Annotated in this window: 227 protein-coding genes, 4 tRNA genes and 8 pseudogenes (1 of these 239 running past the window's edge); 93 read left to right on the top strand and 146 right to left on the bottom strand. The window is 70.1% G+C overall.

The window, feature by feature from the left end; all coding sequences use genetic code 11:
- Positions 1-38 precede the first annotated feature (38 nt).
- The 5 genes from EDD93_RS17800 (at position 39) to era (ending at position 4987) form a co-directional block, all read left to right on the top strand.
- Entirely contained in the window at positions 39-917 is an 879-nt protein-coding gene (locus EDD93_RS17800) for a helix-turn-helix transcriptional regulator (protein WP_123527840.1), read from the top strand.
- Positions 918-973: 56 nt separating this feature from the next.
- Complete coding sequence (locus EDD93_RS17805; protein WP_123526070.1) at positions 974-1327, top strand: cytidine deaminase; 354 nt, start codon at positions 974-976, stop codon at positions 1325-1327.
- Between the two features lie 217 nt (positions 1328-1544).
- Positions 1545-2906 carry a beta-xylosidase gene (locus EDD93_RS17810; protein WP_185092357.1) on the top strand — a complete coding sequence of 454 codons (1362 nt, stop codon included), beginning with the start codon at positions 1545-1547 and terminating at the stop codon, positions 2904-2906.
- 89 nt (positions 2907-2995) lie between these two features.
- Positions 2996-3949, top strand: a complete 954-nt coding sequence (locus tag EDD93_RS17815; RefSeq protein ID WP_123527841.1) for a WxL protein peptidoglycan domain-containing protein — start codon at positions 2996-2998, stop codon at positions 3947-3949.
- A 63-nt stretch (positions 3950-4012) separates the two neighbouring features.
- The gene (gene era, locus EDD93_RS17820; RefSeq protein ID WP_185092358.1) at positions 4013-4987 is read left to right on the top strand and encodes a GTPase Era; all 975 of its coding nucleotides are present in this window, start codon (positions 4013-4015) and stop codon (positions 4985-4987) included.
- Positions 4988-5143: 156 nt separating this feature from the next.
- Here the strand turns inward: era and EDD93_RS17825 are convergent, their stop codons facing one another.
- The gene (locus EDD93_RS17825; protein ID WP_123526072.1) at positions 5144-5410 is read right to left on the bottom strand and encodes a protealysin inhibitor emfourin; all 267 of its coding nucleotides are present in this window, start codon (positions 5408-5410) and stop codon (positions 5144-5146) included.
- A gap of 39 nt (positions 5411-5449) precedes the next feature.
- Positions 5450-6526: a M4 family metallopeptidase gene (locus EDD93_RS17830; protein ID WP_123526073.1), complete on the bottom strand. Its 1077-nt coding sequence runs from the start codon at positions 6524-6526 to the stop codon at positions 5450-5452.
- 293 nt (positions 6527-6819) lie between these two features.
- On the opposite strand from EDD93_RS17830, the gene leuA reads away from it, so the two are divergent.
- The 7 genes and pseudogenes from leuA (at position 6820) to EDD93_RS17865 (ending at position 15392) form a co-directional block, all read left to right on the top strand.
- Positions 6820-8616, top strand: a complete 1797-nt coding sequence (gene leuA, locus EDD93_RS17835) for a 2-isopropylmalate synthase (protein ID WP_123526074.1) — start codon at positions 6820-6822, stop codon at positions 8614-8616.
- A 217-nt stretch (positions 8617-8833) separates the two neighbouring features.
- Positions 8834-9538 carry a TerB family tellurite resistance protein gene (locus EDD93_RS17840; protein ID WP_123526075.1) on the top strand — a complete coding sequence of 235 codons (705 nt, stop codon included), beginning with the start codon at positions 8834-8836 and terminating at the stop codon, positions 9536-9538.
- Positions 9539-9699: 161 nt separating this feature from the next.
- The gene (locus EDD93_RS17845; RefSeq protein WP_123526076.1) at positions 9700-11805 is read left to right on the top strand and encodes an MMPL family transporter; all 2106 of its coding nucleotides are present in this window, start codon (positions 9700-9702) and stop codon (positions 11803-11805) included.
- A gap of 89 nt (positions 11806-11894) precedes the next feature.
- Positions 11895-13066 (top strand): annotated as a pseudogene (locus EDD93_RS17850) (sensor histidine kinase).
- Positions 13063-13746 (top strand): response regulator transcription factor, encoded by a 684-nt coding sequence (locus tag EDD93_RS17855; protein ID WP_123526077.1) that lies wholly within the window; start codon positions 13063-13065, stop codon positions 13744-13746. Before EDD93_RS17850 ends, EDD93_RS17855 begins: the two are co-directional and overlap by 4 nt.
- 58 nt (positions 13747-13804) lie before the next feature.
- Complete coding sequence (recO, locus tag EDD93_RS17860) at positions 13805-14551, top strand: DNA repair protein RecO (RefSeq protein ID WP_123526078.1); 747 nt, start codon at positions 13805-13807, stop codon at positions 14549-14551.
- Between the two features lie 22 nt (positions 14552-14573).
- Positions 14574-15392, top strand: a complete 819-nt coding sequence (locus EDD93_RS17865; protein ID WP_123526079.1) for an isoprenyl transferase — start codon at positions 14574-14576, stop codon at positions 15390-15392.
- Positions 15393-15436: 44 nt separating this feature from the next.
- Here the strand turns inward: EDD93_RS17865 and EDD93_RS17870 are convergent, their stop codons facing one another.
- From EDD93_RS17870 to EDD93_RS17885, 4 genes are all read right to left on the bottom strand, one after another.
- Positions 15437-15871 carry a Fur family transcriptional regulator gene (locus tag EDD93_RS17870; RefSeq protein ID WP_123526080.1) on the bottom strand — a complete coding sequence of 145 codons (435 nt, stop codon included), beginning with the start codon at positions 15869-15871 and terminating at the stop codon, positions 15437-15439.
- A 65-nt stretch (positions 15872-15936) separates the two neighbouring features.
- Positions 15937-16830 (bottom strand): metal ABC transporter permease, encoded by an 894-nt coding sequence (locus EDD93_RS17875; protein WP_123526081.1) that lies wholly within the window; start codon positions 16828-16830, stop codon positions 15937-15939.
- Positions 16831-16832: 2 nt separating this feature from the next.
- Entirely contained in the window at positions 16833-17615 is a 783-nt protein-coding gene (locus EDD93_RS17880) for a metal ABC transporter ATP-binding protein (RefSeq protein WP_123527843.1), read from the bottom strand.
- 59 nt (positions 17616-17674) lie between these two features.
- Positions 17675-18646 carry a metal ABC transporter substrate-binding protein gene (locus tag EDD93_RS17885; protein ID WP_398904016.1) on the bottom strand — a complete coding sequence of 324 codons (972 nt, stop codon included), beginning with the start codon at positions 18644-18646 and terminating at the stop codon, positions 17675-17677.
- Positions 18647-18803: 157 nt separating this feature from the next.
- On the opposite strand from EDD93_RS17885, the gene EDD93_RS17890 reads away from it, so the two are divergent.
- Entirely contained in the window at positions 18804-20186 is a 1383-nt protein-coding gene (locus EDD93_RS17890) for a glycine--tRNA ligase (RefSeq protein WP_024491652.1), read from the top strand.
- A 91-nt stretch (positions 20187-20277) separates the two neighbouring features.
- Positions 20278-20484 (top strand): hypothetical protein, encoded by a 207-nt coding sequence (locus EDD93_RS17895; RefSeq protein ID WP_123526083.1) that lies wholly within the window; start codon positions 20278-20280, stop codon positions 20482-20484.
- Positions 20485-20579: 95 nt separating this feature from the next.
- Here the strand turns inward: EDD93_RS17895 and EDD93_RS17900 are convergent, their stop codons facing one another.
- Positions 20580-21167 carry a TetR family transcriptional regulator gene (locus tag EDD93_RS17900; protein WP_123526084.1) on the bottom strand — a complete coding sequence of 196 codons (588 nt, stop codon included), beginning with the start codon at positions 21165-21167 and terminating at the stop codon, positions 20580-20582.
- A 77-nt stretch (positions 21168-21244) separates the two neighbouring features.
- Entirely contained in the window at positions 21245-22270 is a 1026-nt protein-coding gene (locus tag EDD93_RS17905; RefSeq protein ID WP_123526085.1) for an aldo/keto reductase, read from the bottom strand.
- A gap of 283 nt (positions 22271-22553) precedes the next feature.
- On the opposite strand from EDD93_RS17905, the gene EDD93_RS17910 reads away from it, so the two are divergent.
- Positions 22554-22808, top strand: coding sequence for a DUF6243 family protein (locus EDD93_RS17910; RefSeq protein WP_123526086.1), 255 nt, complete (start codon positions 22554-22556; stop codon positions 22806-22808).
- A 147-nt stretch (positions 22809-22955) separates the two neighbouring features.
- On the opposite strand, the gene EDD93_RS17915 is transcribed toward EDD93_RS17910, so the two are convergent.
- Positions 22956-24428, bottom strand: a complete 1473-nt coding sequence (locus tag EDD93_RS17915; RefSeq protein ID WP_398904020.1) for an MFS transporter — start codon at positions 24426-24428, stop codon at positions 22956-22958.
- 101 nt (positions 24429-24529) lie between these two features.
- Here EDD93_RS17915 and EDD93_RS17920 point away from each other — a divergent pair, with 101 nt between their 5' ends.
- Positions 24530-25483: a helix-turn-helix domain-containing protein gene (locus EDD93_RS17920; RefSeq protein WP_185092359.1), complete on the top strand. Its 954-nt coding sequence runs from the start codon at positions 24530-24532 to the stop codon at positions 25481-25483.
- On the opposite strand, the gene EDD93_RS17925 is transcribed toward EDD93_RS17920, so the two are convergent.
- Positions 25453-27021, bottom strand: a complete 1569-nt coding sequence (locus tag EDD93_RS17925) for an MFS transporter (RefSeq protein ID WP_185092360.1) — start codon at positions 27019-27021, stop codon at positions 25453-25455. The two genes, EDD93_RS17920 and EDD93_RS17925, sit on opposite strands and share 31 nt — an antisense overlap.
- A 154-nt stretch (positions 27022-27175) precedes the next feature.
- Between EDD93_RS17925 and dusB the strand changes: the two genes are divergently transcribed.
- The 4 genes from dusB (at position 27176) to EDD93_RS17950 (ending at position 33980) form a co-directional block, all read left to right on the top strand.
- Positions 27176-28324, top strand: coding sequence for a tRNA dihydrouridine synthase DusB (gene dusB / locus EDD93_RS17930; protein WP_123526090.1), 1149 nt, complete (start codon positions 27176-27178; stop codon positions 28322-28324).
- Between the two features lie 687 nt (positions 28325-29011).
- Positions 29012-31723, top strand: a complete 2712-nt coding sequence (ppdK, locus tag EDD93_RS17940; RefSeq protein ID WP_123526091.1) for a pyruvate, phosphate dikinase — start codon at positions 29012-29014, stop codon at positions 31721-31723.
- A 621-nt stretch (positions 31724-32344) separates the two neighbouring features.
- The gene (locus EDD93_RS17945; protein WP_123526092.1) at positions 32345-33361 is read left to right on the top strand and encodes a helix-turn-helix transcriptional regulator; all 1017 of its coding nucleotides are present in this window, start codon (positions 32345-32347) and stop codon (positions 33359-33361) included.
- A 208-nt stretch (positions 33362-33569) separates the two neighbouring features.
- Positions 33570-33980 carry a VOC family protein gene (locus tag EDD93_RS17950; RefSeq protein ID WP_123526093.1) on the top strand — a complete coding sequence of 137 codons (411 nt, stop codon included), beginning with the start codon at positions 33570-33572 and terminating at the stop codon, positions 33978-33980.
- Positions 33981-34029: 49 nt separating this feature from the next.
- Here EDD93_RS17950 and EDD93_RS17955 read toward each other — a convergent pair whose 3' ends face one another.
- From EDD93_RS17955 to nirB, 3 genes are all read right to left on the bottom strand, one after another.
- Positions 34030-34959 (bottom strand): oxidoreductase, encoded by a 930-nt coding sequence (locus tag EDD93_RS17955; protein WP_123526094.1) that lies wholly within the window; start codon positions 34957-34959, stop codon positions 34030-34032.
- A 78-nt stretch (positions 34960-35037) separates the two neighbouring features.
- Entirely contained in the window at positions 35038-35409 is a 372-nt protein-coding gene (gene nirD, locus EDD93_RS17960; RefSeq protein WP_123526095.1) for a nitrite reductase small subunit NirD, read from the bottom strand.
- Positions 35409-38006, bottom strand: coding sequence for a nitrite reductase large subunit NirB (gene nirB / locus EDD93_RS17965; RefSeq protein WP_123526096.1), 2598 nt, complete (start codon positions 38004-38006; stop codon positions 35409-35411). Before nirB ends, nirD begins: the two co-directional genes overlap by 1 nt.
- Positions 38007-38292: 286 nt before the next feature.
- On the opposite strand from nirB, the gene EDD93_RS17970 reads away from it, so the two are divergent.
- The gene (locus EDD93_RS17970; protein WP_123526097.1) at positions 38293-39081 is read left to right on the top strand and encodes a TSUP family transporter; all 789 of its coding nucleotides are present in this window, start codon (positions 38293-38295) and stop codon (positions 39079-39081) included.
- A 33-nt stretch (positions 39082-39114) separates the two neighbouring features.
- Here the strand turns inward: EDD93_RS17970 and EDD93_RS17975 are convergent, their stop codons facing one another.
- The 4 genes from EDD93_RS17975 to EDD93_RS17990 all read right to left on the bottom strand — a co-directional run bounded on the left by EDD93_RS17975 (position 39115) and on the right by EDD93_RS17990 (position 42512).
- A complete protein-coding gene (locus EDD93_RS17975) occupies positions 39115-39738 on the bottom strand; it encodes a class F sortase (protein WP_123526098.1) in 624 nt (207 codons plus the stop codon).
- Positions 39739-39837: 99 nt separating this feature from the next.
- The gene (locus tag EDD93_RS17980) at positions 39838-40707 is read right to left on the bottom strand and encodes a hypothetical protein (protein ID WP_260255957.1); all 870 of its coding nucleotides are present in this window, start codon (positions 40705-40707) and stop codon (positions 39838-39840) included.
- Positions 40708-41100: 393 nt separating this feature from the next.
- Positions 41101-41619: a DUF5990 family protein gene (locus tag EDD93_RS17985; RefSeq protein ID WP_123527844.1), complete on the bottom strand. Its 519-nt coding sequence runs from the start codon at positions 41617-41619 to the stop codon at positions 41101-41103.
- A 92-nt stretch (positions 41620-41711) separates the two neighbouring features.
- Positions 41712-42512 carry an aminotransferase class IV family protein gene (locus EDD93_RS17990; RefSeq protein WP_123526100.1) on the bottom strand — a complete coding sequence of 267 codons (801 nt, stop codon included), beginning with the start codon at positions 42510-42512 and terminating at the stop codon, positions 41712-41714.
- A gap of 88 nt (positions 42513-42600) precedes the next feature.
- Here EDD93_RS17990 and EDD93_RS17995 point away from each other — a divergent pair, with 88 nt between their 5' ends.
- On the top strand, positions 42601-43227 hold the full coding sequence (locus tag EDD93_RS17995) for an NADPH-dependent FMN reductase (RefSeq protein WP_123526101.1): 627 nt from the start codon (positions 42601-42603) through the stop codon (positions 43225-43227).
- A gap of 69 nt (positions 43228-43296) precedes the next feature.
- Entirely contained in the window at positions 43297-43641 is a 345-nt protein-coding gene (cutA, locus tag EDD93_RS18000) for a divalent-cation tolerance protein CutA (RefSeq protein WP_123526102.1), read from the top strand.
- A gap of 21 nt (positions 43642-43662) precedes the next feature.
- Here cutA and EDD93_RS18005 read toward each other — a convergent pair whose 3' ends face one another.
- Complete coding sequence (locus EDD93_RS18005) at positions 43663-44409, bottom strand: vancomycin high temperature exclusion protein (protein WP_123526103.1); 747 nt, start codon at positions 44407-44409, stop codon at positions 43663-43665.
- 125 nt (positions 44410-44534) lie between these two features.
- Between EDD93_RS18005 and EDD93_RS18010 the strand changes: the two are divergent.
- The 6 genes and pseudogenes from EDD93_RS18010 to EDD93_RS18035 form a co-directional block, all read left to right on the top strand.
- Positions 44535-45311: pseudogene (locus EDD93_RS18010) on the top strand (Cof-type HAD-IIB family hydrolase); the annotation flags it as partial.
- A gap of 191 nt (positions 45312-45502) precedes the next feature.
- On the top strand, positions 45503-46459 hold the full coding sequence (locus EDD93_RS18015) for a sirohydrochlorin chelatase (protein ID WP_123526105.1): 957 nt from the start codon (positions 45503-45505) through the stop codon (positions 46457-46459).
- A 36-nt stretch (positions 46460-46495) separates the two neighbouring features.
- The gene (locus EDD93_RS18020) at positions 46496-47848 is read left to right on the top strand and encodes a deoxyguanosinetriphosphate triphosphohydrolase (RefSeq protein ID WP_123526106.1); all 1353 of its coding nucleotides are present in this window, start codon (positions 46496-46498) and stop codon (positions 47846-47848) included.
- Between the two features lie 244 nt (positions 47849-48092).
- Positions 48093-49352 carry an NAD(P)/FAD-dependent oxidoreductase gene (locus EDD93_RS18025; RefSeq protein ID WP_123526107.1) on the top strand — a complete coding sequence of 420 codons (1260 nt, stop codon included), beginning with the start codon at positions 48093-48095 and terminating at the stop codon, positions 49350-49352.
- A gap of 104 nt (positions 49353-49456) precedes the next feature.
- Positions 49457-51373: a DNA primase gene (gene dnaG, locus EDD93_RS18030; RefSeq protein WP_123526108.1), complete on the top strand. Its 1917-nt coding sequence runs from the start codon at positions 49457-49459 to the stop codon at positions 51371-51373.
- A gap of 204 nt (positions 51374-51577) precedes the next feature.
- Positions 51578-52702 carry an RNA polymerase sigma factor gene (locus EDD93_RS18035; protein ID WP_123526109.1) on the top strand — a complete coding sequence of 375 codons (1125 nt, stop codon included), beginning with the start codon at positions 51578-51580 and terminating at the stop codon, positions 52700-52702.
- A gap of 80 nt (positions 52703-52782) precedes the next feature.
- Here EDD93_RS18035 and EDD93_RS18040 read toward each other — a convergent pair whose 3' ends face one another.
- From EDD93_RS18040 to EDD93_RS18055, 4 genes are all read right to left on the bottom strand, one after another.
- Positions 52783-54714 (bottom strand): ABC transporter ATP-binding protein, encoded by a 1932-nt coding sequence (locus tag EDD93_RS18040; protein WP_123526110.1) that lies wholly within the window; start codon positions 54712-54714, stop codon positions 52783-52785.
- Positions 54714-56447 carry an ABC transporter ATP-binding protein gene (locus EDD93_RS18045; protein WP_123526111.1) on the bottom strand — a complete coding sequence of 578 codons (1734 nt, stop codon included), beginning with the start codon at positions 56445-56447 and terminating at the stop codon, positions 54714-54716. The genes EDD93_RS18040 and EDD93_RS18045 overlap by 1 nt, the downstream gene beginning before the upstream one ends.
- A gap of 168 nt (positions 56448-56615) precedes the next feature.
- Positions 56616-58061, bottom strand: a complete 1446-nt coding sequence (locus EDD93_RS18050; protein WP_123526112.1) for an FGGY family carbohydrate kinase — start codon at positions 58059-58061, stop codon at positions 56616-56618.
- A 69-nt stretch (positions 58062-58130) separates the two neighbouring features.
- Complete coding sequence (locus tag EDD93_RS18055; RefSeq protein WP_123526113.1) at positions 58131-58430, bottom strand: YtxH domain-containing protein; 300 nt, start codon at positions 58428-58430, stop codon at positions 58131-58133.
- Positions 58431-58611: 181 nt separating this feature from the next.
- Here EDD93_RS18055 and EDD93_RS18060 point away from each other — a divergent pair.
- The 3 genes from EDD93_RS18060 to EDD93_RS18070 all read left to right on the top strand — a co-directional run bounded on the left by EDD93_RS18060 (position 58612) and on the right by EDD93_RS18070 (position 59059).
- Positions 58612-58684: transfer RNA gene (locus tag EDD93_RS18060), tRNA-Asn, on the top strand.
- Positions 58685-58689: 5 nt separating this feature from the next.
- Positions 58690-58762 (top strand) — tRNA-Asn (locus EDD93_RS18065).
- Between the two features lie 223 nt (positions 58763-58985).
- A tRNA-Ile gene (locus EDD93_RS18070) sits at positions 58986-59059 on the top strand.
- Positions 59060-59496: 437 nt separating this feature from the next.
- Here the strand turns inward: EDD93_RS18070 and EDD93_RS18075 are convergent.
- A pseudogene (locus EDD93_RS18075) lies at positions 59497-59936 on the bottom strand (peroxiredoxin-like family protein); the annotation flags it as partial.
- Between the two features lie 131 nt (positions 59937-60067).
- Here EDD93_RS18075 and EDD93_RS18080 point away from each other — a divergent pair.
- Positions 60068-61081, top strand: coding sequence for a YdcF family protein (locus EDD93_RS18080; RefSeq protein WP_123526114.1), 1014 nt, complete (start codon positions 60068-60070; stop codon positions 61079-61081).
- Positions 61082-61539: 458 nt separating this feature from the next.
- Here the strand turns inward: EDD93_RS18080 and EDD93_RS40695 are convergent, their stop codons facing one another.
- The gene (locus EDD93_RS40695) at positions 61540-61671 is read right to left on the bottom strand and encodes a hypothetical protein (RefSeq protein ID WP_311318338.1); all 132 of its coding nucleotides are present in this window, start codon (positions 61669-61671) and stop codon (positions 61540-61542) included.
- Between the two features lie 190 nt (positions 61672-61861).
- Between EDD93_RS40695 and EDD93_RS18090 the strand changes: the two are divergent.
- Positions 61862-63070: pseudogene (locus EDD93_RS18090) on the top strand (PHP domain-containing protein); the annotation flags it as partial.
- Positions 63071-63141: 71 nt separating this feature from the next.
- Here EDD93_RS18090 and EDD93_RS18095 read toward each other — a convergent pair.
- Positions 63142-63624, bottom strand: coding sequence for a MarR family winged helix-turn-helix transcriptional regulator (locus tag EDD93_RS18095; RefSeq protein WP_123526115.1), 483 nt, complete (start codon positions 63622-63624; stop codon positions 63142-63144).
- 109 nt (positions 63625-63733) lie between these two features.
- On the opposite strand from EDD93_RS18095, the gene EDD93_RS18100 reads away from it, so the two are divergent.
- The 3 genes and pseudogenes from EDD93_RS18100 to EDD93_RS39415 all read left to right on the top strand — a co-directional run.
- Positions 63734-64663 carry an NADP-dependent oxidoreductase gene (locus EDD93_RS18100; protein WP_123526116.1) on the top strand — a complete coding sequence of 310 codons (930 nt, stop codon included), beginning with the start codon at positions 63734-63736 and terminating at the stop codon, positions 64661-64663.
- Between the two features lie 26 nt (positions 64664-64689).
- Positions 64690-65070 (top strand): nitroreductase family deazaflavin-dependent oxidoreductase, encoded by a 381-nt coding sequence (locus tag EDD93_RS18105; protein WP_123526117.1) that lies wholly within the window; start codon positions 64690-64692, stop codon positions 65068-65070.
- 45 nt (positions 65071-65115) lie between these two features.
- Positions 65116-65298, top strand: a pseudogene (locus EDD93_RS39415) (hypothetical protein); the annotation flags it as partial.
- Between the two features lie 519 nt (positions 65299-65817).
- Here EDD93_RS39415 and EDD93_RS18115 read toward each other — a convergent pair.
- On the bottom strand, positions 65818-66468 hold the full coding sequence (locus tag EDD93_RS18115) for a TetR/AcrR family transcriptional regulator (protein WP_260255767.1): 651 nt from the start codon (positions 66466-66468) through the stop codon (positions 65818-65820).
- 116 nt (positions 66469-66584) lie between these two features.
- Here EDD93_RS18115 and EDD93_RS18120 point away from each other — a divergent pair, with 116 nt between their 5' ends.
- The 3 genes from EDD93_RS18120 (at position 66585) to EDD93_RS18130 (ending at position 69726) form a co-directional block, all read left to right on the top strand.
- Entirely contained in the window at positions 66585-67283 is a 699-nt protein-coding gene (locus EDD93_RS18120; RefSeq protein WP_123526120.1) for a hypothetical protein, read from the top strand.
- A 1104-nt stretch (positions 67284-68387) separates the two neighbouring features.
- Positions 68388-69056, top strand: a complete 669-nt coding sequence (locus tag EDD93_RS18125; protein WP_123526121.1) for a hypothetical protein — start codon at positions 68388-68390, stop codon at positions 69054-69056.
- Between the two features lie 55 nt (positions 69057-69111).
- Entirely contained in the window at positions 69112-69726 is a 615-nt protein-coding gene (locus EDD93_RS18130; RefSeq protein WP_123526122.1) for a class F sortase, read from the top strand.
- Positions 69727-69822: 96 nt separating this feature from the next.
- Here EDD93_RS18130 and EDD93_RS18135 read toward each other — a convergent pair whose 3' ends face one another.
- Positions 69823-70698: a LysR family transcriptional regulator gene (locus EDD93_RS18135; protein WP_123526123.1), complete on the bottom strand. Its 876-nt coding sequence runs from the start codon at positions 70696-70698 to the stop codon at positions 69823-69825.
- A gap of 75 nt (positions 70699-70773) precedes the next feature.
- Between EDD93_RS18135 and EDD93_RS18140 the strand changes: the two genes are divergently transcribed.
- Together EDD93_RS18140 and EDD93_RS18145 are read left to right on the top strand one after the other, a co-directional pair.
- Positions 70774-71706, top strand: coding sequence for an EamA family transporter (locus EDD93_RS18140; RefSeq protein WP_221217348.1), 933 nt, complete (start codon positions 70774-70776; stop codon positions 71704-71706).
- On the top strand, positions 71703-72359 hold the full coding sequence (locus EDD93_RS18145) for an NAD(P)-dependent oxidoreductase (protein WP_123526125.1): 657 nt from the start codon (positions 71703-71705) through the stop codon (positions 72357-72359). Before EDD93_RS18140 ends, EDD93_RS18145 begins: the two co-directional genes overlap by 4 nt.
- A 10-nt stretch (positions 72360-72369) precedes the next feature.
- On the opposite strand, the gene EDD93_RS18150 is transcribed toward EDD93_RS18145, so the two are convergent.
- Positions 72370-73380, bottom strand: a complete 1011-nt coding sequence (locus EDD93_RS18150) for a glycoside hydrolase family 16 protein (RefSeq protein ID WP_123526126.1) — start codon at positions 73378-73380, stop codon at positions 72370-72372.
- A gap of 339 nt (positions 73381-73719) precedes the next feature.
- Between EDD93_RS18150 and EDD93_RS18155 the strand changes: the two genes are divergently transcribed.
- Entirely contained in the window at positions 73720-75012 is a 1293-nt protein-coding gene (locus EDD93_RS18155) for an MFS transporter (protein ID WP_123526127.1), read from the top strand.
- A 43-nt stretch (positions 75013-75055) separates the two neighbouring features.
- On the opposite strand, the gene EDD93_RS18160 is transcribed toward EDD93_RS18155, so the two are convergent.
- The 3 genes from EDD93_RS18160 to EDD93_RS18170 all read right to left on the bottom strand — a co-directional run bounded on the left by EDD93_RS18160 (position 75056) and on the right by EDD93_RS18170 (position 78811).
- Positions 75056-75853: a VOC family protein gene (locus tag EDD93_RS18160; RefSeq protein WP_123526128.1), complete on the bottom strand. Its 798-nt coding sequence runs from the start codon at positions 75851-75853 to the stop codon at positions 75056-75058.
- A 71-nt stretch (positions 75854-75924) separates the two neighbouring features.
- Complete coding sequence (locus EDD93_RS18165) at positions 75925-77358, bottom strand: carboxyl transferase domain-containing protein (RefSeq protein WP_123526129.1); 1434 nt, start codon at positions 77356-77358, stop codon at positions 75925-75927.
- The gene (locus EDD93_RS18170; protein WP_123526130.1) at positions 77351-78811 is read right to left on the bottom strand and encodes an acyl-CoA synthetase; all 1461 of its coding nucleotides are present in this window, start codon (positions 78809-78811) and stop codon (positions 77351-77353) included. Before EDD93_RS18170 ends, EDD93_RS18165 begins: the two co-directional genes overlap by 8 nt.
- Positions 78812-79093: 282 nt before the next feature.
- Between EDD93_RS18170 and EDD93_RS18175 the strand changes: the two genes are divergently transcribed.
- Together EDD93_RS18175 and EDD93_RS18180 are read left to right on the top strand one after the other, a co-directional pair.
- Positions 79094-81556, top strand: a complete 2463-nt coding sequence (locus EDD93_RS18175) for a PQQ-dependent sugar dehydrogenase (protein ID WP_123526131.1) — start codon at positions 79094-79096, stop codon at positions 81554-81556.
- Between the two features lie 6 nt (positions 81557-81562).
- On the top strand, positions 81563-83746 hold the full coding sequence (locus EDD93_RS18180) for a ThuA domain-containing protein (protein ID WP_123526132.1): 2184 nt from the start codon (positions 81563-81565) through the stop codon (positions 83744-83746).
- 64 nt (positions 83747-83810) lie between these two features.
- On the opposite strand, the gene EDD93_RS18185 is transcribed toward EDD93_RS18180, so the two are convergent.
- Complete coding sequence (locus EDD93_RS18185; RefSeq protein ID WP_185092362.1) at positions 83811-85025, bottom strand: MFS transporter; 1215 nt, start codon at positions 85023-85025, stop codon at positions 83811-83813.
- 111 nt (positions 85026-85136) lie between these two features.
- Here EDD93_RS18185 and EDD93_RS18190 point away from each other — a divergent pair, with 111 nt between their 5' ends.
- Positions 85137-85568, top strand: coding sequence for an Lrp/AsnC family transcriptional regulator (locus EDD93_RS18190; RefSeq protein ID WP_123526134.1), 432 nt, complete (start codon positions 85137-85139; stop codon positions 85566-85568).
- Here the strand turns inward: EDD93_RS18190 and EDD93_RS18195 are convergent.
- From EDD93_RS18195 to EDD93_RS18210, 4 genes are all read right to left on the bottom strand, one after another.
- Positions 85546-87129: a GAF domain-containing protein gene (locus tag EDD93_RS18195; RefSeq protein WP_123526135.1), complete on the bottom strand. Its 1584-nt coding sequence runs from the start codon at positions 87127-87129 to the stop codon at positions 85546-85548. The two genes, EDD93_RS18190 and EDD93_RS18195, sit on opposite strands and share 23 nt — an antisense overlap.
- A gap of 20 nt (positions 87130-87149) precedes the next feature.
- Entirely contained in the window at positions 87150-88187 is a 1038-nt protein-coding gene (locus EDD93_RS18200) for a rod shape-determining protein (RefSeq protein ID WP_123526136.1), read from the bottom strand.
- Between the two features lie 149 nt (positions 88188-88336).
- A complete protein-coding gene (locus EDD93_RS18205) occupies positions 88337-88939 on the bottom strand; it encodes a hypothetical protein (RefSeq protein ID WP_123526137.1) in 603 nt (200 codons plus the stop codon).
- Positions 88940-88977: 38 nt separating this feature from the next.
- Positions 88978-89412, bottom strand: coding sequence for a MarR family winged helix-turn-helix transcriptional regulator (locus EDD93_RS18210; RefSeq protein WP_123526138.1), 435 nt, complete (start codon positions 89410-89412; stop codon positions 88978-88980).
- Between the two features lie 145 nt (positions 89413-89557).
- On the opposite strand from EDD93_RS18210, the gene EDD93_RS18215 reads away from it, so the two are divergent.
- The 3 genes from EDD93_RS18215 (at position 89558) to EDD93_RS18225 (ending at position 92061) form a co-directional block, all read left to right on the top strand.
- A complete protein-coding gene (locus EDD93_RS18215; protein ID WP_123526139.1) occupies positions 89558-90577 on the top strand; it encodes an NADP-dependent oxidoreductase in 1020 nt (339 codons plus the stop codon).
- A gap of 89 nt (positions 90578-90666) precedes the next feature.
- Positions 90667-91095: an organic hydroperoxide resistance protein gene (locus EDD93_RS18220; RefSeq protein ID WP_123526140.1), complete on the top strand. Its 429-nt coding sequence runs from the start codon at positions 90667-90669 to the stop codon at positions 91093-91095.
- Between the two features lie 96 nt (positions 91096-91191).
- Positions 91192-92061, top strand: a complete 870-nt coding sequence (locus EDD93_RS18225; RefSeq protein WP_123526141.1) for an EI24 domain-containing protein — start codon at positions 91192-91194, stop codon at positions 92059-92061.
- An 8-nt stretch (positions 92062-92069) separates the two neighbouring features.
- Here the strand turns inward: EDD93_RS18225 and EDD93_RS18230 are convergent, their stop codons facing one another.
- Positions 92070-93068, bottom strand: a complete 999-nt coding sequence (locus EDD93_RS18230; protein WP_123526142.1) for an aldose epimerase family protein — start codon at positions 93066-93068, stop codon at positions 92070-92072.
- Between the two features lie 28 nt (positions 93069-93096).
- Positions 93097-94008, bottom strand: coding sequence for an SGNH/GDSL hydrolase family protein (locus EDD93_RS18235; protein WP_123526143.1), 912 nt, complete (start codon positions 94006-94008; stop codon positions 93097-93099).
- Positions 94009-94360: 352 nt separating this feature from the next.
- Here EDD93_RS18235 and EDD93_RS18240 point away from each other — a divergent pair, with 352 nt between their 5' ends.
- Positions 94361-94855 carry a DUF3145 domain-containing protein gene (locus EDD93_RS18240; protein ID WP_123526144.1) on the top strand — a complete coding sequence of 165 codons (495 nt, stop codon included), beginning with the start codon at positions 94361-94363 and terminating at the stop codon, positions 94853-94855.
- Positions 94856-95056: 201 nt separating this feature from the next.
- On the opposite strand, the gene fabF is transcribed toward EDD93_RS18240, so the two are convergent.
- The 5 genes from fabF to EDD93_RS18265 form a co-directional block, all read right to left on the bottom strand.
- Positions 95057-96319, bottom strand: a complete 1263-nt coding sequence (gene fabF / locus EDD93_RS18245) for a beta-ketoacyl-ACP synthase II (RefSeq protein WP_123526145.1) — start codon at positions 96317-96319, stop codon at positions 95057-95059.
- Positions 96320-96396: 77 nt separating this feature from the next.
- A complete protein-coding gene (locus EDD93_RS18250) occupies positions 96397-96645 on the bottom strand; it encodes an acyl carrier protein (RefSeq protein ID WP_024490626.1) in 249 nt (82 codons plus the stop codon).
- A gap of 64 nt (positions 96646-96709) precedes the next feature.
- Positions 96710-97711: a ketoacyl-ACP synthase III gene (locus EDD93_RS18255; RefSeq protein ID WP_123526146.1), complete on the bottom strand. Its 1002-nt coding sequence runs from the start codon at positions 97709-97711 to the stop codon at positions 96710-96712.
- A 13-nt stretch (positions 97712-97724) separates the two neighbouring features.
- On the bottom strand, positions 97725-98639 hold the full coding sequence (locus tag EDD93_RS18260; RefSeq protein ID WP_123526147.1) for an ACP S-malonyltransferase: 915 nt from the start codon (positions 98637-98639) through the stop codon (positions 97725-97727).
- Between the two features lie 89 nt (positions 98640-98728).
- Positions 98729-99928: a CdaR family transcriptional regulator gene (locus EDD93_RS18265; protein ID WP_185092363.1), complete on the bottom strand. Its 1200-nt coding sequence runs from the start codon at positions 99926-99928 to the stop codon at positions 98729-98731.
- A gap of 134 nt (positions 99929-100062) precedes the next feature.
- On the opposite strand from EDD93_RS18265, the gene EDD93_RS18270 reads away from it, so the two are divergent.
- Complete coding sequence (locus EDD93_RS18270) at positions 100063-100719, top strand: pirin family protein (protein WP_123527845.1); 657 nt, start codon at positions 100063-100065, stop codon at positions 100717-100719.
- 211 nt (positions 100720-100930) lie between these two features.
- On the opposite strand, the gene EDD93_RS18275 is transcribed toward EDD93_RS18270, so the two are convergent.
- Positions 100931-101245, bottom strand: coding sequence for a hypothetical protein (locus tag EDD93_RS18275; protein WP_123526148.1), 315 nt, complete (start codon positions 101243-101245; stop codon positions 100931-100933).
- Between the two features lie 81 nt (positions 101246-101326).
- Positions 101327-103513: a tetratricopeptide repeat protein gene (locus tag EDD93_RS18280; protein ID WP_148083875.1), complete on the bottom strand. Its 2187-nt coding sequence runs from the start codon at positions 103511-103513 to the stop codon at positions 101327-101329.
- A 527-nt stretch (positions 103514-104040) separates the two neighbouring features.
- Here EDD93_RS18280 and EDD93_RS18285 point away from each other — a divergent pair.
- Positions 104041-106158 carry an alkaline phosphatase family protein gene (locus tag EDD93_RS18285; RefSeq protein ID WP_123526150.1) on the top strand — a complete coding sequence of 706 codons (2118 nt, stop codon included), beginning with the start codon at positions 104041-104043 and terminating at the stop codon, positions 106156-106158.
- 44 nt (positions 106159-106202) lie between these two features.
- On the opposite strand, the gene EDD93_RS18290 is transcribed toward EDD93_RS18285, so the two are convergent.
- The 3 genes from EDD93_RS18290 to EDD93_RS18300 form a co-directional block, all read right to left on the bottom strand.
- Positions 106203-106703, bottom strand: coding sequence for a hypothetical protein (locus EDD93_RS18290; protein WP_260255933.1), 501 nt, complete (start codon positions 106701-106703; stop codon positions 106203-106205).
- A gap of 87 nt (positions 106704-106790) precedes the next feature.
- A complete protein-coding gene (locus tag EDD93_RS18295) occupies positions 106791-107063 on the bottom strand; it encodes a DUF397 domain-containing protein (protein ID WP_123526152.1) in 273 nt (90 codons plus the stop codon).
- On the bottom strand, positions 107023-107871 hold the full coding sequence (locus tag EDD93_RS18300; RefSeq protein WP_123526153.1) for a helix-turn-helix transcriptional regulator: 849 nt from the start codon (positions 107869-107871) through the stop codon (positions 107023-107025). The genes EDD93_RS18295 and EDD93_RS18300 overlap by 41 nt, the downstream gene beginning before the upstream one ends.
- 97 nt (positions 107872-107968) lie before the next feature.
- Between EDD93_RS18300 and EDD93_RS18305 the strand changes: the two genes are divergently transcribed.
- A complete protein-coding gene (locus tag EDD93_RS18305) occupies positions 107969-108484 on the top strand; it encodes an ATP-binding protein (protein ID WP_311318315.1) in 516 nt (171 codons plus the stop codon).
- Here EDD93_RS18305 and EDD93_RS18310 read toward each other — a convergent pair.
- Positions 108450-109265 (bottom strand): serine hydrolase, encoded by an 816-nt coding sequence (locus EDD93_RS18310; protein WP_123526154.1) that lies wholly within the window; start codon positions 109263-109265, stop codon positions 108450-108452. The two genes, EDD93_RS18305 and EDD93_RS18310, sit on opposite strands and share 35 nt — an antisense overlap.
- Positions 109266-109419: 154 nt before the next feature.
- Between EDD93_RS18310 and EDD93_RS18315 the strand changes: the two genes are divergently transcribed.
- Entirely contained in the window at positions 109420-109887 is a 468-nt protein-coding gene (locus tag EDD93_RS18315; protein WP_123526155.1) for a MerR family transcriptional regulator, read from the top strand.
- Positions 109887-110903, top strand: a complete 1017-nt coding sequence (locus EDD93_RS18320) for an aldo/keto reductase (RefSeq protein ID WP_123526156.1) — start codon at positions 109887-109889, stop codon at positions 110901-110903. The genes EDD93_RS18315 and EDD93_RS18320 overlap by 1 nt, the downstream gene beginning before the upstream one ends.
- A gap of 37 nt (positions 110904-110940) precedes the next feature.
- Here the strand turns inward: EDD93_RS18320 and EDD93_RS18325 are convergent, their stop codons facing one another.
- The 6 genes and pseudogenes from EDD93_RS18325 to EDD93_RS18350 form a co-directional block, all read right to left on the bottom strand.
- Complete coding sequence (locus EDD93_RS18325; RefSeq protein ID WP_123526157.1) at positions 110941-112011, bottom strand: alpha/beta hydrolase; 1071 nt, start codon at positions 112009-112011, stop codon at positions 110941-110943.
- A 155-nt stretch (positions 112012-112166) separates the two neighbouring features.
- On the bottom strand, positions 112167-112850 hold the full coding sequence (locus EDD93_RS18330) for a response regulator transcription factor (protein WP_123526158.1): 684 nt from the start codon (positions 112848-112850) through the stop codon (positions 112167-112169).
- Positions 112847-114217, bottom strand: coding sequence for a sensor histidine kinase (locus EDD93_RS18335; RefSeq protein ID WP_123527847.1), 1371 nt, complete (start codon positions 114215-114217; stop codon positions 112847-112849). The genes EDD93_RS18330 and EDD93_RS18335 overlap by 4 nt, the downstream gene beginning before the upstream one ends.
- Positions 114218-114325: 108 nt before the next feature.
- Positions 114326-115276: a DUF4429 domain-containing protein gene (locus tag EDD93_RS18340; protein ID WP_123526159.1), complete on the bottom strand. Its 951-nt coding sequence runs from the start codon at positions 115274-115276 to the stop codon at positions 114326-114328.
- An 85-nt stretch (positions 115277-115361) separates the two neighbouring features.
- The gene (locus EDD93_RS18345; protein ID WP_123527848.1) at positions 115362-116573 is read right to left on the bottom strand and encodes an alpha/beta hydrolase; all 1212 of its coding nucleotides are present in this window, start codon (positions 116571-116573) and stop codon (positions 115362-115364) included.
- A 222-nt stretch (positions 116574-116795) separates the two neighbouring features.
- Positions 116796-117449, bottom strand: a pseudogene (locus EDD93_RS18350) (TetR family transcriptional regulator); the annotation flags it as partial.
- 115 nt (positions 117450-117564) lie between these two features.
- Here EDD93_RS18350 and EDD93_RS18355 point away from each other — a divergent pair.
- Together EDD93_RS18355 and EDD93_RS18360 are read left to right on the top strand one after the other, a co-directional pair.
- The gene (locus tag EDD93_RS18355) at positions 117565-119175 is read left to right on the top strand and encodes an MFS transporter (RefSeq protein WP_123526161.1); all 1611 of its coding nucleotides are present in this window, start codon (positions 117565-117567) and stop codon (positions 119173-119175) included.
- 232 nt (positions 119176-119407) lie between these two features.
- The gene (locus EDD93_RS18360; RefSeq protein ID WP_123526162.1) at positions 119408-119797 is read left to right on the top strand and encodes a peptidase inhibitor family I36 protein; all 390 of its coding nucleotides are present in this window, start codon (positions 119408-119410) and stop codon (positions 119795-119797) included.
- Between the two features lie 88 nt (positions 119798-119885).
- On the opposite strand, the gene aceE is transcribed toward EDD93_RS18360, so the two are convergent.
- Positions 119886-122627 (bottom strand): pyruvate dehydrogenase (acetyl-transferring), homodimeric type, encoded by a 2742-nt coding sequence (gene aceE / locus EDD93_RS18365; RefSeq protein ID WP_123526163.1) that lies wholly within the window; start codon positions 122625-122627, stop codon positions 119886-119888.
- A gap of 539 nt (positions 122628-123166) precedes the next feature.
- On the opposite strand from aceE, the gene EDD93_RS18370 reads away from it, so the two are divergent.
- The 6 genes from EDD93_RS18370 to EDD93_RS18400 all read left to right on the top strand — a co-directional run bounded on the left by EDD93_RS18370 (position 123167) and on the right by EDD93_RS18400 (position 127800).
- Entirely contained in the window at positions 123167-123604 is a 438-nt protein-coding gene (locus tag EDD93_RS18370; protein WP_123526164.1) for a DUF3052 domain-containing protein, read from the top strand.
- 189 nt (positions 123605-123793) lie between these two features.
- On the top strand, positions 123794-124252 hold the full coding sequence (locus tag EDD93_RS18375) for a peroxiredoxin (RefSeq protein WP_073735864.1): 459 nt from the start codon (positions 123794-123796) through the stop codon (positions 124250-124252).
- Between the two features lie 150 nt (positions 124253-124402).
- Complete coding sequence (locus EDD93_RS18385; protein WP_123527849.1) at positions 124403-124978, top strand: TerD family protein; 576 nt, start codon at positions 124403-124405, stop codon at positions 124976-124978.
- 113 nt (positions 124979-125091) lie between these two features.
- On the top strand, positions 125092-125667 hold the full coding sequence (locus EDD93_RS18390) for a TerD family protein (RefSeq protein WP_073735863.1): 576 nt from the start codon (positions 125092-125094) through the stop codon (positions 125665-125667).
- 70 nt (positions 125668-125737) lie between these two features.
- Positions 125738-126892, top strand: coding sequence for a DUF475 domain-containing protein (locus EDD93_RS18395; protein WP_123526165.1), 1155 nt, complete (start codon positions 125738-125740; stop codon positions 126890-126892).
- Positions 126893-127065: 173 nt separating this feature from the next.
- Complete coding sequence (locus EDD93_RS18400) at positions 127066-127800, top strand: Tellurium resistance (RefSeq protein WP_123526166.1); 735 nt, start codon at positions 127066-127068, stop codon at positions 127798-127800.
- A gap of 25 nt (positions 127801-127825) precedes the next feature.
- Here EDD93_RS18400 and EDD93_RS18405 read toward each other — a convergent pair whose 3' ends face one another.
- Positions 127826-128665, bottom strand: coding sequence for a TerD family protein (locus EDD93_RS18405; protein WP_123526167.1), 840 nt, complete (start codon positions 128663-128665; stop codon positions 127826-127828).
- A 221-nt stretch (positions 128666-128886) separates the two neighbouring features.
- Here EDD93_RS18405 and EDD93_RS18410 point away from each other — a divergent pair, with 221 nt between their 5' ends.
- The 4 genes from EDD93_RS18410 (at position 128887) to EDD93_RS18425 (ending at position 134590) form a co-directional block, all read left to right on the top strand.
- Positions 128887-130050 (top strand): HpcH/HpaI aldolase/citrate lyase family protein, encoded by a 1164-nt coding sequence (locus EDD93_RS18410; RefSeq protein ID WP_123526168.1) that lies wholly within the window; start codon positions 128887-128889, stop codon positions 130048-130050.
- Between the two features lie 192 nt (positions 130051-130242).
- The gene (locus tag EDD93_RS18415; RefSeq protein ID WP_260255768.1) at positions 130243-132969 is read left to right on the top strand and encodes a phosphoribosyltransferase; all 2727 of its coding nucleotides are present in this window, start codon (positions 130243-130245) and stop codon (positions 132967-132969) included.
- On the top strand, positions 132966-133808 hold the full coding sequence (locus EDD93_RS18420) for an HAD family hydrolase (RefSeq protein WP_123526170.1): 843 nt from the start codon (positions 132966-132968) through the stop codon (positions 133806-133808). Before EDD93_RS18415 ends, EDD93_RS18420 begins: the two co-directional genes overlap by 4 nt.
- A 122-nt stretch (positions 133809-133930) precedes the next feature.
- Positions 133931-134590, top strand: a complete 660-nt coding sequence (locus EDD93_RS18425) for an O-methyltransferase (protein ID WP_123526171.1) — start codon at positions 133931-133933, stop codon at positions 134588-134590.
- A 57-nt stretch (positions 134591-134647) separates the two neighbouring features.
- Here EDD93_RS18425 and EDD93_RS18430 read toward each other — a convergent pair whose 3' ends face one another.
- The 4 genes from EDD93_RS18430 to EDD93_RS18445 form a co-directional block, all read right to left on the bottom strand.
- Positions 134648-134869: a zinc ribbon domain-containing protein gene (locus EDD93_RS18430; protein WP_123526172.1), complete on the bottom strand. Its 222-nt coding sequence runs from the start codon at positions 134867-134869 to the stop codon at positions 134648-134650.
- Positions 134870-134954: 85 nt separating this feature from the next.
- Positions 134955-135581: a DUF4383 domain-containing protein gene (locus EDD93_RS18435; protein ID WP_123526173.1), complete on the bottom strand. Its 627-nt coding sequence runs from the start codon at positions 135579-135581 to the stop codon at positions 134955-134957.
- 158 nt (positions 135582-135739) lie between these two features.
- Entirely contained in the window at positions 135740-137134 is a 1395-nt protein-coding gene (locus EDD93_RS18440) for a hypothetical protein (RefSeq protein ID WP_123526174.1), read from the bottom strand.
- 71 nt (positions 137135-137205) lie between these two features.
- Complete coding sequence (locus EDD93_RS18445) at positions 137206-137976, bottom strand: DUF4097 family beta strand repeat-containing protein (protein WP_123526175.1); 771 nt, start codon at positions 137974-137976, stop codon at positions 137206-137208.
- Between the two features lie 264 nt (positions 137977-138240).
- On the opposite strand from EDD93_RS18445, the gene EDD93_RS18450 reads away from it, so the two are divergent.
- Both EDD93_RS18450 and EDD93_RS18455 read left to right on the top strand, forming a co-directional pair.
- Positions 138241-138312, top strand: a tRNA-Val gene (locus EDD93_RS18450).
- A gap of 500 nt (positions 138313-138812) precedes the next feature.
- Positions 138813-139049 carry a helix-turn-helix domain-containing protein gene (locus EDD93_RS18455; RefSeq protein WP_123526176.1) on the top strand — a complete coding sequence of 79 codons (237 nt, stop codon included), beginning with the start codon at positions 138813-138815 and terminating at the stop codon, positions 139047-139049.
- Positions 139050-139155: 106 nt separating this feature from the next.
- Here EDD93_RS18455 and EDD93_RS39615 read toward each other — a convergent pair whose 3' ends face one another.
- From EDD93_RS39615 to EDD93_RS18470, 3 genes are all read right to left on the bottom strand, one after another.
- Positions 139156-139314 carry a hypothetical protein gene (locus tag EDD93_RS39615; RefSeq protein WP_185092364.1) on the bottom strand — a complete coding sequence of 53 codons (159 nt, stop codon included), beginning with the start codon at positions 139312-139314 and terminating at the stop codon, positions 139156-139158.
- The gene (locus EDD93_RS18460) at positions 139311-139553 is read right to left on the bottom strand and encodes a hypothetical protein (RefSeq protein WP_123526177.1); all 243 of its coding nucleotides are present in this window, start codon (positions 139551-139553) and stop codon (positions 139311-139313) included. Before EDD93_RS18460 ends, EDD93_RS39615 begins: the two co-directional genes overlap by 4 nt.
- A 376-nt stretch (positions 139554-139929) precedes the next feature.
- Entirely contained in the window at positions 139930-141114 is a 1185-nt protein-coding gene (locus EDD93_RS18470; RefSeq protein ID WP_123526179.1) for a helix-turn-helix domain-containing protein, read from the bottom strand.
- Positions 141115-141246: 132 nt separating this feature from the next.
- Here EDD93_RS18470 and EDD93_RS18475 point away from each other — a divergent pair, with 132 nt between their 5' ends.
- The 4 genes from EDD93_RS18475 to EDD93_RS18490 all read left to right on the top strand — a co-directional run bounded on the left by EDD93_RS18475 (position 141247) and on the right by EDD93_RS18490 (position 142642).
- Positions 141247-141450: a hypothetical protein gene (locus tag EDD93_RS18475; RefSeq protein ID WP_123526180.1), complete on the top strand. Its 204-nt coding sequence runs from the start codon at positions 141247-141249 to the stop codon at positions 141448-141450.
- A 282-nt stretch (positions 141451-141732) separates the two neighbouring features.
- Entirely contained in the window at positions 141733-142032 is a 300-nt protein-coding gene (locus EDD93_RS18480; RefSeq protein WP_123526181.1) for a hypothetical protein, read from the top strand.
- Positions 142033-142069: 37 nt separating this feature from the next.
- Positions 142070-142342 carry a hypothetical protein gene (locus EDD93_RS18485; RefSeq protein ID WP_148083877.1) on the top strand — a complete coding sequence of 91 codons (273 nt, stop codon included), beginning with the start codon at positions 142070-142072 and terminating at the stop codon, positions 142340-142342.
- A 75-nt stretch (positions 142343-142417) separates the two neighbouring features.
- Entirely contained in the window at positions 142418-142642 is a 225-nt protein-coding gene (locus EDD93_RS18490; RefSeq protein WP_123526183.1) for a hypothetical protein, read from the top strand.
- Between the two features lie 51 nt (positions 142643-142693).
- Here the strand turns inward: EDD93_RS18490 and EDD93_RS18495 are convergent, their stop codons facing one another.
- The 33 genes from EDD93_RS18495 to EDD93_RS40245 all read right to left on the bottom strand — a co-directional run bounded on the left by EDD93_RS18495 (position 142694) and on the right by EDD93_RS40245 (position 168303).
- The gene (locus EDD93_RS18495) at positions 142694-143389 is read right to left on the bottom strand and encodes a collagen-like protein (RefSeq protein ID WP_123526184.1); all 696 of its coding nucleotides are present in this window, start codon (positions 143387-143389) and stop codon (positions 142694-142696) included.
- A complete protein-coding gene (locus EDD93_RS18500) occupies positions 143386-143652 on the bottom strand; it encodes a hypothetical protein (RefSeq protein ID WP_123526185.1) in 267 nt (88 codons plus the stop codon). The genes EDD93_RS18495 and EDD93_RS18500 overlap by 4 nt, the downstream gene beginning before the upstream one ends.
- A 29-nt stretch (positions 143653-143681) precedes the next feature.
- Complete coding sequence (locus EDD93_RS18505) at positions 143682-143918, bottom strand: holin (protein WP_123526186.1); 237 nt, start codon at positions 143916-143918, stop codon at positions 143682-143684.
- A 3-nt stretch (positions 143919-143921) separates the two neighbouring features.
- The gene (locus EDD93_RS40240; RefSeq protein ID WP_260255769.1) at positions 143922-144746 is read right to left on the bottom strand and encodes a CHAP domain-containing protein; all 825 of its coding nucleotides are present in this window, start codon (positions 144744-144746) and stop codon (positions 143922-143924) included.
- A 65-nt stretch (positions 144747-144811) separates the two neighbouring features.
- Positions 144812-145327 (bottom strand): hypothetical protein, encoded by a 516-nt coding sequence (locus EDD93_RS18515; RefSeq protein WP_123526187.1) that lies wholly within the window; start codon positions 145325-145327, stop codon positions 144812-144814.
- Positions 145324-145794 carry a hypothetical protein gene (locus tag EDD93_RS18520; RefSeq protein ID WP_123526188.1) on the bottom strand — a complete coding sequence of 157 codons (471 nt, stop codon included), beginning with the start codon at positions 145792-145794 and terminating at the stop codon, positions 145324-145326. Before EDD93_RS18520 ends, EDD93_RS18515 begins: the two co-directional genes overlap by 4 nt.
- An 11-nt stretch (positions 145795-145805) precedes the next feature.
- A complete protein-coding gene (locus EDD93_RS18525) occupies positions 145806-148256 on the bottom strand; it encodes a LamG-like jellyroll fold domain-containing protein (protein WP_123526189.1) in 2451 nt (816 codons plus the stop codon).
- Positions 148256-151858: a hypothetical protein gene (locus tag EDD93_RS18530; protein WP_260255770.1), complete on the bottom strand. Its 3603-nt coding sequence runs from the start codon at positions 151856-151858 to the stop codon at positions 148256-148258. Before EDD93_RS18530 ends, EDD93_RS18525 begins: the two co-directional genes overlap by 1 nt.
- Before the next feature lie 106 nt (positions 151859-151964).
- The gene (locus EDD93_RS18535; protein WP_148083878.1) at positions 151965-152489 is read right to left on the bottom strand and encodes a hypothetical protein; all 525 of its coding nucleotides are present in this window, start codon (positions 152487-152489) and stop codon (positions 151965-151967) included.
- A gap of 16 nt (positions 152490-152505) precedes the next feature.
- Positions 152506-153024 (bottom strand): hypothetical protein, encoded by a 519-nt coding sequence (locus tag EDD93_RS18540; protein ID WP_123526191.1) that lies wholly within the window; start codon positions 153022-153024, stop codon positions 152506-152508.
- A gap of 2 nt (positions 153025-153026) precedes the next feature.
- Positions 153027-154013 carry a phage tail tube protein gene (locus EDD93_RS18545; RefSeq protein ID WP_123526192.1) on the bottom strand — a complete coding sequence of 329 codons (987 nt, stop codon included), beginning with the start codon at positions 154011-154013 and terminating at the stop codon, positions 153027-153029.
- Between the two features lie 3 nt (positions 154014-154016).
- A complete protein-coding gene (locus EDD93_RS18550) occupies positions 154017-154241 on the bottom strand; it encodes a hypothetical protein (protein ID WP_123526193.1) in 225 nt (74 codons plus the stop codon).
- Positions 154242-154272: 31 nt separating this feature from the next.
- Positions 154273-154743, bottom strand: coding sequence for a hypothetical protein (locus EDD93_RS18555; RefSeq protein WP_123526194.1), 471 nt, complete (start codon positions 154741-154743; stop codon positions 154273-154275).
- Positions 154743-155567 carry a hypothetical protein gene (locus EDD93_RS18560; protein WP_123526195.1) on the bottom strand — a complete coding sequence of 275 codons (825 nt, stop codon included), beginning with the start codon at positions 155565-155567 and terminating at the stop codon, positions 154743-154745. Before EDD93_RS18560 ends, EDD93_RS18555 begins: the two co-directional genes overlap by 1 nt.
- Positions 155568-155575: 8 nt before the next feature.
- Positions 155576-155992 (bottom strand): hypothetical protein, encoded by a 417-nt coding sequence (locus EDD93_RS18565; protein ID WP_123526196.1) that lies wholly within the window; start codon positions 155990-155992, stop codon positions 155576-155578.
- 8 nt (positions 155993-156000) lie between these two features.
- Complete coding sequence (locus EDD93_RS18570) at positions 156001-156411, bottom strand: hypothetical protein (RefSeq protein WP_123526197.1); 411 nt, start codon at positions 156409-156411, stop codon at positions 156001-156003.
- 72 nt (positions 156412-156483) lie between these two features.
- Positions 156484-157965 carry a phage major capsid protein gene (locus tag EDD93_RS18575; RefSeq protein WP_123526198.1) on the bottom strand — a complete coding sequence of 494 codons (1482 nt, stop codon included), beginning with the start codon at positions 157963-157965 and terminating at the stop codon, positions 156484-156486.
- The gene (locus EDD93_RS18580) at positions 157965-159029 is read right to left on the bottom strand and encodes an HK97 family phage prohead protease (RefSeq protein WP_260255771.1); all 1065 of its coding nucleotides are present in this window, start codon (positions 159027-159029) and stop codon (positions 157965-157967) included. The genes EDD93_RS18575 and EDD93_RS18580 overlap by 1 nt, the downstream gene beginning before the upstream one ends.
- Positions 159029-160390, bottom strand: coding sequence for a phage portal protein (locus tag EDD93_RS18585; protein ID WP_123526199.1), 1362 nt, complete (start codon positions 160388-160390; stop codon positions 159029-159031). The genes EDD93_RS18580 and EDD93_RS18585 overlap by 1 nt, the downstream gene beginning before the upstream one ends.
- Before the next feature lie 157 nt (positions 160391-160547).
- Positions 160548-162065: a terminase gene (locus EDD93_RS18590; protein ID WP_123526200.1), complete on the bottom strand. Its 1518-nt coding sequence runs from the start codon at positions 162063-162065 to the stop codon at positions 160548-160550.
- Positions 162058-162342, bottom strand: coding sequence for a hypothetical protein (locus EDD93_RS18595; RefSeq protein WP_123526201.1), 285 nt, complete (start codon positions 162340-162342; stop codon positions 162058-162060). The genes EDD93_RS18590 and EDD93_RS18595 overlap by 8 nt, the downstream gene beginning before the upstream one ends.
- 236 nt (positions 162343-162578) lie before the next feature.
- Positions 162579-163022 carry an AAA family ATPase gene (locus EDD93_RS18600; RefSeq protein WP_123526202.1) on the bottom strand — a complete coding sequence of 148 codons (444 nt, stop codon included), beginning with the start codon at positions 163020-163022 and terminating at the stop codon, positions 162579-162581.
- 4 nt (positions 163023-163026) lie between these two features.
- Complete coding sequence (locus tag EDD93_RS18605; protein ID WP_123526203.1) at positions 163027-163236, bottom strand: hypothetical protein; 210 nt, start codon at positions 163234-163236, stop codon at positions 163027-163029.
- Positions 163237-163238: 2 nt separating this feature from the next.
- On the bottom strand, positions 163239-163523 hold the full coding sequence (locus EDD93_RS18610; protein WP_123526204.1) for an HNH endonuclease: 285 nt from the start codon (positions 163521-163523) through the stop codon (positions 163239-163241).
- A gap of 135 nt (positions 163524-163658) precedes the next feature.
- Positions 163659-164147: a hypothetical protein gene (locus EDD93_RS18615; RefSeq protein ID WP_123526205.1), complete on the bottom strand. Its 489-nt coding sequence runs from the start codon at positions 164145-164147 to the stop codon at positions 163659-163661.
- Positions 164148-164377: 230 nt separating this feature from the next.
- Positions 164378-164815: a DUF6221 family protein gene (locus EDD93_RS18620; RefSeq protein ID WP_123526206.1), complete on the bottom strand. Its 438-nt coding sequence runs from the start codon at positions 164813-164815 to the stop codon at positions 164378-164380.
- Positions 164816-164819: 4 nt separating this feature from the next.
- Entirely contained in the window at positions 164820-165050 is a 231-nt protein-coding gene (locus tag EDD93_RS18625) for a hypothetical protein (protein WP_123526207.1), read from the bottom strand.
- Positions 165051-165150: 100 nt separating this feature from the next.
- Positions 165151-165759: a hypothetical protein gene (locus EDD93_RS18630; protein WP_123526208.1), complete on the bottom strand. Its 609-nt coding sequence runs from the start codon at positions 165757-165759 to the stop codon at positions 165151-165153.
- Positions 165759-166268: a hypothetical protein gene (locus tag EDD93_RS18635; protein WP_123526209.1), complete on the bottom strand. Its 510-nt coding sequence runs from the start codon at positions 166266-166268 to the stop codon at positions 165759-165761. Before EDD93_RS18635 ends, EDD93_RS18630 begins: the two co-directional genes overlap by 1 nt.
- The gene (locus EDD93_RS18640; protein ID WP_123526210.1) at positions 166265-166828 is read right to left on the bottom strand and encodes a hypothetical protein; all 564 of its coding nucleotides are present in this window, start codon (positions 166826-166828) and stop codon (positions 166265-166267) included. The genes EDD93_RS18635 and EDD93_RS18640 overlap by 4 nt, the downstream gene beginning before the upstream one ends.
- Entirely contained in the window at positions 166825-167838 is a 1014-nt protein-coding gene (locus EDD93_RS18645) for a hypothetical protein (protein ID WP_123526211.1), read from the bottom strand. Before EDD93_RS18645 ends, EDD93_RS18640 begins: the two co-directional genes overlap by 4 nt.
- A gap of 70 nt (positions 167839-167908) precedes the next feature.
- Positions 167909-168181: a hypothetical protein gene (locus tag EDD93_RS18650; protein ID WP_123526212.1), complete on the bottom strand. Its 273-nt coding sequence runs from the start codon at positions 168179-168181 to the stop codon at positions 167909-167911.
- Positions 168181-168303, bottom strand: a complete 123-nt coding sequence (locus EDD93_RS40245) for a hypothetical protein (protein ID WP_260255772.1) — start codon at positions 168301-168303, stop codon at positions 168181-168183. The genes EDD93_RS18650 and EDD93_RS40245 overlap by 1 nt, the downstream gene beginning before the upstream one ends.
- A gap of 167 nt (positions 168304-168470) precedes the next feature.
- Between EDD93_RS40245 and EDD93_RS18655 the strand changes: the two genes are divergently transcribed.
- On the top strand, positions 168471-168698 hold the full coding sequence (locus EDD93_RS18655; RefSeq protein ID WP_123526213.1) for a hypothetical protein: 228 nt from the start codon (positions 168471-168473) through the stop codon (positions 168696-168698).
- Between the two features lie 55 nt (positions 168699-168753).
- Here the strand turns inward: EDD93_RS18655 and EDD93_RS18660 are convergent, their stop codons facing one another.
- The 22 genes and pseudogenes from EDD93_RS18660 to EDD93_RS18745 form a co-directional block, all read right to left on the bottom strand.
- The gene (locus tag EDD93_RS18660) at positions 168754-169479 is read right to left on the bottom strand and encodes a hypothetical protein (protein WP_123526214.1); all 726 of its coding nucleotides are present in this window, start codon (positions 169477-169479) and stop codon (positions 168754-168756) included.
- Positions 169480-169550: 71 nt separating this feature from the next.
- Positions 169551-169727, bottom strand: a complete 177-nt coding sequence (locus tag EDD93_RS39620) for a hypothetical protein (RefSeq protein WP_185092365.1) — start codon at positions 169725-169727, stop codon at positions 169551-169553.
- 266 nt (positions 169728-169993) lie between these two features.
- Positions 169994-170287 (bottom strand): hypothetical protein, encoded by a 294-nt coding sequence (locus tag EDD93_RS18665; RefSeq protein ID WP_185092366.1) that lies wholly within the window; start codon positions 170285-170287, stop codon positions 169994-169996.
- Complete coding sequence (locus EDD93_RS18670; RefSeq protein ID WP_123526215.1) at positions 170284-171636, bottom strand: hypothetical protein; 1353 nt, start codon at positions 171634-171636, stop codon at positions 170284-170286. Before EDD93_RS18670 ends, EDD93_RS18665 begins: the two co-directional genes overlap by 4 nt.
- An 80-nt stretch (positions 171637-171716) precedes the next feature.
- Positions 171717-171977, bottom strand: coding sequence for a hypothetical protein (locus tag EDD93_RS18675; RefSeq protein WP_260255773.1), 261 nt, complete (start codon positions 171975-171977; stop codon positions 171717-171719).
- Positions 171977-172153, bottom strand: coding sequence for a hypothetical protein (locus EDD93_RS39625; protein ID WP_185092367.1), 177 nt, complete (start codon positions 172151-172153; stop codon positions 171977-171979). The genes EDD93_RS18675 and EDD93_RS39625 overlap by 1 nt, the downstream gene beginning before the upstream one ends.
- Entirely contained in the window at positions 172153-172458 is a 306-nt protein-coding gene (locus tag EDD93_RS40815; protein ID WP_398904093.1) for a DUF6011 domain-containing protein, read from the bottom strand. Before EDD93_RS40815 ends, EDD93_RS39625 begins: the two co-directional genes overlap by 1 nt.
- Positions 172347-173009 (bottom strand): hypothetical protein, encoded by a 663-nt coding sequence (locus EDD93_RS18680; protein WP_123526216.1) that lies wholly within the window; start codon positions 173007-173009, stop codon positions 172347-172349. The genes EDD93_RS40815 and EDD93_RS18680 overlap by 112 nt, the downstream gene beginning before the upstream one ends.
- Positions 173006-173956, bottom strand: a complete 951-nt coding sequence (locus tag EDD93_RS39420) for a hypothetical protein (protein ID WP_148083880.1) — start codon at positions 173954-173956, stop codon at positions 173006-173008. Before EDD93_RS39420 ends, EDD93_RS18680 begins: the two co-directional genes overlap by 4 nt.
- Before the next feature lie 467 nt (positions 173957-174423).
- Positions 174424-174657 (bottom strand): annotated as a pseudogene (locus tag EDD93_RS39630) (WhiB family transcriptional regulator); the annotation flags it as partial.
- Complete coding sequence (locus EDD93_RS18695; protein ID WP_123526219.1) at positions 174654-174848, bottom strand: hypothetical protein; 195 nt, start codon at positions 174846-174848, stop codon at positions 174654-174656. The pseudogene EDD93_RS39630 and the gene EDD93_RS18695, both read right to left, overlap by 4 nt.
- On the bottom strand, positions 174845-175246 hold the full coding sequence (locus EDD93_RS18700; protein WP_123526220.1) for a hypothetical protein: 402 nt from the start codon (positions 175244-175246) through the stop codon (positions 174845-174847). Before EDD93_RS18700 ends, EDD93_RS18695 begins: the two co-directional genes overlap by 4 nt.
- Positions 175246-175896: a hypothetical protein gene (locus EDD93_RS18705; protein WP_123526221.1), complete on the bottom strand. Its 651-nt coding sequence runs from the start codon at positions 175894-175896 to the stop codon at positions 175246-175248. Before EDD93_RS18705 ends, EDD93_RS18700 begins: the two co-directional genes overlap by 1 nt.
- A gap of 58 nt (positions 175897-175954) precedes the next feature.
- Positions 175955-177055, bottom strand: coding sequence for a phage recombination protein Bet (gene bet, locus EDD93_RS18710; protein ID WP_123526222.1), 1101 nt, complete (start codon positions 177053-177055; stop codon positions 175955-175957).
- A complete protein-coding gene (locus EDD93_RS18715; RefSeq protein WP_123526223.1) occupies positions 177052-177273 on the bottom strand; it encodes a hypothetical protein in 222 nt (73 codons plus the stop codon). The genes bet and EDD93_RS18715 overlap by 4 nt, the downstream gene beginning before the upstream one ends.
- Positions 177266-177499, bottom strand: a complete 234-nt coding sequence (locus EDD93_RS39425; protein WP_148083881.1) for a hypothetical protein — start codon at positions 177497-177499, stop codon at positions 177266-177268. Before EDD93_RS39425 ends, EDD93_RS18715 begins: the two co-directional genes overlap by 8 nt.
- Positions 177496-178251: a hypothetical protein gene (locus tag EDD93_RS18720; RefSeq protein ID WP_123526224.1), complete on the bottom strand. Its 756-nt coding sequence runs from the start codon at positions 178249-178251 to the stop codon at positions 177496-177498. Before EDD93_RS18720 ends, EDD93_RS39425 begins: the two co-directional genes overlap by 4 nt.
- Complete coding sequence (locus tag EDD93_RS18725; RefSeq protein ID WP_123526225.1) at positions 178241-178420, bottom strand: hypothetical protein; 180 nt, start codon at positions 178418-178420, stop codon at positions 178241-178243. Before EDD93_RS18725 ends, EDD93_RS18720 begins: the two co-directional genes overlap by 11 nt.
- On the bottom strand, positions 178417-178938 hold the full coding sequence (locus tag EDD93_RS18730; RefSeq protein ID WP_148083882.1) for a hypothetical protein: 522 nt from the start codon (positions 178936-178938) through the stop codon (positions 178417-178419). Before EDD93_RS18730 ends, EDD93_RS18725 begins: the two co-directional genes overlap by 4 nt.
- A gap of 44 nt (positions 178939-178982) precedes the next feature.
- The gene (locus EDD93_RS18735) at positions 178983-179372 is read right to left on the bottom strand and encodes a hypothetical protein (protein ID WP_260255774.1); all 390 of its coding nucleotides are present in this window, start codon (positions 179370-179372) and stop codon (positions 178983-178985) included.
- Between the two features lie 143 nt (positions 179373-179515).
- A complete protein-coding gene (locus tag EDD93_RS18740; RefSeq protein WP_123526227.1) occupies positions 179516-179752 on the bottom strand; it encodes an AlpA family transcriptional regulator in 237 nt (78 codons plus the stop codon).
- Positions 179736-180038, bottom strand: a complete 303-nt coding sequence (locus tag EDD93_RS18745) for an XRE family transcriptional regulator (protein WP_123526228.1) — start codon at positions 180036-180038, stop codon at positions 179736-179738. The genes EDD93_RS18740 and EDD93_RS18745 overlap by 17 nt, the downstream gene beginning before the upstream one ends.
- Positions 180039-180293: 255 nt before the next feature.
- Between EDD93_RS18745 and EDD93_RS18750 the strand changes: the two genes are divergently transcribed.
- From EDD93_RS18750 to EDD93_RS18760, 3 genes are all read left to right on the top strand, one after another.
- Positions 180294-180662 (top strand): helix-turn-helix domain-containing protein, encoded by a 369-nt coding sequence (locus EDD93_RS18750; protein ID WP_123526229.1) that lies wholly within the window; start codon positions 180294-180296, stop codon positions 180660-180662.
- Between the two features lie 164 nt (positions 180663-180826).
- Entirely contained in the window at positions 180827-181075 is a 249-nt protein-coding gene (locus EDD93_RS18755; protein ID WP_123526230.1) for a hypothetical protein, read from the top strand.
- Positions 181076-181097: 22 nt separating this feature from the next.
- Positions 181098-182345: a tyrosine-type recombinase/integrase gene (locus tag EDD93_RS18760; RefSeq protein WP_185092368.1), complete on the top strand. Its 1248-nt coding sequence runs from the start codon at positions 181098-181100 to the stop codon at positions 182343-182345.
- Between the two features lie 282 nt (positions 182346-182627).
- Here the strand turns inward: EDD93_RS18760 and EDD93_RS18765 are convergent, their stop codons facing one another.
- From EDD93_RS18765 to EDD93_RS18820, 12 genes are all read right to left on the bottom strand, one after another.
- Entirely contained in the window at positions 182628-183764 is a 1137-nt protein-coding gene (locus EDD93_RS18765) for a site-specific integrase (protein ID WP_123526232.1), read from the bottom strand.
- A complete protein-coding gene (locus EDD93_RS18770) occupies positions 183764-183976 on the bottom strand; it encodes an excisionase family DNA-binding protein (protein ID WP_123526233.1) in 213 nt (70 codons plus the stop codon). Before EDD93_RS18770 ends, EDD93_RS18765 begins: the two co-directional genes overlap by 1 nt.
- Positions 183973-185355 (bottom strand): replication initiator protein RepSA, encoded by a 1383-nt coding sequence (gene repSA / locus EDD93_RS18775; RefSeq protein ID WP_123526234.1) that lies wholly within the window; start codon positions 185353-185355, stop codon positions 183973-183975. Before repSA ends, EDD93_RS18770 begins: the two co-directional genes overlap by 4 nt.
- Positions 185352-185546, bottom strand: coding sequence for a hypothetical protein (locus EDD93_RS18780; protein ID WP_123526235.1), 195 nt, complete (start codon positions 185544-185546; stop codon positions 185352-185354). Before EDD93_RS18780 ends, repSA begins: the two co-directional genes overlap by 4 nt.
- A gap of 89 nt (positions 185547-185635) precedes the next feature.
- The gene (locus EDD93_RS18785) at positions 185636-185956 is read right to left on the bottom strand and encodes a SpdD-like protein (protein ID WP_123526236.1); all 321 of its coding nucleotides are present in this window, start codon (positions 185954-185956) and stop codon (positions 185636-185638) included.
- A 26-nt stretch (positions 185957-185982) separates the two neighbouring features.
- Positions 185983-186138, bottom strand: a complete 156-nt coding sequence (locus EDD93_RS18790; protein ID WP_123526237.1) for a hypothetical protein — start codon at positions 186136-186138, stop codon at positions 185983-185985.
- 12 nt (positions 186139-186150) lie between these two features.
- Positions 186151-186342 (bottom strand): mobile element transfer protein, encoded by a 192-nt coding sequence (locus EDD93_RS18795; RefSeq protein ID WP_123526238.1) that lies wholly within the window; start codon positions 186340-186342, stop codon positions 186151-186153.
- A gap of 21 nt (positions 186343-186363) precedes the next feature.
- Complete coding sequence (locus tag EDD93_RS18800; RefSeq protein WP_123526239.1) at positions 186364-187026, bottom strand: DUF2637 domain-containing protein; 663 nt, start codon at positions 187024-187026, stop codon at positions 186364-186366.
- A complete protein-coding gene (locus EDD93_RS18805) occupies positions 187026-187229 on the bottom strand; it encodes a hypothetical protein (protein ID WP_123526240.1) in 204 nt (67 codons plus the stop codon). Before EDD93_RS18805 ends, EDD93_RS18800 begins: the two co-directional genes overlap by 1 nt.
- Positions 187230-187313: 84 nt before the next feature.
- Positions 187314-188669 (bottom strand): FtsK/SpoIIIE domain-containing protein, encoded by a 1356-nt coding sequence (locus tag EDD93_RS18810; protein WP_123526241.1) that lies wholly within the window; start codon positions 188667-188669, stop codon positions 187314-187316.
- Between the two features lie 2 nt (positions 188670-188671).
- Positions 188672-189025, bottom strand: a complete 354-nt coding sequence (locus tag EDD93_RS18815) for a hypothetical protein (protein ID WP_123526242.1) — start codon at positions 189023-189025, stop codon at positions 188672-188674.
- 139 nt (positions 189026-189164) lie between these two features.
- On the bottom strand, positions 189165-189944 hold the full coding sequence (locus tag EDD93_RS18820; protein ID WP_123526243.1) for a GntR family transcriptional regulator: 780 nt from the start codon (positions 189942-189944) through the stop codon (positions 189165-189167).
- A gap of 18 nt (positions 189945-189962) precedes the next feature.
- On the opposite strand from EDD93_RS18820, the gene EDD93_RS18825 reads away from it, so the two are divergent.
- The 3 genes from EDD93_RS18825 to EDD93_RS18840 all read left to right on the top strand — a co-directional run bounded on the left by EDD93_RS18825 (position 189963) and on the right by EDD93_RS18840 (position 195148).
- Entirely contained in the window at positions 189963-190430 is a 468-nt protein-coding gene (locus tag EDD93_RS18825; RefSeq protein WP_123526244.1) for an NUDIX hydrolase, read from the top strand.
- A 783-nt stretch (positions 190431-191213) separates the two neighbouring features.
- Positions 191214-193334 (top strand): ATP-dependent endonuclease, encoded by a 2121-nt coding sequence (locus EDD93_RS18835; protein WP_185092369.1) that lies wholly within the window; start codon positions 191214-191216, stop codon positions 193332-193334.
- A complete protein-coding gene (locus EDD93_RS18840) occupies positions 193331-195148 on the top strand; it encodes a UvrD-helicase domain-containing protein (RefSeq protein ID WP_123526247.1) in 1818 nt (605 codons plus the stop codon). The genes EDD93_RS18835 and EDD93_RS18840 overlap by 4 nt, the downstream gene beginning before the upstream one ends.
- Before the next feature lie 437 nt (positions 195149-195585).
- Here EDD93_RS18840 and EDD93_RS18845 read toward each other — a convergent pair whose 3' ends face one another.
- Positions 195586-198201, bottom strand: a complete 2616-nt coding sequence (locus tag EDD93_RS18845; RefSeq protein WP_123526248.1) for an NB-ARC domain-containing protein — start codon at positions 198199-198201, stop codon at positions 195586-195588.
- A 330-nt stretch (positions 198202-198531) separates the two neighbouring features.
- Between EDD93_RS18845 and EDD93_RS18850 the strand changes: the two are divergent.
- Positions 198532-198803, top strand: a pseudogene (locus EDD93_RS18850) (transposase family protein); the annotation flags it as partial.
- Positions 198804-198903: 100 nt separating this feature from the next.
- Here EDD93_RS18850 and EDD93_RS18855 read toward each other — a convergent pair.
- The 3 genes from EDD93_RS18855 to EDD93_RS18865 are packed head-to-tail and all read right to left on the bottom strand — an operon-like array spanning position 198904 to position 200146.
- Positions 198904-199245: a hypothetical protein gene (locus EDD93_RS18855; protein ID WP_123526249.1), complete on the bottom strand. Its 342-nt coding sequence runs from the start codon at positions 199243-199245 to the stop codon at positions 198904-198906.
- On the bottom strand, positions 199242-199922 hold the full coding sequence (locus EDD93_RS18860; protein WP_123526250.1) for a GntR family transcriptional regulator: 681 nt from the start codon (positions 199920-199922) through the stop codon (positions 199242-199244). The genes EDD93_RS18855 and EDD93_RS18860 overlap by 4 nt, the downstream gene beginning before the upstream one ends.
- Positions 199922-200146 carry a hypothetical protein gene (locus EDD93_RS18865; RefSeq protein WP_123526251.1) on the bottom strand — a complete coding sequence of 75 codons (225 nt, stop codon included), beginning with the start codon at positions 200144-200146 and terminating at the stop codon, positions 199922-199924. The genes EDD93_RS18860 and EDD93_RS18865 overlap by 1 nt, the downstream gene beginning before the upstream one ends.
- An 840-nt stretch (positions 200147-200986) precedes the next feature.
- On the opposite strand from EDD93_RS18865, the gene EDD93_RS18885 reads away from it, so the two are divergent.
- Positions 200987-201745 (top strand): GntR family transcriptional regulator, encoded by a 759-nt coding sequence (locus tag EDD93_RS18885; protein WP_123526255.1) that lies wholly within the window; start codon positions 200987-200989, stop codon positions 201743-201745.
- 117 nt (positions 201746-201862) lie between these two features.
- Positions 201863-202381 carry a hypothetical protein gene (locus EDD93_RS18890; RefSeq protein WP_260255775.1) on the top strand — a complete coding sequence of 173 codons (519 nt, stop codon included), beginning with the start codon at positions 201863-201865 and terminating at the stop codon, positions 202379-202381.
- Between the two features lie 207 nt (positions 202382-202588).
- Here the strand turns inward: EDD93_RS18890 and EDD93_RS18895 are convergent, their stop codons facing one another.
- On the bottom strand, positions 202589-203179 hold the full coding sequence (locus EDD93_RS18895; protein ID WP_123526256.1) for a hypothetical protein: 591 nt from the start codon (positions 203177-203179) through the stop codon (positions 202589-202591).
- A gap of 195 nt (positions 203180-203374) precedes the next feature.
- On the opposite strand from EDD93_RS18895, the gene EDD93_RS40255 reads away from it, so the two are divergent.
- The 4 genes from EDD93_RS40255 to EDD93_RS39430 all read left to right on the top strand — a co-directional run bounded on the left by EDD93_RS40255 (position 203375) and on the right by EDD93_RS39430 (position 206745).
- The gene (locus EDD93_RS40255) at positions 203375-203575 is read left to right on the top strand and encodes a hypothetical protein (RefSeq protein ID WP_260255776.1); all 201 of its coding nucleotides are present in this window, start codon (positions 203375-203377) and stop codon (positions 203573-203575) included.
- A gap of 525 nt (positions 203576-204100) precedes the next feature.
- On the top strand, positions 204101-204286 hold the full coding sequence (locus EDD93_RS40820; protein ID WP_398905091.1) for a GNAT family N-acetyltransferase: 186 nt from the start codon (positions 204101-204103) through the stop codon (positions 204284-204286).
- Between the two features lie 702 nt (positions 204287-204988).
- On the top strand, positions 204989-206092 hold the full coding sequence (locus EDD93_RS18915; RefSeq protein ID WP_123526257.1) for a DUF262 domain-containing protein: 1104 nt from the start codon (positions 204989-204991) through the stop codon (positions 206090-206092).
- A 14-nt stretch (positions 206093-206106) separates the two neighbouring features.
- Positions 206107-206745 carry an MAE_28990/MAE_18760 family HEPN-like nuclease gene (locus EDD93_RS39430; protein ID WP_148083883.1) on the top strand — a complete coding sequence of 213 codons (639 nt, stop codon included), beginning with the start codon at positions 206107-206109 and terminating at the stop codon, positions 206743-206745.
- 806 nt (positions 206746-207551) lie between these two features.
- On the opposite strand, the gene EDD93_RS18925 is transcribed toward EDD93_RS39430, so the two are convergent.
- A complete protein-coding gene (locus tag EDD93_RS18925; RefSeq protein ID WP_123526259.1) occupies positions 207552-208730 on the bottom strand; it encodes a helix-turn-helix domain-containing protein in 1179 nt (392 codons plus the stop codon).
- Between the two features lie 131 nt (positions 208731-208861).
- On the opposite strand from EDD93_RS18925, the gene EDD93_RS18930 reads away from it, so the two are divergent.
- Positions 208862-209413: a flavoprotein gene (locus tag EDD93_RS18930; protein ID WP_123526260.1), complete on the top strand. Its 552-nt coding sequence runs from the start codon at positions 208862-208864 to the stop codon at positions 209411-209413.
- A gap of 195 nt (positions 209414-209608) precedes the next feature.
- Here EDD93_RS18930 and EDD93_RS18935 read toward each other — a convergent pair whose 3' ends face one another.
- The 5 genes from EDD93_RS18935 to wecB all read right to left on the bottom strand — a co-directional run bounded on the left by EDD93_RS18935 (position 209609) and on the right by wecB (position 216090).
- Positions 209609-210616, bottom strand: a complete 1008-nt coding sequence (locus EDD93_RS18935; RefSeq protein ID WP_123526261.1) for a JmjC domain-containing protein — start codon at positions 210614-210616, stop codon at positions 209609-209611.
- A 47-nt stretch (positions 210617-210663) separates the two neighbouring features.
- Positions 210664-211674: a cytochrome P450 gene (locus EDD93_RS18940; protein WP_148083884.1), complete on the bottom strand. Its 1011-nt coding sequence runs from the start codon at positions 211672-211674 to the stop codon at positions 210664-210666.
- Between the two features lie 410 nt (positions 211675-212084).
- Complete coding sequence (locus tag EDD93_RS18945; RefSeq protein WP_123526263.1) at positions 212085-213410, bottom strand: PP2C family protein-serine/threonine phosphatase; 1326 nt, start codon at positions 213408-213410, stop codon at positions 212085-212087.
- A 40-nt stretch (positions 213411-213450) separates the two neighbouring features.
- Complete coding sequence (locus EDD93_RS18950; protein WP_123526264.1) at positions 213451-214788, bottom strand: glycosyltransferase family 2 protein; 1338 nt, start codon at positions 214786-214788, stop codon at positions 213451-213453.
- 42 nt (positions 214789-214830) lie between these two features.
- Positions 214831-216090: a non-hydrolyzing UDP-N-acetylglucosamine 2-epimerase gene (gene wecB / locus EDD93_RS18955; protein WP_123527856.1), complete on the bottom strand. Its 1260-nt coding sequence runs from the start codon at positions 216088-216090 to the stop codon at positions 214831-214833.
- Positions 216091-216310: 220 nt separating this feature from the next.
- Between wecB and EDD93_RS18960 the strand changes: the two genes are divergently transcribed.
- From EDD93_RS18960 to EDD93_RS18980, 4 genes are all read left to right on the top strand, one after another.
- Complete coding sequence (locus tag EDD93_RS18960; RefSeq protein ID WP_123527857.1) at positions 216311-216679, top strand: signal peptidase I; 369 nt, start codon at positions 216311-216313, stop codon at positions 216677-216679.
- 66 nt (positions 216680-216745) lie between these two features.
- Positions 216746-217168 (top strand): hypothetical protein, encoded by a 423-nt coding sequence (locus tag EDD93_RS18965; protein WP_185092370.1) that lies wholly within the window; start codon positions 216746-216748, stop codon positions 217166-217168.
- Between the two features lie 17 nt (positions 217169-217185).
- Positions 217186-218517, top strand: coding sequence for an MFS transporter (locus EDD93_RS18975; protein WP_311318318.1), 1332 nt, complete (start codon positions 217186-217188; stop codon positions 218515-218517).
- Between the two features lie 155 nt (positions 218518-218672).
- The gene (locus tag EDD93_RS18980; protein WP_123526265.1) at positions 218673-219449 is read left to right on the top strand and encodes a class I SAM-dependent methyltransferase; all 777 of its coding nucleotides are present in this window, start codon (positions 218673-218675) and stop codon (positions 219447-219449) included.
- Between the two features lie 34 nt (positions 219450-219483).
- On the opposite strand, the gene EDD93_RS18985 is transcribed toward EDD93_RS18980, so the two are convergent.
- Positions 219484-220383 carry a hypothetical protein gene (locus tag EDD93_RS18985; RefSeq protein WP_185092372.1) on the bottom strand — a complete coding sequence of 300 codons (900 nt, stop codon included), beginning with the start codon at positions 220381-220383 and terminating at the stop codon, positions 219484-219486.
- Positions 220380-220718 (bottom strand): PadR family transcriptional regulator, encoded by a 339-nt coding sequence (locus EDD93_RS18995; RefSeq protein WP_123526267.1) that lies wholly within the window; start codon positions 220716-220718, stop codon positions 220380-220382. Before EDD93_RS18995 ends, EDD93_RS18985 begins: the two co-directional genes overlap by 4 nt.
- Before the next feature lie 144 nt (positions 220719-220862).
- Between EDD93_RS18995 and EDD93_RS19000 the strand changes: the two genes are divergently transcribed.
- A complete protein-coding gene (locus EDD93_RS19000) occupies positions 220863-221345 on the top strand; it encodes a helix-turn-helix domain-containing protein (RefSeq protein ID WP_260255934.1) in 483 nt (160 codons plus the stop codon).
- A 1-nt stretch (position 221346) separates the two neighbouring features.
- Here EDD93_RS19000 and EDD93_RS19005 read toward each other — a convergent pair whose 3' ends face one another.
- On the bottom strand, positions 221347-221847 hold the full coding sequence (locus EDD93_RS19005) for a GNAT family N-acetyltransferase (protein WP_123526269.1): 501 nt from the start codon (positions 221845-221847) through the stop codon (positions 221347-221349).
- Positions 221844-222278: the 3' portion of an N-acetyltransferase gene (locus EDD93_RS19010; RefSeq protein ID WP_260255778.1), read on the bottom strand. It continues 63 nt past the right edge of the window; only the last 435 of its 498 coding nucleotides appear in the window; its start codon lies beyond the right edge, outside the window — the gene reads right to left on this strand; it ends in the stop codon at positions 221844-221846. The genes EDD93_RS19005 and EDD93_RS19010 overlap by 4 nt, the downstream gene beginning before the upstream one ends.

Raw genomic sequence — 222278 nt, forward strand, 5'->3', positions numbered from 1 at the left:
GACACCAGGGGGAGCACGTGGGCACACCGGCCCGGACCATGGCCGACAGGGGCAAGGCGCACCGTCTCGGCGAGCTGCGGGAGTTCCTGATGAGCCGGCGGGCGCGGGTCAGCCCGTCCGACGCGGGCCTCCCGGACGGCGGTGCCAGGCGCCGCACCCCGGGGCTGCGCCGCGAGGAGGTCGCCGTCCTCGCCGGAGTGGGCGTCTCCTGGTACCAGTGGCTGGAGCAGGGCCGGGACATCACCGTGTCGCCGCAGGTGCTGGACTCGGTGGCGCGGGTGCTGCGGCTCAGCAGCGCCGAACGCCGTCACCTCTACGTGCTCGCCGGACTCAACCCGCCCGCCGCGCAGGTCGACCCGGCCCATGCGGACATGTGCGACGGGCTGCAGCGGCTGCTGGACCGCTGGATGCCCTTCCCGGCCCACATCATGGACGCGTACTGGAACGTCATCCTGTACAACGACGCGGCCGCGACGGTGATGGGGATGGGACCGGGCCGGACGCAGAACTGCGTGATCGACTTCTTCACCGACCCGGTCCACCGCGCCCGGCGCAAGGACTGGGAGGAGATCGCGGCGCAGGTCGTCGCCCAGTTCCGGGCCGCCTGTTCCGAATGCCCGGACGACGAGGGGTTCCGGGAGATCGTGGCCGAGGCGCGTGAGCGCAGCCCCGAGTTCGCCGAGCTCTGGGAGCGGCGGGACATCGCGCCCGGCGGTCAGATGCGCAAGGAGCTGCAGCATCCGGTGGTGGGCTCGCTGGTCGTGGAGGCCACCCAGCTGCGCATCCCGGCCCGCCCGGACCTGGTGATCGTGCTGCACAACCCGTGGCCGGGCACCGGCACCGAGGAGAAGTTCCGCCTGCTGGCCTCCCCGGAGGGCCGCCGGGGCATGATGCACCAGGTCCAGGCCCAGGGCTGAGCGGGCCGGGCGCCCCGGTGCCGCGCACCCGGCCCCCGGCTTCGTATGCTCGGCACATGAGCGATAGCACCGAACTCGGCGCCGAGGACCGCAAGATCGTCACGCTGGCGCGCAGCGCCCGCGCCCGCAACGGAGTGCCGGAGGGCGCGGCCGTACGGGACGAGACCGGACGCACGTACGTGGCGGGCACGGTGGAGCTGGAGTCGCTGCGCCTCAGCGCGCTGCGGACGGCCGTCGCCATGGCCGTGGCGAGCGGCGCCACCTCGCTGGAGGCGGCCGCGGTCGTCTCCGAGGCCGAGGAGCCCTCGCCGGAGGACCGGGCCGCGGTACGGGACCTGGGAGGGGCCGGAACGCCGGTGCTGCTCGCCGGTCCGGACGGGGTGCTGCGGCTCACCGTGACGGCGGGCTGACCTTCGCAGGACCGGCACTTCGTGTGCGAACGCCCGGCGTCCCATCGGCGCCGGGCGTTCGCACACGAAGTGCGGGAAACATGGATCTTGACACCATCTGATGGTCCATCAGTCAGCGCATTTCGATCCCATTGACTTCTTTTCGGCCCCAGTCATCAATGGCCCCCTGCCGGCGCGGAAGAGCCGCCGCGCCGCACATTTCGCAGGAGGGGGCTCCATGAGTCCAGCCGTTCGAAGATCCGACAGCCCGGGAACGCGGCGCCGAAGCCGCTGGGCCGCCGCGCTGGGGGTGGGCGCGCTCGTCGTCACCGGGGGAGGGCTGCTCGCAGGCCCCGCCCAGGCCATGGCGACGGCCTCCGTCGCGGTGGACTTCCCGACCCACTGCATCCCGCCCGCCATCGCCGGGATCCCGCCGATCGACGGGACGACGTCCGCGCAGATCAGCGTCGACAACGCGGCCCCGAAGGTCGGCGAGACGGTCACGGTGACGTACAAGGTCGTCAAACCGGCCGCGAGCAATCCGGTCGATCTGGCGCTGCCCGCCGACATCATGACGCCGACCGGCAAGGTCACCGTCGCCGGAGCGCAGTCCGCCGACATCACGGTGGCCGGCCCGAAGAAGAACGACCCGGTGCCCGGCAAGGGCGAATTCCCGTCGTTCTCCATGACCGGCACCTTCACGGTCACCGCGCCCGGCCAGATCACGCTGTCGCCCGGCAACTACAACATCCACACCAGCTACATCATGGAGCTGGACACGCCCTGCACGGTCACCGATCCGCCCGCGCCCGTCTCCCAGACGATCATCGCGACGGACGGCGGCGGCCAGGTCAACGAACGCGCCATCCAGCTCGCCGCGGCCTCCGGCGCTGCCGGTGACCAGGTCGGCGTGACCGGGTCGAAGTTCACCCCGGGCGCCTCCGTCACCCTCGCGGGCCGGGCCGGGGACGCCCCGACCGGCGACACGGCGACGGCCACCGCCGACGGCTCGGGCGCCTTCACCGGACAGCTCACCGTCAACGACCCGGCGACCACCGGGATCGTCGCCTACGAGGGCGCGGCCTGGGACGCCGCCAAGGGCGCGGGCCCCCAGGCCTACACCGTCACCGGCGGCGGGGAGACACCGGACGGCAGCCAGCGGCTGACCTCGACCGTCAAGGCGGGCACGCTCTCCATGACGCAGGCCGGGGACTCCGTCGAACTCTCGGCGGTCGACTTCGGCAAGGGCGGCGCATCCACCGGCGCCCTGCGGACGGTGACGGTCAAGGACTTCCGAGGCGGCCCCGCAGGCTGGTCGCTGACCGGCAAGGTCACCGACTTCAAGGGCCCGGCCGGTGCCACCATCGGCGCCTCCGCGCTCGGCTGGAGCCCGGCCTGCGCGGCGAAGGCCGGCAGCCCGAGCACCTGCGCGGCGGGTTCCGAGGGTCCGGTCGGCAGCGCGGGAGCCACCCTGGCCTCCACGCCGAACGGCGCCTTCACCGGCGGCGAGTTCACCGTCGACGCCGGGCTGTCGCTGGACGTGCCGGCGTACTCCGCGACCGGCGCCTACTCCGGAGTGCTCACACTCACCCTGACGTGAGCCCGTGAGCAGTGATCCACCGGTGGGCCGGGCGCGCACCCGGCCGGTCCACCCACCCCGCCAACGCGTGCACCCTGGGGGCCCGCACCGTGCGCAAGCTGTCCGTTCTCCTGTCGTCCCTGCTGTCCACCGCCCTGCTCCTGCTGGGCGCCCCCGCGGCCGGTGCCGCCGACAACGGCAGCTGGTCGGTCTTCCCGGCCACCACCGCCACCGGCACCCGGCCGTACTTCTACCTCTCGGCCGACCCCGGAGCCACCCTCACCGACAAGGTCACCGTCAAGAACAAGACCGCCGACCCGCTGACCTTCCGGCTGTACGCGGCCGACGCGTACAACACCGAACGCGACGGCGGGTTCGCGGTCCGCGCGCAGAACGAGAAACAGCGCTCCGTCGGCGCCTGGGCCACCACCGACCGCGACCGGGTCACGGTCAAACCGCACGGCTCGGTCACCGTACCCGTCACGATCAAGGTCCCCGAGGACGCCGAACCGGGCGACCACCCCGGCGCCCTCGTCGCCCTGGACGAGCGCATCGACCCCGCGGACGCGGGCGCGGTGGCCGTCGGCATCCAGAAGGCCGTCGGCGCCCGCATCTACCTGCGGATCAACGGCCCGACGATGCCCGCGCTCTCCGTCGACGACGTCCGCGTCGAGCACACCCAGCCACTGGTCCCGGGCACCGGGAAGTCCCGCGCCGTCATCTCGTACACGCTGCACAACCGGGGCAACGTCACCCTCAGCCCCAAGGTCGCGCTCAAGGCCGAGGGCCTGTTCGGCCGCACCCTGCTCGCCCGTGACCTGAAACGGATTCCGGCCGAGCTGCTGCCCCGCCAGGAGGTCCGGCTCACCGAGGAGTGGAAGGGCGCGCCGCAGCTGGAGTGGGGCGAGGTCAGGCTGACCGCCAGCGCCCGCGACACCCGCGAGTCCGCCGCCGCCGGGTACTTCGCGCTGCCCTGGCTGGTCGCCGGGGTGCTGCTGGTGGTCCTCGCCGGGGGCGCGGGACTGTGGATACGGGCCCGCCGCAGCCGTCGCCGCACGGCCTGAGACGAGGGCCCCGGCGCCGCCGCCGGCCGTAGTGGTGCGGCAGTGCCGCCGGGATCGGGGACAATGGGCGCCATGAGCGCTCGACCTAACCCAGAAGCTGCTGCGCCGCAGGCAGAGAACACCGCCCCGCACCGGGCCGGCTTCGCCTGCTTCGTGGGCCGTCCCAACGCGGGCAAGTCCACCCTTACGAACGCTCTGGTCGGCCAGAAGGTGGCGATCACGTCCAACCGGCCACAGACCACCCGGCACACCGTGCGCGGCATCGTGCACCGGCCGGACGCGCAGCTGATCCTGGTCGACACCCCCGGCCTCCACAAGCCGCGCACCCTGCTGGGCGAGCGTCTCAACGACGTCGTACGCACCACCTGGGCGGAGGTCGACGTGATCGGCTTCTGCCTGCCCGCCGACCAGAAGCTCGGCCCCGGTGACAAGTACATCGTCAAGGAACTCGCGGGCATCAAGAAGACGCCCAAGATCGCGATCATCACCAAGTCCGACCTGGTCGAGTCCAAGCAGCTCGCCGAACAGCTGCTGGCCGTCTCCCGCCTCGGCGAGGAGCTCGGCTTCGAGTGGGCGGAGATCATCCCGGTCTCGGCCGTCAAGGACGACCAGGTCGGCCTGCTCGCCGACCTGATCGCCCCGCTGCTCCCCGAGAGCCCGCCGCTCTACCCCGAGGGCGACCTCACGGACGAGCCCGAGATGGTCATGGTCGCGGAGCTGATCCGGGAGGCCGCGCTCGAAGGCGTACGCGACGAGCTGCCGCACTCCATCGCGGTCGTCGTCGAGGAGATGCTGCCGCGCGAGGACCGTCCGGCGGACAAGCCACTGCTCGACATCCACGCCAACGTCTACATCGAGCGGCCCAGCCAGAAGGGCATCATCATCGGCCCGAAGGGCAAGCGGCTCAAGGACGTCGGCACCAAGTCCCGCAAGCACATCGAGGCCCTGCTCGGCACGCCGGTCTTCCTCGACCTGCACGTGAAGGTCGCCAAGGACTGGCAGCGCGATCCGAAGCAGCTGCGCAAGCTGGGGTTCTGACCGCGAGCACGCACCGACGGCCGGCGGCCGGCGCAGCCGTGCGAAGCCGCTGAGGCCCCCGGGCCGAAGGGTGCGAGGACGGCCGTGGGAGTGGGCCCGAAGCAGCTGCGCAAGCTGGGATTCCGACGTCCGCAGGCCCTCAGCCGTGCGCCGGTCTCACGCGCCCTCCTTCAGGACGCGTGAGACCAGTGAGCGCTGGGCGTCGGTCAGCCGGGGGTCCGCGCAGTGCACCGTCCGGTCGCCGACCGTGATCCGGTAGCCGAAGCCGTCCGGAACCCCGGCCGGCGGGGTGTCCCGGCCGCCGGTGAGTGCCGATTCGGCCAGGGCCTCCCATTCACGGGCGTCGGCCCGGCCCGAGGTGTCGATCTCGCGGTGGCGTGCGATACCGGCGAAGCCGCCGGTCCTGCTCACCTGGATCCGCATAACGGTGTCCTTCCCCTGCGGACGGGCCCTGTCTGCCGCCTACGCGGTCGGTACGCCCACCTCCGACCAGGCCTTGAGGACCGCCTCCACCTCGTCGCCCGCACCGAAGCGGCTGCGGGCCGCCGCGACGGTCAGCCGGGCGAAGGCCGCGAAGTCGGCGTCCACCGCCAGTTCACCACCCGTGAGGACATCGAACCAGAGCTGTCCGGCCTTCTCCCAGGAACTGCCGCCGAGCGCGGTCGCCAGCAGGTAGAACGCCCGGTTCGGGATGCCGGAGTTGAGGTGCACACCGCCGTTGTCGTCGCCGGTGTGGATGTAGTCGTCCATGGACGCGGGCTGCGGGTCCTTGCCGAGCACGTCGTCGTCGTACGCGGTGCCGGGCGCCTTCATCGAGCGCAGCGCCACGCCCTGGACGCGGGGTGCCAGCAGGCCCGCGCCGATCAGCCAGTCGGCCTGCTCGGCGGTCTGGTTCAGCGAGTACTGCTTGACCAGTGAGCCGAACACGTCCGAGACGGACTCGTTGAGCGCACCGGACTGGCCGTAGTAGCTCAGGTTGGCCGTGTACTGGGTCAGACCGTGTGCCAGCTCGTGGGCGATGACGTCGATGGCGACGGTGAAGTCGAGGAAGATCTCCCCGTCCCCGTCGCCGAACACCATCTGCTCGCCGTCGAAGAAGGCGTTGTTGTACTTCTCGTCGTAGTGCACGGAGCCGATGAGCGGCAGGCCCTTGCCGTCGATCGAACGCCGCCCGTAGGCCTTGAGCAGCAGTTCGAAGGTGGCGCCGAGGCCTGCGTAGGCGCGGTTGACGCTGGCGTCGCCCGTGGGGTCCTCGCCCTCGGCGCGGACCTTGGTGCCGGGCAGCTCGGTGCCGTGCCGGCAGTCGTAGAGGGTGCGGTCGGGTTTGCCGGAGCGGTCGTCCTCGGGGGCCGGGGCGACGCGCGGCGGGACGGGGGTCGTCACCTGGCGGCGGGTGCGCCGGGCGGCGTCGGCCTCCAGGGTGCGGCGGGCCGGGCCCGCCAGGACGGGATCGTCGGACTGGGACAGCTTGTCGAGGACGTGGGGCGGCACGATGGTGCAGAAGACGGGGTGGAACCCGTGCTGAGTTCGAGGCTGCATGTATTCGACTGTGGCAGCGTGTGATCGTCCTGTCACTGGTTGCCACCAGGATTGACGAAATAGAGTGATCGATCACTGTTCACCCGTTACCGGCGTCCGGTCCCGCATACTGATACGGCACAGACGCCTCGGGCGTCGCTCGGCTAGTCTCTTCGCATCATGCGTTTCGGGCTGCTTCTTCTTAGCTGCCGCGGCGAGGGTCTGTAGTCGTAGGCCGACCCCCTCCCCGCGGAGTCTTGTGTTGCAGCGACACAGTCGGCCTCCCCTTGCCGGACCCCGAGGAGCCCTACGCCATGACCGCAGTCAATCCCGCTCAGACTCCCCTCGAGAACGCCGTCGGCCGCCCCACGCCGATCACCAACACCACGGGCCTGCAGAAGCCGTCCGGGATGCCGATCAACAAGTACGGGCAGTACGAGGCCGTCGACATCCCCGACCGCACCTGGCCGGACAAGCGCGTCACGGTCGCACCCCGCTGGCTCTCCACGGACCTGCGTGACGGGAACCAGGCGCTGATCGACCCGATGTCGCCGGCCCGCAAGCGCGAGATGTTCGACCTGCTGGTGCGCATGGGCTACAAGGAGATCGAGGTCGGCTTCCCGTCCTCCGGCGAGACCGACTTCGCGTTCGTCCGCTCCATCATCGAAGAGGGCGCGATCCCCGAGGACGTGACGATCTCCGTCCTGACGCAGGCCCGCGAGGAACTGATCGAGCGCACCGTGGAATCGCTGCGCGGCGCCCACCGCGCCACCGTCCACCTGTACAACGCGACCGCCCCCACCTTCCGCCGCGTGGTCTTCCGGGGCTCCAAGGAACAGGTCAAGCAGATCGCCGTGGACGGCACCCGGCTGGTCATGGAGTACGCCGAGAAGATCCTGGGCGAGGAGACGATCTTCGGCTACCAGTACAGCCCGGAGATCTTCACCGACACCGAGCTGGACTTCGCCCTGGAGGTCTGCGAGGCGGTCTGTGACGTCTGGCAGCCCGAGGCGGGCCGCGAGATCATCCTCAACCTGCCCGCCACCGTGGAGCGTTCGACGCCGTCCACGCACGCCGACCGGTTCGAGTGGATGTCGCGCAACCTGTCGCGCCGCGAGTTCGTCTGCCTGTCCGTCCACCCGCACAACGACCGGGGCACCGCCGTCGCCGCCGCCGAACTGGCCCTGATGGCAGGCGCCGACCGGATCGAGGGCTGCCTGTTCGGCCAGGGCGAGCGCACCGGCAACGTCGACCTGGTGACGCTGGGCATGAACCTCTTCTCGCAGGGCGTCGACCCGCAGATCGACTTCTCGCAGATCGACGAGATCCGCCGCACCAGCGAGTACTGCAACCAGATGGAGGTCCACCCGCGCCACCCCTACGCGGGCGACCTGGTCTACACCGCCTTCTCCGGCTCCCACCAGGACGCCATCAAGAAGGGCTTCGACGCCATGGAGGCCGACGCGGCCGCCCAGGGCAAGACGGTGGACGAGATCGAGTGGGCGGTGCCCTACCTGCCGATCGACCCGAAGGACGTCGGCCGCAGCTACGAGGCGGTCATCCGGGTCAACTCCCAGTCGGGCAAGGGCGGAATCGCCTACGTCCTGAAGAACGACCACAAGCTGGACCTGCCGCGCCGGATGCAGATCGAGTACTCCCGGATCATTCAGGCCAAGACCGACGCCGAGGGCGGCGAGGTCACGCCGGCGCAGATCTGGAGCACGTTCCAGGACGAGTACCTGCCCAACCCCGAGAACACCGCGGCCCAGTGGGGGCGCGTACAGATCCGTTCCGGCCAGACGACGACCGGCTCGGACGGCCAGGACACGATCACCGTCGAGGCGACGGTGGACGGCGCGGACACCGTGCTCACCGGCACCGGAAACGGTCCGATCTCGGCGTTCTTCGAGGCGCTGCAGGCCATCGGCATCGATGCCCGGCTGCTGGACTACACCGAGCACACCATGAGCGAGGGCGCGAGCGCGCAGGCCGCCTCGTACATCGAGTGCGCGATCGACGGAAAGGTCCTGTGGGGCATCGGCATCGACGCCAACACCACCCGGGCCTCGCTGAAGGCGGTCGTCTCGGCCGTCAACCGCGCCACCCGCTGACCCCGCGCCCGCCCGAAAGGGCATGAATCCACACGGTCCGCGAACCCCGTCCCCCGCACCCGGGGGGCGGGGTTCGGCCATCTCGGAGCGGTTGTGACGGGCGAGGTGCTGACGCCGCTTCGTGGATGTGGTTAACATCACGTCCAACACGGCAATGTTGCCGTGGGGGTACCTCCCGTGTCCGCAGGGCTACGGGGGAGTTACGGAGGTGTGCGACGTGCGGTCAGCCCTGGGACAACGCGCAACGAAGCTGCGTATCTGCGGCATCCGCACGATGTGGGACACCGTCGGGGACGGCGAGTTCTTCTGCACCGGCTGCGGAGGCGACCGCAACTACCGCCGCCTCACCGGACGTCGCCGGTTCACCTTCCTGGGCGTACCGCTGCTGCGGCGCGGCACCGTCGGCCCGGTCGTCGAATGCGCCGCGTGCCACGGCCACTTCGGCACCGACACGCTCGACCACCCCACCACCACCCGGTTCTCCGCGATGCTCAAGGACGGCGTCCACACGGTCGCGCTCGGCGTCCTCGCGGCCGGCGGCACCACCTCCCGCACCGTCCTGGAGACCGCCGTCGCCACCGTGCGCGGCGCCGGGTTCGACGGCTGCACGCAGGAACAGCTCGCCACCGTCGTCGAGGTCCTCTCCGTCGACATCGGCCACGGCTCGGCGTTCGACCCGGCCGCCGAGGCCTGCGGCGCGGCCCTCGCCATCGAGCTCCACGAGGCGCTGGAGCCCCTCGCCCCGCACCTGGCCCCGGCCGGCCGGGAATCGATTCTGCTCCAGGGCGCCAGGATCGCGCTGGCCGACGGCCCGTACAGCCAGGCCGAACGCGAGGTGCTGACCACGGTCGGCGGGGCGCTCCAGCTCCGCGCCGAGGACACCGCCCGGCTGCTCGCCGCCGCGGCCCGTACGCCCTCCTGAACCCGCTCCCGGTCCACCGGCCGCTACTCCCGCGGGAGTAAGCCGGCGCACCGCACCCTCCCCGGCAGTAACGGGGATGTCGGTCTCCGGCGCGACGAACCGGCCCCGGCCCGACGGGAGTCTGGACATGAATCCAGACACCCGGACGGAAGGGGACCCGTATGCGGGCCGCGACGCAGGACACGAGCCCACAGCCACAGCGGCGGACACGGAGCCGGTGGCGCAAGCTGCCCTGGGCGGTCGTCGCGCTCTGGGTCGCCGTCATCGCCATCGCCGGCCCCCTCGCCGGGAAACTCTCGGACGTGCAGGCCAACCACGCGGTCGACTACCTGCCCGCGAGCGCCGACTCCACCCAGGCCGCGAAGATCCAGGAGACCCTGCCCGGCGGCGAGTCCACCGACCTCGTCCTCGTCTACCACCGCGAGGGCGGGCTGACCCCGGCCGACCGGACCACCGCAGCCCGGCAGACCGCCGAGGTGGCCGCCGGCCACCCCCTCACCGCGCCCCCGCGCGCCGTCCCCTCCGAGGACGGGACGACCCTGATGTACCCCGTCTCCACCACCGGGCCCGGCCAGGACGACGACGCCAGGACCGCGTTCGTCGACGAGGTGCGCGAGACCGCGAAGGGCGGCGACGGACTGAGCGTCCTGGTCGGCGGCCCCGGCGCCCTCAACACCGACGCGCAGAAGGTATACGGCTCGCTCGGCGGACCCCTGCTCTACACGACCGTCGCCGTCATCGCGATCCTGCTGATCCTCATCTACCGCAGCCCGCTGCTGTGGCTGGTACCGCTCGTCGTCGCCGGCGTCGCCGACGCCCTGTCGATGGCCGTCGTCTACGGACTCAACCGGGGCTTCGACATCACCGTCACCGGCCAGAGCTCCGCCGTGATGACCATCCTCGTCTTCGGCGCCGGCACCGACTACGCCCTGCTGCTCGTCTCCCGCTACCGGGAGGAGCTGACCCGCCACGCCCGGCCGCAGGAAGCGATGGCGGCAGCGCTGCGCGGCTGCGGCCCGGCCGTCGTGGCCTCCTCGGCGACGGTCGCAGCGGGCCTCCTGTGCCTCCTGGCGGCCGATCTCACCAGCAGCCGCGGAATGGGACCCATCGCCGCTGTCGGGGTGCTGTGCGCCCTCCTGGCCATGCTCACGCTGCTCCCGGCACTCCTGGTACTCCTGGGCCGCCGGGTGTTCTGGCCGATCGTCCCCGCCCACGGCAGCGAACCCGTGCGGCGGCGCTCCCTCCTCGCCGCCGTGGGCAGCTCCGCCGGACGCCGTCCCGTCGCGGTGCTGGTGACCGGCGGGGCACTGCTCGGCGCGCTGTCGCTCGGGGTGTTCAACCTGCCCGGCGACCTCAAACAGGCGGACTCCTTCACCAGCAAGCCGGACTCGGTCGCCGCCATGGAGACACTCGCCGGCGCCTACCCCGGCCGCTCCAGCCAGCCGATCACCGTCCTCGCACCCACCGGCCGGGCCGGCCAGGTGCTGGCCGGAGCCCGCGCCACCGAGGGCGTCGCCTCCGCCGAACGCGGCCGCAGCGGCGGCGGCTGGACCGAACTGTCCGTCGTCGCCAGGGGCGGACCCGAGTCCGCGGCGGAGCGCGACACCGTCAACGCCCTGCGCGCGCACCTGGACGGGGCCCACGTCGGCGGCCCCGGCGCCCAGCAGATGGACCTGGAGCACTCCAGCTCCCGCGACCTGCGCACCGTCGTCCCGCTCGTCCTGCTGTCGGTCCTGATCGTCCTGATCGTCCTGCTGCGCGGCCTCGTCGCCCCGCTGCTGCTGGTCGCGGCCGTCGTCGCCGTCTGGGGCGCCGCGCTCGGCATCGGCGGACTGCTCTTCGAACCGCTCCTCGGACTCAAGGGCACCGACCCCGGACTGCCACTGCTGTCCTTCGTCTTCCTGGTCGCACTCGGCGTCGACTACGGCATCTTCCTGATGCACCGGGTACGCGAGGAGTCCCTGGCCGGCGCCGGGCCGACCGCCGCCGCGCTCACCGCCCTGCGCACCACCGGCGCCGTCATCGCCTCGGCGGGCCTGGTGCTCGCCGCCACCTTCGCCGTCCTGACGAACATGCCGCTGACCGCCCTGGTGGAGATGGGCTTCGTCATCGCCGTCGGTGTGCTCCTCGACACCTTCCTCGTCCGCACCTATCTGGTCACCTCGGCCGCCGTCGCCCTGCAGCGCCGGATGTGGTGGCCGGGAGCGCTCAGCCGCCCGCCCGCCGCCCCCGGGCCGCAGGAACCGGAACTCGTCCGGGCGCCCTGACAGTGCCCCGCCCCGTACCGGAGGATGGCCGCGTGTCCCGAACCACGCGCCGCCGCGAGCGCGTCCTGGCCGTCGTCAACCGCGACCCCATGCACGCGCCGCACAGGACGCGCACCGACGCCCTCATCGCCGTGGGCGCCGGTGCGCTCTCCGCCGCCCTCGCCCTGTTCGGCGGCGGCCGCACACCCGACGCGCTCGGCCTGCTCCTGCTGGCGACCGGCGTGCTCCCGCTCGTGTGGCGGCGGCGCGCACCCGTGCTCGTGGTGGCCGCCATGGTCCCGCTGCTGGCCCTCTACCACGGCCTCGACTACGACCACACGGCCCCGATGCCGCAGACCTGGATCGCGCTCTACACGGTGGCCGTCACCGGCCGCCCGCTGCGGACCCTGCTCACCGGCATCGGCGTGATGGCCGTGATGACGACCGTGGTCGTCGGCATCAGCGCCCACGACGGGCTCGAACTGCTGCGGATCTCCGGCTGGATCGTCGCGGTCCTGTTCTGCGGGGTGGACGTACGCATCTACCGCCAGTACGTCGCCTCGATGCTGGAGCGCGCCGAACGGGCCGAGCGCACCCGGGAGGAGGAGGCCAGGCGGCGGGTCGCCGAGGAACGGCTGCGGATCGCCCGCGACCTGCACGACCTGCTGGCCCACAGCATCACCCTCATCGGCGTGCAGACCTCGGTGGCCTCGCACATCCTCACCGTCGACCCGGACCGGCTCGACCGGAAAGCCATCGCCGCCTCGCTGGACGACATCGCCGGCACCTGCCGGGAGGCCCGCGCCGAACTGCGCACCACCCTCCAGGTACTGCGCGACACCGGGCAGGCCGGCCGCGACGACGCGGACGGGCCGCTGCCCGGCCTGGCCGCCCTGCCCGGCCTCGTACGCGCCGCGGAGGCGGCCGGGGCACGGGTCGACCTCCGGGTGCGCCCGCCCCACGGCCGGCTCGCCCCGGCGACCGGAGCGGCCGCCTACCGGATCGTGCAGGAGTCCCTGACGAACGCGGTACGGCACGCCGGCTCCGGCGTCCGCGTCGGCGTCGTCGTCGAGCCCACCGCCGGCGCCCTGCGCGTCACCGTCACCGACGACGGGACCGGCCCGGTGGACGACGGCTCCCGGCCCGGGTTCGGCATCCTCGCATGCGCGAGCGCGCCCGCAGCACCGGCGGCACCCTGGACGCCGGCCCCCGCCCCGGCGGCGGCTTCGAGGTGTCCGCGCTGCTGCCCTTCCAGAAACAGGAATCGGAGACCCACTCATGATCCGCGTACTGCTCGCCGACGACCAGACGCTCGTCCGCGCCGCGTTCGCGATGCTCGTCGGCTCCGACCCGGACATGGAGGTCGTCGGACAGGCCGCCACCGGCCTCGAAGCGGTCGCGCTCGCCCGATCGGAACGGGCCGACCTGGTCGTCATGGACATCCGGATGCCCGAACTCGACGGCATCGCGGCGACCCGCCGCATCGCCGCCGACGAGGACCTCGCCGGGGTGAAGGTGCTGGTCCTGACCACGTACGACACCGACGAGCACGTCGTGGAAGCGCTGCGCGCGGGCGCCTCCGGCTTCCTGGTCAAGGACACCCGGCCCGCCGACCTGCTCGCCGCCATCAAGACGGTGGCCGCCGGCGAGGCCCTGCTCTCACCCGGCCCGACCGCCCGGCTGATCGCCCGGGTCCTCAGCACCCCCAGCGCGCCGACCGCCTCCGCGACGGGCGGCCCCGAGGCGCTCTCGGACCGCGAACGCCAGGTCCTCGGCCTCGTCGCGCGCGGCCTGAACAACACCGAGATCGCCGAGACCCTCGGCCTCAGCCCGCTCACCGCCAAGACCCACGTCAGCCGGATCATGGGCAGACTCGGCGCCCGCGACCGCGCCCAGCTGGTGATCATCGCGTACGAATCCGGGCTGGTCGTCGCAGCCGGCGGCGGTGCGGCCGGAGACTGAGCCGCCCGGGTCCGGGGGGCGGCCCCGGCGGGCCGCCCGCGTACCGGACAATGGAGCCATGAGCTTGTTCCGGGACGACGGCGTGGTGCTCCGCACGCAGAAGCTGGGCGAGGCCGACCGGATCATCACGATCCTGACCCGCGGCCACGGCCGGGTACGGGCCGTCGCACGCGGCGTGCGACGCACGAAGTCGAAGTTCGGCGCCCGCCTCGAACCGTTCTCCCATGTGGACGTCCAGTTCTTCGCACGCGGCAGCGAACTGATCGGACGCGGCCTGCCGCTCTGCACCCAGAGCGAGACGATCGCCCCCTACGGCGGCGGCATCGTCACCGACTACGGGCGCTACACCGCGGGCACCGCGATGCTGGAGACCGCCGAACGCTTCACCGACCACGAGGGCGAACCCGCCGTCCAGCAGTACCTGCTCCTGGTGGGCGGACTGCGCACGCTCTCCCGGGGGGAACACGACCCCCACCTCATCCTCGACGCCTTCCTGCTGCGCTCCCTCGCCGTCAACGGCTACGCACCCAGCTTCACCGACTGCGCCCGGTGCGGAATGCCCGGACCGAACCGGTTCTTCTCCGTCGCCGCGGGCGGCGTCATATGCGGCGACTGCCGGGTACCGGGCAGCGTCGTACCCTCGGCGGAGGCCGTCACCCTGCTGAGCGCACTGCTCACCGGCGACTGGGAGACGGCGGACGCGTGCGAGGCGCGTCACGCCAGGGAGGGGAGCGGGCTGGTGTCCGCCTATCTGCACTGGCACCTGGAGCGCGGCCTGCGTTCGCTGCGGTACGTGGAAAAGTAGACACAGGGAGACGGAAAAGCCCATGGCAGTACGCGGAATCCTCGGCGGACGCAACCGGCGGGACTACAAGGCCCCGGAGCCGCACCCGTCCGGAGCCGTGCCCCCGAAGATCCCCGGTGAGCTGGTGCCCAAGCACGTCGCCGTGGTGATGGACGGCAACGGCCGCTGGGCCAAGGAGCGCGGTCTGCCGCGCACCGAGGGCCACAAGGTCGGCGAGGGCGTCGTCATGGACGTGCTCAAGGGCTGCATCGAGATGGGCGTCAAGAACCTCTCGCTGTACGCCTTCTCCACCGAGAACTGGAAGCGGTCCCCGGACGAGGTGAAGTTCCTGATGAACTTCAACCGGGACGTCATCCGCCGCCGCCGTGACGAGATGGACGAGCTGGGCATCCGGATCCGCTGGGTCGGCCGCATGCCGAAGCTGTGGAAGTCCGTTGTCCAGGAGCTCCAGGTCGCGCAGGAGCAGACCAAGGACAACGACAAGATGACGCTGTACTTCTGCGTCAACTACGGCGGCCGCGCCGAGATCGCCGACGCCGCACAGCGGATCGCCGAGGACGTCGCGGCCGGGAAGCTCGACCCGTCGAAGGTCAACGAGAAGACCTTCGCGAAGTACACCTACTACCCGGACATGCCGGACGTCGACCTCTTCGTCCGCCCCAGTGGCGAGCAGCGCACGTCCAACTACCTGATCTGGCAGAGCGCGTACGCCGAGATGGTCTTCCAGGACGTGCTGTGGCCGGACTTCGACCGGCGTGACCTGTGGCGGGCCTGCCTCGAATTCGCCCAGCGCGACCGGCGCTTCGGCGGTGCGGTGGAGGCCGCGGAATCCGGCAGCTGAGCAGGACGGCTACGGGGGCGCCGCCCCCGTAGCCGCAGGATCACTCACTTCCCGGCGCTCGCGCACTCCGCGCAGGTGCCGAAGACCTCCACCGTGTGCGCCACGTTGACGTAGCCGTGCTGCGCCGCGATCGTCTCCGCCCACTGCTCGACCGCCGGGCCCTCGACCTCGACGGCCTTGCCGCACACCCGGCAGACCAGATGGTGGTGGTGGTCGCCGGTCGAGCACCGCCGGTAGACGGACTCGCCCTCGGTGGTGCGCAGCACATCGACCTCGCCCGCGTCCGCGAGGGACTGCAGGGTGCGGTAGACCGTGGTCAGCCCGACCGAGTCGCCGCGGTGCTTGAGCACGTCGTGCAGCTCCTGGGCGCTGCGGAACTCGTCCACCTCGTCGAGCGCCGCGGCCACCGCGGTCCGCTGCCGGGTCGAGCGGCCGCGTACCGGGGCCGCGCTCGTGCCGCTGATCGGCGCCGTCGCCACAGGAGCCTCCTCGTGTCGCCCGTACGTTTGTCGGGCCATTGTGCCAGCCCGGCCCGGCCGCGGGGTCAGACGCGGACGTCGTCCGCGGCGCGGCGGGTTGCCGGTACCTCCAGGGTGCACCGCTCGGCGGCCGATTCGCCGATGCGCGCGCGCCTTCTTCCCAGCGGGGCGGCGAGCAGGGTCAGTGCGATGAAGACGCCGATGGCCAGCAGCACGATCGTCGCCCCGGGCGGTACGTCCTGGTAGTACGAGGTCACGGTGCCGGCCAGGGTCACCGCCACCCCGATGACGACCGAGAGCACGAAGGTCACCTTGAAGGACCGGCTGATCTGCTGCGCGGCGGCGACCGGGACCACCATCAGGGCGCTGACCAGCAGCAGCCCGACGACCCGCATCGCGACGGTGACGGTGACCGCCGCGGTGACGGCGATCAGCAGGTTCAGGACCCGTACCGGCAGTCCGGTGACCCGGGCGAACTCCTCGTCCTGGCTGACCGCGAACAGCTGCCTGCGCAGCCCGACCGTCACCAGCAGCACGAACGCCGCCAGCAGGCCGATCGCGGTGATGTCCTCGGAGGAGACTGTGGACAGCGAGCCGAAGAGGTACGAGGTGAGGTTGGCGTTGGAACCGGTGTCGGAGAGGTTGATCAGCAGGACACCGCCCGCCATGCCGCCGTAGAAGAGCATCGCCAGCGCGATGTCGCCCCGGGTGCGTCCGTACCAGCGGATCAGTTCCATGACGACCGCGCCGACGACGGCGACGGCGGTGGCCATCCAGACCGGGCTGGTGGAGAGCAGGAAGCCGAGGCCGACACCGGTCATCGCGATGTGGCCGATGCCGTCGCCCATCAGGGCCTGCCGGCGCTGCACCAGGTAGATGCCGACGGCGGGGGCGATGACGCCGACCAGCACTGCGGCGATCAGCGCCCGCTGCATGAAGGGAGGGGTGAGGAATTCCATGATCAGCTCAGCAGTCCCGTCCGGACGGGCTCGGAAGCCGCGTGGGGGTGTACGTGGTCGTGGCCGGGCAGCGCGTGCTGGCCCAGGGCCTTCGGGGGCGGTCCGTCGTGCATCACGCAGCCGTCGCGCAGTACGACCGCGCGGTCGATCAGCGGCTCCAGCGGGCCCAGCTCGTGCAGGACGAGCAGCACGGTGGTGCCGGCCGCGACCTGGTCGCGCAGGGTCGCGGCGAGGATCTCCTGGCTGGCCAGGTCGACGCCGGCCATCGGCTCGTCCATGATCAGCAGTTCGGGTTCGGCGGCGAGCGCGCGGGCGATCAGGACGCGCTGGTGCTGGCCGCCGGAGAGGGCGTTCACGGAGTCCTTGGCGCGGTCGGTGAGGCCGACGAGTTCGATCGCCCGGTCGACGGCGGCGCGGTCGGCCTTGCGGGGCAGGCCGAGCCTGGTCCGGGAGAGCCGTCCGGAGGAGACGACCTCGCGGATGGTGGCCGGTACGCCGCCGGCCGCGGTGGTGCGCTGCGGCACGTAGCCGACCCGGGCCCAGTCGCGGAACCGGCGCAGCGGGGTGCCGAAGAGTTCGACGGCGCCGCCGGTGAGGGGGACCTGGCCGATGGCGGAGCGCACGGCGGTCGACTTGCCGGAGCCGTTGGCGCCGAGCAGCGCGACGACCTCGCCGCGGTGCACGGTCAGGTCGACGCCGCGCAGGACGGGGCGCGCTCCGAGGGTGGCCGTGGCGTCGCGCAGGACGATCACGGGTTCGGGGGTGGAGCTCGCGGGCTCGGGCATGAGCGCCTCCGGTGCTGCTGCGGGGTTCGGGTCGGCCGGTTCGGTGGGGTCGTCGTCGCTCACTTCGCGCCGAGCGCCTTCTGCAGCGCGGCGAGGTTGGACTTCATGACCTCGATGTAGTCATCGCCCTTGGACCTGTCCGTGATTCCCTCCAGCGGGTCCAGGACGTCGGTGCGCAGTCCGGTGTCGCGGGCGACGGTCTTGGCCGTCTTGTCGCTGGCGAGCGTCTCGAAGAAGACCGTGGTGACCTTCTTCTTCTCCGCGATGGAGTGCAGGGCGCTGATCCGGGCGGGGCTGGGCTCGGCCTCGGGGTCGATGCCGGCGATGCCCTCCTGGGTGAGGCCGTAGCGCTCGGCCAGGTATCCGAAGGCGGAGTGGGTGGTGATGAACGTCTTGGTGGCGGTGTCCGCCAGCCCCTTCTTGTACGCCGTGTCGAGCGCGCCGAGCTCCTTGACCAGGGCGTCGGTGTTCTTGCGGTAGTCCGCGGCGTGGTCCGGGTCGGTCTTCTCCAGGGACTTGCCGACGCCCTTGGCGACCTCGGCGTACTTCACCGGGTCGAGCCAGATGTGCGGGTCGGCGCCGGCTTCCTCGCCCTCGTGCTCGTGGCCGTGCTCGTGGTCCTCCCCGCCGACCTCGGCGCCGTGGTCCTCCAGCGTGGTCAGCTTCGCGGCGTCGACGGTGTGCTTGGACTCGGAGAGCTTGATCGCGTCGTCCACCGCGGGCTGGATGCCCTTGAGGTAGAGGATGTAGTCGGCGTCGCTGAGGCCGCCGATCTGCCGGGGGCTGAGCTCCAGGTCGTGCGGCTCCACGCCCGGCTTGGTGAGGGTGGAGACGGAGACGTGGCCGCCGCCTATTCGCTCGGCCAGGAACTGCATCGGGTAGAACGACGCCACCACGTTCAGCTTGTCGCCGCTCTTGTGGTCGGCGGCGTCGGACGTCGAACAGGCGGAGAGCGCGGTGAGGCCGAGGACGACTGCTCCGGCGGCGACAGCGGTGGGTATGAGGCGGCGGCGTTTGTTCATGACAGTCATTTTCAACAAAAGTGGAAACGATTGTCAACAAGGTCGATGGGGCGACCTCGGGCACACGGCCCGGCGGACCGGTCCGATACCGATTTGATCGAAGGGGCGTGCCCGCCGGTAATCTGAGGACTTCGCCGTTCGCCGTCGTCGTAATGAAGAGAGCACCGTGGCCGCCGACAAGATCGACTCCATCGTCAGCCTGAGCAAGCGCCGTGGCTTCGTTTTCCCCTGCAGTGAGATCTACGGTGGTCAGCGCGCCGCCTGGGACTACGGACCGCTGGGCGTTGAGCTCAAGGAGAACCTCAAGCGTCAGTGGTGGCGCTACATGGTCACTTCGCGCGAGGACGTGGTCGGGCTCGACTCGTCGGTCATCCTGGCCCCCGAGGTGTGGGTGGCCTCCGGTCACGTCGCCACGTTCTCGGACCCGCTGACCGAGTGCACCTCCTGCCACAAGCGCTACCGCGCGGACCACCTGGAGGAGGCGTACGAGGAGAAGCACGGCAAGCCGCCGGTCAACGGCCTTGCCGACCTCAACTGCCCCAACTGCGGCAACAAGGGCACCTTCACCGAGCCCAAGCAGTTCTCCGGCCTGCTCTCCACGCACCTCGGCCCGACCCAGGACTCCGGCTCGGTCGCCTACCTGCGTCCCGAGACGGCCCAGGGCATCTTCACCAACTTCGGCCAGGTGCAGCAGACCTCGCGCAAGAAGCCGCCGTTCGGCATCGCGCAGATGGGCAAGTCCTTCCGGAACGAGATCACTCCGGGCAACTTCATCTTCCGCACGCGCGAGTTCGAGCAGATGGAGATGGAGTTCTTCGTCAAGCCGGGCGAGGACGAGCAGTGGCAGGAATACTGGATGGAGCAGCGCTGGAACTGGTACACCGGCCTCGGCATGCGCGAGGAGAACATGCGCTGGTTCGAGCACCCGGCGGAGAAGCTCTCCCACTACTCCAAGCGCACCGCTGACATCGAGTACCGCTTCCGCTTCGGCGGCAGCGAGTGGGGCGAGCTGGAGGGCGTCGCCAACCGCACGGACTACGACCTGAAGGCGCACTCCAAGGCCTCGGGCACGGACCTGTCCTTCTTCGACCAGGAGGCCGGCGAGCGCTGGACCCCCTACGTCATCGAGCCGGCGGCCGGTGTGGGCCGCTCGGTCCTGGCGTTCCTGCTGGACGCCTACATCGAGGACGAGGCGCCCAACGCCAAGGGCGTCATGGAGAAGCGCACCGTGATGCGCCTCGACCCGCGCCTGGCGCCGGTGAAGGTCGCGGTCCTGCCGCTGTCCCGCAACCCGCAGCTCTCGCCGAAGGCCAAGGGCCTCGCGGCCGACCTGCGGCAGAACTGGAACATCGAGTTCGACGACGCGGGCGCCATCGGCCGCCGTTACCGCCGCCAGGACGAGATCGGTACGCCGTTCTGCGTCACCGTCGACTTCGACACCCTCGACGACAACGCGGTGACGGTGCGCGAGCGCGACACGATGAAGCAGGAGCGCGTCTCCCTGGACCAGATCCAGGCGTACCTGGGCGCACGGCTGCTCGGCTGCTGACGCCTCGCATCCGCTGGACGAAGCCCCCGGTTCCCCGAACGGAACCGGGGGCTTCGTGCACACTGGGCACAATCGTCCACAGGAGGCTCGGATGCCGTCCATGACCACGAGCAAGGTCAGCAGATGGGACCAGCACGGCCGTGAACACATAGTCCACGTAAGGAAGTCGGGGATGCAGCGGCAGTTGAGCTGCGACACCTGCGACTGGCGCAAGGGGGTGCAGTTCCTGCCCTGGCTCAAGGCCGAGGAACACCTCGCGGAGGCGCACCAGGCGACGGTCGACCCAACGGCGACGTAGCCCCGGCCCCCGATTCCGGGGCCCGCCCCGATCCCGCTTCCGGCCCCGCTTCCGGTCCAGCCGCCAGTCCCGTTCCGGCCGGTCCGGGCCCGGTCTCAGGCGCGCAGGCCGCGCAGCAGCAGGTCTGTGACGGCGGTGAACTCGGCGGCGATGGCGGGTTTCTGCCATTCGGGGGCATACGCCGGGTCGTGGAAGCGTGCCGTCGCGTCGAAGACGGCCTGGGCGGCCGACGCGGGGTCGGCCACGGCGAACTGGCCGTCGGTCACCCCCTCCTCGATCATCTCCCGCAGCTGGCCCACCAGTTCGCGGATGTGTTCCTCCACCACCGTGCTCTCGCCCATGAGCACCTCATAGGTGGCGAACAGCTCCGGATCGTCGCCCGCCTTGTGCCGCTTGGCCTCGAACAGCGCCTCCAGCCACTGCCGCAGCTTCGCCGGGGCCGGCTGGGCAGAGGCGTGCAGGATCTCGGTGAGCGCCAGCTCCGTGCGGGTCAGCCAGCGGCCGGTCACCGCCTCGCGCAGGGCGGCCTTCGTGCGGAAGTGGCGGTACACGCTGCCGTGGCTGACGCCGAGCGCCCGAGCCACGTCGACCACGGTCGCCTTGGCGGGGCCGTAGCGGCGCAGCACGTCCTCGGTGGCTTCGAGGATGCGCTCGGGAGTCAGCGGGTCGGGCGGCGGCGTCATGGTGGGTGTGCTGCCTTTCGGGGCGGGGCGTCGGGCGGCTCGGGCCGCCGTCGGGCGGCTTTGACCGTACCCGGAGGTCAGCGCTCGCTGTCCAGGTGGGCCATCTGGCTGTCGGGGTAGCGGGCGCCCGCCGCGGCGCCGGCCGGGACGGCCTCCTCGATCGCCGCGAGGTCGGCCTCGGTCAGCTCCACGTCCAGGGAGCCGAGGGCCTCGGTCAGGCGGTCGGTCCTGCGGGCGCCGACCAGCGGCACGATGTCCGTGCCCCGGATCGCGCCCTGGGCCAGGACCCAGGCGATGGCGATCTGCGCGACCGTGACGCCCTTCTGCTCGGCGATCTTCCGGAGCGCCTCGACCAGGTCGAGGTTGTGCCGGAGGTTCTCGTCCTGGAAGCGCGGGCTCATGCTCCGGAAGTCACCGGCGGCCAGCTCGCGGTCGCGGGTGAAGTGACCGCTGATCAGTCCGCGGGAGAGCACCCCGTACGCGGTGACGCCGATGCCCAGTTCGCGGCAGACCGGGAGGATCTCCGCCTCGATGGAGCGGGAGAGCAGCGAGTACTCGATCTGCAGATCGGAGATCGGGGCGACGGAAGCTGCCCGCCGGATGGTCTCGGCGCCGACTTCGGAGAGGCCGATGTGCCGGACGTGCCCGGCCTCGACCAGCTCGGCGATGGCGCCGACGGTCTCCTCGACCGGTACGTCCGGGTCGAGCCTGGCCATGCGGTAGACGTCGATGTGGTCGAGCCCCAGCCGCTGGAGCGAGTAGGCCGCGAAGTTCTTGACCGCCGCCGGGCGGCCGTCGTGACCGGTGAAGGCGCCCTCGACGGTCCGCAGCGCGCCGAACTTCACGCTGGTCAGCGCCCGTTCCCGGGCGGGCGCGGGGGCGGTGCGCAGGGCCTCGTTGATCAGGAGCTCGTTGTGCCCCATGCCGTAGAAGTCGCCGGTGTCGAGCAGGTTGATTCCGGCGTCGAGTGCCGCGTGGACGGTGGCGATCGACTCGGTGCGGTCGGCCTCGCCGTACAGCGCGGACATGCCCATGCAGCCGAGGCCGAGCGTGGAGACCTGCGGGCCGGTGGAGCCGAGGGGGTGGGTGCGGAGGGCGGTCATAGGGAACTCCCGGGTGTGCTGGGGCCAGGCGTCATGCGTACATACCGACCCTGGCATAGGCGATGACAGATTTCAATATCTGTCATTCCATGTTCCCTCGGTGGGGTGATTCCAGTCGGCCGAAAATCCGGTGCGGGAGCCGCTCGGCGCGGGGTACCGTTCCTGCATGGCTTCGTTCTTCCAGATCTACGAGTGAGTGCGCGGCGGGTCCGAGCACCCGCCGCCCACCGGATCGATCCAGGGTCGTTTCAGACCTCACTTTCACCAAGGATGGGAGAACCCCGTGGCCAAAAGCCGTAACAACCTCCTCGGCGTCGGCGGACAGCGGAAGAAGCTGTCCCGTGCCGAGCAGCAGGGCACAGGCCCCGAGCGCAACGCCAACCGGCAGACGGCGGCCGACCAGAAGCAGGAGCTGCTGCGCAAGATGCGGGAGCGCGCCGGTCACGCACCGTCGGACGACGCCGCCGCGCAGGACGCCCCGGCCCAGGACGCACCCGCCAAGGACGCACCTGAGCAGGACGCCCCGGCGCAGAGCTGACCCCCTGCTCGCCGAACCCGGTCAGTAGGGACAGCAGAACAGGAAGTCGCGCGCGGGAGCCCAGGGCGCCACGCGTACGACCGGTGGCCCGGAACACCTCAGGTGTTCCGGGCCACCGCCGTTCCGGACGCCCCGCACGCCCCGAGCTCATGCGACGGTGCGCGGCAGCCGCAGGCTCAGCAGTGTCGTCAGCACCACCGCGCCCAACTGCACCAGCAGCGTCACGACCAGCGCGTCCCGCATCCCCGACCCCGGCGCCAGTGACAGGAACAGCGAACCGAGCGTCGCCACACCCAGGGCCAGCGCCGCCTGCTGAGTCGTCGTCATGACTCCGCCGCCGACCCCGGCCCGCTCCGGCGGCACGTCGGAGAGCACGATGCGGAACAGCACGGGCAGCTGGAGCCCCTGGCCGAGACCGGCGATCGCCATTCCCGGCAGCAGCCCCAGCAGCCCCAGCCCGGACCAGCTGTGCCACACGGTGAGTGCCAGCACCACCACGCCGGCCGCCTGGATGAGCCCGCCGGCCGTCACGACCCGGCTGCCGTAGCGCCGTACCAGCCCCGGGCCGGCCAGCGAGGCGGCGAAGAAGGCCGCCGCCATCGGGGCCATCGAGAGGCCGGACGCCGCCGGACCCAGCTTCAGGCCCTGCTGGAGCGCCACCGCGATGACGAACATGAAGCCGCCGAAGCCCACCGAGAACGGCAGCACCAGCGACAGTCCGCGCCGCAGCGAGTCGAGCCGCAGCAGGCTCGGCGGGACCAGCGGGATCAGGCCGTTGCGGTCGGCCCTCCGCTCCACCCGGTAGAAGGCGGCCGCCGCGAACGGGAACAGCGCCAGCGAGACCCAGGTCCACAGCGGCCAGCCCGCCGCCCGGCCCTCGGTCAGCGGGGCCAGCAGGGTGACCAGTGACGCGGCCAGCAGCAGCGTGCCCGGTACGTCGACCGGGGCGGGCCGCTCCGAACGCGTCTCCGGCACCGAGCGGGCCGCCAGTACCAGCCCCACCGCCGCCACCGGGACGTTGACCAGGAACACCGATCGCCAGCCCGCGCTCTCGCCGAACACCCACGACAGCGGCGCGGCGGCGACCAGCACCCCACCGAGGATCTGGCCGGCGACCATGGAGAGACCGGCCGTCGCCCCGTACAGGCTCATCGCCCTGGCCCGCCGGTGCCCCGAGGTGGTCGCCTGGATGGTGGCGAGCACCTGCGGCAGCATCAGCGCCGCCGCGGCGCCTTGGGCGACCCGCGCGCCGACCAGCGTCCAGGCGTTCGGCGCGAGCCCGCAGGCCAGCGAGGTGAGCCCGAAGGCCGCGATGCCCAGCAGGAACAGCCGGCGCCGGCCGGCCATGTCGCCGAGCCGGCCGCCGAGTACGAGCAGGACGGCGTACGCGAGCCCGTATCCCGCCACGACGAGCTCCAGCAGCGCGGGTCCCGCGGCCAGGTCGTGGTCGATGGTGGGAAGGGCGACATTCACGATGAAGAAGTCGATCAGGGGGAGCGCCGCACCGAGCAGCACGGTGAACAGCCCGAGTGCGCCGAGAACCGGCGTGGGGTGGTCGTGCCGTACCACCGGCGTGGCAGTGGTGGCGGATGTCTTCGGCCGTACAGAGGATTCACTCACGGCATCGACGATGGCTCTTCTCGAAGCCTGGTACCAGAGTGCCTTTATCCTGGTACAAGTAGCACCCGGCATGGCGCCGGGCCGTGCCGCACGCTGGAGGAATGACGACGATGGCGACCGTAGCCCGCGACACCACCCGAGCAGCCGGGAACGCGACCACCGTGACCACCAGGACCTCCGGAACGATCACGGCCTCCGAGGCCGCCGAGAACTCCGAGACCGACATCCGGCGGCATGAGCTCGCGGACTTCCTGCGCAGCCGCCGGGAGCGCATCACCCCCGAGCAGGTGGGCCTGGTCCGGGGCCGCCGCAGGCGCACGCCGGGGCTGCGCCGCGAGGAGGTGGCGCAGCTCTCCGCCGTCGGCGTCACTTGGTACACGTGGCTCGAACAGGCCCGTGACATCCAGGTCTCGCCCCAGGTCCTGGACGCGCTCGCCCGTGCGCTGCTGCTCGACCGCAGCGAGCGCAGCCACCTCTTCTCGCTCGCCGGGGCCATCGATCCGGCCCCCGGCACGGACTGCCCGAGCATCACCCCGGCGCTGCGCGCGATGCTGCGGCAGCTGGAGCCGATCCCCGCGTGTGTCCAGAACAGCCGTTACGACGTGCTCGCCCACAACCGCACCTACGGCCGGCTGCTCTGCGACCTGGACGCCGTGGCGCCCGAGGACCGCAACATCATGCTGCTCGCCTACACGAACGAGCAGTGGCGTTCCACCGTCATGGACATCGCCGAGGTGACCCGCTTCCTGACGGCCAAGTTCCGTGCCGCGATGGCTGAGCACCTGGCCGATCCCGCATGGAAGGCCCTGCTCAGGCGGCTGGAGTCGGCGTCACCCGAGTTCCGGGAGACCTGGGCGAGGCATGAGGTGGTCGGCCCCGGCGCCCGGTCCAAGGTCTTCCGGAACCGGTACGTGGGGCTGCTGCGGCTGGAGACCTCGGATCTGTGGCTCGGCCCGGCGGCCGGCCCGCGCCTGGTCACCTACGTGCCGCGCGACGAGGAGACCCAGGAGCGGCTCCAGCGGCTTCAGGCCCTGGTGCTCGCGGACGAGGACTGACCACCCGGCCCGTTACCGGACCGACCACCCGGCCCGCCACCGGACTCACCGTCGGTCCGGGCCCCCGGCCGTCCCGCGGCCGGTCCGTGTCCCGCCGTCGCCGCGCCCTCCAGCAGTTCCGCGGTCCGGCGGGCGGTGCCCCGCGCCCAGCGCCCGCTGCTCAGCGCCCCGACCACCAGGACGCACACACCGCAGCCGGTGATGATCCACCAGGCGGGCTTGCTCGCCGCCACGAAGTCGCCGGCCGGTCCGATGCCGCCGGACGAGCCGGCGCCTGACACACCGGCCGCCAGTACGGCGCCGATCACGGCGACGCCCAGTGTCTGCCCGATCTGGCGGCTGGTCGAGGCGACCGCCGCGGCGACGCCCGCCTGGGAGCGGGGCATGCCCGAGACGGCGGTGTTGGTGATGGGCGCGTTCACCGCGCCGAAGCCCAGCCCGAACAGCACATAGCCGGTGAACATCAGCGCGTTGTCGGTCTCCGCGTCGAACAGCGCGAACATGAGACCGCTCGCCGCCATCGCGACCCCCGCGACCAGGAGCGGGATGCGTGGACCCCGGGTGGCGACGACGCGCCCCGAGAGCGGCGGCAGAACACAGACCACCGCTGCCATCGGGAGCATGTACAGGCCGGCGCCCAGCGCGCTCATCCCGCGTACGTCCTGCAGATAGAGCGTGTTGACGAAGAGGAAGCCGCCGAGCGCGGCGAAGGCGCTGACCGCGATGACGGTGGCCCCGCTGAACGGGGCGCTGTGGAAGAACCGCAGGTCGATCAGTGGATCGGAGCGCCGGGGTTCGTACACCAGCAGGCCGATCAGCGAGGCCGCCGCGACCGAGGCGAACAGCAGGATCTCGGCGGACGTCCACCCCTTCTGCGGCGCCTCGATGATCGCGTACGTCAGCGAGCCCAGCAGCGCGATCACCAGCAACTGGCCCACCGGGTCAGGGCGGCGGGCCTTCGCGGCGCGCGACTCGGGGACGTACTTCAAGGTCAGCAGCAGTGCGGCGATGCCGACCGGCAGATTGATCCAGAAGATCGACCGCCAGCCGACCGAATCGACCAGGCTGCCGCCGACCACCGGTCCCGCGGCCATCGAGATACCGACGACACCGCCCCAGGCGCCGATGGCCCGCGCGCGTTCGCGCGGGTCGGTGAAGGTGTTGGTGATGATCGACATCGCGACCGGGTTGAGCATGGAGCCGCCGACGGCCTGCACCATCCGGAACACGATCAGTGTCTCCAGGCTGGGCGCGACCGAGCAGAGCGCGGAGCCCAGGGTGAAGAGGACGAGTCCGGCCATGAAGACCTTGCGCCGGCCGATCCGGTCGGCGGTGGATCCGGCGAGCATGAGGAGGGAGGCGAGGACGAGGGTGTACGCGTCGATCGTCCACTGCATCCCCGCGACGCTCGCGTGCAGGTCCTTGCGCATGGACGGGAGGGCGACGTTGAGGACGGTGCTGTCCAGGCTGACGATCAGCAGACTCATGCAGCAGATCGCCAGGACCAGCATCCGTCTCCGGTGGCTGAGCTCGGGCATACATGGATAGTACGACTAACTAATGACCCTCGCTGACGCTGACGCTGACGCTGACGCTGACGCTGACGCCGACACCGCAGCCGCGCCGCCCTGGTCCCGGAGCGGGGGCGGACGCGCGCCCGGAGCAGTTCTCCGGGTGCGCGACAATGGGGCAATGACCACGCTCGCCCCCGCGCCCCAGCTGCTCCGCATCGGCCCGCACACCGTGCAGCCGCCGGTGGTCCTCGCCCCCATGGCCGGCATCACCAACGCGCCCTTCCGCACGCTGTGCCGGGAGTTCTCGGGCGGCAAGGGGCTGTTCGTCAGCGAGATGATCACGACGCGGGCGCTGGTCGAGCGCAACGAGAAGACCATGCAGCTCATCCGGTTCGACGCGAGCGAGACGCCGCGCTCCATCCAGCTGTACGGAGTGGACCCGGTCACGGTCGGCAAGGCCGTCCGCATGATCGTCGACGAGAACCTCGCCGACCACATCGACCTGAACTTCGGCTGCCCGGTCCCCAAGGTCACCCGCAAGGGCGGCGGCTCGGCGCTCCCGTACAAGCGGCCGCTGCTGCGCGCGATCCTCCACCAGGCCGTCTCCAACGCGGGCGACCTGCCGGTCACCATGAAGATGCGCAAGGGCATCGACGACGACCACCTCACCTACCTCGACGCCGGCCGGATCGCCGTCGAGGAGGGCGTGACGGCGATGGCCCTGCACGGCAGGACCGCCGCCCAGCACTACGGCGGGACCGCCGACTGGGACGCCATCGCCCGGCTGAAGGAGCACGTCCCGGAGATCCCCGTCCTCGGCAACGGCGACATCTGGTGCGCGGACGACGCGCTGCGGATGATGCGCGAGACCGGCTGCGACGGCGTGGTCGTGGGCCGCGGCTGCCTGGGCCGCCCCTGGCTCTTCGGTGACCTGGTGAGCGCGTTCGAGGGTACGGAGACGAGGCAGACGCCCTCGCTGCGCACCGTCGCCGACGTCATGCTGCGGCACGCGACGCTGCTCGGTGAGTGGATCGGTGACGAGACCCGGGGCGTGATCGACTTCCGTAAGCACGTGGCCTGGTACCTCAAGGGCTTCGCGGTCGGCTCCGAGATGCGCCGGAACCTCGCGGTCACCTCCTCGCTGGAGGAGCTGGGCGCGCAGCTGAACGAGCTGCGGCTGGACCAGCCGTGGCCGGACGGCGCCGACGGCCCGCGCGGCCGCACCTCGGGCAACAACCGGGTGGTGCTCCCGGACGGCTGGCTGAAGGACCCGTACGACTGCGCGGGCATCTCCGCCGACGCCGAGCTCGACACCTCGGGCGGCTGAGCTCGGGCCCCGTCCGCCCGGCCCGCGCCTTCAGGCCTGTACGCCCCGGCCTGCGACGGGCTTCAGGCCCGTACGCCCGGCCTGCGACGGGCTCCAGGCCTCCCTTCGCGCGACGCCGCAGAGCGGCTCCCGGGGTGCGGGCGCGGCGGCGCCGTCGGCGTCTGTCGCGGTGGAGGGCTCCCCGGACGCGGCGGGGTGCGCGGTGCTGGTGGGTCCCGTCGCTGCTGCCGGTGGTCCCCGGGCAGGTGCGGACGTTCGCCCGTAGCCTGGAAGTGGTGGGCCTCGGGGTGCTGAGCGAGTGCCCGAGGCGTCCGGATCCTGAAATCCGGGGTCCGAAATCAGCGTGATTCGCGCCACGTCTGATCGGTGGAGCGCTCAGGTGAGCGCATCGGCGATGGCTGCACTTCTGGAAGATCTGGCACTCAGTGCCACGTGGCAACCTTCAAGAAGTGTACTCAGTTGCGAAGAGGTCAGCTCACATGAGCGTCGAGGCCCAAGAAATGGCCATGCCGCCTTCAAGCTCCGAACGTGGCGCCTCGGCTTGATCGCCGGGGAGATTCTTTGGATCTGCTGGCGGACAGGTGGTTGCGGCCGCAAGACGGCCAGGTGGACGTACCCAGACACCTTCGATCTGGGTATGTTCCTCGCCGTCAGGGCAGCCACCGCGTCGTCGAGGAGTCGAGACCCGTGTCGGAAAACGAAGACCCTCAGAAGTTCGTCTACGACTTCACCGAGGGCAACAAGGATCTGAAGGACCTGCTCGGCGGGAAGGGTGCCAACCTCGCCGAGATGACCAACCTCGGGCTCCCCGTCCCTCCGGGCTTCACGATCACCACCGAGGCGTGCAAGGTCTACCTCGGCAGCGGCGAGGAGCCGGCCGCGCTGCGCGACGAGGTGAGTGCGCACCTCGAAGCCCTCGAGACACGGATGGCCAAGAAGCTCGGGCAGTCCGACGACCCGCTGCTGGTCTCCGTCCGCTCCGGCGCCAAGTTCTCGATGCCCGGCATGATGGACACGGTCCTCAACATCGGCCTCTCCGACGCCTCCGTCGTCGGCCTCGCCACCCAGAGCGGCGACGAGCGGTTCGCCTGGGACTCCTACCGCCGCCTCATCCAGATGTTCGGCAAGACGGTCCTCGGCGTCGACGGCGAACTCTTCGAGGAGGCGCTGGAGGCCGCCAAGGAGGCCAAGGGCGTCAGCGTCGACGTGGACCTCGACGCGGCCGACCTCAAGAAGCTGGTCAAGCAGTTCAAGAAGATCGTCACGCGGGACGCCGGACGGGACTTCCCGCAGGACCCGCGCGAACAGATGGACCTGGCCATAAAGGCCGTCTTCGACTCGTGGAACACCGACCGGGCCAAGCTCTACCGCCGTCAGGAGCGCATCCCGGGCGACCTCGGCACCGCGGTCAACGTCTGCTCCATGGTCTTCGGCAACCTCGGCCCCGACTCCGGCACGGGCGTCGCGTTCACCCGCGACCCGGCCAGCGGCCACCAGGGCGTCTACGGCGACTACCTGCAGAACGCGCAGGGCGAGGACGTCGTCGCCGGTATCCGCAACACCGTGGCGCTCGCCGAGCTGGAGTCCATCGACAAGAAGTCGTACGACGAGCTCATCGCGATCATGGAGACGCTGGAGACCCACTACAAGGATCTCTGCGACATCGAGTTCACCATCGAGCGCGGCCGGCTGTGGATGCTGCAGACCCGGGTCGGCAAGCGCACCGCCGGTGCCGCCTTCCGGATCGCCACCCAGCTCGTCGACCAGGGCCTCATCGACGAGGCCGAGGCCCTCCAGCGGGTCAACGGCGCGCAGCTGGCGCAGCTGATGTTCCCGCGCTTCGACGACGAGGCCAAGGTGCAGCTGCTCGGCCGGGGCATCGCCGCGTCCCCGGGCGCGGCGGTCGGCAAGGCCGTCTTCGACTCGTACACCGCCATCAAGTGGTCCCGGTCCGGCGAGAAGGTCATCCTGATCCGCCGCGAGACCAACCCCGACGACCTCGACGGCATGATCGCCGCAGAGGGCATCCTGACCTCGCGCGGCGGCAAGACCTCGCACGCCGCCGTCGTCGCCCGGGGCATGGGCAAGACCTGTGTCTGCGGCGCCGAGGAGATCGAGGTCGACACCAAGCGGCGCCGGCTGACGGCCGGGACCACGGTGGTGGAGGAGGGCGACCTCGTCTCCGTCGACGGGTCGACCGGCAAGGTCTACCTCGGTGAGGTACCCGTCGTACCGTCGCCGGTCGTCGAGTACTTCGAGGGCCGGATGCACGCGGGCGCCGACGACGCCGACGAACTGGTCGCCGCGGTGCACCGGATCATGGCGTACGCGGACCGGGTGCGCCGGCTGCGGGTACGGGCCAACGCGGACAACGCCGAGGACGCCCTGCGGGCCCGCCGCTTCGGTGCCCAGGGCATCGGGCTGTGCCGCACCGAGCACATGTTCCTCGGCGAGCGCCGCGAGATGGTCGAGAAGCTGATCCTGGCCGACACCGACCAGGAGCGCGAGACGGCCCTGGAGCACCTGCTGCCGCTCCAGAAGGCCGACTTCATCGAGCTGTTCGAGGCGATGGACGGGCTGCCCGTCACCGTGCGGCTGCTCGACCCGCCGCTGCACGAGTTCCTGCCCGACATCACCGAGCTGTCGGTCCGGGTGGCGCTCGCGGAGTCCCGCAAGGACGCCAACGAGAACGACCTCCGGCTCCTCCAGGCCGTGCACAAGCTGCACGAGCAGAACCCGATGCTCGGTCTGCGCGGGGTCCGGCTCGGCCTGGTCATCCCGGGTCTGTTCGCCATGCAGGTGCGGGCGATCGCGGAGGCCGCCGCCGAGCGGAAGAACGCCAAGGGCGACCCGCGGGCCGAGATCATGATCCCGCTCGTCGGCACGGTCCAGGAGCTGGAGATCGTCCGCGACGAGGCGGACCGGGTGATCGCGGAGGTCCAGGCCGCCACGGGCACGAACCTCAAGCTGAAGATCGGCACGATGATCGAGCTGCCGCGCGCCGCGCTGACCGCCGGTCAGATCGCGGAGGCGGCGGAGTTCTTCTCCTTCGGCACCAACGACCTGACCCAGACGGTGTGGGGCTTCTCCCGCGACGACGTGGAGGCCTCGTTCTTCACCGCCTACCTGGAGAAGGGCATCTTCGGGGTGTCGCCGTTCGAGACGATCGACAAGGACGGCGTCGGCTCGCTGGTGCGCAGCGCCGTCGCGGCCGGCCGGGCCACCCGCCCGGACCTGAAGCTCGGCATCTGCGGCGAGCACGGCGGCGACCCGGAGTCGGTGCACTTCTTCCACGAGGTGGGCCTCGACTACGTCTCCTGCTCGCCCTTCCGCATTCCGGTGGCCCGTCTCGAAGCGGGCCGGGCGGCGGCGGAGTCGCGCGGCAGCGACAGCCGCTGATCCGCTGACCCACCGGATCCGCTGACCCACCGGATCCGCTGCTCCACCGGAACCGCTGCTCCACCTGAACCACTGCTCCACCGATCCACCAGAACCACTGATTCCGCAGAGGCCGCCGGTCGGGGCGACCCTCAACCGGACCGGCGTCCGGCGCGGAATTCCCCGGAGGCGGCGGCACCCTGTGCGGGGGTGCCGCCGCTTCGTCACGTCCGGCGGACCGTGGGCCCCGGGCCCGGCTGCGGACATGGCGGGACGGCGGGCGCAGTGAGCGCTTTCTGTCTTTCCCGGCGCCCCATTGCTTCGTTTAATGCGCAAAGAGATGGCCCGGAACGGACCGGGGTGCGGTTCATGGATCCCCACCCATGAACCGCACCCCGCTTACCCCCGTCGGGTACGGAGCCGCACCATTGCCGACCGCCGCCGAGCGAGCAAAACCCCCCACGGCCTTCACTCGCTCTTCCGGTGGCTCTGGAATCGCATCCCGACGTCGTACAGCTTTTCGGTTGACACCAGGTCGGGGCGAGACGTTTCACCTCTGGCCGAAACCCCGTGGTGACGTGGCGTGACGACTCGCATACCCTTGCGTGGGGGCAATTGCAGGTGCAAGCGGGTGGGGGTTCGGTGCTGCGTATCCATATATCCGGATGGGACCTTTCCAAGGTGCGGATGGCCACCGGGCCGGACGCATTGTGGGAGACCATTCTCAGTTTTCATCGACTGAGGGACCGGCGTGCTTCCACGGTGTTCGGGAAATGGCGCACGGAAACCCGGCCGCGGTTGAATGGTGAAGTACGCCTGCTGTCCGCCGTGGTTCCACCGCGCGGCTATTTCCCCGACTTCCTGACGCCTTCTCAGGAAGGTTCCGAACCTCTGGATTTCGGCACCGGAACGGAGGCCCTGCGCGACACCCCTCCCGAGCGGCTGCGGGCCGAACTGGCGATGCTGGGCTCCGAGGGACCCGCCGACGGCCGTACCGCCACGGCCCGGCGGGCGGTACGGCCGGTGCGGCTGGACGCGCTGCGGGAAGGGCGCTCCGAGCCCCTGGGCCGCCTCATCGGGGCCCTGCGCGGCTACCACCGCGCCGCGGTCGAGCCGTACTGGCCGCATATCCAGGCGAGCGTCGAGGCCGACCGCGCCGTCCGGGGACGCGCCCTCCTGGACGGCGGTCCGGAGGAGCTGCTCGCCTCGCTCCCGCCGGTGATCCGCTGGCGGGCGCCGGTACTGGAGGCCGATTACCCGGTCGACCGCGAACTGCGTCTGGACGGCCGGGGGCTGCTCCTCCAGCCGTCGTTCTTCTGCCGGGGCGCGCCGGTCGTCCTGCGCGATCCGCTGCTGCCGCCGGTGCTCGTCTACCCCGTCGGCCACCCCAGTGCCCCGGTCTTCGCCGAGCCGGGCCCCTGGCTCGGCCGGCTCCTCGGCCACACCCGGTCGACGGTCCTGCGGACCATCGGGGACGGCTGTACGACCAGCGAGCTCGCCCGCCGCGCCGGGGTCTCCCTGGCCTCGGCGAGCCAGCACGCCTGCGTGCTGCGTGAGGCGGGTCTGGTGCACACCCTGCGCCACGGCAGCTCGGTCCTGCACACGGTGACCCCGCTGGGCGGCTCGCTGCTGCGGGGCGGGGCGCCGCTCGCCGTGTAGCGCGCGGGCGGCCGCGATGGCCGGGGCGGGTCGGTCGTCGGGGCACCGATGAGTTTCCGGCGGCCCCGCCGTCTACCTGTCGTAACGAGTTCACGGAGCACGCGGCGGTTCGCCCACCGGACCGCCCATCGGATCGCCCACCGGATCACGCAGCGCATCCGTGCAGCGCGTTCCGCACCGAATTCACCACCGAGAGAGTGAGACGGCCATGCCTCAGATGATCTTCGTCAACCTGCCGGTCAAGGACCTGGAGACGACCAAGGGATTCTTCGGGAAGCTGGGGTTCTCCTTCAACCCGCAGTTCAGCGACGACAACACTGCCTGTCTCGTCATCAGCGACACGATCTTCGCCATGCTGATCAGCGAGCCGCGCTTCAAGGAGTTCACCAAGAAGGAGATCGCGGATTCCTCGAAGACCACCGAGGTGCTCCTGGCGCTGAGCGCCGAGAGCCGCGAGAAGGTGGACGAGCTGGCCGACGCGGCGCTCGCCGCCGGCGGCTCTCCCGCCAACGAGCCCCAGGACCTCGGCTTCATGTACGGCCGGTCCTTCCAGGACCCCGACCACCACATCTGGGAGGTCGTGTGGATGGACCCGTCCGCCGTCGAGGCCCAGGGCTGAGCCCGCGGGGCAGACGGGCGGCCGCCGGAGGGAGCGGGCCTCGGCCGGATCAGACCCCGAGGCCCGTGAACGCGACCCCGGTCAGCTGCTCCGACGCCACCCACAGCCGCTCGCTCGCCACATCGTTGAGCGTCCAGCCCGCCCGCCAGGACGGCGCCGGCGCACCGCGCCACCCCAGCAGCCTCGGGCCGGTGAACGAGTCGGGCCGGACGCCGGGCGCGGTGGCCGCGTACAGGGTGGGCAGGGCGCCCGTGGCCGCCGGCTGGGCGACGATCCTGTTGCCGAGCTCGATGACCCGCTCCGCCACCCTGCGGTTCTCCATCCGGACGCCCGCCGTCTGCAGGTTGGTCGACGCGTAGCCCGGGTGCGCGGCGGCGGCGACCAGCCCGCTGCCGACGGACGCGGTCCGCCGGGCCAGCTCGTGGACGAACAGCAGGTTGGCTGTCTTCGAGCGGCCGTAGGCGATCCAGCGGCGGTAGTTGCGCTCGCTGTTGAGATCGCCCATGTCGATGTTGGACAGCACGTGGAGACCGCTGGACACGGTCACCACCCGGGCGCCCGGGGTGGCGAGCAGCTTCGGCAGCAGCAGCCCGGTGAGGGCGAAGTGTCCGAGGTGGTTCACACCGAACTGGGTCTCGAAACCGTCGGCGGTGCGACGGTAGGGGAGGGCCATCACCCCGGCGTTGTTGATCAGCAGATCGAGCCGGTCCGGGGTGTACGCGGCGGCGAACTCCCGTACCGACGACAGATCGGCCAGATCCAGCTCGGCGAACTCCACGTCCGCGTCCGGCACCGCGCTGCGGATGCGGGCCGCCGCCTCCTTGCCGCGCCGCTCGTCCCGGCAGGCGAGCAGCACCCGGGCGCCGTGTCGTGCCAGCTCCCGTGCGGTGATCAGCCCGATGCCGCTGTTGGCTCCCGTCACCACGGCCGTACGGCCGCTCTGGTCGGGAAGGTCGTTCGCGTACCGGCGCTGCGTCATGGATCAAGCGTACGACCGGTCGGCCCGATGGCCGGAAGGGGCCGGTCCGCCTGCCGGGCCCCACCGCTCCCGGTCCGTTCAGTCCGCGCGGACCTCGAAGACCGGGACGGAGACCTCGTCGTCGTCCAGGCAGGCACCCGTCGCCAGGTCGAAGCGCTGCTTCAGCAGCGGGGAGGCGACGAACGGCTGCCCGCCGTCCGATCCGACCAGGCCGCGCGAGAGGACGTAGGCCCCGGTGAACGGGTCGCGGTTGTCGATCGCGTACGTGCGTCCGGACCGGTCCACGAACAGCGCGACCTGCCTGCCGTCCGGGAGCAGCGCCGCGACCCCGCGGCCCGGTGTGAGGAGCGAACGGTCGCAGACCGCGAGCCAGTTGCCCCCGGTGGCGAGCCGGATGACCCGGGTGTCCCGCGCGGTCTCCGGTGTGGCGTTCATCGTCCGGGTCGTCATCAGGAGGCGGTCCCTTCGAGAGTGCGGATGGCGAGGACCGGTCCGGCGAGGACGTCCAGGTCGGGCTTGACCTGGTCGCGTTCCGGGACGAACCTCACCGAGGGGTCGGGTGCGTCGGGTGCGTTGACGAAGGTGACGAAGCGGCGCAGCCGCTCCGGGTCGTTGATGGTCTCGGCCCACTCGTCGCGGTAGCCGCGGACATGGTCGGCCATCAGCCGCTCCAGCTCGTCGCAGAGCCCGAGCGAGTCGTGCACGACGACGTCGCGCACGTGGTCCAGGCCGCCCTCGATCCGGTCCAGCCAGGTGGAGGTGCGCTCCAGCCGGTCCGCGGTGCGGATGTAGAACATCAGGAACCGGTCGATGAGGCGGATCAGTTCGGCGTTGGACAGGTCCTGGGCGAGCAGGTCGGCGTGGCGCGGGGTGGCCCCGCCGTTGCCGCCCACGTACAGGTTCCAGCCGCCGGCGGTGGCGATGATCCCGAAGTCCTTGCCCCGGGCCTCCGCGCACTCCCGGGCGCACCCCGAGACCGCCGACTTCAGCTTGTGCGGGGAGCGCAGGCCCCGGTACCGCAGCTCCAGGTCGATGGCCATCTTCACCGAGTCCTGCACGCCGTAGCGGCACCAGGTCTGCCCCACACAGGACTTGACCGTCCGCAGCGACTTCCCGTACGCGTGCCCCGATTCGAACCCCGCGTCGACCAGCCGGGTCCAGATCAGCGGCAGCTGTTCGACGCGGGCGCCGAACAGGTCGATGCGCTGGCCGCCGGTGATCTTGGTGTAGAGGCCGAAGTCCCGGGCCACCTCGCCGATCACGATCAGCCTCTCCGGGGTGATCTCACCGCCGGGGATCCGCGGCACGACCGAGTACGAGCCGTTGCGCTGCAGGTTGGCGAGGAAGTGGTCGTTGGTGTCCTGGAGGGCCGCCTGCTCGCCGTCCAGGACATAGCCGCTCGCGCCGACCGTCGGGGCCAGCGAGGCGATGATCGAACCGACCGCCGGCTTGCAGACCTCGCAGCCGTCGCCGCCCCGGGCCTCCTCGCGGCCGTGCGAGTCGAGCAGTCCGGCGTACGAGGTGACCTCCAGGGCGCGGACGATCTCGTACAGCTCGCTGCGGGTGTACGGGAAGCAGCCGCACAGGCCCCTGTCCTGGCTCTGCGGCAGCAGCTGGCCGATGACCCTGACGCAACTGCCGCAGCCGGTGCCCGCCTTGGTGCACTTCTTCACCTCGGGCAGCGTGGCGTGCTCGCAGACCGCGCCCTTGGTGACGTTGTGGCAGGAACAGATCACCGCGTCGTCGGGCAGCGCGGACGGGCCGAGGACGGCCGGGCCGCCCGTACCGGCCGGCAGCACCAGCTGCTCGGGGGCGACCGGCAGGACGGTGCCCGTCATCGGCCGCAGGGTGCCGTACTGGTCGGCGTCCCCGATGAGCACCCCGCCGAGCAGCGTGCCGTCCTGCCCGATCACCAGCTTCTTGTAGACGCCGGAACGGGAGTCCGCGTACACCACGTCGAGGCAGCCGTCCGAGGTGCCGTGCGCGTCACCGAACGAGGCCACGTCCACCCCGAGCAGTTTCAGCTTCGTCGACATGTCGGCACCGGTGAACGAGGCCTTCTCGCCCGCGATCACCCCGGCCGCGGTCTGCGCCATCTCGTAGCCGGGCGCCACCAGCCCGTACACCCGGCCGTCCGTGGCGAGCGCGCACTCACCGATCGCGAACACCGCGGGGTCCGAGGTGCGGCACTCCTCGTCCACGACGATGCCGCCGCGCTGCCCGACCGCGAGGCCGCAGTCCCGGGCCAGCTGGTCGCGGGGCCGCACCCCGGCCGAGAAGACCACCAGATCCGTGGCGAGCGCGGAGCCGTCGGAGAGGGACATCCCGTTCACCGAGCCGTCCTCGCCCGCCGTCACCTCCTGGGTGCCGACACCCGTGTGCACGGTCAGGCCCATGTTCTCGATGGTCCGCAGCAGCGCCGCACCCCCGCCCTCGTCCACCTGCACCGGCATCAGCCGGGGCGCGAACTCCACCACGTGCGTGTCGAGCCCGAGGCCCTTCAGGGCCCCTGCGGCCTCCAGGCCGAGCAGCCCGCCGCCGACGACCGCGCCGGTCGTCGCCGTCCTCGCGTACTCCTCGATCGCGAGCAGGTCCTCGATGGTGCGGTAGACGAAGCAGCCCTCGGTGTCCTTGCCCGGCACCGGCGGGACGAACGGGTAGGAGCCGGTGGCCAGCACCAGCGCGTCGTAGACGAAGGTCTCGCCGGAGCGCGCGGTGACCGTGCGCGCCCTGCGGTCCACGGACTGCGCCGGGTCACCCAGGCGCAGCTCGAAGCCGTGCCGTTCCATGAAGCCGGGCTCGACGAGCGACAGTTCGTCCGGGGTGCGCCCGGAGAAGTACGAGGTCAGCTGGACCCGGTCGTAGGCGGCGCGCGGCTCCTCGCAGAGCACGACGACCCTGGCGGTACCGGCCGAGGGGGTCAGCCCCCGGTCGGCGAGCGCCTCCAGGAACCGCTGGCCGACCATCCCGTGCCCGACGACCACGAGGGTCGGCACGGCGGTCGTGGAGCGGGAGGCGCGGGCGGTCGGGGGAGTGGACACCGGCATCTCGGAAGCCTCCGTCGTTGGTGAGCGGGTGGAGCGGCCGGAGCGGGAGAGCTCGGCCCGTGTGCTCATGACGGAAGCGTGTCCGGTGGGTGTTACCCGTCCGGTTCCCCGCTGTTTCCCGGGGGGAACCTTGCGCTCAGCGCCGGCGGGAGCGGCCTGTGAGGGGAGCGGGGGCGCGGGGAGAAGCGAGAGGGAGGGGTGCCGCAAGCTCTGGGTTCGCTCAACTTTTCGCCGTACGGGCCGGACGGTTGGACGCGACACGTGCCGTTTCCCTAGTGTCGCGATCATGCCTGACATAACCCTGACCACCCTGGTCGTGCTGTGCCTCGCCGCGGGCGCGGCCGGCTGGATCGACGCGGTGGTCGGCGGCGGCGGTCTGCTTCTGCTGCCCGCGCTGCTGCTGGGACTGCCGAACCTCCCCGCCGCGCACATCCTCGGCACCAACAAGGCGGTCGCCATCGTCGGTACGTCGGGCGCCGCGGTCGCCTACGCCCGCAAGGCGCCGGTGAAGGTCGGCACGGCGTTGCGGATCGGTCTCGCGGCCCTGGCCGGATCGATGACCGGTGCCTTCTTCGCCGCCGGGATCAGCAGTGAGGTGCTCCGGCCGGTGATCATGGTGGTGCTGCTGGCCGTCGCGGCGTTCGTGATGCTGCGGCCCCGGTTCGGCAGGGCGCCCGAGGACGGTACGGCTCCGCAGGTCACCCGGGCCCGTACCGTCACCGCGATCGTGCTGGTGGGCGGCGGCATCGGCCTGTACGACGGGCTGTTCGGACCGGGCACCGGCACCTTCCTGGTGCTGGCGCTGACCGCGGTGCTCCACCTGGATCTGGTGACGGCCTCCGCCACCGCGAAGATCGTCAACGTCTGCACCAACGGCGGCGCACTGGCGATGTTCGCCTACCAGGGCAACGTGATGTGGCAGCTGGCCGGCCTGATGGCGGTGTTCAACCTGGCGGGCGGTCTGATCGGGGCGCGGATGGCGCTGAGCAGGGGCAGCGAGTTCGTCCGGGGGGTGCTGCTGGTCGTGGTGTTCTCGCTGGTCGCGAAGCTCGCCTTCGACCAGTGGAACGCGTGAACGCCCCGGCCGGGCCCGCGGCGCCGTCCGGGGTCAGCGCACCGAGGTGAGGTGCGCGTACGCCACCACGTTGCCCTCGTAACCCGTCGACGCGGAGAATCCGCCGCCGCAGGTGATCAGCCGCAGCGAGGCGTGTGGCGAGGCCCCGTACACCCGCTTGTCGGGGAAGTCCTTGCTGTCGTAGACCTCGATGGCGTCCAGCGCGAAGACGGCGGTGCGCCCGTCCTGCCGGTCCACCTCGACGGTGCTGCCCTTCTTCAGTGAGCCGAGGTCGTAGAAGACGGACGGGCCCTGGGCGTTGTCGACATGACCGGCGACGATCGCGCTGCCCTTGGCGCCGGGCGGGGTGCCGTCCTTGTACCAGCCGACGATGTCGGTGTTCCCGGCCGGCGGCACGTCGAGGCTGCCGTCCGGGCCGAGCCCGAGCCGCATCATCGGGGCGTCCACCCTGATGGCGGGGATCCGGATGCGGACGGGGGCCGACGGGCGCAGCGGCTGGGCGACCGGCGATCCCGGCAGCAGTTCCGGTCCGGCGGCGAAGGCCTGGGCGGCGGCCGGGCCGGGCGGGGTCAGCCGGGTGCCGGCGCCGTTGCGGATCAGCCAGACACCGGCCAGCGCCGCGACGACGAGCAGCCAGCCCTTGGCCTTCTGGGACACGGTCGTCCTCCGGGGTGAACGAAGGTGGATGCGGTCCCGTCCCGGTGGCGCAGGGCCACCGGGACGGAAACCAGGCGGTACGGAGAGGTGGAACCTCCGTCAGCTGTCGTCCTGCGTGCCGCTCGCCCGGCGACGCAGGAGCCAGGCTCCGCCGACGGCGGTCGCGGCGAGAACGCCGGCGCCCGCCGCGATCTGGGTGGTGTCCGGCCCGACGCTGCCGCCGATACCGGTCTTGACGTGCCCCGTGGGGGCGGTGGGTTCGGCCGAGGAGCGGTGGCCGGAGGGGGTCTCGTGGTCCGACGAGCTCTCGCGGCTGTCGCGCCCGGCGGAGCTGTCCTGGCTCGCTGAGCCGTCGTGCGTGCCCGAGCTCTCGTGGCCGGACGGGTTCGGGCGCTCGCTGGAGTCGCTCCGGCCCGGAGTCGTGGGCGCGTCCGGCACGAGGGCGGAACCGGCCGCCTCGGCCTCGTCGAGCCCTGTGGAGTCGTACGTGGCGGAGTCGTACGCCGAGGAGTCGCCGGCGTCCGCGGGAGAGCTGTCGTCGGAGCCGTCCGGGGCCGGGGCCGTACGGGAGGCTGCGGCGCTGTCCTCGCCCGTGGTGCCGGCGGCCTTCACCTCGATCTCGCCGCTGGCCTCCTTGCCGTTCTCGCAGGCCACGTCGATGTCGTACGGGCCGGGCTCGACGTTGCCCGGCACCCGGAACGAACCGGCCAGGACCTCCTTGAGGGTGGCCGGTGCCAGCGCGAAGCGCGAGGCCTCCAGGGAGCTCGCGTCGCCCGTCGCCGCGGTGTCGCTCCCGCAGGCATCGGTGTTCACGGTGACCGTGGTGCCCGGGGCCGCGCTCGCCGGGGTGATCTCCAGCGGAACCGGTTCGTCCGCGTACGCCGACGGGGCGGCGGCGCAGAGGCCGAGCGCGGCGGCGGCGAGGGCCGCGGCGGCCGTGCCGGTCACGAGGCGAGCAGGACTGCGCATGGGGGGTTCCTCCGAGCAAGGGGCGCTGGCGGGTGTGTCCTGGCTCCGAGCTAACGGCCGGGCGACCGCGCACGCCTGCTGACACCGAGTCAGCTGTCACCCGTCCGGACCGGCGCAGCCTCCTTGCCATAGGTCATGCGTGCAGGTCAGCGCGGTGATGGCGGGGGAGGTGCGGCCCTCTTCGGCGTCCGGTGCCGATCGGGTGATGACCCCCGAAGTGAATGTGGTGCACATCACATGCATGACCTTGTGGCCGAGGGGAACACGCATCACACCCCCCACGGGACGGCGTCCCCTCGTCGCCCCCGGCCGTCGCCCTCATCGGACCCGCCCCCCCCTGGGCCCGATGGGGGCGGCTCCTTGTCCGGCGTCCCGCTCGTCTCGCCTGTCGCTTCAGGCTCTCGGCGTCCGGTGTGCCTGTTCCGGACCGGCGGCGGACCACTCGACGACGGGCGGCCGGACCCGGGCGCAGAGCGGCTGGCCCTTGGCGTCGGAGAGCGGCAGCCGCGCGGTGAGGTGCCCGGAGCGTACGGCTGCGCGGAGGGTGTCCTCCCCGATGTCGGAGAACATCAGCTTGGCCCGCCGGAACATCGAGAAGAGGCCGTCATCGTCGACCGTGCCCCACGACAGGTAGACGAACCGCCCGCCGAGCCTGTTCTGCACGTACGGCCCGCTGATCTCCACCGCGCCCACAGGGTCGCCGGGGCCGGGCCCGGCGCCGGGGCCGGTGACGGCGGCCGTGCAGTCCAGGGTCCAGGAGGCGGACGGGGCGTCGCCCGGAAGCAGTCCCAGGAGTTCGCCGGGCCGGTCCTTGCGCTGGACGCCCACGTGGATGTTCTCGTAGCCGTCGAAGTCGCCGCCCGGCCCGCAGGCGCGGCCGGGCAGGCGGGAGCCCTCGATATGGATCTGCATGCGCGACTGGGGGCCTTCGGTGGAGTTCTCCATGTGCCCCATGGTCCCCTCTCTGCGGCCCGCCCCGCCCCGACCCGTGGGCACCGGGTGTCTCAGACGCTGTCCCAGGGCGCACTCGCGTAGGCCGCCTCCAGCCGGCCCATCAGCTCCTCGTCCACCACGAACTCGGTGCCGTCGATCCGCCGGACCGGCGCGATGCCCTGCGAGTTGGTGACGAACGCCGAACTGAAGGCCCCCAGCCCGTCGAGCGTCACCGGACTCCGCCGAGACCGGACACCCGCGGCGGGGAACTCCTGCTCCAGCAGCGCCATGGTCGTACCGAGCAGCGCGGGAGCCTGCGGCCAGACGACCGATTCGCCGTCCCAGAAGCCGATGTTGGTGACCGCCCCCTCGGTCACCGAGCCGTCCGGCAGGGTCAGCACCGCATCGTCGAAGCCCGCGCGCGAGGCGAGATTCCCGTAGTACGTCTGGCCGAACTCGCCTGGGCGCTTGAGGTGCGGCACGGCGCGGGCGTACGGCACCGACATCATGGTCCTCGGTTCGGCGGACATCGTCACCGGTCCGCGCACCGTGACCATGACGGTCGTCGCGGTGGCGCCCGGCGGCAGGAACCCGTGCACCCGCACCGAGCCGTCCGCGACCCCCGCGCCCCGCAGCGCGTGCCGGATCAGCTCGCGCACCGAGTCGCCGTCCAGGGGCAGTTCGAAGAGTGCCCGGTTCGCGCTGTCGAGCCGGTCCATGTGCAGCCCGAGTCCGCGGACCCGGCCCTGCCTGACCTGCATGGCGGTGAAATGGCCGTAGTTGAAGAAGGCGGCCGTCCGCAGATCGTCCTCGGTGGCCGGATGTCCGTCGAACTCGGCGTACGGGACCGGTGCGGCTGCTGGAGTCGTCATGCCTTCCACCGTATGCCGACACGCCGGATGGAGCGGGTGGCGGACCGGCACTTGACCTCAACCACGGTTGAGGCGTGAGCCTCGTCCCATGGACCTCACCCACGCTGAAACCACAGCCGCCACCACGGACACCGCCGACGCCCCGCTGAAGGTCGCGGTCATTCTCGCCAGCAACCGCGAGGGCCGCTTCGCACCCGTCGTCGCCCGCTGGTTCCTCTCCCACGCCGACGAGCACCCGGATGTCGTGACCGACCTGGTCGATGTCGCCGAGGCCGACCTCCCGACCGTGCACTCGTACCGCCCCGAACCCGGGGTGCGGGACCGACTGGCCGATGTCGCGGGCCGGTTGGCCTCCGCCGACGCCTTCGTGGTCGTCACCCCCGAGTACAACCACTCCTACCCGGCCCCGCTCAAGAACCTCATCGACTGGCACCGCGCCGAGTGGCAGGCAAAGCCCGTCGCCTTCGTCTCCTACGGCGGTGTCTCCGGCGGCCTGCGCGCGGTCGAACACCTGCGGCAGGTCTTCGCCGAACTGCACGCCGTCTCGATCCGCGACTCCGTCTCCTTCCACAACGCCGGCGCGCTGTTCGACGACGAGGGCAACCACCGCGACCCGGCCGATGCCGATGCCGCCGTGAAGTCCCAGCTCGACCAGCTGGTCTGGTGGGGCCGGGCACTGCGGGACGCGAAAGAGGTTCGGCCGTACGGCAGCTGACCGGGCGCCGTACGGCCCCGTACCCGACAATTGGGGGCAGGACCGCCGCCGAACCCGAGGAGACCGAAGGTGACTTCGCCCGCATGGCTGACCGTTCTGACCACGACGGACAGTGAGGAGAAGGCCCGGCTGCTGGCGCAGGGCGTGGTGGAGGCACGGCTCGCCGCCTGCGTGCAGATCTCCGCACCCGTCATCTCGGTCTACCGGTGGGAGAACGCCATCGAGACCACCGAGGAGTGGCAGCTGCTCCTCAAGACGACCGCTGAGCGCTACGACGAACTGGAGGCCCATCTCCAGGAGGCGCACGACTACGACACCCCGGAGATCATCGCGATCCCCGTGGTGCGGGGCAGCGCCGGCTACCTCGGCTGGGTGTCGGCGGAGACGGCGCCGTTCACCTCGGGCGCCTCCTGAGGGGGCCGGGGCCGGGCGGGTTCACCGGGGGTCCGCCGCGAGGGCCGTCTCCACTCCCGGCTCCCGGGGGCCCAGGAAGTGCGGGTCGGGCTTGAACAGCGCGTCCAGGGCCGCCTTCCCCGCCGCGGCGATCTCGCGCGTCCCGCCGTAGTACCAGGTCGCGTCGTGCTTGGCGTCGACCCCGACGCCGTACGCGTCGATGCCCGCCGCCCGGCACAGCGCGATCGCCCGCCGGACATGAAAGCCCTGGGTCACCAGCAGGGCCCGGTCCACCCCGAAGATCTTCTTGGCCCGGACGCAGGAGTCCCAGGTGTCGAAGCCGGCGAAGTCGCTGACGATCCTGCTGTCCGGGACCCCGTGCCGGACCAGGAACGTGCGCATCGCGTCCGGCTCGTCGTACTCCTCCCGGCTGTTGTCACCGGTCACCAGGACGACCTTCACCTTCTTGTCCCGGTAAAGACCGGCGGCGGTCCGCAGCCGGTTCGCGAGGTACGGGGACGGCTTCCCGTCCCACAGCCCCGCCCCGAACACCACGGCGACCTGCCGTGCGGGCGCGTCCGCCGCCGTCCTGACCCGGGCGTCCGCGACCGAGTGCATCCAGGTGGCGGGCGCCAGGCCCAGTACGCAGGCGACCATCACCCCCTGCACCGCCCGGCGCCGCCCCTGCGGGGTCCGCGGCAGCCGGGGCCGCAGCCGGGCGGCCGCCCTCCCGGGCAGGGCCCGGCCCCGGCCGTCCGCCTCTGCGTTTCGTCGTCGTCCCAGCCGCATGGGAGCGCCCCCGTTCCTGTCTGTCCTGTGCTGTGCCTGGCCCGTCCCGCAAAACCGTCCCCTGTGACTTGACGACAGAACGGCCCGAAGGGTTCTCCGCGCCGGGCCGTCGGTAGCATCGGCCGATGCTGCTCCCACGGCTCATCGCGTCAGATCTCGACGGCACCCTGCTGCGCAACGACGGCACGCTCTCGGCCCGTACGCTGCGCGCCCTGCGCGCGGCCGAGGGCGCCGGTGCGGAGATCGTCATAGTCACCGCCCGCCCGCCCAGGTTCGTCGACCGGCTCGCGGCCGCCACCGGACTCGTCGGCACGGCGGTCTGCAGCAACGGCGCCCTCGTGTACGACATCGCCACGCGCACCGTCGTCTCCTCCCGCCCGCTGCCCCTGATCACCGCCCGGCGGGTGGCCACCGCACTGGCCGCCGCGGTGCCCGAGCTGGGCTTCGCCCTGGAGACCGGCAACCAAGTGCTGTACGAACCGGCCTACCGGATGCGGTTCTCCGAGGAGGAGGGCGCCGAACTCCCCGTACCGTCCCTCGCCGACCTGTGGCTGACCGAGGCCCCGGTCACCAAGCTGCTCGCCTGGTCGGACCGGCTCGACGCGGACACGCTGCTGGCGGCGGCCCTGCCGGGCGCGGGCGACGAGGTACAGCTCACGCACTCGGGCGGGCGCGGGCTGCTGGAGATCAGTGCGCCGGGCGTCACCAAGGCAGGCACCCTGGCGCTGCTGTGCGCGGGGCGGGGCATCGAAGCGGCCGAGGTCATCGCCTTCGGGGACATGCCCAACGACCTGACCGTCCTCGACTGGGCCGGCACCGGCTACGCCATGGCCAACGCGCACCCGGCCGTGCTGGCCGCCGTACCGGTGCACACGGTCAGCAACGAGGACGACGGCGTCGCCTAAGTCATCGAACGCCTCCTCGCCGAAGCCCAGGCCCAGGCCGAAGCCGAAGCCGAGGCCGAAGCCCAGGCCGGTGCCGCGCCCTCGGCCGATCCCGTCCGACAGCACCCCGGGCCGTGCCGTGAGGCGCCGGAAAACACCTGTGACCGGCCCGCAACGACGCGGCAACGTGCGCCCGGCACCATCGGTCCATGACGGAGCCGGCACCGGAACGCCCGCAGGAATCCCTGCCCCTCGACAGCACGGCGCAACTGCTGAGCCGTATCACCGCGCAGCTCGACAGCCAGCTCGGCCTGGTCTCCCTGAACGGAACCCGACGCCCCATGCACCGCACCCGGCACCGGCCCGCACCGGGCCGAGCCCGCGCATCGGTCCCCGCCACCGCCGCCCCCGCTCCCGCCCTCGTCGCCGTCGCGCACGGCAGCCGGGACCCGAGGGCGCTGCACACCGTGACGCGGCTGCTCGACCGGGTGCGGGAGCTGCGGCCGGGGCTCGACGTCCGGCTCGGGCACATCGAGCTGAACGCACCCCTCCTGCCGGCGACCCTGCACGCGCTGGGCGACGGCGAGGCGGTCCTGGTGCCGCTGCTGCTGGGCCGCGGGTACCACGTAAAGCAGGACATCCCGGAAGCCGTCGCCGGTGCCCCGGCCCTGCGCGCCCTGATCGCCGCGCCGCTCGGGCCGCACCCGTTGCTGGTCGAGGCGCTGCACGGACGGCTCGCCGAGGCCGGGTGGCGGCCCGAGGACGACGGGAGCCGCAGCAGCGCGGTGGTCCTGGCCGCCGCCGGTTCGCGCGATCCCGAATCGGCCGCCGACACCCGCCGCACCGCGCACCTGCTCAGCGAACGGCTCGGCGGGGTGCCGGTCGTTCCCGCGTACGCCTCCGCCGCGACGCCCACCGTCCCGGCCGCCTTGCGCGCGCTGGCCGCCCGGGGCCGCCGACGGGTCGCCGTCGCCTCGTACTTCACCGCCCCCGGGCGCTTCGCCTCGGCCGCGTCCGGGGCCGCGCCGTGGATCGCCGCCGCCCCGCTCGGCGCGCATCCGGCGATGGCGCGGCTGCTGCTGCACCGCTACGACCAGGTACGGGCGGCCGCCGGTGTCCCGGCACCCGAAACTCAGATGAACACACAATTCCTGGCATCCGCCTGAGCACACTTGTCGGCGCGGCCGATTAATGTCGACCCCATGGACGGCACGCACGGCACGCACCACCGGCACGGCACGGACCACTCGCCAGGATCGGACCCGGCACCTGAGGGCGCCGCACCCTACGGCGCCGCCGACGCCGAGCGCTGGGACACCGAGGCGGACAAGAGGCCCGGCCGCACCGCCTTCCAGCGCGACCGCGCCCGGGTGCTCCACTCCGCCGCGCTGCGCAGGCTCGCCGGGAAGACCCAGGTGGTCACCCCCGGCACCCGCAGCTACGCCTGGGACGCCAGCCCCCGCACCCGGCTCACCCACTCCCTGGAGTGCGCCCAGGTGGGCCGCGAGCTCGGCGCCGCACTCGGCTGCGACCCGGACCTGGTCGAGACGGCCTGCCTCTCCCACGATATGGGCCACCCGCCCTTCGGCCACAACGGCGAGCAGGCGCTCAACGACTTCGCCTCCGACTGCGGCGGATTCGAGGGGAACGCCCAGTCGCTGCGCCTGCTGACCCGGCTCGAACCGAAGCGGTTCGTACCCGATCCCCGTACCGGCGAGCTGGTCAGCGTCGGGCTCAACCTGACCCGCGCCGCCCTCGACGCCGCCACCAAGTACCCCTGGCCCCGGGGCGCGCACCCGACCGACCCCGGCTCACCGAAATTCGGGGTCTACGAGGACGACGTGCCGGTCTTCGACTGGTTCCGCAAGGGCGCGCCGCAGGACCGCAAGTGCTTCGAGGCCCAGGTGATGGACTGGTCCGACGACGTGGCGTACTCCGTCCACGACTTCGAGGACGGCCTGCACGCCGGGCACATCGACCCCAACTGCCTGGACGCCGAGCCGGAGCGGCAGGAGATCTGGCAGGTCGCCATCGGACGGTACGTCCCGGCGGACACCGACCCGCAGGAGCTGTCCGACGCCCTGGACCGGCTCATGGGCCAGGACTGGTGGCCGCACGGCTACGACGGTTCGGCCGTCGCCCAGGCCCGGCTGAAGGACGCCACGAGCCAGCTGATCGGCCGCTTCTGCCTCGCCGCCGAGACCGGCACCCGCAAGGCGTACGGCACCGGCCGGCTCGGCAGGTACGGCGCCGAGCTCGTCGTGCCCCGTGAGGCCCGCAACGAATGCGCGGTGCTCAAGGCGGTCGCCGACCGCTACGTCATGCAGCGCGCCGAGCAGGAGGCGATCCGGGCCGGCCAGCGCATCGTCATCGCGGAACTGGCCGCGGCCCTGACCGCCCGTGCGCCCGAGGGGCTGGAGCCGCAGCTGCGGGCGCTGTACGAGGCCGCGCCCGACGACCGGTCCCGCAAGCGCGTCCTGGTCGACCAGATCGCCGCCCTGACCGACGCTTCCGCCCGTACCCTGCACCACTCGCTCACCGCGCCCGGCCGATGACCCCGCACCGCACCCCTCCCGCGCGGCTGCGCCGCCGACGATGCGACAGATGGTGTGCTGGGGTGGACGTACCGCGTGGTCCCACCGCGTGCCCGCCACCCTTTCCCCGTGGCGCGGCACCGGTCCGCGGACCGGCCCACGACCACTGGGCGTGACCTGATCGGGTCACACCCTCTTTCGCCATCACGCTGCGTGCGGGACGCTCGCAGTTGGCGCCGCGCAGCAAGCACCGAGGAGGCATCAAGTGGTCGACGCACATCGGACGTTCGTCATTGTCGGCGGAGGACTGGCCGGAGCGAAGGCGGCGGAGACGCTCCGCTCGGCGGGATTCAGCGGCCGGGTCATCCTGATCGGTGATGAGCGCGACCATCCTTACGAACGCCCGCCCCTGTCCAAGGGGTACCTGGCCGGCAAGGAGGAACGCGACAGCGTCTTCGTCCACGAGACGGCCTGGTACGCGGGGGCCGACATCGAGCTCCACCTCGGCCAGCCCGTCACCGTACTGAACCGTGACGCCCGCTCCGTGGAGCTCGGTGACGGCACCGTCATCCACTACGACAAGCTGCTCCTGGCCACCGGCGCCGAACCGCGCCGCCTCGACATCCCGGGCACCGGCCTGGCCGGCGTCCACCACCTGCGCCGCCTCGCCCACTCCGACCGGCTGCGCAACGTGCTGGCCGCGCTCGGCCGCGACAACGGCCACCTGGTGATCGCCGGGGCCGGCTGGATCGGCCTGGAGGTCGCGGCCGCGGCCCGCGGATACGGCGCCGAGGTCACCGTCGTCGAACCGGAGGCGACCCCGCTGCACCGGGTCATCGGCCCCGAGCTCGGCCAGATCTTCACCGACCTGCACAGCGACCACGGCGTCCGCTTCCACTTCGGCGGCAGCCTCACCGAGATCGTCGGCCAGGACGGCATGGTCCTCGCGGTCCGCACCGACGACGGCGAGGAGCACCCCGCCCACGACGTCCTCGCCGCGATCGGGGCCGCCCCGCGCTCCGCCCTCGCCGAGGCGGCCGGCCTCGACATCGCCCCCCGCGCCCAGGGCGGCGGCATCGCCGTGGACGCCTCGCTGCGCACCAGCGACCCGCACATCTACGCAGCCGGTGACGTCGCCAACGTCGCGCATCCGGTGCTCGGCACCCGGCTGCGGGTGGAGCACTGGGCCAACGCGCTGAACGGCGGACCGGCGGCGGCCCGCGCCATGCTCGGCCAGGAGGTCTCCTACGACCGGGTGCCGTACTTCTTCTCCGACCAGTACGACCTGGGCCTGGAGTACTCGGGCTGGGCACCGCCCGGCAGCTACGACCAGGTGGTGATCCGGGGCGATGCGGGCAAGCGCGAGTTCATCGCGTTCTGGCTGAAGGACGGCAAGGTGCTCGCCGGGATGAACGTGAACGTGTGGGACGTCACCGACACCGTGCAGGAACTCATCAAGGCCGGTCAGCCGGTCGATCCGGACGCCCTGGCGGATCCGTCCGTGCCGCTGGACTCCCTGATCTGAGCGGGGCCCCCGGCCGGGGCGCGGGTGCTCCGGAAAGGGGCGCCCGGCGACCCCGCGCGCCCGCCCGGCCGAGGGTTGTCGTATCCCACCCGTAGACTTCACCCGTGGCAGGCAGGATCAATGACGACGACGTGAAGGCGGTCCGGGACGCGGTCCCGATCGACGCCGTCGTTTCCGAGTACCTCCAGCTGCGCAACGCCGGCGGCGGAAACCTCAAGGGCCTGTGCCCCTTCCACGACGAGAAGTCCCCCTCCTTCCAGGTCAGCCCGAGCAAGGGTCTCTTCCACTGCTTCGGCTGCCAGGAGGGCGGCGACACGATCGCCTTCGTGATGAAGATCGATCACCTCCAGTTCTCCGAGGTGGTCGAGCGGCTCGCGGCCAAGGCGGGCATCACCCTGCGGTACGAGGAGGGCGGGTACAACCCCTCCCACCAGCGCGGTGAGCGGATCAGGCTGGTCGAGGCCCACAAGGCGGCCGCCCAGTTCTACGTCGAGCAGCTGGACGGCCCCGAGGCCGAGATCGGCCGCAAGTTCCTCGCCGAGCGCGGCTTCGACCAGGCCGCCGCCGCCCACTTCGGTGTCGGCTACAGCCCGGCCGGCTGGGACCACCTCACCCGCTACCTGCGCGGCAAGGGCTTCAGCGACAAGGAACTGATCGCCTCCGGCATCTCCCAGGACGGCAGGCGCGGCCCCATCGACCGCTTCCGAGGCCGGCTGATGTGGCCGATCAGCGACACCGCGGGCGACATCGTCGGCTTCGGCGCCCGCAAGCTGCGCGACGACGACAACGGCCCGAAGTACCTCAACACCCCCGAGACCGCGATCTACAAGAAGTCCCAGGTGCTGTACGGCATCGACCTGGCCAAGAAGGACATCGCGAAGGCGAGCCGGGCCGTCGTCGTCGAGGGCTACACCGACGTGATGGCCTGCCACCTCGCCGGGGTCACCACCGCCATCGCCACCTGCGGCACCGCCTTCGGCGGCGACCACATCAAGATCCTGCGCCGCCTCCTGATGGACAACGGCAGCGCCCGGGTGATCTTCACCTTCGACGGTGACGCGGCCGGGCAGAAGGCCGCCCTGCGCGCCTTCGAGGACGACCAGAAGTTCGCCGCCGAGACCTACATCGCGATCGCCCCCGACAACATGGACCCCTGCGATCTGCGCCTCGCCAAGGGCGACGAGGCCGTCCGCGACCTGGTCGAACCCCGCACCCCGCTCTTCGAGTTCGCGCTCCGCCAGATCGTCGGCCGCTACGACCTGGAGACCCCGGCCGGCCGCGCCGCCGCGCTCGACGAGGCCGCCCCCGTCGTCGCCAAGATCAAGACGGGCAGCGTGCAGCGCGAGGTCGCCGTCCAGCTGGCCGGCTTCGTCGGCATCCTGGACCAGGAGTACGTCGTGCACCGGGTCAACCAGCTCGCCCAGTGGGCCCGGGGCCGGGGCGACCAGCGCGGACCCGCCCGCTCCTCCTCCCGGGCCGGCGCGCAGCACCAGCAGACCCAGCCGCCCACCGGCCCCTCGGGCCCCTCCGGCCCCGCGCTCAACCTCCGCAGCCCGGCCCACCGCACCGAGCGCGAGCTGCTCAAGCTCGCCCTGCAGAAGCCCGCCCTGGTCTCGCCGGCCTTCGACGCCTACGGGGTGGACGAGTTCACCGCCCCGCCGTACGCCGCCGTCCGCCAGTGCATCGCGGAGGCGGGCGGCGCGGAGCTGGGCGTCCCCGAGACCCGCGAGTACCTCGTCCAGGTGCTCGACGCGACCCCCAACGAAACGGTGCGCAAGCTGGTCACCGAGCTGGCGGTCGAGGTCTTCCACGGCAAGTCCATCGACGAGGCCTACGCGGGCGAGCACCTGGTCAAGGTCCGGCTGCGGGCCGTCGACCGCCGGATCGACGACGTCCAGGGCAGCCTCGCCCGGCTCGGCAGCAATGTCGCCCCGGACCACCTGGCCGCCGCGCAGAACGAGGTCTGGGTCCTCCAGCAGTACGCCCAGTCCCTGCGCAACAGCGGAGCCGACGCGCTCTGAGCACGCCGTGGGCGCGTCGCGAACGCCCCGCGTATCCGCTCGGTGACGGGACGGACTCAGAAAGTCCCCGCACGCCCCTCGTGGCAGCTGTGTGTCGTGCCCCACACTGGGTGGCGGTGCCTGAGTCATCGGAGCGCGGCCGGCCCACCGACCGGTGGTCCTCCATCCCCGCGGTCCGGCAGCGATCACCTGGAGGTCGCCCCCGTGCAGACCCGGACCGTGAGCAAGACCGAGCATGTCTCGGCGATCCCCGCGCAGCACCGGGCCCTACATCATCCGGAGGCCGAGGCGGACCCGCCGCCCGAACCGCCCGAGCCCTCCGGGCTGCCCGAGCCGTCCGAGTCACCCGAGGCGGTCATGGAGGAGTCGGCGGAGCTGCCCGAGCCGTCGGCGCCGCGTGGCCGGCCGGACACCGGCGGGCCGTCGTCCGACCTGTTCCGGCAGTACCTGCGGGAGATCGGCCGCGTCCCGCTGCTCACCGCCGCCGACGAGGTGGAGCTCGCCCGCAGCGTCGAGGCCGGGCTGTTCGCGGAGGAGCGCCTCGCCCGCACCCCGGACCCCGACACCCGCCTCGCCGTCGACCTGGACCGCCTCGTCGTCATGGGGCGGATGGCCAAACGCCGCCTCATCGAGGCCAACCTCCGCCTCGTCGTCTCCGTGGCCAAACGCTATGTCGGCCGAGGGCTGACCATGCTCGACCTGGTCCAGGAGGGAAACCTCGGCCTCATCCGGGCCGTCGAGAAATTCGACTACGCCCGGGGTTACAAGTTCTCGACGTACGCGACCTGGTGGATCCGGCAGGCCATGTCCCGCGCGCTGGCCGACCAGGCACGCACCATAAGGGTCCCGGTCCATGTCGTCGAACTGATCAACCGTGTCATCCGGGTCCAGCGCCGGATGCTCCAGGAACGCGGCTACGAACCGACGCCCGAGGAGGTCGCCGCCCAGCTCGACCTGACCCCGGAGCGGGTGGGCGAGGTGCTGCGCCTGGCCCAGGAACCCGTCTCCCTGCACGCCCCGGTCGGGGAGGAGGACGACGTCTCGCTCGGCGACCTGATCGAGGACGGCGACGCCGCGTCCCCGGTGGAGTCCGCCGCGTTCCTGCTGCTGCGCGAGCACCTGGAGGTGGTGCTCTCCACGCTCAACGAGCGCGAGCGGAAGGTGGTCCAGCTGCGGTACGGGCTGGCCGACGGGCGGCCCCGCACGCTCGAGGAGATCGGCCGGATCTTCGGCGTGACCCGCGAACGGATCCGCCAGATCGAGTCCAAGACCCTCAACAAGCTCCGGGACCACGCCTTCGCCGACCAGCTCCGCGGCTACCTCGACTGACGCACGCGAAGCGCACGGGCCGGGGCAGCCGCGGAGCGGACGGCCCGGGGCCGGCCGGCCCCGGGCGGGACAGTCCGGGGTCAGTCGACCTCGGCGACCGCCTGCGCGAACTGGGCCGCGTACAGCCGCGCGTACGCGCCGTCCGCCTCCAGCAGCTCGTCGTGCGTACCCTGCTCGACGATCGAGCCGTTCTCCATCACCAGGATGACGTCGGCGTCGCGGATGGTGGAGAGCCGGTGCGCGATCACGAAGCTCGTACGGCCGTGCGCGAGCTGCGCCATCGCCTTCTGGATCAGCACCTCGGTACGGGTGTCGACCGAGCTGGTCGCCTCGTCCAGCACCAGTATCACCGGGTCGGACAGGAACGCCCGCGCGATGGTGATCAGCTGCTTCTCACCCGCGCTGACGCCGGTGCCCTCGTCGTCGATCACCGTGTCGTAGCCGTCCGGCAGGGTGCGGATGAAGCGGTCGGCGTGAGCCGCCCGCGCCGCCTCCTCGATCGCCTCCCGGCCGGCCTCGCCCGACGCGCCGTACGCGATGTTCTCCGCGATGGTCCCGCCGAACAGCCAGGTGTCCTGGAGGACCATGCCGATCCCCGACCGCAGGTCGTCGCGCGACATCGTCGCCACGTCCACCCCGTCCAGGGCGATCCGGCCTCCCGTCACCTCGTAGAACCGCATCAGCAGGTTGACCAGCGTGGTCTTGCCCGCACCGGTCGGTCCGACGATCGCGACCGTGTGGCCCGGCTCGACACTCAGTGACAGGTTCTCGATGAGCGGCTTCTCCGGGTCGTAGCGGAACGACACGTTCTCCAGCGAGACGCTGCCGCGCAGCTCCTCCGGGTGAGCGCCCTCGCCCTTCGCCGGGTCGGCGTCCTGCTCCTCGGCGTCGAGGAGCTCGAAGATCCGCTCGGCCGACGCGACTCCGGACTGCACCAGGTTCGCCATCGAGGCGACCTGGGTCAGCGGCATGGAGAACTGCCGGGAGTACTGGATGAAGGCCTGCACGTCACCGATCGACAGTGCGCCGGAGGCGACCCGCAGCCCGCCGATCACGGCGATCAGCACGTAGTTCAGGTTCGACACGAACATCATCAGCGGCTGCATGATCCCGCTGTTGAACTGGGCCTTGAACCCGGCCTCGTACAGCGCGTCGTTCTGCTCGGCGAAGTCCCGCGCGGACTCCTCCTGGCGGCCGAAGACCTTCACCAGGGTGTGCCCGGTGTACATCTCCTCGATGTGGGCGTTGAGCTTGCCCGTCACCTTCCACTGCTGGACGAACTGCGGCTGCGAGCGCTTGCCCACCTTCGTCGCCACGACCACCGACAGCGGCACCGTCACCAGTGCGACGAGCGCCAGCAGCGGTGAGATCCAGAACATCATGATCAGTACGCCGATGATGGTCAGCACCGAGTTGATGAGCTGGCCCATGGTCTGCTGCATCGTCTGCGAGATGTTGTCGATGTCGTTCGTCGCCCGGCTGAGCACCTCGCCGCGCTTGGCCCGGTCGAAGTACGACAGCGGCAGCCGCGACAGCTTCGTCTGGATGTCCTCGCGCATCTGGAACACGACCCGGTTGATCACCCGGATCGACAGCCGCGTCGACACCAGCATCAGCAGCCCGGCACCGACGTACGTGATCAGCGCGGCCAGCAGCACATGCCCGATCGCGTCGAAGTCCATGCCCTTGCCCGGGGTGAAGTCCACCTTCGAGAGCATGTCGGCCAGGCCGCTGTTGCTCCTGTGCAGGTTCGCGAGGGCCTGCTCCTTGGTCGTCCCCTCCGGCATCTGCCGGCCGACGACCCCGGCGAACACCAGGTCGGTGGCCTTGCCGAGGATCTTCGGGCCGACCACCGAGAGCGCCACGCTCAGCGCACCGGCCACCAGCATCACGTACAGCGTGGTCCGCTCCGCGGCGAAGCGCTTGAGCAGCCGCTTCGTGGAGCCCTTGAAGTCCATGGACCGCTCGGTCGGCGCCCCGCCCGCCATCATGCGTCCGCCAGGCCCGGCCATTACGCGGCCTCCGCTTCCGTCAGCTGGGAGAGCACGATCTCCCGGTATGTTTCATTGCCGTCCATCAGCTCGTGATGGCTGCCGGCGCCGACGACCCGGCCCTCGTCCATCACCAGGATCCGGTCGGCGTCGCGGATGGTGGACACCCGCTGCGCCACGATCACCACGGTCGCTGCGGCGGTCTCCCGCAGCAGTGCCGCGCGCAGCGCGGCGTCCGTGGCGTAGTCCAGCGCGGAGAACGAGTCGTCGAAGAGGTAGATCTCCGGCTGCTGGACCAGCGTCCGCGCGATCGAGAGGCGCTGCCGCTGCCCGCCGGAGACATTGGTGCCGCCCTGCGCGATCGGCGCGTCCAGCCCGTGTTCCAGACCCTCGACGAACTCCTTGGCCTGGGCGACCTCCAGCGCGTGCCACAGCTCCTCGTCGCTCGCGTCCGGGTTCCCGTACCGCAGATTGGTCGCGACCGTCCCGGAGAACAGGTACGGCTTCTGCGGGACCAGGCTCACCGTCTTCGCCAGCAGCGCCGGGGCCAGCGTCCGTACGTCCGTCCCGTCGACCAGCACCTGGCCGTCCGTCACGTCGAACAGCCGGGGTACGAGTCCGAGCAGTGTCGACTTGCCGCTGCCCGTCGACCCGATGATCGCGGTCGTCTCGCCCGGCCGGGCCACCAGGTCCACCGACCGCAGCACCGACGCCTCGGCGCCGGGGTAGCGGAAGTCGGCGCCCCGGATCTCCAGGTGCCCGTGGGCGCGCAGCTCGGTCACCGGCTCGGCCGGCGGCACCACGCTGGACTCGGTCTCCAGGACCTCCTGGATGCGCTCGGCGCACACCTCGGCGCGCGGCACCATCATGAACATGAAGGTGGCCATCATCACCGACATGACGATCTGCATCAGGTAGGAGAGGAACGCGGTCAGCGCCCCGATCTGCATCCCGCCGCTGTCGATCCGGTGCGCACCGAACCAGACGACGGCGATCGACGACACGTTCACGACCGTCATCACGGTCGGGAACATCAGTGCCATCAGCCGGCCCGTGGACAGCGCCACATCGGTCAGCTCGGTGTTGGCGCCCCGGAAACGCTTCTCCTCGTAGCCGTCACGGACGAAGGCGCGGATGACCCGGTTGCCGGTGATCTGCTCGCGCAGCACCCGGTTCACCGTGTCGAGCCGCTCCTGCATCGTCCGGAACAGCGGACGCATCCGCTTCACGATCAGGCTCACCGAGATCCCGAGGACCGGCACCACCGCGAGGAGCACCGCGGACAGCGGCACGTCCTGGCCGAGCGCCATGATGATGCCGCCGACGCACATGATCGGTGCCGAGACCATCAGCGTGAACGTCATCAGGACCAGCATCTGGATCTGCTGGACGTCATTGGTCGTACGGGTGATGAGCGAAGGAGCACCGAACCGGCCGAGCTCACGCGCGGAGAACGACTGCACCCGGTCGAAGACCGACGCCCGGACATCGCGCCCGAGCGCGGACGCGGTACGGGCACCGATGTAAACGGCCCCGATGTTGCAGACCACCTGGGCGATGCTGACGACGATCATGGCGCCGCCGTACTGGAGGATGTAGCCCGTGTCGCCCTTGACGACACCGTTGTCAATGATGTCGGCGTTCAGGGTGGGCAGATAGAGGGCGGCGGAGGTCTGCAGCAGCTGGAATACCACCAGCAGCGCGATCGGCTTCTTGTACGGACCGAGATAGGCCCGCAGGAGTTTTATGAGCACGCGTGTCTCTCGGAGTCGGCGTAGGGCGGGAGTCGACCCATTTTCAGGCACCGCGCACCGGGACCGCGAACGTTTTTATTCAAGTCCAGGTCAAAAAACAGACCCGGTCCATAATTTTGCCGCCGGCCGTCCTCCGGTGATCCGGGCGGGTCACCGGAGGCGGGCGCCTCACTGCGCTGCGTCGAACGCCCCCGGGTGGATCTGGTCCCGCGTCGCCACGTACTGCTGACGCACCGCCTGGCCGACCGCCAGCTCCTCGCCGGGATCCAGCACCTGGGCTGCGGCGTCCTGCCAGACCGGGGGAGTGCGCGGATCGAGCGCCCCCTGCGAGACCCCGAGCGCCCAGGCCGCCTGCCGGGCCGCACCCAGCGCCGCGTACTGCGCCGGCTCCGGCACCACCACCTGCGTCCCGAGCAGCATCGGCGCGAGCGCCTGCACGGCCGGCAGCTCGGCAGCGGCGCCCAGCAGGAACACCCGCCGCACCTCGACCCCCCGGCCGCGCAGCACGTTCAGCGCGTCGGCCAGCGAGCAGAGCATCCCCTCGAACGCGGCGCGCGCGAGGTGCTCCGGCTTCATCGACTCGCGCCGCAGCCCGCTCAGCGTCCCCGCGGTGTGCGGCAGCTGCGGAGTCCGCTCACCCTCCAGGTACGGCAGCAGCACGAGCCCCGAGGCACCGGGCGTCGACTTCAGCGCCAGCGCCGACAGCTCCTCCAGCCCGTCCAGGCCCAGCATGTCGGCGGTCCCGCGCAGCGCGCGTACCGCGTTGGAGGTGTGCACCACCGGCAGGTGCATCCCGGTGGCATCCGCGAACGAGGTGATCATCCCGGTCGGATCGGCCAGCGCCTCGTGGTGCACCGCCATCACCGAGCCCGAGGCCCCGAGCGACACCACCGCGTCCCCGACCCCGACCCCGAGGCCGAACGCCGCCGCCATCGTCTCGCCGGTACCCGCCGAGATCAGCAGGCCCTCCGGCGTCGTCCCGGCCGCCTCGCACGGCCCGAGCACCTCGGGCAGCGCCGCCTGCCGGCCCAGCGCCAGCTCCACCAGATCCGGCCGGTAGGACTCGCTGCCCGCCGACCAGTAACCCGTCCCGGAGGCGGCACCCCGGTCGGTGGTCCGCCGTGCCGGACGGCCCAGCAGCTGCCACACCAGCCAGTCGTGCGGCTGGAGCACGGCGGCGACCCGCTGCGCCATCTCCGGCTCGGTCCGCGCCAGCCAGCGCAGCTTCGAGACCGGCTGCGCCGCCTGCGGCACCGCCCCGACCGCCTCGGCCCAGGCCTGCCGCCCGCCCAGCCCGTCGACCAGATCGGCCGCGGCGACCTGCGCGCGCTTGTCGTTGCCGAGCAGCGCGGGCCGTACGAGATTGCCCTGGCGGTCCAGCGGCACCAGCCCGTGCTGCTGCGCGGACACGCCGATGGCCTGCACACCTTCGAGCAGCCCGCCGGTGGCCGCCTCACCGAGTGAGAGCAGCCACGCCTGCGGATCGACCTCCGTGGCCTTCGCCTCCACGGGGTGTGCGGCGTACCCCTGGCGCAGTACGGCACCCGTGTCCGTATCGCAGACCACGATGTGCGTGAAGGCGGATGAACTGTCCAAGCCGGCGACTATGCCCATACACAGATTCTGCCGCACCGCCGGAGCATTCCTGCACGGCGGTGCGGCAGATACGTGGAGGTCCGGGCCTCAGGTGTTGGTCGTACCCCAGTCGTCCTCGCCGTTCGCCCCGCGCCCGCGCAGCGACCGCACCCGGTCCGCTACCGACGCCGGCACCTTGTCGCCGACCTTCTCGCCCACCGCGTGGGCCGCCTTCCCGGCGAACTCGCGGCCGCTCTGGGCCGCCGACTCGCAGGTGTTGCGCACAGCCGGGTTCTGGGCGACCTGGCGTGCGGACTTCTTCAGCTGCTCGTAACGCTCCCGCCCGGCACGAGTGCCGAGCACGTAACCGAGGGCCACTCCGGCGATGAACGTGAGCCGGTACCGCATGGCTGCCACCCTTCCTTCACTCCGCGCGACATGTGCTGCTCGCCTACCCGCAGGCACCGGAGATCACCCCGGCCGATACCGATTGGCAAAGCACCCCCCTGCTTGCGCTAATGTATGTGTCGCAGCGAACGTCCGCCGCCCGGCATCCGCCAGGCAGGTGTCGTCCGAGGCAACGCAGCAATCCCCTGTAGCTCAATTGGCAGAGCAGCCGGCTGTTAACCGGCAGGTTACTGGTTCGAGTCCAGTCGGGGGAGCGCGATCCCCTGTAGCTCAATTGGCAGAGCATTCGGCTGTTAACCGGAGGGTTACTGGTTCGAGTCCAGTCGGGGGAGCGGAACGGAAGAGGGCCCTGCGGGGTCCTTTTTCGTGTGCCCGCATCCGTGGTGCGTGTGAGGCGGGCGTGACTCTTTCGCGTCAACTTCACGTCACCCGGAACCGGGCAGGGAGCAGCGCGGTCTTCATGGTCACGAGTACCCGGGCACCCGGAGCGAGAGATCGTATGACCGGCTATGCTGCGGCAGACGGCGCGTACACATGTACGCGCCACGCCGAAAAGGGGCGGTAGCTCAGCCGGTTAGAGCAGCGGACTCATAATCCGTCGGCCGTGGGTTCGAGTCCCACCCGCCCCACCGAGCAACCTCGGGAAGAATCGTTCTGACCTGGGGAAACGCGTTTTTTGTGGGTCGTTTTGCGTGCGGCGTTTGCCTCACGGAGGTGCGGTGAACGCGATTCCTTGTGTTTCGCAGATGAGCTTACGCGAGCTGTGACCTGGTCTTTTGTAGTGAGGTCCTCTGTGGGGGCGTCGAGGAGTGATCCCACGCCGTACCGGGGAGTTCTGTCTCTCAGAGGCTTTCGGAGGGTGGGCTCTCGGGGGTGGGCCGCTGACTGCTGTGTCGTGGGGCCGGCTGGTGACTCTTGGGTGGGCGATGCCTGAGCGTCGGGAGGGCCTTGTTGGGGCGAGGCGGTCAGACGACTTCCTCGAGCACCACGCCTGCGGGGATTCTCCGACGAGTCCCTCGCCGCCCCTTATTCGTGCCGCGTGGCACGGAGGCCGCTGAGGTCGAGATCACCGCAAGGCATCGAGCGCCGCGATGCTGTCTGCCGGCTCGGCGCGCCGGGTGTAGTCGGTGTCGGCGAAGGCCCAGCGGATGATGCCGTCTCGGTCGATGACGTATGTGGCGGGGAGCGGCAGGGTCCGCGCGTGGCCGCCGTTGACGTGCTGGAGGTCGAAGCCGAGCTTGTCGTGGACGGCGGCGAGGTCGTCGTTCAGGTCGAAGGTGAGCCCGTATGCCTGGGCGGTGGTTGAGCCGGTGTCGCTGAGGACGGTGAAGTCCAGCTCGTGCTTCTCGGTCAGGGAGAGTGCCTCGTCCGGGATTTGGGGGACACGGGGACCAACTGGGCATCGCGGGCCGTGATGCCGGTGTGGTGATCTTGGAGCGCGCGCAGCGCGAGGTTGCAGTACGGGCACCACGCGCGGCGGTAGAAGGTGAGCACGACTGGGCCCTGCTCCCCGCGCCCTCGGGGGATGGTCCCCATAGTCCTGAGAATGGTCCCTACGGGCGTAGGGGGGGCCTGCCAATCAGGCCCCCGCCCCGCCCGCACATTGCCGGCTCCTCACGCTGCATATCCTGTGGGACATGCTGATTTACGCCCCGGCGGCACTGCTCTTCCTCCTGTTCTGCGTCAGGGTGCTGGGGGACCGCCGCCGAATCGGCAACGGTGTTCTGCTCGGGCTTGTGCTCGTCCTCGCTCTTGCGGCGTGGCTGGTCGAGCTCTCCCGTGACTATCCCGACCTCGCGACGGACGTCGCAGTCGGGCTGGCGGCTCTGCTGGCGCTGGGCATCGTCACGCTCGCCTGTTTCCTGCTGTCCAACGGCGTGGTCATGGTGCGCAAGGAGGGGGCGAGCCCGGGAAATCTGCTGTCTCTGTTTTCCGGGACAGCGCTGGTGTGTGTGCTGGCTCTTGTGGTCACCGCGGCGGTCACGCGGGAGCGCACCCTGCTGGCTGTGGCGGCGACCGCTGCCGCCCTGGCCGGCTACATCGGCTTCCTGTTCCTCTGTTATCTCGGGTACGCGTTCGTCTACGGACGGCTGTACGTCCCCCGCAATGCCGACTATGTGGTGGTCCTCGGATCGGGCTTGGTCGGCGGGGTGACGCCGCCGCCCCTGCTGACGAACCGGCTCGACCGGGGCCGCAAGGTGTATGAGCGGATCGCGGCACGGGGTCGAAAGCCCCTCCTTATCGTCTCCGGCGGGCAGGGTCCCGACGAGGAGGTTCCTGAGTCGCATGCCATGGCTGATTACCTTGTCCAGCGCGGATTCCCGGCAGCCGCGATCGAGCGCGAGGATCGGTCGACGAGCACCGATGAGAACCTTCGATTCAGCGCGACGATCATGGAGAAGGCGTGTCCGCGCTACCGGTGCGTGATCGTCACCAGCAACTACCACGCCTTCCGCGCTGCTGTGGCGGCCCGTCGAGCGGGGGTACGGGGTCATGTCGTGGGCGCACCGACCGCTGCGTACTTCTGGCCCAGCGCGACGATCCGTGAGTTCATCGCACTGTTTGTCCTCTACCGGCGGACCAACCTCGCTGTGTGCCTGATCCTCCTGCTCGGCGGGGTCTTCCTGTGGGGGCTCAGGCCGCTTCCATGACCGCGGGCGTGGAAGGCATGGATTGCTTCCGTTCGGCCAGCGTCATGGCCTGCCCCTCTCCGTTGTACCGGTGCCTATGGTCCGGGCGTTCGTTCACCGATCGGTGTGGTCCCGGTGTTGTGTTGCGGGCGGGCCCCGGAGGCATTCGAACTGCCTCCGGGGCCCGCCCGCTTGGGTTAGGTTGGATGGGCTGGCCGTCCTGGACCGACGTCGGAGGCTATGACCGCTCCTCCAGTGACGATGGCGGCAGCGGGCAGTCCCTCAGCTGTCCTCCCACGTACTGCTGATACGCGTGCCGGCGCTTCCCTGCACCGATACCGACACCGACGTCGTAGGCGTCAGTCATGTGCTCTGACTCGTCCCTGTACCGGTTGTCCACTGGAACAGGCCGGACCGTCGGCTTTCCGTAGGACGTCAAAATGTCACTGGTTCCCGTGTACCGGACTTCGTCAGCCGGTTCATGGGCGCCAGGTGCGTAGTTGTTCTGCGATGCGGGCGGCTGTGCAGTGGGGGTCGTGCGGTTCGCGGGCGAGGGTGGTGAGTTGTTCGGGGGTGGGTGTGACGGGGATGTTGCTGGCTTCGAGGTACATCACGGCGACGGTGCAGGCGACGGTGAGGTTCGAGTGTTCGAGCCGGCGCAGTCGGCCGAGGGTGTGGCCGAGGGCGGCTGCGCGGGCGAAGGCTCCGCCGTAGACGGGCTGTTCCAGGAGTTCGGCGCGATGGCGGCGATGGGGACGCCGAGGTCGTCGGGCGCGGGGTCGTGGTGGCTGGCGCGTTCGGCGATTTCGAGGAGCCAGGAGAGGGGACCTGGTCCGCGCGGCCGCCGAGCAGGGGATGGGCACGCTCGCGCTGACGGACCGCGACACCGTCACCGGGGCCGTGCGCTTCGTGAAGGCCGGGATCAGCCCGGTCCTCGGCGTCGATGTCGCCGTCGACCCCTTGGTCATCCCCGCGCCGGTACGTGGCCGGGCCCCGGCCCGCGCCCACGTCGTGGAAGCGCCCCTGCGGGTCACGACCCTGGCTCAGGACCAGGCCGGGTGGGCGCGGCTGTGCCGCCTGGTCTCCAGCGCCTACACCGGTCGCCACGGTGAAGCGCTCCACCGCCTGGCCGGGCCCGGCCTGAGGGTGCTGCTCGGCCCGGCGAGCGAGCCGGTGCGCGCCCTGTCCGCGGCGCGTCCCGACACCGCCCGCCAGCCGCTCGCTCCGTGGCGGGAGCCGTTCGGGGGTGCGTTGCGCCTGGAGGTTCTGCAGGTCGCACGGTCCGCCGGCGCCGGACCCGGGCGGGCTGCCCGGCTCATCGAGGCCACCGTGCGCACCGGCGATGAGTGTGTCCTTGACCCGGTGGCCGATCTGGGGCTGGGCCGGCCGCGTTTTCCCGAACCGCACACGGTCGGTGCGACCACTCAGGTTGGGGATGCGGGCCGGCTGCTGCGCGAGCGGTGCGAGGCCGGGATGGCCCGCCGTGGCCTCGCCCATGACGCCCCGGCGACGCAGCGCCTGGACGGGGAGCTGGAGGTGATCGGGCGCCTCGGATACGACACCTGTTTCCTCACGGTCGCCCAGGTCGTCGCCGATGTGCGGGAGACCCTGCACATCGCCACCGCGAACCCCCTCGACCACCGGCTGCTTTTCGAGCGGTTCCTGTCGGAGCGGCGCACCTCGCTGCCCGACATCGACATCGATGTGGAGTCCGCCCGCCGGCTGGAGGTCTACGACCGGATCATCGACCGGTTCGGCCTGGAGCGCGTCGCGGTGACGGGCATGCCCGAGACCTACCGCGCCCGCCACGCACTGCGTGACACCGGACTCGCCCTGGGTATCGCCCCTGCTGAGGTGGACCGGATCGCGAAATCCTTCCCGCACATCAGGGCCTGCGATATCCGGGCCGCGCTGGCCGAGCTGCCCGAGCTCACCGGTCTCGCCGACCAGGCCGCCAGGTTCGGGCCGCTGTTCGAGCTGGCCGAGACGCTGGACGCTGCGCCGAACGGGCGCTACGGCTCCGCTCGGCCGGGTTGTCGTGCTGCCAGGGGGTTGCGGGGTGGCAGGGGGTGCGAAGGTGCTCAGCTTCGGTTCCGGCGGCGTTCGGCGGAGGACGGGGCCAGGGCGCGCAGGCGGTTGCGGACTGAGTCGAGGGCGTCGGCCAGTGTGTCGGCCTGGCGGTCGTCGAGCGCGTCGAACATGCCCTCCTGGACGAGGGCGACGTGGCCGGGGAGGACGTCGGCCAGCTTGGCGCGTCCCTGGTCGGTGATGACGGCTGTGACCGACCGCTCGTCGTCGGGAGAGGGCTCGCGGCGCAGCAGTCCGGCGCTCTCCAGCTTGGACGCCTGGTAGCTGAGGCCGCTGCGGCTGTGGAGGAGGGTGTCAGCGAGGTCGGTCATCCGCATGCTGCCCTGGGGTGCCTCGGCCAGGCGTGCGAGCAGGAAGAACTGCAGGTAGCTCAGCTCGCCGTCGCGCCGCAGCTGGTCCTCCATGAGCTGCTGCAGCAGACCGCTGGCCTCCAGCAGCGCGAAGTACGCCGCGGTGCGGCGCTCGTCGAGTGCCATCGCCCCTCCGGTTCTTTGTTTCGATCTAGAAGCATGTTACCTTCCAGAAGTGTTTCTGACTGGAAACATTAAATCGGGTCGCCTGTGCGGCCCCGGAGCGGAGATCACCATGAAGGCAGTGCGCTACCAGCAGTACGGCGACCACGCGGTCCTCACGCTCGACGAGGTGCCCACACCTGTCGCCGGTCCGGGCCAGGTGCTGGTCCAGGTCACCGCCACCTCGTTTAACCCGGCCGACGCCGCGATCCGCGCCGGGTACCTGAGGGAACTGCTGCCGCTCCGGCTACCGCACACCCCGGGCGTGGACGTGTCCGGCACGGTGGCTGGCACCGGTGAGGGCGTGACCGGCTGGGCGGAAGGCGACCAGGTGGCGGCGTTCCTGCCGCTGCACCTGCCCGGCGCGTCCGCGCAGTACGTCCTCGCTCCAGCCGAGTCGCTGGTGGCAGTCCCCGAGGGCGTCGACCCGGTCGACGCGGCGGCGCTGCCAGGTCCGGGCCTGACCGCCTGGCAGGCGCTGTTCGAGCACGGCGGCCTCACCGCCGGGCAGCGCGTCCTGATCAACGGGGCCGGTGGCGCGGTCGGCGGCTACGCCGTGCAGCTCGCGCACCAGGCCGGCGCCGAGGTCCACGCCACCGCGAGCCCGCGCAGCGCCGATCGCGTGCACGCCTACGGCGCCGACCACGTCATCGACCACACCCTCACCCCGGTCGCCGACGCCGCGAAGGGCCCGTTCGATCTGGTCGTCCACTTGGCCTCGACGGGCCCTGAGGACACCGACGCCCTGGCCGCGCTGACCGCCGGCGGCGGACTGTTCGTCACCGCCACAACGGAGCCCGCCACCGAGCCCGGCCGCGGCGTGCGAGTGGTCCGCATGGCCGTACGCAACGACACCGATCAGCTCGCCGACCTGCTGCACCGCGCCGCCGCGGGAACGCTGCGCCTCGACGTCGCCGAGCGGCGCCCGCTGGCCGAGCTGCCTGCCGTCCACGCCCTGGCCGACAGCGGCACGCTGCCCGGCAAGACCCTCCTCATCCCCTGAAGCCGGGCCACCGGACAAGGAAGACCATGCCCTTCTTGAGCCGCTTCTCCGGCCTCCCGAAGTACCTCAACCCTGTGCTGCGGCCGCTGGCCCGGTTCGTCCCGCCGATGGCGGTGCTGCATCACCGCGGCCGGCGCAGCGGCAGGCCGTTCGACACCCCCGTGCAGGCTTTCCGGACCCGGACCGGGTTCATCGTCGGCCTTGCCTACACCCCGGACGCGAACTGGGCGAGGAACATCCTGGCCGCAGGCGGCGGCCAGATCAGTCGTGGCGGGCGCCGCTACACCATCGGCCGGCCCCGTCGGCGCGGCCCGGAGGCCCGCGCCGATCTGCCCGCGCCGGTGGGGTTGATGATGCGCAAGCTCGGCATCGACGACTTCCTGGAGTTCGACGCGACCCGCGGCTGAGGCTGTTGCGCATTTCCTCCTGCCACCTCGCGCGACGGCGGCGACGCGATGCTCCGTGCCGGAATCGTGTCGTCGATGCTCGTCGGTCTCGTGGTGGGGCGAGGAGTGGTCGGCGTCCCCGTGCTCACCGGGGCGGAGCGTGAGCAGTTGATCAAGCTCGTCGGGCCCGCCGTGCAGAGCGTGCTGGTCCCGACGCTGCCCACCGACGACGAGGGGACGGGCCCATGATGGCGATCGACGGCCGTGTCTACGTCGAAGGGCGCCGCACCGCGCGCCTGTCCTTACAGGACCTGCCGACGACCTGGGCTCACCCAGGTGATCGACGTGCATCGCGATCGGGGCGATGGTGCAGGCCCGCTCCGCGCCGGCGACCGGCATGGCACCGACGACGAGGTGCAGAACCAGCTACGCAACGTGCTCGACCGCACGATCCGGGCCGGGTCTCTGCTTGAGAACACGCTGAACGCGCACTCCACGCTGGTGGCGATGGATCAGAACGAGGCAATGCGGCGTGTGTCGAACGGGAGTCTCGCCCAGGGTGAGCAGGTGAAGAAGATCTCGTCGTGGGCGGCAATCCTGTTCACCCCGCGCCTGACCGCGTCCATCTTCGACCACATGCCCGAGCCGCACCGGACTTGGGGGCACCCGCTCACCGTCGCCTTGCTGATCGGTTTCGGAGCGGGCCCTTGGGACGTCTTCAAATGGTGCAGCCGGCTGTGGGCGGCCGCCACCGATGCCGCGGCCGGTTCAGGTGCCGGCGGCCTCCCGGTGGTCGGGTGTGAGGAGGTAGGCCGTCGCCATATCGCTGAGTTCGTTCGCGTAGCGTCGCTGGGCCGCGTCGCCGGTCGCCGGGTCGGGGCGTACGGAGTTGTGGAAGCAGGCACCCAGGATGGCGCGTGCCGCGGTGTCCAGCGCCCCCTGCGGGTCGGAGCGCCGGATCTGGTCCGAGTAGGGAGCTGCTGCTTCGAGCAGGAGGCGATGGATCTCGGTGATGGTGCGGGCTCCACGGTCCGAGGGCTTGGCCCCCCGGGCGCGCAGCAGTTCGGTGAAAAGGCTGCTGCTGTCCGCGAACGACTGCAACAGGGCGTGTGCGTAGGCGTCCATGACGCCGGACAGTGACGGATCCGCCGCGCGCAGCCGCTCGGCCACATACTCCTCGCGCCGGTCCAGCATCCGCTCCGTCAGCGCGTTGATCAGCTGCTCTCTGTCCTCGAAGCGGCGGTAGATCGTGCCGACGGCGACGCCCGCGCGTTCCGCGACCCCCGTGATCGTCATTTCATCCAGACCGACCGATGACGCCATGTCCTCGGCCGCCTGCAGCACACGAGCCAGCGTCGCGGCGCTGCGCGCCTGCTGGGGTTGCCGATACGAGGCCGGGCGGTCGTGCTCGTTGGTCATGTTCCGCATCGTATCGGCGGCGGTTTCGGCAAGAACATTTGACAAGTGGTGCATTTTCCCGCGTACTCTCAGAATGTGAATGTGAAGCCACATTCACATTCTATGGAGGTTCGACCATGACCGACAACCAGACAGCTGCGGCCGTGACCGTGGCGCTTGCGTCAGGACCCGCCGGCTCCGGAAGCATCGATGACTTCGAGCTGTTCTACGCGCGCCGCGCCCTGGACCGTTTCCGGACCCTGCTGGGCCGCCAGGGCCTGCTTGATCTGCTGGCCGCGGACATCGAGGAGGGCAATGCCTTCCTGCGGGAGGCTGCGCGCACCTCCTGCGGTGAGTTCCACGCCGGTACGACCGTGCTCCAGGCGCGTGGCCTGACCTCGGGCGAGTTCCTTGAGTGGATGGACGGGGCGTTCGCGGGCGGCGACGAGCGCCCGCTTCTCGCGGCGCACCCCGAGCACTACGCGATGGGTACCGATGAGATCGGAGCGCGCGTGGTGGAGAACATCGGCCCCCACGTCTGTTCCTTCTACATGGGTGGCTGGGGCACCTCCGCGATGGCCTGGGCCGAGGACGCGGACGAACTCCTCCCGGAGTCGGAGTATCCCAGGAAGATGTCTTCCAACCTCTTCCTGGAGGACGGCACAGTCGTTGGGCGGGCGCTGATCCAGTTCGGCGACACCGCCGACGGCTTCACCGCGAACCTGACGGTCTACTTCCCCACGTCGTGTCCCCAGGACGTCCTGGACCACCATCTGCGGCACTACGCCGTCGAGTTCAGGAACTGGATCGTCACCGCGGCGGCGGCCCGCGCCTGAGGGTGCGCGGGTGAGGCCCGCTGCCCGCCCCACGCGGCTTCCGCCGCGGCGAAGCGTCATGGTTCGCTGTTGCCGGTCCGTGCGACGCGGACCGGAATGGGAGCCGGCCTTTGCCACTGGACCGAAGGCAGCGGGCCCCTTCCGGGCGCCAACTGAACCTTGTTGTCCGCCTCTCCCACTCCCTTACCCCGCCCCTGCGAGCATGCCCCGACGGGACAGCCGCCTGGCTCCGTTATTTACTGGTCGATCCTGTGTCGGCTGGATGTTCCCGTTGTACCTCGGCGCGCTGGCGGACGGTCGGTCTGGCGTATGAGCGAGGCTCGGACCATTGCGAGTTGCCGACCCGACTCGAAGGATCCGCCGTGCAGTCGTCCGCTACGGAACGTAGCGGTGTTCGTCGGGGAGCGATGAGGTTGGAGGCCCGTGGGGTCGTCGCTGCTCAGGGGTGATGCGTCGGTCCTCGATGCCGGGCTCCCTTGCTCCTCGGGAGCGGCGGCGGTTGTGATGGGCGGCGAGAGACTCGTGCGGCGAACGCCTAACCGTTCCCGATCGAGCTGGATCGAGGAGGGTGTAGCCGGATGGAAGCGGGCGTATATGTCCGATCCTTCGGCATCGTCGCAGGTGAGAGGCGTCACTCGTTTGGGTTCGAGTCCCACCCGCCCCACCACGGTGCAGAACCGGTTCCCCTGATTGACCAGCACGAACAGCTAGGCCCCCGCTCCGGCGGGGGCCTTTTTGCTGCCTTCGAGGTCCTTGGCCCGGCCGTGGCTCACCCGAAGCGGCAGGGGAGGAGCCGGCTGGTACCGGGAGGTGGCGGGGGATCGTCGGGGCCGACCGGATTCGTACAGGTGCTCGCCTTCCCGGCGGGGCGGGGTCGCCCGTGGCGCGGCTTCGGCGCAGGGGCGGTTCCGCGCCACTCCCTCGCCGCCCGCTTCCGGAGCGCCGGCGCAGACCGGGCCCCCTCGCCAGGCCCCCGATATCGGCTACTCAGGGTACTTATCAGATATTTCAGAGTGTTATGGCGGGTTTCTTCGGTGATCCATGCCATTTCTTAGTCGATCAACCGACTAGTACGACAATCATCCCGGTTTGAAGGAGTTCAGCATGCGCATTTCCGCTTCCGTCCGTTCCCGCAGTCTCCGTGCGGGTGGCGCCGTGGCCGCCGTCGTCGCCGTCGCCGGAGCGACGCTGGCTGGAGCGTCCGCCGCCTACGCCATCCCCGGCGACAGCGGCGACCTCGATGTCCGCTCGGTCGGCTGGAACTCGCGCGGCGGTGACGGAGTCGAGGTCTGCAAGTTCGTCCTCTCGGCCAGCAACTTCGAGTCGCTCCCGGCCGTTCCCTGGACGATCACCGCGCAGCCGCCGACCGTGCCCCCGGGCGACACCCTGCAGAGCACGCTGCCGCTCGTGAACGGCTCGGCGCGCAGCCAGCAGTACCTGCTCCCGGAGGGCACGTACCAGCTGGTGTGGATCGTCCCGGCGGGCCCGAAGCAGAAGAGCTTCCGGGTCGACTGCTCCAAGCCCGGCAACAAGGGCGGCCGTGCGGACGAGGAGAGCCGTGAATCGTCCGTCGGCGCCTCCGAGTCGAACTACGACAAGCCGTCCGGTGGGGTGCCCGCCGGCGGCGGTGGCGTGCCGGACATGATGGACGCCGGCTCCGAGAGCGACTGGAACATGGGGAGCACCGCCGCGCTGGCTGCCGGTACGGCCGGAGCCGCGGGGCTGATCATGGCCCGTCGAGCCGCACGCCGCCGTGCCCGCAACGAGGCATAGGGCCCGCAGCCGACGGCGAAGGCGACGGGGGCCGAGCCGGGCGTGCCGTCTCACGATGACACTGGGCGTGGTCTCCTCGCTGCTGACCGGCATCGTCTGGGCGAGTTCGGACTCGTCCGACGACCCGTCGGCCGCCGCTCACGGGGGCGACTCCGCAGGCGGCGGCGATCTGCCGGGGCGGCAGGTCTCGCACGCACCCCTGTCGCCCTCACGACCGGTGAAGATCGCGGTACCCGGCATCTTCATCGAGGCCCCGGTCATGGGTCTCGGGCTCGACGGCAAGGGGCACCTCGGTGCCCCGCCCCTGAACAAGCCGAGGGTGGTGGGCTGGTACCGGAACGGCCCGTCACCCGGAGACGCGGGAACCTCTCTGATCGTCGGTCACCGCGACACCGAGACAGGCCCGGCGATCTTCCTCAACCTCAACGCTCTGCACCGGGGCGACACGGTGAAGGTCACCCGGGCGGACCGGCGGACAGCGGTGTTCGCCGTCGATGAGGTGAAGACCTACACGAAGGACAAGTTCCCGGACGACAAGGTGTACGGAACCACCAAGCGTCCGGAACTGAGACTCATGACGTGCGGCGGACGCTTCAACAAGAAATCCGGCTACTCGGCCAACGTTGTCGTCTTCGCACACCTGAAGTCACTGAAGAAACAGCCGGCCTGAGGGCCGGCAGCAGTCGGGAGCGGCTGGTACCTCGGGGGCGAGGTACCAGCCGTCCGCGCGTCCGGGGCCTGACCACAGTGGTACGCGGGCGGCGGGTCAGGCGGCCGGGGCGCGCAGCACCGACAGCAGTGCGGTGGCGGCCGGGGCGGGGTTGAAGTCGCTCCAGGCCAGGTACTCGATCCGGGTCGGGCCGTCCGTGACGGGGATGGCTGCCGTGGGGGCGTCCGGGGACAGGATCGCGGGTGGCAGCAGGGCGACCGCGAGGTTCTGTCCGACGAGGTCGAGGATCAGGGCGGGGGACATCGACTCGAAGGTCACGTCCCGCTGGATGCCCGCCGCCTCGAACGCGAGGTCGCTCTGGGCGCGGCCGGGGGTGCCGGCCGGGAAGTCGGCGAAGGTCTCCCCTGACAGATCGGCCAGGCGCAGGCGGCGTCGGCCGGACAGGTGGTGCTCGGGGGAGACGACGGCGACGAGCCGGGCTCTGGCCAGTTCGAGCGTACGGATGCCGGTGGGGGCGGAGTTCTCCGGGAGACCCAGGACCGCGAGGTCCACCGTGCCGTCCTCCACGGCGGAGATGAGCTCGTCGCTGCCCGCCGTGCGCAGGGTGACGCGGACGGCCGGGTGGGCCCGGTGGAAGGTGCGCAGCGCCCGGGGGATGTCGAGGGCGGTGACCGTCGGGACGATCCCGAGCGCGACCCGGCCCCGCAGCTCTCCGACGGCGGCCGCGGCGTCGGCGGCCGCGCGCTCGGCGGCCTCCAGGCTCGCCCGCGCGGCCGGCAGGAACGCCTCGCCCGCCGCCGTGAGTTCGACCCTTCTGCTGGTACGCGCGAACAGGCGCACCCCGAGCTCGTCCTCCAGGGCCTTGATCTGGTGGCTCAGCGCCGACTGGACCACGTAGCACTGCTCGGCGGCGCGCGTGAAGTTCCGGGTCTCTGCCACGGCCAGGACGTATCGCAGTTGACGCAGTTCCATCCATCAATCGTGCCTCACGATCGGTGCGATGAAAACCATGTGTTGGACTCATGGGTGCGGCGGGCCGAGAGTGGTGTGGTGACCACGACGACAGTTCTTCCGCGATCGGCATCCGCGCCACCGGCCCGGCGAGCCGGGCTCACCATCGCCACGGCGTTCGCACCGGCGGTGTGGGGTACGACCTACATCGTCACCACCGAACTGCTGCCGCCCGGCTCGCCCCTCTTCGCAGCGCTGATGCGCGCACTGCCGGCCGGTCTGCTCGGGCTCCTCATCGCGCGCACCCTGCCGCGCGGGGCGTGGTGGTGGAAGGCCGCGCTCCTCGGCACCCTGAACATCGGGGCCTTCTTCCCGCTGCTGTTCATAGCCGCCGAACGCCTCCCCGGCGGGGTGGCCGCGACCCTCGGGGCCTGCCAGCCGGTCCTGGTGGCGCTCCTCGCCGTCCCGGTCCTCTCGGAGCGGCCTTCCCCGTGGCGCCTCGCCTGGGGCGTCGTCGGAGTCGCGGGCGTCGGGCTCGTCGTGCTCGGCCCCGGTGCGGGCTTCGACCCCCTCGGGATTACCGCCGGGCTCGCCGGGGCCGCGGCCATGGCCGGTGGCGTCGTGCTCACCAAACGCTGGGGCCGCCCCGAAGGAGTCAGCGCGGTCGGGTTCGCGAGCTGGCAACTCACGGCGGGCGGACTGGTGCTGCTGGCTCCCGCGCTGCTCGTCGAGGGCGTGCCGGGCGGGGTGGACGGCCGGGCCGTGGCCGGGTACCTGTGGCTGGGCACGTTCGGCGGGCTGATCGCGTACACCCTCTGGTTCAGGGGTCTGCGCACGCTCCCGGTCACCGCGACCGCCCTCCTCGGGCTGCTCTCGCCCCTGGTCGCCGCCTCCCTCGGCGTGCTGCTGGCCGGCGAGGGCCTCGATCCCATCCGGATCACCGGCTTCGCCCTCGCCCTCGCGGCCCTGGCAGCCGGGCAGTTCACTCCCGCACTCCGTCCCCGTACCCGGAAAGGGACCGCTTCATGAACATCACCGTCCTCGGCGCCACCGGAATGGTCGGCTCACGGCTCGTCACCGAAGCCGTCTCGCGCGGCCATCAGGTGGTCGCCGCCTCCCGGCACCCGGACGAGACCTCGTCCGCCGCCGTTACAGCCGTGACCGTCGATGCCGGGGCCCCCGAGGAGTTGCGCGGCGCGGCCCTCGACGCGGCACTCGGCAAGGCCGACGCCGTCCTCCTCGCCATCCGGCCGGCGCCCGGGGACGAGGACGCGATCGCGCCGCTCACCTCTGCCGTGCTCGACGCGGCCGGCCGGGCCGGCGTCCGGCTGCTCGTCATCGGCGGAGCGGGCCCCCTGAGGTCGCCGCGCGATCCTGAGCTGCTCGTGATCGACGACCCGGACCACGTCCCCGCCGCCTGGCGCGCCGTCGCGGCAGCCAGCACGACCCAGTTGCGGGCCTGCCGCGAGCACGTGAACGGCGACTGGGCCTACCTCAGCCCGCCCGCCGTCCTCGAACCCGGCACCCGTACCGGCGGCTACCGCCGTGGAACCACCACGCTGCTGACCGAGCCCGACGGCACCTCACGCATCAGCGCCGAGGATCTCGCTGTCGCCGCGCTCGATGAGATCGAACACCCCGGTGCGCAGAGGCACTTCACCGTGGCGCGGCGCCAGGAGTGACGCCTGCGGATCAGGACTGGCTGACCTCGGCCGAGAACCAGTCCACGCTCATCCCCGCGCCGGAGGTGATGTCGGCCCCGGGGGAGGTGCAGCCGCAGACCTTGTCCGGATACGAACCGCCGATCGCCACGTCGAAGATGGCGAAGTACCCGTGGTCGACGGCGGCCTTCCAGGTCGCGTCGGACACCTCGTTCTGGTTCACCGCGAAGGTCTGGACACCGTCCAGGTAGAAACGCAGATGCTCGGCCGCCGTGTCCCTGCGGTCGACGATCACGGAGTACGTGTGGTAGCCCGTCTGGCAGCCGTCGCAGGCCTGCAGCCCGCTGCTGATGCCGTCGGGATCGTGGCACTCACCGGCCCACTGACCGCAGTGGAAGGTGGTGGAGTGCTGGCTGAGCGCGTTGACGTCCTCCATGATGTCCAGCTCGCCGATGCTCGGCCAGTTGGTGGCCCCGGCCGGGCGGGCGTCGGCGCCCATCGCCCAGAAGGCCGGCCAGTAGCCGAGCCCGTTGGCCGGGTCGGGCTGCTTCAGGGAGGCGCTGAGCTGCATCTGCCCGCCCGCCGGTGCCGCGAAGTCGGTGCGCCGGGTCTCCACCCGGCCGGACGTCCAGTGCCCCGATGCGTCCCGTACGGGCTTGATCACCAGGTGGCCCGAGCCGTCCTGGTAGACGTTCTCCGTCGAGTCCGTCGATGTCTCGATCTCGCCGGTGCCCCAGTTGGCCGCGCCGCCGGGGTAGCTGGTGCCCGTGTCGTAGAGCCAGTCGGCCGTGTCGAGGCCTGTTCCGCCCGCGCCGTCGAAGTCGTCCCTGAACATGGTGGTCCAGTCGGCGGCCGCGCGGGTTCCCGCCGCCGGTTCGTCGGCCGAGGCGGTGCCGGAGAGCCAGTCGGGGCCCGCCAGACCCGTGAGTCCGGCCAGCGGCAGGCAGAGCGCGGCGAGCACGGCCGGCAGACGCCGTCGGGGGCGGCGTCGGGGGGCTGTGGAGGAGCCTGGAAGCCGGGCGAAGAAAGCGATCCTGTTCATGTGGGCTGCTTTCGTGGGGTGGGGGGAGCGGAGGCTGAGAGCGCTCTCAACCGCCATGCGAACGACTGTCGGGCACGGCGGCCGACCCCGTCAAGGTGCTTGCCGCGTTCACTGCCTGAAGCCAACTCGACCGGGATACGGGCAAGTTGACGCACGATTCGTGTGCCGCCGGCCGCCCGGCGCCGCTTCCCTCTCCCCCGCTCGCGGGGTGCCGGCTCAGGGCTTGCGGCCGGCTCCGCAGACCGCGTGGCCCCGCAGGACGTCCGTAGCGTCCGTAGCCGGTCCTGCCTGAGCCCATCGCCCCGAAACGGCCCGCCGGCCCGGCCGGTACCATTCTCCGTGACCGATTCCCTGACCGAGACGACGGACGAGGCCGACGAGCCCGCCCCCCGCGCCCGGATATTCGCCGACCTGACCCCGCTGCGGACCTCCCCCGACTACCGGCGGCTCTGGTTCGGGAACACGGTCTCCTGGGTCGGGCAGGGGATGACGGCGCTCGCCGTCTCGCTCCAGGTGTACGACCTCACCGGGTCCGCGTTCTCCGTCGGGCTCATCGGGTTCTGCTCGCTGGTGCCCCTGGTCGTCTTCGGACTGTACGGCGGTGCCATCGCGGACACCGTCGACCGGCGCAAGCTGGGACTGGCCAGCGCCTTCGGGTCGTTCGCGCTCTCCGTCGCCCTGGTGGCGATCACCGTCGCCGGGGTGGAGCGGGTGGGGCTCCTGTACGGGGTCGTCGCGCTCCAGGCCGTCTGCTTCGCGCTCAACTCACCGGCCCGCAGCTCGATGATCGCCCGGCTCCTGCCGGCCGAACAGCTGCCCGCCGCCAATGCGCTGAACTCCATGACCAGCACCACGGGCGGGCTCGTCGGACCGATGCTCGGCGGGCTCATCGTCGGCTGGTGGGGGTACCGGGCCGCGTACGGCATCGACGCCGTCACCTTCACCGCCTCGCTGTACGCGATGTGGCGGCTGCCCTCCATGCTGCCGGACCGGGGCGAGGGCGCCGCCGGGACCGCGAAGCGGGCATCCGTCCTGGACGGGCTGCGGTTCCTGGGCACCCGGCCCAACCTGCGGATGACCTTCTTCACCGACATGTGCGCCATGGTGCTGGCCAACCCCCGCGCGCTGTTCCCCGTCGTGGCCGTCCTCTGGTACGGGGGCGACGCGAAGACCACCGGACTGCTGGTCGCCGCCCCGGCCCTGGGCGCGCTGCTGGGCGGGGTGTTCTCCGGCTGGCTGGGGCGGATCCGGCGGCACGGGCTCGCCGTGCTCCTCGCGGTCGCGAGCTGGGGCACCGCCATCGCGGTGTTCGGGCTGACCCGGCAGCTCTGGCTCGGGCTCGTCTTCCTGGCACTCGCGGGGGCCGCCGACACCACCTCGATGGTCTTCCGCAACACGATGCTGCAGGCCGCGGTGCCGGACGACATGCGGGGGCGCCTCCAGGGCGTGTTCATCGTCGTCGTGGCGGGCGGCCCCCGGCTCGGGGACTTCCTGGCCGGGTCGGTCGCCGATCTGGTCTCACCCGGTGTGGCCGTCACCGGCGGAGGAATCGCATGCGTGGCCGGCGTGCTGCTGCTGGCCCTGCGGTGGCCCCGGTTCGCGCGCTACGACGCACACCGTCCCGAGGCCTGAGGCGTCTCACGGAGCCGGGGCGGTCAGACAGACCGGCCGCCGCTCAGGCCACGTCCGTGACCTTCGGCATCTCGCCGCCCGTCGTCGTCCCGTCGATCAGCGAGAACGGCGCGCCCTGCGGGTCGGTCAGGGCCGCGAACCGGCCGAACGGGATGGTGAGCGGGCCGAACCGGAGCTGGGCCCCGAGCGCCTCGGCCTTCGCCACCGCCGCGTCGCAGTCCGCGACGGTGAAGTACACGTTCAGGTACGGAGGCACCTCCGGGGGGAAGCCCTCCGTCATCCTCATCCGGCCCAGCACCGGGTCCGCGCCCAGGTCGTAGAGCGTGAAGTCGACCGTGTCGTCCTCCACCCGCTTCACCCCGTACCCGAACACGGCACGGAAGAAGGGGTCCGCCTTCTCCGGCTCCCGGGTGAAGACCTCGGCCCAGCTGTAGGCGCCCGGTACGTTGCGCGCGCCGAACCCCTCGTGGCTGCCCGCCTGCCACACGCCGAACGCCGTCCCGCCCGGGTCGCGGGCCAGCACCATCGTGCCGAACTCCCCGACTTGCATGGGCTCCACCAGCACCTCGCCGCCGTTCTCGCGGATCTTCGCCGCGGTGGCGGCGGCATCCGGCGAGGCGAGGTACAGCGTCCAGGCGGCCGGTACCTCCTGGCCGGGCATCGGAGGCATCAGGGCGGCGACCGCCCTGCCGTCCACGTACGCCTGGGTGTAGTTGCCGAACTCGGGCAGCGAGTCGCCGTAGGTCCACCCCAGCAGCTCACCGTAGAAGCGCTTCGCACCCTCGATGTCACCGAACGTCGCATCGGCCCAGCACGGAGTGCCCTCTGATTCTGCGGCCATGACCTGGCCTCTTTCCTCACTCGGAGACGTGTTCCTGAGCCCGTCGCGGGCTGTCCCCTTTATTACGCTATCTACCCCTCGCTTCCTGTGCGCGTCGAGCCCGTGTCCGCGCCCGGCGGCGGGCCGGGCCTCACGACGGAGCGGGCGACGCCCAGCTCCACCAGGTCCTGCGGGCGCAGCCGCAACTGGTCGGCCGTGGCGTGCACCTGGTCCGGGGAGCGCTTCAGGATCGCCGCCGCGAGCTCCGGGGCGATCACCGAGAAGTAGCTGTCGGCGGTGACGTGGGTGTTGCCCGGTGCGGCCAGGGCCAGCGCGCCGCCCGAACCGCCCTCGCCGATCACCAGGGTCGTGACCGGGACCCGGGCGGCCGCGATCGCCGCGAACGCGTCCGCGATGGCCGCGCCCGCACCGGCCCGTTCCGCCTCGGCGTCGTTGGCGGCCCCGGGGGTGTCGACCAGGGTGAGGACGGGGATGCCGAGCCGGTCGGCCAGCCTGATCACCCGGGCCGCCGTGCGGTAGCCGGCCGGGCGGGTCGCGGTGCCGCACTGGGCGACGTACGCGACGGGCCGCCCCCCGCTGCCCCCGGCCCCCGCACTTCCCTCATTCCCCTCATTCCCCTCGCGCAGTCCGAAGCCGCAGAGCAGCCCGGGGTCCCTCCCCCCGCAGCGGTCCCCGTCGAGCGGTAGCCGTGTACCGAAGTACGCGTCCAGATACGCCTCGGCGCGCGGCCGTGACGCGGACCGGGCCCGGAGCACCGCGTCCCAGCCGGTGGGCGGGAGCCCGGTCCGGGAGAGTGCGGCGGGCACCGGGGCGGGTACCGGGGGCGCGGTGGCCGGGCGGGTCAGCGCCCCCAGCCAGCGGCCCAGGGTCGCGGCCAGCTCCTGCGGCGGGACGATCGCGTCGATCTGGCCAGCCGCCAGCTGGCCCTCTGCGGTGTACGCGGCCGGGTCCGCGCCGGGCGGCCGCACCCGGGAGCCCGCGAAGCCGACCTGCGCCCCGGGCAGCGCCAGGATCACATCGGCGCCCGCGCCCAGGGTCGCCCAGCCACCACCCGTCGTCGGGTCGCGCAGGACCGCGAGCTGCGCCGGTCCGGCCGCCCGCAGCCGGGCCGACGCGGCGGCCACCCGGTGCAGCTGGGTGAGCGCGATCATGCCCTCCTGCATCCGGCTGCCGCCCGTTGCGATCAGCGAGACGAGGGGAAGACGCCGGGAGGCGGCCTCCTCGTAGGCCGCCTCCAGCCGGTCCCCGGTGCGCCGGCCGAGCGAGCCGCCCAGGAAGCCGAACTCGAAGGAGACCAGCACACAGCGGTGGCCGCCGACGGTGGCGAGGCCGTGCACGACGGACTCCCGCTCGCCGGTGCGGGCGGTGGCCCGTGCCCGGGAGTCCGCGTATCCGGTCCAGTCGAGCGGGCCGTCGGCCGAGGTGTCCTCGCGCGGTGCGGTGGACTCGGTGAAGTCGGCGGTGACGGCGGCGATCGCCGCACGGGCGGAGCGCCGGTCAGCCATGGAGCGACCGCTTCATGATCTTGCCCAGGTCGTTGCGCGGCAGCGCGTCCAGGTAGCGGACGGTGCGCGGCCGCTTGTGCGGGGAGAGCTGGGCGGCGACGTGGCCGGCGAGTTCGTCGGCCGGGGGCGGTGAGCCGGGGTCGGCCGGGACCACCCAGGCGACGATCCGCTCGCCCAGGTCCGGGTCGGGTTCGCCGGTGACGGCGGCCTCGCGGACGCCGGGGTGGTCCAGCAGGGCGTTCTCGATCTCGCCCGCGCCGATCTTGTAACCGCCGCTCTTGATCAGGTCGGTGGCCTTGCGGCCGACGATCCGTACGTACCCGTCGGGGTCGAGCGTGGCCATGTCCCCGGTGCGGAACCAGCCGTCGGCGGTGAGCGCTGCGGCCGTCGCGTCGGGGCGGTTGAGGTAGCCGGTGAACAGGTTCGGGCCGCGCACCTGGATCTCGCCGATGGACGCGGGGTCGGTGAGGGCGCTGCCGTCCTCCTCGACCAGGCGGAGTTCGACGCCGCGCAGCGGGCCGCCGACGGTGCCGGGGCGCGGTTCGCCGTCGGCCCGTACGCCCGTGTTTATGAGCGTCTCCGTCATGCCGTACCGCTCGATGACCCGGCGGCCGGTCGCCGCCGCGATCCGCTCGTGGTCGTGGACCGGGAGCGCCGCCGAGCCGGAGACCAGGAGCCGGGCGCCCGCGAGGGCCTTCGTCAGCCCGCCGGACGCGGTGGGGTCGGCAAGCGCTTCCGCGATGCGGTGGTACATCGTCGGCACACCGAACAGCATCGTGCCGCCCGACTCCAGCTCCCGGGCCACGCCCTCGGTGGAGAACCGCCCGAGGTGGCGCACCGAACCGCCCCGCCGCAGCGGGCCCAGGATGCCGAGGATCAGGCCGTGCACGTGGAACAGCGGCAGCGCGTGGACCAGGACGTCGTCGCCGGTCCACTGCCAGGCGTCCTCCAGCGCGTCCAGGGTGGCGGCGATGGCCCGGCGCGGCAGGACCGCGCCCTTGGGCGGGCCGGTGGTGCCCGAGGTGTACACGATCAGGGCGGGGGACTCGGGGGAGGGCTCGGGGAAGGAGGCGGCGGGGGGCTGCGGTGCGGCGGCCGTGTCCACGTCGACCCGGGTCAGCGCGGCCAGTGCGGGCGGCAGTACGTCACCGGCCGCCGCCAGCACCGTGGTGGGCGCGCTGTCGGAGACGATGTGGGCCAGCTCCCGCTCGCCCGTCTTCGGGTTGAGCGGTACGGCGGGCACGCCCGCCCGTAGCGCGGCGACCACCGCGACCACCGTCTCCGGGGTCGCGGTGGCCCAGACGGCTACCCGCCCGGCCTGTGCGATCCGGGTGGCGAGTGCGTCCGCCGCTGCGGCCAACCGGGCGTAACCGAGGGACTGTTCACCGAACCGGACGGCTTCACGGGTGGCCGGCGAACCGGCGGGGTCCTGGAGTGCAGGCAAGAGTGACATCACTCTGCGAACCCTAGAGAGGTGAAGCGCTTCCGTCCTCGGAACGTGTCCCGCAACCGGTGCCGGATGGCTGTACGGGGCATCCGGCGGGGATTTGGATACGACCTTGACAAATTAATTTTGCGTTGCCAGCATGCAAAAAGTTCACTCCGGCAGGGCATCTCGGCGCGGCGCGAAGCAAGAACCGGTTCGCATCGCCGCCCCTCCGGCAGCACACGCACGTCGCAAAGCGCGACAGCGCCTTGCCTGACAACCCCACGCACCGTCAGGAAGGAAGCGTTCATGCCTCTGTCCCCACCCCTGTGGTCCAGGGTCCTCACGGCCCTCACCCTGGTGGCCACCGGTGGTCTCGCCGCCGGTACCGCCGTGGCCGCGCCTGCGGCGCCCACCGCGCAGCACATCCGGGCCGACATCCCGGCCGCCGACTACCAGCAGGTCCAACTGGCCCTCGGGCCTGACGAGTTGGGCGAGGCCATGTCTCTTGCCGTGCTCCCGGACAAGTCGGTCGTCCACACTGCCCGGGACGGCACGGTCCGGCTGACCGACGCCGCCGGGACGACGAAGACGTCCGCCAAGCTCAATGTCTACACGCATGACGAGGAGGGGCTGCAGGGCGTCGCGGCCGACCCGGACTTCGCCACCAACCGCTACCTCTACCTCTATTACTCACCCGTGCTGAACACCCCGGCCGGTGACGCCCCGGTGACGGGCACCGCCGCCGACTTCGAGGCCTGGAAGGGCCACCTGAACCTCTCCAGGTTCACGATGAAGGCCGACGGCACCCTCGACACCGCGAGCGAGAAGGTCCTGCTCGAAGTCGGCAACGACCGGGGCCAGTGCTGTCACGTCGGCGGTGACATCGACTTCGACGCCGCCGGGAACCTCTACCTGACCACCGGCGACGACACCAACCCCTTCGAGTCGGCCGGTTACGCGCCGATCGACGAACGCACCGAACGCAACCCGCAGTTCGACGCCCAGCGCTCCTCCGGCAACACCAACGACCTGCGCGGCAAGCTGCTGCGGATCAAGCCGACCGCCGACGGCGGCTACACCGTCCCGGCCGGCAACCTCTTCGCCCCCGGCACGGAGAAGACCCGCCCGGAGATCTACGCGATGGGCTTCCGCAACCCGTTCCGGATGTCCGTCGACAAGCCGACCGGCACCGTCTACGTGGGCGACTACGGCCCCGACGCCGGCACCACCGACGCCAACCGGGGCCCCGGCGGCCAGGTCGAGTTCGACCGCGTCACCGGCCCCGGCAACTTCGGCTGGCCGTACTGCACGGGCACCAACACCACCTCGGAGGCGTACAACGAGTACACCTTCCCGAGCGGCCCGTCCGGTGCGAAGTACGACTGCGCGGGCGGCCCGGCCAACAACTCCTTCCGCAACACCGGCCGGCCGAAGCTGCCCGCCGTGAAGTCCGCCTGGATCAAGTACGGCGGTGACTCGGGCACTCCGCCCGAGTTCGGCGGCGGTTCCGAATCGCCGATGGCCGGACCCGTCTACCACTACGACGCGGACCTCGACTCGGGCGTGAAGTTCCCCGAGTCCCTCGACGGCCGCTTCTTCGCCACCGAGTACGGCCGTAAGTGGATCAAGCCGATCGAGGTGAAGGCCGACGGCTCACCCGGGACGATCGACACCTTCCCGTGGACCGGCACCCAGGTCATGGACTCCGCGTTCGGCCCGGACGGCGCGCTGTACGTCCTGGACTACGGCACCGGCTCCGGCAACCAGGCGCTGTACCGCGTCGAGTACCTGGCGGGCAGCAACCGCTCCCCGGTCGCCAAGGCCGCCGCGGACCGCACCTCCGGACCCACCCCGCTCGACGTCGCCTTCTCGGCGGCCGGCAGCGCGGACCCCGAGGGCGGGGCACTGAGCTACTCCTGGGACTTCGGGGACGGCGCCACCTCCACCGACGCGAACCCGCACCACACCTACACCACCGCCGGAACCTTCAACCCGACCCTCACGGTCACCGACCCCGACGGACTCACCGGCACCGCCAGCCTCGTCGTGACGGCAGGCAACACCGCCCCCACGGTCACCCTCACCACCCCTGCCGACGGGAAGCTCTTCTCCTTCGGTGACTCCGTGCCGTTCACCGTCACGGTCACCGATCCCGAGGACGGGGCCGTCGACTGCTCGAAGGTCAAGGTGACCTACCTCCTGGGCCACGACAGCCACCGCCACCAGATCACCTCGAAGAACGGCTGCTCCGGCACCATCGACGTACCCGTCGACGGCGAGCACGACAGCGCCGCCAACATCTACGGGGTCTTCGACGCCGAGTACACCGACGCCGGCGGGCTCACCGGCCACGGTGACAGCATCCTCCAGCCCCGCCACCGGCAGGCCGAGCACTTCGCCGCCCAGTCCGGCATCGAGCCCGCCCAGCACGGAGCGGCGGAGGGCGGCGCCACCGTCGGCTTCACCGACAACGGCGACTGGATCTCCTTCGAGCCGTACGCCCTCGCCGACGCCACCGGCATCTCGGCCCGGGTCTCCTCCGCCGGTCCCGGCGGCACGCTGGAGGTGCGCGCGGGTTCCCCCACCGGCACCCTGCTCTCCACCCTGACCGTCGCACCCACCGGCGGCTGGGAGACCTTCACCGACGTCTCGGCGGACGTGAGCAACGCGCCCGCGGGCACCACCGAACTCTTCCTCGTCTTCAAGGGGCCCACGGGCCAGGGGAACCTGTTCGACCTGGACGCCTTCACCTTCGAGACGCAGGGGTGACGGCACATGAGACGACAACTCGCCCGGCGCGCACGGCATGTGGCGTGCGCCGCCGCCCTGGCCCTCGGCGCGGCCTTCCTGGCCCCCGCCCCCGCGGGAGCCGCCGCGGCCGCTGACCCGTACGACGTGCTGGTCTTCTCCAAGACCGCCGGATTCCGGCACGACTCCATCCCGGCCGGCATCACCGCGATCCAGGAACTGGGCGCGGCGGACGGCTTCGACGTCACCGCCACCGAGGACGCCGCCGCCTTCACCCCGGGGAATCTCGCCGGGTACGAGGCGGTGGTCTTCCTCTCCACCACCGGCGACGTCCTGAACACCGCGCAGCAGGACGCCCTGTCGGCGTACGTGGACGGCGGCGGCGGATTCGTCGGCGTCCACGCGGCCGCCGACACCGAGTACGACTGGCCGTCCTACGAACACCTCGTCGGCGCCTGGTTCAAGAGCCACCCGGCGATCCAGGAGGCGAAGGTCCTCACCGAGGACCACGCCAACCCGGCGACCTCGCACCTGGACGACGTGTGGACCAGGACCGACGAGCTGTACAACTACCGCACCAACCCGCGCGCCGACGTCCACGTGCTCCAGACCCTGGACGAGAGCAGCTACACCGGCGGCGAGATGGGCGGCGACCACCCGATCACGTGGTGCCACCCGCAGCAGCAGGGGCGGTCCTTCTACACCGGTCTCGGCCACACCATCGAGTCCTACAGCGATCCGGACTTCCGCCAACTGCTGCTCGGCGGCATCCAGTACGCGGCCGGCGCGGTGCAGGCCGACTGCGGCTCCGGAGCCACGGACCCCGGTGACGACCCCGTGGAGGCGGAGTCGTACACCTCCTCCTCCGGCGTGCAGAGCGCAGCGCACGCCGGAGCGGGCGGCGGGGCCACCCTCGGCTACATCGACAACGGCGACTGGGCGGGCTACGCCTCGGTCGACACGGCCGGGGCCGCCTCCTTCACCGCCAAGGTCTCGTCGGCCGGGGCGGGCGGCACCATCGAGGTGCGCTCCGGCTCGGCCACCGGAGCGCTGCTCGGCTCGGTGGACGTCGCCCCGACCGGCGGCTGGGAGACCTTCACCCAGGTGACCGGCGCCCTCAGCGGCGCCGGTTCGGGCCCGCTGTTCCTCCGGTTCACCGGCGGAGCGGGCTCCCTCTTCGACATCGACAGCTTCACGCTGGCCGGGAAGCAGGGGACCAAGGCCGCCGGCTCCTCCAACGTGCACCTCTTCTACTACCCCTGGTACGGCACCCCGGAGACCAACGGCAGCTGGCGCCACTGGGAACAGGGCGGCCACACCCCGCCCGACGACATCGGCGCCGACCTCTACCCGAAGCTCGGCCCGTACGACTCCGGCGACGCCGCCGGGGCCGTCGAGCAGCACATGAAGTGGATCGAGCAGTCGGGCGCCGGAGTCATCGTCTACAGCTGGTGGGGACAGGGCGGCTACGAGGACAAGCTCGCCCCGGCAGTCCTGGCAGCCGCCGCCCGGCACGGCATCAAGGTCGCCTGGCACATCGAACCGTACGGCGACCGGACGGCGGCCTCCGTGGTCGACGACATCGCCTATCTGAACGCCACGTACGGCGACAGCCCCGCCTACTACCGGGACGCCGAGCACGGCAACCGTCCGGCGTTCTACATCTTCGAGAGCCTGAGGATCCAGGACTGGACGGCGCTGGACGCCGTGCGCGACAGCGCCATCGTCCTCGCCCAGACCACCGACACCACCAAGGTCGCGCACTTCGGCGGGATCTACACCTACGACGGCATCGCCGGTGCCACCGCCCCAGGCTGGAAGCAGGCGGGGGAGTACGCCGAGGCCAACAACCTGGTCTGGGCGCCCTCGGTCGCCCCCGGCTACATCGACGACCGGGCCGTTCCCGGCAACACCACACCCACCCTGGGACGCGAGGACGGCGCCTCCTACGACCTGGAGTGGAGCAACGCGCTCGACCCGGCCATCGGCGGATCGCCCTCCTGGGTCTCCGTCACCTCCTTCAACGAATGGCACGAGGGCAGCCCGATCGAACCCGCGTCGGGCAACCCGCCCGCCGGACACGGCTACCAGAGTTACGAAGGGGCGTACGGGAAGACGGGGGCCGCCGCCGAGACGGCCTACCTCGACCGGACGGCGTACTGGGCGCAGAAGTTCGAACAGCAGCGCACCGCCGCCGCGTCCGCGCACTGAGCGGACCCACGACGAACGGCAGCGTCCCGGCGGGGACGCTGCCGTTCTCCTTGCGCCCGGGCCCTCAGGCGTCCCGCTGGATGGTCCGCATCCGCCCGTACGCGTACACACAGCCGGCCAGCGCCAGATCGGACAGCAGCATGAAACCGATCGAGTACGAGCCCTTCGAGCTGTAGATCGCGCCCATGACCAGCGGCGGGACGAAGCCGCCGAGACCGCCCATCGCGCCGACGATCCCGGTGACGCTGCCCACCTTGGCCTGCGGAGTCACCTGCGAGACGAGGGCGAAGACACTGCCGCTCGCGGTACCGAGACCGGCGGCCATGATCAGCAGCGCGACCGTCCCGCCGGGCACCAGCTTCGGGTCGAAGGCCTGGACGATCGCCATCAGGGCGGCCACCCCGAGCGCCGCCGAGGAGACCAGCGCCGGGTGCATCCGGTCCGAGAGCCAGCCGCCGATCGGCCGGAAGACCACCGTGACCAGGGCGAACCCGGCGGCCTTCGTACCGGCGTCGGTGGGGGAGAGGTCGTACCAGGTCTTCAGGTACGTCGGCAGGTAGACGCCGAACGCCACGATGCCGCCGAAGCCGATCGCGTACAGCGCCGACAGCTCCCACGTCACCCGCAGCCGCCCCGCCGCACCCAGCCGGTGGGCCAGGGTGTCCGTCGGCACCTGCCGCCCCGGCCGGTCGTTGACCAGCACCGCCGCCAGCGCCGCGTACACCACGAGCGCCCCGGCGACCACCAGGAACGGCAGGTTGTCACCGTGCTCGGCGATCCGCGGGGTGAAGTACCCGGACAGCGCCACACCGCCCATGCCCATGCCGAACACCCCGAGGGCCAGGCCCCGTTCGGCGGGCGGGAACCACGAGTTGACCAGCGGGATACCGATCGCGAACGTGGTACCGCCCAGGCCCAGCAGGAAGCCCACCGCCAGCATCGCGCCGTAGGAGTTCTTCGCCGGGATCAGCAGCAGCACCGGCACGATGGTGAGCGCCGAGATCAGCGGGAACATCAGCCGCGCACCGAACTTGTCGGTGAGCGCGCCCACCGGGATCCGGCCCAGCGAACCGACCAGCACGGGCACGGCCACCAGCAGCGACTGCTGGAACGAGCTCAGCCCGAGCCGCTCCTTGTAGGAGTCGGACATGGGCGCGATCAGGTTCCACGCCCAGAAGGTGAGCGCGAAGCCGATCGTGGCCATCACGAGGTTGCGATAGGCGGCGCCGGAGGCGCCCGGGGCGGCCGGTGCCGGTGACTGCTTGACGGCTGTGTCCACACAGTCAGTCAAGGGCGCGGCCATGCCCCCGGCCCGTCGGCGTGCTCCATCCGGGGGCCGGGAACGACCCGTCCGAAGTCGCGAATGTCCGAAAGCTGCGACAATCGCGGTATGGACCGTCTGGACAGGGAAATCCTCGGCGTTCTCCAGGAGGACGCGCGGATCTCGTACCGCGATCTGGGAGCGCGGGTCGGGCTCAGCGCCAACGCGGCGGCCGACCGGGTGCGGCGGCTGCGCCGGGACGGCGTCATCCGCGGCTTCACCGTGATCATCGACCCGGCCGCCGACACCCGGACCGGCCTCGTCGTCTTCATCGACGTCACCCTGCGTATGGACACCACCAACGAGGTCTTCGAGCGGGCCGTGCTGACCCTGCCCGGAATCACCGAGGTGGTGCATGTGACGGGCGGGCACGACTACCTCGTACGGGCCACCGCCGCCGACACCGCGGCGCTGGACGCGCTGCTGCGCAGGCTGCGGCGGGAGGCGGGCGTCGCCCACTCCAGCACCAGGGTCGCGCTCAGAGGGGCGCCTGCCAGCTGACGGCAGGCGGCCGCGTGCCGTCCTCCTCCCGCCCGTCGTCCCGGACCGTCAGCCGGACGGCGGCCCGGCCGTCCGGCAGTACCGCCGTCGCGTCGACCACCACCTCGATCTCCGAGACCCCGGACCGCCGGTGCGCGGCCGCCAGCGCTCCGCGCAGCGCGGCCAGCAGCTGCCCGCTCACCGGCTCCCGCACGAGGGCGTCCACCGCCCCGGTGAAGTGCACCGACGGCTGGAAGCCGAGCACCGAGCCCGCGCCCCGGGTCTCCCGCAGCACCTGGCCGCGGAAGGTGGTGGGGGCCTGGGCGGGGGGCTGCTGGAGGGCGAAGATGGTCGTGCGGACCTCCTGGATCGTGGAGTCCAGCTCGTCGACGGCCCTGCCCAGCAGTTCGTCGGTCTGCCCGGTGGCGGCGCGGCGGCGGGTCGACTCCAGCATCATCTCGGTGGCGAACAGCCGCTGGACGACGAGATCGTGCAGATCGCGGGCGATCCGGTCCCGGTCCTCGTACACCGCGAGCTGCTCCCGGTCGTGCTGCGCGTCCGCCAGGACCAGTGCGAGGGCGGCCTGCGAGGCGAACTGCGAGGCCAGCAGCCGGTCCACCGCCGTGTACGGGCGGGCGCCGCGCCGCCGGGGCAGGGCGAGGGTGCCGATGAGCCGCCCGCCGCTCTGCAGCGGCAGCATCATGCTGGGGCCGAAGCGGGACCGTACGTGGGTGGTCATCCGGGGATCGGTCGCGGAGTCCTCCAGGAAGACCGGCTCGCCGCCCAGCAGCTGCACCAGGACGGGGGAGCCGGGTTCGATGGCGGTGCCCACCAGGCCGGCCGGATCCTCCAGCGTGGAGGCGGCGACGATCTCCATGCCGCCCTCCTCGGTCGGCTGGAGGATCACCCCGGCCGTCGCGTCGCTGAGGATTCTGGCCCGTTCCGCCACGGTCATCAGGGCGTCGGCCGCGTTCTCGCCGGTCAGCAGGGTGTTGGTGACGGCGGCGGCGCCCTCGATCCAGCGTTCGCGCCGGCGGACCGTGTCGTAGAGCCGGGCGTTGCCGATCGCGATCCCGGCCTGCGAGGCGAGGACCCGCAGGAGTGCCGCGTCGGTCTCGGTGAAGTGCGCGGTGCTCTTCTCGGTGAGGTAGATGTTCCCGAAGACCTCGTCGTGGACCAGGATCGGGGCGCCGAGGAACGAGCGCATCGGGGGGTGGCCCGGGGGCATTCCGGTGGCGCGCGGGTCGGCGGTGAGGTCGTCGGAGCGCAGCGGCCGCGACTCCTCGATGAGCGCGCCGAGCATGCCCGTGTGGCCGTCCGGGAAGTCCCCGACGGCGGCCTGTTCGTCGTCGGTCAGGCCGTGGATGAACAGTTCCCGGATGGTGCCGCGCGCGGGGTCCAGTACGCCCAGCGCGCCGTAGCGGGCCCCGGTGAGGGCGGCGGCGGTGTCGATGATCTGCTGGAGGGTGGCCCGTAGTTCGAGATCGGTGCCGACGCTCAGCACCGCCTCCAGGAGCATCGGCAGCCGGGGTGCCTGCGGGACCCTTCCGCGGGGCGCCGGGTCGCGTGGTTCGTCGGTCATCCGCCGCAGACCTGCGGCGCTCAGCAGGCGAGCGGGTCGAGGACCATGGGGCGGATCTTGCCGTCCAGCATGGCGCCGAGTCCCAGGACCGAGCAGACGTCGGGCCGCTCGGCGATGCGCACCGGCATGCCAGTCGCGTCGCGCAGCATCTGGTCGAGGCCGGGCAGCAGGGCGCTGCCGCCGACCATCATGATCCCGCAGTCCGCGAGGTCGGCCACCAGATCGGGCGGGCAGTCCCGCAGCACCTTGCCCAGGCCGTCCAGGACCGAGGTCAGCGGGCGGTGGATCGCCTGCCGCACGGCCGCGGTGTCGACCTGTACGGAGCGGGCCAGGCCGGTCGCCACGTCCCGGCCGTGGATCTCGGTCACGGCGGGCCCGTGCGGGGTCAGGCCGTTGCCGCTGAGCGCCAGCTGCAGGGGGCGTACGGACTGGCTCGGCAGCATCAGCTCGTGGTACTGGCGCAGGTGCTGGATCACCGCGTGGTCGATCGCGTCGCCGCCGATGGGGATGCGCACGGCGGTCACGATCGAGCCGAGCGAGAGCACCGCGATCTGGGTCGTCGCGGCCCCGCACACCATGATCATGGTGGCGGTCGGCTGTTCGACCGGTAGTCCGCAGCCGACGGCCGCCGCGATCAGGGTGTCGACCAGCTCCACGCGGCGGGCGCCGAGGCCGACCATGGTCTCGACGGCGGCCCGCTGGGCCAGCGGATCGCTGTCGTGCGGGGTGCAGGCGGCGGCGCGCAGCCGGGGCTTGCGGCGCAGCTGCCGGCGGAGCTTGTCGCCCAGCAGCTGGCGCAGCATGCGCTGGGCCATCTCGATGTCCACGACGGTCCCGCCGGAGACCGGCCGGACCACCCGGATGTACTCGGGGGTGCGGCCCGTCATCTGTTCGGCGAGCGCGCCGACGGCGATGAGCGATCCGGTACGGGTGTTCACGGCGGCGGCGCTCGGCTCGTCGACGACGAGGCCGAGCCCCTTGACGTACACCCGGGTCCGGGCGGCCCCGAGGTCGACGGCGACATGGCAACGGCGCAACTGATCGAGGCTGACGGTCACGGCGGGTCTCCCGAGAGCGCTGATGGGGGTACCGACGGGCAGCCGGCTGTCCTCGTATCGTGCGCCGGTGGGAGGCGTTGTGCGCGCTGGGATGCGCCGTAGGGGGGACGGAGCTGACGGCGCGTCGGCCGGTGGCCGGCGAAGGTGCCTCAGCGCGGCAGCAGCCGCTGGAACAGGCCCCAGGTGAACTCCGCGACATACGGGTCGCCGACGGCCGGGGCGGCCGTCCGCGCGCTCGGCGGAGCGGTCGCCGGAGCGGTGATCGCGAGCGCCCAGCGGGTCGGCGCGCTGCCCTCCATCGGGCGGGCCGGGGCGAAGGCCCGCGCCACCTCGTCCACGGTGCACGACCAGGGGCGCAGGTCCCGCACCGAGCCGAGGTCGGGGGCGGCCGCGCCGGGGGCCCGCACCAGCCACTCGTTCCACACCGCCCCGCCGGGCCCGGCCATCACCTCGAACCGCAGATCCGGCCAGAGCGGCACCGGCCACAGCAGCGCGTCGCACTCCAGGTCACCGACCGTGCGGCGCAGCGAGGTCTCGGGCTCGCCGAGCACGGAACGGTAGCGGCGCAGCGCCCCCCGCCCCCTCGGCGCCCGCACCATGGCCTGCCAGCGCCGGTTGGCCTCGCGCATCTCCGCGAGCGTGGCGCTCAGCTCGTGCCGGGCGTCCTCGACGAGATCCGGCTGGTGGTCGGCCATCCGGCGCAGCAGGACGAGCTGGAACTCGCGGGGGCCGAAAGCAGGGGGAGCGCTCATGGGACCCAACGCTTCCACACGGGCCGCCCCGAGGGGGCTCAGGCCTGCGGTTCCATGCCCAGCATCCGGCGCAGCAGGTCCCGCAGCACCGCGCGGTCCGCGTCGGAGAGGCCGGCCAGCGGTTCGCGGGCGAAGTCGAGCGACTCGCGCAGCTGCCGTGCCGTCCGGGTGCCCTTCTCGGTGGGCGCGGCCAGCTTCACCCGCCGGTCGGCCGGATCGGGGCGGCGCTCCACCAGGCCGCGCACCTCCAGCCGGTCCACGATGCCGGTCACGTTGGACGGCTCGCACTTCAGCTTCTGCGCGATCCTGCGCATCGGCATCGGCTCCAGGGAGAGCAGTCCGAGGACCCTGGCCTGTGCGCCGGTGAGGCTGTGCGTGGCCGCGGCCTGCTCGTACTCCTCGTAGTAGCGCGCCACGACGGTGCCGATGAGCTCGACGACTTCGAGGGTCAGTGGGTCTGTACGAGTGGCCATGGCGCCCAGGATAGCCGGTTACTTGACAACATGAAATATCCAGGCGCATGGTTGTTTCACATGGTGAAGCTTTTCCGCTCCGGCCGAACGGCTTCCCGCGACACCGCCCCCCGATCCCCCGAGACACCGAGGAGACACCGAGCCCATGTCTGCAGCACTTCCCACGTCCGGCCGTGAATGGCACCTCGTAGCCCGTCCGAACGGCTGGCCGAAGGCCGAGGATTTCGCGCTGCGTGAGGCACCGGTCACCGCTCCCGCCGAGGGCCGGGTCCTCGTCCGCAACCTGTACTTCTCGGTCGACCCGTACATGCGCGGCCGGATGAACGACGTGAAGTCCTACACCCCGCCGTTCAAGCTGGACCACCCGATGGAGGGCGGCGCGGTCGGCGAGGTCGTCGCGTCCAACGCCGACGGCTTCGCGGTCGGCGACCACGTCCTGCACGGCCTCGGCTGGCGCGAGTACGCCGACGTCCCGGCCAAGCACGCCGTGAAGGTCGACGCCTCCCTCGCCCCGCTCTCCGCCTACCTCGGCGTACTCGGCATGACCGGGCTCACCGCCTACGCGGGCCTCTTCGACGTCGCCGCCTTCAAGGAGGGCGACGCCGTCTTCGTCTCCGGCGCGGCCGGCGCGGTCGGCAGCCAGGTCGGCCAGCTGGCGAAGCTCAGGGGCGCCTCGCGCGTCATCGGCTCGGCCGGCTCCGACGAGAAGGTCAAGCTGCTGGTCGAGGAGTACGGCTTCGACGCCGCGTTCAACTACAAGAACGGCCCCGTCGGCGAGCAGCTGCGCAAGGCCGCCCCCGACGGCATCGACGTCTACTTCGACAACGTCGGCGGCGAGCACCTCGAAGCGGCGATCTCCTCGCTCAAGGTGCACGGCCGCGCGACCATCTGCGGCATGATCGCGCAGTACAACGCGACCGAGCCCACCCCCGCCCCGCGCAACCTCGCCCTCGTCATCGGCAAGCGGCTGCGCCTCCAGGGCATGCTCGTCGGTGACCACGCCGCCCTCCAGGGGCAGTTCGTCCAGGAGGTGGCCGGCTGGCTGGCCTCGGGCGAGCTGAAGTACCGCGAGACCGTCGTCGAGGGCATCGAAAACGGCTTCGAGGCCTTCCTCGGTCTGCTCCGCGGCGAGAACACCGGCAAGATGATCGTTTCCCTCGCCTGACAGGCTCCACAGCACACCCGTTAGGCTCATCCCAGGCCGTCGCGATCGTGGGCGCGAGTCGCGGCGCATCAGCAGGAGGATTCACAGGTATGACCATTCAGGACATCGCCGTCGCGTACACCGCCGTCGCCACCGCCGAGAACGGCCGTGACGGCCGCGTCTCCTCGGACGACGGCAAGCTCGACGTGGTCGTCAACCCGCCGAAGGAGATGGGCGGAAGCGGCGCGGGCACCAACCCGGAGCAGCTCTTCGCGGCCGGCTACAGCGCCTGCTTCCAGGGCGCGCTGGGCGTCGTGGCCCGCCAGGAGAAGGCCGACATCTCCGGCTCCACGGTGACCGCCTCGGTCTCCATCGGCAAGACCGAGGCCGGCGGCTTCGGCCTGGAGGTCGCGATCAGCGCGACCATCCCGAACGTCGACACGGCCACCGCGCAGGCGCTCATCGAGAAGGCCCACCAGGTGTGCCCGTACTCGAACGCGACGCGCGGCAACATCAAGGTCGAGCTGTCGGTCGCCTGACCGCAGCCGTACCGGAGCCGAGGGCCGCATCCCAGCCGGGGTGCGGCCCTCGGCCCGTCCGGCGGAGGCCGTACGGCTGCCCGCTACGCTGACGCCATGCGTGATCTAGGGGCGGGTCTCAGTCATCTGATCAAGGGGCAGCGCTGGGTCGTCCGGCACGGCCGGTGGCTCGGCATAGGCCTGATCCCCGGTCTCATCACCCTGGTGGTGTACGCGGGCGCGCTCATCGCCCTCGGCTACGGGGCCGACGACCTGGCGGACTGGGCCACCCCCTTCGCCGACGACTGGTCCTCGCCCTGGCTGGGGCTGCTCCGCAACACCCTGACCGTGCTCGTCTTCGCGTTCGGCCTGTTCCTGGCGGTGATCACGTTCACCGCGGTGACACTGCTGGTCGGGCAGCCCTTCTACGAGGCGCTCTCCGAGGAGGTCGACCGGGCCGAGGGCGGCGAGGCACCCGAATCGGGGCTGCCGCTCTGGCGGGAACTGTGGATCTCCGCCCGCGACAGCGTGCGCATCCTGGTGCGCGTCTCGCTGTACGCGGTACTGCTCTTCGCCCTCGGATTCGTCCCGGTCATCGGCCAGACCGTCGTCCCGCTGATCGGCTTCTGCGTCACCGGCTACTTCCTGGCCGAGGAACTCACCGCCGTCGCGCTCCAGCGCCGGGGCATGGTGCTGAAGGACCGGCTGGCCCTGCTGCGCGGCCGCCGGCTGCTGATCCTCGGCTTCGGCGTACCGCTGGGCCTCGCCTTCCTGGTCCCGTTCGTCGCGGTCTTCCTGATGCCGGGGGCCGTGGCCGGTGCGACCCTGCTGGCACGCGAACTCGTGGGGGACGACGACGAGTCCGACGACGGCCCGGACGGCGAAGGCTCGGACAGCGACGGTTCGGACAGCAACGGTTCGGACAGCGAAGGCTCGGACGGCGAGGGAGCACCGGCGCTCTCCCCGCCGCGAACCGCCGGCGACTGAGCGCCGCCTCAGCGCACCGAGAACCCGAACACCGTGCTCGACACGTACTCCCCGCCCGGCCGCAGCACCGTGCTCGGGAACTTTGGTTGGTTCGGGGAGTCGGGGAAGTGCTGGGTCTCCAGGGCGATTCCGGCGCACGGCCCGAACGGCTCCCCGTCGAAGTGGTCCGCCGTGTAGAGCTGGAGACCGGGCTCCGTGGTCGTGACGGTCAGCACGCGCCCTGACACCTCGTCGTACAGCTCGGCCGCCGGGCCCGGCACGCCCGCGTCCAGCACGTAGTTGTGGTCGAACTCCCCGGTCACCGGACGGGGCTCCCGGAAGTCGAACCGGGTCCCGTCCACCGGCCGGAACTCACCCGTCGGCAGCGACTCCGCGTCGGCCGGAGTGATCCGCCCGGCCGCGATCCGCAGCCGCTGGCCGAGCGCGCTGCCGCTGTTCGCGCCCGCCAGGTTCCAGTACGTGTGGTTCGTCAGGTTCACCACGGTCGGCGCGTCCGTCGTCGCCCGGTACGCGATCCGCAGCGCCCCGCCCTCCTCCAGCGTGTACGAGGCCGAGAGCTCCAGCCGTCCCGGGAAGCCCTCCTCGCCGTCCGCCGAGACCAGGGAAAGCTCCACCCCGTCCGGGGTCTCCCGGGCGTCCCACACGCGCTTGTCGAAGCCGAGGGCCCCGCCGTGCACCTGGTTGCGCCCCTCGTTGCGCGTGAGGCGGTGGGTCCGTCCGTCGAGCTCGAAGGCCGCGCCGCCGATCCGGTTCGCGTACCGCCCGACCAGCGCGCCGAAGTACGGGCCGGTGTACTTCAGGTACGAGGCGAGGTCCGGCAGCCCGAGCGCCACACCGGCCCGCCCGCCGTCCCGGCCGGGCACCTCGACCGACTGGACGATGCCCCCGTACGTCAGCACGCGCACCCGAGTGCCGTCGCGCTCCAGCGTCCAGCGGTGCACGGCCGTGCCGTCCGCGAGGGTGCCGAAGTCTTCCGTGCGCGTCACCGTGTTCGAACCCGTGTCCATGATCACGCACTGTAGACCGGCCCCCGCCCTACGCGGGCGGCCGGGCCGCCGTGACGTTGCGGTACGCGATCTCCGCCAGCCGGGCCTGCCCGTTGCGCCCCGGGTGGAACCAGTCCCACTGGCTCAGCTGCTTGCCGGTGAACCGGAAGTCGAAGACCGCCCCGCCGTCGTAACGGCAGCGCACGTCCTTCGCGCACACCTCGCGCAGCACCCCGTTGTACGCCACCACGCGGTCCTGCACCTCCGAGCGCCGCGTGACCGCCGAGGCGCTCATGTTGTCCGCGTCACCCAGCATCGACTTGCAGATGCCCAGCTTCCAGATCTGCTTGCCCAGCTGGTTGCCGCGCCCCGTCGACCAGAGCCGCTTCAGGTCCGGCACGCTCGACACGTACACCTGGGCCTTCGGCGAGGCAGCACGCAGCTGACGCATCGACGCTTCGAACAACCTACGGAAATCGGCCACCGGCGTCATGGCCCGCACCGAGTCCCGGCAGGCGTCGTTGGCGCCGATCATCACCGTGACCAGACCGGGGTCCTCCTTCGCGGCCAGCGCCATCTGCTCCGGCAGCTGGGCGATCCGGGCGCCCGTCTGCGCATGGTTCCAGCTGCGGTCCGCCGCGCCGGAGGCGCCGAGCAGCCGCACGGCGAGGCTGTTCACCGTGCTGTCCGTGCCGGTGGACCAGGAGACCTCGGGGCAGTCCGCCAGCACCGAGCAGGCGTCGAACCCGCGGGTGATGGAGTCCCCGACCGCCGCGACCGACCCCGGGCTGCGGTCCCATACGGGGGCGGCCGCCCGTGAGGGGTGCCCGGCCGAAGCGCCCTTCGTCGTGCTGTCCGACCCGGAGTCACAGCCGGCCAGCACGGCCGTGCCGAGACACGACAACGCGGCCAGCGCGGCCAGCGCGGTGCGCGATCGGTGCCGTACGGAGCGATCCGGCATCCCTGGTCCCCTCCTGTCCAATGCCCCCGGCAAACCCTCTTGGCACCGGTCGGCGGGCCCCCACGCCCTGCTGGGTGAATGCTGAGCGAATCATGGGCCCAGGACCGACGGTACGTCACACCTCGGACGCCGCCGCACGGTAGCTTTTCCCCGTCGAACCAGTGGTTCCCTCGGCCGTCCGGCTCCACTCGGGTGGCTTCCGAACTTCACATCACGTCACATGCTGTCCCTTTTCCGGAGATTATCTCCCGATGCTGTTTACTGATGACAACCTCGGGAAGCGGCTGAAAAGAGGCGGTACGGGCGCGAGGCCGCTGGGGTAGGCGAACCTCGTCCCACACTGGAGGTCCCGGTGACGACACGTGGAGTCCTGTACGTTCACTCCGCACCGCGCGCGCTCTGCCCACACGTCGAGTGGGCGGTGGCGGGTGTCCTTGGTGTGCGGGTCCAGCTCGACTGGATCAGACAGCCGGCCGCGCCCGGCACCTGGCGGTCCGAATTCTCCTGGCAGGCCCGGCCGGGCACGGCGTCGAAGCTCGCCTCGGCCCTGCGGGGCTGGGATCTGCTGCGCTTCGAGGTGACCGCCGAGCCGTCGCCCACCGCGGAGGGCGAGCGCTACAGCTCCACGCCCGAGCTGGGCATCTTCCACGCGGTCACCGGCATGCACGGCGACATCCTGGTCCCCGAGGACCGGCTGCGGGCCGCGCTGGCGCGCTCCGTGCGGGGGGAGACGGACCTGGAGGCGGAGATCGCCAAGCTCCTGGGCAAGCCGTGGGACGACGAGCTGGAGTCCTTCCGCCACGCGGGCGAGGGCGCCCCGGTCCGCTGGCTCCACCAGGTGGTGTGACCGGGCCCGCCCCAGGAGGCCCAACCGGGGCTCCGCCCCGTCCCCCGCGCCTCAATCGCCGGCGGGGCTGGGTTTCGGGGCTCTGCCCGTCCCCCCGCGCCTCAATCGCCGGCGGGGCTGGAATTTGCCTGGCGAGGACGGCCTGCGGCATGCGGGAAGCCCGCCTCCCCGGGCCGGGGAAGCGGGCTTCATGAGGCAGCGTCACACGCTACGGAACGCCAGCACCACGTTGTGCCCGCCGAACCCGAACGAGTTGTTGATCGCCGCGATCGGCCCCTCCGGCAGCGGCCGGGGCGCGTCCCGCACGATGTCCGCCTCGACCGCGTCGTCGAGGTTCTCGATGTTGATGGTCGGCGGAGCGATCCGGTGGTGCAGCGCCAGGACCGTGGCCACGGTCTCGATGCCGCCCGCGCCACCGAGCAGGTGACCCGTCATCGACTTCGTCGCGGAGATCGCGACGTGGTCCAGGTCGTCGCCCAGGACCTTGCGCAGGGCCCTCAGCTCCGCCACGTCACCCTGCGGGGTCGACGTCGCGTGCGCGTTCAGGTGCACGACCTCGGACGGCTTGAGATCCGTCTGGTCCAGCAGGTTCTGCATCGCCGCGGCGATACCCCGCCCCGTCGGCTCCGGCTGCGCGATGTGGTGGGCGTCCGCGGACAGCCCCTGGCCCAGCACCTCGGCGTAGACCCGGGCACCACGCGAGGCGGCGTGCTCCGCGGACTCCAGGACGACGACACCGGCACCCTCACCGAGGACGAAGCCGTCACGGGCGGTGTCGTAGGGGCGCGAGGCCTTCTCGGGCTCGTCGTTGCTCTTGGACATCGCCATCATGTTGGCGAACGCGGCGATCGGCAGCGGGTGGATGGCCGCCTCGGTGCCACCGGCGAGGACCACATCGGCACGGCCGGTGCGGATCATCTCGACGGCGTACCCGATCGCCTCGGCACCCGACGCACAGGCGGAGACCGGGGTGTGGACGCCCGCCTGGGCGTTCACCTCGATACCGACGTTGGCGGCCGGGCCGTTGGGCATGAGCATGGGCACGGTGTGCGGGGAGACGCGGCGTACGCCCTTCTCCTTCAGCACGTCGTACTGGTCGAGCAGGGTGATCACGCCGCCGATACCGGAGGCGATGACCGAGCCCAGCCGCTCGGGCTGGATCTTGGCGTCCTCACCGGCCTTGCCGGTGAAACCCGCGTCCGCCCACGCCTCACGGGCCGCGATCAGCGCGAACTGCGCCGAGCGGTCCAGCTTGCGGGCGAGCGGACGGGGCAGGACGTCGCCCGGGTCGACGGCCGCGAGGGCCGCGATCCGGACGGGCAGTTCGGCGAAACGTTCGCCCTCAAGAGGCTTGACGCCGGACCGGCCGGCCATCAGACCTTCCCAGGTCGATGCGGAATCGCCACCCAGCGGAGTGGTTGCGCCGATACCGGTGACGACCACGGTGCGATTGGTCGAGTTCACTGGAAAATCTTCTCCACGTGTAGAGGGTCGTGAATCAGCGGCGCCACCGCCGGGTGGCGACACACGAACCGGCTGGATCAGGCCTGGTGCTTGAGGATGTAGTCGGCAGCGTCGCCGACCGTCTTGAGGTTCTTGACGTCCTCGTCGGGGATCTTGACGTCGAAGCGCTCCTCGGCGGCGACGACGACCTCGACCATGGACAGCGAGTCGACGTCCAGGTCGTCGGTGAAGGACTTGTCCAGCTGGACGTCCTCGACCGGGATACCGGCGATCTCGTTGACGATCTCGGCGAGACCGGTGACGATCTCTTCCTGCGTGGCGGCCATGTTGGCGCTCCTTCGGTGTATATCTGCTGGGTTCGGGTGTCCGGGTCGAAAAGACCCGGTGTGCCTAGGGGAGGGTAACGACCGTCGCGGCGTAGACGAGACCCGCCCCGAAGCCGATGACGAGCGCGGTGTCGCCGCTCTTCGCCTGACCGGTCGCCAGAAGCCGCTCCATAGCGAGCGGAATCGAGGCGGCGGAGGTGTTGCCGGTGGTCTCCACATCACGGGCGACCGTGACGTGCTCCGGCAGCTTCAGGGTCTTCACCATCGAGTCGATGATCCGCATGTTGGCCTGGTGCGGAATGAAGACGTCCAGGTCTTCCGGGGCGATCCCGGCCGCGTCCAGCGCCTGCTGGGCGACCTTCGCCATCTCGAAGACGGCCCAGCGGAAGACCGCCTGGCCTTCCTGCGTGATGGCCGGGAACTTCTCCGGCCGGTCGGCGTGGAAGGTGTCCCACGCCACGGTCTGCTTGATCGTCTCGGACTTGTCGCCCTCGGAGCCCCACACGGTGGGGCCGATGGCGGGCACGTCGGCCGGGCCGACGACGACGGCGCCGGCGCCGTCACCGAACAGGAACGCCGTCGCGCGGTCGCTCAGGTCGGTGAGGTCGCTCAGCCGCTCCACGCCGATCACGAGCACGTACTGCGCCGAGCCCTCGACGACCATGCCCTTGGCGAGCGTCAGGCCGTAGCCGAAGCCCGCGCAGCCGGCCGAGATGTCGAAGGCGGCGGGCTTGCCCGCGCCGATCTTGTGGGCGATCTCGGTGGCGATGGCCGGGGTCTGCTTGAAGTGCGAGACGGTCGAGACGATGACCGCGCCGATCTGCGACGGGTCGATCCCGGCGTCCGCGATGGCCTTGCCGGACGCCTCGACGGACATCGCGGCCACGGTCTCCTCGGGGGAGGCCCAGTGGCGGGTGGCGATGCCGGACCGGGAGCGGATCCACTCGTCGGACGAGTCGATGGTTTCGAGGATCACCTCGTTCGGCACGACACGGGTCGGACGGTAGCCGCCGACACCCATGATCCGCGCGTACGGGGCGCCCTTGCTGGGCTTGATCTTCGACATGCTCTCGGGCTCCTTAGGCGCCCGCGTGCTCAGCGATGAGCGCGCGGGCAGCGTCGAGGTCGTCGGGGGTCTTGAGCGCGAGGGTCTGCACGCCCGGGAGGGCGCGCTTGGCGAGACCGGTGAGCGTGCCGCCGGGGCAGGCCTCGATCAGTGCGGTGACGCCCAGTTCCTTGAAGGTCTCCATGCACAGGTCCCAGCGCACCGGGTTGGCGACCTGGCCGACCAGGCGCGAGATGACCTCCGCGCCGGTGGCGACGGTCCTGCCGTCGGCGTTCGAGACATATGTCACGGCCGGGTCGGAGACCTCCAGAGCCACGGCGGCCTCGCGGAGCCGCTCGACGGCCGGAGCCATGTGGTGCGTGTGGAACGCGCCGGCGACCTTCAGGGGCACCACGCGGCGCACTCCCTCGGGCTTGTCCTCGACGAGCGCGGCGATCTGCTCGGCGGTGCCTGCGGCGACGATCTGACCGGCCCCGTTGACGTTCGCCGGGGTCAGGCCGAGCTTCTCCAGGTGGACGACGGTGACCTCGGGGTCCCCGCCGAGCAGCGCCGCCATACCGGTCTCGGTCACCGCGGCGGCCTCGGCCATGCCGAGCCCCCGGGTGCGTACGAAACGCAGGGCCGCGTCCTCGCCGATGACTCCGGCGAAAGCGGCAGCGGTGATTTCACCGACGCTGTGACCTGCGACGACACTCGGAGAAGCGCCGAGGGCGGCAGCGGACAGCAGACCGGCGGCGACCAGCAGCGGCTGGGCCACCGAGGTGTCGCGGATCTCGTCCGCGTCAGCCTTGGTGCCGTAGTGGGCAAGGTCGATCCCGATGGCGTCGGACCAGCCCGCGATGCGGTCGGTGGCACCGGGGAGGTCGAGCCAGGGAGTCAGGAAGCCGGGCGTCTGAGCGCCTTGGCCGGGAGCGACGAGTACGAGCACCCTCACACTCTCTCTTGAGAACGGTCCGGAACACCCGTGGGGACAGGGACGAAGAACCGTATGGGGAATTGTTGATGTCCGACAAAAGTCTAGGACTGCAGATCCCTGTCGGCCAGACGCCCCAGGATGAGGGCGATCCGCAGCGTGAACGCCGAGCGGACGTCCGATGGCGACCACCCGGTGACGTCTGTCACACGTCGGAGCCGGTAGCGCACGGTGTTGGGGTGGACGAAGAGCATCCTGGCAGCCCCTTCGAGGCTGCTCGCCTGTTCCAGATACACACTCAGCGTTTCCAGCAGGGCGGAACCCGCTTCTTCGAGCGGTCTGTAGATCTCCTCTACCAACTGGTCCCGCGCGGCCGGGTCACCCGCCATCGCGCGCTCCGGCAGCAGATCGTCCGCGAGCACCGGCCGGGGGGCGTCCTGCCAGGCACCGCAGGCCTTGAGCCCGGCGGCCGCCGCCTGTGCGGACCGGGTGGCGGCCAGCAGGTCCGGCACCACGGGTCCGGCGACGACGGGTCCGGCCGCGTAGGGGCCGATCAGCGCCTTCGCGACCTGGAGCGGGTTGTCGCTGCCGCCCGCGATGACGACGAGACGGCTGCCGAGCACCCCGGTCAGCACCTGGAGCTTGGCGTGCCGGGCGGCCCGTCTGATCGCCTCCACGGTCAGCTCGCTGTCGCCGTCCGGCGCCGTCCCAAGGAGCACGCAGACGTGCTCGGGGGAGTTCCAGCCGAGCGCGGCGGCCCGGGACACGGCGCCCTCGTCGGCCTCCCCGGACAGCACCGCGTTCACCACGAGCGATTCCAGCCGGGCGTCCCAGGCACCCCGGGCCTCGGCGGCCTGGGCGTAGACCTGGGCGGTCGCGAAGGCGATCTCGCGGGCGTAGACGAGCAGCGCCTCACGCAGCACCGACTCGTCGCCGGGCGCGGCGACTTCGTCGATCGCGGCCTCCATGACCTCGATGGTCGTACGCACCATCTCGACGGTCTGCCGCAGCGTGATCGCCCGGGTCAGCTCGCGCGGCGCCGTGCCGAAGACATCGGTGGAGATGGCCTGCGGGGTCTCCGGATGCCGGAACCACTCGGTGAACGCGGCGATCCCGGCCTGGGCGACCAGGCCGATCCAGGACCGGTTCTCCGGTGGCATGGCCCGGTACCAGGGCAGCGACTCGTCCATGCGGGCGATCGCGTTCGCGGCCAGCCGGCCGGAGGACTGCTCCAGCCGTTTCAGGGTCGCGGCATGGAGATGGGCGTCGTTCGCGGCGGGCTGCTCAGGATCGGGTCGGGGCACGGACACAAGACTGCCCTATCCGGACGGCTGCCCGGAGGGGCGGGGCGGCCCGCGGGTCGTACCGCCGGGTTGTGGCCCGCTACCGGGGCCTCTTCCGCCCCGGCCTTCCGCCCCGGCGGGCTACCGTGGGGCGGGTGATTTCCGTACGTCGCTCGGGCGACCGATTCAGGGGCGGGGACGAGGCGGCCGGGATCGAGTCCCGGCACTCCTTCTCCTTCGGCTCCTTCTACGATCCGGACAACCTCCGCTTCGGCCCGGTCCTCGCCTGCAACGAGGAACGGCTCGCCCCCGGCGCGGGCTTCGACGAGCACCCGCACAGCCACACGGAGATCGTGACCTGGGTGGTCGAGGGGGAGCTGACCCACCGCGACTCCACCGGCCACGCGACGGTCGTACGCGCCGGGGACGTCCAGCACCTCAGCGCGGCGGGCGGCGTCCGGCACGTCGAACGCAACGACGGGGACACCCCGCTGACCTTCCTCCAGATGTGGCTGGCGCCCCTGGAGCCGGGCGGCGAGCCCTCGTACACGACGGTCCCCGGCATCGCCGACTCCACGCCGTACGCCCTCCCGGAGGCGGGCGCGATGCTTCATGTCCGGCGGCTGGGGGCGGGCGAGCGCACGGCGCTGCCGGACTCGCCGCGCGTGTACGTCCACGTGGTGGCCGGGAACGTGCGCGTCCGCGACGAGGAGCTGACGCCCGGCGACGCGGCCAGGATCGCCGGCGAAGAGGGCCTGGAACTGGTGGCGGGCGGACCGGCCGAGGTACTGGTCTGGGAGCTGCCGGACTGATCCGGCGAAACAGCCTTCAGCTGCCGCTGCGTGTCGGGTACGGGCTGACCATGGTGTGGAAGTAGCCGTCGGGGCACAACTGCACGTGATGGACAGCCGCATGACCGATCTGCAACAGGCGCGCACCTCGCTCAGCAACCTCATCGACGCGTCGACGCGAGCGACCCGGGCCCCGTCCGCGCCCGCCTGACACCGGCTCAGGAGACCGGAGTCACCAGTCGAGGCTCTCCATGTCGTCCTCGGTGGCCTCGCGGTAGCCGGTGATCACATCACTGTCGAACTCCACGACGTAGGAGTCCTCGTTGTCGAGCCCGCACGCCTTGCACCATTCCGGGTAACCGGGCACCCGGAACCGGCCCGTTCGCGCAGACCCCTTGGCCGTGTCCGACCACGTGATCGCGTCCCCGACGCGGAACTTGTGCAGCCACACGTCCCCGAAGTGGAACTGGATCACCAGCTCCTCCTGTGAACCGCACCGCGAGCAGGGGGAGGCGCTGGGCACGAACAGCCGGTCGTACACACCCATGTCTCAGTACCTCTCGTTCAAAACCGGTCCAGCCGCCGACGAGGTGACCGTCATGCGAACGCCCGGCATCACCGGCCGGATTCATTGCCGCCGACGCCGTCGGCCCGTCTCGGACCGGCAGACAGCCAGTTGCGAGCGGGTGCCCAGGGTGTCCGGGTGGTCGGCGCCCAGGACGCGCACGCGACCGGCGAGCGTCTGCTCCAGCAACTCGGCGGCCTGAGCGTGTTCGCCCAGCTGATGCAGGGCATCCGCGAGGTTGTTACCGCTGGTCAAGGTATGCGGGTGGTCCGGGCCGAGGACGCGGGTGCGATCTGCGAACACCGTCCGGTGCAGCTCTGCGGCGTGCGTCGGATCACCGCGATGGTTGACCGTGGCGGCGAGGTTGTCGCGGCTGGTGAAGGTGAGGGGGTGATCGGGGCCCAGTACGCGGGAGCATTCTGCGATGTTCTGCGTGTGGAGCGTGGCCGCGGCGGTGTGGTCACCGAGCTGGTCGAACGACTTGGCGAGGTTGTCGCGGCTGGTCAGGGTCAGGAGGTGATCGACTCCCAGGATCCTGGTCCGGTCTGCGAGCACCATGGCGTGCAGCGAAGCGGCCTCCGCGTACTGACCGCGGAGTTGCAGGACGTATCCGACGTTGTTGCGGCTGGTGAGCGTATCGGGATGCTCCGGTCCCAGTACCCGGATCCGGTCGGCCAGATTCTGCCGGTGGATCTCTTCCGACCGTTCGTATCCGCCGAGACAGTGGAGGCTGTTGGCGAAGTGGTTGCGGGCGGTGAAGGTGTCTGGGTGCTGGTCGCCGAGCAGCTCGACGCGATGGGCGAGTACGGTCTGCCGCAGCCCGAGCTGGAGGGCATAGCTTCCCGCGTCGCCCAGCACATCCGCCAGTGTGTTGAGGGCGGCACAGGCGTCCTCGGCCGGGACCAGGCCCGGGTGGTCGAGCAGAAGAGGCAGATGCGGGGCGAGCAACCGTGCGGCGGCCCAGCCCGTAGCTCCGGCGGCACGGAGACGCGTCACCTCACCGCGCAGGGCGTCGACGGTTGCCTGCTCGTAGTCGTGGAGGCGGTCCGGTTCATCGGTGGCCAGAGTCAGTGCGGTGATCTCGCGGACGAGCGGGTGGAGGGTGACGCTGCCCCCTGCGCGGGACTCGGCTGCGGGCACGTGCGGTTGTTCCGCCGGTACGCCGAGCAAGCCGTAGCGTTCGAGGCCGGCCAGGGCCTGGTCCAGGGCGGCCTGGCCGACGGGCCGGCCGACGGCCGTCGTCAGCAGTTCCGGTGTGATGAAGGCCAGGGGCACTGGTGCCTCCGCGAACAGGGAGAGCTGGCGCAGCAGCGGACGGGCCAGTGGAATGCCTTCGCGGTCGAGTTGATCGAGTGAGACCTCCCAGGTGCGGCGGACGGTGGACCTGGCCACGTTCGGGTCCGTAGGACGCGGGTTGTCAGCTCCTACCAAGGTGGTCAACTCCTCTTCCAGCGCGCTTTGATACGCGGCGAAGTCACGGTGTCTGCTGGTGGATCCCGTCACATAGCGTCCGGCTGCCTGCAGGGCCAGGGGGAGGCCGCCGAGCCGGGAAGACAGGGCTTCAGCCTCTACTGCGGTGCCGCCGTCGGGCGCACTGTCCAGCAGGACCCTGCCGCCCGCCGCCGCGGGAAGCGGCTCCAGCCGTATCAGCTCCGCGGCGTGTCCCCAGGTGGCGGATGCCGTATCCCGGCTGGTGACCAGGAGCAGGCCGCGCCCGTAGGGGCGGATCCAGCCGCGGTAGTCGGCGACTCGTTCACCCTCCGGACCGATCTGCTCAGCTTCGTCGGCGTTGTCAACAACCAGCAACCACTTTTTGGTTCTGGCGAGTTGCCGCCATACGGCATCGGGCAGGTTGTCGTTTCCGGACTGGGCGGCGCTGACCGCGCTGCGCGGCAGGCCGCAGCCGACGGCTGCCTGGACGAAGTCGTCGGAGAGGGTTTCCGGGCCGCGCCGGCGAATCCAGAACACCGCGTATCCGCCGCGGCGGGCGCGCTCGGCAAGTGCTGCCGCGAGCGTTGTCTTGCCCATGCCTCCTGCTGCGCACACCACGGCGAACCGGCCGTCGGGTCTCTTCAGCAGAGCCATGAGCCGGGCGATCTCCCGGTCACGGCCGCGCACACGATCAAGGACCACATGCGGCGGATGCAGCGAACCGGGCCGGGCTCCGGATACCGGGGCGGTGCCGTCCTCGGCCGGCCCGTCGAGCCGGCGGCTCGCGGTGGCCAGACCCGCGCTCAAGACGCTGAGCACACCGAACACCGTCCAGATCACCCAGGGGCGGTCGGCCCATCCGGGTGCCACCGCACCCGCGCGCTCGGCAACGGTCCCCAGGACCACTGTGAAGAAAGCCCCCAGCCCGGCAGCCGCGGCACCCGCTCCCGCACGTGTCCGCACCGCTTGAACACGCCGCACGCCGACCCCCTGAGAGCACCGCACTGTCCGGACGACTCAGCGCATCCGTAGAGCGAACGCTTCCACGGCCCGGACTGCCTGTCGAGGCCTCGCGCCGCCACATCAGCCACATCGGCGGCACGCACCGTGCCGGGCATGGCCGGGGAGGGTATCGGCCAATAGTGATCTCGTACTACCGCAGCGGCCTGCCCTGTTGGCATCCTCACCCCGGTAAGTCCCCGACCGGCGCAACGGCGAGAGTGATCATCTGCCGGTGTCTCAGGAGTACGGCCATGGTTCGCCCGCCGTTCGCCGCGGCGGCCTAGTTTTCGCAGATAGCGCCGACGCTCGCATCCTGAATCACTCTCCCCCCAGAGGTCCCCCTGATGACTCTCACCACCACCGAGCCCCCCCGCATCGACCCGGAGCACCCGGAGCCCCCGGCCAGCCGGGAGACCGCCCCGGCCACCGGCGCGGCGGACACCGGAAGCCCCGCCGGTGAACTCCACATCACGCGGCGCCGGATGTTCCAGACGGCAGCCGTGGCCCTCGGCGCGATCGCGGCCGGCCCTGTCGCCGACGCGGTCGTCGGCAGACAGGCCGAGGCCGCCGAATACCGGCTGCCCAAGGGCTTCAACGGAGACATCTCCGACCTGAAGCACGTGGTGATCCTGATGCAGGAGAACCGGTCCTTCGACCACTACCTCGGGCAGCTGCCCGGTGTGCGCGGCCACCACGACAAGCAGGTCCTGAGGTTCCAGGACGGCACCGACGTCTTCCAGCAGCGCGATGCCAACGGCACCGTCGTGCCGCCCGCCGTGTCCACCGCCACCTGGAGCGACAACCACAGCTTCTACGGTGCCAACGAGGGGCGGTGGAACACCTGGGTGAAGGACAAGGGCGACCACTGCATGTGGTACTACGCGCCCGACTACATGCCGTGGATGTACTCGCTCGCCTCCCAGTACACCGTCTGCGACATGAACTTCTGCTCGCTGCACGGGCCGACGATCCCGAACCGCTACTACCTGATGACCGGTTCGGGGGGCGGCGAGACCACCAACGCCAGGCAGAACGACTACAGCCGAAGCTGGACCACGGTCCCCGAGCAGCTCCAGCAGGCCGGCATCGACTGGCGGGTCTACTCCGACAACAGCGGCAACGGCCTCCGCGGCAGCCTCCAGAGCGGCTTCGTCGGCGAGTACGGCTGCAACGTCACCAACAGCTTCGCCTCCTTCGACCCCCGCACGGCGGACCCGAGCGACCTCGAACCGGGCAGCGGCAAGATCTGGAAGGCCAACTCCTTCGTCTACGAGGGCGCCACCACGCCCAACGACGACTCCGAGGCAAACCTCGACGCCGTGCTGCGGGACCTGATCGCGGCCTGCGAGCCGGGGGCGGAACATCCGCTCCCCGAGGTCTCCTGGGTGGTGATGCCCGCCGCGTGGAGCGAGCACCCGGGCTTCGACACCGTGCACGGCGAGCGCTACATGAACAAGGTCCTCAAGACCCTCCAGAGCAACGAGGACATCTGGAACCACACCCTGGTGATCATCACCTACGACGAGAACGACGGAAAGTTCGACCATGTCCTGCCCCCGCGCCCGGAGCCGGGCACGGCCGGTGAGTTCTCCGGCATTACCCCGTACGGCTTCGGCCCCCGGGTGCCGATGGTGCTGGTCTCGCCGTGGACCCGGGGCGGCCATGTCGCCTCGGAGGTGTTCGACCACACCTCGACGGTGAAGTTCCTGGAGACCTGGGCCGCCCATCTGGGCAAGCCGTTCACCTGCCCGAACATCACCGAGTGGCGCCGCTCCATCGCGGGCGACCTGACCAGCGCGATCGACTTCGCGCACCCGTGGCCGGGCCCGGTCGTCATCGCGGACCCGGTCACCGGGACCCCGCCGAAGCCGTCGCGGGACCGGATGAAGCCGCGCGGCCTCTCCTTCCACCCGCACACCACCCTCACCGAGAACCGGGCCGACGGCACGGTGACCGCGTCCATGACCCTGTCCGGCGGTCCGGCGGGCAAGGCGGTGAGCCTCCAGGTCTTCCCCGACCAGTACCTCCCCTTCGCCAACACGCCGTACACGGTGACCGGGACGGCCCCCCGCTCGTACACCTGGGACGCGACGGAGACCGACGGCAAGTACGCCTTCTCGGTCTACGGGCCCGACGGCTTCCTGCGCTCCTTCGCCGGGCAGCTGATTCCCGCGCACGGGAGCAACCAGCGGCACATCGGCATTCCGCGCGTCGAGGCGGAGCTGGCCGGCGGCAGACGCGCCACGGTCAGGCTGAGACTGCGCAACGACGGCAAGCGGCCCGTCCGTTACACCCTGAAGGCCAACGACTACGTCGGCGGCACCCGGAAGTACACGGTCCCCGGCGGCCACTCGACCGTCGTGCACTGGCCCACCGAGGACGGCTACTACGACGTCGTGCTCACCGCCGACACTGGGACCGGCTGGAGCCAGCGGTATGCGGGGCGCGTGGCGACGGTCTGAGCCCATAGGGCGGGTCGCCGTTCACACGTGACGCGTGCTTGGCATCAGAGACATGCCAAGCACGCTGTGAGCTCGGCGGACAGTGCAAGGCTCCCCCAGAGGAGGATGTCGCCGACCGGCCGGACCGGGCTTCCCGCGTCTTCACGCAGCATGGTCATGTGGACGGCGACGGAGGCCGGCGTCGAAGCCGCTCCGAGCGTGCCGGCCAACAGCAGGCCGTCCAGTCTGTGTTGTTGCCACGCGTGGCTTCCGCTCACCAGGATGTGGGCGATCGTGATCAGGGCGGCTGCGGGCAGCAGTCCCAGTGTGGTGGTGGCCGCCACCCACCACCACCGCCTTCCGTGGCCTGCGAGCCGCCCGAACCAGTGCCCCAGGGCCACGATCGGCAGGACGTAGACGGCTGTCAGCAACGCGCTCGCACCCAACAGCGCCGGCAGTCCGGCCACCAGCGTGAGGAGTACGCCCACTCCCGGCGAGGGGCCGCCGCCCAGCCATGCGACCCAGGCCGGCGTGAGGGCGGCAAGAGCTACACACAAGACAGCCATCGATACCGACGACGGCGCCGACCCCGGCCGTTCGGCCGCACGTCCGCCCGGCAGCCGCGCCATCTCAACCCCGCCCGACAGCCCCGATCACGTCGTGCGAAGGCTGCTCACGAAGCCGCGCCAGGCGTCGGCCGCGATGACGAGGACGGGCCCGTCCTGGACCTTGCTGTCGCGGACCGGCACGGACGCGGCGCAGCCGGTCGCCACCTCGACGCAGTCGCCGCCGGTGTTGCCGCTGTAGGAAGACTTACGCCAGGCGGCGCCGCCGGTCACGGTGCACTCGACGCAGTCGCCGCCGGTGCTGCCGCTGTAGGAAGACTTACGCCACTGCGCGCTCTTCAGGTCGGGGCCGGTTTCCATAACGCTCCTCCATCACGCGGGCGATCAGAGCCGCCGACTCCTCCACGGAGAGGGCTGCGGCCTGCAGATGAGCGTATCGGAGCGAGCCCTCTCTGACCGTGTCGGGGCTGGCGGTCATATGACCGGAGATGAGGTCCTCGGTGTAGACGATGTCCGGGTCGTCGTCGAAGCGCAGTAGGTTGAACGAGCCAGCCAGGCTTGAGTGTTCACCTGCCGCGAAGGGCAGCACCTGGATGCGCATCCACCGGGTGGCGGAGAAGTCCAACAGCCGCGTCAGTTGGGCCCGCATGACGTCGTGGCCGCCGATCGGCCGGTGCAGTACGGCCTCGTCCAGGACGGCCCAGGCCAGCGGCGGCCGTTCGCGCTCCAGAATGCGCTGGCGCTCCATCCGGGCGGCCAGCAGGCCCTCCAGATCGTCGGGCATCCCGGTGGCCAGCACGGCTCGCGCGTAGTCCTCCGTCTGCAACAGCCCGTACACCAACTGCGCCTGGTACGTGGAGATGTACTCCGCGCGGGCCTCCATCTCGGCGTACGCCTGGAACCAGGTCGGCAGCTGGCTGCGCAGGACCAGGCCCACCAGGCGGGAGAACACGCCGTCCGTGCCCAGGGCGGCGTCCACCCGCTCGGAGAAGTCGCGGGTGGGGATCTTCTTCGTCGTCTCGACCTGGCCGATCAGCGAGCCCGTGCAGAAGATGATCTCGCCCAACTGCTGTTGCCTGAGGCCGTGCGCCTCGCGCTGGCGGCGTAATTCCCAGCCGTAGTAGTCCAGGGGGGACGCGCAGGGGTCGAGCGACTGGATGTTGGCCACGGTGGGGACCTCCGGTGTGCAGGCGCGACGCGCAACGCCTCGCGGCGTTCGGTTCCGTAGGTAGCCGAGCGTAGTCACTTGCTCGCACGATGGTGACATGAATCACGTAATTTCCCCCCAGGTCGAGTCCCAGGTCGAGTCCCAGGTCGAGTCCGAGGCCGGGGCCGAAGAGCCGGTCTACCGGGCCGACTTCGCCATGGGCGAGCACTCGGCCCGGCATCTGCGGCGCATCCTGCGCCTCTACCTCAAGGGGTGGGGGCTCATCGGCGTGGCCGACGCGGCGGAGCTCGCGTTCACGGAGCTCATCGCCAATGTGGTCCGGCACGTGCCGGGCCGCCGCTGCCAGACGTTCATCTTCCGGCTGCCGGGCGGCGAGGGCGTCCGCGTCGAGGTGGCGGACGGCTGCCCCGAGGTGCCTCGCGTGGTCGAGGGCGATGTGCTCGACGAGGGCGGACGGGGGCTGCTCCTGGTGGACGCGCTCACCGAAAAGTGGGGCGTGGAGGTGCGCCGGGACGGCGGCGGCAAGACGGTGTGGTTCGAGTGTCTGGCCGCCGCGTCGGCAGCGGATGCCGTTCGGGTTACGCCGACAGCTCGGCCAGCACCGCGTCCGTGAACGGGGGCCACACCTCGGCCGCCCACGGCCCGAAGGCCCGGTCGGTGAGCGCCACGCAGGCCGCCCCGGCGGCCGGGTCGATCCACAGGAACGTGCCGGACTGGCCGAAGTGCCCGAAGGTCGCGGGGGAGGAGTTCGCGCCGGTCCAGTGCAGGGACTTGGAGTCCCGGATCTCGAAGCCGAGGCCCCAGTCGTTGGGGTTCTGGTGGCCGTAGCCCGGCAGGACGCCCTTCAGCCCGGGGTGCACGACGCTCTGGGCCGCAAGCACCGTGCGCGGGTCGAGGAGGCGGGGGGCCTGCACCTCGGCCGCGAACCGGGACAGGTCGTCGACGGTGGAGACGCCGTCGCGGGCGGGCGAGCCGTCCAGGGTGGTCGCCGTCATGCCCAGGGGCTCCAGGACCGCCTGGCGGGCGTACTCGGGGAACGGGATGCCGGTGGCCTTGGCGATGTGGTCGCCGAGCACCTCGAAGCCCGCGTTCGAGTACAGCCGCCGGGTGCCGGGCGGGGCCGTCACCCGGTGCTCGTCGAAGGCGAGGCCGCTGGTGTGGGCGAGCAGGTGCCGGACCGTGGACCCCTCCGGGCCCGCCGGCTCGTCGAGCTCGACCGCGCCCTCCTCGTACGCCACCAGCGCCGCGTAGGCGGCCAGCGGCTTGGTGACGGAGGCGAGCGGGAAGCGGTGCGCGGTGGGACCGTGCGTCCCGAGGACGGTCCCGTCCGCTCGTACGACGGCCGCCGCCGCGGTGGGGACGGGCCAGTTCTCGATCATCGCCAGGCTCTGCATGCGTACGAGACTAGGGCCTTTCGTTTGGATCATGCCGGACACCGCGAGCCCGGCATGATCCAAACGAAAGGCCCTGGGGTCTGTCAGGTGTCGGCCGAAACTCGGCTCCGGTTGCGCTTGCTTCGAGTGCACTCCAAGGTTCTAGCGTGGAGGCATGACGGTGATGGATACCACGACGACCCCGACGAGGACCGATATCTGCGTATCGGCCCCCAAGGCGTATCCGCGTCCCGAGGGGCGGGACCAGTACACGATCAGCGAGGTGGTCGCCTTCACCGGGCTCACCGCGCACACGCTGCGCTGGTACGAGCGGATCGGGCTGATGTCGCACGTCGATCGGTCACACACAGGACAGCGCCGTTTCACCAACCGTGACCTGGACTGGCTGAACTTCGTCGGCAAGCTGCGGCTGACCGGGATGCCGGTCGCCCACATGGTCCGTTACGCGGAACTGCTGCGCGAGGGCGACCACACCTTCGAGGAACGCCAGGAACTGCTGGAGGCGACCCGCCGCGACGTACGGACGCGGATCGAGGAGCTCCGGGACACCCTCGCGGTACTCGACCACAAGATCGACTTCTATGCGGGCGCCCGGCGGGCGCCGGAGAGGCCCAGTGCCTGATGACTGACAACAAGATCGCCACCGTGGAGCTCGGCAGGGGCGGACCGCAGGTCGGCGTCCAGGGCCTCGGCTGCATGGGCATGAGCGAGTTCTACGGGGACACCGACGAGTCCTCCGCACGCGAGACGCTGGAGACCGCCCTGGCGGCCGGCGTCACGCTCTTCGACACCGCGGACATCTATGGCAGCGGCGCCAACGAGACGTTCATCGCGCCGTTCGTCGGCGCGCACCGGGACGAGATCACCCTCGCCACGAAGTTCGCCATCGAGCGCCGGGACGACGACCCGCACTACCGGGGCATCCGCAACGACCCCGCGTACATCCGGCAGGCCGTCGAGAACAGCCTGCGCCGGCTGAACACCGAGGTGATCGACCTCTATTACATGCACCGCCGTGACCCGGCCGTGCCGCTGGCCGAGTCCGTCGGCGCGATGGCCGAGCTGGTCCAGCAGGGCAAGGTCAAGCAGCTGGGCCTGAGCGAGGTGACCGGCGCCGAGCTGCGGGAGGCGCACGCCGTGCACCCGATCGCCGCCCTGCAGTCCGAGTGGTCCCTCTTCAGCCGGGACAGCGAGCGCACCGCGGTGCCCGCCGCCGTCGAGCTCGGCGTGACCGTCGTGCCGTACTCGCCGCTCGGCCGGGGCTTTTTGACCGGGGCGTTCGCGGACGCGGGCAAGGACCTGTCGAAGAACGACTTCCGGCAGTTCCAGCCGCGCTTCACCGGCGACAACGCGAAGACGAACGCCGCCCTGCTGGAGCCGGTCCGCAAGATCGCCGCCGCTCACGGGGCGACCGCTGCCCAGGTGGCGCTGGCCTGGGTGCAGCAGCGCGCCCAGGTGCACGGTCTGACCGTGGTGCCGATCCCGGGCACCCGTAAGAGCAGCCGCCTGCTGGAGAACGTCGGCGCCACCCGGATCACCCTGACGTCCGAGGAGCTGGCCCAGCTGGAGCCGATCGCCGGCCAGGTCGCCGGGGACCGCTACCCGGACATGAGCTCGACCGCCACCGCCCGCGAATGACCGGCCCGGCCGATCGCGCCCGGACGGCCGGGCGCGATCAGCTCTTGGGTGTGAACTGCCCCTTGACGTACGCGCCTTCGGCGATCGCGGCGAAGGCGTGCAGCGACTGCGTCCCGGGAGCGAAGTAGCCGGTGTGCCCGTGCGCGTCGGCGGCCGGCACCCGGCGGGCGCCGAACGCGGCGGACGTCGGATCGGGGCCGTGGCCGAGACCGGCGAACTCCACGTTGGGCACCTTGTCGATCCAGTCGCTGGGGTCCTTGGCGGCCCACACCCGGGCATCGGTGTGCAGGGCGCGGACGTTGGCGGCGCGCATCCCGGGCGACCCGAGGACGACCAGATCCGTGGCGCGCAGCCGGGACGCGGCGAGGCCGCAGACCACGGAGCCGTAGCTGTGGCAGAACACGGCGGGCGTGGGCAGTCCGTCGGCGGCCAGCCCGTCGTCGAACCGGGTCAGCCGGTCGGCGCCGGCCTTGGCGAGGGAGCCGGTCGCCGCGTCCACGCCGAGGCCGACGGGCGTGGTGTACCCGGCCCAGGCGATCACGGCACTGCCCCGGCCGGTCTGCGCGTAGAGGGAGCTGGCCATGCCCGCCGGGGTGCCGTACACATCGGTCCGGCGGTCGAAGGTCCCGGCGTCGATGTCCGAACCCGGCACCACCACGGACACCTGCCGCGCTGCCCTCAAGTCGCCGAAGACCTCCGCCACCTGACCCCGGCCGCGCGGGTCGAACGCGAGGATCTGCCGGTGCGGGTCGGCGGCGAGATGCGCGTACCGGGGGTCGTGACCGGCCTTCAGCGCAAGGGCGTTGGCCCGGTAGCGCAGCTCGACCGGTACGCCGTCGAGGTTCCCGACGACGAGCGGGTGCCGCGTGATCAGCGTCTGACGGTCCTGCGCACTCAATCCCCGGAAGAACGCGCTCACTTCGGCCGGTGTGTCCCGTTCCGGGTCCGGCAGCTCCCGTCCCAGCACCTGGTCCGCCCGCCAGGCGGCGGCACCGGGCGGCGGCCCGGTCAGCGCCTGCTGGGCGTTGCCCGAAGCCCAGCCCGCCGTCCCGGCCACCACCGTGGTCGCCAGGGCGACCGCCACCAAGGTCCTCGCGTAACGGCGCATCCGGCCCTCCCCCTCCGGCTGAGCCGGATCCCGTCACACCGTTCGGCGCGACGGGAGGAAGGTAGGAAGACAGCGGGTGCGGGGGCGTCACACCCGGGGGCCAACTGCCGGGTGATACCGGGGTAGGGGGTGTAGCAAGTCCGGCCGCGCGGGCCTCAGGCCTCGCCCGCCACCACCACGCCCGCCTCGTACGCGAAGATCACCGCCTGGGCCCGGTCGCGCAGATCCAGCTTCGCGAGTATCCGCCCGATGTGCGTCTTCACCGTCTGCTCCGCCAGCACCAGCTGCCCGGCTATCTCCTGGTTCGACAGCCCCCGGGCGATCAGCTCCAGCACCTCCGTCTCGCGCGGGGTCAGCCCGTTCAGCCGCAGCGCGGCCCCGCCGCGACCGGCACCCGAGGGCCGCTGGCGGGCGAAGTCCGCGATCAGGCGCCGGGTCACCGACGGGGCGAGCAGCGCGTCGCCCGCCGCCACCACCCGTACCGCCGAGATCAGGTCCGCCGGGGGTGCGTCCTTCAGCAGGAAACCGGACGCCCCGGCGCGCAGCGCCTCGTACACGTAGTCGTCCACGTCGAACGTGGTCAGCATCAGCACCCTCGGCACATGCGTCACACCCACCGGCGGGTCCAGCAGCTCGCGCGCCGCCGCCAGGCCGTCCATCTCGGGCATCCGGACATCCATGAGCACCACGTCCGGATGGACCCGGCGGCTGACGTCGATGCCCTGGCGCCCGTCCGGCGCCTCACCGACCACATCGATGTCGGCCTGTGCCGCGAGCAGCGCCGCGAACCCCGCCCGCACCATGGCCTGGTCGTCGACGATGATCACACGGATGGTCAAGAGTCCTCCGGGGACGTAGCGGGAGAGGGGACGGAGGCGGCGCCCGGTGGCGTCCGCGGCGGCAGCGGCAGCCGCGCGGCCACCCGGAAGCCCCCGTCCGGCAACGGCCCGGTGTCCAGCGTGCCGCCGGTCAACCGTACGCGCTCGCGCATCCCGACCAGCCCGTGTCCCGTCCCCGTCGTCTCCAGCGGTTCACGCGGCGAACCCGTCCGCTCCGGCCCGCCGTTGACGACCAGCACCGTCAGATGCGCGCCGTCGGAGGCCACCGACACCCGGGTCCGGGCCCCCGGCGCGTGCCGGACCACATTGGCCAGGGCCTCCTGCACGATCCGGTACGCGGACAGGTCGACCGCCTGCGGCAGCCCCGTCAGCCCGGCGGGCAGCGACAGTTCGGCCGGGAGCCCGGCCCGTACCGTCGCCTCCACCAGCTGCTGCAGCCGGTCCACGCCCGGTTGCGGCGCCCGTTCGCCCTCCGTGCCCTCGCTGCGCAGCACCGTCAGCAGCCGCCGCATCTCCCCGAGGGACTCCCGCGCGCTCGCGGCGATCGACTCGAACTCCTCGCGGACCTCGTCCGAAAGGCCGCCCAGCCGGTACGGGGCGGAGTCCGCCTGCACCGTGATCACCGACATGTGGTGCGCGACCACGTCGTGCAGCTCGCGGGCGATCCTGGTGCGCTCCTCCAGCAGGGTGCGCTGCGCCCGCTCGGCCTCGCTGATGGTCTCCTGCTCGGCGAGCCGGCGCTGTGCGACGCCCCGTTCCCGTACCGCCGCACCGATCACCAGCACCACGGCGCCGAGGATGATCAGCAACAGCGTGCTGCCGTTGCCGCGTCCGGGCGCGACCAGGCGCAGTACGAGGCTCACCGCGCCCGTCGCCAGCCAGACGGAGACCAGGGTGCGCCGGGTCTCGCGCAGGGCGAGCGCCAGCAGCAGGAAGAGGTAGCCGAACAGTACGGGCGGCGGCCACGGCCACACGTCGTACTCCTCGGCCGGGTGTTCGAGCATGACGAGCGCGCCCACGACATCGGCCGTGAAGATGATCCACCAGGCCTGCAGCGGCCGGTGCGCCAGCATCAGCAGCGGCGCGGCCTGGGCGACGGCGAGGACGCCCGCGATCCCGGGGCTCATGCCGTACTGGCTGGTCAGGACCGAGATCGTGACCGGCACGAAGAGCACCGCGAGTGCGGTGACGACGATGTAGGGCATGACCCGCTGCCACCGCCTCGGGGCATCGGCCAGGAGCGGGGTCGGCGGATGGGAGGGGTGGGAGAGTCCGTGGGCCATCTCGCGCAGATTGCGGCGGGCGGCGCTGAGCAGCCCGTCGGCCGCCTGCGGCGCGGACGGCGGGGGCTGGGGTGAAGTCGGCATGGGCTGCTCAGCGTAGGCAGCGCGCCCGTCCTCCGGCGTCATACCGGAGTGCCGGTTCCGCAGGCCCCCGGCTCGTACGGGGGTATGACCCGCACCCGCGCGCGAGCCCTACAGCTCGGCGAGCAGCTGGGCCTTCTTCGCGCTGAACTCCTCGTCCGTCACCAGACCCGCCCGGTGCAGTTCGCCGAGGTGGTGGATCCGCTCCGCGATGTCCGCCGGGTCGCGCCGCCCGGTAGCCGCCAGGGCCGTCGTCGCGGCGGGCGCGGACTGCTTGCTGCGGACGGACTCCAGTACGGCAGCGGCGAACGGCAGCGACTCGTGCACCGGGCCGTACCCGAGGCCGAAGATCACCGCGGCGGGGTCCTCGTCGGCCCGGGTGGGCCGGGCGGCCACCGGTTGCACGCTCCCGGCGGTGCCCGTACACAGCGCCGGGCCGCCGGAACCTGCGCCCTCGGCGGCGGCCGCACCCGCGCTCTCCAGCCCTCTGGGCACCAGCCGCAGATAGCCCTCGAACGCTTCGGGGGAGCGCCACTCGACTCCGCTCAGTTCGGTGACCGGGAACGTCTGGTCGCCCGCCTTCCACTTCTGCGACGAGGCGCCCGTCCAGAACCACCGGAAGGAGATCCGGTCCCCGTCGAAGCTGGCCCGGCCGTCGTAGGCCTTGAAGCGCATCGGCGCCTCGGGTGCCGCGACCAGGAAGCGTTCGGCGGGTTCACCGGCGTCGGGGCCGAGCCGGGCCCGCAGCTCGTCCGCGTAGTACTCGGCGAGCGTCTCGCGCTCGGCCGGAAGCACCAGACGGTAGGGGTCGCAGCCGTCCTTCAGCTGCCCGGCCGCGGCCTCCAGCAGCGGATCGGCGCCGGGCCTCGGCACGGCACGCAGCACCACCGTGCCCCGCTTGCCCGGGGTCAGCGTCACCGACGACAGCGCCGTGTGCGGGACGCGGCGCTCACGGAGGCTCTGGAACAGCCTCGGCGTTCGGATACCCCGTTCGAAGCGGATGAGCACGGAGTCGGTGTCGAACTCCCAGGTGGCTTGAATTCCGGCCAGCACATCACCCATGTGCCTCATCGTATGCGGCACTTGCCCGCACGTCCCCCCTCGGAGCCGACGGCAATCCGCGATCGGACACGGCTCTCTACGCGCGTCAGACCGTCTCGTCGCCGGAAATTTGTTCGTGGCAGCCGCTGTCCGCCTGCGCACAGGTCACGGAACCGTAGGTGCCGACACCGATCGCGGCGAAGTTGCCGAGGCTCTCGGTCCCCGGCTCGAAATAGCCGCTGTGGCCGATCGCGTCACCTGCGGCCGCGATCCGGGCACCGAAGGCCGGATCGACCGGATCGGCCCCGTGGCCGAGCCCGGCGACCTCCAGGTTCGGTACGTCCGCGATCCAGTCGTCGTGGTCCCGCATCGCCCACACATTGGCCCGGGTGTGCAGTTCGCGGGCGTTGTCGGCGCGCATGCCCGGACTGCCCGCGACCGCGATGTCGGTCACCCGGGCGGGCAGTTCGCGGGCGGCCACGCCGCACAGGACGGAGCCGTAGCTGTGGCAGAACAGCGAGACGGGCGTCCGGCCCGGGAGCGCGCCGACCAGTGCGTCGAGCCGGACCGCGCCGCGCTGGGCGAGGTTCCCGAGGGCGGCGTCCATGCCGATGCCCACGGGCGCGGTGTAGTCGGCCCAGGCGATCACGGCGGTGCGTACGCCGGGGCCCGCCGTCCGCTCCGCCGCGTACAGGGACTTGGCCATGCCGACCGGGGCGGCGTTGGTCTTGGTCCCGGTCCGCTCCAGCGTCAGCAGGTTGGTGTCGACGCCCGGTACGACCACCGAGACCCGCTCGGCCCGGTCGAGATCACCGAAGACCTCGGCGGCGTGGCCCCGGCCCGACGGGTCGAACGCGAGGAAGTGGCGCCCCGGGGCGAGCATCGACCGGAAGCGGTCCAGCCGGCGGGCGGCCTCGGCGCGCCCGTCGGGGGAGAGCCTGGTGTCGTGCGCCCGCTGCTCCTCGACCGTGCCCGCCTGCGCGAGCGCGAGCCGGTTGGCCCGGTAACGCAGGGTGATGGGCGCGCCGTTCAGATTGCCCACCACCAGCGGGTACTCGTCCGCCAGCCGGACGCGCTGCCCGGCCGTGAGCGTGGCGAAGAAGTGCGCCAGTCTGTGCGGCCGGGCGTCGGCGGGCGGCAGCGCGCGGCCCGCTATCGATCCCTTGGCCCAGGAGGCGAGTGCGACAGTGCGTGGCTCGTCGGAGCTTTGATGACGCACGGCGGTCCAGCCAGTGGTCGCCAGCATCACGAACACAACCGCGATGGCGAGCAGGGTGCGCCATGCGGTGAGCGTCGGGGAGGAATCGAAGGAAGTCACTCCGGCCCACATTAGGAGACGCGCGCCCGAGCTCGTGAAGCGGGTGACACACATCACCCGACTGTGGGGAATGGAACCCCTCTTCCCTCACGCTCCGTACGGGCCGCCCGTACGCTCCGCCGAGCTCGGCATCCCGCAGGTTCCGCATCCGGGCGGCGTGGCCCGCGTGTTGTGACCTTGGCCATACGCCGGGTCCGAGACATGCGGCACACGGCCGGGTCCGGACGCGTGCCAGTCCCCGGCGAGGGCCGGCCCCAACTGGTCGAGATACGCCTCGGTCAGCGTCCGCAGCGAGTCCACGCTGGTCTCCCGGCCGTGCCCCCACAGCTGGCCGGTCACCCGTATGACCCCCGCGAACGCGGCCACGGCGACGCGCGGGCGCGGGTCCAGCTCCACGTCCAGACCCTCGCGCTCCGCGATCAGCAGGGCGATCTGGTTCTCCAGCTCGCTGCTGCGCCGCAGGTGGGCGGCGAGCAGTGAGGGCGTCGATTCGATCATCTGGTAGGTACGCATGTGGAGTTCGACCGGGATCAGGGCCTCGATGGCCTCCCCGATACTGTTCCAGGCGCAGAGGACCGCGCGGCGCATGGCCTCGAAGGGGGCCTCCGACGCGGGGCGTTGGCGCAGTTCGGCGATGAAGCGCGACTCCACCATCTCCTGGACGGCGAAGGCGGCCGACTCCTTGCCGGCGAAGTAGCGGAAGAAGGTGCGCTGGGAGACCTCCACCGCGTCGACGATCTCGTCGACGGTGGTCTCCTCGTACCCCTGGGTGGTGAAAAGATCGAGGGCGGCATGGAGCAGCGCGTCCCGGGTGCGGCGCTTCTTGCGCTCGCGCAGCCCGGTCGGATACTCGGCGGCTCGTTGCCCGTCGGTCACTGAGCTGGTCCTCTTTTCCCGCTTTGTCCTGCTCAGCTTACCTGTGAGCTACGTGACAGTTACCGACTTGTGAAATCGTTTGTCAACTGTCAGCGACTGACACTAATCTCCGGGTATGACTAGTCAGACCACCGTCGAAAAGGCACCGCGGGAGCCCCGGGATGCCCCTGTTCCCGCACCTGCCAAGGGGCTGCGCGGCCACCCCTGGCTGACGCTGTTCTCCGTGGCCATCGGCGTGATGATGGTTGCGCTCGACGGCACGATCGTCGCGATCGCCAACCCCGCGATCCAGAAGGACCTCGGCGCCTCGCTCGCGGACGTCCAGTGGATCACCAACGGCTACATGCTCGCCCTCGCGGTCTCCCTGATCACCGCGGGCAAGCTCGGTGACCGGTTCGGCCACCGCCAGACCTTCCTGATAGGCGTCGTGGGCTTCGCCGCGGCGTCCGGCGCCATCGGCCTCTCCAGCAGCGTCGTCCTCGTGATCACCTTCCGGGTGCTCCAGGGCCTCTTCGGCGCCCTGCTGATGCCGGCCGCGCTCGGCCTGCTCCGGGCCACCTTCCCGGCCGAGAAGCTGAACATGGCGATCGGCATCTGGGGCATGGTGATCGGCGCCTCGACCGCCGGTGGCCCGATCCTGGGCGGCGTGCTCGTCGAGCACGTCAGCTGGCAGTCCGTCTTCTTCATCAACGTGCCGGTCGGCGTGATCGCCCTCGTCCTCGGCGTGCTGATCCTCAAGGACCACCGCGCCGAGAACGCGCCGCGCTCCTTCGACTTCGCCGGCATCGTGTTGCTGTCCGGCGCGATGTTCTGCCTGATCTGGGCCCTCATCAAGGGCTCGGAGTGGGGCTGGGGCGACCCCAAGACGATCGGCTTCCTGGTCGCCGCCGTCGCCCTGTTCGCCGGCTTCGCCTTCGTCCAGCAGCGCGTCAGCGAACCGCTGATCCCGCTGGCGATGTTCCGCTCCGTGCCGCTCTCCGCCGGTACGGTCCTGATGGTGCTGATGGCCTTCGCCTTCATGGGCGGCCTGTTCTTCGTCACCTTCTACCTGCAGAACGTGCACGGCATGAAGGCCGTCGACGCCGGTCTGCACCTGCTGCCGCTGACCGCGATGATGATCGTCGCCTCGCCGCTGGCCGGCTTCCTGATCACCAAGTTCGGTCCGCGGGTCCCGCTGGTCGGCGGCATGGTGTGCACCGCCGTCGCGTGCTTCGGGATGTCCCAGCTGACCGTCGGCACCGGCACCGTCACCATGTCGGTCTGGTTCGCCCTGCTCGGCCTCGGTCTCGCGCCGGTCATGGTCGGCGCCACCGAGGTCATCGTGGGCAACGCCCCGATGGAGCTCTCGGGTGTCGCCGGAGGCCTCCAGCAGGCCGCCATGCAGGTCGGCGGCAGCCTCGGTACGGCCGTACTCGGCGCCATCATGGCCGCCAGGGTCGATGCCGAGCTGGCCGACAACTGGAAGGACGCGCAGCTGCCCCCGCTGTCCGGGGAGCAGCTGGACCAGGCGTCCCAGGCCGTCAAGGTCGGCATCCCGCCGGTCGCCCAGGGCACCCCGCCCGAGGTCGCCGGCAAGATCGCGAACGTCGCCCATGACACGTTCGTGTCGGGCATGAGCACGGCGTTCATGGTCGCGGGCATCGTCGCGGTGATCGCGGCACTGGTCGCCACCCTGACCAAGCGCGGTGCGAACGCCGAAGCGGGTGTGGGCGCCGGGCACATCTGATCCGACCCGCCCCCGACGCCGGAAGGCGTCAACACAGTGCGCGCGACAGCCCCGCCGGAACGTTCCGGCGGGGCTGTCGCCTATCAGGGTGGAACGGCCCCCGGCCCCTTCCCGTGCCCTCTCCCCGCAGCTCAGGCTGGGTGCGGAAGATCCACATCAGCGGATCCACATCAGCGGATCGGCATCAGCGATCCATAGCGGCAGATCCGCTTCAGCACGGGGGTTCATTCACATGCGTACAACCGTTGTCGGCGCCGCCCTGGCCGCCGCGGCCCTGGCCGTCACCGCACTGCCCATCACTCCGGCCCCGCAGGCGGCGGCCGAGGCCGCGCCCGTCCGGCTCGGGGCCTGCGCAAGCGGCCAGCTCTGTCTCTGGGCGAAACCCGATTTCACCGGCGGCCGGCAGGTCCACGAGCTGTCCACCATCGACATCGACAGCTGCGTGCCGCTGCGGGCGGGCTCCACCGTCCAGGCACTCGCCAACCGCACCGGCCGCCCGGTCACCACCTACCAGTCGGCCGAGTGCGCCGAGACCGGCGAGTTCGAGACCTACCCGGGCGGCGGCACCTGGCTGCCGCGCTCCCCGTACCAGGTCCGCGCCTTCAAGGTCTGGGAGAACTGACCCGGAAACGCGGCGGGGCGGCGGGACCCTTCCGGTCCCACCGCCCCGCCCCCCGACGCCGTGGCCGCCGGCCGCGCGCCGCGTTCCGCTACGCGTCGCCGCCCGCGGCCCCCGGATCGGCCGAGGCCACATCCAGCAGGTCATAGCGGTCGACCGCCGTCTTCAGCGCCGAACGGTCGATCTTCCCGTCCTTCGCCAGCTCGGTGAGGACCGCCAGCACGATCGACTGCGCGTCGATGTGGAAGAACCGGCGCGCCGCACCCCGCGTGTCCGCGAAGCCGAACCCGTCGGCACCCAGCGACTGGTACGCACCGGGCACCCAGCGCGCGATCTGGTCCGGCACGGACCGCATCCAGTCCGAGACCGCCACGAACGGGCCCTGGGCGCCGGAGAGCTTGCGCGTCACGTACGGGACGCGCTGCTCCTCCTCCGGGTGCAGCAGGTTGTACCGCTCCACGTCCACGGCCTCGCGCCGCAGCTCGTTCCAGGAGGTCGCCGACCAGACGTCCGCCTTCACGTTCCACTCGTCCGCGAGGATGCGCTGCGCCTCGACAGCCCACGGGACCGCCACACCGGACGCCATGATCTGGGCGGGGATCTCGCCCTTCTCGCCGACGCCGTAGCGGTAGACGCCCTTCAGGATGCCCTCGACGTCCACGTCGGCGGGCTCGGCCGGGTGCTGGATCGGCTCGTTGTACACGGTGAGGTAGTAGAAGACGTCCTCGTTCTCCTCGGGCGTCCCCCCGTACATCCGGCGCAGACCGTCCTTGACGATGTGCCCGATCTCGTACCCGAACGCCGGGTCGTAGGCGACACAGCCCGGGTTGGTCGAGGCGAGCAGCTGCGAGTGGCCGTCCGCATGCTGGAGGCCCTCACCGGTCAGCGTCGTACGGCCGGCGGTGGCGCCCAGCACGAAGCCGCGCGCGAGCTGGTCGGCCATCTGCCAGAACTGGTCGCCGGTCCGCTGGAAACCGAACATCGAGTAGAAGACGTACACCGGGATCAGCGGCTCGCCGTGCGTGGCGTAGGCAGATCCGGCGGCGATCAGCGAGGCGGTGCAGCCCGCCTCGGAGATGCCGTCGTGCAGCAGCTGGCCGGTCGGGGACTCCTTGTACGCGAGCAGCAGATCGCGGTCCACCGACTCGTACTGCTGACCCAGCGGGTTGTAGATCTTCGCACTCGGGAAGAAGGCGTCCATGCCGAAAGTGCGGTACTCGTCGGGCGCGATCAGCACGAAGCGCTTGCCGATCTCCTTGTCCCGCATGAGGTCCTTCAGGATGCGGACGAACGCCATGGTGGTGGCGATCGACTGCTGACCCGAACCCTTCTTCGCAGTCGCGTACGCCTTGTCGTCGGGCAGCGCCAGCGGCTTCGCCCGCACCACCCGGGTCGGGACGTAACCGCCCAGACCCTTGCGGCGGTCGTGCATGTACTGGATCTCGTCCGAGTCGCGGCCCGGGTGGTAGTACGGCGGGTTGCCGTCCTCCAGCCGGCTGTCCGGGATCGGGATGTGCAGCCGGTCCCGGAAGCGCTTGAGGTCCTCGGCTGTGAGCTTCTTCATCTGGTGGGTCGCGTTGCGGCCCTCGAAGTTCGGCCCCAGCGTCCAGCCCTTGACGGTCTGCGCCAGGATCACCGTCGGCTGGCCCTTGTGGGCCTTGGCCGCCGCGTACGCCGCGTAGACCTTGCGGTGGTCGTGACCGCCCCGGCCCAGGTGCAGGATCTGCTGGTCGGTCATGTCCTTGACCATGTCCCGCAGCCGGGCGTCGTCACCGAAGAAGTGATCACGGATGTACGCACCCGTCTCGGTGGCGTACGTCTGGAACTGGCCGTCCGGGGTGGTGTTCAGCTTGTTGACCAGGATGCCCGTGCGGTCCTGCGCGAGCAGCGGGTCCCAGGAACGGTCCCAGACCAGCTTGATGACGTTCCAGCCGGCACCGCGGAACTGCGACTCCAGCTCCTGGATGATCTTGCCGTTGCCGCGCACCGGGCCGTCGAGGCGCTGGAGGTTGCAGTTGACGACGAACGTCAGGTTGTCCAGGCCCTCACGGGCGGCGATGGAGAGCTGGCCGAGCGACTCGGGCTCGTCCATCTCGCCGTCCCCGAGATACGCCCAGACGTGCGAATCGGAGGTGTCCGCGATACCGCGCGCCTCCATGTAGCGGTTCATCCGCGCCTGGTAGATCGCGCCGAGCGGGCCCAGGCCCATCGAGACGGTCGGGAACTCCCAGAAGTCCGGCATCAGCCGCGGGTGCGGGTAGCTGGACAGGCCGTTCGGCGCCTTCGACTTCTCCTGGCGGAAGGCGTCGAGCTGCGCCTCGCTCAGCCGGTCCAGCAGGAAGGCGCGGGCGTAGATCCCGGGGGAGGCGTGCCCCTGGAAGAAGATCTGGTCGCCGCCCCGGCCGTCGTCCTTGCCTCGGAAGAAGTGGTTGAAACCCACGTCGTACAGCGAGGCGGAGGAGGCGAACGTGGCGATGTGACCGCCGACGCCGATCCCCGGGCGCTGTGCCCGCGACACCATCACGGCCGCGTTCCAGCGGGTCGCGTTGAGGACCTTGCGCTCGACCTCCTCGTCGCCGGGGAAGAACGGCTCGTCCTTGGTGGCGATGGTGTTCACGTAGTCCGTGCTACGCATCTCCGGCACCGCGACACGCTTCTCGCGTGCGCGCTCGATGAGCCGGAGCATGAGGTAGCGGGCCCGCTCGCGGCCCCGCTCGTCGACGGCGGCGTCGAGGGAGTCGAGCCATTCCTGGGTCTCTTCGGGATCGAAATCCGGGACCTGACTCGGAAGGCCGCCAATGATGATCGGGTTGCGATCGGATCCGGAAGCCACGCTGTTCCTTCGCTGTTCGGTGCTGCGCTTCGGGGCCTGGTGGAGGGATTCCCGCCCCCGGGATGTGTACACGTACGCCGTCCCATCGTGTACCGCGAGGGCGCAAACGTCACCTCTACCGAAAGGTAACCAGGTGCTTTCCGCGGTGCCGTCTCCCGGACGGCCCAAGACCCGGATGGGCTGCGGCGGAGCGGGTATCCGGGAGGCAGGACGCGTCGGGAGGGCTGGTCGGGCAGGATGGGTCGGGAGAAACCGCAACCATACGCCCAAGGCGTCCAAGTGTTCCCAAACACTGCTCGACTCCGATTGCCGGACCGAAACGGCATAAGCTGTTCAAGGACGTAAAGGGTGTGGAGGGTCGTACAGGCCCCAGCAGCGGACCCGCCGACAGTGCGGCGACGTGGCACGAAACGTCACCGTTTAGGCGGTCTCGTGCGCTGGGTACTTGCGCGATCCGCCGCTCCCGTGTGGACTACGGCCAACGCCCCGCGTACGCGCGTGGCTGCAGCATTTTCCGAAACATGATCAGGAGGCAACCCGTGAGCGCGACCGCGGACCACGCGGAGGAGCGGACCAACCCGGCAGCACGCCTGGGGTTCGAGCCCGGACAGGTGGTCCAGGAGATCGGCTACGACGACGACGTCGAGCTGGAGCTCCGTGAGGGCATTGAGGCCACTATCGGCCAGGAACTCGTCGATGAGGAGTACGACGACGTCGCAGACGTCGTCCTGCTCTGGTTCCGCGACGAGGACGGCGACCTTACGGACGCGCTGGTGGATGCCATTGGTCTGCTCGAGGACGGCGGTACGGTCTGGCTGATGACGCCGAAGACCGGCCGTGACGGATACGTCGAGCCGAGCGACATCAACGAGGCCGCCCAGACGGCCGGTCTCGCCCAGACCAAGAGCATCAGTGCGGGCAAGGACTGGACGGGCAGCCGTCTGGCCACACCGAAGGTGGCCAAGGCCAAGCGCTGAACCGCATTTCGCCACTGAAGGCCCCCGACGCGGCAGCACGCCGCCCGGGGGCCTTCGTATACCCCCTGAGGGAACCGGTCCCCGCAGGGTGAAGCTCCTGCGGGCGCCGCACGCCCGCCACGGGCCTCTGCGTAGGGTGGGAGTCACCCGGACAGCCCAGCCCGGCGACGTAGCGAAGGGACGCGTTTCATGGCGATCGAGGTCGGCACCAAGGCCCCGGATTTCGAGCTGAAGGACAACCACGGCCGGACCGTGAAGCTCTCCGAATTTCGCGGCGCCAAGAACGTGGTGCTGCTGTTCTACCCGTTCGCCTTCACCGGCGTCTGCACGGGTGAGCTCTGCGCCCTGCGCGACGAGCTCCCCACGTTCGAGAACGACGACACGCAGCTGCTCGCCGTCTCCAACGACTCCATCCACACCCTGCGCGTCTTCGCCGAACAGGAGGGCCTGGAGTACCCGCTCCTTTCGGACTTCTGGCCGCACGGCGAGACCTCGCGGGCGTACGGCGTCTTCGACGAGGAGAAGGGCTGCGCGGTGCGCGGCACCTTCATCATCGACAAGGAGGGCGTGGTGCGCTGGACCGTTGTCAACGGCCTGCCCGACGCGCGCGACCTCAACGACTACGTCAAGGCGCTGGGCACTCTCTGATCCGAGATCCGGGGGATCTCGTGGCGACCCCCGGCCAAAAGCCTGTTTTGGCCGGGAACCGGTCACTAGGATCCACTCGTTGATCCGATGCCAACGCAACGTGGAGGCGCCGGCACCGGCCGGCCCCCAATGAAACCAATGGGAGGACTCGTGGGAGTCAGCCTCAGCAAGGGCGGCAACGTCTCGCTGACCAAGGCCGCGCCCAACCTGACCGCGGTCATCGTGGGTCTGGGCTGGGACGCTCGTACCACCACCGGTGGAGACTTCGACCTCGACGCCAGCGCTCTGCTGACGAACGCCGAGGGCAAGGTCGGCAACGACGGCAATTTCGTCTTCTTCAACAACCTCAAGAGCCCCGACGGCTCCGTCGAGCACACCGGTGACAACACCACCGGTGAGGGCGAGGGCGACGACGAGGTCATCAAGGTCAACCTGGCCGGTGTCCCCGCCGACGTCGACAAGATCGTCTTCCCGGTCTCGATCTACGAGGCCGAGTCGCGCCAGCAGAGCTTCGGCCAGGTGCGCAACGCGTACATCCGCGTGGTCAACCAGGCCGACAACAGCGAGCTCGCGCGCTACGACCTGAGCGAGGACGCCTCGACGGAGACCGCCATGGTCTTCGGCGAGCTGTACCGCAACGGTGCGGAGTGGAAGTTCCGTGCCATCGGCCAGGGCTACGCCTCGGGTCTGCGCGGCATCGCGCAGGACTTCGGCGTCAACGTCTAGAACAGGCCCCAGCAGGCCCTCCGGGCCGCAGCACGTCCCCGTCCGGCGCCGCACCCCGTGCGGCGCCGGACGCGCTCAACAGACGGTTCATCCACTCGGGGAGGACACACACCATGGGCGTCACACTCGCCAAGGGAGGCAATGTCTCCCTCTCCAAGGCCGCACCCGATCTCACCCAGGTACTGATCGGGCTCGGCTGGGACGCACGATCCACGACGGGGGCCGACTTCGACCTCGATGCCAGCGCGCTGCTGTGCCAGTCGGGCCGGGTGCTCGGCGACGAATGGTTCGTGTTCTACAACAACCTCACGAGTCCCGACGGCTCCGTGGAACACACCGGTGACAACCTCACGGGTGAGGGCGAGGGCGACGACGAGTCCGTCATCGTCAACCTCACCCAGGTGCCGGCCCACTGCGACAAGATCGTCTTTCCGGTCTCGATCCACGAGGCCGACAGCCGGGGCCAGACCTTCGGGCAGATCAGCAACGCGTTCATCCGGGTGGTGAACCAGGCCGACGGCCAGGAACTCGCGCGCTACGACCTGAGCGAGGACGCCTCGACGGAGACCGCGATGATCTTCGGCGAGCTCTACCGCTACGGCGGCGAGTGGAAGTTCCGTGCGGTGGGGCAGGGGTACGCGTCGGGACTGCGGGGCATCGCTCTAGACTTCGGGGTCAACGTTTCGTAAAGCCGCGCTCGGCGCGGGGGAGCCCCGTACACACCGGGGGAGACCCGTTACATAAATGATGGGGTAGCCAGTGCTTCTGAAAACCTTCGGCTGGTCGCTCGCGATTACCGCGATCGGCCTGGTCGCAGCGTGGTTCTACGGGGGGTGGGAGGCCTTCGGGGTAGTGGCGATCCTCACCGTCCTGGAGATCTCGCTGTCCTTCGACAACGCGGTGATCAACGCCGGAATCCTGAAGAAGATGAGTGCCTTCTGGCAGAAGATCTTCCTCACGGTCGGTGTGCTCATCGCGGTCTTCGGTATGCGGCTGGTGTTCCCCGTCGTGATCGTGGCCGTCACCGCCAAGCTGGGACCGATCGAGGCCATTGATCTCTCCTTCAATGACCCGGACCGCTACAAGGAACTGGTCACGGACGCCCACCCGGCGATTGCCGCCTTCGGTGGGATGTTCCTTTTGATGATCTTCCTCGACTTCATTTTCGAGGACCGTGACATCCAGTGGCTGCGCTGGATCGAGCGCCCGCTCGCCAAGCTCGGCAAGGTCGACATGCTGTCGGTCTGCATCGCGCTGATCGTCCTGCTGATCTCGGCCCTGACGTTCGCGGCCAACGCGCACCAGCACGGCGGCGGACACGCTGACAAGGCGGAGACGGTGCTGCTCGCCGGCGTCGCCGGTCTGATCACCTATCTCGTGGTCGGCGGCCTCTCGGGCTACTTCGAGAACAAGCTCGAAGAAGAGGAGGAACGCGAACACGAGCAGGAGGAAGAGGCCAAGCGCACGGGCAAGAAGCTCTCCGCGGTCGCTCTCTCCGGCAAGGCCGCGTTCTTCATGTTCCTCTACCTGGAAGTGCTCGACGCGTCCTTCTCGTTCGACGGCGTCATCGGCGCCTTCGCCATCACCAACGAGATCGTGCTGATGGCCCTGGGTCTCGGTATCGGCGCCATGTACGTCCGTTCGCTCACGGTCTACCTGGTCCGCCAGGGCACCCTGGACGACTACGTCTACCTGGAGCACGGCGCCCACTACGCGATCGGCGCGCTGGCTGTCATCCTGCTCGTCACGATCCAGTACGAGATCCACGAGCTCATCACCGGTTCCGTCGGCGTCATCCTGATCGGCTGGTCCTTCTGGTCCTCGGTCCGGCGCAACAAGGCCCTGGAGGCCGAAGGCGGCGGGGGCGGCGGCGGGGACGGCGGTTCCACGTCTGAAGTGCCCGCCGGGGTGTGACCCGGTAGGGAATGAGGAACGCTCTCTGCGGGGCGGCTCGTACGGCGGAGGTCCTCGGGGAGATCCCGGACCCGGCCCGGAGCCGCCCCGCAGCGGTGCGTGCGTCGTGTGCGCCGCATGCGGCGGGTGCGGGGCCGGATATCCGGCAGGGCCGATATGTGTGGGGGTTGGGGATGGCGTTCTGGGACAACCTGTGGCCGGGGCGGGAAGCACAGTTCGAGTCGGGCAGCGCGGCCACCAATTCGATCGTGCTCTCCCGGCGGCACGCCACGGTCTCGCTGACCAAACAGGGCGCGCTGACCGGCAACCTCCGGGTCAACCTCTCCTGGCGGATGCGCACCTCCGACATCGAGGGCCGGTCGCGGCAGAGCGGCCGGCTGCTGCGGCCGCTCAGGCTCTTCAAGCCCGATGTGGTCCAGGCGCACACCCAGGGCGTGGTCAACGTCGACCTGGACCTGGGCTGCATGTACGAGCTGGCGGACGGCACCAAGGGTGTAGTGCAGCCGCTCGGCAACCTGATCGGTGACCTGAACGCGCCGCCCTACATCAGGCTCAGCGGTGACGACCGCTTCGGCGCGCCGTCCGGCGAGACGGTCTACGTCAACCTCGACCAGCGCGAGCAGATCAAGCGGCTGCTGTTCTTCGTCTACATCTACGACCAGACCCCGGCCTTCGACCGCACGCACGCCAAGGTGACGCTCTACCCGGGCAACGGGCCGCGGATCGAGATCGAGCTGGACGAGCGGGCCCCGCAGGCACGCTCCTGCGCCGTGTTCACGGTGGAGAACGTCAAGGACGAACTGATCGTGCGGCGCGAGGTGAAGTTCGTCTACGGCTTCCAGTCGGAGCTGGACCGGCTGTACGGGTACGGGATGCAGTGGGGACGTGGCTACAAGTCCCGGACGTAGGACCTTTGCCGGTACTCGGCGCTGCTCAGGGGCGTATGAACTGCGGCCCCTGCGGCGGCAGGACGAAGTTCGGGTCCGGCGCGTGTGCTGCCGCCGCCGCGGGCTGCGGATAGCCGTAGGCGGGCTGCGAGGAGGCCGGCTGGGGGTAGCCGTAGGCGGGCTGCGGCGCGGCGGGCACGGGCGGGGCCGTGGCCGGCTGCGGATAGCCGTACGCGGGCTGCTGGTGCTGCACGGTGAGCTGCGCGTCCGGGTCGGGGGCCGGTGCGGGCGGGAAGGCCGGCACGGGCGGCAGCGAGGCCGGCTCGGGCCCGGACGGCGCGGCAGTCTCGTCGACCGAGATGCCGAACGCGGTGGCCAGCCCGACCAGACCGGTCGGGTAGCCCTGTCCCACGGCCCGGAACTTCCAGCCATCCCCGCGCCGGTACAGCTCGCCGCAGATGATCGCGGTCTCCGCGCCGGTCTCCGGCCGGATCTCGAACACGGCGAGCGGCTCACCGCCCGCAGCCGCCGCGTCGAAGAGCATGATCGACAGGTCGCGCACCTGTTCGAAAGAGGCTCCGTCGGACGACGCGGCGATGACCACCTGGTCGACCGTGGGGTCGAGCGCGTTCAGATCGGCCTCGACGGTGTCCGTCAGCCCTGTGGCGAGACTCCGCTTCGGTAGCCGTCGTACCAGGCCGGAGGGGTGACGCGGCTGGTTGTAGAAGACGAAGTCCTCGTCCGAGCGCACGCGGCCGTCGGAGCCGAGCAGCAGGGCGGAGGCGTCCACGTCGGGGACCCCGGAGCCCGGGGTCCAGCGCAGCACGGCCCGTACGGCCATGGCGTCGAGTGGGACGTTCGAGCCTTTCACCATCGCGTGCGTCATGGCGGTCATCCTGCCTGCTGGCCGGCCCCGTGGACAACGCGGGGGTCGCGAGCCGTGTCCCGGCTAAATGGCGGAAGCGCCGCGTCCGCACCCTGTGGAACCATCGCTAAATGGACGAGTTACCCGGAATTCATGCGGCCAGGGAACTGCCGACACCCGGCCGTACGTACTATTACCGGCCACACGTTGTCCGATCGGTCAGGTAGCACGGGGGGATTCAAATGCGTCATTTCGGGCATGTTGCGCCGGCTGTCAGGGACGACCTGTTCTTCCGGCAGCCGAGCGCCTTCGACGCCGACGCGCCGGCCCGGACGCTTTCGGCCGCGCTGGGAGCCACCCTCTACAGCCCCGCCACCCGGCCGAAGCTCGCCGACGACGTCATCAAACAGGCCGGCCGGGGCGTCGTCTCCATGGTGCTGTGCCTGGAGGATTCGATCGACGACTCCGAGGTGGCCGGCGCCGAGGAGAACCTGGTCGGACAGTTCGCGGAGCTCGCCGCGCGCGGCGGTGAACTGCCGCTGCTCTTCATCCGGGTCCGCGAGCCCCACCAGATCACCGACCTGGTGCGCAGGCTCGGCGATTCCGCTCGTCTTCTGTCCGGTTTCGTACTTCCGAAGTTCACGCAGGAGCGTGGCGTGCCCTTCATGGAGGCGCTCGCCAAGGCCGAGAGCCTCGGCGGCCGGCGGCTCTTCGCCATGCCCGTGCTCGAATCGCCCGAGCTGCTCCATCTGGAGACCCGGCGGGAAGTCCTCCGCAAGATCGCCGCCACCGTCGGCTCGTACCGGGACCGGGTACTCGCGCTGCGCCTCGGCGTCACCGACTTCTGCTCGGCGTACGGACTGCGCAGGGCGCCCGACATGACGGCGTACGACGTGCGGATCGTCGGCGACGTCATCGCGGACGTGGTCAACGTACTGGGCCGGGCCGACGGCACGGGCTTCACGATCACCGGACCGGTGTGGGAGTACTTCCGGCTCCAGGAGCGGATGTTCAAGCCGCAGCTGCGCCGCAGCCCCTTCCTGGAGGGCCGGGCCGAGGAGCTGCGCACCGCGCTGATCGAGCACGACCTGGACGGCCTGCTGCGGGAGATCGAGCTGGACCGGGCCAACGGCCTGCTCGGCAAGACCTGCATCCACCCGTCGCACGTCGCACCCGTGCACGCACTGTCGGTGGTCAGTCACGAGGAGTTCAGCGACGCCCAGGACATCCTGCGGCCGGAGAGCGGGGGTGGCGGCGTGCTGCGGTCCGCGTACACGAACAAGATGAACGAAGTGAAGCCGCACCGGGCCTGGGCCGAGCGCACCCTGCAACGGGCCGAGGTCTTCGGAGTGGCCAGGGAAGACGTCGGCTTCGTGGATCTGCTGGCCGCGAGCCTCGCGGAATGAGGCTGTTCGGGTGAGGCTGGTCCGGGGACGTCATACCGGGTGGTGACGGTGTTCCTGCGACGGTGACGTGTTCCTGCGACGGGGACGGTGATGGAGGTCCCGGTGCCGGTGTTCCGGTGACGGTTACGGATGGGCGTGGCCCCGAGTGCGGTCCGATGAGCGGGCGCACGGCTGAGGAAAGAGACGGCGAACGTGGTGTGGTCGGGTAGCTGGGTCGCGGAGCGGCTGGGCGTCGAGCTCGTGGGCGACGGCGAACTGCGGGAACTGCTGGGCCTCGCCCTGCGGCGCAACCCCAAGCGGGCACATCTGCTCGTGTCCCAGGTACTCGGCAAGCATGTGCCGCAGTACCCCTCGGTGGTCTACGGCGCCGGATTTGAGCTCGGCCGCCAGGTCCGGGACCTGCTCGGGGAGGCCGGGGCGCGGCACGCGGTCGTGCTCGGCTACGCGGAGACGGCCACCGGCCTCGGCCACGCGGTCGCCGACGGGCTCGGCACGGCACCGTACCTGCATTCGACGCGCCGCCCCGTGGCGGGCGTGGCACGGGCGGGCGGCTTCGAGGAGTCGCACTCGCACGCCACCTCGCACCTGCTGCTGCCGGAGGACCCGGACCTGCTGGCGGGGGACGCGGACCCGGCGGGTTCGGCCGGCACGCCGGGTGCGGCTGCCGGGCCCGGTCCGGCCGGTACGTCGGATTCGGCCGACGCGGTGCTCGTGCTGGTGGACGACGAGTTCTCCACGGGCAACACCGTCCTCAACACCATCCGTGCCCTGCACGAGCGCTACCCGCGCAACCGCTACGTGATAGTCGCCCTGGTCGACATGCGCTCACCGGCCGACCGGGGCCGGCTGGCCGAGTTCGCGGCGGAGATCGGCGCCCGCGTCGACCTGGTGGCGAGGAACTCGGGCACGGTCCGCCTCCCGGACGGCGTCCTGGAGAAGGGGCAGGCGCTGGTCGCGGCGGAGGAGGCGGCACAGGACTCGGCACCGGGTGCCGGGACGGCGGCGCCGCCGCCCGCGTCCGGCGCCGCCCGCCCTTGTACCCGGGTGGACCTCCGGTGGCCCGCCGGTGTGCCCGACGGCGGCAGGCACGGCTTCACCCCCGAGCACCGCGCCCGGCTGGAGGCGGCCCTCCCCGCCATGGCGGACCGGATCGCCGCAGCTCTGGCGGACGGGGCGCCGGAGCTGGCCGGGCCCTCGGAGGGGGACGAGGTCCCGGCCGGAGGCGGGGTGCGCCGTGTGCTGGTGCTCGGCTTCGAGGAGCTGATGTACGCGCCCCTGCGCCTGGGCACGGCTCTGGAGGACCGCCTCGGCGCCGAGGTCCGCTACTCCACCACGACCCGCTCCCCGGTCCTCGCGGTGGACGACCCCGGGTACGCGATACGTACCCGGCTGGTCTTCCCGGCCCACGACGACCCGGCCGACGGCCCCGGTGACCGGTACGCGTACAACGTCGCGGGCGCCGGGTTCGACGCCGTGGTGGCCGTCGTCGACTCCATCGCGGACACGCCGGAACTGCACGCCCCCGACGGACTGCTGGCGCGGCTCGCCCCGCACACGGCCCAGGTCCTCCTGGCGGTGGTGCCCTCGTACACACCGACACCGGCATCGATACAGCACCCGACACCGGCATCGCTACAGCACCCGACACCGATAACGGCATCGACACCGACAGAGGCGATACCCGAGGCGGCGGGCCGGCCCGCGCCGTCCGCGGCCCCCGTTCCGTCGTACGCCCCCGACCGCCAGGAAGAACCCCGCATGCTGCCCGAGCCCCTCCGCGGCCCCGCCTTCTCCTCCTACGCGCCCGACGAGGTCGGCTGGCTGCTCCAGGACCTCTCGGACACCGAGCTGGAGGCGCCCACCGAGGAGCGCGAGGAGGCGATACAGAGCGGTGGCGCGCACTACGCCGAGTCGCTGCCCGTCGAGTACCAGCCGTCCGACGCCTACCAGGACCTGTTCAAGGCGGCGCTGGACCTGTCGGCCGTCCGTATCGCCCGCGCTGTCGGCGCCGTCACCGAGACCGTCCTCGCCGAGCGCGGCCCCCGCCCCGTACTGGTCTCGCTGGCGCGGGCCGGTACGCCCGTCGGCGTACTGATGCGCCGCTGGGCCCGCCACCGGCACGGCGTCGACCTGCCGCACTACGCGGTCTCCATCGTGCGCGGCCGGGGCATCGACGCCAACGCCCTGCGCTGGCTGGCCGCCCACCACAACCCGGCCGATGTCGTCTTCGTCGACGGCTGGACGGGCAAGGGCGCCATCACCCGCGAACTGGCCGCAGCCATCGCGGAGTTCGAGGAAGCCGACGGAACCGAGGGCTTCAACCCGGAGATCGCGGTCCTGGCCGACCCCGGCGGCTGCGTCCGTACGTACGGCACCCGCGAGGACTTCCTGATCCCCTCGGCCTGCCTCAACTCCACGGTGTCCGGCCTGATCTCCCGTACGGTCCTGCGCTCCGACCTGGTCGGACCGGACGACTTCCACGGCGCGAAGTTCTACCGCGAGCTCGCCGGTTCGGATGTCTCGGGCCACTTCCTCGACACCATCGCCGACCGGTTCGGCGAGGTCGCGGACGCGGTCGATGCCGATGCCAAGGAACTGCTCACCGCCGACCGCGCACCCACCTGGGAGGGCTGGGCCGCAGTGGAGCGGATCAGCGAGGAGTACGGCATCCACGACGTGAACCTGGTCAAGCCGGGCGTCGGGGAGACGACCCGGGTCCTGCTGCGCCGGGTCCCCTGGAAGATCCTCGCCAAGCGCGGCGCCGGTGCGGACCTGGAGCACATCAGGCTGCTGGCCGAACAGCGCGGCGTCCCGGTCGAGGAGGTCGACGCACTCCCGTACACCTGCGTCGGGCTGATCCACCCCAAGTACACGCGCGGCGCGACCGGCGCGGACGGCAAGGCGGTGGAGTCCAAGTGAGCGCCCACGCTCCCTCCCCGGTGACGCTGGTCGCCAGCGACCTCGACCGCACCCTCATCTACTCGGCGGCCGCACTCCAGCTCCCGATGCCGGACGCGGAGGCCCCCAGGCTCCTCTGCGTCGAGGTGTACGACCACAAACCGCTCTCGTACGTCACGGAGGCGGCGGCGGAACTGCTCGTCGAACTGGCCGCCGCCACGGTCTTCGTGCCCACCACCACCCGCACCCGCGAGCAGTACCACCGCATCCATCTCCCGGGGCCGGCACCCCGGTTCGCGATCTGCGCCAACGGCGGACACATCCTCGTGGACGGCGAGTCCGACCCGGACTGGCAGCGGACGGTGGCCGGCCGGCTGGCCGACGAGTGCGCCTCGCTCGCCGAGGTCCGCGCCCACCTCGTGTCCGCGGCCGACCCCGCCTGGCTGCTCAAGGAGCGGGTCGCCGAGGACCTCTTCGCCTACCTCGTCGTCGACCGGGCCCAGCTGCCCCCGGACTGGCGCCAGGAGCTGGCCGAGTGGGCGGAGCCGCGCGGCTGGTCCGTCTCGCTCCAGGGCCGCAAGATCTACGTCGTGCCGAGGCCGCTCACCAAGAGCGCGGCGATGCGCGAGGTGGCCCGCCGTACGGGCGCCGAGCTCACGCTCGCCGCCGGTGACTCCCTCCTGGACGCCGACCTGCTGCTCGCCGCCGACCACGGCTGGCGCCCCGGCCACGGCGAACTGGCCGACGCGGGGTGGAGCGCCCCGCACGTGGAGGCGACGGCGGAGCGGGGCGTGGCCGCGGGTGAGGAGATCCTGCGGCGCCTCCTCCTGCGCGCGTCGAGCCTGGGCCAGGCCGCCTGACCGACCGAGGACCGTGTCGCCCGCCGCGCCGCCGCACCGGCTCGAACCGGCTGCGTCCGGCGGCTACAGTCGCCGCGTTCCCGCCCGCCGGGGGAGCACGTGGCCGAGCAAGGAGTTGTGCGATGACCAAGGGCAACGAAACCAAGATCACTGACGAGCTCTACGCGTACATGCTGGCGCACAATCCGCCGCTGGACGCGGTGCAGCGCGAGCTCGTCGAGACCACGTACGCCCGTCTCCCCGACCACGCGGGCATGCAGTCGGCCGAGGAGCAGGGCCCGCTGCTGGCCTTCCTCGTCCGGCTGACCGGGGCCCGTCACATCGTGGAGGTCGGCACCTTCACCGGCTTCTCCGCCCTGTCGATGGCGCAGGCCATGCCCGCCGACGGAAAGCTGATCGCCTGCGACGTCTCGGAGGAGTGGACGGCGTACGGCCGCGAGGCATGGGAGAAGGCAGGCGTGGCCGACAGGATCGACCTGCGGATCGCCCCTGCCCTGGACACGCTGCGGGCGATGCCCGCCGAGCCGCACATCGACTTCGCCTACCTCGACGCGGACAAGGGCAGCTACATCCCCTACTGGGAGGAGCTGGTGCCCCGGATGCGCCGGGACGGCGTCATCGCCACGGACAACGTGCTCTTCCACGGCCGCGTGACGGACCCGGACGCGACCGGCGGAGCGGCGGCCATCAAGGAGTTCAACGACCACGTCTCCGCCGACGCGCGGATGGACAGCGTGCTGCTCACGGTGTCGGACGGCCTGACCCTGTCGCGCAAGCGGTAGCCGTAGCGGGCGGAGACAAGCGGTAGGCGGCCGTAGCGAGCCGCAGGGGCTGGAGGATCAGCCGCAGCAGCCCCCGCCGCAACAACCGCCGCCTCCGCCACCGCCGCCCGACGGCGCGGGCCCGGAACCGGCCGCGCCGCCGACGGCGACGGCGGAGAGCAGCTTCACGGTGTCCTCGTGCCCGGCGGGGCAGGAGGCGGGGGCCGACGACTCGGCCATCGGGCGGCTGAGTTCGAACGTGTCTCCGCAGGAGCGGCAGCGGTACTCGTAACGAGGCATGCGCTCAGGTTATCCGCAGAGCCCGGGTCCCGGGCAGAGGCGCTGTCACGGGCACGCGCTGCGGGGCCGGTACCTGGCACCGGCCCTACAGCCACCGCCCGGATGCGGATGACGGCCGCACGACGACGGGCATCTCCGCACTCTGCCGCCGCCGACCGAGGCGTTCCTCGTCTGCGGCTTCCTCGGGGTGGCGGGTCCGCCAGTACGGGTTGTCGTGCGGGAGCCCGCCGCTGACGCGCCCGTACATCCCGAACATCATCAGCAGCAGCCCGACGACGAAGGCGAACAGCACGTTCTGGATCCGGAAGGCGAGGAAGTTCATTCCGGTGTCCAGCACCGCGAGGCCCACGAAGCCGCTGAGGATGAAGGCGACACCGAGGACCATGTTGAGGGTCGAGGCGAAGTTGCCGCTGATCACCATCCCGATGAAGAGCAGCAGTCCGACGCAGATCGACAGCACGCTGAGCGCGCCGTTGGTGCTGAGGCCGGCGACCATGTCGCCGCCGGTGCTGAAGAAGCCGATCTTGTCGATCAGCCCGAGGATGCCGAAGGCCAGCAGCACCAGGCCCATCAGCCCGGCCCCCACCCGGTAGACGCGGCTGAGGCGGTGGTCGACCGGCAGGTGCTCATCGAGCCGAGTGGCCCTGCGGTGAGCGGCGGGCCGTCGTGCGGGACGCTGGACACGGGTCGCATGGGGCGCATGGGTCGCCATGGAGGAGCCTCCTTCGGCCACTACCAGGATCGCTCCATGAGGGATGCGGCGCACGTCAGGACCGTCGCGTCAGCACACCGCACCCACAGCAGCGCTCAACTGCTGCAACTGCTGCAACTACTCCGGCTACCTCAGCTACCTCAGCTACTTCAGCGACCTCAGCTTCCGGCTCCACGCTCCTCGCGGATCTCGGAGACCACGTGCGCGGCGGTCTTGCGGACACCCTCCGTGACGGTCAGGAAGTGCCAGTAGTCGGGATGGCGCCCCTCAAGGCCGCTGACGGCCTGGTCGAGCCGGGCCACGGCGTCGTCCAGCGGGCGGGCGTGGCGCGGCTCGGGAGTGTTGCGCCCGGCCATGGCCAGCCGCTGGGCGTCCCGGATTGCGAACCGGGTCCGCTGGATCTCCTGCTGCGGGTCCTTGGCCACCTCGTTCAGCCGGTGCAGCCGGTCACCGGCTGCGGACACCGCCTCATCGGTGGCATTGAGCAGGGCCCGTACCGTGCTCAGCCGCGACGTCGCATCGGCCCAGCGCTGCTCGCTGCGCGCCTTCGCGGCCTCCTTCAGCTTCTCCTCGGCCTGGCGGACATTGATCGCGGCCTGCTCCGGAACGGGCTGGAGGTCCTGCCAGCAGGCGGCCGAGAACCGCCGCCGCAACTCGCTGAGCACGGGCTCGACGGAGCCGGCCCGGGTGGTCAGGGCCTCGGCGCGCGTACGCAGCGTGACCAGCCGGCGATCGATCTCGGCGGCCCGCTCGGGCAACTGGGCCGCCTCGGCCCGCACCGCCTCGGCGTCGCGCAGCACCCGGTCGGCACGCTGGAGGGTCTCGGCCACGCCGTGCCGGCCGGCCCCCTGGTTGAGCTTGGTCAGCTCGGGGGCGAGGGCGGCAAGCCGGGCGGCGAGCTCATCCGCTCGCAGTCCGGACTCCCGCACCGCGTCGAGAGCATTGCTCGCGGACAGGAGCGCCTGCCGGGCCCGCTCCACAGCGGGCGCGAGCCGGGCGAGCTGGGTCTCGGCACTGCCGAGCAGCGGCCCCAGACCGGCCGCGTACCGGTCGAGCTCGCCCTTGACCCGTACGAGGTCGTTCTTGGCGGAGGACAGCTGAGCCTTGGCCTGCGTCGCGATCGACGGTTCGAGATCGTCGCGGTCCAGATCGTGCGCGTCCACGGCGGTGATGTAGGCGCTGCTGGCCGCGTCGATGGACCGTCCGAGCGCGGCGAAGTCGTCCACTGCCTTGCGCGCGGCCGGAGAGCTGTCCACCGCGGTGATCGTCTCGATCGAGATCTGTAGATCGCGCTGGGCGGTGTCCAGCTCGTAGAAGGCCTCGGCGGCGGCATCCTTCGCCGCCTGGGCCTCCGCCCGCTGCCCCTCCCCGCGCCCGCCGAACCAGCGCCGCGTGCCGCCCCCTGCGAAGGCACCCGAAAGGACGCCCGCGAGCAGCGGCACCGGCAGCAGCATCAACCCGAGGACGTCACGGACCCCACGGCCCCGAGGGACGTCTCTGACGGCGGAACTCGCACCCGCTCTCGCCTGCGGCTTCGCGTGTGTCGCCGTCACATCCCTCTCCCGTGCCGATTCGCCCTGCCCGGTACATTCTCCCACCAGGTAAGGACGAACACACGGGCCGGTTAGTTCGCGGTTCGCACCTTGACTTCGCCGTTGTCGCTCCGGGCCTTCACCACATGGGAGCTGTTGCCGCTGCGCGGCACCTCCACCGACGTGTTCCCGTTGTCGGCGCTGGTGGTCACCGCGTACGAGGTGCTGCCGGGCGGCAGCTCGATGACGACCCTGCCGTTGTCACTGGTGGTGTCCACCAGCGTCGGCACGGCGGTGAACCCGAGCCGCACCGCCCCGTTGTCCGAGTCGGCCCGCACGGTCGGGCCGGAGATCCCCTCGGCGACGATGCCGCCGTTGTCGCTGTTCAGCTTCAGCGGCCCGCTGGTGTCGCGCACGGTCACTTCGCCGTTGTCGGAGCGCAGGTCGAGCGCGGTGTCGAAGCCCGACGCCACGATCTTCCCGTTGTCCCCGTGCACGGTGACCGCCACCCCGCGCGGCACCTTCACCTGCTGCTTGGCCGCGCAGTTGCTGATCAGGGCCTTGCACTTCACCTTCAGCGACAACGTGCCGCCGTCCATGTCCCAGCGCGGATCGGGCCCGCTCCCCAGCACCACCCACCCGTCGACCTGCCGGGTCACCTCGACCTTCTTCACGTCGGCCGGTACGAGTTCCAGCGTCGTGTTGGCCGTCTCGATGGTCAGCGTCCTCCCACTGAACGCGAACGACTTGTGCTCGACCGGCGCGTCGTCGGTGTCCGCCCCGCCGCAGCCGGAGAGTACAAGAGCGGCAACCACCGCTCCGCCGGACGCGATGAGTGTGCGGGCATGGGTGCGGGTGCGCATGCGGTGTGCCACGGTGTTCGTCCCCCAGATGGTGCGCCGGTCGGCTCGCCGTACTGCCGGTTCGCCGTACTGCGTTCCGGCTCACGGTATGGGTGCGACGGCACCCCGGGGAATCAGGACCGCTACCGTATGCGGGGTGGGGATATCCCCCGACTCCCGCCCTTGCCCGGCGGCCCGGCAGCGCCCCGGACCACCCGGGCCGCTGCCCCCGGCAACCGTTTGTGACCAGGGGCCGTAGTCCATGTACGCTGTTGCCTCATCCACGGGTGCGTAGCTCAGGGGTAGAGCGCTGCTCTTACAAAGCAGATGTCGGCAGTTCGAAACTGCCCGCGCCCACAGTAAGAAACCGCAGGTGAGAGCCTGCTTTGGCCCCCCGGTCGATCGCGACCGGGGGGCCGCTTCATGCTCAGAGTCCACTAAGAGTCCACGTGCCCACGGGATCGCGCTCTCTCGTCACCCGATAGAGGGAGTGGAAACGTGGGCGGTACACCGTAGAGTGCGGCGCATGGGAGGGGCAGGTGTGTCTCCCCGCGCGCGCCTGACACGCGCCTCCCGGATTCTGCGGTGCCCGAGCGGGGAGGCTTGGCCCGCAGAAGCGAGACCCCCGCCGTGAGACTCGGCGGGGGTCTTCTGCTGCCCAACGTAGACCGCCCCGCGCCCGTTTGGGCGCGGGGCGGGGCGCCTTGACCGAGTCATAGCGCCATCCGGCGCAATCTGGCGGACACGCGAACGCCATTGCGCAGGTAGTGACCGGGACAGAGCCCGGAAAGTTCATGATCAAATATGTACCATCGATGGTACTGACATAGATCTCGGCAGGCCAGAGCGTTGACGGGGTGCCGACCGAACCCCTACCCGACTGGGTACCCACCCGCCGCCGGGCCATCGGGGACCGCGTCCGAGCCGCTCGCGTCGCCGCGCGCCTCACTCAGGAGGAAGTGGCCGGCCGATGCGGACTTGACCGGAAGACGGTGAACCGGCTGGAACAGGGCCACACGTCTCCGCTGCTCGATCACCTCCTCCTGATCGCCGACGCGATCGGCGTGGACCTCGCCGACCTCGTGCGGGGGTAGGAGCCCCGGCCCGCCCCTGCGGGCCGGGGCTCCCCATCCGCGGGGTCGTCACACGGATAGGCGCCCGCTGCCGCCTGCTGTGGAAGGACAGGCGGCAGCGGGAGGTCTAGGCCCGGCGGGTCGGGTACGACACCGGGTGCGCCCGCGACTTGGTGCACGGGACCTTGTGGACGTAGATGGTGGTCCCGGCCCCCGTGGCCGCGTACATGGGGATCGGCTCGGCTTCGTCCGGGCGCATCAGCTGGTCGCAGTGGTCGCAGATCACCGGATCGCCTCCTTCGGGGTCGCGACGAGGCGACAGCGCACGAGCTCCTCGAACTCCGTATGCCCGGTCCGGCCGGCGTGCTGGAGTGCCCAGTTGTCCGGGGCGAGGTGCGAGGGGCTCGGGTCGGACTCCTCCTCGCATCCGGGGGCGCAGCAGCGGATGCGCCAGACCGGCCGAGGCGCCTCGCCGCGGGGGGCGCCGATCGTCCACTCCACGAACCGCATGACCGACCGGCTCATCGGCGGGCCTCCCGCCAGGCGCGGCCGAGCGTCGCCGAGGTGGGGCACGCGGCCCCGGCCCGGCAGGCGGCGCACTGGGTGGTGTGCGCGAGGAACACCCTGTATGCGGCGTCAGTTCCTGCCGGCCGGTGGCGCGGGCACTCGCAGTCCGGGTATGCCGCGCTGCGGTCCACCGTCGTGACGGGCGCGACCTCGGACTGTGGCCGTACCACACGGACGGTGCCTGCCCGGCTCACCTCGTACACCTTGAGAGTCATCATCTCGACATCGCCCCTGGTCATCACGCCGTCACTGGCTGGTGATGCCATGGTGGGGGCACAACAAGGCCCCGACTATCACGGGATGGTGATAGTCGGGGCCAAGGGTTGACGCAGAGTCAGGCGCCCAGCCAGGAGCCGTAGGAGAGGAAGCTGTCCGGCAGCTGGCGCTTCGCCGCCTCCAGTCCTGAGTACGTCTCGCGGACCGTCTGGTGGTACCTCGCCTGCTGCGGCGCCGCCCGCCTCGCCCGCAGCAGATTCGCGAACGCATCATCCAGCGAACCGTCCCACATCTGGGCCCGCGCCAACTCGGCGAAGTGGTGCGATTTCCGCGAGGCCGGCCACGCCTTCGGCACGGTGATGGTCTGACCGATCTGTGCGGCCTGCCCGTACTCGTCGAGCTCGGCCAGCACGCTGACCCGGTGTACGGCCACATTCGTCGGGCCGAAGGACAGCCAGTGGACGTCCGAGGCGTCGCCCGTCGCGGCCGCGATGCGCTCCGCTTCCGCAAGATGGCCGTCCGCTGCCGCCCGATCCTGTGCCCGTCCGGCCATCACCGCCGCGCCGAGATGGAGTTGCCCGGTCAGAACGTCCCGCTCCCGGCCCGGGTCGGACTGCTCCAGGATCCCGAGCCCCATCCGGATCAGCCGGTCCCCGGTGCGGTACTGCCCGGCCCGCAGGTAGGTGAGCGCGCGCATGTACCGGTACATGCCGCCCACCACGGCGCCGGACCCGCGCTCGGCCGCCCACTCCATCCGCGACAGGGCGATCGTCGCAAGGTCCGCGTAGCCCAGCTTCGACGCGACGTCGTACGCGGTGCGGTAGTACGAGGCGAGGAGCAGCCACCCCTCGGACGTGCCGGCCAGGTGTGCCGCCGTCGTCGCTTCGAGGAGCAGGCCGGGGAGCTGCGTAGCGGTCTGCTTGATCTCGGCCGCGCGGACAGCGACGAGCAGGTGCTCGGCGTCGTCCTGGAGCAGTTGCTGCGGGCGGGGTTGGATTTCCGGGTCCGGCCCGAGGTCGTACACGTCCAGTGCCTCGCGGATCGGCTGGATCAGTATGTCCAGCTGATCGGCTCGGAGTTCGGTGGCGTAGGGCTGGCCGGTGACCGTGGCGATTTCGACTCGCAGCGCGCGGGCCACGCTCGCGATGAGGTGCGGCGACGGGGGGAGGATGCCCTGCTCGGTCTTCGTAAGGGTGGAGTAGGGAATCTGCGCGAGGTCGCACAGGGCTTTCTGCGTGAGGTGGCGTTCAAGGCGCAGCCGTTTGATGCGTGCGCCGGTGTGGTCATGGGGCAGAGCGTGCATACTGAACTCCGTTCTGACTCGACACCAGAACGGTACCCGCCGCCGAGGCCGCTGGTACTTCCGATGGCCCCACCTTCCCCGCGACGGTGGGGCCATCGCGGTTTCCGGGAGCCGCCGTCGTACGATCCGGCCGTGGCAATCGAACTGACAGATGAGCTCATCGAGCTGGAGCGCGCGGCCTGGGCCGAGCAGCAAGAGGGACGGCTGACGGTCGCGACCGCAGCCCGAGTCCAGGCCGCGATCACGGCGTACGCCGAGGCGACCGGGCAGGGCAGGTACGACGTCGAGCGGGAGCTGAAGCGCATCGTCCGACACCCCGAGCCCGGCACCGACTGACCCCGGACACGACGAAGCGCCCCCTGCCACCGGCCGTAGCCGGGACAGGGGGCGCTTCAGTTCATCCCCGCAGTGGCGGGGAGCAGCTACCAGTCCGTACGCAACGCGAGTTCATGCACGGGACATCCCCGCATCCGCGGGGAGCAATGTGACCACTGTAGCCGGGTGGGCGGTCGCTGTCCGGCAAATGGCAAGGCGGCCTTGTTGACAACTTCGCCCCACGTGGGGCAAGGTTGAGTCATCGCCACGGGCAACCGCCTGGCACCAGGGAAGGGGCACACCATGACCACCGACATTTTCGAGGGCATGACCGGCCGCGGACTCATCTCCTACGACCTGTGCGACGAGGCCATGGAGACGTACGGCCTCACCCAGCGCGAGGCACACGAGGCCATCAGCGCCTTCGTGCAGGGCCTCGCCGACGACGACTCGGCCATCATCCTCGACCGACAGCCCACCCGGCCCGAACTCCTGGTGAACAACCCCGGCGACGTGGACGTTGACTACTGGGTCACCGTGTCCGACGAGACCGCCGACCACATCCGGGGCGCGCTCGCCGCCTCGTTCGAACCGGTCGCCTGATCCCGCCGAATCCGAACCACTGGAAATGGAGCACCTGATGGCCCAGCACCCTGAGATCACCGTTGCCCTGGTCCGCGAACTACTCAACAGCCCTGCCGGGGGCCCGGTTCTGTACATCGACGAAACGGGGCAACTCGCCGTCGGCAGCGAAATCCACGCCCCCCGCAGCAGCGTCGTAGCCACCCGCGAAGAGGCGTCCGACTACTTCGGGGAGCACCACGTCGACGGCCTCGACGACGACACCATCAGCGACCTGCTCCCCGGAACCGAGGACTGGGTCGAGAACACCCTCGCCGCCCTGAACGACTGACCTCCACAGCAGCAGCGGCCCGCCACCGAATGGACCACCGTGGCGGGCCGTACTGGCACGGAAGGAACCCACATCATGACCGACCCCACCCCTGAGCTGTGGACGCGCGACGACATCGCAACCCACCTGGGGATCGCCCCCGGCAGCGTCCGCCGATGGATCAGCAGGCACCAGGTGCCGCGCGTTGATTTCGTCGAGGTGGCCGGTCGACCGATGGCCCGATACCGGGCGGCGGACGTTCGCACGGCGGCAGCGTCCGCGCCCGGTCGCGGAGCGCGCACCGACCGCCCCCGAGCCTGAACACACGAAAGCGCCCCGCCACCGGCCGTAGCCGGGGCGGGGCGTTGTGGTTCATGAGCGGCGACGGTCGAGCAGCGCGTACGCGGCCGGGGACGTCGTCGGGTTGGGTACGGCCGGGGCCCCGTCGCGCCGGCAGACCAGCGCATCCGGATCCGACGGCGGGGGCTGGAGCGAGTACCCGGCCGGGCAGGTCTGACCGCTGGCCCCGTCGCTCCCGTCCTTCCCAGCGGCACCGTCCTTGCCCGCGGGGCCCGGCGCGCCTGCCGGCCCCTGCTCGCCCGCGGGGCCAGCAGGCCCAGCCGGGCCGACCGCCCCCGGTGCGCCGCCCATACCCTCGCGGCCAGCAGCGCCCGACGGGCCCGGGGCGGGGGTGGCCGAGGCGCCGGTCGCACCGCGCTGGCCACGCGCACCGCGGGCGCCCGTCTCCCCGACGGGCCCCGGCGGTCCGGGGATCGGCACCGGCACCTCGGCCCGCGCGGGCAGATCCTCCACCGCGTCCCCCGGATCCGGGGCCGCCGGGGTGCCGCCCCGGGCCTGGACCTGCGCGCGCAGCGTCCGCACATCCGTCGCCAAGGTGGTGACCGCGGTACCCCGCCGGTCCGCCTCGGTGGCCAGCTCGTCCGCGCGGTCCTGCGCCCGGCCGATCAGCAAGAAGGCCAGCGCCAGGCCGCCGCCCAGGAACAGCAGCGCCGCCGTGACCCAGAGGCCGCGGCGGCGCCGGTAGAGCAACCTCTCCGTTCTCGTCACGGCGTCCCCCCGAGCTGGGCAACCAGCATCCGCAGGCGCGTCGTCTCCGCCTTCTCAGCCGCCAGTTCGGCGCGCAGGGTGGCCAGGTCTGAGCGCAACTCAGCCCGCTCCTCCTGCAACTGGTCGGTCAGACTGTTGTATCCGGTCAACGCTCCGCCCTCCCGGGCCGCTCTCGTGGCGCCCCGGGACCCGTAGGCGGCCGCTGCCGCGGCGAACAGCGAGGCCAGCACAGCGGCCAGCGCCCCGACCATGGCAGCGTCCATACGTACTCCCGTGGTGCTCGGTGGGCAGCTCAGACGCCCTTGGCGAGCGGGTCAGCGACATCGCGCGGCGTGTGCTTCGCCTTCCACCCGGCGAGGAACGCCAGCCCCGCCGGAACGAGGGAAAGGAGCGGGGCCTGTAGCCACGCGGGCAGCGGGCCGAGCAGCGAACTGTCCGCCTGCACGGCGTTGAGAACGGCGGCGGCCAGGCCGACGACGAACGTCATGACGGTCGCAGCCGTCACCTTGGACTCGATCGGTGCAGCCATGGGTCAGGCCTCCTGGCCGTTGATGTCGACGGTGATGACGGCGTCCTTGATGGCGGCCTCCACTGCGACGATGACCGCCGAGGTGTCGACGCCCTTGCCAGCGAGCTTGGCCAGCGCGGTGATGGCCGCGGTCTGCGCGGCGAGGCGCTTGTCCATGGAGCGGATGCGCGCCTGCACGTCCCTGATGACGGACTGCGGCTGCCAGCTCTTGTTCGTCTTGATGTCCTTCGCGTCGGCCGGAGCGGCGATCGCGTCGGTCGTCCACACCGCGTCGTAGATGTCGCGCTTGGTAATGCCCGCCATGGGGTCCTCCTCGGTTGTGGGGTTCTTCCAGTTGGGGTCGGCAGACGTGATGCCGCCGGGGTAGGTGGGGTAGCCGTAGCCGTACACGTAGGCGTCCCGGCGCTGCCGCACCTTGCGGTACACCCCGTCGCCCTCGGCCGACCCGGAGACGTTCGTGTTGCCCTCGATCGTGGTGATCGTGGACGTGTCGTAGGCGATGACGATTCCGGTGTGCGACCCGCCGCCCGGCCCGAAGAAGACCGCGGCCCCGATCGCCGGGTACTCCGACCACCGGCCGGCCTTCCTCCACCACGCCACCGCGAGCGCGCACGACGCGGTCACCGGGTACGAGCCCTTCGGCATCCCGGCCGTCTGAAAAGCCCACGTGGTGAACGTCTGGCACCAGGCCTGGTTCTGCGACCACTCCAGGCCGGGGACGGCGGGGCTGTAGCGCTGGTAGTTGTTCCAGTGGCCGCCGGAGCGGCCCTCCTGGTAGCCGACCTCGGCCTTGATGATGCGGGCTACGTCGGCAGCGGTACCGGCCATGGAGACCTCCAGACATGACGAAGCCCCGGCCGGTCGGCGCGGGGCAGGTGAGCGGGAAGGACTGGTCAGGTGGCGGTCTGGTAGGTGCCGTAGCCCCGCAGCGAGTAGCCGGCCGCAGGGGTGACCGGCGAGGACTCGGTCATGGCGTTCCAGTCACCGAGCAGAGTCTGGGACGGCATCCAGATGTTCTCGGTGCCGGTCGAGCTGTTCGAGAGGGGCTCGGCGCCCATCATGAAGTTCGAGGCGGCGGTGGTGTTGTACGTCCAGTTGAGGACACCCGGGGTGCCCGACGGGATGGACCCGGCCTGGAACGGAAGGCTGAGCCGCCAGCTGCCTGACCCATACGTCGTCGTGCTGCCGAACAGGACGTAGATCACGACCGTGCACATGCGGCCGACCTTCATGTACTGGCCGCCGAGAGTTCCGTTCCCGATGGACGGGGCCGTGCCGGTCGCCGTCCATATCGGGGTGTATGGCGTCCACGCCCCGAACATCGAATTGAACTGGTCGCGGATCTCCTGGTTGAGCAGGGCGGCGTCTACGGTCTCGCCGACCACCCAGGTTTTCGGGCCGAACGTCACGGCTGCTCCTCGGGGGCGGGGTCAGCTGGGGCTTCCGGCTCCTCGGGGATGGGCGGAGCGGGATTGCGGGGGTCATCGGGGTGGAACCAGAACCGGCGCACCAGAGCCAAGGCCTCGGCCTCGGCGGCGGCGATGTCGTCGGGCACGATCAGCGGCACCCAGTCGCGCTGGCACTGCGCGCACCCGAACCGGGGGTCGAGGACGGACACGATCCAGGCGGCGCCGCAGGTGCACTCGGCCACCCAGCGGCCGTCGTCGATCCGCGCGTACAGGCCGGGGTCGTCGGGGACGAACGCGGTGGGCACCGGCACCCGCCAGCCGAACCGCGTCTCCACCCACCGGTACAGCAGCTCAGCACCGGGGACCTGCGACCAGTCCTGGGCGGTTTGGCCGCGGCGCGGGGGCGGCGGCAGGTAGTTCGTCTCGGCCTGCACAATCGCGTCGGCGGGCAGTGCGTCTGTGGCCATGGTTCCTCCGGTCAGTAGGCGAGTCGTGTGGTGGATCCGAGCACGGAGTACTCCGGGTCGTCGAGGATCCAGATTGAGTCGCGGGCGCTGGCGCTCGTGCGGAACTCGATCAGATGGCTGTTCTCTTTGAGCGTCTCGGTGTAGCCCTCGACAGTGACGCGCATCTCCAGTGCCGATGACTGGGCGGGCAGGTCGTACACCGTGAAGTACGAGCTGATGTCCGCGTCGAGGATGTCGAGGAACGTGGCCATCGTCGCGGCCTCGATCGGCACCTCGCGCAGCTCGGGGGCGGGGTCGGCGTACCGGGAGACCAGCCACGACGCGGCATCGGCGACCGAGCTGTCCGACGTCTTGAGCACGGTGAGCTGCTGCTCGTACACGCCGAACGCCTCGACGGACGAAGCGTCGGTGACGATCTGCGTCGCCCCGTTCGGGCGGGACGCCTCGACCTGGTTGCAGAGTTTCTGGTCATCGTCAGCCAGCTGAATGCCGGGCTCGACATCCGCGTACGAAATCGCGAAGACCTCGGCGCCGGCGCTCGGGTTGTACCGCAGATCACGGGACTGGTACGCCAGCCCGTAGTAGTCCCGCTCGGCGTACAGCCGACCGCTCTCCGTCGCCTCAACTTCCTGAAGCCGGGCCACGATCGACGTGCCAGTCGGGCCCTGCGACGCGACCGGGTCGAAAGTCGACCCGAGCAGCGTCACCGACTCCAGGCCCGCGTACCGGGCCAGGCGCTCGACCCGCCAGTCGGAGGACTCCCCGCTGAACCCGGTTCGTGCGTCCGACGCCACGGCGTACACCGAGCCGACCGGCCCGTTCGCGAGGTGCAGGGACAGGTGCGCGATCTGCCCGGAGAACAGGCGGGCGCTCCGGTAGCCGCCCACGTAGATGGTCCGCAGGTCTGGTGACGACGTGGCGGGCAGTATGCCGCCCGCCGCCGCACCATCGACGTAGACGCGCTTCGCGGACCCGTCGTACACGACGTGATGCCAGGCTCCGTCGGCCAGATTGCCGCTGCTGCTGGTACCGATGACCAGGGCGGTGCCGTCCTGCGTGGACTCCACCGTCAAGACGCCGCTGCTGTTCAGGGAGAGCACCAACTGTGATGTCCGCAGCGGGTCGCTCAGCCCGAGGATCGCCCTGCCCGCCGTCGATGTCTTGATCCACACCTGAACGTTGATCGCCCACGTAGTGCTGTCCGCCGCCATCTGCGGGCCGAGATCCCCGACCAAGTACCGACCAGCCGTCGCTGACGCGGGGGTGAACGACACCGCGCTCTCACCAGTTTCGGGGACCCCCTCCTCACCGAACACCAAGGTCCCGCCCGCCCCGACTTGAGTGGAGGCCAAGGCGCCGATCCCGGCCCCGACGACCGATCCGGCAGCCGCCGACTCAACCGGCTCCGCCAGCGGGAAGTACGCAGCGGGGAAGGAGAACGTACCGGTCACGGTGTCACGGGTCAGCACCTCCATACCCAGCATCGACCGCAACGGCGGCTGCCGGTTCAGCCGCTTGAAGAGGTCCGTCGCGCTGATGCTGACCGTGCTGAGCAGCCCTTCCCACTGGACGGGCCACTCGTTGACCATGCCGTAGAAGCGGGGTCGCACCCGGGCGCCGAGAAGATCCCACTCCACGTAGTCCGCGGTCCCGCCAGTGCGGGTCGCGTTGAACTCGATCTGGACCGTGTTGGTGTTCACCCAGGCCGGGGTGGCGAGCGATCGGCAGATCGTCCAGTCCCACCCGTCCGGGCTGGTCTCGAAGAACAGGACACCGGTCGTCTCGCGGATCCGGAGCCAGGCGTGGGCGATCGGGTCGTAGGGGACCGACACGGCCCCGGCGTCGGCGGAGCTCACCTCCGACGCGGCACGCAGCAGTCCGTTGACGGCGTTGTACGACCAGCGCAGTCGAGTCCCTGTCGTCTGCGAGTACACCCACATCGACATCGACGTGGACGAGCTGCCGTTCGCCCCAGGCGGGGTCGCGAGTTTCACCGAAAGCGCGGCGCCGGCCAGGGACCATTCCCGGTTCGATGTCTGCCTGGACACCACCCCCGGGACGAGGGGCAGCCGCAGCCGTCCACCCACCTGCACCGCGCCGTTGGCCGTCGTCCACATCGACGGGTCCGCCACGCCGGAGTCGAACGCGTCGCCCATCATGTTGAGCGAGTACGGGGCCGCCCCAGACCGGACAGGGATGACCGCCTGCGACACCCGGATCGGGGCGTTGCGCCGCACGTTCGGGTAGTACGGCGAGTTCGGGTTCCCCGGGGTCAGTGCCCCGTCCGCATTGTCCAGGACCATCGTGCAGCTGCCGGGCTGGATCTCCGACAGTTCGTCCGACGCGCCCCGGTCGATCCGTACTCCCTGCACCTGGTCCACCCGGGCGGTGAGGTCCGTCCAGCGGATCGCCGACGGCGCCTGGATCTGACCGCCCCATCCCACTTCCACGAGGGTCGGCATCAGCGAGCCACCGCCACTGCGCGCCCCTGCGACCGGCCGAACTTCACCATGATTCGCTCCACTTCCCGGCCGACCGCGACCGGATCCATCGCCCCGCGCGCATCGACGTTGACCGTGATCGAAGACCCGCCACCGCCACCCACCACAGCCGACCGGCCGATGACCGGCCGCACACCCGCGACCCGCCCAGACACCACACCGAGAGCAGCGTCGAGGACCGGCATCGGCTGGGTCAGCCCGCGCGCCAGTCCCTCGGTGGAGTACCGGCCGAGCTGCGCCATCACCGTGGACGGGGACTTGATCCCAAGGGCCTTCTTGATGGCCTTCTGCATGCCCTGCGCGATCTTCGTCATCTGCTTTTCGATCGCGTCTTGCTGCGACGTCAGCCCCCTCAGGAATCCCTTCCCGGCCTGGGTGCCGCTGTCGTAGAGGGCGTCCGCCCCTGCGCGCCCCAGCGACGTCGTGGCGGTGTCGAGCGACGTCTGCGTGGCGTTGATGGACTTCAGCGTGGATGACGACGCGCCGGCCAGAGCCGACGCGTAGGCGTACCCCTGCTCCGGACCCATGTCGAGGATCTGCCGGATCATGCCCTTGGACAGGCCGCGCTTCGCGAGGGTGTCGATGTAGCTGGTGAAGGTCTTGATCTGCGCGAGCTTCTGCTGCAGCCCGGCCTTGATGCTGCCGGCCGACACCTCACCGTCCGCGATGCCGAGCTGCCCCAGCGTCGTCTCCTGGCGCGCCGCCGTCCTCACGGTGGCCGCGTACTTCTTCGCCGTCGCGATCTTCGCCGCGAGGTCGTCCCGCTTCTTGGCCAGGACCTGCAACCGCCGCGTGTCCGTGTTGACCATCGCGACCAGGCGGGAGTCCTTCGTGGTCCGGCTGCCCCTCCACGCAGCCCAGATGTCCCGGACCAGATCCCTCGACACGGCGGAGATCTTGCCCTTGGACCCGGTGAGCCCGATGATCAGGCCCTTGCCCGCGTCGGCCGCGAGCGCCTTCGTCTTCTTCGACGGAGAGTGAATCTCCAGCTCGTCCCGGATCCCGGAGAGCACCGCCGCACCGAGACCGCGGCCGCCGGCCTCGACTCCGCCCGTGGACACGGTCATGCCCGCGCGCAGGCCCAGCCCGGCGTCCCGGCCGGCGCGCGAGGCGTCGGACACCATGGCCATGCTGTCGCCGTGGGAGTAGACCTCCGTCCCGCCGCCGCCGAACCGCATCAGCTCGGGGCCTTCTTCACCCACCCACGCCAGCTCGCCCGGCTGCGGCTTGCCGCCCGAGGCGTACCCGCCGATCGACTGCGCGAAGCTGGACGGGTTCTTGTTGGACCGGTACTGCACCATGACGCTGACGGTCTTGGAGTGCACCGTGTCCAGGGCGTACCGGGCCTGCGAGACCTTCGCCCGCAGGTCGGAGATCTCGCCCCGGATCTTCGCCGTCTTTGACGACGGCGCGGCGGCCAGGCGCTTCTTCGCGTCAGCCAACTTCGCCTGGAGATCCTCCAGGTTCCCCTTCAGTTTCGCCGTCTTGTCCGGGGTTTTCAGGATCTGAGCAGCGAGCGCCTGCGCCTGCGACTTCGTCAGCCCCATCGCCTGCGCCGACGCGAGCAGGCGCTCGCGGCCTCGGGCATAGATCCCGTTGACCGTCGACCACGACGCCCCGGACTGCCGCGCTGCCGCCGTCGCCTCATCCGTCTTGGACGCGAGGTCGTTCAACGCACTCGCGGCGTTCCGCGACTTCTCCGAGTTGAGATTCAGCCGACCGTTGGTCATGTCGAGCGCGCCGGCGTTGTCCTTCGCCGCCTTCGCGGCCGCGTCGATCGCCGCCTCGAACCCGATCATCCCGCCGAGCCCCTGGCGGTTCACGTCGTTCAGGGCCTGAATCGACTGCCGCAGACCGTCCGCGCTGGCCTTCTGCGCATCCAGCTTCTGCTGCACCTGCAGCGCCTGGGTACCGAACAGCCCCATGCTCTGAGCTGCGAGTTGCTGCTCGAATGCGGCGTCGGCCAGCGCCTCCTTGTACTCCGTCAGCCTGGTACTCAGGCCCGACGTCTCGAACCCTTGCTGGCCCATCTGCTTCTTGATACGCGCCAGAGCGGCTGCGGCAAGGTCGGCCTTGCCGCCCTGCACCAGTCCGGCGAGGCTCTTGTCGAGTGCCTCGATCTCCTTCTTCGCCTCCTTGATGCCGACAGGGTTCTTGTCGAACCGCTTGAAGAAGTCGTCCGCGTTCTTCGCACCCATGACGCTGAGGCTGGCCATGAGGCCGCTCAGGTCGTTACCGAAGACGCGGGCGGTCTCGCCCGCGACCTTCCCCGAGTCGGCGAACCGGCCGAGACTGCTCGTCATCTTGTCGATGTCGGGCGGGGCCGCCTTGCCCTGCTGCGACAACTCCATCAGGCCGATGACGAGGAGCCCGATACCTGTACCAGCCGCCGCGATCTTCGCGCCGCGCGACATTGCGCCGATGCCCGCCGTCACCGCAGCCAGCCGCCCCGGCGCACCAGCAGCAGCAGCTTGCATCGCAACAAGTTGTGCGGCGAAGGCGGCCATCGCGGTGCGGGCAGCAGTCACTCCTACGGCCGCGAGCTTCACGGCCTTGATCGCAAGCGCGAGCTGCAGCATCACAGCGATCGCATCGGGCGGTACCGCAGACACAATCCCCGACAGGGCGTTCACGATGTCGAGCATCCCGACACCGACATCCGACCCGGCCTGCAGCAGGTTCGTCAGCGCGCGGGCCACGTTGCTGACCGTCTCGGCTACGACCGGGCCCTGCGCGCGGGCGTAGTCCATAAACTCCGAGAACCCGCCGCCAACCTTCCCCGAGTCGCTGACGCGCATCAGGTGGATCAGCTGGTCATCGACCTTGCGCAGGGTGGTGTTCGCGAACGTCGTGAACTTGCTGTTGAGCCGGTCGAGGCCGGGCGACTCCATGGCGCCGCCGAGGGCCGTCATCATCCGGTCGAGCTCACGCCCGGTCCCCTTGACCAGGCCTTCGGTTTTCGGCAGCAGTGCGTTCGCGACGGCCAGGCCCTTGGTGAACGCGGGCATCGTGTCGCCCGCGAGCGAGTCGGACCAGGCCTTGGCTGAGTCCTTCAGCAGCCCCAGCGCGACCGCGGCCTTACGGGTCTCCGGCGGCAGGTCCGCCATCACGTGCTGGTACTCCAGCTGCGCCGTGATCGCCGCCTCCGACGTACGGCCGCTCTTCGCTACCGCGTCGTCGTACTTCTTCTGCGCCTCGCCCGCCTCGGTCAGCGCACTGATTTGCGGAATCAGAGCACCGGTGAACGCGAGCGTGGCCACAGCCACAGCCCCGGCACCAGCCGCGAGCGGGGCCAGCGACGCGGCGGCCGGGATCGCCGCCGGCGCCAGACTGATGAGGGTCCCCTTCAGCGCCTCGCCCGCCTTGGCACCGAGGTCGGTGTCCCGCTGCATCGACGCCATGGACGTCGTCGTGTTCGTCGCCAGACGCCGCATCGCCGCATCACCGTTGATCGATGCCGCGAGGAGGTCCCGACCCAGCCGGTTCGCATGGCGGCCAGCCCCATCGAGGACGCGAGACAGGTGGTCGCGGCCGTCGAGCAGGAACGTCAGCCGGTTCGCCACGGTCACTCACCTCCGGATTGCTGAGCCTGCTGGTGGGCGTCCATCCAGAGGACGAGGGCGTAGAAGTCATCGACCAGCTGCGCATCGACGACGTGGGGCGGCATGTTCAGGAGGTGGGCGAAAAGGCCGAGGTACTGAGCTCGGGCGTCGCAGACGTCGAGGGCGCTGAGCTCGTCGGCACGGGAGCTCCCTCCGCCGTCGGCGCGAGGTCTTTTCCCCCGGCCTCGGCTGCCGCCTGGCACTGCTCGATGTACGCGCGGGCGTGATCCGGATCCATCGCCGCCGCAGGCACCTCACGCAGGGCGTGGGCGATGTCCGCCGGGCTGAGGTCCGGATCGGCGGCGTTCAGCTGGAATCCGCCGTCTACCCAGTTCTCGATCTCCTGCTTGTCGCAGCGGGTGACCATCTCGTCCACGCCCGGATCGAACTCCCCGAACCTCAGCGACGGGTTGTGGCGCTTCTTCAGCACCCAGGTCACGGCGCGCATCGCGTCGAGATCCTCGACGCTCAGCCCCTCCTTGATCTGCGGCCACTTCATGTCGATCGTCCGCGCGACGATCGACGCCTCCGACGTCAGCAGCGTGCGTGCGTCGTACTGCTCAGGCTCTCCGCCGGCCGGGGTGTAGACCACGATCACAGGGCTGCTCCTACTCGATACGGCGGCGCACGTCGTCCAGGACGCGCGCCACTTCGGATTCCATACGGGGGGTGTGGCGGCGGACGACCCTGTCCCACCACAGGACAGTGCCGTCCTGCCGAGCCCATCGGCTGCGGTTGCCGAAGACGGGGTGACGGACGAACCCCTTGTCGTTGATCTGAGCGGGCACGCCCATCGGGAGGTCCCGGGGCAACAGGCCCTTGTCCAACCAAACTCGGGCGCCAGGCGCCCCCGAGGTACGAACGCTGATCCGAATGGCTGCGGCGATGGAGGCACGCAGCGGCCGCCTGGTGGGCGACCGCCCGCCGCGCTTTCCGACCTTGCGGCCTTGCGAGGTGATGGGCATGCTGCGGATGGTGTCCTGCAGCTCGTCGCGCAGCGGCTCAGCTGCGCGACGGATACGCCGCTGCATCGACGACCTGATGTTCTCGTGACCGGCCGCCCGCAGCTTCCGCTGTAGCTCCAGGAGCTGGCCGGTCCCGAGGATCCTGACCGAGCCGACAGCCATCGTCAGAGGGTGACGTCGTTGGACATGTACTCGATGGCCAGCGGGTTCGTCCCGTCGTACAGGCCGGTGAAGGACAGCGTCGGCTTGACGACATCGAAGCCCTCCACGCTGGGCGGCGCCTCGTCGAAGCGGATCGCGGGCAGCTTGACCGTGAACCGGCTGGGGTACGTCGGTGCGATCTCCGCACCGGAGAAGTCCCAGACGAGAGACGTCGCGGCGTCGCTGGTGTGGAGGTCGTCGAGGACGGTGTCGACGTAGTCCATCTCGATGCTGCCGGTCACCTTCACCTGGTCGTTGCTGATGGGCTCGGCCTTGAGGCCGGACGCCCCGGCGTAGAAGCGTTCCACGGCCATGGGGCGCTCGATCTTGATCGACACCTTGCGGATGCCGCTGCGTGCGATCTCAGTCCCATATGTGCCGGTCTTGAGCCCCATCTGCATGAAGTGGAACGGGGACATGCTCGGGTACGAAGCGGCCGCCAGGACGGACGTCTCCTCGCAGTCCTTCGAGTCGATCTCGAAGCTGGCGGTCAGCATGCCGCCGACCTCACACGAGAACTCCGCACTGATGATCTTGCAGCCCAGAAAGTTCTTCCTGGTCACCGTCCCCGTCGTGAGCGGGACACCCTTCTGGACCGTCAAGCTCTTGCCCGCCGTGTCCGCCAGGATGTGGGTCTGGAGGTAGGCGTCCGTCGTCGCCTGCTGCACCGGCGTCACCGTCGTACCCATCAGGGTCTGGAGCAGGACACCCATACCCTTCGTGGTGACCTCCATGTCCAGCGACCCGGCCGCCTGCCGCTGCGTCACCACCCGCCGCGACGACAACGGCAACAGCCGCCCCGCCGCGATCCCGGCAGACTGAGCCGTCGTCTTCTTGAGGGCCAGGCCCTCCTTCGTGAACTCGATGAACTTCGTCGGAGCCACGTACGTGCCGTACGTCGACTCGGCCGCGATACCGACCTGGGCACCGAGCCCGGAACCGATCGCCATGGGTCAGACCTCCTTCGAGGTGGTCGCGGACTTCGCCGCGGTGGTGGTCTTCTTCGCGGCCGGGGCGGACTCCGCCTTCGGCTCCTCGACGGCCTCCCAGCTGCCGGGCTGGCAGACGTAGCCCTCGAACCTGCTGTCGGGGACCTCGACCAGCTCGTCCGGTTGCACGGTCCTGCCCAGCTCCGGCACAGAAACCGGCCCGGCGCCGATGTAGCGCACTCGCGCCATGACGTACTCCTCCTACAAGGGGTGGGAATGGTCAGATGCGGGCGACGCAGCTGACCGTCCAGGCGATGCCCACTCGGGCCCCGCTGTCGGTGAATTGCTGCTGAAGGCGGTGGCGGGTCAGGTGCGCCCACTGCACCGTGCCGAGCAAGGTGGGTGCCTCGGGCTGCGCGGCGGTCGCACGCAGCGCGTCCTCAAGGACGGCCAGGAGCTCGTACGCCCGGCGGCGCCGCTCGCCGAAGTCCTCTTCACCGGACCACGACTCGATCCACCCGGAGATGTTGAACTCCTCGTCCCGGGTTCTGGCCCCGGCGTACGCGAAGTCCTGGGTGGACTCGGCAGACGCCTGGTCATCACCAACCGACCAGCCGACGGCGACCAGGTCCTCATCGGCCATGTCCGCCGTCGGCGGCCCGTCGATCACCGCCACACCAGCCAGCCCGGGGGCCTCGGTCAGAATCTGCACCAGCGCGGCGATCGCTGCAGGTACCGCGGAGGTAGCCATCAACCCACCCCCGGGGGAAGCCGTTCCGGCTCCAGCAACTGCAGCGCCCGGTTGGGAATGGCGTACCCGAACCCGTTGATGGGCTCGGAGACATCGAAGTCCCCGGTGCCAGGCTGGGGACGGGATGGGCCCTGGGTGGTGCGCCATAGGTGCTGAAGGATGATGCGCACGGCCGCCGTGATGCTCGCCGGGACGATCGGCCGGCCAGCCGTGTAGGCGACCCGGAGCGGGCCCGTGAGGGTACCGCCGTCGAGCCGCTGGACCAGTCCGGTGTCCGGGTCCAGGTCCAGGCTCGCCACGTCGTACGCGGCCCCGCCAGCCAGGACGGACGAGACGGAGACCAGCTCCAGCGCGGGAACGTGGCTGAGCGCGATGGTTCGGGCCCGGCCCACGTCGTGCCGCTCCTCGATCGTCCTCACGACGACCGGCCCGCACAGCCCCTCGATGCCCCGGGTGATGGACTCCGTCCACCCCCTGATTTCGTCGTCCCGGTCCGACCTGGCTGGCTTCAGCTTGAGGTGCTTCTTCGCGTCGGCCAGCGACAGGATCGTCGGCGGCGCCACCGGGCGCACGTCGAAGGTGTCAGTCCACGCATCCGCGGGGCCGGTGAATACCCACCGGACCGTGTGCCGGCCCGGCACCGTGGTGACGTAGTCAGCCTGGTACGAGCCAGTGTCTGGGGTCGTTTCCGTCGCGGTGGGGGTGGCGGTGGTGCCGTCCGGCAGGGTGACCGTCACCGTGACCGTGTCGGCCGTCGTGGGGGCGCCGCCCGGGTCCTGGCAGTCGGCGGTCAGGCGGACGGTTGCCCCGAGGTCGTACGGCACGATGCCCCCTACTCGGCCGAGGCCTGCTCGTCGCGGGCTCTGGCGTCGGCGAGCGCCTTCTCGCGCAGCTTCGTGATGCCGGCCCTCGGCGAGTCGGCGGCCGCCTCGACGTCCAGAACGCGCAGCGCCTCCGCCTCGGACGCCGTGTCGAGGTAGGCCAGCACCTCCTTGGCGTTGTGCTCACCCGGGTTGAACGGCCCGCTGTCGACCGCAGGCGGGGTCAGCGTGCGCACGGTGCCGGGTTCCGCGGTGGTCTGCTCCACGGCCCGCAGCGGCGTCGCCCCCGGGTGGGTGGCCTGCGGCTCCTCGAAGAGGTGCCGGTGGGTTTTGAGGATCGGGTGCTTGTCGTCGATCAGTTGGCCGGCCACGAACGCCACGGGGGCCCCGTCCCGCCAGATGCTGAACGACTGGGTGCAGCGCTGCATGATGCTCCTCAGCTGTGCGAGATCGGGGTACGGCGCGGAAACGCACGGACGATGACGGCGCCGAACGTGCCGCCGGTCGTCGCGCCGGACGTGGTGACGGACGGACGCAGGTACCGCTTCGACCCGGTGTAACCCAGCTCCCACATCGCGTCATCGTCGGTGGCTGTGATCGTGGGCGCCGCACCCTGAAGGTCGGCCGCGGCGACGGTGGACCAGGAGGAGCCGTTGTCGGACTCCTGAAGGATCACGGCGTGAGACCCGTCCGTGATGGTCCCGGAGTAGACGACCAGCATGGCCGAGCGGCTGGCGTCCAGGTTCTGGTGCAGGTCCACGGTGGTGCCGTTGGCCGTGCCGTTCGTACGTACGGCAAGCGTGAGCGCCAGCTTGGCCCGCGCCACGTTGTAGAGGCTCTGCCTCATGAGGTGACTCCTCGGGGGAATGCCAGCGGCCGGAGAACCGTGCGGGTTCTCCAGCCGTCAGGGCGGGCTGGATCAGGTGACGTTGAGCATCCGGAACGCGCCGTCGTTCACGCTGTCGGCGCCGACCCGGTACCAGGCGTACCAGCCGCGCTGGCCGGTCGGCCGACGGTTCGCGCCGACGAGGTGCGGCAGGAACTCGATGGACATGCCGATGCGGTCGGCGATGACGTAGTTGTCGAAGTCGCCGTACACCAGCACGTTGTTGTCCTGCGTGGCGTTGACCGTGCCGTCCATGTCCTCGGCCTCCAGAGCCTTGCGGCCCAGGAGCATCGGGGGGACGTCCGCGCCGATCCGCTCCCACAGGTTCGTGCCGCCGGCGGAGTCAAACTGGCGGATCGCGTTGTAGATCCCGCGGTTGCCGAGCCACGCAGCGTTCGGCCGGTACCGGCCCGGCAGCGCGGTGTCGGTCTTGTACACGTCGCCGGACGCGAACGTGTCCGTCGTGGTGGAGGTGACGACCGACGACGTGCCGGTCAGGGCGGTAACCATGCCGGTCGGCTGGCCGGATCCGGACCCGTTGATGAACGCGGCGGCCTCCAGGGTGTCCTTCCCGAAGGCGAGCAGGCGCCCGACCTCGGTGGTGACGTTGTCGGCGTCGTCCATCGCCTCAATGCTGATCGGAACGAAGCCGTCGGCCTTCCAGACCGGCACGGAGGGCTGGCCGAGCGTCGGGGCGTTGTCCCCGGCCTCGGAACCCTCGGCCGCCCACCGCCACGACACCGCGCCGGCGGACACGCCGTTCCACACGTCGCCGGTCGCGACGACCTGCCGAGCGACCTGCCGGATCTGGTTGATCGACCCGTTCGACGTGATGATGACCGTCGGGTCCAGCTGGAACGGCACTAGGTACCCGCCCGAGCTGTCCGTCAGGGACATGGCCCGCTCCAGGGCCTGCTGCTCGTCCGGGGTCACCATGTGGCCCTTGCCGCGGGCGAGCTTCGACCAGGCCCGCATGTACTCCGGGCTGGACGTCGCGAGGCACATGCGGGCGATGCTGCCGCGCTTGTCGTCCCACGCCTCGATGATCGAGGTGGCCGTCGATCGGATGCGGTCGTTCGCGCCCGCCATCTTCTCGACGGCGCACAGGGCGCGCGCCCGGAGCTCCTGGCCGAGCTCTTCGGGCGACCGGCCGAAGGTGCGCATCTCGCCGAGGTCCCACGGGTTACGGAACCGCCGGTCCTCGACCGAGTCGGGGTTGAGGACCGGGTCGAGGTCGTACGAACTGCCCGACCCCGTCGAGGTGCCCCGTTCGACCGAGAGCCCGGCAGGGCGGCGCTCGGTGGCCTGGGTGGACGCACGGACCCGCTCCAGCGCGGAGCGGCGCTCCAGCTGGCGGCGGTGGTCGTCAACGTCGGCGAACTCGCGGGTGAGCTCGTCGAACTGCTGCTCGTCCTCGGCGGTGAGCGCGTCGCGCTTCTCCAGGTCTTCGAGGGCGGCACGGATGTCACGCAGGCGGATGACGGCCTGCTGGTGCGAAAGCTGAAGCTGAGGCATCAGCGGTTCTCCTTCGGGGTGTCGATGGACGCCAGGACGCCGTCCATCAGCTGGCCGATCTCGGCGAGCTGCGGGCGCATGCGCTCTGTGCGGGATGGCGACGGGTGCCCATCGGCGGGCGGCGCGTCGGTGCTGCTCGGGGTGGGCGGGTGCTCGGTGAGCGGCGCGCCCTGCGTGGTGGTCTCGGGGACGCCCGGGTGCTCAGGTGCGAGCGGCGCGGTGCTGTCCTGGTAACGGTTGATCTGCTCGACAACGGAGCGGCCGACCTCCAGGGGGTCCATGCCCTGGACGAGGTCGACAACGATGCGGTGGCCGTGGTCGGTCTCGGTGTCCGACCGCTGGAACAACAGCGACACCGCGACCTCGCGCCGTAGCTGCGGGTCCTCGGGGACCCGGGGCGCCGCAGCGTCGCGGGCGAGGGACTGACGGATACGGCGGGTCATCTCGTCGTCGTGCGCCAGACCATCGGCCATGTCGCGGGCCCGTACCGACACCGACGTTCCGGCATAGGCCGGGAACACCACAGGGCCAAGCTCGCGGCACTTCAGCTCGATGAGTTCCCGCCGCAGCGGCCCACGGTCGCCGGGCATCCACAGGAGGTCCAGAACTTCGTCTGGCTTGACGACCTTCCCGGCCGCGTCACGCCACTCCTCGCGCACCACCTCGAACCGGAACGACATGCCGTTGACGGTGCCCTCAGAGATCGCGTCACGGACCGGCTGCATCAGCCAGTTGTCCGTGATGCGGCCCTCAACGTAGAGGCCCTGCTCGTCCTCCCGCAGGTCCGCGATCGACCCGATCGGAATCGATCCGATCAGCGGGTGCCGGCCGTGGTCAAACTGCATGACCGGGGTCTGCTCGCGGATCGTCTTCTTGAACGCGCCCTTGCGGATCGTCTCAGTGAAGCGGCCTTCCCAGGAGTCGATCTCCGTCTCCTCGCCGAACAGGGCGGCGTACCCGGTCAGGGTCCGGCCATCGCTCGCCTCGCTGTCGTCGTCGGCGCGGGCCAGAGTGAACGGGGCCGCGCGCTCCAGGTCCCGGGGGACACTTTGCAGGGTGGGCATCAGGCCCCCTCCTCGGTCGGTGGGTCGTCTGCGGGTGCGGTGTCGCCGGTTCGCTGACCGGGCCGTTGCAGCTGCACGGAGAACAGGCCGGTGTGGACGAGCAGGGCCCAGTCCTCGGCCTGCACGGCACGCTGAACGGACTCTGGGGTGTACCCCGCGTCCACCAGGGCCCGGATGGTGCGGGACTGGATGCCCTGGATCTCGGCCGCGTCCTTGCGGTCCTCCCGCAGGAACGGCACATCGTTCGCGTCGTACCAGAGCCGCACGGCCTGGCCCAGGACCTTCGGCGGCGCCACCAGGTGCTCGAATGACCCAGCGCTGTTCTGCCACAGCGGATGGATCGTCCCGTCCGCGAAACGGCGCCTGGCCTGCCCGTAGTTGGAGTACGTCGCCGCCTGCAACCCCTCGGACAGCCCCACGATGATCGACGGCACCCCGGCAGCCGCAGCGATCCGGGTCTCACCAGCGCCCTGGACCTTCGCGAAGTCGAGCTGCTTGAAGTCGCTGCCAGCGACCGTCACGTCGGCGCCGCCGCCCAGGTACAGCGTCTTGTAGGCGTTCTCTACCCCGCGGTGGCCCGAGTCCATCTTGGCCTTGAACTTGGCGAACGCGTCGGGAGAAACCTCCCTCGACATCCGCACCACCAGGTTCGGCGTCGCGGCGTTCTCCAGGAACTTCTGCTTGTGCCGAGCCATCAACCCGTCGTTCTGTGTCTCCCGGATGACCGGTGTCAGCCACGACATGCCGCGGAACGTGGCCAGCGGGTCCGGGGTGGGCGCGAAGTGGCTGACCTCGTCCGGCCACAGGAACACCGGGTCGCAGCCGGGCTCCTGGTACAGGTACCCGTACCGCTTCCAGCCCAAGTCGCCGCCGTCCGGGTGCGTGCGGCGCTCCAGCACGATCTGCACCCAGTCCGGCCGCAGCCGTACCATCTCCGAGCCCTGCAACGTCCAGTAGCTGTTGCCGGCCAGGTCGGCATCCTGGATCTGCCGGGCCAACAGATCCTGCGTGGTCCCGCCCAGCCAGGGGCGCTCCAGCGGCGCCAGGTCCGCTGTTCCGAACGTCTCGCTGGGTTGGCCGTTGTTCAGGCGCTGCCACTGGAAGCGGGGCGCGGAGAAGACCGCCATCCTCGCCACCATGCACGCCCAGACCACCGGGTTTGTCGCGAACATCTGCGCGTACCCAACGAAGTCGCCAGGCGCCCGTTCGGCGGCCTGGCCGGGCTGCGTCTGCGTGATGCCCAGCGCCGAGAACCCGCTGTACCCCAGCGACTCCTGTAGAGCGGCCGCGTAGTCCTCGACGGTGGCCAGCGAGCGGTCCTCGCCAGCACGGGTCCGGCGGGACTGCCAGAGGCTCGTCACCGGCTACCCCCGTCCACGTCCATCACCAGCAGGCAGTACGCCACCAGCAGCACACCAGCGACCATCAGCGCGGCCGCCAGGTCGACGCCCACCCAGACGCCGGCAGTCACCAGGGCACCCCCGGAGAACACGCCAGCCCGAGCCCGCGTCCGTGCACTCACCCGTACTCGGCCCATGGCTCTACCTCCTCGTCCGGCTCCTCGATGTCCACGAAGAGGCCCCACCGCGCCTGCGTGACGGCGACCAGCGGGGTGATGTCGACACCGACCCCGCGCCGGGCCCAGGCCCACGCCTCGCCCAGGTCCCGTTTCCTTGCCCCGGCCAGGGCCGTGGCGAGCGGTGCGTCGTCGCGGTGCACGATTCGGCTGGCCGCGACCGCGTCGTAGAACTGGCCGACCGCCTGCACAACATCGCGAGTCTTCGTCGTGACGATCGGGGCCATCAGCTGCGGCTCGTCGCTGTCGTCGTCCGGGTCGACCTTCAGCGCATCCCGCAGTTCGCCGATGAGCGATCCGGCCGGGCTGCCGGGGTCCATGACCCAGCAGCGCGGCGCCCACTTCTTCGTGAGCTCCGTGGCCTTCCCGATCACCCAGTCCGTACCTGGCTGGTTGAAGATGGTTTCGACGTGCACGGCTTCGCCGTTCCGGCCCGCTACGCAGATCGACGCGTGCGACCGCTCCGGGTCGACGTCGATAGCGAAGGCCACCGGGTCGGCCGCACGACTCTCACCGTCCGTCAGGGCCTGCCACGTCTCCTTGGGGATGACCTTCCAGATGTCCTCTTCGTCCGACGGGTAGTCACCCACACCGAGCCTCTCTCGCGCGTACCCGGCCGGGCTGAGCGTGGCCCGCTCGTTGGCGACCTTCGGCAGCGACAGCCGATAGCCGATCGCCGGGTTGGACTTCAGGACCGCCTCATCCGACGCCGGATCGTCGTGCTTGTCGCAGTCGCGCGGGCACTCCCTGACGTGCAGGTCCGCCGACCACTCGAAGTACGCCAACGACGGGTCCGGGGCGCCCGCTTCGATCGCGGCGAGCGCACGCCGGCGGAGCCTCCCGAGCTGCACTGACGGGCCGCCGATCCCTGCGCTGCCGAGGTACCAGATCTGCGGATCCGGGATGGCCGCCATCGTCGGCAGCAGCGCGTCCATCTCGTTGTCCCCGAGGATCATGTCCTCGTCCATGATGTTGCAGTGGCCGCTGAAGCCACGGCCTGAACCCTTGGACCGGGCGATGAAGCGGAGCATCTGCCCGGTGTGGAGCTCGATCGCCTCCTCACCCGTGGTCTGCCAGTAACGTTTGACACGTTTATGCAGGTCAGGGCACGCACGGATCAGGCGTTCGATTCGACGGAACGCGTTCTTCGCCGTCTTGAACTCGTGCGCGCTGTGAAGAATCAGCTCCTCGCCGCCGATGAACAGGCCCCAGAGCTCGCGGGCCTCGATGATCCCGCCCTTGCCGTTCTGGCGAGGGACGTTCACGCCGACCTCGAACGACGACCACGAGCCGTCAGGGCGCTCGCCCATACCGACGCGCAGAACATGCTGCTGCCACGGGTCGAGCGTCAGCCCCGCGCGGGCTGCCAGGTCGACGGCCTCCTGACCGGCGCTGGACGCGAACGCGGGCGCGGTCTGAATCGGGGGCTCCTGCCAGCCGTACACCGGGCAGTCAGTCACCGGCAGCCTGCTTGCGGGCCTCTGCCTGACGCTTCTCTCGTTGAGCAGTGATGTCATTGACCGCGTCCCCCTCCTCTGCCTGCACTGGAGCGAGCGCGCGGAGCTTGGCCATGATCGTGTCGAGCTTGTCGGCGACGACGGCCTGTGATGTCGGAGCGTCACCGGCTTCGAGCTGATCGAGCGCCCGCGCCAGCTTCAGCGCGACGGCCGCCCGGCCGGGAGCGACGCTGGTCACGCCTAGTTTGTCAAGCTCTGCGCTGATCTCATCTTCAACCATGACCCACCCCCATCACCCTCTGTTACGTCACTGTGAGTAATGGTGATCTTGGGGTCAGAGTTGGGATTCGGGTCAAGATCAGCTTTGAAAATGGCCACGCAAAAAACAGGGCGACAAGGGCGTTGAGGTCGCCCGCTCCTGCGAATTTCACGATGACCAAGGGCCCCCCTCCCTGTCGCGCCGGCCGCTCGGTGATCGCCGTGGCGGGGGCCGGCTGCGGGGGTGGTGGCGTTGGGTCACCAGGCCCGGGAGGGCTGGTGGGTGGTGGTCTGGGTGCCGGTTCGTCGGGCTTGCTGGCGGTACCAGCGGGTGGCTACGGCCTGAAGGCCGGGGGCCCTCATGTCTGCGATTCGTTGCATGACGATCGCTCGGCCGGGGTCGACGGCGATGATCTCCGCGCCGTGGCGGCGGTAGCGGGCGACCCACTTGGGGGTGGGCATGGTGTGGATGAGGTAGACGTCGGTGACGTCGAGGTGCTTCAGCGCCTCGTCGATGGCGGCGTACCGGGCGCGGTGGGCGACCTTGAGGGCGATGGGTTCCTGGGACCAGGCTGGTGCGCCGGGGCCGGTGAGGGCCTGGGTGATGCGGTCGAGGTCGATCACGATATCCGACGGTCGGGCGCGTGCTGCGATCCAGCTGGTCTTGCCGCTGGCCGGCGGGCCGGTGACGACGTACAGCACGACGCTACTCGTAGTGCTCGATGCGGGCGCCGTGCAGCGGGTCTTCCGGCGTTCGGTCGGCGAGCAGGTGCTCGGTGGACGTGGCGATGATGCAGGCGCCGTACTCGTCGGGGGTATGGACGCAAACGAAGCCGCCAGGGAACTCTGCTCCGCTCCAGGTGCGGCCGTCGGCTAGGCGGACGATGAAGGGCGTAACGGGGGACGGTACGGCCATGGTCACCATCTCCGTGAGGCTTGGGGTTGCGCGGTGGTGAGTCGGTTGCCGCGGGCACTGTTGCAGCGGCGGTGCGCTGAGCGGGCGTTGGCGGGGTCGAGGAGATCGCCGCCGCGACTGAGCGGCAGGTAGTGGTCAAGGGTGAAGGCGAGCGGGTGCCGCCCGGCGTCGGGTCCTGTGATCTCGTACGCGATGTCGCGGCCGCAGAGCCAGCACGGGAGGCCGAGCGCGCGCTGCTGGACGCACAGCGTGCGGTAGGGGCGTCCGTTGCGGGGGTTGCCGGCCACGGGTGCCTCCGGCTCATGCAGAAGCCCCCGACCGGTGGGGGCAGGGGCTGGGTCTGTTTCCGGGCACGCCGGATCTGCGGCCCACTATGGGGCATGGCCTGGAGGTTGTGCAACTAGGTGCACAACCCCCGCGGGTTACTGGCGGGTGGCTTCGCTTGCGAGCTGTGCGGCCAGGGCGTTGAAGGCGTTCACGTACTGGTTTGCCGCCTTCAAGATCGAGGCGTCGGGCTGCACCGTGTACGTCTGTGCCGCTCCGTTGCCGAACGTCACGTTGATGACGGCGGCGCCCTTGTTCTTCCGGCCGGTGAGTGCGGCTGATGCGCCGAGGGTTGCGGCTCCGGCGACGAGGCGGGTGGCTGTCCAGCCCTTGTGTGCGCCGGCGTTGACGAACTCGGCTGATCCTCCCTGGATCGGGCCGAGGGACGTGATGCCCATCTTCGAGGATGGCCAGGTCTTGAGTGTCGCGGCGATGTTCAGTGTCTGCTCGGCGGGGTGGTCTTGGCGCCACTCCTTGAGGGCGAGGCGGGCGGCGCCTCGCTCCTCGGCGGCCTGCGCTTTGGCCTCGCGCTTCTGTTCGCGGGCGGCGGCGCGGGCGGCAACCTTCTCTGGGTCGCGGTTGAACATGGTGGCCCCCTTGGTTCCGGTGCGGTGAGGGGCATCATGCGCGGTGTGGTGGCTGGGTGTTGGCGGCGTGATGGAGTTGTGACAAACGGACATGCCGGAGCCCCGCCGTCGGGGGATGTCGGCGGGGCTCCGGGGCCGTAGCAGCGCGGCAGCCAGCTCGCGATCCGTACGGGTGGTGGCCCGTGGTGGCCACTCCGCCTGACGGTACGGGCGGGGACTGACAACGGGTGCTACGGCCGCCAGTCGTCGCGGTAGTCGGGGTGGTCGGCGTAGGGCAGGGCAAGGAGGCGCAGCGTTGTGCAGGCTTCGCTGTCCATGACCCAGGTGCAGTGGTCAATCTCGCCGTGTCGGTCAAGCGTCGAGCACTCGTGCCCTGCGGCGCAGGCGTGCAGCTTGACCATCTGCCGCTTGGCCTCAACCTCGCTGAGGGCGCGGGCCGGGTCGTGGCGGGCGATGTGGGCGGCGACTCCAGGGTCGGCGGATGCTCGCGGATCGACGGTGGTGATTACGCCGTCGTCGGCGGCGTCGATGATGGCCCAGCATCCGTCGTATTGGGCGCGGTGGTGGGCGTGCCAGTGGGCGCTGTCCCACTCGTCCCACGAAGCGGCCCGCGCGGCGGCGTCGTCCTCGTCGAGGCGGGCGCGGAGGAACTGCGTCAGGTCGTCCATGGGGTCAGGCCTCCCTGCGCACGTCGTTGAAGTGCTTGAAGCACAGGTCCAGCCACCGCTTGCCGTGCTGCCCAAGGTCGGCGATCAGGGCCGTATCTGCGGGCGCGCCGCACCGAAGGCAGGCGTGGTTCTCGCGTCGGCGGTCTTCGATCGCCCCACCGTCTGCATCGGCCGGTGCAGGCGGGAGCAGGGTGGGCTCGGCCGCGAGTAGGTGCAGCATGCCAGTGGCGTCCATGGGGTCATCCTTCCGTACGGGTAGAGCGGCGGTGGCCGACCCAGTAGATCGGCGTGGAGACGTGGGTAGATGCTGGTAGACGGTGCGGTAGACGTGCAGGTCAGACGGTGGGTGACGGGGTGGGAGACGGGGCTGTCTCCTCGATCTGGGAGAGGGGCGGCAGGGCGGCCTTGAGGATGCCCCGGGTCGGCCCCTTCCGGCCCACCTTGAGCTTCATCTCGATGGGGATCTGGAGGGCCTCCAGCCGGGTCCGCAGGTCGGCCACCTTCCAGTCCTTCCCGTGCCCCTTCTCCTGGAGGTGCTGGAGGACTTCGGAGAGGTGCATCGCGGGGCGGTCCCCGAGGACTTCGTGGAGGAGCCGGATCACGGCGTCGCGGGAGGCTGCTGGCTCGGGCTCCTCGGGGGCCTGCTGGTGCTCGGCGCCCTGAGCGTCGAGGGCGCGGATCGCGGCCCAGCACCACAGGGGTACGGCGGCCCAGAGAATGACCGGCCAGCGGCGGATCAGCCACCACGCTCCGTACGCCCCGGCGGCGAGGAGCACGAGGCGGAGGGCACAGCCGAGGATGGCGGCGACACCGTCGAGGTCATCGCGGCGGCCGGCGCGGACCCACGCGGCGGCGCGCTCGGTGAGACGGCGGACGAGGAGGCGTTGCCCGGCGGTGAGGGTGCGGGCGCGACGCTGCACGGCGGTGCTTTCGGGCTGGCCCATCAGGTGTTCCTCTCCAGGATGTTGCGGCCGCTGAGACCGAGGCCGTTGACCAGCTCGGGAAGGCCGTGGAGCATTCCGGCGACTCCGGCGGTGGCGCAGAGGATGAATCCGGCGGCCATGGCGCCGAGGAGCTTGCCCTTCTCGTCCTTGCCGACGGCCTTGTAGGTGACGAACAGAAGCACCGCGACGAGGAACACAACGACGCCTCCCTCTTCGCTGAGCTGGCCGATGGAACCGGTGGCAATGGGGGCGCTGGAGTCGGCGCCGGTGACGCCGGTGACGGCCTTCCCGCCGCCACCGTTGGCGACTTGGCGGGTGCATCCGGCGAGCCAGCCGAGGAGACCGCCGGCGCATGCGGTGCCGAGGGCGCCGGTGATGAAGCCCTGGACGGTGTGGAGGAGGTCTTTCCAGGCGCGTCCGCCGACCCACCACTTGCGGAGCTGGATGCCGAGGATGGCGATGGCGATGGCGCAGGCGGCGAGGGTGGCGCCGGTCTGTGTGGTGTTCACGGGCGGACTCCGGTGATCCAGGTGACGGGGTCGTAGAGGTGGATGGCGCCGGTGAGGCCGACGAGGGCGACGGTGAGGAGCAGGAGGCGGGGCAGGGTGCCGCCGCTATGCACGAGGCGGATGAGGGCGATGACGAGCGGGGTGACGGCGAGCGCGTACCCGCTGCCCTGGCCCCAGGTGGTACGCGCCTCGGAGACTGCGTAGGCCCAGGTGGTGGCGGCCGAGTACCCGGTGCCGGGGATGGGGAGCACGGCGAGGAGCAGGGCGCCACTGATCTGCCAGGGGCGGCCGAAGCCGCGCACCCACGCCCAAAGCCGCTCCCGCCGGGTGGGCTCGGGCTCGGGCTCGTACGGCATGACGACGTGGACGTGGACCTGCGGGGCCGGCAGCGGCGGCGGCTCGGGCGCGGGCGGTGCCGGGGGCACGACCGGCGGCGGGGGCGGTGGCGGAGCGGCGGGCTTCTCCCACCACGGGGGTGCCTCCCCCGGGAGCGGGCCGCGGTCGGGCAGCGGGGCGCCGGCCGGGATGATGCGGGTCGGGGTGATCGGGCGGTCGGTCACAGGAACCCACCCTCCATGGGCCGTCCGTCGCCGTCGGGCTTGGCCTTCTTCGCTTCGCGGCTGAGGACGGCGCGGACGTAGGGCGCATCAGTGGTGATGTGGTTGATGCGCTGGACGCGGTCGACGATGTCGGCGGCCTTGAAGCCGGGGCCGAGGGCGGAGGCGGCGGCCATGATGGCGTCGGTTTTCGTGAGGGGCAGCGGGGTGAGCGGGGTGCTGACCTGCGGCGCATCAGCCGCATCATCGAGCGCATCACGGGGCGCATCATCCGTATCGCCGCGTTCGACCGTGACCTGGGCGGGCCTGCCGCCGAGGACGAGTGCGACCTGTACGGCATCGACGTGGACGCCGTAGGTGATGAGCATGGAGGCGAGTTCGGCGGGGGGCGTATCAGGGTGCGCATCATGGGCGATGCGGATCGCGTCGGCGGGGTCCATCTCGGCGAAACGGCGCCGCAGCACCTCGGACGCGGTGTGCTTCACCGGGGGCTCGGGGACCGTGCTGGTGGTGGTCGGCCCGTGCTCGATGTGGGCGATTGCGCGGGCCTTGACGGTGCTGCCGGCGAGGCGTGGGGCGAGGGCCCAGGCCCAGCCGCCGAACGCGGGGAGCCGGTAGGGCTGCTCGGCCCGCTCGGCGCGTGCTTCGGCCCGGGGCCCGGCCCATGACAGCTCGGAGAGCAGGAGCAGGCCGACGGTGGGCATCGCGAAGAGCAGGCTGGCCGGGGTGCCGCCGTGGATGAGGTTGGCGTGGAAGTCGTTGAGGTAGACGCTGACCCCGGCCATGCCGACGGCGGTGGCGCGGGCCCCGACCGCGGACCGGCCGGCGGCGGATGCTTCGGATGCGAGGTGGAGGCAGGCGTAGGCGATGCCGTCGAAGACGAGGAACACGGCCACTGCGATGAGCTGCGGGGCGTCGTAGTGGCGGGCGACGGCGTAGAGGGACCAGCCGGTGGTGGCGAGCGCGGCCAGGGACACGACGGTCAAGGCCAGGCGCCAGGCGGTTCGGTTCATCCGAGCGCCCTCCCGATCAGGTAGGCGACGAGGATGAGCGGCCAGATCATGGCGAGGAGGTAGAGGAACTTCACTGCGACACCCCCTGGGCGATGAGCCGGAGGAGCGCGGCGTACTCACCGCGGGTGGTGCCGGGGCGGACGGGCGGGGCGGCGGCGAGCAGGTCATGCTCGGCGTCGAACGCGGCCTCGCCGGGGCCGTGCAGCTGCTCGGCGAGGACGAGGGCGCGGGCGAGACGGATCTCGTTGTGCATCGGGGCGTCGGGTCGGCGGGTGTCGAGGGTGTCGGCGAGGCGGCCGAGGAGGGTGACGGTGTCGTCGCTGAGGACGAGGGGTGTCGTCATCACCGGGTCACCGCCGTACGGCCGGCGCGGGCGCGGCGGAGGGCCTCGTCCATGTCGGGGTCGCTGTCGGCGGGGGCGGGGTGCTGCGTAACGCACTGTGCAGTGCGTACGGTAGGCGTCATGGCGTTCCTCCTGGTGATGCAGGTGGGATGGCTGGCCCGGCCAGAGCTGTGCGCTCTGGCCGGGCCGTTGTGCGTGGTGTTGAGTACGACCGTAGCGACCTCATTGCCATATGGCAAGGAAGTCGGGGAGGATGGGTCCGGTGGCCGACGAAGAAGGAGGGCCAGACATGGTGTCGTTCAGAGAGCTCGTCCGGCGGCTCGTGGCTGACGGGGTGGTGGAGCGGATGACGCACCAGCGCGTGTCGCAGCTGTCGAGGGAGGACCCGGCGTTCCCGCCGGTCGTACAGATTGGCCGGTCGAAGGCTGTCGACTATCGAGTGGCGGCCCCGTACTTCGCCGGCCGGAGGTCGAGGCAGGGGCAGCGCACGGACCTGCGCCCGCCAGCTGCGGAGTAGCCCCGTGCGCACGAAAGCCCCGACCGAGGTGGTCGGGGCTTCGTCGTGCTTGGGGTCAGGCGGCGGCGCCCAGTTCGCTCCACACCCCGCCACAGCCGCGGCAGTTGGCGAGCGGGGAGGCGCCGGCGCCGCCGTGGACGGTGATGGTGCCGCCGCAGTCGGGGCACGGGGTGGTGAGGGTGGCGGTTTCGGACCCGGTGTCGAGGATCTGCTCGATGCGGCGGCGCCCCTCGGCGGCGACGTGGGTGATGTGCTGCTGCTGGGCGGGTGCCAGGGGCCGGAAGGGGCCGGGGGCGCAGGTGACCCTGCCGAGGAGCCACAGCGCCGCGTACGGGGCGGTGGGCTGGGTGCCGGTCCACCGCCACCGGCGACGGTCCGCGGCGTCGTCCTGGGCGGCCTGGACGCGGCGTGCGTGGTCGGCCCAGGCGACGCGGTCGGCGCGGGTGCGGGCGATGGCGGCGCGGCGCGGGGCCGGCATCGAGATCGGGGGGCGCTGAACGTGCTCGGCGACGGCGGCGGCGCAGCCGAGGAGCGCGGCCTCGACGGTGCGCATGGTGGCGTACACCTGGAGCCGGATCGGGATGGGCCGCTGGCCGAGCTGGGCAGGGTCTCGCTCCAGCGCCCGGAGCTCGGCCGCGGTGGTGGGGTCGGTGTCCTCGATGGCGGCGAGGTAGCCACGGAGGCCGCGTCCAAATCCGGCGATGACGGTGGGCGCCCCGAGTGCGTCGTTGAGGTCGGCCCACGTGGTGGCGATGGTGCGGAGGTCTGCGGCGGCGGTCACGGTGGCTCCTTGGTGCGGTGGGTCGGGGTGTGCGGGGTGCCCGGCCGGGTGGGGTCCGGCCGGGCGGCGGGTCAGGTGGTGCGGCGTGCTCGTCGTGCTGCTGCTCGTCGGGTGGCGCGGTTGGGGCGGGGTGGTGGGGTGTCGTCGTCGGCCAGTTGCTCGCCGGTCCATCCGACGGTGGTGGTCACCCAGGTGACGCCGGGGCGGGGTGCGTGCTCACCGCGTGGGGTGCCGCTGGGGCCGGTCATCGGGGGTACCAGCGGACGAACGCTTTCCCGGCGGCCCATCCCGCGAGGGTGGCGAGTGGGGCGGCGACGAGGGCGTCGCGGATCAGCTCAGGCCACATCGGTCGGCTCCTCGGCGGGTTTGCTGGTGAGGTGCCAGCCTCGGCATTGGCGGCAGCGGTAGGTCCGGGCTTCTTCGCGGCGGCTTGCGGTGCTTCGGCTGGTGCTGGCAAGGGCTATTGCGGCGGCAAGGCGGTCGCGGTACCGGATCTTCCCGGTGGGGCAGCTCATCAGGTCGACTCCTCGGTCGCGGCGATGTCGGTACGGATGCGGACCGGCGGCGACAGCGGGGGCGGTGGGTCGGTGCGGTGCTTCCACGCGTCCCAGCCCCGGACCGGGTGGGTGAGCAGCCAGCCGATGTTCTCGGCGGACAGAACCGTGAACATTGCCCAGTACCGGGCCCCGGTGGGGCGCTTGCCGTACTTCTGCCAGTTCGCCCAGTCCGAGGCGCGGTGGGCGGGGCGGTAGCGGCCGACCCCGTATCCGGCGGCGAGGGCGGCCAGGATGGCGAGGGCGAGGATCACGGCTTCGGCTCCTCGGTCGAGGCGGGCATGTCCGGGCCGGGGCAGAGGAACGGGTCGCCCGGGTTGGCGCCCTTGCAGGCGGGGCAGTCCTCGGCATTGGTGCCCTTCGGCAGGTGCTCGGCCTTGGTGGGGGTGGCGACGGTGTACGTGGTCGTCTTCCGGACGGTGCGGGTCTCCGCGGCGGGGCAGCGGCGGGTGACGCTCGCGCGGCGCCTCTCGGCGACGGCGCGGTCGGGGTCGGCTCCGAGGTACATCCAGATGCCGTCGTCCTCCAGCACCTCGGCGATGAACTCGGTGAGCGTCCGGTGCGCCTCGGCCTCGGCGGTGGTGGGCTGCTGCGCCTCGTCGGCCAGGCGGCGGAGCAGCCCGGCGGCGTTCATCACCCCGGTGTCCCAGGCATCGCGGTACGTGTCCCAGCCGTAGTCGGTGGCGTCCACGTCGTAGTCCATGCGGCCGAGCGCGTCGGCACCCTCGCGTAGTGCGGCGGTCCGGATCTCGGTGTCGCCCCGCAGCTCGAACTCGGGCAGGGCCTTGATGGTGTCCATGGCGGCCTGGTCGCGCTGTCGGATCAGCTCGGTGCGCTCGGCCCGCAGCTGGTCCCGCTCGTCGATGAGGTCGGACGTCCGGGCGGCGGCGACGTCGTACATGGTGCGGAGGTTGTTGATCTGGGCCGCGTACTCGCCGAGGAGCGGGGCGCGGCGGGTGATCTCGGCGGACAGAACTGCCGCCCGGCTGCGGGCGTTGTGCCATGCGGTGCGGTACCGGTCGGTGGGTGCGGGGAGGACGGCCATCGGGCAGTCGTTCTCGTGCTGCTCGGGGCGGAGCCCCTCGCGGGAGTGGCACCGGCAGGACGGGGCCCGGTCGGTGGCAGGCGGGGCGGCGGGCGTCTCGGTGGTGCCGAGGACCTGCCGGGCCACTGCCAGGGCCTGATCGAACGTGCTGAGCTGAGCAATCACCTGGGCCTCCGACGCGTGCTTGACGATCTGCTCGTCGGTGTGGGCCCAGATGCGCGCCTCCTGCTCCAGCCAGTCAGCGACGGCGAGACCGACCCCGGGGTCCATCGCGGCGATGTACCGGCCATGCTGCGGGTCAACGGACGGCGGACGCGTCCGAGCACCGCGCGACCCGTGCAGCAGTCGCCGGCCACCCCGGCCGTCAGCGTCTGCGGTATCGACCGCGTCGAGGTAGCAGCTGCGGTCCGTCTGGGGCGGGTCGCCCGGCAGCACGCCGGGCTGGTACCGCACGGCCCAGTGGGTGGTGGGGTAGCCCTCCTGGTCGGTGGATGCGGCCGTGGCCAGCTGCCGCAGCAGCGTGGCGGCGGTGCGGAGTTCATCGGCGGGCTGGGGCATTGGGGTCTCCTCGGGTGCGGGGTGGGGTGGGATGCTGGCGACGTGCCCGACCGGATAGCCCCCGGTCGGGCACGTCGCGGTCACGGGTTGGTGGCGGCTTCGGCGGTGGCGGCGTCGGCGATGACCTGCAGCCGGGCAATCAGCGCGGGCAGCTCGGCAAGCGGGAGGCTGCTGCCGTTCGGGTCGGTGCGGAAGTACAGGCCCGGGGTGCCGTCGTCGAAGCGGGCGGTGCTGATCAGCAGTCGGTCGCCGTCGACATCGGTGTGCTTGAACGCGGAGTCGTGGGGGACGGCGCCCACGGGGGCCGGGCTGAGGATGGTGACGATCTCGGTGTGCGTCATCAGGTGCTCCTGGTGGTCTGGGTCGCGCGCCATGTGGCGGTGCGGGTCTGGTGGACGTCGGACCGGCGGGGCCGGGTCCCGGAGTGGCTGGTGCACAGCTGGCCGGGCTGGGAACCGCACGACGGGCACGGGACGGCGAGGGCCGGGAGACGGGCGGCGGTGGGCTGGTCGGTCATCAGAGGCTCCAGAGGGTGGGTTGCAGGTGGGCGAGCGGGAGTTCGGTCTGCCCGGGTACGTGGTCGGCCGGCGGCGGGGTGGGGATGCGGGCGGCTGTGCGGCCCGTGGAGGCTCTGCGGCAGACGGGGCCGACACCAGCGGCTCGGGACCGCTCGGTGCGGAGGAGGCGACCGCAGACACGGCAGCACCGGGTTACGCGGCGGCCCCGGCTGCGTCGGTGCGGGAGGGGTGAGGCTGGCCGAGGCGGTGGCGGCGGCCGCCCTTCCCCGGCCGGGTGCACGACTCCTTCGCCGCGGCCCGGCATGTCTCGACCGGACACGGGACGGCGAGCGCGTCGGGTCGGCCGGCCCGAATTGCGGTGGCACGGGCGGCGGCGGCCGGGCGGCAGTCGGCGAGCGCGTCGCGGACGGACGTGGGCAGGTAGTCCCCGAGAGCGGCCAGGCGGCGGGTGACTTCCTCGGCCGCGGGCCCGGACGTGATCGCGGCGAGCGGGGTGGGTGCCTGCTGGCCGAGAGCTACGGCCTGGCGTTCGACGGCGAGGGCGTGCCGGTATCCGGCTTCGTCGTCGGGGTCGAGTTCGGGGTGTTCGGTGGGTTCGAACGTGCCGGTGTGCCGGGTGAGGCGGTCGCGGACGGTGGCGGCCCACCGGGTCGCGATGTTCGCGGGGAGGATCGGCCACTGTGAGGTGGCGTAGTGCTGGTGCACGGCGGTGACGGCGTACTCGTACGGGACGTCGGCGAGGATGCCCGCCCACATGAGGATCTGGGCGCGCTGCTCGGTCGGGTCGTCGCGGCGGATGCGCGGGTCAGCGAGCGCGATCTGAGCGATCAGCTGCGGAATCTGGTCGGGGTTCACTGCTGTCCTCCTGCGCGGAGTTCGTCGGCGATGGCGGCCATCGATTCGAGGTATGAGGTGGTCTTGCTGGGTGGGCCCGCGGTGAGGGAGCGGGGGCCGGTGTACTGCGGGGCGTCCTGAAGGCCGGTCCAGCCGGCGAGGAAGTACCGGGCGCTGTAAGGGGTGTTCTTGGCGGCGGTCCAGGCGCGGGCGGCGTGGTCGACGAGGGCGGGGACTCCGACGCGGCGGACGGCGTCGCGGAGGGCGAGCCAGTCGGCGGGTTGGAAGGACCAGCTGACGTTCATCTGGCGGGCGGCCATGGCGTCGATGAGGGGTTGGACTTCTCCTCGTCCGCTCGTCGTTGCCAGGGCGGTGTCGGGCGTGTCCGACGAGGGGGTAGGGGGAGGAGGTACTTCCGTAGGAAGTACCTGGCTAGGCGTGGATGTGGCTTGGGCAAGCGCAGCACCGTCAGCGGGCGTGCGGTGTGACAGGCCCCTCTGACCTGCTACGGAGCCTGAAAAAGCGGGTGCATTCCGAACCGGATTCGGTTCGTTTTCGGCACCGTTTGTATCCTGAATGTTGTTCGATTCCGTACCGGAAACGGTGCGCTTTCGACTCTCGCGGCTCTTCGCGGCCCTCTCCGCAGCACCCTTCTTGTTCGCCTCGTGCTGGGCCCGGGTGGTGTTGCGGCCGCCCTCGAAGAAGTCGTGAATCATGTAGCCGCCGGCGGGCTGCGGGCACCGGGTGCAGTCGTGTCCGGCGCCGTGCCACAGACCGGCATCGATCAGCTTCTGCACCTGGGCCGGTGTGCCCTTGAAGGGCTTCACGATGTCCTTCGGGACGAACCCTTCGAGGAGGTGCTGAGCGGAGTACGAGCCGCACCGCAGCCAGAGACCGAGCGCAGCGTTCCCGGCCCGCATGAACTTCGGGTGCGAGTGCGCGGCGTCATCGATCTTGAACCAGGGCATGTGCGGCTTCTTCCGGTCGTGGTGGTGCGGGTGGTGGCCCGGGGCGCGGCGGCCCCGGGCCGGGCGGGTCAGGCGGAGGCGAGCGCCGCAGTGTCCTGGGGAGCCCTGAGCTCCCGGGCGTAGGCGGCGCGGGCCTCGCGACACTCCTCGCACGGCTCTTCGCCGCGGCGCTTGTGGGCCTGCCACGCACCCGGGGTGCCATGCCGCTGCCGGCGGCCGACGGCGTCGAGGAGGTGGCCGGGGGTGATGCAGCCCGGGTGTCCGCACTCGACGGTCACCGGGCCGTCCGGTGCTTTGCCGTGGGTGACGTGCCAGGCCAGTTGGGCGGGCGTGTAGCAGTCGCCGTTGATGGTGATGGGGCTGGAACCGGTCCAGTCGGTGTGGCCGCCGGTGGCGGGCACGGAGCGTTCCGCGAGGACGCTGGCGAGGGTGCGCGGCTGGTGGGCGGTTGCCCCGCCGGTGGTCTTGCGGCGGTGGATGCGGCGCCGCTCCCGCTCGTCGAGGCCGCCCCACACCCCGGAGTCCTGCCGGGTCTCCAGCGCCCAGGACAGGCACTGGTCCATGACGGGGCAGGCGTGGCAGATCCGCTTGGCGTCGGCGGTCTGCTGCTGTGCGGCCGGGTACTCGCCGACGGCGAAGAAGATTTCCGGGTCGGGGGCGGTGCGGCATGCTGCGTCCGCGTGCCAGGTGGTGGGCTTCACTGGTCCCCCTTGTGGGTGTGGCAGTCGGTGCACTCCCAGCCGTGGCCGGCGGGGGTGTGGCGGCGGGTGAGGTGGGCGCACGCGGTGGTTTCACAGACCAGCCAGCGGGCGCCGTCGAGGACGCCGTGCGGGGTGAACGTCGCGGTGGCGGCCGGGGCCGGGCGGCGGCGCAGGAAGGCGAGCAGCTTCACGGCTTCACCACCGCCGTCGGGCGGGGCTTGTCGGAGCGGCGCTCCTGCCAGTGCACGCCGAGGTGCAGCGCCGGATCGTCGAGGCCGACCGCCGTGTCGTACGCGGCCTGCAGCAGGGCGAGGCGGCCGACGAGGCGCGCCTCGTGGTCCCGGTAGCGGGCGCAGGCGCGGAGGGCTCGGTGGAGGCGGGCCACCGTCCGGGCCTGCCCGATGACGGCGAGGACGTGCGCGCGGGACCGGTCCTCGTCGCGGCCGGTGAGGCGGTCGGCCAGCTGGGCGTTGTGCCGGGAGCTGTACCGCAGTCCGCGCGCTTCGTCCTCGAGCTCGGCGATACGGGCGGCCCGGCCCGCGGCCAGCTGCTCCAGCTCGGTGATGCGGCGCTGCTTCCGTCCGAACATCACGCCTCCTCGTCGTCGTTGAGGAGCGACGGCACGAGTTCCATGCCCTGCCAGTTGTCGACGCCCGCCGCTTCCATGGCGCTGAGCAAGGCGTCCCGCTTCTCCAACGTGGCCAGACGGGCGTGAAGGCCGGCATCGGATGCGACGCCCGTACCGGGCAGCGACAGGTGTCCGAGTGCTCCGGACCGCCAGGCTTCAGCGATCAACTCGGCCCCGTCCTTCGTCGGCCGCACCGAGTGCGTCACCGATCGCGTCGCCCGGATCTCGACCCCCGGCACCGCTTCCACCACCCCCGTCTCCTTGTCGGACACCTCGGCCGTGCCAGCTGCGGTCATCTCAGCGAGGAGCCCGGTTGCGTACGCGGGCCGGACCTCGGTGACGAGGCGGGTAACGGCGTTGTGCGGGGAGTTGACCTGCACCCACTTCAGGAAGGCGTCCGGGTCGACGATCACGGCGGCGGGCTTCGAGGTGGTGCGGCTGATCGTGGCGACCTTCCTCCCGTTGGGGAGTTCGGCCTCTACGCGGGAGGCGCCGGAGTCGGTGAGGGCTTTCTGCATGTCGGCCTTCACGACCTTCAGGCGGTCGAGGATGGTGTCGGCGAGGGTCTTCAGCGCGGCCTCTTCGAGGGCCAGTTGCTGCATGTCGTTCATGGGATGCTCCTTGGTGGGGCGCCGCAGGTTCGGGCCGCGGCGCCCCCGGTAGCGGGTGTCAGGCGGCGGGGCGGATCTGTGCGGCGAGCGCCCGGATCGCGTCGGTGGGGGCGTCGGCGAGGGGCATGCCGAGGGCCTGCACGACGCCGGTGTCGAAGTCCTCCAGCTGTGCGGCCTGGGCGGCGGCGCGGAGTTCGGCGACGGCGTCGGCGTAGTCGTCCTCGGGGGTGGGGACGACCTCGCCGTCCACCACCTCGTCGTCCGTTGGGCCGGTGCGGTAGCCGTCGTCGGCGGCAGCCGGTTCGAGGGTCGGCTCGGGCGTGGGTGCCGGGTTGCGGTGGGCCAGGGCCTTCCCGACCTCAGCGATCTGCGCCAGGTACTCCGGCACGGCCCCGTCCTGCGCGGCCTCGCGGTAGATCCGGCGCACCTCGTCGGCGTCGGCCGCGCCGTACGCCTCGTGGAGATAGTCACGGCCTTGCGCGGCGGTCTGCGGCGTGGCCCACGGGTCGCCCTCGCCCGGCTTCACCCTCCGCAGGTGCCGCTCGTCCGCCGGGTTGTCCGCCTGCGCCATCTCCTCAGCCGTATACACCCCGGCCAAGTCGTGCGGGAACGCCATCCTCAGCGCGAGCGCCTCGGCGCACTTCGCCGTCATCGTCGTGGGCATCTTCACCCACAGTCCCGACGGCTCCCCGCCCTTCTTCGTCTGGACGTACTCCGAGTACCGGGCCACAGCGGAGAACCGCATCCCGTTCCGGATCACCGTCACCTTCGCGGCGGCCGGCGGCTTGTCGTCCAACCACACGTCCCGCCACTTCCCGGACGGGTCGCACCACAGGGTGTCGTCGTAGCCGAGGGCGTGCCCGGCGTCGGCCGCCGCGCGGTGCGCGATGACTCGGTAGCCGTCGATGCTGGTCTGCGGGGTGTACACCTTGCGCTGCTGCTGCCCGTTCCACCGGCCGATGAGGTAGATCTGCCGGGAGAAGGGGTCCAGGCGGGTGCGCTGGCACAGGTGGAGGAACGCGGACAGTTCGGCGGGGGCCACCTGGTTGTCGATGCCGGACTGCTGGAGGACCGCAGCCTGGTCCGGAGTCCATGCGGTCTGCTCGGGGCGGATGGCGAGGCTGCCGCCCCCCGTCGTGGCGATGTCGGTCGTGGTCATGCGATGGCTCCGATCAGGGCGGACCCGCCCTCGTACAGGCCCCACCACAGGCCGCCAGCAGCGGCAAGGAGGATGGGTGCGGTGATGGCGCAGGACATGCCGGCGGCGGGCTCCTGATCGAAGGAGCGGCGGTCGGCAACCTCGCGGGCGCTGCGGCCCATGCCGTCCTGGCGGGGGCGGCGCCACGTCCCCGCGAACGTGCTGTCGCGGTCAGCCACGGGGCACCACCCGGTTGAGGTGGTAGATGCGGCGGCCGGGGTCGGTGTCGTCGAGGACGAGCAGCCCCTGTCGGGCCAGCAGCGCAAGGTCGTTCTTCGAGGTCCGCCGGTATGGGGCCGCGTAGCCGTGCGCCCGGTACAGCTGCTGCACCATGCGGGTCGTCCACACCCCGTCGTAGTCCCGGACCGCGCGACGCAGCAGAGCCAGACGATCAGCGGCGCTCACACGGCACCGCCCGTCGCGGCGCGGCCGTCGAACTTGGCCAGGTCCCAGTCGTCCACGTGGTAGGCGTACGGCTCCCACTCGCCCCGCCAGTGCCGCCAGCCCAGGGCAGTCAGTTCGCCGTTATCCGGGTGGGTGGTGACCGTGTCGCAGCGGAACCGCCACTCGGGGTCCGTGTCCGAGTACGTGTAGCCGGGCTGGAAGAAGTCCGGTGCAAGGAGCGGCTGCTGGCCGGTCAGACTGCGCAGGTACTCCAGCGCACCCCTGTCGCCGTCGTCGAACTCGTCGGCGCGCGTAGCCATCTGGTCAGCGGCCAGCTTCAGCGCGAACGTGAGGAGCTGTCGCTCCATGGCGTTGAGCTCAACGGTCGGCACGAGCCACCCAGCAACCTTCGCCCGGGTCTCTGCGTCCAGCAGCAGCGCCACCGGACGGCCGTCGGCGGCGATGCAACCGACCGTGAGCAGCTGCTCGTCCTCCGGGGCGGGCTCCATCGCCACGTCGAACCGAGACACGACCAGCGGATCGGCGACAGGTTCGCCGGTGGCGTCGATGTCGACGTCGTCGTCGTACCCGGCGACCTCCCAACGCACCGCCTGGCGGTTCCACACCACGGACCACGTGCGGTGGTCGGTGAGGGTCCCGTCGAGGTCGATGCCGACGGGCATCCCGGCGGTCTCGGCGGCGTTCAGGGCGTCGGCAATGGCCACCCAGTACTGGCGCTCGGTGCGCGGGATGAAGGTCTGGTCAGCGGGCATTGGTGCCTCCGAGGGTGAGCATCAGGAGCGCGGCAGTGGTGAGGGGCAGGGTGCGAACCCAGGCCGGGAGGACGTGCTCCGGCATGTCCGCATCCACCAGAGCGAGGAAGGGCACGAGGCTCGCCGCGTACAGGGCGACCGAGCCACACGCGAAGCGGAGAACCGTCACGACGTCACCGCCAGCACCGAGCACCCGCAGGTGTGCGGGCAGCGGCCGCAGTCCTCGCACACCTGGTGCGGGCAGTGGCCACAGGCGAGCAGCCGGGACAACGGCGTGGTGCAGTCGTGCGCGGTGGTCGTCTCGGGTCGGTCGCGCTCGATGCGGCGCGCCTGCTCCTCGGTCAACACCGGGCGCTCGTCCGCGAGGTGCTCCAGCACGTGGTCCAGCGGGTCCAGCAGGTGCCGCTGCTCCGCACGGGCACCGATCCGGGACAGCGTGGCCTCAAGCTCGGCAATCCGTCGGGCCAACGTCCGGTTGTCGTTCTCGGTCTGAAGCCGCTCCAGATCCGCCCGCTCCACCCGGAGCAGCAATTCCTCGTTCGTCGCGAAGACAGAGTTCCGCTGGTCCCGGAAGGCGTCCCGCTGCCGCAGCAACTCCAGCTGCTCGGCCGCCGACTCCGGGGACTGGAGCAGGCCCGCCGCCTCCAACGCCGCCGCGATCCCCGTCGCGGTCTGCCGCGTCTTCATCGCCGCGAACACCACACCCGCAGCAGCCGACACCCGGCGCGCGTTCACAGGGCCACCGCCGCAGCGTCAGCCGCCGCGTACAGCACCGCGCACGCCGACTCCGTCGTACGCCCCTCGACGTCGCCCCAGCCGTCGACGTGGTCCTCCAGACCGAACAGGTCCAGGTGCTCAGGCCCCTCGCCGTCCACCGTCAGGCGGAACGCCAGCTCCATCAGCCCCTCGTCCGCGAGGAGCGAGTAGGCCCGGGGGTCGCCGGTCGCCGCGCACCGCAGCGCAGCCACGATCGACAGCGGCCGGGCGGTGTGCGGGGTGTGCACGTCGGACAGTGCGTCGGGGAAGTAGTCGCCCTGGTGCAGGCCGTTCGCGGCGAGGACGCGGGCCGCGGCACGGAACAGGCCGGGCAGCGTGGTCGGGCGGGGCGGGGTGATGTCCACGTGGACGGTGCGCCGGTGACCGGCTGGCAAGTCCGTGGGGCGGATAAGATTCACAATCACGGTGTCCTCGATTTCTGAAGGGGTTGAGGGGCCGTTGAGGCGTCGGGCCCGGCATGGCTCGGCGCCTCGTGGTGTGTCTGGGGTCAGGCGGGGACGGCGACAAGCGAGGACTCCGCGTCCTGCGCGGCCATCCACTCGCGGACCTCGCCGATGTCGAACCGACGCTGACGGCCGGCGAACGGCTCGGTGGGCATCCCCTGCTTGATCCACTGGAGGATCTGCCAGTCGGAGACGCCGTAGTACGTCTCGATCTCGCGCTGGCTCAGGAGAGGTACGAGTCCGGCGGGGAGGGCGGTGAGGCGCTCACTCTTCTTCGGCATCGGAGGTTGACCTTTCTACTGTCGCGGTCGAATGTGGGGGCATGCTGAACAGCGCGTGCATCCGGGCGTCGAGCCCTTCGGTGATGAGCCACGCTGTGTGCAGTTCGCATCGATCTCGCGCGGTGCGGCCCCGGCCGGTGAGCCGGCCGATCGTGGCCGGGCTGACTCCGCGCCCCTCCGGATCGACCGTCTTGGTCTTCTCGGCGAGCTCGTCGAGGGTCAGTTCCTGCCGCTTCATCTCGTCGCGGAGTGGCTGGCCTTCGCCCTTGCGGAGCAGCTTTGGCATGGGTACCTCGTGCTGGTTGATGCGGGTGAGCCCCTCGGTGCGAGGTGCTGCGACAATTCTACAGTCGCTGTCGCAGTCGTGTCAACGAGAACTGCCGAGAATCTCCGAGCGGCTGCGTAACTCGAATGTGTGTTCTATGGTGTTGTCATATGCCAGTGCGCGGGCGCGTGACGGGGAGGTTACGCGCTGCACCAATACGCGCCATGCTTCTACTTTTACTTGCGAAAAGTAGAGGTCACGGGCAATCTTGGGGCCGTGGACAACGAGGATGCGACCCCCACCGAAGACCTCGCGCAGCTGCTTGCACGCCTGAAGGGCGAGTATGGCGTGAACGACAGCCAGATCGCGGCGGCTATCGGTGTGTCCGTCTCCACCGTCAATACCTGGGTGCACCGCAAACGAACGCCGCGCGCCGAGGCTCTTCACAAGCTCGCATCCCGGTACCCCAAGTTCAGTGCGGACCGCGTTTTCGCCGCAGCCGGCCGCAAGGTCCCCGGACCCTTGGCGCCCGAGGCGGAAGAACGTCTACTCGAACTCTTCCGTGGCCTCACTGCTGAGCAGCAGGAGTTGCAGGAGATCCAACTTCGTGCGCTGAACGAGCACAACCGTTCCGCCCTGTCGTGAGTCTCAGCTAAATGGACCCCGTCACTCCACGTGTCTGACTGGTCGTCAACACGCGTAACGGTAGTCGCATATTCCACCAGTTGGGGGTACGGTCGTTCGCACGGCCGATGCCCTCCCCTCATCGACCGCAGGTTCCTGTTCCGCCTGCGTACACGGGGGTCCGCATGTGCATTCGCGTCCGCTTCGCTCCGATCGGCTCGGCTCCGGTGTTCGACCCGGCCACCCAGACGATCGCCCTTCCGCCCGGCCTTGACCGCTCGCACACTGTCACCGCAGTGAGAGCCGTTCTCGCCGAACTCGCCATCCCCCAGCCCCAGTTCGGTGCACTCTGCTACTGCGGGGCATCGCTCGACCTGAGCCCCCGCATCCCCCAGCAGCGGACAGGAGAGCAGGCGGTGACCCATGGCGCGTAGAGCGACCAACAACCCGAGACAGATGCGCAGCAAGACGTGCGGCTGCACCGAGTGCATCGAGGCGTACCCCGAGGCGGACCACGGCGAGCGGAAGCGCCGGCGCGACTGCGTCGGCTCGTGGCAGGCCCGCTACCGGGACCCCACCGGAAAGCAGAAGGCCAAGAACTTCCCGAAGAAGGCGGACGCCGACGCGTTTCTCGACAAAGTCCGTACCGACGTACGGGAACGCCGCTACCGGGACCCGGCCCGCGGGAAGATCCGGCTCAACACCTGGTGGAACACCTTCTGGGAGGTCGAGGCGAAGAAGGGCCGCATCACCACCAACAACCGCAAGCTCGGAATCTGGCGGAAATACATCCAGCCGAAGTGGGGCGGGTACCGCCTCATTGACGTGGAGTACATGGAGCTCCAGCGGTGGCTGAGCAGCGAAGTTCCGGGATTCGACAGCCAGAAGAAGGCGAAGGAGCTACTCATCGCCCTGCTTGAGGAAGCCGTCCGAGACGGTGAGCGGATCTCCGTGAACCCCGCGGCCAAGCTGCAAGTCACGGCCACCCGGAACAAGCGGCACCCGGAAGAGCTGAAGCCGCCCACCACAGCGCAGTACGACCTCATCCACGCCGCGCTGCCGGCGTACTACCAGGCGATCCTCCGAGACTTCGCACACGAGACGGGCATGCGCCCCGGCGAGTATGCCGGCCTGCGCGACTACTGCATCGATGATGAGGAGCGGGTCGCGCACATCAAGGAGATTCTCGTCCCCGACGGCGGTCGCCTTGTCCGGCAGCCGGCCCCGAAGACCGACGCCGGTTTCCGGAGCGTCCCCCTAACCGATCGGGCGTGGGGCGCGGTGCAGGTCATGAGAGCGAAGTGGAAGCCGGCCCGGACCCGGTCGGCGATCGGCGACGGGTACGACCTTCGCGTCGAGGAGCTGTTGCTTCGGGGCCCCCGGGGCGCCGCGCTGAACATCAACAACCTCAGGCGCCCGTGGCGCCAGGCGTGCGATCAGGCGGGTGTGTCCCGGAAGGTGGTGCGGCCGGACGGGAAGACCGACTGGTGGCCGGACATCTACCACTACCGCGACAGGGTGACCAGCAAGCTGCATCAGGCAGGAGTGCCGGAGGCCGACGCTCAGGCCATGTTGGGTCACGACCGCGCGGGCAAGGTGACCTGGGTGTACACGCATGAGAGCGAGGGTGCTCGGGAGGTCGTGCGGGCGGCGCTGACCGGTCGTAGTGGACTCCGGGTCGTTCCGGACCAGGAATCGGCGTGAGTCCACTAGGAGTCCACAAACCCCCCTCGGGGGGTCTCGGAATCTCTCGGGGTTTCCTGGCTCTCGGGGCGCGAGGGTCGCTTTCGGCGCCAGGGAGGTCTCGGAACTTCTCGGAATCTCCGAGGCCGCAGGACAGAAGCCCTTACAAAGCAGATGTCGGCGGTTCGAAACCGTCCGCGCCCACCAGTAGGACACACGGAAAAGGCCCAGGTCACCGGCGGTAAGCCGAGAGCCTGGGCCTTGTTCGTCCGCGATTCCGGCGGGGGAGAGGCGTCGTGCCACTTACGTGCCAGATGGTTCGTCGGGCTCTGCCGGCCGGACCTTTCTGATCTGCTCATCGACGTGAGCGGCGATCGCATGATCGCGGCCGTTCACCAGGTGCTGGTAGATCAGCGCGGCACGCACAGACGAGTGGCCCATCCGCTGCATCAATTCTCGTGTGGTCGCACCGCCGGTCGCGGCGAGGGTGTTTCCGGTGTGGCGCAGATCGTGGAAGTGAACGTCTCCCAGACCAGTCGTCACCAGGGCTCGCAGCCATAGACGACGGAAGTTGTTCCGGCGGAGCTGCCCGCCCCTTGCTCCCGTGAACACCAGCCCGGTGCGACCCGGCTCGGCGTAGACATCGAGGTGAGCAGCCAGGCTCTCCGTCAGCGAGGCAGGGAAGGCGACGGTACGCACACCTGCCGCGCTCTTGGGTGCCTTGACCAGGATGCCGTCCGAGCGGGTCTCGGCCAGGGCACGCCTCACGGCGACGGTTCGCCGTTCGAGGTCGATGTCATGGCGCTGGAGCGCGGCGAGCTCCCCGAAGCGGAGGCCGGTGAAGGCCGCCAGGAGGATGAAAACCCGGAAACGCGCAGGCACGGCGTCGGCGAGCTGGAAGACCTCCGTGACATCGAGGAACGGCCGTTCGGCTGTCTTCGCTGCCCCAGCGCCCTTGATACGGCAGGGGTTCCGCTGGATCAACTCGTCGTCGACTGCGGTGTTCATGATGGCGCGGAGGATCTGGTACGCCTTGGCGACCGTCGGTTCACCGACACCGGACTCCAGGAGGCCGGCACGCCAGCGGCGGATCTGCGGTGTGGTGATCTCGCTCAGGACCACGTTCGCGAAGGTAGGCAGGACGTGGAGACGTAGCGCGCTGCCGTTGCGCTCGCGGGTGGTCGCCGCGTAGTTGCGCTCCTTGAACCAGGCGTCGGCGTAGACCCCGAAGAGGACCTTGTCGTCCGGGTTCTTCCACCGGCCGTCGAGGATCTCCGCTTCCTTGCGGACGAGCCACCGATCAGCGTCGGTCTGAGTGGGGAAGGTCGCCGGAGCCGAACGCAGCAGACCATCCGGGCCGGGATACCGGGCCTGAAAGCGGCCGGACGGCAGCTTGCGGACCGAACCGAAGCGGCGGCGTTTGCCCTTCTGGTTCGCCATCACGCCACCGCCCCGAAGCGCCGCAGACTCGTGACGATCGGCTGGACGGTGTGGGCCGCTATGAAGTCGGCCAAGGCGTTCTCAGGGATGCGGACATGCCTCCCCACCTTCACGAACACGATCCGCCGTTCGGCGATCAGGCGCCGCGGGAAACGCGCAGTTGTACCGAGGAGTTGAGCGGCCTCCTCCACCGTGAGCAGTCGGTCAGTCATGCGGCCATGTCTCCTTCCAGGGCGAGGGCTTCGCGGGCGGTTTCTCGGTTGTGTTGCAGGTCTTTGGCGATAGAGGCGGCGAGGACGGATTCGCCGGGGCTGTGGCCTTGTCCGGCGTACTGCCAGTCGGTGAGGACGAGGACGGTCGGGTCCTGGTCCGGGTCGGGCAGGCCGAGTTCTTCGCGCTGCTGGGCTGCGCGGTAGTCGGCGCGGATCTGGCGGAGTGCGCCGAGGGTGGTGGAGTAGCGGCGGGACTTGGTGGAGAAGTGGCCGCGGAAGCCGAGCATGTGTGCCCAGGCCCGCAGTCGCCGATCCGGGTAGAGCGGGTCGAGGTCGAAGCAGGCTTCGATGAGGCGGCGCGGGTGGTCGGGTACGTCGAGGAGGGCCAGGGCCTCGCGGTTGCCGATGCGGCGGTCGATGGTGCCGGTCGTTTCGGCGGCTTTGGTCGCGTACTTGGCGACGTAGGAGGCGACAGCCCGTTCGGTGATGTCGGTCCCGGCGTCGAAGGCGCGGATGGGGCGGATGTCGAGCTGGGTGCCCCAGCGCAGTGGGCGGGCGGGTTGGCCGGCGGCGGCCGGGACGGTGATAGTCGTGTACGCGTGCACGGCGGCGGCGCGGATGGAGTCGCTGAGCAGCTGCACGGAAGCCCAGGAGGGCGGCGGGCTGTCGGGTCCGTCGGGGCCGTCGAGGCGAATGACGGCATGGAAGTGGACGGCGCCGCGCTTCTGGAACTCGGCGACCTTGCCGTACGAGACCCGTACCGCTTCTTTGAGTTCGCGTTGGGTGAGGCCGGCGCGGGCGGCGATCTCGCGGCGGAGGCGGTTGGCGAAGCGTTGCCAGAGGTCCCCGGCGTGGTTGTTGAAGAGGACCGCGCCCGCGTAGTCGTACGTGTCGGGGTCGAGCGGGGTGCCGAGGGCATCGTCATCCGGCCTGTGGGTGGTGCCGCAGCGGCAGCGGCCGGAGTCGGGACGGTTGTGGACCGGGCCGAAGGACGGGGCTGTGAGCGTGGCGAAGACGCGGGGATGGTCGCGGACGGTGGCAGGGACGTCTTTGTCCTGGTCGCCCGCGAGTCCGGCGCGGATCAGGTGGTAGGTGTCGGCGGAGTAGGTCCAGGCGCAGGCAGGGCAGCGTGAGGCGCGGCGGTTGCCGCAGGCGATGCGGAGCCGTCCTCCGGGCTCGGTGCTGGTGGAGTAGCGGTGCATGGTCTGGCCGGTGGTCCTGTCCTTGGTGAGGGTCCAGCCGGAGAGGTGGATGGGGTTGGAGCAGCCGCCGGTGCGGCGGATCTGGTCCTGCCAGCGGTCGAAGCCGGTGGACCCGGCCACCTGCAGCAGATCGCCGAGGGTGGCCGGGTCCAGGCTCGCGAGGATCGAGTCCGTCACGCGTGCTCCCGCTGGACAACCGGGGCGCGGGTCGCGGTGCGGGTCGAGCCGGTGCCGCGGCAGAGGTGGCAGGCGACCAGGAGGATGGAGCGGGTGCCGTTGTCGAGGAGCGTGCCGGTGTCGATGGCGACGACGGGGAAGCCGTTGCAGTCCGGGCAGAGACGCGGCGGGGCAGGGCTGTGCTGGGCCATGATGGCGGCCCTTTCGACTGCGGTTGGAAGGCGCCGGACTGTCCGGGCGGCGGCTATGCTTGGCGGCTTGTGCGCCGTCCGGGGTCCGGTCAGCGGTGCTGGTCTGCGGAAGTGATGAGCGAGCGGATGACCAGGGCGCAGATGGCGACGGATGCGCCGGTGATGGCGACCGCGAGGAGCATCGAGACCAGGACCGCGCCGACGACCAGGACGACGGCCGTCCCACCACCCACAAGTCCGACGACGGCGCCGGGCGTGAGCTGGACGGTGGGCCTGGCCGCAGTGGTCGGGACAGCCAGCGGGGCAGGGCTCGGCGGGGTGTGCTGGACCACGGCTGTCGGCTCGACGACGGTCGGTCGGGTGATGAGGCCGGTGGGCTGGGGCATGGTCGGAACCTTGGGCTTGAACATGGTGGATCTCCCTTCGCGGCGGGTGATTACTTGACGGCGGTGTCGATGGCGGGGGCAAGGAGGCTGTCGGCGAGGAGGTAGCCGCCGAGCAGGAGAACGGCGACGAGCCACAGGGGCGGGCGGATGAGCTTGATGCCGAGCCAGCCGACGATGATCAGGGCGAACCAGAGCGGGACATCCACGGGGCCGTTCTCCTATCGGGCGGTGCAGCGGTGGGTGCGGGCAGCCAGCTGGGCGGCGCTCTGGCTGGAGTAGTCGGCGGACCAGCCGCAGCGGTCGGCGCTGCAGACGGCGGCGTGCTTGGTCTGGCCGCGGTGGTCGCGGTGGGAGCCGATCTGCACGGGGCCGATCCGCATCACGGAGTGGAAGTGGTCACGAGCGGGCATGGCGGTGGTTCTCCCGTCAGGTCAGGCGAGTTGGGCGGCGATGGTCTCGGCGAGCTGTGGCGGGACGCCGAGCCGGGCGCGCAAGGTGTCGGTGTCGATCGGGGCGCCGGTGCGGGCGTGGTGGTCGGCGGCGAGCTTGCGGGCGTGGTCGACCAGCGCGGCCGGGACCGGCGGACCGGCGGGGGTGAGTGCCGGGGTGTTCTCGGCAGCGGCGGCGATCGGCTCGGGCTCGGGCGCCGGATCGGGGGCGGATTCCCGCTCGACTTCTGTCGCGGAATGCGGGACTGCGGGTGCCGGCGGAACGGGCTCCGGCTCCTCGGCGGAGTGCGAGTGGGCAAGGAGGGTGCCGCCGAGGAAGGCGAGCGCGGGCCATCCCGCGATGCCGAACCGCAGCCAGGCCGGCGGGTGGGTGAGGTCGAGGAATCCGGCGGTCGCGACGTTGGCACCCAGCGAGGCGAACAGCGCGATGAGGAACCAGCACCAGGCCAGCCGGGACGGGCCCTCGCTGCGCAGGCGTCGCCACGCGGCGACCAAGAGCAGGTCCACCGAGATCGGGTAGGCCCAGGCCTTCCAGCCGTCCTGCCCAGCGGCGTCGGCGAGGTCGTGCAGGTGGGCGAAGGACAGGGCACCGGCGATGACGGCCTGGACCAGGACGGCGTCCACGCGGAAGGCGGGGCGGGCCATCAGACGCCCCCGGGGTGGTCGGTGTCGCCGATGGGGTCGTAGCCGGGCGGGAACATCCCCGGCGGAGGCTCCGGAAGCGACACGGCCAGGGACGGACCAATGGAGTCGATGAACGTGTCGTCGGCACCCGGCATTTCGGCGTACAGGGCCAGAGCGCCGAGCATCAGGACGGTGCGGTGGAAGTCCTCGATGTGCTCACACATGGGAGTCGGTCTCCCTTCCTTCAGGCATGGAGCGGGTAGGGACCTGGCGCGATGCGGTCGCGCCGACCGGGGGTGCGGGAGGACTCAGGCCGTGGCGGGGGTGGCCTTGGCGAGCGGCTCGGAGGCCGGGGCCAGGGAACCGACCATGGGGCGGAAGGCCGCGAGGACGGGCAGGGCCGGGGTGCGGTCGGCGTGCCGGTTGCAGATGTTCACGGCCTGGCGCAGCGAGGTGTGCGGGGCGCGGATGCGGGCCCAGCCGCCGGAGGAGTCGCCGGTGACGGCGATGCCGGGTGTCTCGGTGGGGATCTGGATTGCGGCCAGGACGGCGTCCGGGGCTATGTCGCCGAAGGCCATGTTGGCGGAGGACTCGTCATTGACGCGGTGGGCGGTGCGGCCGGTGAGCTGGGCGCGGAGCATGGTGATGCCCTTGCCGAGTTCGGAGCCGAAGCGCTGTCCGCAGATCTCCAGGTAGATCCCGGCAGCGCGGCCGAGCTGGGCGAGGCGGACCAGGGCGGTGATGATCCGGTCGCGGCGCTTCTCTTCGTCCTTGGACGCGAACAGGGCGAGTTCGGCGACCTCGTCCACCAGGACCACGATTGGCACCGGGCGCAGGTGTTCGGGCAGGTCCCAGATGTCAGCGGCTATTGCCGCGTCCGGCACGTTCACCGTGATCCGCTGTTCAGCCCGGATCAGTTGGTAGACGTTCTCCATGTGTGTGACGAGAGCTTCGAGGAGCTCAAGGGCGGTGTCAGGGTTGTCGGCAAGGGCGCTGAACCTGCGTGCTAGCGGGAAGAGTTCGACCCCTTGCTTGCAGTCGATTCCGACCAGTGCGACGTCCATGGGCGCGAGGCCGGCCACCAGGTTGCGCTGGTAGACGGACTTCCCCGACTCGGTGGCGCCGAGGGTGAGCCCGTGCGGAACGCTGCGGTAGTCGCGGTAGTGGACGGCCCCGTCCTCGCGCAGGGCGACCGGAACCCGCATAGGTGCAGGATCGGTCTTGGCTGGCATCTGCACCCGCTTGAGCACGTCGTATCCGGTCATCCGCACTTCGACGACGCCGGAGCGCAGTTCGCGAGAGGTCACGCCGTACATGCCGAAGGAGTGGCGCAGCCGGTCCGAGGCGGCGGAGACGTCGAACGCGTCCTGTCCGGGGCGGAGCTTGAGGCGTAGCACCAGGCCGGTGCGTGTGGGGTGGACGCGCAGGATGCGCGGGGCGCGGGACTCCGGCACAGGCCGGTTCGCGATCCGGGCAAGGGCCAGACGCCAGCGGGAGGGCGGGACGGTCAGCCCGCACGCGTCCATCACGGAGACGTAGCGGACCAAGACCCGTAGAGCGGCTAAGACAGCGCCGAAGGCCAGCCAGTACCAGGCGGGGCGCCGCCACCGCAGGATCACTGCGGCAGCGACAACCAGCACCAGGGCGACCGTGAAGCCGGTCATGATCAGGCCGCCTTCGACTGCGATGCAGCGGCGGCGAGCGAGGTGACAGCGACCGCGCGGAACGCGATCCCGTGTTTCTTCTGTCCGTTGAACTCGTTCTCCCACGCCGAAGCGACCAGGCCGGTCAGCGCGACCGGGGTGCCCATGGCCAGGTCCTCGGAGACGCCGGGCTGGGGAACGGTGAGCTTGAGGATCTCCACCTCATCCGGCGTGGAGAACATGACCTCCACCGTCATCAGCGTCACGCCGTCCTTGTCCAGCGCGATCTCACCGGTACGGCGGTCCTTGACCTTCGGCTGAGGGGCCTTGGCGACCATCACGGTCGCGTTCGTGGTGTCGACGGGAATCTGACGCACAGCAGATCACTCCTCTGTAGGTGCTGAACTCCATCACTCATGTATATGAGTAACATGAAGAAGAGTGCATCACTCCTGTACATGAGTCAACCCGCTACGAAGAGGAAATCGCAGCGGGCTGGGGTGAGTTGAGCGGACGTCAGTCGGTGGCAGGGATCCTGTAGCTGAAGACGAACTGGTCAGCGGCCATGAGGGTGTCGCAGACCTCGACCACACGACCCTCCTCGGTCACGGCATCTCGGATGAGGTGAATGACCGGGGCGCCGGGGCTCAGCGCGAGTTCGGAGGACTCCGCCTTCGAGGCCGGCCGCGCCTGGAGGGTCTCGACGAACTCCGCGAAGACATGGCCGTCGTCTTCAAGCCGGGCGTAGATCCCACCGGGCCCGGGGTTCTCGGAGAACAGCTCCGGGATGTCCTTCACAACGCCCCACGGTAGGTAGGACGTTGCAGTCTCGACCGGAGTGCCGTTGCGGAAGTAGAGGCGGCGGCGGGCCAGCACCTTGGCTCCGGGGTCCACACCGAGACGTTCCGCGATGTCAGCGGGTGCATCGGCTGGGCCGATGAACAGCACGCTCACCTTGGCGGTCGCGCCGGCCTGCTCCGACTCCGCCAGGTACGCGGCCTTGCCACCCTTGCGATGCGAGCGCCGGAACCGATCGGAAGACCGATGACGCACCGGGGGTCGGGCCTTCACCAAAGACCCCTTGCCATGCCGGGTCTCCACCAGGCCGCTCGCACGGACCTCCACCATGGCCTTACGGATCGTCCCGCCGGAGACGCCGTAGCGGTCCACCAGCTCGGACTCACTGGGCACCATGTCGCCAGGCTTGAGGACACCGGCCCGGATCTGCTGAACGATCTCCTCGGCGATCTGAACGTACCGAGGTACGGCCCTGTCACCTCCTACTGCTGTTCCCATCGACCTACTCACTCTCCTATGCTCCTGTACATGAGTAACAGCGCCCAGGAAGCTCCGTCAACGCCGAAGCACAGTGTGTCCGTGGCGGGGGCTGTCGTGCGCGAGGACGGCCGGCTCCTAGCGATCTGCCGAGCGGACAACGGGACATGGGAACTGCCGGGCGGAGTCCTGGAGTTGGACGAGTCCCCGCAGCAGGGCGTCAGCCGCGAGGTCTGGGAAGAGACCGGCATCCGCGTCGAGGTCGACGAGCTCACGGGCGTCTACAAGAACACGACCCGGGGCATCGTTGCCATGGTCTTCCGGTGCAAGCCCTCCGGGGGCACCGAGCGCACATCAACCGAATCAACCGCGGTCGACTGGCTCACCCCGGAGCAGATCACCGAGCGCATGTCCGAGGTCTACGCAATCCGCCTGCTCGATGCCCTGGACGGGGCCGGCCCGCACGTGCGGAGCCACGACGGCCATCGGCTGAACAAGACACAGTGACGGCTCCAGGCCCTCACGAGAGGATGAGCCGTGGCGAAGCTCTACCCCTCGTCCAGCGCCTCCTGGGCGGCGACATTGCCAGCGAAGCGGAAGGCGACGAGATCCTGGACGCCCTGCACCGCGGACTCGCATGCCCCCACATCAGCGAGTACATCTACTGGGACTTCGATCCCGACCTAAGCGCGGACAGGGTCATCGATCGAGCGTTGGCCTACAAGCCGTTCGCACTCTGACCAAAGCAGCGCGGTAAGACTTTCTCTACTTCATCAAGACCCGCGCACGGCGCGGGCGCGCGCCGCCTCAGCGGCGCGGCCTGCCTCCTGTCTCCGCCCCGGCTGGCCGCGCCCGGCGGCGCGCTAGCGAGCTGCGGGCATGAAGCGGGAGACACCCTCTGTGGCTGGGGCGGCCGGCTCCACGGCTTTAGGCAGCCACTTTGGGGCGAGCCTCTAAGATCATGGCCCCAACGTCGTGCTTCAACGGGCAGGTCCACAGACTGCCCGACTCGCCGGGAGCTTAAGGGGCCATGATCACTCGCCCCAAAGCAGCTCCAGCCCAAAGCCGCTCCACCGACCTTGCATTGAGGCGGGCCGTAGCGGGGCCTCATCCCTGGGGCCAGCGGTGCACACTTGGTTCGGGATCTTGTCGCAAAGAGGCCACCTGTCGTCGCCCTCCGTGACAAACTGCCCCATCGGAAACCCTAGTTATCCGCCTACCGACCCTCTCTGGGTCACGGCTGCGCCAAGTGCGACCTCGCACGGACTCAGGTGTATGTCAGGAGCGATCGTGAGCGTAGTGCAGCCACCACAGCCTCAAAAACAGGCGCAGCCGCCCACCGTAACCAGGGTGGAGGTCAAAAACTTTCGCCTTCTGCGGAACGTGAGCGTCACCTTCGATGAAGACGTAACCGTATGCGTGGGCAGGAACAACACAGGCAAAACTTCCCTCGCTGAGGTACTCAGCAGATTCTTGCGCCCAGGCGATCTGAGCCTGAGGCTGGAGGATTTCTCTGCAGAGTCGTACTTCGAATTCGCCGACGCATATCGCAAATTCTCCGCTGACGACGAGGCCGGCGCCAGGAAACTTCTACCTGAGATTTCGGTAAAGATTCTTCTTGAATACGATAGCGAATTGGGGGAGTACGGTAATCTAGGCCCCCTCATCGTCGACCTTGACCCGGATTGCACTCAGGCCATCGTCACCGTGCGATACGCGCTCAAACCCGGATCGATGAGGGACTTCTTTCGCGATGCGCCAGAAACGCTGACAGGAGAATGGGGAGAGTCCCTCCTGCTATCCCTTGTTGGTCCTCGAATTCCGCACCTCTACGAACGCATCGTGCTCGCCATCGATCCGACCGATGATTCCAATTTTCGGGAAATTTCGATGACAGACGTCGCAAAAGCGATCAAGGTGGATTTCGTTAAGGCGCAGCGCGGATTGGACGATGAAAAGGATCGCCCTAAAGACCAGATCGGCAAAATCCTTGAGTCTCTATTCATGGTAGCTGCCAAAGCCGACGATGGATCCATCCTTAAGGAATTTGCCGACGGCACAGAAAAGGCCTTGGAGGAAATTGTCGAGAGGCTAAATGCGCATTTGCAGGAGATGTACAGAAAAATGGCTCCGACCGTCTCTGAATTCGGGTATCCAGGGCTAGGGAATAGAGATTTCTCGACACGAACCACGCTGGATTCGAAACGCCTACTGTCGAACTTCACCAGCATCAACTACCCGGGGTCGGCTGGTGTGGAGCTGCCCGAGTCCTACAGTGGTCTTGGCTCACGGAACCTCCTGCTAATTCTCCTGACCCTTTTCAGCTACTATCGTGAATACTCGGCTCAGGGAAATAGGCCGTCCGTTCATTTGGTCTTCATCGAGGAACCCGAAGCGCACCTCCACCCCCAAATGCAAGAAATATTCATTCACCAACTGGGAGTGTTCAAGGAGAAGTTCCCTGGCACCGACGGTCAAGGGGAAATCTGGAACGCACAGTTCCTGGTGACGACCCATTCTGCGCACATTGCCAACCGAGCTGGCTTTTCCGCAATTCGATATTTCCGGTTGGCCGAAGGCGCCGCCCAACACGAGGCCATTAGCTCAACGGTCCTGAACCTTGCCGAGGCCCCAGGAGTTGACAAGGAGTTCTTGCATAAATATCTAACACTTACTCGCGCTGACCTATTTTTCGCGGACAAGGCCATCCTCATTGAAGGCACCACGGAGCGTATCTTCATTCCTGCGGCGATTGCCGCATTCGACGAGAGTAGGCAGAGGGAGGGCGGAGCTGGTCTTTCGAGTCAATACGTGAGCGTCATGGAAGTGGGTGGTGCGCACGCACACATCTTCTACCCGTTTCTTGACTTTCTTGGATTGCAGACTCTAGTCATTACTGACTTGGACCCGGCGAAAATGGGGTCTAAGTCGAAGCGTCTAGAAGCTTGCTGTGTTCATGATGGAACAGCGACGACCAACCAAGCCATCAAGAAATGGTTCGGAGACAAAGAACTGTCACCAGCCGATCTGCTAAAGGATGCCCAACACGGCATTCCAGTATCCGGCAGGCGAGGTCTCGCCTATCAAATTCCGGAGAGCAACATCTCTGACCCGTGTGGGCGTACATTTGAGGACGCATTCATCCTTGCCAACCCAGAATTGTTCGACCTAAGTGACAGCGGAAATAGAGCAACTGGTCAGCGAGAGCTTGATGCTAGAGAGGAGGCAAAGAAGTACAAGAAGAGTGATTTCGCTCTAACCTTCGCCATCGAGCAGCAGGAATGGAGGATTCCGCGTTACATCGCGCGAGGACTCGATTGGCTTCTCGACCAAACGCCGCCGGTAGAGGGTGGTGAGGGGACGCTACCCGATAGCCAGAACCCTTCGAGCGGCCAGGTGGTTGTGCGATGAGCCAAACGGGTGCCCGGGTCGGAACCGCCGAGGAGGAAAGCCGAGATACGCTGGGTAAAATCCTTGCCGCGCTGAGTGACGGGCAAAATTTCAAAATGGAGGCCGGCGCGGGAGCGGGAAAAACACACTCTCTAATTGACACCCTTCAGCATATTCTGCGAGTTCGGGCTAGATACCTTCCGCGCGAAGGGCAGCGCGTCGCCTGTATCACGTACACGAACGTTGCTCGAAACGAGATCATACGTCGCACCGACGATAGTCCTCACATCTTCGCCGAGACCATTCATGGATTTCTTTGGGAAGCCCTCTCTCCATTCAGAAAGTCTCTGCTGCGCGAAGTGCACAAGCTGCCTGGTTGGGGTTCACTCTTGGAAGACCAGGATTCCTTGGAGGACTTCAGCGTATCCTACGATCTCGGCTTTCGCGGAATCCACGAAAACGGCATTCGACTTCATCACGATGACATTCCCGCGCTGGCTATCAAGCTTTTCCCTAACCTGAAGTTTCGGAGACTCATAGCCGACAGGTTTCCAATCATCCTCGTTGACGCATATCAGGATACTCCCTCGGGCTTGGCTGAAGCGATGATTGGAGACGCTTCAAACTCGCGGTCTGGATCGGCTTACGGTTTTTTCGGTGACCATTGGCAGCAGATCTATGACAAGACTTGCGGCTCTATCGATGATCTACCGGTGAAACTGATCCAGAAACGCGCAAACTGGAGATCGAGTCAGGCTGTCGTCCACCTCCTTAATGGCATGCGCCCAGAATTGCCTCAAGCTGCTGTAAGCAACGCCCACATCGGAGCTGTAACCGTCTACCATACAAACAGCTGGGCGGGGACTCGGGGCACTCACTCAAAGAAGGGGCAGATTCCGGACGACGTCCTGAAGGCAACCCTTCGCTGGACCGTTGAAGATGCGCAACGCCGGCAGCAAAGAGATGGTGCGGAGCGTGATTCAAAAGTGCTTATGCTAACTCACTCCTCTATTGCTTCTGAATTGGGATTTGCCAATATCAACCGCTCATTCCGCCGCAACGAGGACTTCGTGCGAAAGAACGATGACGTCGTGGCCTTTCTGCTGGATGTCATTGAGCCCTGCTGCGACTACTTCGATAACAAGCAATACGGCCCAATGTTCGACCTGCTGAAGCGGTCCCGACCACGCATGACGAGACGCAGCGACAAGACTGCGTGGACGGGCCTATTTGGCACGATCAATTCAGCCCGGAGCACGGGAACTGTCGGAGATGTCATGGACATTCTCTTGGAACAGAATTGCTTCGCTCTCCCACAAGCGGTTACTAACAGACATCGCAAGTGGGAGCTTGCTTGCAAGGATTTGGAGGACGGCGAGGGGATTGTCGAACCGCGAAGTCTGGCGAACTACGAAAAGTTTAGGAGCGTCAGCTATCGCGAGGTCCTGGCACTGCGCGAGTACGTTGAAGAGAACACTCCCTTTTCAACTCAGCACGGTGTCAAGGGGGCTGAATACCCTCATGTACTAGCCGTATTTGGCGGCGGTTGGACTCAGTACAATTTTCCAGAGATGCTGGCAAATTTCACCCAACGAGACTCCCTGAGTCCGGGGAGCAGGAAGCGGTTTGAAAAGTCGCGCAACCTATTTTACGTAGCATGCTCACGAGCTAAAGAGGACCTAGTCCTATTGTTTACGACTGAGTTGTCCGACGATGCTCTGGAGACACTCAAGGCGTGGGTAGGCGACGCCAACATTAGAGATATTCAATATTCTCCAGAAGGAGCCCCCCTTAGCTCTCGGCGAGGACTTTCCCCTGATGCGGCAAGCACATAAAGTCAAAAATTTCGGCACATTCTCTTAATATCCGTGTGTGCTTGCGGACAAAGTACCTACTGGCGCAAGTTGCGGTGCGTAGTGATCTCGTTCAGGATTCAGGTGCAGGCGTTCCGCGCTTTGACGTGGAGAGGGTAGGAGTGGACAGGCCGGCGGCAGCGAAGCAGCCCTGAAGCTGACCGAAACGCCGTGCCGCAAGACCCTATTTAGAGAAGCCCCAGAGTGGGTCTGGGGCTTCTCGCCGCCGCTAGGGGGGCCGCATCCCTCATCAGCCAAGGGCTGCGGCCTCGGGGCCTTTCAATGCGCCGGCACGAGTTTCCTGAGCTTAGGTCAGGTGGTGACCGTGGCTCTCCGCTACGCGCAGCGTGTCACGCAAGGCCCCAGGGTTCTGCCGCAAGAGTGCGTAGCTCTAAGGGGAGCAACTCACGAGATCCTCTTCACGCGGTCTCCGCGCCGTTGCCCGCGAGGCGACGCTTCAACCGCAAGCAGTGCTCGTTAGTGGACTCTCTTTGGAGCCCTTCAGTCACCCAGCGGTCAGCGGCATCGGTGTCCTGGTCATCGTGCATGCACAGCCAAGCAAGGCGGGATAGGTCGGTCGCATCGCCTTCGGTGTGCCGATCTTCGAGGAGCTCGCGCAGTCTCCGCACTATGTGACGTCGCTCGTCTGCATCCAGCACGATCTCTCTGCGACTCAGTAGTCCGTTGAGCCGGGAAGCAGCGGAACTTAGGTCGTGGAACGGTGGTTCGGTGAGTTCCGCTAGCCGTAGCCGGGCATTCATTTCTGCCAAATGATCATCCGTTGCGCGGTAAAGCGTGATAAGCAGGCTCCATCCGTACTGGTCATCGGGACAATTTTCCAAGTAGCGGTTGACGGATCGAATTGCAGTAAGATTGTCAGACATCTGATTGCGTTGGAATTCTGCTAGCGTCAGCCACGCTTTTGGGTAACCCGTTGCCATGTATTCGATGACAGATAGTTCTTGGCCGATGTCTTTTCCGGCCTCCATCTGCTTCGCGGCCGACCTGGCCAATCGGTCGATTCGTGAGGCAAGTCCATGAGCGGCATCAGTTGTCGGACCAAAACCCTGAATTAGCTTGAGGTCGGAGTTAACGGCAATCCTTGCTGGGCTCGTCACAAGCTTTTTCTTGCCGAATAGCGAAGCCGCGAGCGGCACGGAGAGAAACTCCTCATCTCCCGTTCCCTGCGATGACACCACCTCGACTAGAGACCGCTTTTCCAGCTCGCTTATGGCTCCCTCTACGTCGAGACGATCGTTTTCTGGTCGCAGCAGGACGGCCTCAAGTCCTAGGCGAGGAACCAATGAGCGCCAACCGCATAGTGTGAGGAACACTCTCTGAGCTGCTGAGGAAAGTGACGCAAAGGAGCGCTCGAATAGTGCGTCGAGCATGGCGTCCTTGGCTGCGATGACTCTTTTGACAGCAACCCTGCGCCCCTCTTCTGCTATCTCACCCAGCAACACTTTTGTGATGTAGGGGTGCCCGTCCGACTCTCGGAAAAGCGACTCCTCGTAATCATCGTCGATAAGGGGAGAGATGCCCAGTCTGCCAGCGATGGTTGCGACTAGCTGGGAATATTCACTGCGTCGCATTCCGCCGACTTCAATCGGATAGTCGGCCTTGAAATCGCGCGTTCGAGTAGTGATTAGGACCTTATTTGGGAGCCTTACTGAATTACTGACAAATTGATACAGCTCGGCTTGTTCTCGCACGGTCTCGAAGTTGTCGAACACGAATATGAAAGGCCCCTCGTTTGTGCTCCCGGAAAGGCAATCGGCAAAATAGGTCCGGGATTCCTTTGGTTTTCGCGCTGATGAATTAGCCATCAGTTGGGAGAAGTCCATCGCTATGTCGTCTGTAGAAAGAACGTCGGGACGTACTACTTTGGGCCCTTCAGGTAGTAGGTCAATGTCCCTGGCGCTGAACCAGACGATACCGAAGAACTCGTCCATATGGGCTATTTTGTGCAGTACCTCGAGGGCGAGTGATGTTTTGCCTACGCCGCCCCGGCCCTGGAGGGTGATGACTGGGTAGCGGTCGTCGCAGAGGCGTTCAGTGAGCTGATGCTCAAGTTCAGCGCGTTGCACGTAGTGCTCGGGAAGGGGTGGCATATTGCTAAATAGATTTCCCACATATGCCATGTCGGGTTGGGCTGCAGTCTCGCTACGCGGCTGCGCTTCTACCGGTAGGAGGTAGGGACTTCCGTCCCCGGGACGTCTCTCGTCGCTGATGTAAGAGAGAGTTTCGTACTTCCCATTCCGGAAGTTTCCGTTAGGCAAGAAGAAGTCTGTGAGATCAGGGTCAGTGAAAAGCAGCTCGCAGGCTCGTGGGCCGCCAAGATCGACGTAAGTGCCGTCGGGAAGGCTGTGCTCGCTTTCGCGCGCCAAGTGCGCGAAGTTCTCCTGGCCGTTCCCGAAGGGACTGATGCGATATCTGCCGGACAGGTTGCGCCGTAGGTGCACCCATGAGCGGCCGAAGGCCGGTGCATTGGTGATGATCTCATTGAGCGATTGCGCCAGTTGAGGGCAAATGGTGGAGAGCGCAGCCCCACGGGGCGCGCCATGACCGCGAGTTCGGTTTCGCAGCCAGCTGAAGTCATGGGCCCACCTGCGGAAGCTCACCTTTTTTCCGGACGTATCCTCGTAATTCGCGTCCAGGCAGATGCACACGGCGTTAAGAGCGTCGACTGCCTTGCGTTGCCAACTTTCGCTGTCCGGACCAAAGGGGATGGTGATTGCTCGCTGTGAATCCCGGCCGGCGGGAACGAAGTGTTGACTGGCTGGACCGGATGCCAGTTGATCTAGCAGCTCGGCCCATTTTCCGATGCTGTCGGCCCTGACTAGTTCTGAGACGGCTGCGTAGCGGTGGCGCTCTCGGTCTATCTGAAGTGCGGCAAGTAGCTCCACGGCCAGCACTTTGATGAGCAACTCGCCGAGGTACAGGAGATCGAAGAAGTATGCTGTATCCGATTCCTCCCGCGCCAGATTTGCCCGCTCGAGCATGCGGTTGACGGGAAGAAACGTTGTTTTACCCATAGGTCCCCCTGCTTCACCGCGTCCACGACCCGGTAGGAGGCTCAGCGCACCCACCGTGTCCCCCCGGACGCCTGCTGGACCCTCATCCTATGCGTCCAGAGGCGCCGTGCTAAGTGGTGGACATTGGCGTGCCGCTACGAGTGTCGCTTGGTTCGGCGAACGAACGCCAGCTCTGCCGATCGCTGTTGAGGCGATCGAGAGGTTGTGATCTTCGTCTATGACCCCGATGCCGCAGCTCTGTTCCAACCGATGAAGCCTGGGTTGAGTTCGCTACCGCTTCGGCTAGCACGCTTCGTGCTGCGCTATGGGAAGTCTGCTGTCGAAGTAGTCAACCGCAACGACTGTAGGGCGTGGGAAGAGTCCGGCGCTAAGGCCGCCGTCGGCAAGACCATGACGATCGCCGACGGCGGCTATTCGGGCACCGGGCTCGTGATGCTCCGCCGCCGCAGAGGCGAGGAGCTGTCCGACTGGAAGCAGGCCCACAACAAGTCCCAAAACGGGTCCGCGCCCGCGTCGAGCACGTCTTCGCCCGCGTGAAGATCTGGAGAATCCTCCGCGACCGCCGCCTCAAGGGCGACGGCGTCCACCACGCCATGCTTTGACTCGCCCGCCTTCACAATCTCAACCTCGCCAGGTGGGCAAGCGGTCGCACTCGCTACCGACCACGTCCACACGCCTCAGAGATCATTTACGGGACAGGTCTTAGCCGAAGGCTGCTGCCGGGAGCCGTGGGTGCTCGTCTCCTTCATGGGGCGGAACCGGCGTCAGTAGGCGGTGGCCGCGGCTTGTTGCCACGCGGAGCACCTCGTGGAGGGCTTCAGTCAGAGTCGTTGCCAGGTGGCGCAGCTCCTCCGGCTCGGCGTCTTTGTCTCCGAGTGCTTCGGCTGCCTCCTCCAGGAGCTCGTTTGCCATGCCGAGTTGGACCGCTTCGATGTTGTCTGCCAGACGGGACAGGTGGCTGCCTTGACTGTCGGCGCTCAGGTAGCAGGGCTTGCCGTTGGGGTCCGTCCAAGGCAGGAGGCGGAGCTCGTTCTGGGGTGTCATCCTTCCTGTCCTTTCGCGTTGGCTGTGTGGTGCGTGATGAAGAGCGCTTCGGCGCGGTCGCCGGGGAGGAACAGGAGGGCAGCCTCGACCACGCGCCCGGTGTTGTCGATCGACACGCGCGTGATCGAGAGGACGGCCAGTGTTGAGCTGATTCGAAGGGATGACGCTTCCTCCGGGGTTGGGGGGCGCGCCCGGATCTGATCTCGGGATTCCTCTACGCCGGATCTACGCCAAGGTAGCTGGGCCGATGCCAGGTCGCGAGGGACGTAGATGCGAGCCAGGCTGTGCGGCCTCTCCCCCTGGTGGGTGAGGCAGAGGAACTCCGTCAGCGGGGTGCGCGAGGGGACTCCGAGCAGGGAGATCAGGTCTCCGCGAGCTAGGAGGTTGGTGGTGCGGATCGTGACGCGGAGGTCTGCGTCCGAGGTGAGGCGGCCTCTTGTGTACGTGAGTCTGCGGAGGGGGTGACGGACAAAGTTGCCCTTGCCATGGACCTTCTCGATCAGGCCCTCGGCCTGGAGGAGTGCAAGGGCGTTGCGCAGGGTCGTTGTGCTGACCTTGTACTGGGCGGCGAGACTCGGTTCCGAGGGGAGGCGTTCGCCGGCCTTGAGGCGGCCGGTGGTGATCTGCGTTCGGAGGCCGTCGGCGATGGTGTGCCGGAGGGGCAGCACGGAGTCCATCACCACCTTTTGAGCACGCGTACGGCGATCAGGCGCGTACGGGTGTGCATCGTCAGGAACTCGCCCGACTCGAAAAGGAGGCGCTTGGCGCCGCCGGGGAGTTGGCGGAGGTCTGCTACTCGGCACGGTTGGCCGCCGATCTGGACGACGTCGCCGCGCTGCACGGTGGCCGAGGTGATCTCAACCGGGGAGGCGAGTGCACCACCGGAGGGGAAGCCGTTCATGAGGCGGCCTCCGATGACGTGGCCGGGGAGTGGCAGGGGCAGACGCACGCCTCGTAGATGACAGGGATGTCGATCGGTGCCGTCGTCGGGCACGAGTGCGCGCACTCGTGGTGGGTGCCGATCCGACATGCGCTGGACTGGTAGGGCGTGGCCGCCTCTGCACGGACGCGCGTCATCCGTGGGCCTCCGCCGGCGTGAAGCACGTGTGGGCGAGGAGGTGGTGCGGGACGGGCTTCGAGCACTGCCGTGTGCGCTGCTCGCTGGCCAGGGTGTACGGGCGGGGGAGGACCGTTTCCTCGCCAGGAAGGACGTCCGTGCGGTCTTGGCGCTGTCGAAGGAGCAGCGTTAGCGCCTCGGACGGGTTGGGGTCGATGCATGTCGGGCGGGTGGGCTTTAACGCGTCGCGGTGGCAGGGCTGTTGGGCGTACCGCTCTCTGGTACGCGCGGGGGCGCGACGGATACGGCTGAACACGCTGATCAGCTCCTAACGCTGATGGCCAGGTCCCCGGACAGTGCCCGTCGCGGGTACCTCTTTGCGTACTGCGGCCCATAAGAAGAGGCCGTCCACGTTGCTTGCGACGAGGCCGAATCGATCGGCTGTCGCCACTGCGTCCAGGACCTCCCGCCATGAGTCGGCGGGGAAGTCGTCCGGCACCTCCGCTCTGATCGATGTGCGGTGCGCGTGCCGCATCACGCGCGTGGTCAGTCCGGCAGCGGACAACCGGGCGGCGATGTCCTCGGCGCTCAGTTCGGAAGCGGGCACAGGTATCTCCGTCGCGGAGTGATCACGTTACGTGAAGCTAGTTAACTAGATTAGAGCTAGTGGACTAGATTTTCCATATGCCTGAGCAGCCGCCTTATCTCCGCATCGCGGACGTTCTCCGACGACGGATCGCGGAGCGCGAGTGGACGCCAGGAGACCGGCTGCCCTCACGTGCCCAGATCGGCCAGGAGTGCGGCGTCGGCGAGAACGTCGTCCGTCGGGCGCAGGAGCTGCTGATCTCGCAGGGAGTCCTGGAAGGCCGTGCGGGGTCCGGCACCTATATCGCCGAGCCCCGTCGGCGCGTCCGGGTGGTGCGTTCCTCGGCACGCGAGCACCGGGACGATTCCCCGTTCCGCGCGGACATGCAGGCTGTAGGCAGGCTTGGGGACTGGGAGAGCCGGACCGAGGCCAAGGTCCCGGCGCCGGCGGAGATCGCGGCGCGGCTCGGTGTCGCCGAAGGCGATCTGTGCGTCCGAACCGTTTACGAGTTCCTGGCCGACGGCAAGCCGTTGCAACTGTCGACGAGCTGGGAGCCGTACGACCTCACCGCCGGCACGCTCGTCGTCCTTCCCGAGGGAGGGCCGCACGCCGGGGCAGGCGTCGTGAACCGCATGGCTGCGATCGGCATCACGGTCAGCCATGCCGTCGAGCAGCCGGAACCGCGGCAGGCGACTTCGGAGGAGGCGTCTCTCCTCGGCATCCAGAAGGCCGCTCTTGTCACACACATCAGGCGGACGTACTACAGCGACCAGGGGCGGCCAGTAGAGACGGCTGACATCGTCGTGCCCGCCGCCCTGTGCGAGATCGTTTACGAGATCCCGGTCAGTCGTCACTAGGTTTCGGACGGGCGCCAACTTGGCTGTGTGCCTCAGTTGGCGTCGAACGCCGAGCGGGCTTCAAGGGCCGAGCGGAACGGGGGATGGCCGCGAGCTGTCCGAGGGAGGGTGGGGACCGTGACTGTGAAGAGTGAGCGGGAGCGCTGGGAGTGGATGCCTGGGGTCAGGGTGGGGCCCTTGCGGTTCGGGATGAGTCCGGCCGACGTCGCCGTCGCGCTACAGACCATCGCCCCGCAGGAACAGGTAGGTGGACCGTACTCGCAGGAGAACTTCGCCGACGGGGTGAAGGTCTTTTATGACGACGATGGGGGCGGGCTGGCGTGCGTGTCCTTGGATGCGGTTGCGGGCCCTCAGGCCTTCCTCGCAGATGTGGCGCTGGCCGGCCGCGATCCCGAGCAGGTTCACCAATTCCTCCTGGATCACGCCTCTGAGCACGGAAACTGCCTGCTCTACACGCCCGATGACTCGCTTGCCTTGACCGATCTCGGGTTGCTTCTGCGGGCTCAGCAGGTCAGCGAGGTGCTTTTGTCGCGGCCGCTTTTCGTGATCGAGGAGTGGCTCGAATCGGAGTACTACCGCGACTGTCTCCCGCTGGAAGGCGTCCCGGTCGTGCACGTATGGAACGAGCCTTCGTAGGCGACTCGCGCGTGATTCCGCCGCGGCGTCTCCGGCAGCCCCGGGCCGTCTGTGGGCCGTGCGACGTCCCCCAAGGCCGACAATCAGCGACCGACAGTGACAGTCCAGCTACCGGGGCTCGGCCGGAAGGCCCAGGTCAGGCCCACCCGCCGATACGGGTTTCCGTCAAGAGGTAGCAGTCAGGCAAGATGGGGTGTTTCTTGCTGGCTAGGCACCAGGAGGCAGAGGCTCGTGGCGGTGCCAGATGAGGTAGCGGTCCTCTCGGCGCAGCTCGGCCGAGCCCCATTCGATGCGCATCACGCCTTGGCTCATGGAGCACGCATAGGCGACCAGGACGAGGCGCACGTCCTCTGGTAGGAGGCTGAGGTCAGGGTGCGCCTCCGCTTCATCGGACTCATCGAAGTCCAAGTCGAAGGCCTGCTGCATCGGTTCTGGGCCGTGTCGGCGAATCAGATCTGCGCGGAAGCCGGTAGCGCGGCGTAGGCGCGCGGCCGTGACGGGAACATCCTTCTTCGCGTAGCAATACGGATAGATCAGGTGGTCACGAATGATCATCAGCGTCCGGCTCTGTAGGCGCACCGGCGCAGCATCAGAGAGTGAGGCCAGGCTGACAGCCAGTTCCTCGTACTGGGCAGCGTAGAGCCCGTGTCCATAGGCCTCCAAGGTCTGGGTGTGCACACCCTCGTGACCACTGCGGGCCCTGGCGTGTGCCCGGACCAAGCTGGCTGGGATCAGGTCAGCCAACTGGCCGGCCGTGTCTCCGAAGGTCTTCTGCGCCCACGGTGTCACTGTCCGCATGACCTCTCGCTCCTCCCCCTTGTAGCACTCAGCGCCGAGCGACGTTCAGCGAAACCGTGCTGTGAAGGAGAGGGCACCGCAAGAGGGCATCCGGCGCATAGAGGGGCGCACGGCTCTCCGCAGAGATTGGCGACAGCAAGTGAGCAGATGCCCAGCAGGAGACTGGCTGTCAGACCCCAGTGGGAGGGCACCGTCATGCAGAACGTGCTCTTTGACCTGCCGGACGAGGCTCCGGAACACGCCGTGATCGCTCGCTTCCAGTTGGGCGGCGACGAGTTCGGTGAACCTGACCAGAGGTCGCTGGTCTTTGAAGCCGAGCGGTCCATCGGTGCCGCGGTCGCAGCCGCTGGTGTTGGTGAGGTCGAGGCGATGAGTTCGGCGGGGGAGAGGTTGTGATCTACGCCTATGGTCCTGATGCCGAAGCCTTGTTCCGGGTTATGGAGTCCGGGTTGCACATGCTTCCGTTTCGGCCGGCCCATGTCGTGCTGCGCTATGGCGAGCCCGGTGACGACGTTGTGAGCGAGCGCGTTGAGCTCTAGGCATGCGTGCCAGATGCGTGCCAGATCGAGCGGTCAGTCACGGTCATTTGGGGAACGTCCCGGCGTCAGCAGCTGGTGACAGCCGTCGCAGCGCACAGACAGACTGAGCTGCGGTGATGGCTCAGAGGCCGATGCCAGGCTTACAAAGCAGATGTCGGCAGTTCGAAACTGCCCGCGCCCACCAGTGCAAAGGCCCCCAACCGATCATGGTTGGGGGCCTTTGACGTCTACTTCTGACATCAATGGGTGTGGTTACCCACGGTCGGGACGCTGCCTTTTCAGCATGCGGTCCAGGTGACTCACGGCCTCGCGCTGCGTGTCCTGGACGACGTGTGCATAGATGTTCATCGTGACCGCGATCTGACTGTGCCCGAGGATCTCCATCACGACGCGGGGCGGGACGCAGGCGGCGGTCAGCAGCGTTGCGCACAAAGGCTCTACGGGCAAACGTCTGATGGACGCAGCATTGGCCTACGCCAGAGCGAACGAACTGCATTTGGCCCTTGAGGTCTTGACGAAGGATGCCGCAGCAATCCGCATGTACGAGCGCCTTGGCTGGCAGCGATGAGGCGAGACCATCCACACCTTCGGCGGCGAGCGCTTCGACGCCATCTGCTTCGTTGCGCCAGCCTGACAACGAGAGCTGTTACAGGTTTCTCTACCTCATCAAGGCACCCGGCTGCGCTCCGCTCCGCCGGGCGCGCTTCCCGGCTCTGGCTGCGCCCGCGCTCCTGCCTTCGGCCCGCTCGGCGCTGCCGCCGCCGACGCGCGCCCGCAGTGGATAGGCCCGTGGGGCATGAGACGAGAACCAAGCCCGCGGCTTCACGACGATGCCTCCGGCGGGGGCGCTCAGACTCCGGGATGGACGGGGCACCGTTCGCGAGTGCCGGCCGGAGCGGGGCGAGCGTCGTGAGGCTCCCATCCCGACCACCTTCGACCCAGGCAGAGCCGAGCAGTCGCGGCCCAGGGCGTCAAGGTCGTTCGTACAGTGGCGCGCTCCACCTTGACGCCCTGAACCACGACCGCTCCACGACGTGTGGGTCGAAGGCGGACGGGATGGGAGCTGAGGTGGGTGGTGGGGAAGGGGTGAAGTTTCGTGTGACGCTGAGGATTCTCCGTTAGCGGTCGGAACCAGAGGTCCGCCAAGCGCAGTGGACGATCCCGCCAAGAGTTGCTTCACAACGCTACTGGCATAGTCGCCCATCTGGGGCTTGGTGGCGATGGTTGCGAAGACCCGCGGGCCGCTCGCGCGAGCTGCTAGCCTCTTGATATGACGCTTGAAAATGAAATCGAACAGTATCGTCGCAGGATCGCAACGGATTCCTATCCAATGTCCATTGGTGAGCTGGCAAACCTCTACAAAGATGGTGAGATTGACATTCACCCTGAGTTCCAGAGAATTTTTCGCTGGAGGATTGAACAGAGTAGCCGTCTAATTGAAAGTATTCTCCTTGGAATTCCTCTTCCGAGCATGTTTGTCGCCCAAAATGAGAAGGGTGTCTGGGATGTTGTGGATGGAGTCCAGCGCATGTCTACGATTTTCCAATTCATGGGTATTTTGAAAGATGAGGACGGGAATCTTCACGATCCTCTTGTCTGTACTAAGCCACCTTTTTTGAGTCAACTTGAGGGCTGCGCATATGAGGAGCGTGAAGGTACCCAGAGGAACCTGACTCCTGCCCAAAGGATTGACTTTAAGCGTGCACGCATTGATGTGAAAATCATCAAGCGAGAAAGTGACAATCGAACAAAGTACGATCTGTTTCAGAGGCTTAATTCATTCGGCTCTCTGGCGACGCCGCAAGAGCTTCGGAACTGCCTACTTGTGAGTCTCAGTGATAAGCATTACAAATGGCTTGCGGGCATTTCGCAGGATCGGTCATTTGTTGGAGTCGTTGATTTGCCGGAACGGCTGATCAATGAGCGCTACCACATGGAACTCGCTCTGCGGTTCGTGCTCCTGCGGAAGCTCCCAAGGGAAAGACTTTCCACTGTGGGCAACATCGGAGACTTTTTGACCTCCGAAATCGTCTCCTTGGTCGAATATGATGACCAGCGCCTCGACGAGGAGAGTGAAGCCTTTAGGGCTACCTTCCAGGCGTTGCGTGAGGCCGGTGGAGCCGACGTCTTGAGGCGTTTCAACGCTGCGCGGGAACGATCTGAGGGACCCTTCTCTCTTACGGCGTTTGAGGCGCTTGCTCTAGGTCTGGGGTTCCACCTGCCGGGCGAGTTGCCAAGTTCCGATAAAATTCAGGAAAAGCGATCCCTTCTCTGGTCGGATAGCCGTTTCAGTGCAGGTCACGCTACCGGCGTTAGGGCAGATCAGCGGATGAAGATCACCATCCCGTTCGGACGCCAACTCTTTTCCAGCTAGCGCCGGAGGGGCACGTGGATCTGGAAAGATTTAGCGACAAGGTGCAGCGAGATTTGTCTTTGCGGAAGGTCGAGCTGTCGCGATTCTCTATCCTATTCCAGGAAGGGAAGGATCAGTCCCATCAGGAACTCTTGCATCGTGCTGCCGTAGTGATTTCTTATGCGCACTGGGAGGGATTTGTGAAGGCTGGCAGCGCCTTCTATGTGAAGCACATAAATTCCCGCCAGTTGCCAGTTGGGCGACTTAAGTACCCTTTCCAGGCGGCTTATGTTGCGTCGCGCTTCAAGCAGGCTTCGGCCAGCTCTAAGAATTATTTTCTCGGCGACCTGCTTGACTGTATCGACGCAGACAGAAAGAAGACTTTTTCGGCTAGGCCAGAGAAGTGCTTCGATACTGAGAGTAATCTATCATCCGTTGTATTTAAGGCACTCGTGCAAGGCCTTGGGCTTGATTATTTGGATGAATACGAAACCCGCAATGCTTTCATTGATGAAAAGCTGCTATACGGGCGAAATCAAGTAGCTCACGGAGAACTGGCGAAATTTGATCGTCAAGATGCGGAAGAACGGCTGGATTCGGTTCGATACCTTATCGATCTATTCTCCGATCAGCTATTGAATGCGGCTCGCGATGAGTATTATCTGGCCCAGTGAAATCTAAATGCTGGTCCGGATTTTCCGTGTCGCGGATGGTCGCTACCGCCGTTCTCGTTGGACAGGGATGCTTTGAGTTCTCCCGCGATCCAACGGCTCCGGTGTTCGTACCGCGGTGACATGACATCTAGAACTGACATCAACGATGGCGTACAGAGGCGGTACAGGTCGGCCGTCCAGAACGCCGGCGTCTGGGCTGGTTGCCTGGGAGCGGGATGCCTGAGCGAACTTACAAAGCAGATGTCGGCAGTTCGAAACTGCCCGCGCCCACCAGTGCAAAGGCCCCCAACCGATCATGGTTGGGGGCCTTTGACGTCTACTTCTGACAGCAAAGGGCCTGGTTCCCCGCAGTCGGGACGCTCCTTCGCGGGGCTCGGTCGGCCGGCCGGTGCGGGTGGTGAAGACGTAGCCGGTCTCCTCCGGCTGATCGCCCCCTTCCGGGACAGCCGCAACGCTTGCAAGGCGGTCCACTGTGCGAACCGCATGACCGACCGGCTCACCGGCCCACCTCCGCCGTCCGGTCCGAGCACGGCGCGGTGTCCGCGCAGGCCCGGGGGAACCAGCTGTACGCGGCTCCGCCGGACGGCCTCGCGCGCTGCTCACCCAGGTCGACGTCCAGGCCGGTCGTGAGAGGGTGACCGCACCAGACGCAACGCCAGCCCCGCTGCTGTTGCTCGGTCAGTGAACCGACTGGTGGTAAATCCCTCGCGGTCATGGCGCCCCTGGCTCGTCGACGGTCTGGTGGGACGAGCATGCAGGGCGGAAGAGGGCTCAATGCTCACAAATCTGTGAGCACGTGAACGGATCTACAGACCGACCCATGCGGCCAGAAGTCCGAGGCCGTCCGGCGTGCGCCGCGCGGAGTGAAGGAGGCCGCTCACCGTCTCGCGGGTCCGGGGGTGGTAGCGGGTCTGCTCGGGTGCGGTCCGGCGTGCCTCAACGAGATGGCGCAGAGCGGCATCAGAGTGGCCTGTCTGCATCTCGACGGTGGCGCGGTCGACAAGGAACCGGGCCCGCCGCGAGGTCAACGTAGCCGCCGGCAGCTTCATCGCGCGGGCCTGCCGCAGCGCCTCGTCGAACTGTCGCATCGTGATCGCGGCGCCCATCTCATGAAGCGACACGTTCAGCTGGCCGAACGACAGCCAGTGCACCTCGCGGGCCTCGCCGCCGAGACGGGCGGCCAGGCCACGGGCCGCCGCGATGTGATGTGCGACGGCGTCGCCGTCTCCTGCTCGGGCGGCGACCGCCGACGCGCCGAGGTGCAGCTGCCCGGCGACCGCCAGCGCTTCCCGCGAGGTCTCGTCGGCAACAAGCGCATGCCCGGCTTCGACGAGCCGTCGCCCCAGGTCCTGTCCCGACCGGGCGTGGCCGAGCGCCCGTTTGTAGTGGCGGACAGCGGCCAGGCACGGATCGGAAGCGCGCTCAGCGGCCCAGCCCATCCTGTCCAGGGCCACGATCGCGAGGTCGGGGAAGCCGGTCTTGAGTGCGATGTCGTGGGCCGTGCGGTACGTCGAGGCGAGGGCCTGCCACGTCTGCGTCGTCGGTGCGGTCCGGGCTGCCCGGGTCAGCGCGGAGATGACGGAGGGGAGTTCGCGAGCAGCCGCCCGCAGATGCGTTGCCCGTACCTGCCGGCACAGGCGGTCGGCGTCGGCCACGAGCTCCACGACCGGCCGGTCCGTCATGGGTTCGGGGTCGAGGTCGTACAGGTCGAGGGCCTCACGGATGGGACGTACCAGTGCGACGAGGCGCCCGGACTGCGTGTCGGCCGCACGGAGTGGTTCCCGAAGGCGGGAGGAGGCGATACCCAGGGCGGCGGCCACGGCAGCCACGAAGGCATCCGTGGCCGGGCGGGCTCCGCACTCCACCTGGTTGAGCAGGCTGTAGGAGTACGGGATGCGCGCGGCCAGCTCGCGCTGGCCGAGGCGGGCGAGCTTCCGCTGCTCTCTGATGCGGGCACCCGTGTGATCGCCGTTCGGTGTCGCCATGCCGGCCTCCGTTCCTGACTCGTCATCCGGAACGCTACCCACGCGCTTGAGCGCCCGACCCCGCTTCGCCACCGATTCCACCCGGTTCGGGGGTGGTTGCATGTCCCGGGCCCGACGGGTGGGATGAGGCAATGACGACCCTGTACCTGTTCGGCTCAGCCGCCCCTCCCGTGCTCGAAGTGTCCCAAGTCGTGAAGGACGCCCAGGCCCGCGGCTGGGATGTGTGCCTCGGCCTGACGCCGTCGGCCGCACGGTGGCTGGAGCGGGAACTTCCCGAGCTGGAGAAGGTGACCGGGCACCCGGTGAGGTCCGAGTACAAGATGCCGGGTGAGCCGGACGTGTGGCCGAAGGCGGACGTGATCCTCGTGGCACCGGCCACCTTCAACACGATCAACTCCTGGGCGCTCGGCCTCACGTCGACGTTCGTGGTGGGCGTTGCGGCGGAGGCGATCGGAAAGGCCGTCCCGCTGGTCACGATGCCGTGTGTGAACGCGGCCTACGCGCGGCACCGCGCGCTCGACCGGAGCGTCGGAGATCTGCGGAGCATGGGTGTGCGCGTGCTGTACGGCGAGGGCGGTTTCGTGCCGAACCGGCCGGGCGAGCGGCGGGCCGAGGGGTACCCGTGGGCCCTCGCCCTTGACGCTGCCGACGATGCGCGAAGGCGGCTCCCGCCCCTGCCGTAACCGGGGCCGCATGCTCGTCGTTCCGCGTTGCGCCGGCGGTTGCCGGCTGCGTGCCGGTCCTCGCGTTCGCCAGGTCTGCTGCCGGCGGACGTATGGCGTTGCGGCGGCGTCGTCATGATGCGGATCGGCCCGCGGGGTGCGGTGGATGGGCCCGGTTGCACGGCCCGATGACGCTCGACGGCCGCACCCGGCACGTCAGGGTGCGGTATCCGTCGCGTCGCGGAGTCTGCGCCAGGTGCGTACGACCGAGCCCAGTCCGGCCCGCTTGGTGCGGGGGGTGCCGGACTCCCAGTCCCGGGCCGTTTCGGTGAACGTCTGCGACCGGGGCGCGTCGGCGAGGTGTCGCGTCTGGGCCGTTTGTGCGGCGAGGAGCAGGTCGCGCGGTTCGATCGTGGCGAGCTTCGTACGGGCGTGGCCGAGCAGGGCCGCGGCGGCCTCCGCGATAGCGGCTTCCCCCAGGGGGCGGGCGGGGACCGTCAGGCCTTCGGTCAGGCACTGCTGCAGGGCTGTCCGCAGGTCCGCCAGGGAGATGTCGCGGATCGTCAGTGACAGGTGGGCGGAGAGACCGGCCTCGCCCACCGCGCGGTGGGCGAAGCCGCGCGGGATGTAGAGGACGTGGCCGGGTTCGAGGACGCTGCGCAGGAGTTGGGGCGAGTCCTCGTCGTCCGGGAGCTCGCCCAGCGACCAGTCCGCCGTCGTCGGCGCGCCGTGGACGTACCAGGTCTTGCGTCCGGCCACCTGGAGGGCGAACACGTCGGCGTCGTCGCGGTGGGTCGCGAGGCCTTGGCAGTCGGCGGGCGTGACGAAGAAGAACGCCTCCACGCGCCGGTCCAGCTCGCCGGACAGCCGTGTCACCAGGTCAGCTGTGGGCAGGTGCCACTGGTCGACATGGCGCAGGAGCAGCGTCGCCCCGGCGCGCAGGAGTGCGACGACCTTCGCACGGTCGGCGAATCCGTGGTGCGTCGTGCCGTTGAGCAGGCGTGACGTGGTGTACGCCTCGGCCGGGACGGTGACCTTGTTGGAGCGGACCATCTCCAGGTAGGGCGTGCGCAGCAGCCCCGACTCGAAGGCGCTGTCCAACTCGTCGAGGTCGAAGGGCGATCCGAGTGTCTCCGGCGTGAAGACCGCGGGCTCGTGCTGCCACTGGTGGCTGGTGAAACTCTCGACGTTGCCGACCCAGTTGGCCAGCGTGGGCGATTCCATGGCGTTCCCGTGGTGTCAGGGTGGTCGGTCGGCGGGGCGCGGTGCCGTCATGGTCCGGATTCCGCGTCGAACCGTACGGAGAGCAGGGAGCGCAGGGGGACGTGCTTCTCCTGGTCCGGGCTGCGGATGGCGAGCCGGTTGTCGAGAGCGACGGTCAGCAGGCGTTCGGCCAGGGGTACGACCAGGTGCTTGGCCCAGCAGCGGGCACCGTCGAACCCGAACGGCATGAACGCGGGCGCCTTCTCGGGATCCGCCTGCCCGGCCCACCGCTCGGGGCGGAACTCCAGCGGGTCCGCCCAGTAGTCCGGGTGACGGTGCATCAGCAGGGGGAACAGCGCGACGTTGTCCTCGCGGCGGATCTCGGAGTGCAGGGCGGCGTACGCGTCCCCGCCCTTCCGGTACAGCATCCACGCGGGCGGGAGCAGCCGCAGCGTCTCCCACAGCACCGCGGGGAGATCGCCTCGGGCTGCCTCCCGGGCCGGCGTCGAAGGCCCCACGAGCCACAGCGCGTTGCCGGCCAGCGCGGCCACCCCGTCGCAGAGGGTGGCCGTCGCCCGGCGGTACATCGCGATGGCCTGCCCGCGCTCCTGGGTGCCGGAAGCGGTGCGGATCTGCTCCGCCAGTGCGGTGCGCCCGCCCCCGGACTCCGGCCAGACGGCGACGGCGCGGTCGACGAACCGGGAGAGCGAGGGGGAGCGCGTGATGCCGCGCTTCGACAACAGGGAGACCGGCAGCGGGTCGGACGCGAAGAGCCATTCGCGCAGGTACGAGGTGGCCGCGTAGGGCCAGGCGCCGTGCAGCCCGCGCACAGGGGGCGGCTCAGTGCGGATGCCCGCCATGACGTCCTGGCCCAGAGCACGGATCGTGCCCGTCGCGCTGTCGTGGGGGATCTCGGCTCCCGCCGCGGGCTTGTAGACCGAGCGCTCCGTCGACAGAACGGGGCGCGCCGCGACGACTTCGGCCATCAGGTCGCAGTGGGAGACGCCGACCGTGGTCGCGTCGATCCGGAACACTTTCTGTTCCCTGGCCAGCAGGTCCTGAATTCGCGGGGCGTACACGATGGAATGGTCGCGATCTGCCGCCGGTGCCGTTTCTCCCACGAGGATCGCCCTCCATGAAAATGGCAACTGAACGGGTTGCCCGCAGCGGATGGAGAATTCCAGGAATTGAACGGGCCGCGAGGTTCTGGAGCGCCGGCGGGGGAATCGGCATAAGCGCTTCCCCCGCCGGCGAAGGTGTGCTGGATAACGTGCGTACTAGATGACGTGCAGGACCCACGCGTGGTTGGCGAGGTCCTCGTCCTTCTTGAACTTCCGCACAAGCGCCTTGATCTTCTTCATGACTGCTCCATTTCCTGGATTACGGACCCACCCGAAAGTGTGCCCGTGCCATAATCGAAAGAGGCTGACTTCCCCCACCGGGGGATTTCCACCATTCCATTCGACGCTCACGTTCTCCTAACGTTTGACTAACGCGGACCGCTGCGCCGCCCGACCCGCCCGCATTGCGCAGCAGGCCCCGGGCCGTCCCCTGTTGCCGTGTCGCTCCGGCGTGGCTGCTCCGGGTCCTGGGCGCCGTCCTCGCCGGCCGGGCCGGAGTCCAGCGCATGACGCAGGGGGCAGTCCGCAACGGCGCAGACGTGGCAGCCGAGTTGCTCGGGCGTGTGCCGGAGGGGCAGGGCGCGCGTCGGCATCGGCGTCCGCGTCGAGGTGGCGGGCCGGTCCCTGGCGGCAGGCTGCCCCTGGTACTCGACCAGCAGGAGCGCGGAGTCGTCCACGCCTCCCGCGCCTGCTGCGTGGGCACGGACGTCGTCCCGCAGACGGTTGAGGCAGGTGGCCGGATCGGCGTCGCGCAGGAGGCCGGCGCGGGCATCGAGGGGGTAGAAGCGGTTCTGCTCGTCGCGGGATTCGGTCAGACCGTCGGTGTGGAACAGGACGCGGTCGCCCGCGTGCAGAGTGCACCGGTAGTAGCCCGGTTCGCAGTCGGCGAGCGCGGCCAGGCCCAGCGGCAGGCCGGGCCGGTGCGGGTCGGCCCACCGGCCTGTCCCGTCCGCGAGGGTGATGAGCGGGCTGGGGTGGCCGTAGTTGAGAACCGTAAGCTCGCCGCTGTCGGTCAGCTGCGCGAGCGTCATCGTGACGAAGCGTTCCTCGTCCGGCCGGCGGAGCATGCTGCACGACATCCGCAGCCCGACGTTCTCCAGGTGCGCCTCGGTCGGGGCGTTGTCCCGGAACGAGCCCAGCAGTGCGTTGCTGAGCGCGGCGGCCCCGAGTCCTTTGCCCTGGACGTCGCCCATGAGCACGCGTACCCCGTCTCTGACCGGGACGACTTCGCAGAAGTCGCCGCCTATCCGGGCGCCGGCGTCGGCGGATTCGTAGGAGGCGGCCAGGCGCACCGGGCCCTCGGCGGTGGGCAAGGACGGCGCGATGGCCAGCTGGGCGGCGTCCGCCACGCGGCTGGTGGCGGCGAGCCTCGACTCCTGACGGGTCCTGCGCCGCGCGGCCACGGCCGAGAACGCGGTCACCAGCGCGATGGTGATGAGCCCCGAGGCTGCCCGCCGGGTGCCGAGAGCGTCGTCGTTCAGGGCCGCCAGCGCGCCCACGACGGCGGCGATCACTCCGGTGCCGATGACGGCCCGCGGCGCGGCTCGGGCCGAGGCCAGTACCGGGCCGACCGATAGGAGGGCCGGCAGACGGACCTCTTCGCCGAGGACGGCATCGAGCAGGGCCACGCCCAGCACGGCGCACACGCCTCGGCTGTCGGCGATCTCGGGACGGGCTCGGAGTGAGAGGCGCATGACGGTCCTCGGGAGAGATCGTGGGGTGGGAGGAGGGGAGTCAGGCTTCGCGCGCCACGGGGCCGGGGCCCGCAGTCTCGGCGTTGCGCCGGGTCTTGGCCCAGCCGGTCCGGCCGCGCAGCAGCCGGACGAAGCCGCGGGCGGAGACGACGAAGAGGTGGTAGGCGTACAGCCAGAGCGCGACGCCCCACAGCAGGCCCTTGAACCGGGAGCGGTCCGCGGCGAACTCCCGCCGGTAGAGCGGGCCCCAGAGCACGAACGGCACGATCGACACGAGGGCCAGCGAGAGTGCCAGTGGCCAGGCGGCGAACATGATGCCGTCTCCGATGATCAGTGCGGCCGTCATCAGCACCGTGAGCAGCAGTGTCGCGAGGTGCGCGAACGGCTGGACGAAGGTGTACAGCGACTCCAGGACGCCGCGGGCCCGGTAGTGGCGGGAGGACACGATCCGGCCGGCGTAGCGGACGCAGGTCATGTTGCCCTGGGCCCAGCGGGTGCGCTGGGTGAGGAAGCGGCGGGTGTGGGGCAGCGCCTCCTGGGTGACCCAGGCGTCGCAGAGGTGGGTGACATCGTAACCGGCGAGCCGCATGTGCAGGCCGAGTTCGTAGTCCTCGAGCAGTGCGCCCTGCTGCCAGGGGTGGCGTTCGGCGGCGGCGATGCGGTCCAGGGCGGTCAGGCGGGTGAACTGGCCGTTGCCGCCGAGGCCGGCGGAGCCGGTCCGGACGCGGAGCATCTGCATCCCGGTGTTGGAGGTGGCGAACTCGGCGTCCTGCATACGGATGAGGAGGCGGGCGTAGGCGTTGGCGAGGCGGCCCCGGTGCTCCAGCGGACGTTCGTCGTCGACGTTCCGCATCCGGACACCGATCTGGACCCCGCCGATGTCCGGGTCGGCGAAGGCGTCGGGGCCGCTGACGCGGGTCAGGGCGCCGGGGGAGACCTGGCCGTCGGCGTCGACGACGCAGACGATCACGCGGGAGCGGTCCGTCGCGGGGCCGAGGCGTTCGTCGAGCGCGGTGTACGCGGCGTTGAGCGCGGCGCCCTTCCCGGCACGGGCGTCGGGGAGGAGGCGCGAGACCAGGTGGATGCGGGGGTCACGGCCCGCCAGCGACCTCACGATCGGGGCGGTGAGGTCGTCGCTCGCGTCGTCGATCACCCAGACGTGGCTCAGGGGGAAGTCGGCGCGCAACCGGTTCACGGTGGTGGCGACGACGGCTTCCTCGTCACGGCAGGGGACGAGGAAGTGCCAGTCGTACGCGCCGGGATCGCCGTTCCGGGAGGGGCGGCGGCGCGCGTACGCGTGCCGGGCCCCTGCCCAGTACACGAGGAAGCAGGCGAGGAGGAGGAAAGGGAAGACGTACAGGACGAAGTCGAGCAACATGGCGCCTCACAAGCGGTGGGCGGCGAACGGGTGGTGGGCCGGTCACACACCGGCCGGTGCCGGCACCTCCTCCCGGGACAGGACCGAAGCCTGGGAGCGGACCGAAGCCTGGGAACGGACCGAAGCCTGGGAGCGGACAGGAGCCCGGGACTGCTCCGGAGTCCGTTGCCGGGAAGGGGAGTCGGTGGGGCGCGCGGCCCGGTCGATCAGTCCCGCGATGCGTTCGCTTGCGCGGCCGTCACCGAACGGACTGGGTACGGAGGCCAGACGGCGCAGCCCCGGACGGCCCTCGGCCAGCCGGCGCCGGGCCGCCTCGCCGATCTCCAGGCTCGGCGGGACGAGTTCGGCGAACTCGGCCATGGCCTCAGGCCGTTCGGTGGAGCGGCGGACCACCACCAGGGGGCGGCCCAGGACCGTGGTCTCCTCCTGCACGCCTCCGGAGTCGGAGACGAGAACCGCCGCGTGCCGGGCGAGCGCGAGGAAGGTCCCGTATCCGACGGGAGGCAGCGTGACGATGTCGTCCAGCAACGGCTGAAGGCCGCAGGCGTCGATCCGGGCGCTGGTGCGGGGGTGGAGCGGGAGTACGACGGGGAGTTCGCGGGCCAGGCCGGCGAGCTCCGCCAGTACGACGGCGAGGGCGGCGGGGTCGTCGGTGTTCTCCGGCCGGTGCACCGTCGCGAGCAGGAAGCCGTCCGGGTCCAGCCCCAGCCCGGACAGGGCGGTGCGGCGGTCTTCCGCAGGGGGCAGATTGTCGCGGACGGACTCGACGACGGTGTTGCCGGTGACGTGCACCCGGTCCGCCGGGACACCCTCGGAGAGCAGCGAGGTGCGGTTGCCGGGTGTGGCGGCACAGAGCACGTCGGCCACGTGGTCGATCAGGACCCGGTTGTGCTCCTCGGGCATCGCGCGGTCGTGGCTGCGCAGCCCGGCTTCGACGTGCACCAGCGGCAGGCCCCGGGTGTTGGCGGCGAGCGCGCCGGCCAGCGCCGCGTTGGTGTCGCCCTGGACGACGACCGCGCGCGGCGGATCGGCGGCGAACAGCGCGTCCAGGCCGTTGAGCGCGACCGCTATCTGACCGGCACGTGGCAGGCCGCCGACGCTGGTCATGCGTTCCGGTTCGGGTATGCCCAGCCCGTCCGCGAAATCGCGGGACAGCTCTGCGTCGTAGTGCTGTCCGGTGTGGATGACCCGGGCCGCCGGGCCCAGGAGACGGATCAGTTCCGCGAGCTTGACCAGCTCGGGGCGGGTCCCCAGGACGACGGCGACGGAACGGCGGGGCAGGGAGGCGCTGGAGAACTTCATGTAACCCACGGTAGTGAACATGAATTCCAGATCCGAGAGACCTGATACGTTATCGGGTGCTCTGCGCCCTTTGGTGACATGTTGCCAGGGGCTTTCGGTCCTTTCCCGTGCCGAAGCAGAGGCCTTTGGTCCTGCGGGCGGCGAACTCCGGGAGCGAAACGTGCAGTGGATCGGGCGGCGGGGCCGGTGGCGCAACGGGCGGCTGCTAGCTTCCGGGATCATGAACGACAGCGTGTACGTGGGAAGAGCGGGCGAGGACGCGGCACTGGACCGGGGGTGGCTGCTCGGGCACTTCAAGGACGCGGCCGATCCTCGCCACAGCGAGGCCGTAGAGGTCAAATGGGGTGTTCACCCGCCTGGTGACGAGCGCAAGCAGTGGGTGCGGGGCGAGGAGCGGACCGCGCTGCTGGTGCTCATCAGTGGCCGCTTCCATGTCCAACTGCCCGGTCGTACCGTGGTCTTGGAGGAACAGGGCGATTACGTCGTCTGGGGGCACGGAGTGGATCACTCCTGGTTCGCCGAGGAGGAGTCGGTGGTGCTGACGGTCCGGTGGCCGTCCGTTCCCGGCTATGCGGTGACGCCGGAGTAGGGCCGGGCGGCGCTGGGTAGCCCGGCGACCGGTTCGCATCGATGAAGGGCGACCGAGGGGCAGGGTGTGGGCGGCGAAGGGCGGCATGCCGGGCTCCGGCTTCCCGAGGGGTCCTGGTGGGACTGGGACGTGGTCGACCGGAACGCCGGACAGCTCCGGCTCGCCGCCGGCCATGACCTGACCTACCACCATGGCCTGGAGCTGGTCTTCGACGACCCGGTCTTCGTCAACTGCCCTTCGAGCTTCCATGATCCGGTGTTCCGCGCACCCTCGTCCGGCGAACTCCACCGCCTCGCGCGGCACTTCGGCGCGGAACCGCCCGTGGTGGTCGCCTTCGGGGCCGATGCGGGAGGACGGGACCCCGTCCCGTGCCTCATCGCCGCCGAGCGGCTGGAGATCGTCCGGGAGGCGGTCTTGAGGCACTGGCGCGACGACGCGGCCCCCGGTCAGCGCTTCGCGCCATGGGTGCGGTCCCCGGGTCAGCGGTGAGGGCCCGCAGGCGCGAAGTGCCGACGAACGCCACGGGCGTGGTCACGGACACGCTCACGGACACGGACACGGACACGCCCACGGACACGCCCACGGACACGGACACCGCCACGGTCACGGACACCGCATCCGTCCCGGCCGCCGCCGCCGCGTCGCCGCTGCGGATACCGGCCTTCCGGCGCTTCCTGCTGGCCCACCTCGTGTCCGCCACGGGCTCGGCCATGGCGCCCGTGGCGCTCGCGTTCGCCGTGATCGGTCACGGGGGCGGCGCGCGGTCCCTCGGTGTCGTCCTCACCGCGAACACCGTGCCGACCCTGGTCCTCCTGCTCCTGGGAGGCGTGCTCGCGGACCGGATGTCCCGCAGCCGCATCCTCTTCCTCGGCAACCTCGGGGCCGGGCTGGCGCAGGCGGCGGTCGGCGTGCTGGTGGCGACGGGTACGGCGACGACGCTCGCGATCAGCGTCTGCGCCTGTCTCTCCGGGGCGTCGGCCGGGTTCATCGCGCCCGCCGCCCAGGGGATCGCGAGCCGGCTCGTGCCGAAGGACCGGCTCCAGCAGGCCAACGCGCTGGTCCGGGTCCCCGGGAACGCCGTCGGGGTCGTCGGTCCGGTCGTCGGCGGGTTCGTCGTGGCGTTGGCGGGGCCCGCCTGGGCGCTCGGGTGGGACGCGGGCACGTTCGTCGTCGCCGCTCTCCTCCTGCTCGGGCTGCGGCTCACCGGCTCGGTCGCCTCCGGGGGCGGTGTGGTGAGCGATCTACGGGTGGGCTGGTCCGGGTTCCGCTCGCGGAGCTGGTTGTGGAGCTACACCGTGGCCGGAACGGCGGTGGTGGCGGCCTGGCTGGCCGGCTACCAGCTGCTCGGGCCGCTCGTGGCAGCCGGCAGCTACGCGGGCGCCCGTTCGTGGGGGCTGGTGCAGGGGGCCTTCGCCGCAGGGCTGCTCGCGGGTACGTTCCTCTGTCTGGCCTGGAAGCCGCGACGGCTGATGCTCGTCTGCGTGGTGACCGGTGCGGGACTCATGCTGCCCCTGGCCGCGCTGGGGCTCGAACTGCCCCTCGGCTGGGTGCTCGTGGCCGCCGTACTCGCCGGGATCGGGCTGGACGTCGCGATCGTGTCCTGGTCCACGGTCATGCAGCAACAGGTCCCGGATCGGGAGCTGGGGCGCCTGGGTGCGTTCAACGCCGTCGGCGAACGGGCCGCCGTCCCGATCGCGTACCTGCTGGTGGCAGTGGCCTCGAAGCACTGGACCGGTCAGCACATTCTGCTGGCGTGCGCCGGAGTCGTCCTCGCCGCCACCCTGGCCAACGCATGCGTGCGCGATGTGTACCGGATCAACCGGGTGAGCCGGGAGTGAGGAGCGGCGCGGAGAAGAACGGGGTCCTCTCTCCATAGGTCCCTGGTTTGTATATGTCGGTGACCGACCTATAGTTGCCCCGTGAAGTCCGCCCCGGGGCCGGCCGATGCTGCGCCCGTGCCGGGGCTGTGCCCTGCAACGGAGTTGGAGCAGCCATGGCTACCAAGAAGAACCTCCTCGTCAACCGGGAGTCCCTGGTCCACAAGGTCAGGTACGCCGCGAGCCGGCCGGACCGCATAGCGCCGTATCTGAAGCGGGCGGCCCGTGACCGCTGGCTGGCGTTCAAGCACCCCGGCCATGTGAACTACTACCGGGCCGTGATGGCCTCGGACACCCGCCGCAACCCCGAGGCAGCCGTCGGCAGTCAGACGCATGAGCGCTGGCTGGCCCTGGGCCGGATGCAGTTCGACTACCTGCTGGGGCACGGGCTCGCCCCCGGGGCCCGGATGCTGGACATCGGCTGCGGCAACCTCCGCGCGGGCTGGCGCTTCATCGACCACCTCGAGGCCGGTCACTACTACGGCATCGACATCTCGCCCGACATCCTGATCGCCGCGAAGCAGACGCTGGCCACTCAGGGGCTCCAGTCCAAGGTGCCGCACCTGACCATCACCAAGGACCTGAAGCTGGACTTCCTGCCCGACGCGTACTTCGACGTCGTCCACGCCCACAGTGTGTTCTCGCACTCGCCCATCGAGATCATCGACGAGTGCCTCGCCCACGTCGGCCGGGTGCTGGCCCCCGGCGGCCACTTCGACTTCACCTTCGACCGCACCACCGGCGCCGAACACCAGGTCCTGCGCGAGGACTTCTACTACCGCACCGAGACCCTCGTCGACCTCGCCGCCCGCCACGGGCTGGCCGCGCGGTTCATGGACGACTGGGAGAAGCTCGGCCACGGGCAGTCCAAGATCCGGGTCACCGCCGGATGAGGTGACCGGCCCGGTGGCACACGCGGTGGCGGCCTCAGCGCGTACCGGCCGGGCCGGAGCCCGTGCGGCGCACGCGCCACAGGTGCAGCAGCAGGGCGGCACCGGCCAGCAGGACGGCGACCGGGGGCAGCGTGTCCTGGTCCACCACCCCGGCTGAGTACCCCATGGCGACGAACGGCGTCGAGGCCAGGACGAACTGTCCGGCGGTCCGGATGCCGGCCAGTGCCCGACGGCCCGCCAGGAGAAGGGCGGCGGCCAGGGGGACGCCGAGGCGCCACAGCAGGACGGACCCGAGCCCGTCCGCGTCGGTCACCGCGAGCACGGCCACGGCGAGCGGCGCCCAGAGCGCCGGCGCCACGATCCCCGCCGTACTCCGGGCCCGGCCGGGCGGGCGCAGATCCGGCGGGCAGGCCAGCGGGACGACGGCCGCGACCGTCGGTGCCAGCAGATACGCCGGGAACTCCGGCGCCAGAGAGGCGCCCGCCGGCAGCAGGACCGCCAGCAGGGCGACAGCCGTCGCCGCCACTCCGGCGAACGCGCACCGCGCCCCGGCCACGTAACGCCCGCCGAGCGCGACGACCGCCCCGAGGAGGGCCAGCAGGTCACAGCCGCCCAGGACGTAGCTGAGCGGGACCAGGAAGTCCGGGTCGCCGCTGACGATCCGGTCGCTGAGCACCGAGACCAGGTCGAAGGCGGCGTACGCGGCGATCGCCGCCAGTGCGAAGGGGGCCGCGGCCGCGAACAGGCGCCCGCCGCGCTGCGCGGACCCCAGTCCCAGGCGGAGGCGGAGCGCATGCGCCACGACGTCGCAGGCCTCCCGGAACCGGGCCGCCCGCCCGGCCCCCTCGGTCGCCTCGCGGTAGGCCTCGGCCAGCTCGTCCCCGAAGGCGCGCCGGAATCCGGCCGGGTACAGGCGCAGGAGCGGGGGCGTCATGCGGTGGCGGGCTTGCCCTGGACACCCAGGCGCCGGGTGGCCTCGCGCGCGGTGGCGGCGATGCGCCGCACCTCGGCCGCCAGGCTCTCCCGGCCGGCCGCGGTGAGGGTGTACGTGCGCCGCAGCCGGCTGTCCACGACCTCCTCCGCGTGCACTTCGATCAGCCCCTCGTTCAGGAGCCGCTCCAGCCCCCCGTACAACGTGCCGGTGCGCATCGTGACCCGCCCGTCCGAGATCTTCTCCACCTCACGCGCGATCGCGTAGCCGTGGCGCGGCTCGTCCGCGAGGGCGGTCAGGAGGAGGAGGGTCGGTTCCTGCATCGCACGATCACTCATGCCCGCATGATAGGTCACTCACCGGCATATGCTGGCCCCGGGGCGGCTGGTCCGGACCGGCCTCGGACCGGTGTTCGTCCGGGAGGGACTCCCCGAGGCGGGCCGGCGGGGACCGCAGTCCGCCACGACCAGACCGTCGAACTGCTGGGAGACCGGTGGAGCCTGGTCGTGCTGCGGGACGTCATGTTCGGCGGCCACCGGCACTTCCGGGAGCTCCTCGCTCACTCGGTCGAGGGCATTGCGTCGAACATCCTCGCCGCCCGGCTGTCGAAGCTCGTGGGCGCCGGACTGCTCACCCGGCACGACGACCCGAGCCACCGGCAGAAGATCGAGTACCGGCTCACCGAGGCATCGATCCAGCTCGTCCCGCTCATGACACAACTGGGCGACTGGGGCTCGCGGTGGCTCCCGACGGTGCCCGAGCTGTCGATCCGCGCCCAGCTCCTCGCCCGGGGAGGCCCCGAAATGGGGGAGAGGTTCATGGACGAGCTCCGCGCCATGCACCTCGAAGGGCGGCCGCAGCGCGCGGACGGCGTACTGGCCGAGCTCACCCTGGCCTACGAACGCGCGGTCTCCGAAGAAGCGGCTTCTGAAGGTGCGGTCTCCGGGGGCGCGGGCGCGGCCTGAGTCACCGGGCGCCGGCAGGGCGATCCAGTGCGTAGACCGTGACGGGGTTGCCGTTCAGCTCCTCCTGCCTGCGCGGCGCGAACCCGAGGCGCTCGGCCACCTTCACCGACGGGATGTTGCCCGGCCGGATGAGCGCGATGAAGTAGTCGGCGTCCAGCGTGGCGAAGCCCCAGTCCAGGCACGCCCGCGCCGCCTCGGTCGCGTATCCGTGCCCCCAGTGCTCCGCCCGGAAGGTCCAGCCCACCTCGACCTCGTCGAACTGCTGCCAGTACTGCAGGCCGCTCCGGCCGATGAACTCGCCGGTGGAACGGAGCTCCACCGCGCACAGGCCGTGGCCCCGCTCCGCCCACTGCCGCTCGATCCCGGTGAGCCGTTCCAGCGCCTGCTGGGGCGAGTAGGCCCCGACGAACCGGTTGACCTCCGGATCGGCGTGGAGCTCCACGAAGGCTTCCGTGTCCGACGCCGCCAGGGGACGCAGGGTGAGTCGCTCCGTCTCGATCATGCCGGCGAGCCTAGGCCCCGGGCCATCAGCGTGCACATGGTCTCGTGCCGGCGGACGGAGCCGTCCGGGGCCAACTCGTCCCAGGAGTCGGGCTGCCGGCCGTACGCCACGTACCCCAGGCGCTCGTACAGTGCGCGGGCACGCGGGTTGTCCTCCTCCACGCCGAGTTCGGCCCGCCGCAGGCCGCGCGAGGTGATCCGCTGTTCGGCGGCCCGGATGAGGAACGTGCCGATGCCGCAGGACTGGAGCGCGGGGTGGACCGCCAGTTGCCACAGCGTGCCCGCCCCCTCCAGGGCGTCGTAGTCGACGCCGCCGATCGCCACGGGGACGCCCGACGGCGGGCACACCGCCAGGTAGTCCACCTCGCCCCGCCGGGCCCGTGCCAGCTGTCGGCCGATGTTCTCCACGTGGAGCGGGGAGCCCGACCACCC

Origin of the sequence: Streptomyces sp. 840.1 (assembly GCF_003751445.1) — a bacterium.
GTDB lineage: Bacteria > Actinomycetota > Actinomycetes > Streptomycetales > Streptomycetaceae > Streptomyces.

Bases quoted from the DNA above. Each gene is read 5' to 3' on its own strand.
- EDD93_RS18805 (WP_123526240.1), bottom strand. From the start codon at position 187,229: ATGTGTGAGCACATCGAGGACTTCCACCGCACCGTCCTGATGCTCGGC.
- EDD93_RS17900 (WP_123526084.1), bottom strand. From the start codon at position 21,167: ATGACGCCGCCGCCCGACCCGCTGACTCCCGAGCGCATCCTCGAAGCC.
- EDD93_RS18995 (WP_123526267.1), bottom strand. From the start codon at position 220,718: ATGAGTGATCGTGCGATGCAGGAACCGACCCTCCTCCTCCTGACCGCC.
- EDD93_RS18545 (WP_123526192.1), bottom strand. From the start codon at position 154,013: ATGGCGATCGGTTCCGGGCTCGGTGCCCAGGTCGGTATCGCGGCCGAG.
- EDD93_RS18930 (WP_123526260.1), top strand. From the start codon at position 208,862: ATGACGACCCTGTACCTGTTCGGCTCAGCCGCCCCTCCCGTGCTCGAA.
- EDD93_RS18400 (WP_123526166.1), top strand. From the start codon at position 127,066: ATGGCGTTCTGGGACAACCTGTGGCCGGGGCGGGAAGCACAGTTCGAG.
- EDD93_RS18720 (WP_123526224.1), bottom strand. From the start codon at position 178,251: ATGCCCGCTGACCAGACCTTCATCCCGCGCACCGAGCGCCAGTACTGG.
- EDD93_RS17925 (WP_185092360.1), bottom strand. From the start codon at position 27,021: ATGCCCGAGCTCAGCCACCGGAGACGGATGCTGGTCCTGGCGATCTGC.
- EDD93_RS18190 (WP_123526134.1), top strand. From the start codon at position 85,137: ATGGACCGTCTGGACAGGGAAATCCTCGGCGTTCTCCAGGAGGACGCG.
- bet (WP_123526222.1), bottom strand. From the start codon at position 177,055: ATGACCACGACCGACATCGCCACGACGGGGGGCGGCAGCCTCGCCATC.
- EDD93_RS18960 (WP_123527857.1), top strand. From the start codon at position 216,311: ATGAACGACAGCGTGTACGTGGGAAGAGCGGGCGAGGACGCGGCACTG.
- EDD93_RS19005 (WP_123526269.1), bottom strand. From the start codon at position 221,847: ATGATCGAGACGGAGCGACTCACCCTGCGTCCCCTGGCGGCGTCGGAC.
- EDD93_RS17845 (WP_123526076.1), top strand. From the start codon at position 9,700: ATGCGGGCCGCGACGCAGGACACGAGCCCACAGCCACAGCGGCGGACA.
- EDD93_RS18130 (WP_123526122.1), top strand. From the start codon at position 69,112: ATGACACTGGGCGTGGTCTCCTCGCTGCTGACCGGCATCGTCTGGGCG.
- EDD93_RS39420 (WP_148083880.1), bottom strand. From the start codon at position 173,956: ATGCCCTGGTTCAAGATCGATGACGCCGCGCACTCGCACCCGAAGTTC.
- EDD93_RS18935 (WP_123526261.1), bottom strand. From the start codon at position 210,616: ATGGAATCGCCCACGCTGGCCAACTGGGTCGGCAACGTCGAGAGTTTC.
- EDD93_RS17885 (WP_398904016.1), bottom strand. From the start codon at position 18,646: ATGACTGTCATGAACAAACGCCGCCGCCTCATACCCACCGCTGTCGCC.
- EDD93_RS18855 (WP_123526249.1), bottom strand. From the start codon at position 199,245: ATGACACCCCAGAACGAGCTCCGCCTCCTGCCTTGGACGGACCCCAAC.
- EDD93_RS18160 (WP_123526128.1), bottom strand. From the start codon at position 75,853: ATGGCCGCAGAATCAGAGGGCACTCCGTGCTGGGCCGATGCGACGTTC.
- EDD93_RS18575 (WP_123526198.1), bottom strand. From the start codon at position 157,965: ATGCCTCAGCTTCAGCTTTCGCACCAGCAGGCCGTCATCCGCCTGCGT.
- EDD93_RS18005 (WP_123526103.1), bottom strand. From the start codon at position 44,409: ATGCGGCTGGGACGACGACGAAACGCAGAGGCGGACGGCCGGGGCCGG.
- EDD93_RS40240 (WP_260255769.1), bottom strand. From the start codon at position 144,746: ATGGCCGGTACCGCTGCCGACGTAGCCCGCATCATCAAGGCCGAGGTC.
- EDD93_RS18825 (WP_123526244.1), top strand. From the start codon at position 189,963: ATGCTCCTGTACATGAGTAACAGCGCCCAGGAAGCTCCGTCAACGCCG.
- EDD93_RS18915 (WP_123526257.1), top strand. From the start codon at position 204,989: ATGACGCTTGAAAATGAAATCGAACAGTATCGTCGCAGGATCGCAACG.
- EDD93_RS17980 (WP_260255957.1), bottom strand. From the start codon at position 40,707: ATGCGCAGTCCTGCTCGCCTCGTGACCGGCACGGCCGCCGCGGCCCTC.
- nirD (WP_123526095.1), bottom strand. From the start codon at position 35,409: ATGACGACCCGGACGATGAACGCCACACCGGAGACCGCGCGGGACACC.
- EDD93_RS18630 (WP_123526208.1), bottom strand. From the start codon at position 165,759: ATGGGCCAGCCCGAAAGCACCGCCGTGCAGCGTCGCGCCCGCACCCTC.
- EDD93_RS17855 (WP_123526077.1), top strand. From the start codon at position 13,063: ATGATCCGCGTACTGCTCGCCGACGACCAGACGCTCGTCCGCGCCGCG.
- EDD93_RS18650 (WP_123526212.1), bottom strand. From the start codon at position 168,181: ATGACGACACCCCTCGTCCTCAGCGACGACACCGTCACCCTCCTCGGC.
- EDD93_RS39620 (WP_185092365.1), bottom strand. From the start codon at position 169,727: ATGACCGGCCCCAGCGGCACCCCACGCGGTGAGCACGCACCCCGCCCC.
- EDD93_RS18705 (WP_123526221.1), bottom strand. From the start codon at position 175,896: ATGAACGACATGCAGCAACTGGCCCTCGAAGAGGCCGCGCTGAAGACC.
- EDD93_RS18145 (WP_123526125.1), top strand. From the start codon at position 71,703: ATGAACATCACCGTCCTCGGCGCCACCGGAATGGTCGGCTCACGGCTC.
- EDD93_RS18945 (WP_123526263.1), bottom strand. From the start codon at position 213,410: ATGCGCCTCTCACTCCGAGCCCGTCCCGAGATCGCCGACAGCCGAGGC.
- EDD93_RS18125 (WP_123526121.1), top strand. From the start codon at position 68,388: ATGCGCATTTCCGCTTCCGTCCGTTCCCGCAGTCTCCGTGCGGGTGGC.
- EDD93_RS18390 (WP_073735863.1), top strand. From the start codon at position 125,092: ATGGGCGTCACACTCGCCAAGGGAGGCAATGTCTCCCTCTCCAAGGCC.
- EDD93_RS18355 (WP_123526161.1), top strand. From the start codon at position 117,565: ATGACTAGTCAGACCACCGTCGAAAAGGCACCGCGGGAGCCCCGGGAT.
- EDD93_RS18490 (WP_123526183.1), top strand. From the start codon at position 142,418: ATGACCGACCCCACCCCTGAGCTGTGGACGCGCGACGACATCGCAACC.
- EDD93_RS17970 (WP_123526097.1), top strand. From the start codon at position 38,293: ATGCCTGACATAACCCTGACCACCCTGGTCGTGCTGTGCCTCGCCGCG.
- EDD93_RS17905 (WP_123526085.1), bottom strand. From the start codon at position 22,270: ATGACCGCCCTCCGCACCCACCCCCTCGGCTCCACCGGCCCGCAGGTC.
- EDD93_RS18165 (WP_123526129.1), bottom strand. From the start codon at position 77,358: ATGGCTGACCGGCGCTCCGCCCGTGCGGCGATCGCCGCCGTCACCGCC.
- EDD93_RS18730 (WP_148083882.1), bottom strand. From the start codon at position 178,938: ATGAAGACGCGGCAGACCGCGACGGGGATCGCGGCGGCGTTGGAGGCG.
- EDD93_RS18470 (WP_123526179.1), bottom strand. From the start codon at position 141,114: ATGCACGCTCTGCCCCATGACCACACCGGCGCACGCATCAAACGGCTG.
- EDD93_RS18055 (WP_123526113.1), bottom strand. From the start codon at position 58,430: ATGCGGTACCGGCTCACGTTCATCGCCGGAGTGGCCCTCGGTTACGTG.
- EDD93_RS18175 (WP_123526131.1), top strand. From the start codon at position 79,094: ATGCCTCTGTCCCCACCCCTGTGGTCCAGGGTCCTCACGGCCCTCACC.
- EDD93_RS18360 (WP_123526162.1), top strand. From the start codon at position 119,408: ATGCGTACAACCGTTGTCGGCGCCGCCCTGGCCGCCGCGGCCCTGGCC.
- EDD93_RS40695 (WP_311318338.1), bottom strand. From the start codon at position 61,671: ATGTACCTCGAAGCCAGCAACATCCCCGTCACACCCACCCCCGAACAA.
- EDD93_RS18485 (WP_148083877.1), top strand. From the start codon at position 142,070: ATGGCCCAGCACCCTGAGATCACCGTTGCCCTGGTCCGCGAACTACTC.
- EDD93_RS18115 (WP_260255767.1), bottom strand. From the start codon at position 66,468: ATGACCAACGAGCACGACCGCCCGGCCTCGTATCGGCAACCCCAGCAG.
- EDD93_RS17865 (WP_123526079.1), top strand. From the start codon at position 14,574: ATGGCAGTACGCGGAATCCTCGGCGGACGCAACCGGCGGGACTACAAG.
- era (WP_185092358.1), top strand. From the start codon at position 4,013: ATGGGCGCCATGAGCGCTCGACCTAACCCAGAAGCTGCTGCGCCGCAG.
- EDD93_RS18620 (WP_123526206.1), bottom strand. From the start codon at position 164,815: ATGGACGACCTGACGCAGTTCCTCCGCGCCCGCCTCGACGAGGACGAC.
- EDD93_RS18230 (WP_123526142.1), bottom strand. From the start codon at position 93,068: ATGGACACGGGTTCGAACACGGTGACGCGCACGGAAGACTTCGGCACC.
- EDD93_RS18020 (WP_123526106.1), top strand. From the start codon at position 46,496: ATGGACGGCACGCACGGCACGCACCACCGGCACGGCACGGACCACTCG.
- EDD93_RS18150 (WP_123526126.1), bottom strand. From the start codon at position 73,380: ATGAACAGGATCGCTTTCTTCGCCCGGCTTCCAGGCTCCTCCACAGCC.
- EDD93_RS18255 (WP_123526146.1), bottom strand. From the start codon at position 97,711: ATGTCGAAGATCAAGCCCAGCAAGGGCGCCCCGTACGCGCGGATCATG.
- EDD93_RS18435 (WP_123526173.1), bottom strand. From the start codon at position 135,581: ATGGCGACCCATGCGCCCCATGCGACCCGTGTCCAGCGTCCCGCACGA.
- EDD93_RS18340 (WP_123526159.1), bottom strand. From the start codon at position 115,276: ATGGGTGATGTGCTGGCCGGAATTCAAGCCACCTGGGAGTTCGACACC.
- EDD93_RS17895 (WP_123526083.1), top strand. From the start codon at position 20,278: ATGCCGTCCATGACCACGAGCAAGGTCAGCAGATGGGACCAGCACGGC.
- EDD93_RS18180 (WP_123526132.1), top strand. From the start codon at position 81,563: ATGAGACGACAACTCGCCCGGCGCGCACGGCATGTGGCGTGCGCCGCC.
- EDD93_RS18820 (WP_123526243.1), bottom strand. From the start codon at position 189,944: ATGGGAACAGCAGTAGGAGGTGACAGGGCCGTACCTCGGTACGTTCAG.
- EDD93_RS18950 (WP_123526264.1), bottom strand. From the start codon at position 214,788: ATGTTGCTCGACTTCGTCCTGTACGTCTTCCCTTTCCTCCTCCTCGCC.
- EDD93_RS18700 (WP_123526220.1), bottom strand. From the start codon at position 175,246: ATGTTCGGACGGAAGCAGCGCCGCATCACCGAGCTGGAGCAGCTGGCC.
- EDD93_RS18460 (WP_123526177.1), bottom strand. From the start codon at position 139,553: ATGAGCCGGTCGGTCATGCGGTTCGTGGAGTGGACGATCGGCGCCCCC.
- EDD93_RS18895 (WP_123526256.1), bottom strand. From the start codon at position 203,179: ATGCGGACAGTGACACCGTGGGCGCAGAAGACCTTCGGAGACACGGCC.
- EDD93_RS18765 (WP_123526232.1), bottom strand. From the start codon at position 183,764: ATGGCGAACCAGAAGGGCAAACGCCGCCGCTTCGGTTCGGTCCGCAAG.
- EDD93_RS18555 (WP_123526194.1), bottom strand. From the start codon at position 154,743: ATGGCTACCTCCGCGGTACCTGCAGCGATCGCCGCGCTGGTGCAGATT.
- EDD93_RS17920 (WP_185092359.1), top strand. From the start codon at position 24,530: ATGACGACGATGGCGACCGTAGCCCGCGACACCACCCGAGCAGCCGGG.
- EDD93_RS18430 (WP_123526172.1), bottom strand. From the start codon at position 134,869: ATGCCTCGTTACGAGTACCGCTGCCGCTCCTGCGGAGACACGTTCGAA.
- EDD93_RS18315 (WP_123526155.1), top strand. From the start codon at position 109,420: ATGACGGTGATGGATACCACGACGACCCCGACGAGGACCGATATCTGC.
- EDD93_RS18860 (WP_123526250.1), bottom strand. From the start codon at position 199,922: ATGGACTCCGTGCTGCCCCTCCGGCACACCATCGCCGACGGCCTCCGA.
- dusB (WP_123526090.1), top strand. From the start codon at position 27,176: ATGACCACGCTCGCCCCCGCGCCCCAGCTGCTCCGCATCGGCCCGCAC.
- EDD93_RS18100 (WP_123526116.1), top strand. From the start codon at position 63,734: ATGAAGGCAGTGCGCTACCAGCAGTACGGCGACCACGCGGTCCTCACG.
- EDD93_RS18980 (WP_123526265.1), top strand. From the start codon at position 218,673: ATGGCTACCAAGAAGAACCTCCTCGTCAACCGGGAGTCCCTGGTCCAC.
- EDD93_RS40245 (WP_260255772.1), bottom strand. From the start codon at position 168,303: ATGACGCCTACCGTACGCACTGCACAGTGCGTTACGCAGCACCCCGCC.
- EDD93_RS17805 (WP_123526070.1), top strand. From the start codon at position 974: ATGAGCGATAGCACCGAACTCGGCGCCGAGGACCGCAAGATCGTCACG.
- EDD93_RS18800 (WP_123526239.1), bottom strand. From the start codon at position 187,026: ATGGCCCGCCCCGCCTTCCGCGTGGACGCCGTCCTGGTCCAGGCCGTC.
- EDD93_RS17995 (WP_123526101.1), top strand. From the start codon at position 42,601: ATGGACCTCACCCACGCTGAAACCACAGCCGCCACCACGGACACCGCC.
- EDD93_RS17950 (WP_123526093.1), top strand. From the start codon at position 33,570: ATGCCTCAGATGATCTTCGTCAACCTGCCGGTCAAGGACCTGGAGACG.
- EDD93_RS18310 (WP_123526154.1), bottom strand. From the start codon at position 109,265: ATGCAGAGCCTGGCGATGATCGAGAACTGGCCCGTCCCCACCGCGGCG.
- EDD93_RS18305 (WP_311318315.1), top strand. From the start codon at position 107,969: ATGAATCACGTAATTTCCCCCCAGGTCGAGTCCCAGGTCGAGTCCCAG.
- EDD93_RS18625 (WP_123526207.1), bottom strand. From the start codon at position 165,050: ATGGACGCCACTGGCATGCTGCACCTACTCGCGGCCGAGCCCACCCTG.
- EDD93_RS18405 (WP_123526167.1), bottom strand. From the start codon at position 128,665: ATGACGCACGCGATGGTGAAAGGCTCGAACGTCCCACTCGACGCCATG.
- EDD93_RS17810 (WP_185092357.1), top strand. From the start codon at position 1,545: ATGAGTCCAGCCGTTCGAAGATCCGACAGCCCGGGAACGCGGCGCCGA.
- EDD93_RS18540 (WP_123526191.1), bottom strand. From the start codon at position 153,024: ATGGCTGTCGGCTCGGTCAGGATCCTCGGGACCGGCCAGCTCCTGGAG.
- EDD93_RS17990 (WP_123526100.1), bottom strand. From the start codon at position 42,512: ATGACGACTCCAGCAGCCGCACCGGTCCCGTACGCCGAGTTCGACGGA.
- EDD93_RS18655 (WP_123526213.1), top strand. From the start codon at position 168,471: ATGGTGTCGTTCAGAGAGCTCGTCCGGCGGCTCGTGGCTGACGGGGTG.
- EDD93_RS18290 (WP_260255933.1), bottom strand. From the start codon at position 106,703: ATGGCTGTCTTGTGTGTAGCTCTTGCCGCCCTCACGCCGGCCTGGGTC.
- EDD93_RS18225 (WP_123526141.1), top strand. From the start codon at position 91,192: ATGCGTGATCTAGGGGCGGGTCTCAGTCATCTGATCAAGGGGCAGCGC.
- EDD93_RS18500 (WP_123526185.1), bottom strand. From the start codon at position 143,652: ATGGACGCTGCCATGGTCGGGGCGCTGGCCGCTGTGCTGGCCTCGCTG.
- EDD93_RS17985 (WP_123527844.1), bottom strand. From the start codon at position 41,619: ATGCAGATCCATATCGAGGGCTCCCGCCTGCCCGGCCGCGCCTGCGGG.
- EDD93_RS18550 (WP_123526193.1), bottom strand. From the start codon at position 154,241: ATGGCGCGAGTGCGCTACATCGGCGCCGGGCCGGTTTCTGTGCCGGAG.
- EDD93_RS17955 (WP_123526094.1), bottom strand. From the start codon at position 34,959: ATGACGCAGCGCCGGTACGCGAACGACCTTCCCGACCAGAGCGGCCGT.
- EDD93_RS18250 (WP_024490626.1), bottom strand. From the start codon at position 96,645: ATGGCCGCCACGCAGGAAGAGATCGTCACCGGTCTCGCCGAGATCGTC.
- EDD93_RS18865 (WP_123526251.1), bottom strand. From the start codon at position 200,146: ATGAACGGCTTCCCCTCCGGTGGTGCACTCGCCTCCCCGGTTGAGATC.
- EDD93_RS17875 (WP_123526081.1), bottom strand. From the start codon at position 16,830: ATGGAATTCCTCACCCCTCCCTTCATGCAGCGGGCGCTGATCGCCGCA.
- EDD93_RS18525 (WP_123526189.1), bottom strand. From the start codon at position 148,256: ATGCCGACCCTCGTGGAAGTGGGATGGGGCGGTCAGATCCAGGCGCCG.
- EDD93_RS18520 (WP_123526188.1), bottom strand. From the start codon at position 145,794: ATGGCCACAGACGCACTGCCCGCCGACGCGATTGTGCAGGCCGAGACG.
- EDD93_RS18095 (WP_123526115.1), bottom strand. From the start codon at position 63,624: ATGGCACTCGACGAGCGCCGCACCGCGGCGTACTTCGCGCTGCTGGAG.
- EDD93_RS17830 (WP_123526073.1), bottom strand. From the start codon at position 6,526: ATGCAGCCTCGAACTCAGCACGGGTTCCACCCCGTCTTCTGCACCATC.
- EDD93_RS18785 (WP_123526236.1), bottom strand. From the start codon at position 185,956: ATGTTCAAGCCCAAGGTTCCGACCATGCCCCAGCCCACCGGCCTCATC.
- EDD93_RS18595 (WP_123526201.1), bottom strand. From the start codon at position 162,342: ATGGTTGAAGATGAGATCAGCGCAGAGCTTGACAAACTAGGCGTGACC.
- EDD93_RS18840 (WP_123526247.1), top strand. From the start codon at position 193,331: ATGAGCCAAACGGGTGCCCGGGTCGGAACCGCCGAGGAGGAAAGCCGA.
- EDD93_RS18445 (WP_123526175.1), bottom strand. From the start codon at position 137,976: ATGCGCACCCGCACCCATGCCCGCACACTCATCGCGTCCGGCGGAGCG.
- EDD93_RS18040 (WP_123526110.1), bottom strand. From the start codon at position 54,714: ATGGCCGGGCCTGGCGGACGCATGATGGCGGGCGGGGCGCCGACCGAG.
- EDD93_RS18770 (WP_123526233.1), bottom strand. From the start codon at position 183,976: ATGACTGACCGACTGCTCACGGTGGAGGAGGCCGCTCAACTCCTCGGT.
- EDD93_RS39625 (WP_185092367.1), bottom strand. From the start codon at position 172,153: ATGACCGACCAGCCCACCGCCGCCCGTCTCCCGGCCCTCGCCGTCCCG.
- EDD93_RS18740 (WP_123526227.1), bottom strand. From the start codon at position 179,752: ATGCCGAAGAAGAGTGAGCGCCTCACCGCCCTCCCCGCCGGACTCGTA.
- EDD93_RS18275 (WP_123526148.1), bottom strand. From the start codon at position 101,245: ATGGGTGTGTACGACCGGCTGTTCGTGCCCAGCGCCTCCCCCTGCTCG.
- EDD93_RS18580 (WP_260255771.1), bottom strand. From the start codon at position 159,029: ATGCCCACCCTGCAAAGTGTCCCCCGGGACCTGGAGCGCGCGGCCCCG.
- EDD93_RS18675 (WP_260255773.1), bottom strand. From the start codon at position 171,977: ATGACGCACACCGAGATCGTCACCATCCTCAGCCCGGCCCCCGTGGGC.
- EDD93_RS18760 (WP_185092368.1), top strand. From the start codon at position 181,098: ATGCGCAGCAAGACGTGCGGCTGCACCGAGTGCATCGAGGCGTACCCC.
- EDD93_RS18105 (WP_123526117.1), top strand. From the start codon at position 64,690: ATGCCCTTCTTGAGCCGCTTCTCCGGCCTCCCGAAGTACCTCAACCCT.
- EDD93_RS18320 (WP_123526156.1), top strand. From the start codon at position 109,887: ATGACTGACAACAAGATCGCCACCGTGGAGCTCGGCAGGGGCGGACCG.
- EDD93_RS18505 (WP_123526186.1), bottom strand. From the start codon at position 143,918: ATGGCTGCACCGATCGAGTCCAAGGTGACGGCTGCGACCGTCATGACG.
- EDD93_RS18410 (WP_123526168.1), top strand. From the start codon at position 128,887: ATGCGTCATTTCGGGCATGTTGCGCCGGCTGTCAGGGACGACCTGTTC.
- EDD93_RS18425 (WP_123526171.1), top strand. From the start codon at position 133,931: ATGACCAAGGGCAACGAAACCAAGATCACTGACGAGCTCTACGCGTAC.
- EDD93_RS18195 (WP_123526135.1), bottom strand. From the start codon at position 87,129: ATGACCGACGAACCACGCGACCCGGCGCCCCGCGGAAGGGTCCCGCAG.
- wecB (WP_123527856.1), bottom strand. From the start codon at position 216,090: ATGAAGTTCTCCAGCGCCTCCCTGCCCCGCCGTTCCGTCGCCGTCGTC.
- EDD93_RS18050 (WP_123526112.1), bottom strand. From the start codon at position 58,061: ATGGGCATAGTCGCCGGCTTGGACAGTTCATCCGCCTTCACGCACATC.
- EDD93_RS18135 (WP_123526123.1), bottom strand. From the start codon at position 70,698: ATGGAACTGCGTCAACTGCGATACGTCCTGGCCGTGGCAGAGACCCGG.
- EDD93_RS18220 (WP_123526140.1), top strand. From the start codon at position 90,667: ATGACCATTCAGGACATCGCCGTCGCGTACACCGCCGTCGCCACCGCC.
- EDD93_RS18205 (WP_123526137.1), bottom strand. From the start codon at position 88,939: ATGAGCGCTCCCCCTGCTTTCGGCCCCCGCGAGTTCCAGCTCGTCCTG.
- EDD93_RS18885 (WP_123526255.1), top strand. From the start codon at position 200,987: ATGCCTGAGCAGCCGCCTTATCTCCGCATCGCGGACGTTCTCCGACGA.
- EDD93_RS18235 (WP_123526143.1), bottom strand. From the start codon at position 94,008: ATGCCGGATCGCTCCGTACGGCACCGATCGCGCACCGCGCTGGCCGCG.
- EDD93_RS18375 (WP_073735864.1), top strand. From the start codon at position 123,794: ATGGCGATCGAGGTCGGCACCAAGGCCCCGGATTTCGAGCTGAAGGAC.
- EDD93_RS18645 (WP_123526211.1), bottom strand. From the start codon at position 167,838: ATGAACCGAACCGCCTGGCGCCTGGCCTTGACCGTCGTGTCCCTGGCC.
- EDD93_RS18210 (WP_123526138.1), bottom strand. From the start codon at position 89,412: ATGGCCACTCGTACAGACCCACTGACCCTCGAAGTCGTCGAGCTCATC.
- EDD93_RS18170 (WP_123526130.1), bottom strand. From the start codon at position 78,811: ATGTCACTCTTGCCTGCACTCCAGGACCCCGCCGGTTCGCCGGCCACC.
- EDD93_RS17825 (WP_123526072.1), bottom strand. From the start codon at position 5,410: ATGCGGATCCAGGTGAGCAGGACCGGCGGCTTCGCCGGTATCGCACGC.
- leuA (WP_123526074.1), top strand. From the start codon at position 6,820: ATGACCGCAGTCAATCCCGCTCAGACTCCCCTCGAGAACGCCGTCGGC.
- EDD93_RS18845 (WP_123526248.1), bottom strand. From the start codon at position 198,201: ATGGGTAAAACAACGTTTCTTCCCGTCAACCGCATGCTCGAGCGGGCA.
- EDD93_RS18780 (WP_123526235.1), bottom strand. From the start codon at position 185,546: ATGGCCCAGCACAGCCCTGCCCCGCCGCGTCTCTGCCCGGACTGCAAC.
- EDD93_RS18670 (WP_123526215.1), bottom strand. From the start codon at position 171,636: ATGCCCCAGCCCGCCGATGAACTCCGCACCGCCGCCACGCTGCTGCGG.
- EDD93_RS18080 (WP_123526114.1), top strand. From the start codon at position 60,068: ATGCTGATTTACGCCCCGGCGGCACTGCTCTTCCTCCTGTTCTGCGTC.
- nirB (WP_123526096.1), bottom strand. From the start codon at position 38,006: ATGCCGGTGTCCACTCCCCCGACCGCCCGCGCCTCCCGCTCCACGACC.
- EDD93_RS18480 (WP_123526181.1), top strand. From the start codon at position 141,733: ATGACCACCGACATTTTCGAGGGCATGACCGGCCGCGGACTCATCTCC.
- EDD93_RS17880 (WP_123527843.1), bottom strand. From the start codon at position 17,615: ATGCCCGAGCCCGCGAGCTCCACCCCCGAACCCGTGATCGTCCTGCGC.
- recO (WP_123526078.1), top strand. From the start codon at position 13,805: ATGAGCTTGTTCCGGGACGACGGCGTGGTGCTCCGCACGCAGAAGCTG.
- EDD93_RS18985 (WP_185092372.1), bottom strand. From the start codon at position 220,383: ATGACGCCCCCGCTCCTGCGCCTGTACCCGGCCGGATTCCGGCGCGCC.
- EDD93_RS18295 (WP_123526152.1), bottom strand. From the start codon at position 107,063: ATGGAAACCGGCCCCGACCTGAAGAGCGCGCAGTGGCGTAAGTCTTCC.
- EDD93_RS18615 (WP_123526205.1), bottom strand. From the start codon at position 164,147: ATGTTCAACCGCGACCCAGAGAAGGTTGCCGCCCGCGCCGCCGCCCGC.
- EDD93_RS18925 (WP_123526259.1), bottom strand. From the start codon at position 208,730: ATGGCGACACCGAACGGCGATCACACGGGTGCCCGCATCAGAGAGCAG.
- EDD93_RS17800 (WP_123527840.1), top strand. From the start codon at position 39: ATGGCCGACAGGGGCAAGGCGCACCGTCTCGGCGAGCTGCGGGAGTTC.
- EDD93_RS18285 (WP_123526150.1), top strand. From the start codon at position 104,041: ATGACTCTCACCACCACCGAGCCCCCCCGCATCGACCCGGAGCACCCG.
- EDD93_RS18565 (WP_123526196.1), bottom strand. From the start codon at position 155,992: ATGCAGCGCTGCACCCAGTCGTTCAGCATCTGGCGGGACGGGGCCCCC.
- EDD93_RS18015 (WP_123526105.1), top strand. From the start codon at position 45,503: ATGACGGAGCCGGCACCGGAACGCCCGCAGGAATCCCTGCCCCTCGAC.
- EDD93_RS18605 (WP_123526203.1), bottom strand. From the start codon at position 163,236: ATGGCCGTACCGTCCCCCGTTACGCCCTTCATCGTCCGCCTAGCCGAC.
- EDD93_RS18795 (WP_123526238.1), bottom strand. From the start codon at position 186,342: ATGCCCGCTCGTGACCACTTCCACTCCGTGATGCGGATCGGCCCCGTG.
- EDD93_RS18745 (WP_123526228.1), bottom strand. From the start codon at position 180,038: ATGCCAAAGCTGCTCCGCAAGGGCGAAGGCCAGCCACTCCGCGACGAG.
- EDD93_RS18335 (WP_123527847.1), bottom strand. From the start codon at position 114,217: ATGCCGACTTCACCCCAGCCCCCGCCGTCCGCGCCGCAGGCGGCCGAC.
- EDD93_RS18215 (WP_123526139.1), top strand. From the start codon at position 89,558: ATGTCTGCAGCACTTCCCACGTCCGGCCGTGAATGGCACCTCGTAGCC.
- EDD93_RS18120 (WP_123526120.1), top strand. From the start codon at position 66,585: ATGACCGACAACCAGACAGCTGCGGCCGTGACCGTGGCGCTTGCGTCA.
- EDD93_RS18325 (WP_123526157.1), bottom strand. From the start codon at position 112,011: ATGCGCCGTTACGCGAGGACCTTGGTGGCGGTCGCCCTGGCGACCACG.
- EDD93_RS40255 (WP_260255776.1), top strand. From the start codon at position 203,375: ATGCAGAACGTGCTCTTTGACCTGCCGGACGAGGCTCCGGAACACGCC.
- EDD93_RS40815 (WP_398904093.1), bottom strand. From the start codon at position 172,458: ATGCCGGGCCGCGGCGAAGGAGTCGTGCACCCGGCCGGGGAAGGGCGG.
- EDD93_RS18570 (WP_123526197.1), bottom strand. From the start codon at position 156,411: ATGAGGCAGAGCCTCTACAACGTGGCGCGGGCCAAGCTGGCGCTCACG.
- EDD93_RS18810 (WP_123526241.1), bottom strand. From the start codon at position 188,669: ATGACCGGCTTCACGGTCGCCCTGGTGCTGGTTGTCGCTGCCGCAGTG.
- EDD93_RS18755 (WP_123526230.1), top strand. From the start codon at position 180,827: ATGTGCATTCGCGTCCGCTTCGCTCCGATCGGCTCGGCTCCGGTGTTC.